The sequence below is a fragment of the Spongiactinospora sp. 9N601 genome (assembly GCF_044326295.1).
Classification (GTDB): Bacteria; Actinomycetota; Actinomycetes; order Streptosporangiales; family Streptosporangiaceae; genus Spongiactinospora; species Spongiactinospora gelatinilytica.
Genome location: NZ_JBIRBB010000005.1, coordinates 282646 through 511676 on the forward strand (window position 1 = coordinate 282646; position 229031 = coordinate 511676).

Below are 229031 nucleotides of genomic sequence, written 5' to 3' on the forward strand. Positions count from 1 at the left end.
ACGGCCAGGCTGGCCCCGCTGACCGACCGCGAGCGCGAGGTCCTGGCCCACGTCGCCGGGGGCCTGAACAACGGCCAGATCGCCGCGCGGCTGCACATGAGCCCGGCCACCGTGAAGACCCATGTCAACCGGATCATGGCCAAACTCGCCGCGCACGACCGCGCGCAGCTCGTCGTCATCGGTTACGAGACCGGCCTGGTGCGGCCGGGCTGGACCTGACCTGCTCCGGTCACCTGAGCAGGCAGGTGATCCCGATGACCTCGCAGGAGCTGGGGGCCTTGGACCGGCCGAGCGCACGGTACTCGACGCTCACCTGGCCGCCCGCCGGGATCGCCCTGGGCAGGCGCAGCGTGAGAGTGCCGTCGCTGTAGTCCCAGTCGGCGCCCTCCACCTTGGTGACCTTGCCGCTCACCGCGAGGTTCAAGGTGACGCCGGTCAGGTCCGTGGCGGAGCCGTTGGCGATCGACAGCTCGGCGGAGTAGCCGGCCAGCCTGCCGAAGAGGTCCACGTCGATCTCGACGACGTTGTCGTCGCGTGAGTCGCCGCCGCCGTCGGGCGGGCTGGTCGGCCCGGTCGTGGGCTGGGCGGACGGCGGCGCGGGCCGGTTCTGGTCGTCCCTGATCCGCGGTTCCTCGGACTGCCGGGGGGAGCCGGTCGGCTTGGAGTCCCGCGGCGGCGTCTCCTGGTCGTCCAGGTTGTCCGGAGTGCGGGTCTTCTTCGGCCGTGGCTCCTCGGTGGCGCGGGGGCGCTGGGTGAGGCGCGGCGCGGCGGTCTGCGTCGGCTGGGCGGGAGCGCTCGACCTGGGCTTCTTCGCCGGTTCGCCGGTCTCCTCGGCGGTGGGCTCGGCCTCCTCTTCGGAGGTCTCCGCGGGCTCGCTGGGCGTGCCCTGCGTGGCGCCCGTACTCGGCGCGGTGACGAGCTTGGTCGCGGCCGGCGTCTCGGCCGAGCGGGTCATGAGCTGCACTCCGGCCACCGACCCGCCGAGCAGGGCCACCACGGCGGCCACGGAGAGCACCGCGACCCGGCCCCGCTTCCTGGGCTCGGCCGCCAGCTTCTCGCCGCCCCAGACGCCCTTGTAGGGCCCGGGAGAGGAATCGTCGTCGTCACCCTGCCACCCGGAACCGAGAAAGCCGGTCCGCGTGGTCTGGTCGCCTTCCATGTCGCCTTCTGGGCCCGCTGAACGGTGCGGGGAGTACACGAGCCGGTCGGGCGGCGGCGGGCGGCGCTCGTAGGAGGGCTCGCCGGGGTCGTCGGCGGGGAACGGCTCGGGCGCGGCCGGCTCGCCGTACTCCTCACGCGGCACGTCATACGCGGCGGTGTGCTCGACACCGGTCACATCCGGCCATTCGGCCGTCGCGGGAGCCGGCTCGGGGACCGGCGTCGCCATCGGGGAGGCGGGGGGCGGGGAGACCGCCGCGTGGGGCTCCTCCTCCTGTCGTGGGCCCGTGGCCCACTGCCCGGTCCGCGCTTCGGTGATCTCCGGCCACTCGTGGCGGCCGGGGGGTTCGCCCAACGCGTTGTCGCCGTCGGGGACCCGCCACTCGGCGGTCCATTCGGCGGCGTCGTCGTCCTCGGGGAGCCTGCGAGGAGACACGGGCTCGTAGGGACCGGTCGCCTCGGCCGGCGGGGTCAGGTCGTCCTCACGTGACCTGCGCCTCCCCCGCCTGCGTTGCGGCTCGGATCCTTCTGTGCCGTGGCGGCCCATCACAGCCCTTCCTGTCGGGAACCATGGCCGCCCAACTTCATAACATCTTTACCACTTATTTGTCACAAAGTTCACAATAGTCACAACCTCTGGTTACACAGCGAAGTGATCCCAACCGCCCCTGCCGTACTCACGTCCGTCCACCAGCACTCCACGGCCCTCGGTCACCGTCCCGATGACCTGCCATTGCCCGGAAAGCCCTATCCCGGCGGGGAAGGCGGCGGCCAGCGCGTGATCGTCACCGCCCGTGAGCACCCAGGTCAGCGGGTCGGCGCCCAGCTCCGCCGCGGCCTGCCGCAACTCCCGCGGAACGGCGAAGGCCGCGGAGTCCAGTTCGATGCGCACGCCGCTGCTCTCCGCCACGTGCCCGAGGTCCTGGAGCAGGCCGTCACTGACGTCGAGCATCGCGGTCGCCCCCAGGTCGGCCGCCCGCGGCCCCATCGCGTACGGCGGGCGCGGCCTGCGGTGCGCGTCCACCAGCGGCCCGGAGTCGCGCGCGCCCGCCGTCAGCAGGGCGAGCCCCGCCGCGGCGTGCCCGAGCCGCCCCGTCACGGCCACGACGTCGGAGGGGCGGGCGCCCGCGCGGGTCACCGGCGCGCGGTCCCTTAGGTCGCCCAGCGCGGTCACCCCCAGCATCACCGCCTCCGAACGCGAGATGTCACCGCCCACCACACTGGCCCCGACCAGGGCGCATTCCTCCCGCAGGCCGTCGAACAACTGATCCACCCACGCGACGGAGGTGTCCGGCGGAAGGCCCAGGCCGACCAGCAGGGCGGTGGGCCGGGCGCCCATGGCGGCGATGTCGGCGAGATTCTGGGCCGCCGCCTTGCGGCCGATGTCCTGTCCGCTGGACCAATCGCGGCGGAAGTGCCTACCCTCAAGTAACAGATCTGTCGACACCACGACCCGTCCGTCCGGTGCGCTGACCAGCGCGGCATCGTCGCCCGGACCCAGAAGAACACCGTCGCCCTGCGGCAGCCGCCGGGCGATGCGAGTCACAAGACTGAATTCGCCGAAATCTCCGACTGTGATGACGCACCTCCTAACGCAACTCAGGGTACGGTGGCCCTTCGGCGCTGATCCAAACTGATCCAAGCTGATCCAAGCCGATCTATTCAGATCCAAGCTGATACAGGTGATTGACGCTGGTCCGACCAGCTCTGCCCGCCCGGGAGGACGTGATGGTGCAGGCGTACATCCTTATCCAGACCGAGGTCGGAAAGGCCGCGGAGGTGGCCGGCGAAATCTCCTCGATCACCGGAGTCACCCAGGCCGAAGACGTCACCGGCCCCTACGACGTGATCGTCCGGGCCGAGGCGAACAACGTGGACGAACTGGGCAAGCTCGTGGTGGCCCAGATTCAGGCGGTCGAGGGCATCACGCGTACGCTTACGTGTCCGATCGTCCATATCTAGCGAACATCTAGCGAGAGCCGGGTTTGAGGAAAGCGACACTGATTCCGGCGGTGGCCATCGCGGCGGTGGCGGCGCTGGCGGGGTGCGGCGGAGCCGTGCGCGTCGAGCCGCCGGCCCCGCAGGGGGCGACCGCCGCGGCCTGCCGGCAGCTACAGGGCCTGCTGCCGCGGTCGCTGGACGGGGCCGAGCGCGTGGAGTCCGAGCCGCCGTCGCCGTACGTGACGGTGTGGGGCGCGGGCGAGATCGCGCTGCGCTGCGGCGTGCCGCGCCCGGCGCTGATGGCGCCCACCGACCGGCTTGCCGAGATCAACGGCGTCGGGTGGTTCCCCGACCCGAAGGCCCCGACCCTCTACACCGCCGTGACCGGCGGCGGATACGTCGAGATCACCATGTCGCGCGCGCACACCCCGGGGATCGTGCTCGGCCGGCTGGCCGCCCCGATCAAGCGGGCGCTGCCCGGCTGAGCCGCCCGGGGCTCAGCGCAGGCCGACGGACCGCCGCAGGGCGAGCTGGATGAGCCGGTCCACCAGCCCGGGGTACGGCAGGCCGCTGGCCGCCCAGAGCTGCGGCGCGACCGACGTCGCGGTGAACCCCGGCATCGTGTTGATCTCGTTCAGCACGATGCCGCCGTCGGGCGTGTGGAAGAAGTCGACCCGCGCCAGCCCCTCGCAGCTCAGCGCCTCGAAGGCGCGCACCGCCATGGACTTCAGCCGCTCGGTGACCTCCGCCGGCACCCGCGCGGGCACGTCGAGGTCGATGTGGCCCTCGGTGTACTTGGCGGTGAAGTCGTAGAACTCGTGGTCGTCGCGGATCAGCACCTCGCCGGGCACGCCGGCCACCGGCGGCGCGTCGTCCAGCGACTCCAGCACCGCGCACTCGATCTCCCGGCCCTCGACCGCGGCCTCCACGAGCACCTTCGGGTCGTGCGCCCTGGCCAGCTCGATCGCCTCGGCCAGCTCGCCCGGCGAGGTGGCCTTGGAGATGCCCTGGCTGGACCCGGCCCGCGCCGGCTTGACGAAGACCGGCCAGCCGAGGCCCTGGACCTCCTTCAGCACCCGCTCGCGGTCCAGCCGCCAGTCGCGGTCGCGGACCACGGCGTACCTGCCGATCGGCAGCCCCGCGGCGGCCAGCACGGCCTTCATGTACTCCTTGTCCATGCCGACACTGCTGGCCAGGACCCCCGACCCGACATAGCGCACGCCGGCCATCTCCAGCAGGCCCTGGATCGTGCCGTCCTCGCCGAACGGCCCGTGCAGCACCGGGAACACCACATCGACCGCGCCCAGCTCCTCGGGGATGCGCCCGGGCGAGAGCGCGACCAGCGTCGCCTCTCCGGTGGGCAGCGCGAGGGCGGGGCCGGACTCGTCGACGGTGGCCTCGATCGCGTACCGCTGCTCACCCGACGCGAGCACCCATCGCCCGTCCTGGGTGATGCCGACCGGCACGACGTCGTACTTGTCGCGATCGATCACCGAGAGCACGCTGCCCGCTCCGAGGAGTGACACCGCGTGCTCGGAGTTGCGCCCGCCGAAGACGACGGCGACGCGCGGCCGGCGCTCACGCTGCTCGTTCATGATGCCCGAATCTACCCTCTCAGCGGGGTTTCTCTCCGGGCCGACACGGGCCACATCTACCGGTATCTACGGGGTTCAGGGCGAACGAAGGGAATCGAGTGCCCTGGTCACGTCGGCGATCAGGTCTTCGGCGTCCTCCAGCCCGATGGAGAAGCGCACCGCGCCGGCGTCGACCCCCGCGTCCTTCCCGGTCGGGCGGACCGTGGCGGCGACGTGCGCGGCCTTGGTGTGCGTGCCGCCGACCGCCGAACCGATCCCGGCCAGCCGCAGTCCGTCGGCGAGGGCGGCCCCCGCCTCGTAGCCGCCGGTGGGGGTGACCGTGACGCAGGCGCCGTACCGGGTGCCCTCCGGTCCGGAGTCGAACAGTTGCCTGGCGAGCAGGTTGCCCGGGTGGTCGGGCAGCCCGGGGTAGTCCACCCGGCGCACGGCGGGGTGCTTGGCGACCGAGGCGGCGAACACCATCGCGGTGGAGCACATGCGGCGCACCCGCAGCGGCAGGGTCTCCATGCCGCGCCGCAGCAGGAACGCCTCGTCGGGGGACAGCGAGCAGCCGGTGTCGATGCGCACCTCGCGCAGCCGCTGGATCAGGCCGGGCCGGCCGACGACCACGCCTCCGGTGGAGTCGTCGTGCCCGCCGAGGTACCTGGTGGCGGAGTGCAGGACGAGATCCGCGCCGTGTTCGAGCGGGCGGCACACGACGGGGGTGGCCAGCGTGGAGTCCACGACCAGGAGCGCCCCCGCGCCGCGCGCGATCCGGTAGAGGCCGCGCAGGTCGGCCACGGCCGTGGTGGGGTCGGCCATGGTCTCGGCGTAGATGATCTTCGTGCCGGGGCGCACGGCGGCCCGGACGCGGGCGAGGTCGGCGTAGTCCACGAAGTCGGCGGTCACACCGAACCGGCTCAGCACGTTGGTGAGCAGGGAGAACGTCCCGCCGTACACGGGACTGGGGGCCAGTACGTGCGAGCCCGCGCGCAGGAACGTCAAGAACACGGCCTGGACGGCCGCCATGCCGGACGCGAACGCCTGACCGGCCACGTCCTCCGGCGCGGCGGCGCCCTCCAGCGAGGCCACCGCGGCGGCGAAGGAGGACGTGGTGGGGTTGTCGATGCGGCCGGTGGCGTGGCCGGGGCCCTGGCCGCCGAGCACGTCGGCGTACTCCGCGGAGTTTCGGAAGTTCCACGACGCGGCCCGCCACACCGGCAGACCGAAGGTGGACTGACCGGGGGTCTCCGGCCGGGGCAGGTGGATCGAGCGGGTGTTCTCGCCGAGTCTGCGGCGCGCGCGTCGTGAGGCAGTCACACTAAGAACTCACACTCCGTACCGTTCGGGCTTGGGCGAGCGCGACATCAGCAGCGTCGCTGCCTCGCCGGGGTCCAGGCCGTCGTGCACGACACCGACGACCACCTCGGTGATCGGCATCTCCACGTCGTGCTTCCTCGCCAGCTCAAGGACGGACTCACAGGACTTCACACCTTCGGCGGTCTGCTTGGTGGCCGCGGTCACCTCGGCCAGGGTCATCCCGCGGCCCAGATTCTCGCCGAAAGTGCGGTTCCTGGACAATGGTGACGCACAGGTCGCGGCCAGGTCCCCCATTCCCGCCAAACCCGCGAAAGTATGCTGATCCGCCCCCAAAGCCGCACCAAGCCGGGAAATCTCCGCCAAACCCCTGGTCATCATCATCGCCCGCACGTTGTCGCCCATGCCCATGCCGGTGGCCACGCCCACGGCGAGCGCGATGACGTTCTTGACCGCCCCGCCCACCTCCACCCCGACCACGTCGGTGTTGGTGTAGGGCCGAAACCACGGCGGCGCGTGACACGCCTGCTGCAATCTCTGCGCCACGGCCTCGTCGGTGCAGGCCACCACGGTCGCGGCGGGCTGCCGCCGGGCGATCTCCATCGCCAGGTTGGGCCCGGAGACGACCGCCACCCGCTCCTGCGGGACGCCCGCGACCTCCCTGATCACCTCGCTCATCCGCTTGGCCGTACCCAGCTCGATGCCCTTCATCAGGCTCACCAGCACCGCGCCCGGCGGGATCAGCGGGGCCCACTCGGCGAGGTTCGCGCGCAGCGACTGGGAGGGGACGGCGAGCACCACGAAGTCCGCGCCGTCCAGAGCCGCCGCCGGGTCGGTGGTGGCGCGCAGCTCGCTCGGGAGCGGCACGCCCGGCAGGTAGTCGGGATTGCGATGCTCCCGGTCGATCGCCTCGACGATCTCGGCCCGCCGGCCCCACAGGGTCGTCCGAGTACCGGCGGCGCACAGGATCATCGCGAACGTGGTGCCCCACGAACCGGTCCCGAATACGGCAGCTTTGCTCATTTCATCACCGTACGCCGTGATCAGCCGTCGGAGCGCTTCCCCGGTTCGCCCACAGGGGTGTTCCGGTCGAAGGGGGCCGGCGGCGGCTCCTCCCCACGGATGTCGGCGAGCTGCGCCGTGATCGCCGCGATGATGTCGGCGGTGGCGTCCCGCAGCGCAGCGCCGTCCGTGGCCCGCCCGGCGTACCGGGACAGGTCCACCGGCGGGCCCGCCTTCAAGTGGAAGGTCTTGCGCGGGAAGAGCCGCAGCCGCTTGCTCCCGTAGGGCAGCAGCTCCTGCGCCCCCCAGTGCGCGACCGGGATGACCGGCGCGCCGGTGGCCAGCGCCAGCCGGGCCACCCCGGTCTTGCCGCTCATCGGCCACAGGCCGGGATCGCGCGTGCAGGTGCCCTCCGGGTAGAAGATCACGCTCGCGCCGCCCTCGATCCCCCGCTCGGCGGCGCTCAGCGAGCGCGCGGCCTCGGAGCTGCCCCGATAGACCGGGATCGTGCGCAGCCAAGCGATGATCTTGCCGAGCACCGGGACCGAGAACAGCCCGGACTTGGCCAGGTACACCGGCCAGCGGCCGTGCTCGTACAGGAAGTGGCCGAGCAGCATCGGATCGGTCCAGGACAGGTGGTTGGCCGCGATGATCACTCCGCCGGTCCGCGGCATGTTCTCGCCGCCCCGCCAGTCGCGCTTGGTCAGCAGCAGCATGGCCGGCTTCAGCAACACCACGGCCACCGATTCCCAAAAGCGCGAAGGTCGGTCCATGCGGCTCATCGGCTCCTCCTGTCGACGGCGCTGATGCGCCGCAAGTCTCCCGGTTGCCCGCGTCGGGTGTCGAGGCGCGATGCTTAAGGGTATGCGCGCATCGCAAAGTTCCGCCTGGTCCCTCGTGGTGCCGGTGAAGACGCTGGTGGCCGCCAAGACCCGGCTGACCAGGGCGGCCGGACCCCACCGCACGGCGCTCGCCGTCGCGATCGCCTGCGACACGGTCTCGGCGGCACTGCGCTGCCCGCGCGTGGCGCGGGTCGTCGTGGTCACCGGTGACCCGCAGGCCGCGGAGGCGCTGGCCGAGGTGGGCGGCCATGTGGTGGACGATCCGCAGGCGGGCCTCAACGCCGCGCTGCGCTTCGGGGCGGCGGAGGCCGTACGCCTGGCGCCCGGTGACGCGGTCGGAGCGCTCCAGGCCGACCTGCCCGCCCTGCGCCCCGCCGAACTCGACGTCGCGCTCGCCGCCGCGGCCGACTTCGACATGGCGTTCGTCCCCGACGCGGCCGGGATCGGCACCACCTTCTACGGCACCATGCCGGGCGTGCCGTTCACCCCGGGCTTCGGCGGCGAGTCACGCGCCAGGCACCTCGGGCGCGGCGCCAAGGAACTCGACCGGGACGACATCCCCTCGGTACGACGAGACGTCGACACCCCTGTCGACCTCGCCGAGGCGGTCACCCTGGGCGTCGGCCCGCGCACCGCGGAGGTGGCCAGGCTCATCCTGGGCGACCCCGGCGGGACGGCCTAGGCTGGGGGCGTGCAGGCGACGGTACGTACATACGACCAGCAGACCCGCTCCGGGACGGTCTTCCTCGACGACGGCAGCGTGCTGACCTTCGGCACCAGGGCCTTCGACGCGGGGCCGCTGCGGCTGCTGCGCTCCGGGCAGCGGGTCAACATCAAGGTGGCCGACGGCGAGATCACCGTGATCACGCTGTCCACCTTCCCGCTGCCCGAGTGACGTGGGTCGCCGGAAAGGCGCGAGCGCCCGAGGCGTGGATCGCCCCGAGCGCCCGGACAGGTGAAGCGCTTACTTCCGTTTCGCCGACTTCTTGCCCCCGGCGTTGACCTGCTCCTTGAAGTCCGCCCCCGGACGGAATCGCGGCGCCCAGCTCTCGGCCACCTTGATCGGCGCACCGGTCGAAGGGTTGCGCGCCGTACGAGCCGGCTTGTGCACCATCTCGAAGGCGCCGAACCCGGTGATCGAGACCTTGTCCCCGCCCGCGACCGCTTTCTGAATAGCGTCCAGGACGGCATTCACCGCCTCGTTGGCGGTCTTCTTGTCGCCGACCCGATCCGAGATGGCGTCGACGAGTTCCCGCTTGTTCATTTAGGTTGCTCCCCCTGTAACGGCACGGGGTTCCAGCACACCAGGCAACGGTTCACCAAACCCCTTCCCGCTTGAAATTAGGGGAAGGTGGCCCAGGACTCAATCACCGAGGGGCATGTTGCGCCTACTCGGCGTGTCGGAGCCCTGCTCCGGCAGGGTCTCCGGGTCCCTGCCGGATTCGAGCGCGGCAAGATCGTCGAGGAAGACGGAAAGGCGGGCGGCGGCGCTGCCGAGGTCCAGCTTGGCGGCGTCGCAGATGGCCACCAGGCGCCGGGCCAGCCGCTCCCGCCGGTCCGCCGCCCCGGAAAGGGCCCGCACCCGCCGATGCGCCTCCCGCAACCCACTCGCAAGATCTGTGCCTGTGTCCATGGCGCTCGCTTCGCTCGCGCGGGGCCCGGGCGCCTTCAAGGCCGCGTCCTCCGCTCCTCGCTCCCTCGTTCGTTCCTCACTCGATCGCTCGTCGCTCCGGACACGACCGCGCCCGGTCCCATGCGTGCTCACGGTGAGCGCATCCCAGGACAAACCACGTCGCTCGCGACGCTGACGCGTCGCCTCGCGGCCCGGACGCCGACAACCGGCCCGCTTCCCCCGCCACTCATCCACACGCCCGCACCCAACGCGACGCTACGCACCGCGGCCCGGACGCCGACAACCGGCGCGCTTCCCCCGCCGCTCATCCACACGCCCGTACCCAACGCGACGCTGCGCGTCGCGGCTCGGACGCTGACAACCGGCGCGCTTCCCCCGCCGCTCATCCGCTCGTCCGTACCCAATGCGACACTGCGCGTCGCGGCTCGGGCGCTGATAACCGGCGCGCTTCCCTCGTCGCTCATCCGCTCGTCCCTCGCTCCTTCCCTCCTCAGTCCAGAGCACCGGCGCACCCTCGCGGGGCCCCTTCACTCCTCAGACCAGAGCACCGGCGCGCCCTCACGGGCCCCTTCACTCCTCAGACCAGAGCGCGGGGTGGGAGGCGGGGGCTTTCAGGCGGTCGTCGGCAGCCATCGCTGCCGACCATTCTCGTACTCCGTGATGGCGTCGGCCGCGCGCAGGGTCAGGCCGATGTCGTCCAGGCCCTCCAGGAGCCGCCAGCGGGTGTAGTCGTCGATCTCGAAGGCGGCCTTCTCGCTCCCCCACCTGACCTCGCGTTCGCGCAGGTCAACGGTCAGTTCGAGGGACGGGTCGGCCTCCACGGCGGCTTGGATCGCCTCGACGGTGTCGCCCGGCAGGACCACCGGGAGCAGGCCCATCTTGGTGGAGTTGGAGCGGAAGATGTCGCCGAACCTGGCGGAGATCACGGCGCGGAAGCCGTACTGCTGAAGCGCCCACACGGCGTGCTCGCGCGAGGAGCCCGTGCCGAAGTCGGGGCCGGACACCAGGATCGAGGCCCCCTGGTAGGCCGGGTCGTTGAGCACGAAGGAGGGGTCCTCGCGCCATGCGGAGAACAGGCCCTTCTCAAAGCCGGTACGGCTGACCTGCTTCAGCCAGACGGCGGGGATGATCTGGTCGGTGTCGACGTTGCTGCGGCGCAGCGGCACCGCGCGGCCGGTGTGGGTGGTGAATGCGTCCATGGTCGGTCGGTTCCTTAGGTCCTTGGCCGGGGTCGTCAGAGGTCGGCGGGGGCGGTCAGGCGGCCGGTCACGGCCGTGGCGGCGGCCACGGCGGGCGACACCAGGTGCGTACGGCCGCCCTTGCCCTGCCTGCCCTCGAAGTTGCGGTTGGAGGTGGAGGCGCTGCGCTCTCCCGGGGACAGCGTGTCCGGGTTCATCCCCAGGCACATGGAACACCCCGCCTCGCGCCACTCCGCGCCCGCGGCCTTGAACACCTCGTGAAGGCCCTCCTCCTCGGCGGCCCTCTTGACCTGCATGGAGCCCGGGACGATCAGCGTGCGGGTGACCACCTGCCGGCCGCGCAGGATGTCGGCCGCCGCCCGGAGGTCCTCGATCCTGCCGTTGGTGCAGGAGCCCACGAAGACGGTGTCCACCGCGATCTCCCGCAGCGGGGTGCCCGCCTTGAGGTCCATGTACTCCAGCGCGCGCTCGGCCGCGGAACGGGCGATCGGGTCGTCGAACGACTCCGGAGCCGGTACCGCCGCGCTCAGCGGCGCGCCCTGCCCCGGGTTGGTGCCCCACGTCACGAACGGCGTGAGCGTGCTCGCGTCGATCTCGACGACCTTGTCGAAGACGGCGTCGTCGTCGGTGCGCAGCGACCGCCAGTACTCGACCGCGGTGTCCCACGCGGCCCCCGAAGGAGCGTGCGCGCGGCCCTTGAGGTAGGCGAAGGTGGTCTCGTCCGGCGCGATCATGCCGGCCCGCGCGCCCGCCTCGATGGACATGTTGCAGATCGTCATCCGCCCCTCCATGGAGAGCTTGCGGATGGCCTCGCCGCGGTATTCCACGATGTGACCCTGGCCGCCGCCGGTGCCGATCTTGGCGATGATGGCCAGGATCAGGTCCTTGGCGGTCACGCCGACCGGCAGCTCGCCGCCGACCTCGATGGCCATGGTCTTGGGCCGGTACGACGGCAGCGTCTGGGTGGCCAGCACGTGCTCGACCTCGGAGGTGCCGATGCCGAAGGCGATGCCGCCGAACGCGCCGTGCGTGGAGGTGTGCGAGTCGCCGCACACGATCGTCATGCCCGGCTGGGTCAGCCCGAACTGCGGCCCGATGATGTGGACCACGCCCTGGCCGGCGTCGCCCATCGGGTGCAGCCTGACGCCGAACTCCGCGCAGTTCTTGCGCAGCGTCTCGACCTGGGTGCGGGAGACGGGGTCGCTGATCGGCCCGAGGACGGTCGGTACGTTGTGGTCCTCGGTGGCGATGGTCAGCTCTGGCCGGCGCACCTTGCGCCCGGCCATGCGAAGGCCGTCGAACGCCTGCGGGCTGGTCACCTCGTGGATGAGGTGCAGGTCGATGTAGAGCAGGTCCGGCTCTCCCTCGGCACGACGCACGACGTGCTGCTCCCAGACCTTCTCGGCCAGTGTGCGGCCCATTGGCTCGCCTCCCACTTTTCTGACTTGCTTTCTCATATCGCGAGACTGCAGTATCGGCTTATGGACAACTCTAGCGGAGTCGGCGTACTGGACAAGGCGGTTCTCGTGCTCAATGCCCTGGAAGCGGGGCCGGCTTCGCTGGCGCAGCTCGTGCAGGCCACCGGGCTCGCCCGGCCCACCGCCCACCGGCTCGCCGTCGCCCTGGAGCACCACCGCATCGTCGCCCGCGACACGCAGGGGCGTTTCGTGCTCGGCCCGCGGCTTTCCGAGTTGTCCACCGCCGCCGGCGAGGACCGGCTGCTGGCCGTGGCCTCCCCCGTGCTCACGCAATTGCGCGACCTCACCGGGGAGAGCGCCCAACTGTACCGGCGGCAGGGCGATGAGCGGGTCTGCGTCGCCGCGGCCGAGCGGGCCAGCGGGCTGCGCGACACGGTACCGGTCGGCACCGCGCTGCCGATGACCGCCGGGTCGGCCGCGCAGGTGCTGCTGGCCTGGGAGGAGCCCGACCGCCTGCACCGCGGGCTGCGCGGCGCGAAGTTCACCGCCGCGACCTTGGCGAGCGTGCGCAGGCGCGGCTGGGCGCACAGCGTCGGCGAACGCGAGCAGGGCGTCGCCAGCGTGTCGGCCGCGGTGCGCGGGGCCGGCGGCAAGGTGATCGCCGCGGTGTCGGTGTCCGGCCCGATCGAACGGCTGACCCGTACTCCCGGCCGCCTGCACGCCGCCCCCGTCGTCACCGCGGCCGAGCGGATCACCGAGGCCATGCGCCGGGCCAACTGAGCCCGAGGCGCCCCTCCTCCTCCCGCATGTCGCAAGCAATACGCAATTCCCGGCATCGACCAACGGATATGGGGAGGCGAGCGCCCTTCCGGCCGACTAGCCTGGGCGAGTGACAGATCGCATCGAGGCAGCCGCCGCGGAGCTGCGTCCCCTGCTCCAAGAGTTCATCCTGTGGGCGCCTGAGCATGCGCCCGACAGCGATCCCGACATGGTGGGGCCCGCGGTGCTCTGGCACCGGCTGGCGGCGTCCCCCCACATCGGCAGGTGGAGGCGCACCGACCTTCGCACCGTGCTGCTCGACCGCATGCCTCAGGTCATCGAGGATCCGCAGGAGGCCGCCGAGGGGATGATCCCCGCCGTCCGGGCCTACCTCACGTTCCTGTCCGAGACGGGCAAGCTTGCGGACGGCTCCGACAAGCTCGACGCGCTCCTCGACGAGCTCGACGATCTGGAGGACGACTTCCTGGAGGCGATGGACGACGTCGACTACGACGGCGACGATGACGATGAGGCCGAGAGCCTGGGTGACTTCGAGCCGTTCGCCGACGTGATCGGCGCGCTGCCCACCATCCGGCTGCGCCCCGACGTCGAGCTGGCCGCCGCCGCGCGCCAGGTGCCGCTGCTCACGACGACTCGCGACCTCGCGATCTGGGTCGGGCCGTCACGCAAGATCGGCGATGAGAACCTGCTCGACGACGCGGAGATCCATGAGGCGCTGCAGGCCGTCGGCCTGCCGGAGCCGCCGCCCGCCACCGACGGCGACATCTCGCTGGCCCAGCGCGTCCCGGCCCTGTGGAACATCTGGAACCTCGCGGTCGATCTGGAGTTCCTGCTGCCGCAGGGCGACGACACGGTCGGGGTCGACGACGACACCGCCGCCTGGCCGTTCGACGACGACGAGGACGTGCTCGACGTCTGGCTGCTGGGCCTGCAGTCGGTCGACTACGGCGATCCCGAGCTCGATGACGAGGAGCTGACGCTCACGCTCTCCGGGCTCACCAGGGCCGCGCTCGTCCGCCTGCTGGCCGCCCAGGGCTCCCGTGATCTGGGCGAGCTGCGCACCGAGCTGGAGGAGGCGGTGGCCGACCTCGACGACCTGGGGGCCGACGCCTGGTCCGCCGCCACCGAGCAGTACGGCGACCCGCTGGCTTCGGTGGTCGACTGGCTGCGCGGCTACGGCATGATCACCGTGGAGGGCGACGAGATCCGCCTCACGCCGCTCGGCTTCGAGGGCGTGATCCACCTGGTCGACGACGCCGACATCGAGGTGGACGCCCGCCCCTCGATCGACGCCATGACCGCCCTGGACCTGCTGTCCTTCAGCGCCGAGCTGCCGGAGGAGGAGGCCGACGCCGAGTTCGCCGCCTGGATGGCGCTGCGCGAGCCCGGCCAGGCGGCCAGGGAGCTGCTGCGGGCCGCGGCGGAAGACGACGCCGACGCGCTGGTCCGCGTCCAGGCGGCGAGCATGGTGGGGTCGCTCGGCGACGAAGCGGTGACGGCCTGGCAGGAGGCCCTGAAGATCTCCTCGCTGCGGCCGTACGCCGCCACCCACCTCACCCAGCTCGGCGTGGACGGCGCGCCCGAGCCCACCCAGGCCGACACCCACTGGCTGATCCTCGACATGTGGACGATCTCGGCCGGCCTCGGCCGCCAGGAGTTCGTGAGCAGCCTGCACGACATCGGCCCGGCCGCCGACCTGTCCAACCTGCTCGACGTGATCTGGAAGGTCCGGCACCCGCACCTGGAAGAGCTCCTCGAAGCCATCGGCCAGGCCCACCCCGACCGCCAGGTCGGCAAGGCCGCCAAACGCGCCCTCTTCAAGGCCCGCTCCTCCGCCAACTGACCCGCTCCGCCAGGACCCGACTCCTCCACCCCCCAACTTCTCGGGCCCCGGCCACACTCGGCACGACCTACAGCCCCCGCTCCAAAGCTCACTCCGGGCCCCCACCCGCCATCCCCGGGCATCCCACACGAAGGCTTATTCACCGGGCTTCACCCCCGGATCTCACCTCGCTCTGTTCTCGGCAACGCGCCTGCAAGCGTGGCCCGACCACTCACGCCACGAGCAACGGCACTCCCGCCCACTCGCCCGGGACAGCCGCCGCCTGACGACCACCAAGGCGGAATTCACGCCATCTCCCGTACTCCACCGCGCCACGCGTTCACGCTCGCCGCCGGACTACGTCCCCGAGGTGGGGTTCGACCGCTCGACCACCCACGCCACGAGCAACGGCATTCCCACTCACCCGCCCGGGGACAGGCGCCGCTTCCACGGCGACATCCCGTGCTTCAGTTCGCCACGCGTCATCCACTCGCCGCATTCCATATGGCCGTCCCCCTGTCACATCCGGCGCGGCCGGCCGCCTTCCCGCCCGGCCCATTCCCCTCCCAGCGCGCAATCGCCGCTGCCTCTCCCTTGCCGGCGTCTACCCGGCCCTCTGGAGCTCTGTAACTCGCCATGAGCCCGTTGGAGTACCTCTTAGGACCATCAGGTGCCCTGAGCCGATACGCGGCCCGTCAGTCCGCGATGTGCCAGTCGGGCAGCGGCCGGTAGATCATGACGCCTGCCCGCTCCAGCTCCTCCCGCAGCCGGAAGTACTCGTCCCCGAAGGGATCCACTCCCGCGAGCGGCATCAGTCCGCGCCGGATCGACAGGTCGTGGGGCGCGAGTTCGGCGGCCTTCGCCAGATGCCGCCCGGCCGCCGCTGTACGCCCCCGGCGAAACAGCCAGGCCGCGATCCGGCCGTGCAGCCGGGCCAGTCGTTCGTCATCGGTCGGCGTGCGCAGGTGCTCACGTACGGCATGCCCGCTCAGGCCGCTCTCCCCCGTGCGCACCCACCGGCGCAGCGCCGCCGTGGCGGCCTCCGAGGACAGGCCGTTCATCGACCGGAATGTGTCGGTGGCGGTCATGGTGTCCTGGGGGCGGGCGATACGGCCGTCCTCGTCGATCCACACCACGGTCGGGACATTGATCACGTTGTACAGCTCCGCCACCCGCCCCTCCGTGTCCACGAGCGCGGTGTGCGCGAGGTCCTTCGTCCAAGGCTCGGCGTCCTCGGCCCGGCGGTCCAGCGACACGCTGACCACGCCGAAGCCGTACTCCCGCAGCTCGCGGTGCAGGTCGTCCCAGGCCGCCAGGTCGTACCGGCAGCCACACCAGGACGCCCAGAAGACGAGCGCGACCTTCGTGCCCCGGCGGGCGGACAGTGTGAAGTCGTCGCCGAGCGTGAAGCCGGGGGCCTCGTCCACGGACAGCCGGGCCGGCTCGCCGACGGCCACCACACCCTCCTCCAGATCCACGACGACCTGGCGGTCCAGCATCTGAGCGAACGCGACGAGGTCGATCCCGGGCTCCGCCGTACCGGGGGCCGGTGGCAACTCGGCGGCGGCGGACCGGGAGGCCGGAACGCACGCGTCACCACGACACCAACCGTGCGGCTTGCGCTCCCAGCCGAGGACCGGCCTCCCTGACGGCAGCACGAGATCGTCGATCAGCTCTTCCCGTCCGTCCGCCAGCAAGGCGATATTATTAGATAGTGTCACTCTCCAAGAGTTAGATAGTGGCGCTCTCTAGTCAAGTGCCACCGGGAGAGAACACGAAAAAACCCCTTGGATGCTTCCAAGGGGTTGGAGTCGAACGTGTAGTCCCGACCGGATTCGAACCGGCGTTACCGCCTTGAGAGGGCGGCGTCCTAGGCCACTAGACGACGGGACCTTACAGGCCGGAAGGGCTTTTAGGCCCTTCCCTGCGCCGGACCTCCCCGGCGACGGCTGTAACTCTACCGCACCCAAAGTGGTGGGCAAAACGCTTAGCGCCCGGCGGGCGAAGGTGAGCCCGACGCCCTTGACACAGAACTGAGAACGGGCTCAGCCGGTCTCAGCCAACGCTCAGCACCCGCCATGCACGGTGGGAGGCATGACGGCAAATGTCACACCGCCCACCCAGCAGCGGCCCAAGCCCCAACCCCCCACCGCTCGCCCCGGCAACACCCCTCCCCCACCCGAGACGAACGCGTCCACCACACGAACCACCTCCGCCACGAACAGGACCCGCACCCAAAAACCCACGACGGCCACGGCCACACCAAGCCCGCCGTGGGCCACCCCGGCCCAAGCAACCCAATCGCCCTCATCACCACGCCCCGCCACCCCTGCACCGATGTACCCCACTGGCCCACAAACCCCCCCAGCGACCATCACCGCCCCTAAGACCAGCCCGCCCCAGCGGACCAGCATCCAGCCCGCACAAACGCACACACCCCAAGCACCTCAGCCCCGCCCAACAACCGCCACCACCGCCGTTTCAACGCCATCGGCCAACCTCACACCGCCGTACGCCCAGCCCGCACAAACCAGCGCGACCCCGACACCCCGACCCCACCCACCGACCGCCACCGCCGCCATAGCCGGCGCGCCCCAACGGACCGGCTCGCCGCGCGCCGCCGCGCCCGCACCGGCGTACACGACCACACCGCGCCCACCACGGGCTGGAACAGCCGTCCGCCCGTCCGCGAACACCGCAACCTCCCGGCCGGACACACGCACCCGTCCTGCCGCCACCAAGGCCGACACACTCCGACAGCCCAACCCACTGCCCACACCCGCACACACCGGCACACCGAACTCCCCCACTCCCCTCCAGGTCACCGCCCCGCCGAACCCGAACGGGCGTCCATCCAACGGCCCACCGGCCGACGCCCCCGCCGGAACCCTCGCCGCGCACCCCACCATCAGCGACGGACTCCGCCGGGTCGAAGCGACCATCCGGCGCCTCAGCAACTCCTCCAGAATCCCCGCGATCAACAAGGCCGCGGACAGGATCACCTCCGCGGGCGGCAAGCGGCTGCGACCGGCACTCACCCTGGCGACCGGGCTCGCGCTCGGCGGTTCCATGACCCGTCGCCTGGTGACCGGAGCAGCCTGCGTCGAGATGATCCATGCCGGTTCACTGGTCCACGACGACCTCATGGACCAAGCCGCCGAACGCCGCGGAACCCGCACCCTCAACGCCGAGCTGGGCGACCCCCGCGCACTCGTGATCGGCGATTTCATGCTGGCCAGAGCCGGGCTGGCCGCGCTCACCGCGGTGTCCCGCCCGGTCGCGGAGACCCTCGCGGCCACCGTCGTGGAACTGGCGGAGGGCCAGTACCAGGAGACCGCGAGCCTGTTCGACCCCGCGCGATCCGTCGAGGACGCGATGCGGTCCATCACCGGCAAGACCGCCTCACTGTTCCGCACGAGCTGCCTGGTCGCCGCCCAGTGCGCGCACGCGTCCCCCGAACAGCGCGTACGGCTCGCGATGTACGGCGAGCGGTTCGGCGTGATCTTCCAAATCCTGGACGACCTGCTCGACCTGGCCGGCGACCCCGCCATCCTGGGCAAGCCCGCGGGCAGCGACCTGAGGCACGGCGTCTACAGCCTTCCGCTGCTGTGGTCCCTGGGCGACCCGAGCCTCGGCGACGTACGCGACCTGCTCGGCCGCCGCCTCACCGACGCCGAGGCCGACCGCGCACTACAGGCGCTCCGCCGCAGCGGCATGATCGACCAGACGATCGAACGATGCCGCCAGATGGCCGCCGAGACCGTGATCCCCGGCCTCCCGCGCGGCGCGATCGCCGACTCCCTCGCCGCCCTCCCGGCCGCCTACATCAACTGGACCGCCGCCATGCTCACCCGGTGATGGCGGCAGAAACGAACACCGGACGCCCACCGCCAGTGCCCACGGAATAGCAAATTCCGGCACCGGCCATGGCTTCGCCGTATTTCCCGAGAAAGAAGCTTCCCGCAGCCGCTTATTCATTCGCCCACCGCGTTGGCGACCACGAACCCCACAAAAACCGCGGCCTCAGGCAGCCTCACAGCACCGAACACACCAGCGCGAGGACCGCCCTTTCCGCCCCGAACCCCGAAACGACCACCACAGCCCCGCCGTCACCGAGGGGGCCGGACCTCCCGATCGCGCACGGCCACGGTCCCACCCAGCGCATCAAGTGCCGCCACCAGCACATCCCGCGCATCCGCCAACCGCCCCCGCCCCGCCGCCAGCGCGAGACGTTCCTCCATCTCTGCCCGCAGCCGGCGGGCGGCCATCACCGCGTCCCGCCCGCGCGCGGTCAACCGGATGCGATGAATGCGCGCGTCACGCGGGTCCGCCGCCCGCTCCACGTAGCCAAGGCGCTCAAGCTCGCCAATGGTCTTGGACACCGCCTGCTGGGTCACCCCGAGCTTGTCTGCCAACTCCCCGACACCCGGCTCATCCTCAATGAGGTGCTGGAAGACGTAGCCGTGCGAGAAGCGAAGATCGTCATACCCCTCGGCCGCCAACCGCTCCTGCACGGCGTCAGCCGCCGCGAAGCCGACGAACAAGGCGAGGGTGCCGACATCAAGATCATCAGGTTGCACGACTCCAAGTATTCCACAACCACGGATACACAACTATGGTTGTGAATATGGACGACAACCTCTCCATCGCCCTGCGCTACCACCAGGCCGTGGCCGATGGCGCAACCGGCGCCGCACTCGCACGCTTCTTCGACGAGGACGTCGTGCAACAGGAGCTACCGAACCTGCTCTCCCCCGAGGGCGCCCAGCGCGACCTGACCGGCCTTCTCCAAGCCGCCGAACGAGGCGCCACACTGCTGACCCACCAGGACTTCGAGGTCGTCAATGCCATCGCGGCAGGCGACCGGGTCGCCCTGGAAGTCCGCTGGACCGGCGAAACAAAAGACGGCCGAGTACTACGCGCGCACATCGCCACATTCCTCGACTTCCGCAACGGCCGAATTCACGCGCAACGCAACTACGACTGCTACGACCCCCCATAGCAGGAACGCCACAAGCCCACCCCAAAAGCCCCGATCTACGAAACCCACGCCAAAACAAGAAAAGGCCAAGCCGCCCACAAAGCCTCACCGGCACCCCCACCCGAAGATGCCAGACAACACCCCCTCAGCCCCCATCCACCACTACGCCACCCCCAGCGCCAGACAAGAAGACGTCGATCGCCCCCAGCCTCGGAAGATCACCCGCGCCCATCCCGAGGAGACGCCACACCACCCACGACCGACATCAACGCCTCGGCCATGGACGTGACCCCACCCATGGGTGGCCACGCTGGTGCGCACCATCTTCGACCAGCCCACCGCCGAGCAGGTCCGCAGCCGGCCGGCCTGGGTCATCGACGCCCTGGAGGCCAAGTACCCGGCCACCTGCGAGCACCTGACGCCAGGTCTGGTCCAACAGCCCACGAGAACGTTGAACAAAGAGATCCGTCACCGCCCCGACGTGGTCGGCGTCTTCCCCGACCGGCCCTCCATCATCCGGCTGGTCGGCGCGGTGCCGGCCGAGCAGGCCGACGAATGGACCGAAGCCCGCCGCTACATGGGCCTGGACGTCCCGGCCAAGGCCCGCGTCCAGCTCATCGTCGGCGACGCACCGGCCCGGAACGCACTCCCGCAGACACTTACCACTTAACCTGCAGAAACAGGATCACTCGAAGATCGATTCATCCACCACGTTCGTGGACGTGACCCCCCACCGACCAGCCCCGATCCATCTTCGTCGGACCCTGCCCGCCCTCAGCGCGTCAGCAATATGCGGCCCCGAGAGGTGCGACACACGGCCAGCCCATGCTGCGCCGAACCGCCCCTTACGCGCCGACCTGCATGAGGTCAGGACGGTACCGTGCCACCCAGTTCCCCATATCGCCGTCCTGCCAGGCCGGATCGATCGCGCCGAGCGGGATCGACACCTCGGGCCGGCCGGTGCGCTGGTCCGCCGGGACCGCCGCCAGTTGCTGCTGCATCCATGCGGGAATCCGCTGCGGAACCACCCGCTCCCCCCAGCCGATCAGGCCCAGCGAATGCATCGCGCCCGCGCGGACCCGCATCCCGCCGGGGCGGCCGATCGTCCGAGGACTCGCCATCCTGCTCTGCACCTCGCCGACCCGCGTGATGTCGCCCCAGGCCAGGCGCGCCCGAAATCCTGAGCCATCTTCCAGTTCCACACCGAACGGCGAGAACCGGATGACCGTGCGGTCGACCATCTTGGCGTACTTCCTCGCCAGCACTCCGACCAAGACGCCGGTCCCGACCAGGCCGACCAGGACGCCACCCACCGTCGTGGTCGTGAAGATCGCCCCGAGCAACAGCATGACCAGGAAGAACATCACCAGCGGAGCCCCGAACGGCAGCAGAAACCTCCCGAAGGAGCCATTGACCCTGAACTCTTGCGAAGGGTTGTGCATCCGTGTCAATTTAGCCCAACAGCCCCCTTTTGTACGCCTCGGCCACAGCGGACGCGCGATCCCGGACGTCGAGCTTGGCGTACACGTGCAGGAGATGCGTCTTGATGCTCGCCTCGCTGATGAACAACCTGGCCGCCGCCTCCTTGTTGGTCGCCCCGCCCGCGACCAGGCGCAGCACCTGCATCTCGCGGGGGCTCAGCGTGCTCTTGACCGGTTTTCTGACGCGGCCGACGAGCAGCCCGGCCACCGTCGGCGCGAGCACCGTCTCCCCTCGGTGCGAGGCCCGTACGGCACGCAGCAACTCCTCGGTGGGCGCGTCCTTGAGCAGGTAGCCGGTGGCCCCCGCCTCGATCGCCGGGAGGACGTCGGCATCGGTGTCGAAGGTGGTCAGCACGAGGACCCGGATCTCCGGTGCCAGCTCACGAAGCCGCTGGATGGCCCGCACGCCGTCCATCTCGGGCATCCGAAGATCCATCAACACGACATCGACGACCAGCTCCCGCGCCAGCCGCACGGCTTCGGCCCCATCGCCGGCCTCGCCGGCGACCTCGATATCCCCCACCGCCGCGAACGCCGCCCGCAGCCCATCACGAACCACCGGATGATCATCCACGATGAGCACCCGTATCACCGGTTCCGAAGCCCCCGAATCACCACTCACCACAACCCCACCACCGAACCACCCTCCAACTCCGACCCGATAAGACCCCCTGCCGGAATGGGCCCCAGCACAAGTCGTTCACCCAGGCCGCCCAATTCGGGGGCCGCCTTGCTCCGCTCAGCTCATGTCCCGTGCGAAACGCCCCTACCGCGCCGATACCGAAAACAGCCCTCTGAGGCCCCTGCCCGTGGCCGGTGAAGTCGCGCGCGCCTCGTCTCCGATCAGAAGCGCCGACCACCCCGAACACGACCTCGGCCACGCCACGCCATCGGCCGCTCTGCACCAGCGAAGACCACCAAACCACAGCCCATTACCGACCAGTCACCACCATCGGCATCCCCGCCCCACCGGCTCGCGCCCGACACCCGACAAGTCCCTACAAGCCCGACATCGAGACCACCTCGCCGCGGTACCGCGACCATACGGATCGATCACCTCTCCTCCAGCAAGGTCTCCGGATCCGCAGGGTCGGCCGGGATCGCGGGGACGGCGAGCGCTACCGCGGTGCCCTGGCCGGGGCTGCTCTCGATGGTGAGCGAGCCGCCCACGCCGCGGGCGCGCTGGCGCATGGTGTCGAGGCCGAAGCCGGCGGAGCACGCGGCGGCGCTCTCGTCGAAGCCGGTGCCGTCGTCACGAACGTCGAGCAGGACCGTGTCGTCGAGGTAGTCGAGCGTCACGCCGACCCGCTCGGCCTTCGCGTGCTTGGCGATGTTGGAGAGCGCCTCCTGGGCCACCCGGAAGATCGTCACCTCGACCCCGGCGACGAGCCGCCGCGGCGCGCCCGTCACGTCGAAATCGGGGGTGATCCCGGTGCCCTCGCTCCATCGGCCGGCGAGGTCGGCCAGGGCGTCGGGGAGATGCGCTCCGTCCAGTGGCTCTGGCTGCAGCGCGCGAACCGACCGCCTCGCCTCGGTGAGGGCACGGCCGGCCAGCACGGCGATCTGGTCCGCGTGCCGCCGCCATTCCTCCACGTCGTCGCGCGCCCCTTCGGCCGCCCGGACCTGGCCGATCAAGGCCACGAGATCCTGCGCGATGGTGTCATGGATCTCCCTGGCCAGCCGCTGCCGTTCGTCCAGCACACCGGCTTCTCTGGCCTGAGCGACGAGCTGGGCGTGCAGCCCGGCGTTCTCAGCCAGCGCGGCCTGGAGACGCTGGTTGGCCTTTCTGCGCCGCTCGCTCTCCAGGCCGACCTGCCATCCCACGAACAGCAGCGGCACCGACAGCCCGAGCAGCGCGGTGATCAGATCGATCTGTCCGAACCCCTGCCCGTTCGGATCGCTCTGCGCGACCACGGTGGTGATCGCCGTGGCGGCGACCCCGATCATGATCGCTCGTTTCGGGAACAGCACACCCGCCAGCGGGTAGCCGATGGAGAGGAAGAGCGTGAAGGCCACGCTCGTCGCCACAAGGGCGCCGCCGAGGGCGAGGATGCCCACATAGTGGACGATGGTCACCGCCTGGTGTGTACGGCGCCGGGGATACAGCCAGTGCATCCATGGCAGCCACAACGCGGCCAGGCCGACGAACACCCACGTCTGCGAAATGACCTGCCCGAGCAGGAGTGCGGCGAGAAGAGCGACCACCAGCAGGGCGTACGCCAGTGCCAGGTAGACCCACACCTCCCTGCTTCGCACGGAGACCCCCTCGTCGGGCCCGAGCCAGCTCATCTCCATCACCCCCAAAAGGTCACTCCCATCTGAACACCTTGGCCGACAGCAGCGAGAATCCGAGTGCGACCACGGACATCACCCCCAGGTGCAACGGCTCAGGCCAGGCCCCCGCCCAGCTGGCCCGAAGCGCCTGCATGAAGGCCCCCAGCGGGGTGAAGTCGCCCACGTCGGCGATGAAGGCGGGCAGGCTCTCCACCGGCATGAAGATGCCCCCGAACACGATGCTCACGAAGAACACCGCGACGCCGATCCCGGTCGCCACGCGCCCGCTGGGCGCGATCGACGCCACCAGGAGCCCCACCGCGAACAGCGACATGACACCCAGGACGAAGGTGAGCAGGAACGCCGGAATGCTGCCAGGCGGCCCGAACCCGAAGGCCACGACGCCGACGGCCACCACCAGCGCCATGGAGACCAGCGCGAACAGCGCGCCCACGACGAGCTGGGCACTGAGCAGCACTGCCGGGTGGACGGGCGTGCCGGCCATCCGGCGAAGGATGCCCTTCTCCCGGTATCCGGCCATCGTGCTGGGCAGGAGGTTCATCCCGAGCTGGGCCAGGCCGAGCGCGATCGCCGCCGAAGGAAAGAAGGTCTCGATGGCGTCTCCCCCACCCGGCGACATGACCACACCGAACAGGGCGACGATCCCCACCGGCAGCACCAGCACGATCAGAGCCGCGGCCGGATCACGCAGAAACAGTTTCAACTCGTACTTCGTAAGTGCGGTCATCCCGCTCTCCTCGTCATCTCAGATATCAGCCACGCCGATGAACGGACACACCTACGGAAGCGCCCAGGGAACCACCAGAGCCATCTGACCGACTACCGGTCAGCACCACGAAGGCATCGTCGAGGCTGGGCTGATCGATGCGGAGGTCGGCGGCCACGATCTGGTGGCGGGCCAGCACGGACGTCACCGCGTGCAGCAGGTCGCCATTGCCGGACACCTCCACCCGGGTGCCCGTCATGCTGACCCTGGTCACCTCGGGCAGGCCGGTCAGCAGCCGCTCGTCCAGCGGGGCCGAGGGGCGGAACCGCACCCGCTGCTCGGGGACGGCACGCGAGATCAGCCCTGAGGGGCTGTCCACCGCGACGACCCGCCCCGCGTCGATGACCATGACCCGGTCGCAGAGCCGCTCCGCCTCCTCCATGAAGTGGGTGACCAGCAGCACGGTGACGCCCCCGGCCCTGACCCTCTCGATCAGCTCCCAGGTGTCGCGTCTCGCCTGTGGGTCGAGGCCGGTCGTGAGCTCGTCGAGCACGACCAGCTCCGGAGAGCCGACGAGGGCGAGCATGATGAACAGACGCTGTTTCTGGCCGCCGGAGAGCTTTGCGAAGGGCGTGTCGCGCTTGGCGGCGAGCCCCCAGTCGTCGAGCAGCCGCCGCCAGTCGGTGGGGGTGTCGTAGAAGGAGCTGTGGAGGTCGAGCGCTTCCCACACCTTCAGTCGCTCCGGGATCTGACTCTCCTGGAGCTGGATGCCGATCCGCCGCCGCAGCCGCTTGCCGTCGGCATGCGGGTCGAGCCCCAGCACTTTGAGCGTGCCCGCGTCGGCCCGCCGCAGCCCCTCCACGCATTCCACGGTGGTGGTCTTGCCCGCGCCGTTCGGGCCGAGGATCCCGAAGATCTCCCCGTGCTCCACGGAGAAGGACACGTCGTCCACCGCCACATGCGGGCCGTACTCTTTGCGCAGGTTGCGCACATCAATCACCGTCATGCGAAAAGAATGCGGCCGGCGCCCCCGGCTTCGGATCGCCCAAGGAGCGCATCGATCGGTGGATTCGCCGTATCAACCGATCGGTGGATAGGGCCTCCCACGATCGATGAGCCGACCAGGCGATACGCAACCCGGGGCTCGCTTGCCAGGCTTGCCCCATGAACGATTTCTCACGCCGCACCGCGCTGAAGTCCGCCGCCGTCGCCGGGGCGACGGGTGCCGGAGGCATCGCCGCCGGCCGGGGCCGGCGCGTGACCACCTATGTGTTCGTCACGGGGGCCAATGGCGGGCTGTCGGCAGATGCCGAGCTGGCCCTGCGCGGGCACCGCACGGTCGCCGTGGAGCTGCCCGGCCACTCGGCGACGGACGAGCAGTTCCGACCGGCCTACCAGGTGCCACAAGATGCGCAGGCGCTGGCCACCGCGCCATCGGCGATGGCCGAGATCACCCTTGCCGACTATGTGGCGGCGACCGTCGCGACGGTTCGGCGGGCGGCGAAGCACGGTCCCGTCATCCTGGTCGGCGGCAGTATGGGCGGAGTGACGATCACCAAGGCGGCCGACGAGGTGCCCGACCTGATCGACCGGCTTGTCTACGATTCGGCCTTCTGCTGCACCAAGCTGGCCAGCGCCGAGGCCTATCTGGCGACACAGGAGGGAAAACCGAGCAAGATCGGCGCCATCCTGGCCGGCGTGGCGGCCGATCCGTCGGTCATCGGCGCGATCAGGATCAACTGGCGGCTCGCCGACCCGAAGTTCCTGGGCCCGCTCAAGGCCGCGCTGATGGCCGACTCTTCGGAGGCCGAGTTCATGGCCATGCTCAACGGTTCGCTGCCCGACGACAGCCTGCACATCGCGACGGCCGACGCTCGCGGGCGCAAGGAGAGGTGGGGCCGCGTGCCACGCACCTACATCCGGCACTCGGAAGACCAGGTCATCCCGCCGGCCCTGCAAAATCGGATGATCAAGGAGGCCGACTCGCTCACGCCCGGTAACACCTTCGACGTGCGGACCGTCCGCACCGCTCACGCCCCCAGCCGGGCGGCATGGAAACAGATCGTCGACATCCTCGACGGCCTCGCCTGAAGGGCCGCAACGGACAACGAAAAAGGCGGCTGCCCGGAAGGGCGTCCGCCTTAAATCAACACCTGCTGGGGTACCAGGACTCGAACCTAGACTAACTGAACCAGAATCAGTCGTGCTGCCAATTACACCATACCCCACCGCGCGGTGATCCTCGCTGGAATCTCTCGCGGCGACCTCGGCAAGGATAGCCCAGCTTTGCCGCCGAGGCCAAAACGAATACCCGGCGGGTGCCACAGGCATCCCGGGTACGGAAGGATAGATCCCAGGACACGCGTGAGGAGATCCGACTTTGACCGCGAACCCGTTCTTCGCACCCAGCGCCCTGCCGTACCACCTGCCCCCCTTCGAGGAGATCGCCGAAGAGCACTATCTGCCGGCGTTCGAGCGCGGGATGGCGGAGCAGCTCGCCGAGGTCGCCGCCATCTCGGGCAATCCCGAGCCGCCGACCTTCGACAACACGATCGCCGCGCTGGAACGTTCTGGCCGGATCCTGGACCGCGTGTCCACGGTCTTTTTCAACCAGGTGTCCTCCGACAGCACCCCGGGCACCCGGGAGATCCAGAAGGAGATCACCCCCCGGCTCGCCAAGCACAGCGACACCATCAAGCTCGATCCCGCGCTGTTCAGGCGGATCAAGGAGTTGCACGCCGTTCGGGAGACCCTGGCGGATGACGAGGCATGGCTCCTTGACCGCTACCACACCGACTTCGTCCGCGCGGGCGCCGAGTTGGACGACCAGGACAAGCAGCGGCTGATGGGGCTCAACGACGAGCTGTCCAGGCTGGCGACCGAGTTCGAGCAGAACCTGCTGGCCGACACCAGCGCCGCCACCATCGTGGTGGACGACCCTGCCCGGCTGGACGGGGTCTCGGTCGAGGGAGCCGCCGAGACGGCCAAGGCGCGCGGGCTCGACGGCAAGTACGCGATCTCGCTGATCCTGCCGACGGGCCAGCCCGCCTTGAGCGGGCTCACCGACCGCGAGCTGCGGGAGCGCCTGCACAAGGCGGCGACCGGCAGAGGCGGCACGGCCAACGCCGGCATCGTCACCCGGATGGCGCGCCTGCGCGCCGAGCGCGCCCTCCTGCTCGGCTACGCGCATCACGCCGATTACGTCGTGGCGGACCAGACCGCGCCGGAGCCCCAGGCGGTCACCGACATGCTGGCCAAGCTCGTCCCGGCCGCCGTCGCCAATGCCAACGCAGAGGCCGAGGCCCTGCGCGCCGAGGCGGGCTTCGACCTTGAGCCGTGGGACTGGGCGTTCTACGCGGAGAAGGTACGCAACGCCCGCTTCAACCTCGACACGGCGCGGATGCGGCCCTACTTCGAGCTCGACCGCGTCCTGCGCGACGGCGTCTTCTACGCGGCCGGCAAGCTGTACGGGCTGACCTTCACCGACCGCCCCGACCTTCGCGGCTACCACCCTGACGTCCGGGTGTTCGAGGTCTTCGAGGAAGACGGCACACCGCTCGGCCTGTTCCTCGGCGACTACTACGCCCGCGAGTCCAAGCGCGGCGGCGCCTGGATGAACAGCCTGGTCAAGCAGTCCGATCTGCTCGGCGAAAAGCCGGTCGTGGTCAACAATCTCAACATCGTCAAGCCACCGCCCGGTGAGCCCGCACTGTTGACCTTCAGCGAGGTCAACACCATGTTCCATGAGTTCGGCCACGCCCTGCACGCCCTGTTCTCCGACGTGCGGTTCCCCCGCGTCTCCGGTACGGCGGTGCCTCGCGACTTCGTGGAGTACCCGTCGCAGGTCAACGAGATGTGGGCGGTGTGGCCCGAGATCCTGGCCAATTACGCCAGGCACTATGAGACCGGCGAGCCGATGCCGCGGGAGATGGTCGACCGGATGCTCGAAGCCGAGCGGTTCAACCAGGGCTACGCCACGGTGGAATACCTCGCGGCTGCTCTCCTCGACTGGGCCTGGCACACCGAGGGCGGCGCGGCCGAGGTGTCCGACTGGGAGTCCTTCGAGAACCACGCCCTCTCCCAGGCGGGCCTCGACCACCCATTGATCCCGCCGCGCTACCGCAGTACGTACTTCGCCCATATCTGGTCCAGCGGTTACAGCGCCGGCTATTACTCCTACATCTGGAGCGAAGTCCTCGACGCGGACACGGTGGAATGGTTCAAGGAGAACGGCGGCCTGCGTCGCGCCAACGGCGACAGGTTCCGCCGCGAACTCCTCAGCAAGGGCGGCAGCATCGACCCCATGAGCGCCTTCCACACCTTCCGCGGCCGCGTCCCCGACATCGCCCCCCTCCTCACCCGCCGCGGCCTCTCCTGACCGAACCCCCGCCCTAAGCCTTTCTCGGCCCCAGGGCCGGGCCAAACCGCCCACCCTCCGGCCAATATCCGAACCGAGAGCCTGAGGGTGGGCCGGATCTGCCACCGCACAGGCCACCGCCGCATTGCGCCCCGGCGGCGGTCTGGAGCCCTTCACCGCCGAGGTCCGGGCCGGGGGTTAGGGGGTGAGGCGGGTCAGGGCGGCCTGGAGGCGGGCCTGGGTGCGGGCGGGGCCTAGGGCGTGGATGGACTCGAAGAGGGGGAGGCCGACCGTACGGCCGGTGAGAGCGACGCGGATCGGGGCCTGGGCCTTGCTCAGTTTGAGGCCGTGTTCCGCGCCGACCTCCTCCAGGGCCGTCTTCAGCGACTCAGGGTCGAAGGAGACGGTTTCCAGCCGGGCGAGGTATCCGGACAAGATCTCGCGGGGCGCGTTCTTCATGCCCTTGTCCCAGCTCGCCTGGTCGAACACCGGCTCGGGAAGGTACAGGAAGTCGACGTTGGCCGACACCTCGGACAGCACCGAGATGCGGGTCTGGACCAGCGGTGCGATCTCGGCGAAGACCTGGCGGTCCCAGGACGGGTCGAGGAAGAGATCGCAGCGGGCGATGAACTCCGCGAGCGGCAGCGCCCTGATGTACTCGCCGTTGAACGCCCGCAGCTTCTTCTCGTCGAAGAAGGCGGAGGCGGAGTTGACGTCTTCCAGCCGGAAGAGGGGCACCATCTCCGACCACGGCATGATCTCGCGGTCGTCGCCCGGCCCCCAGCCGAGCAACATCAGGTAGTTGACCATCGCCTCGGCGAGGTAGCCCTCGTCGCGGTAGGACTCCAGGGCGACCTTGTCGCGGCGCTTGGAGAGCTTCTTGCGCTGCTCGTTGACGATCACCGGCAGGTGCGCCCACACCGGCGGCGTCGCGCCGAGGGCGGGCCAGAGCAACTGCTGGCGGGCGGCGTTGGACAGGTGTTCCTCGCCGCGGATCACGTGGGTGATCGACTGGGTGATGTCATCGACGGCGTTGGCCAGCACGTACAGCGGAGAGCCGTCGGTGCGGGCGATGACGAAGTCCTCCTGGGCGTCGTTGGGGAACTCCACGCGCCCCCGGATCACGTCGTCCACGACCGTCACGCCCTCGTCGGGCGTGCGGAACCTGACGGCGCCCGAGGTTAGCCCGCGGTCGCGGCAGTGGCCGTCGTAGCCGCGGTGCTCCGAGCCGGTGCGGGCCTCAAGCTGCTCCCTGGTGCAGTCGCAGTGGTAGGCCTTGCCGTCGGCGAGGAGTTTGGCCACCGCCTCGCGGTGCTGCGGCTCGTAGGCCGACTGGAAGTAGGGGCCCTCGAAGACCGGGTTCTCGCCGTGGACGCCGATCCAGGCGAGCGCGGAGATGATGCCCTCGGTCCACTCCGGCCGGTTGCGCGCGGCGTCGGTGTCCTCGATGCGCAGCACGAACTGCCCGCCGTACCGTTCGGCGAGGGCCCAGTTGAACAGCGCGGAACGCGCGCCGCCGACATGGAACATGCCGGTGGGCGAGGGGGCGAAACGAACCCTAATCACGGGAGACCACCCGGTTGCTGAGAGTGCCGATTCCTTCGATGCCGACACCGACCTCGTCACCCACGCTGAGCGGGCCGACACCCGCCGGTGTGCCGGTGAGGATCACGTCGCCGGGGATGAGCGTCATGACCGCGCTCACGTAGGCGATCAGCGCGGGGATGTCGTGCAGGAGCTGGGAGGTCCGGGCGCTCTGCCGGATCTCGCCGTTGACGGTCGTGGTGATCGCGAGGTCGGCCGGGTCGAGATCCGTCTGGATCCAGGGGCCGAGCGGGCAAAAGGTGTCGAAGCCCTTCGCCCGCGTCCACTGACCGTCCTTCTTTTGCAGGTCGCGGGCCGTCACGTCGTTGGCGCAGGTGTACCCGAAGATCACCTCGGCGGCCCGCTCGACGGGCACGTCGCGGCACAGCCGGCCGATCACCACGGCCAGCTCGCCCTCGAAGTCGACCCGTTCGGAGAGCTTCTCGGGGTAGACGATCGCCTCGCCGGGGCCGATCACGGAGGTGGACGGCTTGCTGAAGACCACCGGCTCGGCCGGCGGCTCGGCGCCCATCTCGCGGGCGTGGTCGGCGTAGTTCTTGCCGATCGCGATGACCTTGCTGGGCAGCATCGGCGCGACCAGGCGCACCTCGGAGAGGGGTTTGCGTTCACCGGTGAACTGCACCGTGCCGAACGGATGGCCGTGTACGGCCGCGACGAATTCTTCGCCGGGCCCGCCGTCGACCACACCGAACGTCACGCCTTCGCCGGTGGTGAACCTCGCTATGCGCACTGAATGACCGCCCCTGACAGTCGGATGCCGTACGGCACGAGCCTACTGAGGCCGTCGAGTGGTTTCGGCCAGCAGGACGCCGGGGCTTTCCAGCGGATGGCCAGGAGGCCGTACGCGAAGGGAAATGACACGGAAACTACCCGGAAAAAGGGTATCAAGTGCGGATTGTGCCGCTGACCTGCGGCAATAGGTGGATATATCGCGTTTTTTGGGATGCCCTGAGCGCACTTGGAGGGCACTCGGGGGGTCACTGAGGTGGGCCACGAGGAAGTACGAGGAGCCGGGGGGAACCGACGTGTCCGAGACCACGCACAGGGAAGCAGCGGTACCCCGTGCCCGCACCGAGGAGTCCGGCGCGGCCGGGCCGTTGCAGTCGGGCAAGGGGAAGACGACGATCGCCGACGGCGTCGTCGCCAAGATCGCCGCGATGGCGGCGCGCGACGTGTCCGGGGTTCACGAGATGGGCGGCGCCGCCGGGCGCGCGCTGAACGCCGTGCGCGGCATGGTGGGCGGCGGTGACAGACCCACGACCCAGGGCGTCTCGGTCGAGGTGGGCGAACGGCAGGCCGCCGTGGACGTGAACCTCGTCGCGGACTACGGGGTCGCGATCCCGGACATGGCGTCCGCCGTACGCCGGAACGTGATCACGGCGGTGGAGCGCATGTGCGGCCTTGAGGTCACCGAGGTGAACGTCAAGGTCGACGACGTGTACCTGCCCGGCGACGACAAGCAGTCCGGCGACCAGAAGAAGAGCCAGCAGCAGGAAGAGTCGCGAGTCCGGTGAACGGCGGGTACCCGGCGGCGGGGACGCCGCCCGGGCCACCGGGCGGGACCGGCGGGCACGCGCCCGCCGACGAGCCCGCCCGCCCGCGCCACGACGCCCCGGAACGCGAGGGCGACCCGAGCGTCCGCACCGAGAACGAGCTGGTGCGGGACATCGCGCAGCGGGTGGCGGGGTGCCCGGATGTGGCGGAACTGTCCGGCGGCCCGTTCGGGACGATCGCGACGTACCTGCCCGGCGGCCGGGTCCGTGGGGTCGCGCTGCGGGACGACGGGCTGGAGATCGCGGTCACCGCCCGGTACGGCACGCCGCTGCCCGAGGTCGCCGACCGGATACGGGAGGCCGTCGGCCAGGCGGCCGGCGGCAGACCGGTGAACGTGACGATCGACGACCTGCAAATGAGCACCTGAAGCACGCTCAACACCACACCGAAGCCTCAAGGAGGCAGGAATGGACACCTTTCCACTGTGGCCGCTGATCGGCCTCACCGTAGGTCTGGCCCTCGGGTTCGCCGGAGCGTTCGGTGGCTTGGGCGCGTTCCTGCTGGTACTCGTTCTCGGGGCGGTCGGCCTGCTGATCGGCCACCTGATGGAGGGCGGCCAGGTCGATCTCTCACGGCTCGCCGCGAGACGGCGATGACCCAGACGACGGGCATGGCGCCCACGGCGGCGCCGCCGGAGCGGCGCGGCCGGACGATCATCCCTGACCAGGTGGTCTCGCAGGTCGCCGCGCGCGCGGCCCGTGAAGTGGACGGCGTGCTCGAAGTACGGCGGCGCGGCGCGGTGCCGTGGAACGAGCGGTCCAGCGCCAACGTGGACGGCGGCCTGGCCACGCTCGCCCTGGACGTGACCGTGGCCTACCCGGCCCCGCTGCGCACGCTCACCGAGCGGATACGCCGTCACGTGGCGGCGAGGGTCCACCATTTGACGGGACTCGCCATCGGCCATGTGGACATCGACGTGACCGCGATGGTCCCGGCCCAGCGCGCCGGCGAGACGGGCCGCGGGGAGTCACGATGACCGCCACGTACGCACGCCGGGAGACGATGGGGCGGACGCCATGACGGCGGCCGGCACGCACCCGCAGGCCGACGTCCCGCCGCGCCGGGGCGGCAGGCGGGCGAATCATGCCGCCGCGCACGCGTTCCGGCCATGGCGCAGGTGGCCGGCGGTGATCGCCTCGGTGGTGCTGATGGCGCTGGGGATCATCGCCGCGATCGAGATCATCTCGGCGCTGTTCGGCGGTGCGGCGCGCATCGTGCCGTACGAGCCGCTGCGGCGGTGGGCGACCAGTGCGCCCTGGAATGACCCGGCGATGCTCACGGGGGCCGCCATCGCGGCCCTGCTCGGGCTCGTCCTGCTGCTGGCCGCGCTGATCCCGGGACGGCCGCGGTTCGTGCCGCTGCGCACCGGCGACCGTGACCTGATCATGGGCATGCAGCGCCGCAGTTTCACCAACGCGGTGCGGCACGCGGTAGAGGACGTGGACGGGGTCAGGGAGGCCAAGGCCCGGCTGCGCCGGGGACGCGTCCGGGTGACGGCGACGACGTCGCTGCTGACGGCCGCGCCGCGGCTGACCGAGGCGGTACGGCAGGCCGCCGCGGCGAAGATCCGCGCGCTGGCTCCCGTGTCCACACCGGACGTCAAGGTGACGGTACGCGACGGAAAGGGCCGGCGCCATGGAACGTAAGACGGCCAGGGGCAACCGGCTGGGGCTGATGCTGTGCGGCCTGGCGCTGCTCCTTCCCGGGCTCTACGCACTGGCCAGAGGGCTCGGATTGTTCGGCGCGGGGGCGCGGGACCAGCCGGTGATCGGGCCGGGGCTGACCGGCTTCTTCGCGGCCAACCCGTGGCTGTGGTGGGTGCTGGCGGTGGTCTCGGTGGTGCTCGCGGCGCTCGGGCTGCGCTGGCTGTTCGCCCAGGCCCGCAAGGACGTACTGTCCGGACTGCGGCTGGCGCAGGGGCCGACGGGGAAGACGGACGTCGAGGCCGGCGGCGTGTCCAAGGCGCTGGAGACGGATGTGTCCGACCATCCTGCGATACTGCGGGCGAAGGCCGACCTGACCGGTACGCGGAAGCAGCCCGGAGTGCGGCTGGCGATCGTGGCGGACGAGCGTTCGCCGATGGAGGAGGTACGGCGGCACCTCGGCGGCAAGGCGATCCCGCGGATGCGCGACGCGCTCGAGGTGGAGAACCTGCCCGCCGTCGTCCGGCTCAAGCTGGAAGAGCCCTCTTCACCCGCGCGAAACATCCAGTAACCGGGAAAAACCTCCGACAACCGGAGAAATGTCCACGAGCTGAGATGGCGTGCTCGCGGGGCGAGACGGAACCGGTATGGTATGCGCATGGATTCTCGCAGCATCCGCCTGGCGGTCATTCCCGGCGACGGCATCGGCGCCGAGGTCGTCGACGAAGGTCTGAAGGTGCTCCAGGCGGTCGGCCCGAAGGTGGAGACCACCACCTACGATCTCGGCGCGCGGCGCTACCACGCCACCGGCGAGACGCTGCCCGACGCGGTGCTGGCCGAGCTGCGCGAGTACGACGCGATCCTGCTGGGCGCGGTCGGCGACCCCAGCGTGCCGCCCGGCGTGCTGGAGCGCGAGCTGCTGCTGCGCCTCCGCTTCGAGCTCGACCACTACGTCAACCTGCGTCCGGTCAAGCTCTTCCCCGGCGTCGCCACCCCGCTGGCCTCCTCCGGCCCCGCCGACATCGACATGGTCGTCGTGCGCGAGGGCACCGAGGGCCCCTACGCGGGAGCGGGCGGCGCGCTGCGCCGCGGCACGCCGCACGAGATCGCCACCCAGGAGTCGTTCAACACGGCCCACGGCGTCGAGCGGGTGATCCGGTACGCCTTCGACAAGGCGCGCGGGCGCGACCGCAAGAAGCTCACGCTGGTCCACAAGACCAACGTGCTGACCTACGCGGGCGACCTGTGGGCGCGCACGTTCGACCGGGTCGCCGCCGAATACCCCGACGTCACCACCGACTACTGCCACGTCGACGCGGCCTCGATGTTCTTCGTCAACCAGCCGGAGCGGTTCGACGTGATCGTCACCGACAACCTGTTCGGCGACATCCTGACCGACATCGGCGCCGCCATCGCGGGCGGCATCGGCCTCGCGGCCAGCGGCAACGTCAACCCCGACCGCACCGCGCCGAGCATGTTCGAGCCGGTCCACGGCAGCGCGCCCGACATCGCGGGCCAGGGCAAGGCCGACCCGACCGCCACGATCCTGTCGGTCGGCATGCTGCTCGACCACCTGGGCTTCGCCGACGCGGCGGGCGCGATCGAGCGCGCGGTGGCCGATGACCTGGCCGAGCGCGGCGACGCGGTGCGCGGCACGAGCCGGATCGGCGACGACATCACCGCACGAGTAGCCGGGTAGTCCCGGGCCGCTCACACTCACGCGCATGGCGACCCGGGAGGGGTGCCATGCGCGTTCGCATTGCCGGCCGGAGATCTTCGCGGCCCCCGAAGGTGACAGGCTGTGAGCTTCGTAAGGTGTTACACACCACACGAAGAACCGAAGAGTACCGTCACACGCGGGAGACGGCGCAGCCGGAGCCGGGTCACCCAAACCTGGACTCCGAGGCTCTGCCGAATGTCCAGATTATGCAGTAGCTTTCCGTTACGGCCTGCCTCCGTCGCACAATGGAGGCAGGGCAGACCACCCAAGAGAAGGACCTCGTCATGACCACCGCTCAGAAGCTCAGCTTTGACGTGCAGCTCTCGGACCACGCTCGCACCGTAGCCGAGCGCGAGCAGGTATTGGCGAACCCCGGGTTCGGCCAGCACTTCACCGACCACATGATCTCGGTCGACTACACCGAGGGCGTGGGCTGGCACGACGCGCGGCTGCTGCCGTACGGCCCGCTCACCCTTGACCCGGCCACCTCCGTCTTCCACTACGCGCAGGAACTGTTCGAGGGCCTGAAGGCGTACCGGCAGGCCGGCGGCAGCATCGCCACGTTCCGGCCGTTCGCGAACGCCGCCCGCTTCAACCTCTCGGCACAGCGCATGGCCATGCCCGAACTGCCCGAGGACACCTTCGTCGAGTCACTGGAACTGCTCGTGCAGACCGACCGGGAGTGGGTGCCCACCGCCGAGGGGCACAGCCTCTACCTGCGCCCGTTCATGATCGCCACGCAGGCGGCGCTGGGCGTCAACTACCCGTCGCGCGCCTACAAGTACATGGTGATCGCCTCGCCGGCCGCCTCCTACTTCTCCGGTGGCGTCAAGCCCGTGTCGGTCTGGCTGTCCACCGAGTACACCCGCGCCGCCCCCGGCGGCACCGGTTTCGCCAAGTGCGGCGGCAACTACGCGGCGGCCTTCGTGGCCCAGCGGCAGGCCGTCCAGAACGGCTGTGACCAGGTCGTCTGGCTCGACGCGGTGGAACACCGCTACGTCGAGGAGATGGGCGGAATGAACCTGTTCTTCGTCTTCGGCAACAAACTGCTCACCCCCGCCCTCACCGGCACGCTGCTGCCCGGCATCACCCGCGACTCGATCATCAGCATGGCGGGCGACCTGGGGCTGGAGGTCGCCGAGGGCCGCCTCTCCATCGAGGAGTGGCAGGCCGGATGCGAGTCGGGCGAGCTGACCGAGGTCTTCGCCTGCGGCACCGCCGCCGTGATCACCCCGGTCGGCGCCGTCAAGGGCACCGACCGCGGCTGGACGATCGGCGACGGCACGCCCGGCCCGGTGACGCTCAAGCTCCGCGAGGAGCTGGTCGGCATCCAGTACGGCGCGCGCCCCGACACCCACTCCTGGGTCCACAAGATCTGCTGACCCGCCGAAGCGCTCGCGGCCGGGACTCGCCCGAGATCCCGGCCGTGGCCGTCAGTTCTTCCTGATCAGCGTCAGGCCGTCGGCGACCGGCAGCAGCACGCTGGTCACCCGGGCGTCGCCGCGCACGAGGTCGTTGAACGCGCGCATCACGACGGTGCTCGCGGCGTCGTTCGTCGGATCGGCCACGTTCCCGTTGCGCAGGGTGTTGTCGACGATGATCACCCCGCCGGGGGCCAGCCGGGACATCACCAGCTCGTAGTAGACCGGGTAGCCGGGCTTGTCGGCGTCGATGAAGGCCAGGTCGATGGGCGGGTCGGCGGGAAAGCGCGCCAGGGTCTCGGCGGCCGGGCCGAGTACCAGCTCGATCCGGTCGGCCACGCCGGCCTCCGCCCAGTAGCGCCGGGCGATCGAGGTCCACTCCTCGCTCACGTCGAAACAGGTCATCCGGCCCCCGGGAGCCAGGCCACGGGCCAGGCAGATCGAGGAGTAGCCGGTGAACGTGCCGACCTCGACGACGTTGGCCGCCCCGGCCATCTGGGCGATCATGGTCATGAACCGCCCCTGCTCCGGGGAGATCTGCATGCCCGCGTGGCCTCCGGTGGCCGCGCGAGTCTCCACGGCGAGACGTTCCAGCAGGTCATCGGGGGGTGTCGTGTGGGCCAGGACGTACTGGCCGACGGCGGGATCCAGGTAGGTGGCCTTCATGGCGCTCATTCTGCACGGGGAGGGGCGCGCTCGCCCGCCGTACGCTCCGTGTCTCGGACTCCGAGATCAATGTGCCAGATGCCGGAGGATGTGGCAGACTGCTAGGACCATGAAGAACGGTCTGCTCATTATCGGCAGGCGCGCCGGCACGTAACAGGACCACGCCGGCGCGCAGACCTCTCACGTCCGTGAGGGGTCTTTTTGTTTGCCGGAGCGTGCACATGGCGATCGAAGATCGAACCGCGAAAAGACCGTCAAGGAGACGAACCGATGGCCGACGACCGCTTCCACGTCTATGACACAACGCTGCGCGACGGGGCCCAGCAGGAGGGCTTGAACCTCACGGTGGCCGACAAGCTCACCGTCGCGCGCCACCTGGACGGCCTGGGCGTCGGCTTCATCGAGGGGGGCTGGCCTGGCGCCAACCCCAAGGACACCGAATTCTTCCGGCGGGCTCGAACAGAGCTCGACCTGAAGCACGCGCAACTCGCCGCGTTCGGCGCGACCCGCCGGGCCGGAGTGAAGGCCGCCGACGACCCATTGGTGGCCGCCTTGCGCGAATCCGGCGCGCCGGTCGTGACCCTTGTCGCCAAGAGTCACGACCGGCACGTGGAGCTGGCCCTTCGCACGACTCTCACCGAGAACCTCGCGATGATCCGCGACACGGTTTCTCACCTTCGTGCGGAGGGTCAGCGTGTCTTCCTCGACGCCGAGCACTTCTTCGACGGTTACAAGTCCAATCCAGCGTACGCTCTCGAAGTCGTCCGCACCGCGGCCGAGGCCGGGGCAGACGTGATCGCCCTGTGCGACACCAACGGCGGCATGCTGCCCGACGAGCTGGGCGACGTGGTCCTCGCCGCGGCGGGCACACAGGCGCGGCTCGGCATCCACTGCCACGACGACACCGGGTGCGCGGTGGCCAACACGCTCGCCGCGGTACGCGCGGGCGTCACGCACGTCCAGGGCTGCGCCAACGGCTACGGCGAGCGGTCGGGCAACGCCAACCTGTTCACCGTCGTCGCCAACCTCCAGCTCAAGCGGGGCTTCGACCTCGTGCCGCGCGAGTCGCTGGCCGACATGACCCGCATCGCGCACGCGATCACCGAGGTCACCAACGTCACGCCCAACTCCCACCAGCCCTACGTCGGCGTGTCGGCCTTCGCCCACAAGGCCGGCCTGCACGCCAGCGCGATCAAGGTCGATCCCAACCTCTACCAGCACATCGACCCGGCAGAGGTCGGCAACGACATGCGGATGCTGGTCTCCGACATGGCCGGTCGCGCCTCGGTCGAGCTGAAGGGCCGCGAGCTGGGCTACACCCTCAGCTCCCAGGAATCCCGCGAGCTGGTCGAGCGGGTCAAAGTCCTGGAGTCCCAGGGCTACACGTTCGAGGCCGCCGACGCCTCCTTCGAGCTGCTGCTCCGCGACACGGTCGGCGGCGACCGCCGCAGGCACTTCTCCGTCGAGTCCTGGCGGGTCATCGTGGAGCACCCCGCCGGCGGCGACGTGGTCAGCGAGGCCACCGTCAAGCTGCACGCCAAGGGCGAGCGCATCGTGGCCACCGGCGAGGGCAACGGCCCGGTCAACGCGCTGGACAAGGCGGTACGGCAGGCGCTCGAACGCCTCTACCCCGAGCTGGCCAGGCTGGAGCTCACCGACTTCAAGGTGCGGATACTCGAAGGCACCCACGGCACCCAGGCGATCACCCGGGTGCTGATCACCTCCAGCGACGACACCGGCGAATGGTCCACGGTCGGCGTCGACGAGAACATCATCGAGGCGTCCTGGCAGGCCCTGGAGCAGGCGGTGACGTACGGGCTGCTCCGGGCCGGGCACGAGGGAGAGTAGCGAGGTCAGGCGCGCTGCGGGGCGCTCAGGAGAGCGCCCCGGCGGGCGTGGCCGTGAAGGACACCGCGTCGCCGGCCGTCTCCACCGTGACCTTGCCGCCCGAGCACCGCACCTTGGGGTCGGCCACGCCGGGCACCACGATGGTCAGCAGCGGGTCGGCCGAGGCGGGCGAGAGCACGGCGGGCGCGGGGGTCTTCTTCAGGTAGGCGGGCGAGACCCATCCCTGGATCGGGCTGTTCGCGCCCCTGACCACCTTCAGCCCGCTCACCGGCCGGCAGGAGGGCAGCGCGACCTGCACGAGCGTGGCCTTCCAGTCCTTGTCCCGCAGCACGACCCGGCCACCGCTGGGGGCGGCCGCGGTCAGCCCGTGGTCGAAGTGCCAGATGTTGCTGATCTTGGACTTGCCGGCCGCGGTGTCGAGCACGGCCATCAGGTCATCGCCGTGGTTGACGAGCACCGAGCGGGTACGCGCCACACCGTACGCCCGGTCGGTGAGCCGGTAGCTCTGCCGGTTCCCGCCGGTGGACGATTTCACCAGCTTGGAGGGGGTGCCACCGCGGAACGCGGCACCGGCCACGACCGGCACGTTGTGCGCCTGCGGTGACATGGTCCAGCGGCGGTACGGTGTGTTCTCGTAGGAGTGGAAACCCACGTCCACCAGCACGTCACGGCCTTGCGCGAAGTAGGTGACGCCCAGGTGGTCCTCGTGGCCGTGGAACTTCAGTCCGGGGCCGAACCTGATCGAGTAGAAGGCCGACTCCTTCTCGTCCTTCCAGGAGGAGCGGCCGAACACGTATCCGGAGCTGCCGAAGACCTTCACCTTCTGCGTGGGGGCGTCGTAGCCGGCGGGCCGTACGTCGGCTCCGCCGTCGCCGATCGGGACCATGTGGCCGTTGGGCTGGGTGGCGTGCGCGATGAAGGTCTCCAGGGAGTTCCAGCGCTTGGAGATCTGCGAGGGCACCGCGCGGTCGCACGCCTTGATGTTGTCGATGGCGACCTTGAGCCGCTGGTGTACGTAGATCGCATAACGCGGCGCCTGCTCGCGCAGCGCGCCCTGGGAGTCGACGTCGAGCTTCACCGTCTCGGTGAGCCGCCGGATCGCCAGCTTGGACCACTCATCACGACCGTAGCGGCAGCCGATGCCGAGTAGTGCGATGTCCTGGTCGATGCCGTGGTTGTGGCCCTTTTCGTAGAGCCTGGGGTCGGCCAGCATGCGGCCGTGCTCGGCCAGGCTCTTCTTCAGCCAGTCCTCGCCGACATGCTTGCTCAGGCACACCAGCGCGGGTGCGCGGAGCGCGATGGGGTGCTCCTGCCAGGCGTAGGGGCTGGTGTTCCGGCCGCCGCGGGGGTTGTCGTCCACCCAGTCCTTGGCGATCTCCCGGGCCCGGCGCAGGTAGCTCTCCTTGCCGTTGAGCTCGTAGTCGGCGACGAGCCTGCCCATCCAGCGCAGGGAGTGGAAGACCATGTCCCAGGAGCGGTTCTTGTAGGGACTCCACCGCCAGTTCACGTTCTTGCCCACCTTGACGGCGGGCAGCCCGAGGAACGACAGCTCGCCGGCCATGACTTCCTCCGACGTCGGCGTGGCGGGCAGCCAGTCCCCTTGACACTCCGCCGTCCGCTTCACGGCCGCGGCATCGGCCCCGCTCACCACCCCGCCACCGGCCAGCAGCATGACGGCGGACAACACCAGGGCAGCACTCGATCGGCGGCGCACGCCAGTTTCCTTCCAGGACCGGGACGAAGGGGGCGGATCATGTTTTCCGACTCACGAAGTCCCGGTCAAGTCACCGCAGGCGCATGAGCCACATCGTTATCAGGCTCGCAGCAGCCCTTCGGGATCTGCTCGAACTGGCGTGCGGTACGACTCGAAAGCCACTACAGTAAGTGTTACAGCAAACACGTTGCGAGCATGAGCCTGGAGGGGATGATGGCCTCATGGCCAAGGTTCTGGATCGCCCGGAGGCACCACCCGCCTCTGCCAACGAGACCATCTACGACCGCTACGCCAGGGTCTGCGAGCTGCTTCCGGATATGCGTGTTGAGCTCCACGACGACCGGATCGTGGTGACCGACATGCCGACCGTGAAGCACAGCACCGTCGTGTGGCTGCTGCTCAAGCAGTTGTTCGCACTCGTCGGCGAGCGGGGATGGCTGGCCTGGACCGGCCCCAAGCTGTTCTTCGGCCCCCAGGACGACCGATACATCCCCGACCTCGTCATAGCTCCCCCAGAGCACCGCATGTGGGGCGAGGATCACGTATACGCCGAAGACACGTTGCTGGTGGTGGAGGTGGTGTCACCGAGCAGTTCACACGACGACCACAAACTCAAACCGGCCACCTGCGCACGCGGAAAAGTGCCGCTCTACCTGGTGATCGACACCTACGAACAACGCGTACGCCTGCTCAGCGACCCCGGCGAAAAAGGCTACGCCACCGAAACCGAGGCCGCCTTCGGCGAACCACTCGAACTACCAGAGCCATGGCGGCTCACCCTGGACACCACGCCCTTCAAAGGGCTGTGATGACGAGGGCAAGCGCTACTTCGGGGCGGCGGTTTCGATGACCTCGAAGGACCAGAGTTCGGAGCCGGTGGCGGCCGGGCCCTGGCCGTGGCCCACGCCCTGGGGGTGGCCGGAGGGGCGCTCGCCTGAGGCTTGGGCGTGGCCGCGTTGGAATGCCTGGCTGCTCTGCCAGCGCTGGAAGTCCTCTTCGCTGCGCCAGCGGGTGTAGACGAGGTAGCGGTCGGTGCCGTCCAGAGGGCGCAGCAGCTCGAACCACTCGAAGCCGTCCTGGGATTCGACCATGCCCGCGCGGCCGGCGAATCTACGCTCCAGCTCTTCGCGCATGTCCGGCGGGACGCTCAGGACATTGATCTTGACCACCGATGCCATCGGGCCTCCTCCGCTCCGTACGGTCACGGATCACTTTAGGGCCCCCGCCCGCCGGTCCGTGTCACGGCCGACGGGCGGCGCGCCGGTCAGATGTCGAATTCGCCGTCCTTGACGCCGGCCACGAACGCCTCCCACTCGGCGGGAGTGAAGGTCAGCACGGGGCCGTCCGGGTTCTTGGAGTCGCGGAGCAGGAAGAGCTGCTCTCCCTCGGCGGCCTTGTTGTGGCTGGAGTCCGCCGAGTCGACGGTCGTGACCTCAACGCAGTGTCCGTCGCTGCGCATGCTCTTCTTCCACTGGCGAGCGCGTGAGTCCATGTTCTGGTTTCCTCGATCGATGCGGCGGTTCACGAGGGGCGAAACATACCCCACGCATCGTGCCACACCGCGCCCCTCGTGTCCGGGGGTCCGCGGGGAATGGCCGCTGGATGTCAGCGCGTCGGAGAACCGCCGTTGTCGCGGCGGTCCAGCGCGAACTGGACGGCGTCCGCGGCCTCGTCGCGCTCTTCGTCGGCGGGGGTCCAGGGGTACATCTCGTACATGATCTTCTCTCGATCTCGTGGGCGAACGCGCACGTGACGACACGCACACGCGGAATCGGGCGGAAAAAGTGGATTCGGCACACGAACCCTTGATCGACCCGTCAATGGGATCCGGGTCACAGATCCTCAGGCGGATCACCGGCCGGCAGGCGCACGCACCGCGACGGGTCGCCGGCCTGCCCTGGTCAGGCCCCGCCGCGGCAGGTAAGAATCCCGAATACCTGGCGCATTACCACATAAGACTACCCCGCGTTCCAGGGTGCGTCTCGCTGGCCGTCCGATTGTCCCACTATGTGAGACATCGGCGGCGTTCAGAGCCGGCCACGGTCCATGGCGATCCTGATGGCCTCCGCCCGCGCACGCGCACCGACAGGTGGTCGTGTACCGCCGCCGGGTCGGCGACCGTCCCACCCGCCGCGCCCGCCCGCTGTACCTGGTGCTCCCGTTGGGTCAGCGGGCTCAGGCAGGTGACGTTCCTCGTCCGCGGTGAGCTCGATGAAGGCGTCCTCCAGCGACATCGCGGTGGCCCAAGATGTCGTGGGCCGGGGGTCAGCAGCGCCGGTAGGGCGCGCAGGGCGGCGTCGGAGTCGGCGCAGTGCAGTTCGGCGGGGGCGACGCCCGGCAGCGCGCGCAGTTCGCCGATGGATGCCTCAGGGACGACGGCGCCGATGGTCCGCCCGTACGGCCTTCGGACCTCGGCGGGCTGTCACGATCCGGCCATGACGAATGTCACGGATCGGGTGAACCGATTGTGGGCCAGCGACGTTCTCAGCGGTGTGAGAGCTCTCCTGGTGACCGGAGTCATGGTCGGAGTGATCGCGGTGAGCGCGCCCGAGCCGGTGGCGAGGAACGCGCCGGCCGTACCGGCGACGTGTCCGCAGCGGTGGGGCGGCGCGGACACGGGCGGCTGGGTCCCCGCCGCGGCGCGGGTCGAGGGCGCCGGTGAGACGCTCGTGCCCGGTGCTCCGGTGGAGGCGCTGATCTGCGCCTATCCGGGCCTCAACTACAAGCCCGGCGGCGAGCGGCTGGCCGGCACGCGCACCCTGACGACCCGAACGCGGGCGATGCTGCACGACATCGCCTACCTGCCGGTCGGTTCCGGGCCGGGCGCCTGCACGGCGATGGGCGGCCCGACGACCAACTATCTGATCCGGTTCGCCTACCCTGACGGCTCGGCGCTGTGGCTGGGCAGCGCGGAGGAGGTCAACTCCTGCGTGGTCACCACCAACGGCACCATACGGTCCGGCGCCTACATCGGCCCGAACATCACCGCCGCCTACCGCACCGGGACCTGGCCTCCCGTCCGGCAGACCGACGCCTGCGAGGGCACCACCGGCCGCCGCGGGGAGGAGGACACGATGGTCCCCGGCGAACCGGTCTCCGTCACGGTGTGCCGTCAGGGCTCACCCAGCAAGACGTGGCCCCACCGGAAGTACGGTGCGCGGGAGGCCGCCGCCCTCGCCGGGCCGCTGAACGCGCTGGACACCTGGACGTCCACCAACGGCTGCCAGGGCCCTCCGGACGACGAAGGCACCTTCCGGCTCATATTCGGTTACCGGGACGGGCCGCCGGTGGACATCTGGTTCACGTCCGGCTGCACGCCCCCCATCGACAACGGCGCGCTCCAGGCCGATGGCACCAAGGAACTGCGCGACCAGATCATCCGCCTGGCCCCGGCGAGGTGAACCCCCGCCGGGCGAAAGGCGGCCGGTCAGTCGGCGAGGTCGACCGTACGGCCGGTGTCCGCGCCGATCTCCGCCATGATGGCCGGGAGGAGGTCGTCCGGGATGGCGGTGTCCACGGTCAGGGCGATGAGCGCGCGCCCACCCTTCTCGTCCCTCGCCACCTGCATGGACGCGATGTTGATGGAGTGGTCGCCGAGGATGCGCCCGACGATGCCGACGATGCCCGGCCGGTCGTGGTAGCCGAAGAAGGCCAGGTGGTCGGTGGGCTCGATCTCCATCGCGAAGCCGTTGACCTCGACGATCTTGGTGACCTGCCGGGTGCCGGACAGCGTGCCCGACACCGAGACGTTGCGGCCGTCGGCGAGGACGCCGCGCACGGTGACGAGGTTGCGCCAGTCGGGGCTGTCCTGGCTGGTGACCAGCTCGACGGCGACGCCGCGGTCCTGGGCCAGCAGCGGGGCGTTGACGTAGGTGACGGCGTCCTCGACCACGTCGGTGAACACGCCCTTGAGCGCGGCCAGCTCCAGCACCCGCACGTCGTGGGCGGCGATCTCGCCGCGCACCTCGACGTCCAGCTTGGTCGCGGTCTCCCTGGCCAGGGCGGTGAAGACGCGCCCGAGCTTCTCGGCCAGCGCGAGGCCCGGCTTGACGTCTTCGGCGACCGCGCCGCCCTGGACGTTGACGGCGTCCGGCACGAACTCGCCGGACAGCGCCAGCTTGACGCTGCGCGCGACCTGGGTGCCGGCCTTCTCCTGGGCCTCGTGGGTGGAGGCGCCGAGGTGCGGGGTGACGACCACGCTGTCCAGCTCGAACAGCGGGCTGTCGGTGCAGGGCTCCTTGGCGAACACGTCGATGCCCGCCCCGGCGACCCGGCCCTCCTTCAGCGCCGTGTAGAGCGCGGCCTCGTCGACGATGCCGCCGCGGGCGACGTTGACGATGCGCACCGAGGGCTTGACGGCGTGCAGCTCACGGTCGCCGATCAGCCCGACCGTCTCCTTGGACTTGGGCAGGTGGACCGTGATGAAGTCGGACTCGGCCAGCAGTTCCTCCAGCGACACCATGCGGACGCCGATCTGCGCGGCCCGCGCGGGCTGCAGGAAGGGGTCGTAGGCGATCAGCTCGACGCCGAACGGCTGCAGCCGCTGGGCGACGAGCTGCCCGATCCGGCCCAGGCCGAGGATGCCGACGACCTTCTCGTCCAGCTCGACGCCGGTGTACTTGGACCGCTTCCACTCCCCGCCCTTGAGCGCGCTGTGCCCCTGGGCGACGTTGCGCGCGCTGGCCAGGATGAGCGCCACGGTGTGCTCGGCGGCGCTGGTGATGTTGGAGGTGGGCGCGTTCACGACCATGACGCCGGCCTTGGTGGCGGCCTCGACGTCGACGTTGTCCAGCCCGACACCCGCCCGCGCCACGACGCGGAGCTTCGGCGCGTGGGACAGCGCCTCGGCGTCGACCCGGGTGGCGCTGCGCACGATGAGGGCGTCGGCCTCGGCGAGCGCGGGGAGAAGCTGAGAGCGGTCGGCTCCGTCGGTCTGACGGACCTCGAAGTCGGCACCGAGTACGGCGATGCCGGCCGGGGAGAGCTCCTCGGCCACCAGGACAACGGGCTTGTTCACGGGACGGTCCTTACTGGTCGGCATGGGACGCCATGCAGTCTATCGACCGCTTGTGAATGTGTTCACGAGTGTCCCGGCATCCGAGACGCCCCAGGCAGGGAGTTCACGCCGGGCGTACGACCCGCGTACCCACCGTGGGCGAATCCACCCGTTCTGCCGTCATCTTGGTATTGCTCGCAAAGAATCTTCCCGATTACCCTGATAAGCCGTGGTTCACTACCTATCGTTCGTCATATGAGCATCGGGAACCCCGCTCTCGGCGAAGTGCTCGCCCAGCACGGCAGTCCGCACCGGCTCCTGTCGGCGCTCGCCGATGGAGGAATCCTGGTAGCCGTCCGCCCCGACCGCTCCGTCGTGCTCGGCACGACCCAGGCGGGCGATCGCGTGCTGCTCGGCTACACCAGCCCGCACACCTATGCGCGTCACCGCGGCAGCCACTCCCTGTCGCCGTGTGACGCCGACACGATCCTGGACATCCAGCGGGTGACCGGCGTGGGAGAGGTCGTGATCGACGCCGCGGGCCCGGCCGCCGCGGCGGTCCCGATCGACGACCTGCAACGCTTCCTGCAAGTGACCCGCACGGGACCGACCCCGGTGATGTCGCACGTCGCGCCGAACGCGTACGCGACCGGGGCCATGGCGACGGTCGGCCAGGCCGCCACGGTGAACAGCGCGCCCGCACAGGCGCCCGCGGCCGTCGCCCCGGTGTCGGCGTTCTCCACTCCGGCGCCCGCCCAGTCATGGATCCCGGCTCCGCGCCCGCACCTGTCGGGGCCGATGCAGCAGGTCGATCCGGGGTACCGCCGCTGCACCCACCCGATCCTGCCCGGCCTGCGCAAGGCGATCGCGCAGATCCTCGCGGACTATCCGCTGGTCCACCACGTGTGGATCTCCGAAGCGCGTACGGCCTCCGGCGCACCGGGGATCATGCTGCACGTCAAGGTGCAGATGATGGCGGCCGAGGACGTCGTACGGGATCTGCACCGCGGCGTACGCGCCCGGCTGCCGCAGCTCGCCGCCAGCGAGGCGCCGATCCTGATGGCCCGGGTGGCCGACGCGCGCAGCGAACGCCGGATGATCGAGATCGGCGCTCACGTCGTCTGCGCCGACGTCGCCGACTGACGAAACCCAGCGGTTTCCGCGACCCTGGGGTGGTGGCTCGCTACTCTGCGTGACACTCGGCTGTAATGGCGTCGTGAACGCAACGGCGTCAGGTTCGGCGACCCCGGCGGTCACGCGGGGAGTCCGGCTGGGCTACGGCGTGGGTTCCTTCTGCACGGGGACCTGGGGCGCCGTGCCCGGCCTGCTGCTGCTCTACTACATGACCAACATCATGGCGGTCCCCGCCTGGCTGGCCGGGATCGTCGTCACCGCGCCCAAGGCGTGGGACCTGGTCGCCAATCCGCTGATCGGCCGCTGGTCGGACCGCACCAGGTCGCGGCTCGGCCCGCGCCGCCCCTGGCTGCTGGCGGGCGCGCTGACACTGCCGGTGGCCTTCACGCTCACCTTCGCCGGGCCGCCGATCACCGGCGCGCCCGCCGCGATCTACGTCGGCGTCTGCTTCCTGCTCTCCGCGACGGCCTACTCGGTGTTCGAGGTGCCGTACAAGACCATGTCGGCGGAGATGACCGGCGACTACCACGAGCGGACCTCGCTGTTGCAGTGGCGCATGATCTTCGTCGGCCTGGCCACCGCGATCAGCGGCATCGCGGCCCCGGCGATCGTCAACGCCGACCGGCCCGGCGGCACGACGGAGAGCTACCGGCTGATGGCCGTGTTCGTGGCGCTGGTCATGCTGACCGCGATGCTGGGCGCGTTCTTCGGTACGGCCCGCGCCCCCGCGGTCATCCGTGCCGTCCCCCAGGAGGGGTCGCTGTTCGCCCAACTGATGGCGGCCAGGGGCAACGGCCCGTTCTGGTGGCTGCTCGCCATCGCCTCCAGCCAGACGCTCTCGGCCGCCGTGATGCTGGCCGGCGCACCCTATTTCGCCACCTACATCATGGACGATCCCAAAGCCACGAGCACGCTGTTCGCCGCCCTCGTCATACCGCTGCTGCTTACCATGCCGGTGTGGGTCTGGCTGGCCAGGCGTCTGGACAAGCGCGGCGCGATGATCCTCGCGGGGCTGCTGCTCGGCGGGGGCACCGCCGCGGCCTTGGCGACGCCGGTGTTCGGCACGGTCTACACCCATCTGACCCTGCTGGTGGCGGGCATGGGGCTCGGCGGGGTCCAGCTCATGCAGTTCTCCATGCTGGCCGACGTGGTCGCCGCCGACGCGGCGACGACCGGCAGACGACGGGCGGGGATGTTCACCGGGCTGTGGACGGCCATCGAGAGCGGAGTGTCGGCGTTCGGCACGATGATCTTCGCGGCCGTGCTGACGGCGGGCGGGTTCATCTCCTCAGATCCGAGCCGGCGGGTGACCCAGCCGGCGGGGGCGGAGGCCGCCATCATGATCGGGCAGTGCCTGGTCCCGGCGGTGATCATTCTGATGGCCGTCCTGATGACCTTCAACTATCGGCTGACCGCGGACAGGGTGCAATGAACCGCAACAACCCGATTCACCAGCTCCGTTACGCCTGGCGCAATCCCGACAAGATCGCGCCCCACCTGCGCCGCCTGACCAGGGACACCTGGCTGCGGCTGCGCACCCGCGACCACGTGAGCTACTACCGGGCCGTGATGAGGTCCGACACCGCCCGCGACCCGGAGGGCGCGGTCGGCAGCAAGTCGCACAAGCGCTGGATCGCGCTCGGCCGCATGCAGTTCGACTACCTGGTGGAGCACGGCCTGCGCCCGGACATGCGGATGCTGGAGATCGGCTGTGGCAACCTCCGCGCGGGACGGCTGTTCATCGAACACCTCCAGCCGGGCAACTACTACGGCATCGACATCTCCCCCGACATCCTGATGTCGGCGCAGCGGGTGCTGGCGGAGTACGGCCTGCGCGACAAGCTCCCGCACCTCACCCCGGTCAGGGACCTGCGCCTGGACTTCCTGCCCGACGAGACCTTCGACGTCGTACACGCGCACAGCGTGTTCTCCCACTCACCGCTGCCGGTGATCGAGGAGTGCTTCGCGCACGTCGGCCGGGTCATGCGGCCCGGGGCGTGGTTCGACTTCACCTTCGACCGCACCGAGGGCAAGGAGCACCAGGTGCTCCGCGAGGACTTCTACTACCGCACCGAGACGCTGATCGACCTGGCCGCCCGGCACGGCCTGGCCGGGCGGTTCATGGACGACTGGGAGAAGCTCCCGCACAAGCAGTCCAAGATCCGCCTGACCAGGCCGGTCCCCTGACCAGGCGTAAGGTCACGAAGCCCTGCGAGACCAGCCACTCCTTGGCGACCAGCACGGGCACGCCGCCGTCCACGTCCACCTGGGCGTTGAGGGCGCGCATCACGTCGTCGGTGAGCCGCTCGCCCAGCAGCGCCAGCGAGGGGACCGTGAACACCACCCCCGCCACGGCCGCGATCAGTACGCACTGGGCGACCGTGCCGGCGTGCTGTACCGCCTCGAACTGGAAGAGATCCCTCCGGTCCGCGATGTACTCCCACAAGCTCACTCATTTACCCCGGTTACGCAGTTACCTACCGTGATGCAACCATGCTCCAAACCTCCCGTAAATTCGGACTTAACCCCCGGGGATCTCGCGAGGCCCCGCTCGATGACGTTGTTCTGGACACGAAACCCCGCGTGGGCCGATACTTTTGAGCATGAGCTCGACGCCGCCCACGTCCCGGGCGTCCGACGGTGATCGCGATCGGGCGATCAACGAGTTGCGGGACCGCGTGGTCGAGGGGCGGATGTCCCACGACACGTTCCTCGGCCGTGTGGACATGGCGTTGCGCGCCCGCAGCCGCGGCGAGCTCGACGAGCTGGTCGCCGACCTGCCCCCGCGCGGGCGGCTGCGGCGGATGCTCACGGAGGTCGTCGGCGCGGCGTCCGACTTCACCTCGCGGTTGCAGCGGGCCTGGCGGCGTCCGCGGCTGCAACGACTACTGCTGCCCGACGACGAGCGGCTGCGCTATGTGGTGGGCCGGGGTTCGGCCTGCGACCTGGTGCTGTCCGACCTGACGGTGTCCCGCGTCCATGCGGAGCTGCGCCGCGAGAACGACGGCGAGTGGATGCTGATCGACCTCGGCTCGCTCAACGGCACCCGGCTGAACGGCTGGCGGCTGGTCGGCCCGGCCCGCGTTCGTCCCGGTGACGAGGTCTCCTTCGGCGACTGCGCCTTCCTGGTCTCCCCGCCGCAGCTCGCGGCCTGAGCAGACCCGCCCGCGACTCGCCGGGCGCGGTTTCCGCCACCGCCGCATGGGGCATCCCCTGACCATTGCCCGCCGCGGCGGGCGACGGCTGCGCCGCAGGTCGTACGGCCGTGGCGAGTTTTCAACGTGCACCGGGGCCGCAAACCCCTTGTTCGGCGGGGTTTGCGACGTCGGAGGGCCGTCCCAGGTTCACCTGGAGCCCCAATATTCTCCGAGATATCCTGACATGTCCGGTTTGTTCGCGACAGAATGCGTGTTCCAACAGGCGTCAACCACCTGGAGGAGCACATGCGCAGACTCATCCGGGCACTCGCGTGCCTCGGCGGTCTCGCAGTAGTCAGTACCACCCCGGCCGTCATCGCCGCGTCCCCCGCGCAGGCCGGGCACGACCCCTGCCGCGTCCAAGCGGCCCTGCCCCAACTCAACGGCACCACCGTGCGCGCCGTCGGCGCGCGCGCCGACTGCACCGACTCGAGCAGGCTGCGCGTCCAGATCCGCTGGGCGCGCCGCGGACCCGACCCGCTGCTCGCGAAGAAGCACGCGACCCTGACGAACGGCAAGGTGAGCGCCGGAGTCCGCTGCTCGGCGGGCTGGCGCACCTACTACACGATCGTCACCGACGCGGACGGCCACGTCGCCCGCTCCAAGGGCGCCCGCCTGAAGTGCGGCTCCGCCCCCGAGACCAAGCCGGCCCCCACTCCCACTCCCACTCCGCCCGCAGGCTCGGTGGGCACGCAGATCGAAGAAGAGGTCGTCCGGCTGACCAACGAGGCCAGAAAGCGCGCGGGCTGCGCCCCCCTGACGCACGACGCCAAGCTGCGCGCCGCCGCCCACGGGCACTCCGCCGACATGGCGCAGAAGAACTACTTCTCGCACACGTCCAGGGACGGCAAGGACCCCGGGGCCCGGATCAGGGCGGCCGGTTTCGCCCCGATCAGGGCCTGGGGCGAGAACATCGCCATGGGCCAGCCCACCCCGGCCTCCGTGGTCAAGACCTGGCTGAACTCCTCAGGTCACCGGGCCAACATCGAGAACTGCTCCTTCACCCACATCGGCAGCGGAGCGGTCAAGGGCTCGCGTGGCCTGTACTGGACGCAGACCTTCGCCCGTCACTGACCCGGCATGCCCCGAGCACGGCAGGCGGCCTGCCGTGCTCGGGCAGCGGGTCACTTCTCCTTGAGCCAGCTCATCATCGGGCGCAGCTCAGCCCCGGTCTTCTCGATCGGGTGCTCGGCCAGCTCCTCGCGGAACCTGCGGAACTGCTGCTGCCCGCCGTCGAACTCCTCAACGAGCTGACGCGCGAACGTGCCGTCCTGGATCTCGCCGAGGATGCGCTGCATCTCCTTCTTGGTCTCGGCGTTGACCACGCGCGGGCCGCGGGTGTAGCCGCCGTACTCGGCGGTGTCGGACACCGACCAGTACATCTTGGACAGGCCGCCCTCGTACATCAGGTCGACGATCAGCTTCATCTCGTGCAGGCACTCGAAGTAGGCGACCTCCGGCTGGTAGCCGGCCTCGATCAGGGTCTCGAAACCCGACTTGATCAGCTCGGACACGCCGCCGCAGAGCACCGCCTGCTCACCGAACAGGTCGGTCTCGGTCTCCTCGGTGAAGGTCGTCTTCAGCGCGCCCGCGCGGGTGCCGCCGATGCCCTTGGCGTAGGAGAGCGCGAGGTCCCAGGCGTTGCCGCTGGCGTCCTTCTCCACCGCCACCAGGACGGGCACGCCCCGGCCCGCGGCGAACTGCCTGCGCACCAGGTGACCCGGGCCCTTCGGGGCGACCATGGCCACGTCCACGCCCTCCGGCGGGGTGATCAGGTTGTAGCGGATGTTGAGGCCGTGCCCGAAGAACAGCGCGTCGCCCTCGACCAGGTTGGGCGCGACGTGCTCGGTGTACAGGGCGCGCTGGATGTGGTCGGGGGCCAGGATCATGATGAGGTCGGCCTCCTCGGCCGCCTCGCCCGGCGTGAGCACCCGCAGGCCGTCGTTCTCGGCCTTCTCCTTGCTCTTGGACCCCTCCGGCAGGCCCACCCGCACGTCCACGCCCGAGTCGCGAAGCGAGAGCGCGTGGGCGTGGCCCTGGCTGCCGTAGCCCAGGACGGCGACGTGCCGGCCCTGGACGATCGACAGGTCGGCCTGGTCGTCGTAGAAGATCTCGGTCAAAATTCTTACCTTTCCTAACTCTCTGCGGAAGGGCCCTACGCGCTGCGGTCCAGGGCGCGCAGGGAGCGGTCGGTGATGGAGCGGGCGCCGCGGCCGATGGCCACCATGCCCGACTGCACGAGTTCCTTGATCCCGAACGGCTCCAGCACCCGGATGAACGCGTCCAGCTTGTCCGGCGTGCCGGTGACCTCGATGGTCACCGCGTCCGACACGACGTCCACGCACCGGGCGCGGAAGAGTTGCACCAGCTCAAGGACGTGCGAGCGGGTCTCCCCGTCCGCGCGGACCTTGATGAGCATCAGTTCTCGCTGCACCGACAGGGAGGTGTCCAGTTCAACGATCTTGAGAACGTTGACCAGTTTGTTGAGCTGCTTGGTCACCTGCTCCAGTGGGAGGTCTTCCACGTTGACCACGATCGTCATCCGGGAGATGTCGTCGTGTTCGGTGGGGCCGACGGCCAGCGAGTCGATGTTGAACCCGCGCCTGCTGAACAAGGCCGCGACCCGGGCGAGCACGCCGGGCTTGTTCTCCACGAGCACCGACAGCGTGTGCCTGCTCATATCGCTATTCCTCCGCGTCCCAGACGGGCGCCATGTCCCGGGCCACCTGAATGTCGTCGTTGCTGGTGCCCGCGGCCACCATGGGCCAGACCATGGCGTCCTCGTGCACCACGAAGTCGATCACGACGGGCACGTCGTTGATCTCCATCGCCTTCTTGATGGTGGCGTCGACGTCCTCGGCCCGCTCACAGCGCAGGCCGACACAACCGTACGCCTCCGCGAGCTTCACGAAGTCCGGAATCCGCTTGACGGCCTGCAGGTTCGTGTTGGAGTAGCGCTGGTTGTAGAACAGTGTCTGCCACTGGCGGACCATGCCGAGGTTGCCGTTGTTGATCACGGCGACCTTGATCGGCACGCCCTCCAGGGCGCAGGTGGCGAGTTCCTGATTGGTCATCTGGAAACAGCCGTCGCCGTCGACGGCCCAGACGGCGGAGTCCGGGCGGCCCATCTTGGCGCCCATCGCGGCCGGGACGGCGAAGCCCATCGTGCCCGCGCCCCCGGAGTTGATGAACGATCCGGGCTTTTCGTAGCCGATGAACTGCGCGGCCCACATCTGGTGCTGGCCGACGCCCGCGACGTAGTAGGCGTCCGGGCCGACCAGCGCGCTCAGCCGTTCCATGACGTACTGCGGGGCCAGCTCACCATCGCCCGGCTCGTCATAGCCGAGGGCGTAGGTCGTCTTGTAGCCGTTGAGCTGTGTCCACCAGGCGCTGTAGTCGCCTCGGCGGCCCTCGCGGTGTTCGTTCTCCACGGCGTTGATCAGCTCGGTGATCACCTCGCGGCAGTCGCCCACGATCGGGACGTCGGCGTGCCGGTTCTTGGAGATCTCCGCCGGGTCGATGTCGGCGTGGACGATCTTGGCGTGCGGGGCGAAGCTGTCCAGCCGGCCGGTCACCCGGTCGTCGAAGCGGGTGCCCAGGGCGATGACCAGGTCGCTGCGCTGGAGCGATCCCACCGCCGCCACGCTGCCGTGCATGCCGGGCATGCCGAGGTGCTGGGGGTGGCTGTCGGGGAAGGTGCCCCTGGCCATCAGCGTGGTGATGACCGGGATGCCGGTCAGCTCGGCCAGCCGGAACAGCTCTGCCGCCGCGCGCGCCTTGTGGACGCCGCCGCCGACGTAGAGGACCGGGCGCTTGGACTCGGCCATCAGCCGGGCGGCCTCGCGGATCTGCTTGGAGTGCGGCCGGGTCACCGGCCGGTAACCCGGCAGTTGCAGCGTCGGCGGCCAGGAGAAGGACGTCATGGCCTGGAGCGCGTCCTTGGAGATGTCCACGAGGACAGGTCCGGGGCGGCCGGTGGAGGCGATGTGGAACGCCTCGGCGATCGTGCGGGCGATGTCACCGGCCTCGGTGACCAGGAAGTTGTGCTTGGTGATCGGCATGGTGATGCCGGAGATGTCGGCTTCCTGGAAGGCGTCGGTACCGATCAGCGGCGCGGCCACCTGGCCGGTGATCGCCACGATCGGCACGGAGTCCATGTACGCGTCGGCGATCGGCGTGACCAGGTTCGTCGCCCCCGGCCCACTCGTCGCCATGCAGACGCCGACCTTGCCGGTCGCCTGCGCGTATCCCTCGGCCGCGTGCCCGGCGCCCTGCTCGTGACGCACGAGCACATGCCGGACCTTGGTCGAGTCGTAGAGTGGATCGTAGGCGGGGAGGACCGCGCCGCCAGGGATCCCGAACACCGTGTCGACCCCGACGTGCTCCAGCGCTCTCACGAGTGCCTGTGCACCTGTCATCCGTTCGGTCATCGGCTCGTTCCTTGCGTGGCTGAGCGGGCATGAGCTGTCTCGTCACATAAAAAACGCCCCGCCCGCCGAAGTCGGCGGCGCTGGGGCGGCGCGCAGGTCGAAGTGCTTCGCTAGTGGCCTGCGCGCCAGCGAAGTACTACGAGAATGTCCCTGCGGAGCATGGCATCTACCATAGCCGCTCCAGCGGCCAGAATGTCAACTTACTGGGACGGTTGTCTCAAGATTCGGGATCGGTGTTTCAGGCGGTGCTCTGCAGGCTGGTGCGCATCAGGGTGTCGACGCCCCGGGCTGCCATCGGCCGGGCCACCAGATAGCCCTGCCCGCGGGTGCAGCCCATCTCGCGCAGCAGCTCCAGTTGCTCGGGCCGCTCGATGCCCTCGGCGACCACGATCAGGCCGAGGTCGTGGCCGAGCCGCACGATCGTGCGGGTCAGCAGGCTCAGCGTCTCGTCCCGGCCGAGCCCGGACACGAACGACGGGTCGATCTTGATCATGTCCACCGGGAGCTGGCGCAGGAACGCCAGCGAGGCGTAGCCGGTGCCGAAGTCGTCGATGGCCAGCCGTACGCCGAGGTTGCGCAGCTCCGACAGCCGGGTGATGGTCTCCTCGGCGTCCTCCACCAGCATCTCCTCGATGACCTCAAGGGTCAGCGCGCTCGGCGGCAGCCCGCTCTCGGCCAGCGCCTCGGCGACCGTCTCCACGAAGCGCGGCGCGGTGATCTGCCGCGCGGAGAGGTTCAGTGACAGGCCGATGTCCCACGACGAGGCCCGCCAGGCGGCCACCTCGCGGCACGACTCGCGCAGTATCCACTCGCTGAGCGGCACGATCAGCCCGGTGTCCTCGGCCGGGCCCAGGAACTCGTGCGGCGGGACGAACGCGCTGCCCCGCCACCAGCGGACCAGCGCCTCCACCGCGGTCACCCGGGAGGTCGCGAGGTCCACGATCGGCTGGAACTCCACCGCGAACTGCCGGTCCAGCAGCGCCCGTTGCAGGTCGGCGGCCAGTTCCAGGCGGCGGACCACGTCGGCGTGCATGTGCGCGGCGAACACCTCGACCCGCCGCCCGCCCTGCTCCTTGGACCTGGCCATCGCCACGTCGGCGTTGCGGATCAGGTCGCCGGCCGGTACGCCGTCCTCGGCGAAGGCCACCCCCACGCTCGCGGTCAGCGCGATGTCGCGGTCGGCCACCCGGAACGGCTCCTGCGACACCGCCCGCACCAGCCGCTCGGCGAGGTCCACCACCGCCTTGGCCTCGATCGGCGACTCGACGAGCACCGCGAACTCGTCGCCGCCCCAGCGGGCCAGCGTGTCGTCGGAGCGTACGGCCGAGCGCAGCCGGCGCGCGGCCTGCGCGAGCAGGTAGTCGCCGCTGGCGTGCCCCACCGAGTCGTTGACCGCGGTGAAGCCGTCGAGATCCAGGAAGATCACCGAGCAGCCGGCCGCCCGCCCGGCCAGCACCTCGCGGGTGCGCTCTTCGAAGTAGGCCCGGTTGGGCAGCCCGGTCACGCCGTCGTGGAAGGTCAGGTGGGCGACCTGGTTGCGCAGCGCCTCCTGGTCGGTGATGTCGCGGGCGCTGATCAGCAGCAGGTCCTCGCCGCGCAGGTGGCGGGTGGCGACGGCCTCGGTCGGCCGCCAGGTGCCGTCGGCCGCGCGGACCCGGCAGGCGATCACGCAGGTGGTGCCGTGCTCGGGGGCGTCGTCGTCGAGGTCCATGTCGTGCAGCGCGGTGCGCAGGCCGGGGACGTCCTCGGGGTGGATGTAGTCGAAGATCGAGCCGCCGACCAGGTCGCCGGGGCGGTAGCCGTACACGCTCTCGACCTCGTCGCAGACCTCGTGCAGCACGCCCTCGTGGTCGCACAGCAGCACGATGTCGCCGGTGCTCGCGGCCAGCTCGCGCAACTGGCGGTCGCCCAGCGCGACCAGGCGGCGCAGCCGCGCGCCCTCGGCCAGCAGCACGAACAGCCGGACCAGCATGACCAGCACGACCGAGGCGATGACCGCGGAGATCATCGGCACCGGGGCGGTCGCCCCGCCGCGGATCACGTCGGACAGCACGAAGCCGGTGGCCAGCGCGACCAGCGCCAGCGGGGCCCCGGCGATCAGCCCGGCCACCACCGGGCCGGTGGTGGCGCGGACGCCGTCGTCGCCGTCGTCGGTCCGCTCGTCGCCGGGCGACGGCGTGCGGCGGCACCATGGCGTCGCGGCCAGCAGCAGGAACCCGGCGGGGGCCGGCCACAGCGCCCATGGAATGCCGTCGTCGCCGGCCAGCCGGGCGACCGCGGTGGCCAGCTCGCCCGCGGTGATCGCGGCGAGCACGGCCAGCCCGGCCAGCCCGACCGCCCAGCCGGGCGCGCGGGCCGCGACCACCGCGGGCCCCACCGCGCACGTGGTCACCAGGCATAGGATCGGCGACAGCAGCGGTACGACGAACGCCGAGGAGTCGCCGATCTCCTGGTAGACCGGGCCGAGCACGGCCACCCAACTGATCACGAACAGGGACGCGGCGCACAGGTAGGCGTCGGTGACGTACCGGACCAGCGCCTGCCCCTGCGGGCGCGACGCCGCGGTCAGCCACGCGCCGCCCGCGAGCAGCACCGTGCCCACGAGAACGGGTAGATCAGCGAAACCCATCGCGAAGGCGACGTCCTGGGCGACCGGGCGCAGGCCGATGCCGATCAGCCAGGCCAGCCCGCCCGCGGCGAGCCACCGCCAGGCCAGCGTCGTACGGCGGCGTCCCGGGGTGATCCGCCCGCCCGCCACGATCAGCGACACCACGGCGCACATCGCGGCGAGGGCGCCGGCCGCCGCGCCGGCGACGACCGCGGACGCGCCGGCGATCAGCACGGCCGCCAACCCCGCCGCACCCACCGCCGCGGAGGCGGTGAGCGGCACCCGTGGATCTCGCCAGCGGATCAAATCTCCTGCCCATCCGGTGTCTTGGAGTGTGGCCGGCCCGTGCCTGGCCGGCTCTGGCCGGCTCGCCCGGCCGGTCGCGGTGTGTTCGCCGCCGGACACGCCACGACAACTCATCGACAGTCTGTGCGCTTCCGCCGACGCGGGGTACGGCAACGGTTCAGTTGTCACCGATCTGATAACCAGCCTGGCCCGGTCGCCACCGATCCGATGGCGGGCCCGGCCCGGCGGCCGGTGCGCGCCGATGTGCCCGGCGGCGCCCGGCCTGCGTCGCGTGAGACGCCGGTGCGGCTTCACAACGACGCTTACTGACTTTCAAGGCCAAGGTACGCAGCGCAGGTCACAAGGCAGCCACGGTCAGGATTCCATTGTCCGGCGACCGTGCCCGCGCACCGGGCCGCGGCGTGTCTCAGGGTCTCAGTAGGCGCCCGTGATGACGTTGACCAGCGGTTCCCCGGCCAGGTGACGGGCGACCTGAGCGCGTATGAGTTTCCTCACCCGCCGCCCGGAGGCGGGCGTGCTGCCCGCGATGTGCGGGGTGATGAACACGCCCGGCGCGCTCCACAGCGGATGCCCGCGCGGCAGCGGCTCCGGTTCGGTCACGTCGAGCGCGGCCAGCAGGCGGCCCGATTCCAGCTCGGCCAGCAGGGCCGCGGTGTCCACCACGGTGCCCCTGGCCGCGTTGACCACGAGTGCGCCGTCGCGCATCCGGGCCAGGAAGGCGGCGTCCACCATCCCGGCGGTGGCGGGGGTGGCGGGCATGAGCAGGACGACGACGTCGGCCCGGGGCAGCAGGCCGGGGAGTTCGTCCTCGCCGTGGACGAGCACGGGCCTGCCGTCGGGTCCCTCGACCTCGCGGCGGGCGCGGGCCACCCGTACGACGTCCACCTCGAAACCGGCCAGCCGCCGCTCCAGGGCGGCCCCGATGGACCCGTAGCCGACGATCAGCACGGTCGAGTCGGCCAGCACGCCGGTGTGGTGGTAGGTCCACTCGCCGGCCCGCTGTGCCACCGCGAACCCGGGGAACTCCCGCAGCACCGCCAGCATCGCCCCGACCGCCCACTCCGCCGTCCCGGCGTCGTGTACGCCGCGGGCGTTGCAGAGCACCACGCCCTCGGGCACGTGCGGCCGGTACGGCTCGACCCCGGCCGTGACGGTCTGGACCAGGCGCAGCTTGGGCAGGACGGCGAAGGTGCCCGGGACGTCGTTCAACGGCAGCAGTGGGGGGACGAGCACTTCCACGTCTTCCGCTCCGGGGGGAAGCGGCGTGCGGCCGTCGTAGACCGCGCACCGCACCCCTGGGAGATCCGCCAAAGCCTCGGCGATGTCCCCCGATGGCACCCAGATCATCATGAGGCACACCATAGCCGGGCGGCGGGGCCGGGCAACCGGAATACCTGAGCATCTTTCGGGTGCCACGGCCCGCGTGGGGTCATCGCGGGCGGGCGGCCAGCGAGCGGAGGATGTGTTCGATGCGGTCCAGGCGGCCGGTGAGTTCGGCGAGGTCCCCGACCGAGGCGCCCTCCTCCTCGGGGCGCAGCCGGACGACCACCGTGCCGCCCGGCTCCAGCGTCACCTTGGCGGTGTCCCCGACGCTCCCACCGCCCTGCCTTCTGATCGCCATCTCCAGGTCGGCGAGCCGCAGCCCGAGCCGCCTGATGGTCGCGATGTCGTAGCGGCCGTCCTCGGCCAGGACCGTGTCCCTGCCTTCGAGCAGCCGCCCGGCCCGACCCCACCTGGCCGCGGCCCGCGCCAGCACGGTGTTGGCGCCGAGCAGCACCACGGCGCCGAAGATCGCGCCGGTGACGGAGTCGTCGTCACCGATGATCGCGTTCTGCACCACGTTGGACAGCAGCAGCATCACGACCAGGTCGAGGGTGTTGAGCTGGGCCAGGTCCCGCCTGCCGATGACCCGCAGCAGGACGACGATGCAGAGGTAGACCGCGACCGTGCGGATCGCCTTCTCCGCCAGCGGAATGCCGCTGGCGAGCATGTCGTGCCACATCGCCGGACCCCTTCCCGGGGCGACCTGGACGACCCCTTGTGGTGTGCCTACCCGTCGCGGGCGCGGCTCAGCTCAGCCGGGCGGCGGCGTAGGCCGCCATGGCGTCGCGCATGAACTCGGCGAGCCCGGCCGCGACGCGCTCGTACCCGGCACGGAACCGCTCGTCCTCCGCCTGCATCGCGCCGAAGCAGGCGTACTCCTCGGCGCTCGGCGTCCAGAACTTCGTCATCTGCGCATAGTGGGCGTCCAGTTCGGTGAACACCGCCGGATCGTCCACCGGCGTGCCCGCCTCCATCAGCCCGGCCATCCGGACCAGCGCGGCGGTGGCCTCCCGCTGCATGCGCTCAAGCTCCTCGGGCGAGGACGACTCGATCAGCCGGCGCTGCCCCGCGTTCTCCCAGTGCTCGCCGTACTGCCGGGCGGCCTCGTCGCGGTAGCTCTCCGGGTCGAGTCCCGCGAACAGGTTCTCCGGCTGGTTGATCTTCCGCATGGTCCCCATCTCCTGGTTGTGTCGGAGTTCGGCAATGGTGCCGGTGACGCTCGCGATCAGCGAGTCGAGCCGGTCGCGTTCGGTGAGCAGCCGTTCGTGGTGCTCGCGCAGCGCCACCACCGGGTCGGTGTGCCGGTCCACGATCGCCCGGATCTCGGGAAGGCCGAGACCGAGCGCGCGCAGCACGAGGATCTGCTGCAGGCGCAGCAGTTCGTCCTCGTCGTAGAAGCGGTAGCCGTTGGCCCCGATACTGGCGGGGATCAGGAGCCCGATTTCGTGGTAATGGCGTAGAGTACGCGCCGTCACCCCGGACATCCGCGCCACTTCGGCGATCGACCAAGCCATCTCGCAGCCCCGCTTTTCCGATCCGTTTTCCGATCCGCTTGGTTTCGACCGTAGCCGTTGCCGTAACGGAAGGGTCAACACCGGCATTTATCCAGGTCCGCCTGCGGACTCACGGCGCCGGACGCGGATTTACGCGGCCGTGCGGTGCCGGGTGGGAAGCTGGCCCGAGGTGGGAAGAGGCGAGTTGATGAGGAGGTGCCCGATGAGGATCGGCATACCGGCGGCGGTGGCCGTAACGGCGGCGGTGCTGCTCGGGGCGTGTTCGGCCGCGCCGGAGACGGAGGTCGGGGCCGGGCGGACGCCGAGTCCGGCCCCCACGAAGAGTGCCGTGACCAGCCCGCCGGCCAGCCCTCCCAGCGGCGACATGCGGGTGGCGGAAGCGCGGACCCTGGTCAAGGGGCTGGCGGCCCCGTGGGCCATCGCCTTCTTGCCGAATGGCGACGCGCTGGTGACCGAACGAGATTCGGCACGCCTGCTCCGGGTGACCCCGCGGGGGAAGGTCACGCCGCTCGGCACGATCGAGGGCGTTTCCCCGGCCGGCGAGGGCGGCCTGATGGGCGTCGCGGTTTCACCGGACCACGCCGATGACAATTACATCTTTCTCTACTTCACCGCCGATGACGACAACCGGATCGTGCGTTACCGGCTCACCGGCAATGGGCTTTCCGACGCCCGGGTCATTCTCTCCGGCATTCCCAAGGGCGCCATTCACAATGGCGGCCGGTTGGCCTTCGGCCCGGACCGGCGGCTTTACGCCACGACCGGGGAGGTCGGCGACCGGCCGCTCGCCCAGGACCGCGACTCCCTGGCCGGGAAGATCCTGCGGATGACCGTGGACGGCAAGCCCGCGCCGGGCAACCCGTTCGACGGCTCCCTGGTGTGGAGCTACGGCCACCGCAACGTGCAGGGCCTCGCCTGGGACCCGGCCGGGCGGCTGTTCGCGACCGAGTTCGGGGCCGACACCTTCGACGAGGTCAACCTCATCCGCGAAGGACAGAACTACGGCTGGCCCGAGGTCGAGGGCGTGGGCGGCGGCGGCCGGTTCGTGGACCCGCTGCTGACCTGGTCCACCGGTGAGGCTTCGCCGTCCGGGCTCGCGTACGCGGGCGGCTCGCTGTGGGCGGGCGCGCTGCGCGGCGCGCGGCTGTGGCAGGTGCCGGTGTCCGGCGAGGGCGCGGTGGGCACGCCGTTGGCCCACTTCCGCGAGGAGTACGGCCGGCTGCGCGCGGTCGCCGCCGCCCCAGACGGCTCACTGTGGGTGGCCACCAGCAACAAGGACGGCCGCGGCTCCCCCGCCGCCGACGACGACCGCATTCTCGTCGTCCCCGCCGGCTGACGCGAGGGCCGGCTCAGCTCCCGCCGCTCGGCTTCGGGGACTCGGTGGGGGCGGGCCCGCAGGTCAGGTCGGTCTCCGGGCGGTACACCGTGCGGACCGGAGAGTCGCGCCTGATCTCTTTCCCGTCGTTGAAGAAGACCCGGGTGACCTCGATGGTGAACCCGCGCTGCCCGGTCATCGGAATGCAGTCCGGCTTGTCGTCGGTCTCACGGGTGAAGTCGGTGAAACTGTGCGGCTCGGTGGCCACCGCCTTGATGGCGTCGTACCGCTTGGTCCCCCAGAACGACACCGTGATCGACGTCGAGGTGTAACTGGTCTTGATCAGCACCCCGTGGTCGGAGTCGTTCTGCCACTGGAAGTCCGGTTGCGGGAAGGACACCGTGGACTCCCGGCCCGCCGGATACCGGGAGATGTAGAACTCGTGCGGCGTGTGCTTCACGTCCTTCAGGCCCGCGAAGAACACGGCGTTGTACATCGTCGTGACGAACTGGGAGATGCCACCGCCCACCTCGTTCACCAGGCGGCCCGCGGTGATCTGCGGGGCCGGGACGAAACCGCGCGCCGCGTCGCGCCGCCCGACGATCTCGTTCAGTGAGAACGTCTCCCCCGGCTTGACCAGGTGCCCGTCCAGGATGTCGGCGATCGCGTGGATGTTGGTCACCCGGGGGGCGCAGCAGGGGTGCTGGGTGGTGAACTCGCTGATCTTCTCCTTGATGCCCAGCCTGCGCACCTCGGCCGCGCCCACCCTCGGCTCGACCTCCACGAGCGACACCCGGATCGTCCGGCTGCCACCCTCCTGGACGACCTTCTCCACCGCCGCGGCCAGCTTGCCGGCGTCGACGCCGAGGCCGGGCTTGCCGGGGGTCAGCTTCGGCTTGCCGTTGACGATGTCGTATCCGGCCTCGACGGGGGCCTTGGCCGGGTCCACCAGGCGGCCCTCCACCGCGGCCAGCGCCGCCTTGGCGTTGAAGACCGGGTCGAGCCCGCCGTTCTCGCCCGGTTCGAAGGTGAGGTTGGCGGCCAGCACGGACGGTATCAGCCGGGCGCGCTTGACGCCCGTGCTGAGCACGATCGGCGCGGCGACCGCCGCCCGGGCCATCGCCGCCGCCTCCTTGAACTCCTTCTTGGCGACCTTGGGCCGGACCACGGTGACCGGAAGCTGGACGGGGCCGCCCGCCTCCGACAGGTAGGCGCCCTTGATCGACTCGGCGGCGGCGGCCCGCTCCAGGGCGGCGCCGTCACGCGGCTCGACGATCCGCGGCCGGACGCCGCTGTAACGGATCTCGCCCTCGCGCACCGGCCGGTCGATCTTCTTGGCCAGGTCATCAACGGCCTCCGACAGCCGGGCGGAGTCCACGGTGATCTTGGGTTCGAGCACGGTGGTGCCGGTCAGCCCGCGCCACACCTCGATCGGATCGGGAAAGCCGCTGGGGGCATGCTCGATGGTGCCCACCACGTCCAGTTCCAGCCCGGCGCGCTCCGGCTTGATCTCGTACGGCACGCTCAGCGCCCGTACGGTGATCTCCTCCCTGCTGCGCTCGTCGAGCCGCTCGCGCAGCCGCTCGGCCGCCTGGGTGACGGTCAGCCCGCCGAGATCGACGCCCCGCACGGTGGTGCCGGGCAGGATGGCGCCCGACATGTACACCGCGGGCAAGGTATAGGCCAGGGCCAGGACGATCAGCACGCACACGACCGTGACGAGCGTGCCGCGCCCGCGGCGGCGCGGCGGCGGATCGGGCACCTGGATCTGGACGGGAGCGCCACCGCTGAACGCGTGATCGCCCTCCATCGCTCCGGAGACCGGTGCCGACAGCGGCGCGGACAACGGCACCGGATGACGCCGCTCCGGGGGGCCGGAAGTGGGCCAGGGCTGCGGCGGCAACGGCACCGGGGGCAGCTTGGTACCGGCCGCGGAATCGGAGCCACCGGCATTTTCCGACGCTGAATCCAACCCGCCGAAAATGTCGGGAGAAACCCCTGGCGGCAGTTTTCTGTCGCCGTCACCATCCGGGTCGGACGCTTCGGAACGCTGCTCCGCGGCCCCGGGCTTTCCGCGTTTTCCGGCCTTGCCGCCGGACTCCGGCGGAGCGGGCAGGGGTATCGCAGCGAACGGGTCCGTCGGCGGGTCTATCGACGCTCCGGCGTTCCGCACGCCTCCGTCCTCTCGCTTCGTGGCCTCTCCTCACGCAACCCTACGACACGGCCGTGATCTGATGTCGCAGAAAGTAGACATTGCAGATCGAGGTCCGGCGGTGCCGAGCGGTCCTGCGATTTGGCAGGGAGTCGGGCTGGTCCTGTGACGCACAGGTATTCAAGGTATCGGCGCGCGCTCACCCGGGAAAGCCCGATGAACACGGCACTTTCCGCGTGCTAAGGAACGCGCGCCCGACCCTCTGCGGGGGCCTCGCTCACTCGGAGACGCCGAGCTTGGCCAGGATCAGCTCGCGGGCCCGGCCCGCGTCCGCCTTGCCCCTGCTGGCCTTCATCACCCCGCCGACCAGCGCGCCGACCGCGGCGACCTTGCCGCCGCGCACCTTGTCGGCCGCCGCCGCGTTGTCCGCGATGACCTGGTCGATGATCGCCGACAGCTCGCCCTCGTCGCTCACGACGCGCAGGCCGCGCCGCTCCACGACCTCGTCGGGGTCGCCCTCGCCGGCCAGTACGCCCTCCAGCACCTGCCTGGCCAGCTTGTCGTTGACCGCGCCCTCGGCCACCATCGCGCACACCCGGGCCACCTGCACCGGCGTGATCGCCAGCTCGACCAGCGCGGAACCGGCCTCGTTGGCCCGCCTGGCCAGCTCGCCCATCCACCACTTGCGCGCGTCGGCGGGCGCGGCCCCGGCGGCGACGGTCGCCTCCACCAGGTCGATCGCGTCGGCGTTGTGCATCGAGCGCATGTCCAGATCGGACGCGCCCCACTCCTCCTGCAACCGCCCGCGGCGCACCCGGGGCAGCTCCGGCAGCCCGGACCGCAGGCTCTCCACCCACTGCGGGTCGGGAGCGATCGGCACCAGGTCGGGCTCGGGGAAGTAGCGGTAGTCCTGGGCCTCTTCCTTGGACCGCCCGGCGGTCGTGGCGCCGGTGTCCTCGTGGAAGTGCCGCGTCTCCTGGATGATCCGCCCGCCGTCGGCGAGGATCGCGCCCTGCCGCTCGATCTCGTGCCGGACCGCCCGCTCCACACTGCGCAGCGAGTTGACGTTCTTGGTCTCGGTACGGGTGCCCCAGGTGGACGTGCCACGCAGCATCAGCGAGACGTTGACGTCACAGCGCAGCGACCCCTCCTCCATCCGCACGTCGGACACCCCGAGCGCGCGCATCAGCTCACGCAGCTCCGCGACGTAGGCCTTGGCGATCTCCGGCGCGAGCCGGTCGGTGCCCTCGATCGGCCTGGTCACGATCTCCACCAGCGGGATGCCCGCACGGTTGTAGTCGACGATCGAGTGGTCGGCCCCCTGGATCCGCCCGGTCGCCCCGCCCACATGGGTGGACTTCCCGGTGTCCTCCTCCAGGTGCACCCGCTCGATCCCGACCCTGACGATCCGCCCGTCCACCTCGACATCGAGGTACCCGTCGGTGCACAGCGGCTCGTCGTACTGGCTGATCTGGTAGTTCTTCGGCATGTCCGGGTAGAAGTAGTTCTTCCGCGCGAACCTGCACCACGACGCGATCGAGCAGTTCAGAGCCAGCCCGATCCTGATCGTCGACTCGATCGCCTTCTCGTTGGCCACCGGCAACGACCCCGGCAACGCCAAACACACCGGACACACCTGCGTGTTCGGCGCCCCCCCGAACTCCGTCCTGCACCCGCAGAACATCTTCGACGCCGTCCCCAGCTCGACATGGACCTCCATGCCCAGCACGGGCTCGAAGCGCCCGAGCGCCTCGTCGTAGGCCATGAGCGTCTCAACAGTCATTTCAGCCTCTTACTCGGGTCGTCGTGAGTACAACGGTAGTGCGCCGGCGGCCATCGGCGCACATCAGAGAAACCCCTGGTCCACCAGTGCCCTCGTGGTGGCCGCCACCCACTCGGCGTAGGCCGGTACCCGGCCGAGCACATCGAGGTCCACCCGGTCGCCGGCGAAGGCGAAATGGTCGCGGACCTCTCGATGGGAGACACGGGCCAGGACCTCCCGCAGGACGCGCTTCGGATCGGCGATCTTCTCGACATCGCGCGGGCGCGCCGGCAACCGCCCCGGGTCCGCCCCTGGAACGGCGGCCCACACGCTGCCATCCGCGAGCAGCCACGCCTCCGTCTCCCTGACCGGCACGAGCGGGATGACGGACCGGTCCACCCCGGCGTCCTGGAGCGCCCTGGCCAGACGTTCGGCCTTTTCCCGCTCACGATGGTCGTTGTGCAGGAAGACGATGTGGCAGTCGGCGGCGAGCTCCATGGCGGCGGCGTGGATGCGCGCGTCGTCCTTGATCATGCGCCAGGAGCCGTACTCGACGGGCTCGATGTCGATCCGGCACCGCGCGGAGCGATCGGCCAGCGCCCGGAGCTGCCGGGAGATCACCCGGCCCAGGAACAGCTCGTCGGTCTCGCCTTCGGCGATCAGCCCCGCCACCAGCGGCCTGCTCATGTCTCCGGCTGCCCGACGGAACTCAGGTACTTGCGCACCTGGCGCGGGGAGACGAACTCGCCGGGCTCCCCGCTCGACCGCACCGGCCTGGCCACCGTCACCCTCGATCGGGGCAGCCCGCCGCCGGCCCGCCAGGCGGTGTCGAGGAAGACGAGCGAGCCGGGGTCTTCGGCGTAAAGGGCCGAGACGACCGCGGGCGAGTGGCTGGTGAAGATGATCTGACGCCGGAAGTCGCTGGACAGCACCCGCTGGCGAATGCGCGTGAGAAGCTCCCGCAGCCGACTCGGGTGGAGGCCGTTCTCCAGTTCCTCGACCATGATCAAGCCTGCATGGTCGGGGTCGTGCAGCGCGGCCAGCAGCGCGAGAATCCGCAGCGTGCCGTCAGAGGCGAGCCTGCCCGGTACCGGCTCGTGATCGACAAGGATGTCGAACGACCACTCCTCCTGGCGCTCATCGAACACCGGTTGCACACCTGTGATGTCCGGGATGAGAGCGGCCAGGTCAACCGTCAGGTCAGCGAGCGCGCCTGAACGCTCCATCCGGGCGAGCACCGCGGCGAGATTGTCGGCGTTCTCGGTCAGGCTTCTGCGGTCCGCCGCGACGACGGGGCGCCGAATGGCCGAGGGATCAGCTACGTGGAGGCGCCAGTCTGCGGCCTCTCCCGGCCACAGCTTCGAAGAGATGGACTCCGGTCGAAGCTCGACAGCCCATACAACGAGTCGATCTTGATCGCGGTGTGCGGTCACCGCCGCCTGCATCCTTCTCCGAGTGCCCTGGACGGCTCGTTCCGCCTCGACCCCGATGTCGAGCCGAGTCATCGGCCGACCCGTCATCGACCGATGAAACAGCTCGTTCGGCTTGCCCCTGCGGGCGTTGAGCAACGGGTCGGCTTCCTGAGCAAAGCGCGACTTGGCGAGAATCGCGTCGCGGGCGAAGTCCAGCGCGTCGAAGAGGTTGGACTTGCCGCTGGCATTGGGGCCGACCAGGGCGAGGAACGGCGGGACGTCGAGCTGGAAGTCCAGGAAGGACTTGAAGCCGTCGATCTCGATGCGGGTGATCATGCCGCCGTTCCTCCCCTCTTGCTACAGGGCCGGGGCCTTGGACAGCAGGGGGCCGCCCCAGCGGGATTCCAGGGCCGCTTCCAGGGCGGCGCCGACGCGGTAGCAGCGGTCGTCGCCGAGGACCGGGGCCATGATCTGGAGGCCGACCGGGAGGCCGTCCTCGTCGGCGAGGCCGCAGGGGATGGAGATGGCCGCGTTGCCGGCGAGGTTGGCCGGGATGGTGCACAGGTCGGCGAGGTACATCGCCATCGGGTCGTCCACGCGCTCGCCGATCGGGAAGGCGGTGGTCGGGGTGGTGGGCGAGATCAGGACGTCGACCTGGTGGAAGGCGGCCTCGAAGTCGCGGGCGATCAGGGTGCGGACCTTCTGGGCCTGGCCGTAGTAGGCGTCGTAGTAGCCGCTGGACAGGGCGTAGGTGCCGAGCATGATGCGGCGCTTGACCTCGGGGCCGAAGCCGGCCGCCCGGGTCATCGCCATGACCTCCTCGGCGCTGCGCTCGCCGTCGTCGCCGACCCGCAGGCCGTATCGCATGGCGTCGAAGCGGGCCAGGTTGGACGAGCACTCCGAGGGCGCGATCAGGTAGTAGGCCGGCAGCGCCGTGGTGAAGGACGGGCAGGACAGCTCGACGACCTTGGCGCCCAGGGACTCCAGCAGTTCGACGGTCTCGTGGAAGCGGGCCACCACGCCGGACTGGAAGCCCTCGCTGTCGAACTCCCGGACCACGCCGACGCGCAGCCCCGCGATGTCGGCGCGCCTGGCCGCCTCGACGACGCCGGGGACCGGCGCGTCGATCGACGTGGAGTCCATCGGGTCGTGGCCGGAGAACGCCTCGTGCAGCAGCGCCGCGTCGAGCACGTTGCGGGCGAACGGCCCGGGGGTGTCGAGCGAGGAGGCGAACGCGATCAGCCCGTACCGGGAGGAACCCCCATAAGTCGGCTTCATGCCGACGATGCCGGTGACGGCGGCGGGCTGCCGGATCGAGCCGCCGGTGTCGGTGCCGGTGGACAGCGGGGCGGCGTAGGCGGCGACGGCGGCGCTGGAGCCGCCGGAAGAGCCGCCGGGGACGCGCGTGAGGTCCCACGGGTTGCGGGTGGGGCCGAACGCGGAGTTTTCGGTGGAGGAGCCCATCGCGAACTCGTCCAGGTTGGTCTTGCCCAAGATCACCAGCCCGGCCTCGCGCAGCCGCCGGGTGACCGTCGCGTCGTACGGCGGGCGCCAGCCCTGGAGGATCTTCGAGCCCGCGGTGGTCGGCATGTCGGAGGTGGTGAAGACGTCCTTGTGCGCGATCGGGACGCCGGCCAGCGGCCCCAGCTTCTCGCCCTTCGCCCGGCGTTCGTCGATCGCGCGCGCCTGGGCGAGCGCCGACTCGGCGGCCACGTGCAGGAAGGCGTGGACCTTGCCGTCGATCTCGGCGACGCGGTCGAGATGGGCCTGGGCCACCTCGACGGCGGACACCTCGCCCGCGGCCAGCAGCGCGCCCAGCTCGGCGGCGCCCTTACGGATCAGACTCATGCCTCCTCCCCGAGGATGCGCGGCACCCGGAACCGGTCGTCCTCCACGGCGGGGGCGCCGGACAACGCCTGCTGCGGCGTGAGGCTCGGGCGCACCTGGTCGGGGCGGTAGACGTTGGTGATCGGCAACGCGTGCGACGACGGCGGCACATCCTCGGCGGCGATCTCGCTCACCTTGGCGACAGCGACGATGATGGCATCGAGCTGGGCCGCGTAGTGGTCGAGCTCGTCATCGGAGAGCGCCAGCCGGGACAACCGCGCCAGATGGGCGACCTCGTCGCGGGTTATGGCTGACATAAGTCGTTAACCCGTTTCATGAATGGCGATTGGACACAGCCATCCTAGGGGCAGTGACCGGCCGTGGCCGAACGGATAAGCGCCGCGGCGGGCCCGCGCCTCACCACTCGTGCCTCACCAGAGGTCGGCCATCGCCAGGCCGTCGGTGAGCCCGTCGTTGAACCCGGCCTTGCCGACCGCCGCGGGCGTGCGTTCGCCCGCGGGGACGGTGCGCGCCCCCGCGCCCGCCGCGGTGAACACCGCCGCAGGCCCCTGCGCGGGCGCCAGCATCGTACGGCGGGAGCGCAGCCAGGTGGTCGCCTCGCCGGCCGGCATCGCCGCGCAGAACCACCAGCCCTGCCCGACGTCGCAGCCCATCTCCGAAAGCCGCCTGCTGACCTCGTCGGTCTCGACGCCCTCGGCGACCGAACGCAGCCCGAGCGAACGCACCAGATCGATGATCGAGCGCACGATGCGCGCGTTGTCCTCACCGGCGGGGTCGGCCAGCCGCCGCACGAAGGACGCGTCGATCTTGACCTCGGAGACCGCCATCCGCTGTAGCCGTACCAGCGAGGAGTATCCGGTGCCGAAGTCGTCGAGCGCGAGCGGCACGCCGAGGCCGACCAAGGCGTGGATCATGTCGGCCGCGTACGCCTGGTCGGTCATCAAGATCCGCTCGGTGACTTCGAGCTGGATGGCGGTGGGCGGCAGGCCGTAGCGGTCCAGCCCGGCCGCCAGGCGCTCGGGCAGACCGCTGTCGAGCAGGTCGCGGGCCGAGACGTTGACCGAGACCTGCACCCGCAGCCCGGCGTCCCACCACTGCGCGGCCTGTTTCAGCGCGGCGTCGATGACGTACTGGGTGAGCTGCCGCATCAGGTAGGACTGCTCGGCGAGCGGCACGAAGTCGGCGGGGGCGATCAGGCCCCTGGTCGGGTGCTCCCAGCGCAGCAGGCCCTCCAGGCCGACGACCCGGCCGGTACCCAGGCCGATCTTGGGCTGGTAGTGCAGGGTCAGCTCCCCGGCGTCCAGGCCGCGGCGCAGGTCGCCGAGCAGCAGCAGGCGCTCCGGGGAGTTGCGGTCGCGGTCGGCGACGTAGGTCTCGACGCCGGTGCGCCCCTCCTTGGCCAGGTACATCGCGACATCGGCGCGTTGGAGCAGGAGCTGGAAGTCGGGGGCGTGGTCGGGGTGCAGCGCGATGCCGACCGAGGCGTCCAGGTCGAAGGTCATGCCCTCCAGGCGCACCGGTTCGGTCAGCGCCACGCGCAGCCGCGCGGCCACCTCCCTGGCCGCCGTGGCGTCTCTGACCGAGGGCAGGAGTACCGCGAACTCGTCGCCGCCGAGCCTGGCCACCACGTCGCCGGGGCGCACGCTGTGGGTGAGGCGGTGCGCGACGATCTGGAGCAGCCGGTCGCCGACCGGGTGTCCGAGGGTGTCGTTGACCTCCTTGAAGCGGTCCAGGTCGAGCAGGAACAGGCCGACCCGGTCTTCGCCGCGCGCCTCGGCGATGGCCTCCTCGGTGCGCAGCAGCAGCAGCTTGCGGTTGGGCAGCCCGGTCAGGCCGTCGTGCAGGGCCTGGTGGTCACGGCGCATCGACATGCCGGCGGTGAAGTAGACCGCGACCAGCGGGGCGACGAACAGCGGCACGAGCACCGGCGAGTACGTCATCACGACGACCACCAGCGGGGCCAGGCCGAGCAGGCCGGTGTAGACGAGCGCCTGGTGGCCGATGGTGGCCCTGATCACCCGCATCGGGGAGCGGCGCTCGTGCAGGGACACCGCCCAGCACACCAGCATCGCGCGGACCAGGAAGTAGGCCGCCGCGGCGAACACGATGGCGATCAGGTCGCCGCCGCCGGGGACCCAGGGGGCGAGCGGGCTCGGCCGGATGCCGAAGGCGGTCAGCACCGCCGCCGCCGCCGTGCCGGCCATGGTGACCTGGGCGATGTTGAACATTACCCGGTGCCACGCCTTGCGGGTGACCACGCCGTTCACGAGTACCGCGACGGCGTGCAGCAGGAGCGCGACCGGGAGCCCGTAGTGCATGAGCACGGCGAAGTTGAACATCACCGACGGGTAGGTGCCGTTGACCACCACCGACGAGGAGATCATCACCGGCCGCAGCTCGCCGAGCACGACCAAGACGCCGAGCATCCAGAACAGCGGTTCGCGGGTGAGCCCCGCCGCCTCGGCGGGATCGAGCAGAGCCAGGGCCACGGCCAGCGTCGTGAAGCCGATCGTGATGACGCCCGCCAGGTAGGCCCACAGCGGTGAGCCGACGCGGGGTCCGGTGTCGCGTGTGTCAGTCGGGTCGGTCATGAGTAACGAAACCCCCTGGAGGTCACTATGGGAGGGTACGACCTATGGGCCACTTCGCGAAACCGGCTGCGTACGGTGCGTCACGGGCGTTTTCTGGGGAAATGTCACTATTCACCCAATGGGTGACGACAGAGCGCTACATCGCCGCCGGTTCGGTCATGATTTCGTCACCCTCAGTGAGGGAAAAATTCGGAAATTTCGTATACCAAATTGGCCGGAACAGGAGTTCCGGCTGTTCTCCCATGCTGCCCCCGATGCCCGTCTGGTGTCCGTCGTCTCACGTGGTCGTCCCGCAGTCGTGACCTTCAGGACTCCGGCTCAGGCTCTTGAGCAGGCCCCGGTTCGGGCTCGGGCTCGGGCCGGACGGCGTCCGGGCCCTCGGCGAGCAGCAGGTGGAAGGCGGCCTCATCGAGGATCGGCACCCCGAGCTGAAGCGCCTTGTCGTACTTCGACCCGGCGTTCTCCCCCGCCACCAGGAAGCTCGTCTTCTTCGACACCGACCCGGTGGCCTTGCCGCCGCGCTTGGCGATCTCCTCGCCCGCCTCGTCCCGGCTGAAGTCGTCAAGGCTGCCGGTGACCACGAACGTCAGCCCGGCCAGGGTCTGCGGAAGCTGCTCGGCGGGCGGATCGTCCACCATCCGCACCCCGGCCGCCCGCCACCGGTCGACGATCTCGCGATGCCAGTCGACCGCGTACCACTCCTTGAGCGAGGCGGCGATCGTCGGCCCGACGCCCTCGACCTCGGCCAGCTCCTCCTCGGTGGCCGCGAAGATCCGGCCGAGGTCGCGGAACTCGGCCGCCAGCGCCTGCGCCGCCGTGGGCCCCACATGCCGGATCGACAATGCCACCAGCACCCGCCACAGCGGCTGCCGCTTGGCCTTCTCCAGCTCCTCCATCAACTCCAGGGTGAGCTTCTTCGGCTCGCCCTTGAGATTGGCGAAGAACGTGACGACCTTCTCCTCGCCCGTCTTCTCGTCGATCTTGGGCAGCCCGGTCTCGCGGTCGCGGATCACCGTCCGGATCGGCAGCAGTCGCTCGACGGTCAGGTCGAACAGGTCGGCCTCGGTGCGGATCGGCGGCTGCTCCGGCGGGAGCGGCCGGGTGAGCGCGGTGGCCGCGATGTAGCCCAGTGACCCGATGTCGAAGGCCCCGCGCCCGGCCGCGAAGAAGACGCGCTCACGCAACTGCGCCGGGCAGGTCTCGGCGTTGGGGCAACGGATGTCGACGTCGGCCTCCTTCTGGCGGCGCAGCTCGGTGCCGCACTCGGGGCAGTGCGTCGGCATCACGAACTCCCGCTCGGAGCCGTCGCGCAACTCGGTCACCGGCTTGACGATCTCGGGGATGACGTCGCCCGCCTTGCGCAACACCACGGTGTCGCCGATCAGCACGCCCTTGCGGGCCACCTCCGAGGCGTTGTGCAAAGTGGCCCGCTCGACCGTGGAGCCGGCCACCTCGACGGCCTTCATCACCCCGTACGGGGTGACCCTCCCAGTGCGCCCGACCCCTACCTGAATGTCGAGAAGCTGGGTGTTGACCTCTTCCGGTGGGTATTTGTAGGCGATCGCCCACCGGGGCGCGCGGCTCGTCGAGCCCAGCGCGCGCTGCACGGCCAGCCGGTCGGCCTTGATCACCACACCGTCGATCTCGTAGGCGGGATCGTGGCGGTGCTCCCGGTAGTGCTCGATGTACGCCTTGATCCCGTCGAGGTCCCTTACCACCTGGTACAGGTCGCTGACCGGCAGGCCGAACCCGCGTAGCCGCGCGTAGACCTCCGACTGCGACTGCGGCTCGCGCGCGCCGCCCTGCCACAGGCCCACGCCATGGGTGATCATCCGCAGCTCGCGCTGCGCGGTGACCCTCGGGTCCTTCTGCCGCAGCGAGCCGGCCCCGGAGTTGCGCGGGTTGGCGAACGGCTGCTTGCCGTCGGCCACGAGTTGCTCGTTGAGCCGCAGGAAGCCCTCGACCGGCAGGAAGACCTCGCCGCGCACCTCCATCACGTCGGGGATGTCGGACCCGGTCAGCCGGTCGGGCACGTCGCGGATGGTGCGGACGTTGGGCGTCACGTCTTCGCCCTCGCGCCCGTCACCACGGGTCGCGCCGCGCACCAGGCGGCCCTTCTCGTAGACCAGCGCGATGGCCAGCCCGTCGATCTTCAGCTCGCACAGGTAGGGCCCGGCGTCGCCCTCGGCCAGCTTCTCCACCCTGGCCATCCACGCCGTCAGCTCGTCGTCGGTCAGCGCGTTGTCCAGGCTCTCCAGCCGGCGCAGGTGCCGCACGGTGGCGAAGTCGGTGGAGATCGGCGCGCCCACCCGCTGGGTGGGCGAGTCGGGGGTGCGCAGCGCCGGGTGGGCCTCCTCCAGCGCCCGGATCTCCCGCATCCACCCGTCGTACTCCGCGTCGCTCGCCGTGGGCGAGTCGAGCACGTAGTAGCGCCAGTTGGCGTCGTCGATCAGCTCGGTGAGCTCGGCGTGCCGCCGTCTCGCCGAGACGTCCACGCCATTGTCGACAGCACTGTCACCAGCGCCGTCCACAGTGTCGTCGACACCGCTGTCAACGCCTTCGGCATCGGTGCCCATGGCCACCTCTCCCCTCTGCCGGCCGCGCCAGGCTCGGTCCTGTACTGGAAAAACGTACCGCCTGGCACCGACAAACAGCGGCTGCGACCCTGGCCAGGGGCTACTCCCCCGGATCTTCGCGCAGGACCACGGCGGCCTCGCGGCAGCGGGCCAGCGCCTGCGTGGCGTAGCGGGGCGAGGCCCCGGCCAGCCCGCAGGCGGGGGTCAGCACGACCTGGGCGGCGAGCGTGGCGGGCGGGAAGCCGAGCCTGCCCCACAGCCGCTGGGCGGGTCCGGCGATCACGCCGATGTCGGCGAGCGGTACGTCGGTGCCGGGGACCACGCCGAGGAACAGCGCCGTACCGGCCTCCACGGCCTCGCCGAGCGCGTCCTCGTCACGGCGGCGCAGCAGCGCCGCGTCGGTCGACACGCCCTTGGCCCCGGCCCTCCGCAGCAGCGTGAACGGCACGCCGGGGGCGCAGCAGTGCACGATGGGGAACGCGTCCGTGGCGGCGAAGACGGTGGTGAGGTGCTGCGCCACGATGTCGGGCTCGGCGGCGGGCAGCCGGCCGAAGCCCGAGGCGGTCGGGACGGTTCCGGCGAGCACGCCCGGCAGGCCGGGTTCGTCCACCTGGAGGACGATGGCGGTCACACCGGGCACACGCCGCCGTACCGTGGCCACGTGTGCGGCGACCCCCTCGGCCAGCGAGCCCGCCATGTCGCGCACGGCTCCCGGGTCGGCCAGCGCCTTGTCCCCGTACCGCAGCTCGATCGCGGCGGCGAGCGTCCACGGCCCGCAGACCTGGAGCTTCAGCGGCCCCTCATAGCCCTGGGCGACCTCCTCCAGCCCGTCCAGGTCTCTGGCCAGGTGGTCGTACGCCCTGCGGACGTCGCGGCCCGGCCGGTCGGCGAACCTCCACCCGGACGGCTGGACCTCCACCGGCAGCTCCACCAGCAGCCCGGCGGTCCGGCCGATCATGTCGGCGCCGACACCGCGTGCGGGCAGCTCCGGGAGGTACGGCAGGGCCGGCACCTCGCCGAAGACCACCCGCAGCGCCTCCAGGTGGAACTCGCCCGGATGCGACCCGACTCCGGTCGCCGTGGCCTCACTCCAGGGATATTCACTCACGGCAGCTAGCGTAGGCCCCATGGAACTGACCAAGTTCACACACGCGTGCGTCCGGCTGGAGAAGGACGGCAAGGTCCTGGTCATCGACCCCGGCGCGTTCAGCGAGGAGTCGGCCCTGGAGGGCGCGGACGCGGTGCTGATCACGCACGAGCACTTCGACCACCTGGAGCCCGAACGGCTGCGCGCCGCCGCCGCGGCCGAGCCAGGGCTGTCCATCTGGACCTGCGACGCCGTCGCGAGCGTCCTGACGGACTCGGGGGTGCCCGCGCAGATCCAGACCGTCCGTCACGGCGACGCCTTCGAGGCGGCGGGCTTCCGGGTCCGGACCTTCGGCGAGCTGCACGCCAAGAACCACCCCGACCTGCCGCAGGTGCAGAACGTCGGATTCCTGGTGGAGGAGCAGGTCTTCTACGCGGGCGACGCCCTCACCGTGCCGGGTGTCGACGTTCACACGCTGCTGGTGCCGACCGGCGGTCCGTGGCTGAAGCTGGCCGAGATGATCGGCTACCTGCGCGAGGTACGGCCCGAGCGCGCGTACTCCACGCACGACGCGCTCTACAGCGAGGCCGGTCTCGGGCTGATCGACAACTGGCTCGCCGGTGAGGGCGATGAGCAGAAGGCGGAGTTCCGCAGGCTGGCGATCGGCGAGACGGTCGCGCTGTGACGCTCCAGGAGCCACCGGCCGGCGAAATTCGGTCGCACCGAAACCGGCCTGCTGACATACTCCGGCAGCGTGACAGCAGAGCCGACCCCCATCCTGACCATCGGTGGCGACGACCGCGAGCTCGACGAACGGCTCGACCGGGAGCTGACCGCGTTCAACGAGGCCGCCACCGGCGCGGCCTACGGCGATTCGTTCTCCGTCAAGGTCGTCGATGACGACGGCGAGCTGGTCGGCGGCCTGACCGCCTACACCTGGGGCGCCCTGTGCCTGATCTCGCTGCTCTGGGTCCGCGAGGACGGCCGCGCGCACGGCTGGGGCGCCAAGATCCTCAAGGCCGCCGAGCTGGAGGCCGGACGACGGGGCTGCGACCGGGTCATCGTCTCGACCTACACGTTCCAGGCGCCCGGTTTCTACCAGCGGCAGGGCTACGCCGAGATCAGCCGGGTGCCGGGCATCCCCGGCGGCCACGAGGACGTGTACCTGCTCAAACGGCTGGAAGCCTGACCTATCCGCCTTATCGGGCCTATCGGCTCGGGGCCTCAGGCGGCGGCCGAGATGGTCGCCGAGCCGATCACGGTGTCGCCGTCGTAGAGGACGGCCGTCTGGCCGGGCGCCACGCCGGTGGCCGGCTCGTCCAGCTCGATGTGCAGGGTGTCGCCGGTGAGCTGGGCCCGGCAGCCGTACACCTCGCCGTGCGCGCGAAGCTGCACGGTGCAGGCCCGGGGCTCGGCAGGGCCCGCGACCGGGCCGTTCCAGACCGGACGCTCGCAGGTGATCGACCCGACCTTGAGCGCTTCGCGCGGCCCCACGGTGACGGTGTTGGACACCGGCTCGATGGACAGCACGTAACGGGGTCGGCCGTCGGCCGACGGGCGGTCCAGGGCCAGGCCCCGGCGCTGCCCGATGGTGTAGCCGTAGGCCCCGTGGTGGCCGCCGACCACCTCCCCGGACAGGGCGTCAATGACCGGCCCCTCCGCCGTGCCCAGCCGCTCGGCCAGGAAGGAGCGGGTGTCGCCGTCGGCGATGAAGCAGATGTCGTGGCTGTCGGGCTTGTCGGCGACCGACAGCCCGCGGGCCGCGGCCTCCGCTCTGACCTCGGCCTTGGTGGAGTCGCCCAGCGGGAACATGGCGTGCCCGAGCTGCCGGCCGGTGAGCACGGCGAGCACGTAGGACTGGTCCTTGCCGGCGTCGACGCTGCGCCGCAGCACGCCGCCGGACAGGCGCGCGTGGTGCCCGGTGACCACGGCGTCGAACCCGAGCGCCAGCGCCCGGTCGAGCACCGCGGCGAACTTGATCTTCTCGTTGCAGCGCACGCACGGATTGGGCGTACGGCCGGCGGCGTACTCGCTGACGAAGTCGTCCACCACGTCACGGGCGAAACGCTCGGCCATGTCCCAGATGTAGAAGGGAATGCCGATCACGTCGGCGGCCCGCCTGGCATCCCGCGCGTCCTCGACCGTGCAACACCCACGCGCCCCGGTGCGGTACGACTGCGGGTTGGCCGACAGCGCCAGATGCACGCCGGTGACATCATGCCCGGCCTCGGCCGCCCGCGCGGCGGCCACGGCCGAATCGACACCGCCCGACATGGCGGCAAGCACACGAAGTCCCATAACACCATCGAGCGTACCCGTCTTCGCCGGGCGATCGTGAACCTCCACGGCCGCTGGCCCGACTGTGCATGGTGACAGGAGGACGAGATGACTGATGAGGCGCTGGTGATCCGCGCCCAGTTGGGCGAGCGCGAGGCGCTGGCCGAGCTGCTGGCGCGGTGGCGGGTGCCGGTGTGGACGTACGTCCGGCGCATGCTGGACGCCGACCGGGCCGACGACGTCAGCCAGGAGATCTGGCTGGCCGTGGTCCGTGGCCTGCCCCGGCTCAGGGAACCCGGCCGGTTCACGCCATGGCTGTTCACGATCGCCCGGCGCTCGATCACCGAACGGCTGCGCGCGGAGTACGCCCAGGCCGAGAAGGTTCTTTTGGCCGGCGACAGCACGGTCCAAGATCCGGCCGACGCGATGGTGGATCGGGCCGCGCTGGTGAGCGCGCTGTCCGCGCTGCCGGTACTGGAACGGGAGATCCTCGTCCTTTTCTACCTGGAGGACCTGCCGGTGGACGAATGCGCACACATCTGCCAGATCCCCGCCGGAACGGTCAAGTCCCGGCTCAACCGCGCCCGCCGCCTGCTGCGCGAACACCTGGAGGAGAAGGGATACCGGCCATGACCGACGAACCGCGCCTGTCGGCGCAGGACATGATCGAACACCTGACACCGGTACTGTCACCGAGAACCCGCATCCGCGCGGTGACGGCACTGGTGGCGGGCACGACGGGCGCGGCGTTCACAGGCGCCCTGTGGTGGTCGGAGCCCGGCCCGCTCCCCGGCCACACCCATCTGGCATTCGCGATGTTCACCACATTCTGCCTGGCCTGGGCAGGGTACGGCGGCTGGCTGCTGACCCGCCGGGTCCCACTGTTCGCCACCGACCGCCTGATCGCCGCCTGGCTCGCCCTGACCGCCTCCATCACGACCACCGCGGTCCTGACGACCGTCGCCGCCCAGCGCGACACCGCCACCTGGCCGGTCCTGACGGTCGGGGGCGTGTTCATCACCACGTCCCTGCTCCTGACGGTACGCGCCCACCTCCGACGAGCGGCCCTGGTACGCCGCCTGCACGAACTGACCCACCGAGAGAACCAGTGACCGCACTCGCCCCACCATGGAAATTCAGGAGATCACGATGACCCACAACCCGAAGCTCATCCACCGCCGCTTCGGCCCGAAAGCCCTGCTCCTAGCGATCACCCTGACCACCGCCCTCCTCCTCACCGGCCTGATCACGCTCCTGACCTGAACCGCCTCCCGGCGGCCCTTAACGCCTAGCCATCCGGCGTGTCCGGCCACCAGTTCGCGAGCAGCCACTTGAAGGCCCGCAGTCTCATACAGCGCCGTACCTGGTCGGCGAGCAGCCCGACGACGGCGGCTTCGAGCACCTCCTCGCTCGGGGTGTAGAGCGCGTCCCCGCCGGAGGCGGGGGAATGCGAGCGATCATGGACTCTCCCACCGCAACCAAGCACGGCCTGCGCCAGCGAAGCGAGGCGCTCTGCTTTGCCCGGGCGCGGTCGTGTCCGGAGCGACGAGCGATGGAGTGAGGAAGCGAGGGACGAGCGAGTGAGCGACTGAGCGAGGAGAGGAGGGCGCGGCCTTCAGGGCGCCCGGGCCTAGCGCGAGCGAAGCGAGCGCCATGAGCACAGCGAGCGCCATGAGCACAGCGAGCGCCATGAGCACAGCGAGCGGCATGACCACATAGCGGCTAGCATCCCCTGCATGCGATTGTTCGGCCGCGATGGTGGGGAGTCCGGGCCGCGTTCTCAGCGTTCCGCGGAGATCGCGAAGTTCTGGGAGTGGTGGTCACAGGCAAGGCCGGAGCTGGATGGGCTGGTCGTAGCTGGGGGGAACGACGAGCTGGCCGAGCGGATCGAGGCCGCCGTGGCGGCGGTGCATCCGTCGCTCGTGTGGGAGATCGCCCCCGGCCGGTCGGCGGAGCAGGCACTCGTGGTGACCGCCGCGGGCGATCCCGAACTGCGCTCGCTGGCGCACCGCTGGGCGCTGGCCGCGCCGCCGCCCGACGAGCACTGGGAGTACCACCCGGCGCGGCAGGCCAACCAGGCCGCCGCGGAGTTGTCGATCGACGTCGGCGGGTATGAGTTCGACTTCGACAAGCTGATGCTTGGGCTGCACGTGCCGCGCGGCAAGCCGCGCGTCGATGTGACCGCCTACCACCCGATCTTCACGCTGCTGGAGGAGGAGACCCGGCTGTCGGCCACGCTGCTCGCGCTCGACTGGCTGCTCGGCGAGGACGACGTGGCCCGCTGGATCGGTGAGATCCAGCCGGCCGCCTTCCAGCCCATCGACGCGGTGGCCGCGGTACATCTGCCGAGCGTGGTGGCCGATGTGGCGGCGGAGTTCGCCGAGGAGCAGTGGGCGCTGATGGAGGGCCAGACGGCCGACGGCGCGAAGCTGGTCGCGACGGTACGTTATCCGCTGCGGCCGGTGGACTACCCGATCTTCGACCGGCATGTCGCGATCGGCCTGGGCTACCGGCACCGCGACGCCGACGGCCTGCCCGACGGAGCCTCGGTACCGGCGTTGCGCGACTTCGAGGAGCGGCTGGCGGCCGGGCTGAAGCCGGAGTCGGCGGTACTGGTGGCGCACATCAGCTCGGACGGCCAGCGGGTGATCCACATCTACGCTGACCCGGAGGGCGACGCCGAACGGCACGCCGAGGAACTGGCGAGCACCTGGCGGGAGGGCGACGTGGAGGTCGAGGCGGAGGACGACCCCGCCTGGGCGGAGGTCTCCCCCTTCCTCGCCTGACCTCCTACCGAACCACCTCGGGCCGACGCGGGAGGCGCATCCCTCACGGAGGAGCCGATGATCTCCGCCGCCCGCCGGGCCCGACCCAGGCCGGTACGCCCACCACCAGGACGAAGACCTCAGTCCAGGCCAGCCCCCAGGCAACGCCCCAGCCCGTCGGCCGCCCGGCGGGCCCGGCTCAGGCCGGTATGTTCACCGCCGGGCGAAGACCCGGGCCGTCGGCGGGGCAGCTCGGGCCGGTACGTCCACCGCGTGGGCGATGTGGCGGGCGGTGGGTCAGCTCAGGCCGGCGCGGGAGGCGCGGTCCACGGCTGGCGCGATGACCTCGACGAGGCGGTCGATGTCCTCCTGGGTGGAGGTGTGGCCGAGGGTGAAGCGCAGGGATCCGCGGGCCGCCGCGGCCCCCGTGCCCATCGCCAGCAGTACGTGCGAAGGCTGCGCCACCCCCGCCGAGCACGCCGAACCCGTGGAGCACTCGACCCCCTTGGCGTCGAGCAGCATCAGCAGCGCGTCTCCCTCGCAGCCCGGGAAGGAGAAGTGCGCGTTGCCGGGCAGCCGGTCGTCGGGGGCGCCGTTGAGGACCACGTCGGGTACCGCGGCGCGGACCTTCGCGATCAGCTCGTCGCGCAGCGCGGTCAGCCGCTTGGCCTGCTCCTCCTGCTCGGCCACCGCCCCGGTCACCGCCGCCGCGAACCCGGCCACCGCCGGGGCGTCGAGCGTGCCCGAGCGCACGTCGCGCTCCTGGCCGCCGCCGTGCAGCACGGGAACCGGGTCGATGCCCCTGGCCAGCAGCAGCGCGCCGACCCCCATCGGGCCGCCCGCCTTGTGCCCGGACAGGGTGAGCGCGTCGACCCCCGAGCCCGCGAACGACACCGGAAGCTGCCCGATGGCCTGCACCGCGTCGGTGTGGAAGGGGACGCCGTGGTCGTGCGCGACGGCGGCGAGCACCTTGACCGGCTGCACGGTTCCGACTTCGTTGTTCGCCCACATGACGCTGACCAGGGCGACGCTCTCCGGGTCGCGTTCGATCGCGGCCCTGAGCGTGTCGGGGTGGACCCTGCCGTACTCATCGACGGGCAGGAGTTCGACCTGCGCGCCCTGGTGCTCGGCCAGCCAGTGCGCGCCGTCCAGCACCGCGTGGTGCTCGACCGCGCTGAGCAGTATCCGGGTGGCCCCGGTGGCGGCCCTGCGCGCCCAGTACAGCCCCTTGACGGCGAGGTTGTCGGCCTCGGTGCCGCCGGCCGTGAAGACGATCTCGCTGGGCCGCGCGTCCAGGGCCTGGGCGATGGCCTCCCTGGATTCTTCGACCACCCTGCGCACCCGGCGTCCGGCCGCGTGCAACGACGAGGCGTTGCCGACCTGGCCGAGCTGCTCGGTCATCGCCGCGATGGCTTCCGCACGCATCGGCGTTGTCGCCGCGTGGTCGAGATAGGCCGAATGCACGACCGCCCTCCCCTCACTTACCAATACCTGTAGTACTGACCCTTTCGGGGAATACGACCTTCCAAGACTAGCCGCGCTTTCGAGTATGCGGAGTCCCGGGTTTGCCTGCTATACCGTCCGGCCGGTACAGTAGCTATGTGAAGAGAGACGAGTTGCTCGACGCGGCGGAGCGGCTGCTGGCCGACCGTGGCGCATCGGCGCTCACTCTGGCCACCTGCGCCCAGACCGCGGGCGTCAGCAAAGGGGGCCTTCTCTATCACTTCAACAGCAAGGAAACATTGATCCGCGCCCTGGTCGAGCGGCTCATCGCCGACTTCGACCAGCTCATCGGTGAGCATCCCCCACCCGGCGGGCCGAGCGGGCCGAGCGGGCCGAACGGGCAGCCGCGCACCTACACCGAGCGCTATGTCCACGCGACGTTCGCCGCGCTGCGCACCGGCCGGTTGCGACGATGGGCGGTCGTCACGGCCGCGGCCGGAGACCCCGACCTGCTCGCGCCGCTGCGCGAGGCGATGGCCCGATGGCATTCGGACGAGCTCGCCCGCGAGCCCGACCCGGCGGTCTCGGAGGTCGTGCGCCTGGCCTGTGAGGGGGTCTGGGAAGTCGCCACACATGCGCCCGGCCTCTACTCTCAACAGCACTACGACGATCTGGAACAACGGCTGCTCGCCATGCTGCGCTGAGGCCGCACAGATCACCCCGCACCCCCCAGGCAAGCGGCCGACCGGCTCCTCGTGATGCCCCGCTGACGGCGGCCTGCGCCGCCGCTCCGCCGATCCCCCCCCTGCGAGATCGCCCACTGGTGGTCGCCCGCAACGGCCCGGGCCGTTCGGGCGACCTGCTTCTGTGTGCCCGCCTCGCCGCCGCCGAAACCAAACGTGAGCACCTTCTATTGCATTGGAAAGGAGCGACGATGACCCGCGAGCTGAGAACGGCCAGAATTGGGGCTATCGTCACATTCGTCCTGGCTGGGCTTTTGTGCGGCAGCTTCACCGTGCGCATTCCGGCGCTGGCCGACCGGCTCGAATTGAATGAGGCGGCGGTCGGCGCGGTACTACTGGCCTGGGGCGTCGGCGCGCTGGTGACGATGCAGTCGATGCGCGCGGTGATGGCCCGCGCGGGCAGCCACGCGGTACTGCGCGTCGGCGGGCCGCTGTGCGCGGCGGCGCTGGTCCTGGTGGCGCTCGCACCGAACTTCCCGCTGCTGCTCGCGGGCGCGGCGGCGTTCGGCATGGCGTTCGGCACTGTGGACATCGCGATGAACGCGCAGGGTTCGGTGGTGGAGCGGGCCGCCGGGCGGCACCTGATGAACGGGATGCACGCGGGCTGGTGCGTGGGGGCGATCTCCGCTGGACTGCTCGGCACGCTGGCCATCACGGCGGGCCTGCCGTACGGGACGCACCTGACGCTGGTCGCCGTGGCGGCGCTGCCGGTGCTGATCGTGATCGGCCGTGCCTACCTGGCCGAGCCTCGCCAGGACGCCGGGCGGGGCGCACGGACCGGCGCGCGGCGCGTACCGCCCGTGGTCTACCTGCTGGGCGTGATCGCGTTCTGCGCGTTCATGGTGGAGGGCACGATCGCCGACTGGAACGGCCTGTTCCTGCAGAACACCCTCGGCGCCCCGGAGGCGCTGGCCGCGCTCGGCTACCCGCTGTTCGAGGCGGGCATGCTGGCCGGGCGGCTGGCCGGCGACCGGGTCCGCGCCCGGGTGGGCGCCCCGGCGCTGCTCGGGCTGTCCGGGCTGGCGACGGCGGCGACGTTCGCGGTCGTGGTCAGCGCGCCCACGGCCGCGGTGGCGATCATCGGGATGGTGTTCGTGGGGGTCGCGGTGGCGACGATCTCGCCCGTGGCGCTCTCCCTGGCGGGCACGGCCACCGGGTCGCCCGGCCCGGCCATCGCGCAGACCAGCGCGATGGGGTACGCGGGCCTGCTGCTGGGACCGGTGGTGATCGGTTTCGTCTCCGACCACGCGTCCCTGCGGACCGCGATGTTCAGCGCGGTGGTGCTGGGCGTGGTCATCGCGATCATGACCCGCCTGCTGCCGCGCCGCCCGGCCGTACCGGAGCGCCCTGTCCTGCAACTGACGGCACTGCCGGGCGTGCGCGCGGAGGAGGTACGGCAGGCGGCCAAGGACCCCATGGCCGCCTGAGCACCCCCGCCGCCGCTACTTGCGCTTGTCGATCTCCTCGATGAGCTGGGGGACCACCTGGAACAGGTCCCCCACCACGCCGAAGTCGGCCAGCTCGAAGATCGGGGCCTCGCTGTCCTTGTTGACGGCGATGATCGTCTTCGCGGTCTGCATCCCGGCTCGGTGCTGGATCGCGCCGGAGATGCCGACCGCGATGTAAAGCTGCGGGGAGACCGTCTTACCGGTCTGGCCGACCTGGAACTGATGCGGGTACCACCCCAGGTCGGTGGCGGCCCTGGACGCGCCGACCGCCGCGCCGAGGGAGTCGGCGAGCCGTTCGATCAGCGCGAAGTCCTCCGCCGACCCGACGCCACGGCCGCCGGAGACCACGATCGCGGCCTCGGCCAGCTCGGGACGCGCGCCCTTCTGCTCCTTGACCCGCTCGGCCACCCGCGCGGCCCGCGCCGCGTCGGACAGGGTGACGCTCACCCGCTCCTCGGCGCCCGCGCCCGCGGCGGGCTCGGGGGTCACCGAGTTGGGGCGGACCGCCACGATCGGGGTGCCCTTGGCGACCCGGGACCTGACGTTGATCCCGCCGCCGAAGATGGACTGGTCGGCCACGAAGCCCTCGCCCAGCCCCACCGCGTCGGTGATCACGCCGGAGTCGGTCTTGATCGCCAGCCGGCCGGCGATCTCCTTGCCCTCGGCGGTGGCCGCGACCAGCACCCCGCCCGCCGAGGCGGAGGCGACCAACTGCGCGAGGAGTTCGGCCTTGGGCGCGACGACGTAATCGACGATCTCCTGGGAGTCGGCCACGTAGACCTTCTCCGCGCCGTACTCGGCGAGCCTGGCCCTGGCCTCCTCGGTGTAGCCGGGCCCGGCCCACACGGCGCTGGGCGCGCCCTGGCCGCGGGCCAGGGTCAGCAGCTCAAGGGTGACCTTCTTGACCTCACCGTCGACGTGTTCGACGAGAACGAGAATCTCCGACATCGTTTGTAACCCCCGTCCTCAGATGAACTTCTTGGTGACCAGGAAGTCGGCGGTCTTGGTACCGCCGTCGCCGTCGTCCTTGACGATGGTGCCCGCGCCGCGCGGCGGGGCGACGGCGAATTCCGCCACCTCGCTCCACGCCCCGGCCAGGCCGACCTGGTCGGCGGCGATGCCGACGTCGGCCACCGAAAGCGTCTCCACCGGCTTCTTCTTGGCCGCCATGATGCCCTTGAACGACGGGTAACGCGGCTCGTTGATCTTCTCGACCACCGACACGACGGCCGGCAGGGTCGCCTCGACCTTGTCGTAGCCGTACTCGGTGACCCGCTCGACGGCGATCGAGGTGCCGGACACCTCGACCTTCTTGGCCTGCGTGAGCTGGGCCACGCCGAGCCGTTCGGCCAGCATCGCGGCCAGCACGCCGGTACGGGCGTCGGTGGACTCCGAGCCGAGCACGACCAGGTCGAACCCGATCCTGCCGAGCGCCTGGGCCATCGCGTAGGAGGTGGAGAGCGCGTCGGACCCGTGCAGCGCGTCGTCGGTCAGGTGGACCGCCTTGTCGGCGCCCATGGCGAGGGCCTTGCGGATGGTCTCGGTGGCCTTGGCCGGCCCCATGGTGAGCACGGTCACCGTCGCCTCGCCGCCGTGCGCCTCCTTGAGCTTGAGAGCCTCCTCCACGGCATATTCGTCCAGCTCGTTGATGACGCCGTCGACGGCGTCTCTGTCCAGGGTCTTGTCATCCGACCTGAGCTTGCGCTCGGTCGCCGTGTCGGGGACCTGCTTCACGCAGACGACGATGTTCATGGGGTCCATGGCCTCCGGACGGTTTGTCCCATCATGCTTCGCGCTGCCAAGACTGCCAGGCATGACGCCTCAGGCGGACGGCGGGCCGACCGCCTGCGCACACTTTACCGAACAATATTCCGGTGTGCCGAGGTGGGTCCGCCCTACCCCGCCAGGACCAGCACCAGCAGTACGAAGACCACCGTACCCAGTGCAAGCACCAGCGTGAACGTGCTGAACACCGTGCTCAGCAGCAGCCACAGCGCGACCGTGCCGACGCCGCCGCCCACGTCTATCAGCACCCGCGTACGCTGCGGCCCGCCGCGCGAGAGCAGCCCGACCGCGGCGTCGCCGAGCACCCCGACCGCGTAGCCGGCCAGCACCAGCAGCGCGACCTCCGGAAGGTTTTCCGAGGCCGCGGCGGCGGCCAGCGCCGCCACGATGCCCGAGCCGATCACCCACCGGGTGCGGATCTTCGCCGCGTGCCTGGCCCTGACCTCGTCCGGAGAGGGCCGCCCGGCCTGGCGGATCTGGCCGACCTCGCGGGTGGCCATCGAGTGCACGGTGTCGGGCCCGCCGTTCGCGGGCACCGGCGGGATCTGGCCGACCAGCGTGCCCCCCACCGCGGCGGGCGACGACGCCTCGACCGGCACCCCCAGCCGCGCCGCGAGCTGCGCGGCGGTCGGCCGGATCGACGGCTCGCGCACCAGGCACTCGCGCAGCAGCGGCGCCAGCCAGTCGGGCACGCCGTCCAGGTCGGGCTCGTGGTGGACCACCCGGTAGGCGACCGCGGTGGCCGGCCCCTGCCCGTACGGCTGGCGGCCCGTCGCCGCGTACGCCAGCGTGGCCGCGAACGCGAACACGTCGGCCGCGGCCCCCGACTCGGCGCCCTCGATCACCTCCGGCGCCAGGTAGCCCGGCGTGCCCAGCACCGCCCCCGACGCGGTGACCGACACCGAGTCGAGCGCGTGCGCGATGCCGAAGTCGATCACCACGGGCACGCCGTCGGCCACGATCACGTTGGCCGGCTTCAGGTCGCGGTGGATCACCCCGGCCCCGTGGATGGACGTCAGCGCGGCGGCCAGCCCGCGCGCCAGGCGCAGCAGGAAGTCACCGCCGACCGCCCCCTCCTCGGCCACCAGGGTGCTCAGCGGCCTGCCCTGCACGTAACGGGTGACCAGGTAGGGGCGGCCACCGCCGAGCGAGGCGTCGCGCACCTCGGCGATGTGGTCGCCGCGCACCCGGCGCATGGTCTCGACCTCCCGTGCGAGCCGCGCGAGCGCGCCCGTGTCGGCCGCGACGTGCGGGTGCAGGATCTTCACCGCCACCGTCCGGCCCTCAGGATCGAGCGCCAGATGAACCTCTCCGAACCCGCCCGCCCCGATCAGCGAGAGCAGCCGGTAATCGCCCAGGCGCTCACCCTCTGGCCCGCCCATGACACTCCCTCCGCCACACTCATCGTGCCTCAGAAGAAGCCGTCGCGCACGCGAAGGCGCACGGGCGGAGGAAGTCGTCCGGCCCCGCCGGGTCAGGACCAGGGCGAGAGGAAGCCGAGCCCCAGACTGGACATCAGGTCGCCGATGAGCCCGGTCACCAGGTCGACAGCGCCCATGGACGCCTCGTCGGTGCGCCTGCGGAACTCGTCGGTGAGGTTCTCGATGACCTGCTCCGGCGGCTTCCAGGGCGCGAAGGACGGGGCCGTGCTGAACGCGATCAACAGCACGAACGCCGCGATCACCGTCAGGGACACCGCCGTGACCATCCCGGCCCGCGGACTCCTGATCACCCCGGTGAGCACCCGGGACACCGCGCGCCGCGGCTTGCCGCCGCCGGGCAGCACGAACAGGCCCGCGGTGAACGCGCCCGCCGCGTAGGCGGCGGCGCCGTTGGTGCTCATCCCCCCGCCGTACGCGAGCACGCCCCACACGCACATCCCGAACATCACCGACAGCGGCACGTGCACCGCGGTGCCGAGACCCGCCTTGATCAGCGCCCACGGCGTGCCGAGCACCGCCAGCACCGGGTCGGCCCCGCTGTTGCCGCGCACCTTGCGCCGCTCGGCGAGGTCGCCGAACAGGTGCTCGCCGACCCGCAGGCACAGCACCAGCACGATGGCCAGGGCGCTGACCAGCACCGGCATGATGAAGGCCGCCCCGACCAGGGTCGCCAGCAACAGCCCGCCCAGCACCGGGTGCGAGACCCGGTAGGGCGGGCGGCGCTCGCGCGGCGGGGCCGGCGGCTCGTAGGGCCGGGCCTCACCCGGCGGCGCGTACGGCGCCGGGTGCCCGGCGGGCTGCGGCGGCGGATATCCGGCCACCCGCTGGTCGGCGTAGGGCGCCGGCGGGACGTACGGCGGCACCTGGACCGGCGGCGGCGCGGGAGGCGGCCCGGCGGCTGCGGCCATCCGGCCGGTCTCCGCCGCGGAACGGTCCTTGCGCCCGCGCTGCGGCCGGGTGTACTCCACCGGCGGCAGCAGGTCGGCGTAGCCGTCCTCGTGCGACAGCGCCCGCGTGCCGTCCTTGCGACCGCCCATCACCTTGGTCTGCTCCCGGGGCGGGGCGGCCTCGTGGAAGGAGGTGACCGAAGGGTCGAGGGAACGTGCCATCTGCGCGAGCCCACGGGCCGTCGGGCGGGACCCGGGTTCCACCGCCAGCGCCGCCCGCAGCCAGCCGCGCAGCCAGGCGGGGGCCTCGTCGACCTGGGCGTTGCCGTTCATGATGTTGAAGCAGACCGACTCGAACGTGCCGGTGCCGAACGGCGGCTTGCCGGTCGCGCCGAAGAACACCGTGGAGGCCAGCGCGTGCACGTCGGCGGCCTGGGTGATCTCGGTGTCCTTGATGATCTCGGGCGCGAGGTAGCCGGGCGTGCCGACGAACATCCCGGTCTGCGTGAGGCGGGTCGCGTTGACCAGGTGCGCGATGCCGAAGTCGATGACCAGCGGCTCGCCGCCGACCAGGATCACGTTGGCCGGCTTGAGGTCGCGGTGGATCACGTCGGCCGCGTGGATCGCCACCAGCGCCGCGCACAGGCCGCGGGCCAGCCGGATCACCTCCGCCGCCGGCAGCGGCCCGTCGGCCAGGACCGTCTCCTCCAGCGTGCGCCCCGGCGCGAACCGGGTCACGATGAACGGCTGCGCCCCGGTCAGCTCGGCGTCGATCACGTCGGCCACGTGCGGGCTGCGCACCCGGCGCATGGTCTCGACCTCGCGCGTCAGCCGGTCGCGCGCCTTGAGGTCGGCCGCGACGTGCGGATGCAGGATCTTGACGGCCAGGTCGGTGCCCTCGTCGTCGATGCCGAGGTAGACGACCCCCATCCCGCCCTCGCCGATCTTCTTGATCAACCGATAGTGGCCGACCATGTCGGGCGTCTGCGTCTCCTGTGGATTCATCACTCCGGCCCTCCTGCCTTCTTTCGCAGGCTGTCGAGCTGTCCCGTAATTGGTTCCACTCCGATCGGCGCGAACTCCGCCTTGCCCGAGCCGGTCACTGTACCCACGACGAGCACCGCCATTACCAGCGCCAGGCCCGCCAGCACCGCCGTCGCCACGGTGGCCGCGGTCCGCTCGGGCAGCAGGGAGGCCAGCGTGCGGCGCAACTGGCGGCCCGGGCCTTCGACCCCGGGACCGGCGCAGACCGTCCATAGCGCGACCGCCGAGCCCCAGCTCAGCGCGTTGACCAGTTCCATGTTCGTGAGCAGCACGGTGAGCAGCAGCGTCACCGGCAGGCCCAGGATCAGCCCGTAGGGCACCAGCGCGAGCGTGATGCCCGCGGACTTGGCGAGCGCGGCCGGGCGGCCGAACACCCGCACGACGTCTGCCGCCGCCGACGCCGCCGGGCGGTCGCCGAAGGACGGCTGCGCGATGTCGGCGGCGCGCAGCACGACGGCCAGCGGGATCACGATCAGCGCCACGACGACCGGGGCCAGGACCGCCACCGCGGCCACGATGGCCAGCAGCAGGATCGCGGCCACGGCGTGCATCTTGTTCTGTGGCGCCTGCTCCTGCTGCGGCGCCTGCTGCCGGTCGTGGCCCTGCGCGGGCCGCTGCGGCTGGGCCGGCTGGGCTGGCTGGTGGCCGGGCGCGGGGTAGCCCTGCTGTGGGTACGGCGGGGCGTACTGCTGCTGCCCGCCGTACGCCGGGGTGACCGCGCTCTGGCCGTACCCCTGCTGACCCGGCTGACCCTGCTGACCCGATTGCCCCTGCTGGCCCGGCCGGCCGTACTGGCCGGGCTGCTGGTAGCCGGGGGGCGGGTAGTTCCTGACGTATTCCTGGATGTCGTTGGGGCGGACCCGCTGGGTGGGGATGTCGCCGTCCGGGGTCTGCGGCGGGGGCGGAACCGGACGGCCCGGCGGCGCGGCCGGGCGCGCGGCGGCGTCGGCCTGGGTGGCGACGTCCCAGCCCTGGACCGGGCCGCCGCCCGTGGGCAGGGCCGAGCCGTCGGCCTGCGTCGGGGTGTCCCACGACGCGCGGTCCTGGATCCCGGCGCCCTCGCGCATCTTGCGTAGTTCCTCCGGCGGCACCCGCCGGGTGGGGAACGGGTCGCCCAGCTCGGGCTGCGGTGATTCGTCCAGCAGTGACACGTAGTCGCGGTCGCGCGGCGGCTGCGGGTCGGCCAGGCGGCCGGGCCGCGCCCCCACCGGCGGGGTGGGGAAGTCGCCCTCCCCGGCGTGGCCCGGACCGGCGTACGAGCCGGAGGCGGGACCAGGACCGGAAGCGGAGCCGAGGCCGGAAGCGGAACCGGAGCCGACCGCTGGACCAGGACCGGAAGCGGAGCCGAGGCCGGAAGCGGAACCGGAGCCGACCACTGGACCAGGACCGGAAGCGGAGCCGAGGCCGGAAGCGGAACCGGAGCCGACCACTGGACCAGGACCGGAAGCGGAGCCGGGGCCTGAAGCGGGGCGGGGGCGTGCGGCGGGCCCCGCGGCCGGGTTGCGCCCGCTGACGTCGGGGACCGTGGTGATCTCGTCGGGCATCCGCGGCCGGCCGCCGGCCTTCGGCATCAGCCGCCCGATCTGGGCGGCGATCTCGGCGGCGCTCGGCCGCCTGGCCGGATCGCGCTGCAACGCGGCCCGCAGCACCGGCTGGAGCACCGGCGGGGCCGCGCCGATGTTGGCCTTGCCCGCGGTGATGTTGTAGAAGATCATTTCCAGCGTGCCCTTGCCGAAGGGCGGCTGGCCGCTGCAGGCGAACAGCATCGTGCCCGCCCACGCGTGGATGTCGACCTCCGGCCCGGCCTCGTGCCCCTCGATGATCTCCGGGGCGAGGTAGCCGGGGGTGCCGATGAACATGCCGGTCTGGGTCAGCCGGGTGGCGTCCACCGCCTGGGCGATGCCGAAGTCGATGAGCACCGGCTCGCCGTCGAGGATCAGCACGTTGCCCGGTTTGAGGTCGCGGTGGATGACCCCCACCGAATGGACCGCGGCCAGCGCGGAGGCCACGCCGCGGGCGACCTTCAGCACCGCGCCGACGTCGAGCGGCCCCTCCTCCTTGACCAGGTCGTCGAGCGCCTGGCCGGGGACGTACCGGGTGACGATGTAAGGACGGTGACCGGTCACGTCGGCGTCGAGGACCTCGGCGATGTGCTCGCTGCGGACCCGGCGCATGGTCTCGACCTCACGGGCGAGCCGCCGCCTGGCCACGTCGTCGCCGGTGACCTCCGCGCGCAACACCTTGACCGCGACCTCACGGCCCTGCCGATCGACGGCCAGGTGGACAACGCCCATGCCGCCTTCACCGAGCCGCCTGAGCAGCCGGTAAGGTCCTAGTCGGTCGTCCTGATTCATGGCATGAAGCACCATACCGGCTCAAACACCGCCCCAGAGATGAACCGCGAGGCCACATTTCCTCGCTATTACAACGATCGGGCAGGTCCCAACGGTTTCCCAATCGAGGGTATTAGACAAGCTCGCTTCGACGTCAGTTCGCGAGCGCGAGCACCTCCGCGGTTTTCAGTCCGGCGAGCACCGCCCCGGGGATCGCCACCTTGGATCGCCGCAGGCCACTCCCGATCACCACGTCCGGGTGCGCCGCCACGGCCTCGTCCACGAGCACCGGCCAGTCGTCGGGCAGCCCGAGCGGGGTGATGCCGCCGTATTCCATGCCGGTCAGCCGCACCGCGTCGGCCTGGGGCGCGAACGACGCCTTGCGGGCCTCCAGATGACGCCGTACCACGCCGTTGACGTCGGCCCGCATCGTGGCGAGCACCAGGCACGCCGCGTACCGCACCTCTCCGCCGCGCCTGGCCGCCACGATCACGCAGTTGGCCGACTCGTCCATGCCGACGCCGTAGCGCTCACAGAAGGCGGCGGTGTCGGCCACCTCGGGATCGATCTCGGCCACCCGCACCCGATCGCCCAGCCCGGCCGCGACGGCCGCCACCGGCCCGGCCAGCCACTCCGGCCGCTCGGCCGCCGATGCCCACGAGAGGTTCCCCGGACCCATATCGCGAGATCATCCCCTTCCGGCCAAGGGAAACGCGCCGCTCCCTGCGCGGCCCCCCGGCTCGATCCATGCCCCCAACACCCGCCGGGCCCACGCCATCGTCGGCGTGCGGCCAAGCACTTGCCAAGACTCTACGCTCTGTCCCCGGCCCGCGAGCACGCGTTCGCCGCACAGGCCCCCTCACACGGGAGCGGACAGCACCCGGCGGTGCAGATCGGTGACGACCGCGCGGGCCGACTCCATCGCCCCTGCCTGCCAGGCGACCAGATGGGTGAGCCAGTCTCCGGCGAAGTAGACCCGGCCCGCCGGGCGGCGCAGCAGCTCCAGCCCCTCGGAGTGCTCCGGCCAGCGCATCCAGCCGCCGCCGATGTGCGGCCGGCGGTCCCAGTCGATGGAGACGGCCGACACCAGCTCGGAGCGGTACTTCTCGCCGTGGATCTTCTTGCCCTGGGTGAGCGCGCGGCGCAGCCGGTCGCGGTGGGACAGCCCGCCGTACGTCCGGGCGTGCTCGTCGGCGGCGTAGTAGCCGACGACCAGTCCCCGGGCGGCGTGGTAACCGTACGAGGGATACCAGATATGCGTGATATCCAGATCGGTTTCGGTTATCCCCCCATATATACGGTCGTCCTGTTCCCACCAGCGCCTGCCGTACTCCAGCCCGATCTTGCCCGCGGAGACCGGGCGCGGGGTCGCCAGCGCGGAGACGACCACGGCCCCCAGGTTGCCCGGGATCTTGGCGAGGACGTGCGGCGGGAGGGCGGCGACGCAGTAGTCGGCGCGTTCGGTCCCGGCGCGGTGGGCGACCTCGACGCCGTCCGGCAGGTTCGTGATCTTCGTGACGGCCGTGCCGGTCCTGATCCGGCCGGCCCCGATCTCGCGGGCCAGCGCGGTGACGATCGCGTCCATCCCGCCGACCGGCTGGAACATGGGCGCGGCCTGGTCGTACCCGAAGTCCATGGTCACCGCCCGGCCAACGCCCGCGGCCAGCACCTCGGCCAGGCCGCCGGGCGGGGCGAGCGGGGCGCCCGGGCCGAGGCCGGGGTCGGTCGCGTAGCCGCGCCGCGGCGACCCCGTGTAGGACAGCTCGCCGCCGATGTCGCCGAACCGGCGCAGGAACGCCATCAGGCGTTCCCGGTCCTCGCCGGTCAGGCGGCGGTCCAGCGCGCCCGCGTGGGTGGCCTTGGCCAGGAGTTCGGAGATGTAGCCGTACAGGTCGGCGCGGGCCGTCCGCGCCCGGACGGGGGCGGGCATGCCGTGGTTGTAGACGTAGGCGGAGGCGTTGTTGTTGACGAACGTCTCGATCGGCACGCCCAGCTCGCGGCAGTAGTCGAGGGTGACCATCCACTGCGCGATCCGGGCCGCGCCCGCGTTGAAGTAGACCCCCTCACCGAACTCCACGGTCTGCGCCGCGCCCGAGGTCTCGGTCAGCCGGTCGCCGCCGCGCAGGGTCAGGTTGCGCCCGCCGATCCGGTCGCCCGCCTCCAGGACCGTGCAGTCGTACCCCGCCTTGCCCAGCTCGTAGGCGCAGGTCAGCCCGGCGACCCCGGCCCCGAGCACGAGCACCTTGGCCGCCGCGCGCCCGGTCAGCCGGAAGTCGGACGGCCGCGGCGGCGCGTACTGCGCCCGCTGCTCCTGCGGGGCCAGCCCGAGGGCCCCCATCGCGGCGAACATCGCGCCCGCGCCGCCCGCCGCGCCCACGCCGACCAGCAGGGCCCGCCTGGTCAGCCGATCAGTTCCGGCCATGGTCAGCCGAAGATCCCGCGCAGCGCCATGACCTCACGTCCCTTGCCCCCACATCTCCACGTGGCGTGCCTCGCTGTGTGTCATGAAGCCGACCTCGCCGGCCATGAAGTCCGCCACCTGCTTGCGCCAGGGGTCCGGTAGCTCCTCGATGGCGGGACGGTAGCAACGCTCCAGCCATCCGGTGGACTCTTCGGTCGCGCCCAGGTATCCGGCGGCCTTGGCGAACGGGGTGCCCTCGATGCCGGGCACCCGGGCGCAGCCGTACTCGATCATCTCCTGCCCGCCGTACGGGGGCGGCTGCTGCCACTTGGCGGCCACCGGGCGGGAGGCGGTGATCGTGGTGCGCAGCGGGCGGCGTTCGATGGCGGCCTGGATCAATTCCTTGTAAAGGCACTTGCCGCACACCCCGCACGGCCCGCCGTCGTCGCCGCGCAGGCACCACCTGACCTGCTCGCGCAGCGGCGAGCCGAGGGCGAGGCGCATGGTGACGGCCTCGCTCACGCCGCCGACGGGCAGCACCATGGGCAGGCCCGCGGCGGCGAACACGCGGCCCCAGCGCCCGCCGGGCGACCACATCGGATTGTGCGGGGTGTACCGGTGCAGGTAGCGCCCGCCGCCCAGCCAGCGCGAGCCCATCTCGTAGCCGAACGCGATGCCGCCGAGGTCGAGTTCGTCGGCCATCAGGATCGCGCCCGCGGCCACCGCATGGTGCTCGGGGTAGCCGGGGCGCGGTTCGGCGAGGGTGAACTCCAGGTCGGACTGGACGATCGTCAGCTCCCTGCCGGTGCGGGCGGCCAGCTTGGCGAGCACGTCTGCGCGGTAGTGGGTCCAGCGGTTGGGCACCCGCTGGTGTGGTACGCGCTGGAAGTGGACCAGCGGCGCGTCCGGCAGCATCGCGGCCACGGCCACGGAGTCCGCGCCGCCGCTGTAGGAGATCGCCAGCCTGGAGCCGGTGCGCGGCGTCGCGCCGACCGGCCCGGCCTCGATCCCGAAGCCCTGCTCGATCGCGGCGGCCAGGCCGCGCGACACGGGCCGGTCGAAGGTGATCCGCCGGGTCGTCCAGGGGGCCACGACGGTCCACGCGGCCAGCGCGGACAGGTCCGGGTGTACGTCGGGCAGCGGCCGGGGCAGCCGCACCCGGCAGGAGCTGGTCGCCATCCGTACCGCCTGGCCGTCGGTCACCGTGCCGGTGATGCCGTCCTCGGCGTCGAGCCTGAACCCCAGATGCCACACGCCCCCGTCCGTGGTCCAGGCCGCCCTCACCGGATGCCGTCCCTGGCGGCTTCCCTGCCGGCGTCCCCAGCGGCGGCGCTCTCCACGCGGTCCACGGCCTGCCAGAGCAGGACCTCGTTCTGCAGGATCCGGTCCATCGCCGAGGCGGTCTCCACGGCGAGCCGATGCGCGTCGTCCCAGCGGGCCATGCGGGCCTGGTCCGGGGCGGCCTCCGCCGCGGGGGCGATCTTGGCCACCCGGGCGTTCAGCCGCTCGACCTCTGCGCGAAGTTCGGCGAGTTCTCGCGCGACGACCTTGATCTCCCATAGGGAGTCTCGAATGTCGTTTTTGTGGTCAACTCGCCTGACATAGTGGGCATCCAACCAGGAACGTGCCGAACGCCGGATCCACCCGGGAACCGGCACCCGCCTTACCAACCGGACCATGAACGGTCACGATAGCGCCTAATCCCGCCCTTCCTTTACCAAGTGTCAAGAGTGTTATCACTCTGGATAAAGTACGTATAGGTCGATGGCCGTGAGGGCGCGCTCGGCAATGTTTGAAAGAAATCTTCCGGCATTGGTCATGTGCGAAGAAAAGCGTTGACAGCGGGATCAAGGGGCAGCACGCTGGTGATCGACGTGACCTCCACCCCCCCAGCACCCCAGCCGAGGAGCACCCTTGCGACTCCGCTCAGCCCGCCCCCGGCGGCGCGGCGCCGCCGCGCTGGCCGCCGTGGCCCTCGCCGCGCTCACCATCAGCCCCGTTCCGCCCGCCGCCGCCTCCGCCGGGGACCGCCAGCGCGCCTACGCGGACGCCGCGCGGACCCACAAGGTGCCGCAGAGCGTCCTGCTGGGCGTCTCCTTCCTGGAGTCGCGGTGGGACGCCAACCGCGGGCTGCCGAGCACGTCGGCCGGCTTCGGGCCGATGCACCTCACCGACGCGGCGGCGCTGCCCCCGGCCGTCCATCACCACTCGTCCGCCACCGAGGACCCGCGCGGTGACGACGCCCGCCGTGCGAAGGTCCCCTCGGGCGGGTCCGCGCCGCCGCCCGCGGGCGACTCGCTGCGCACGCTGGAGCGCGCCGCCGAGCTGACCGGCCTGCCGCGCGACGCGCTGCGCGCCGACCCCGCCGCCAACATCATGGGCGGCGCCGCCCTGCTCGCCGACCACCAGCGGCGGCTCGGCGCGCCGCTCAGCGACGACCCCGCCCAGTGGTACGGCGCGGTCGCGCGCTACTCCGGAGCCGCCGACGAGGGCGCGGCCAGAGCGTTCGCCGACGAGGTCTACACCGTGATCCGGCAGGGCGCGGCGCGGACCACCGACGACGGCCACGCCGTACGCCTCACGCCCCTGCCCGGCCTGAGCCCGCTGCGCGACCGGCTGGACCGGCTCGGCCTGCGCGAGCCGCGCCCCGGCGAGGTGGAGTGCCCCCGGACGATCTCCTGCGAGTGGATCCCGGCCCCCTACCAGGAGCTTCCCGGCGGTGACCACGGCAACCACGACAAGGCCCGGCGGCCGGTGGACCAGAAGGTCGAGTACATCGTGATCCACGACACCGAGGAGTACTACGGCCGCACCCTCGATCTCGTCCAGAACCCCGAGTACGTGAGCTGGCACTACACGCTGCGCTCCCAGGACGGCCACATCGCCCAGCACGTCCGGACCAAGGACGTCGGCTGGCACGCCGGCAACTGGTACGTCAACGCCAAGTCCATCGGCCTGGAGCACGAGGGCTTCCTGGCCCAGGGCGGGGCCTGGTACACCGAGGCCATGTACCGCACCTCCGCCAAGCTGGTGCGCCACCTCGCCAAGCTGCACCGAATCCCCCTGGACCGCGCCCACATCCTCGGCCACGACAACGTGCCGGGGACCGTGCCCGGCACCGTGCAGGGCATGCACGAGGACCCCGGCCCCTACTGGGACTGGGCCCACTACTTCGACCTGCTCGGCGCGCCGCTGCGCCAGACCGGCGGCCCGCGCGCCGAATCGGTCATGATCCGTCCCGACTACGAGGGAAACCGCCCCTACTTCTACGGCTGCCTCCCGTCCGACCCGGCCGCCGCCTGCCCGCCGCACGGCTCGGCCGCCATCTGGCTGCGCACCGAACCGCGCCCGGACGCCCCGCTGGTCAAGGACATCGGCAAACATCCGACCGGCGACTCCACCCACAGCGTCTACGACCACAGCGCCCGCGCGTCCACCGGGCAGCGCTACGCGGTGGCCGGACGCCAGGGCGACTGGACGGCGATCTGGTACCTCGGCCAGAAGGCGTGGTTCCACGACCCGGCGCGCGCCCGCGTCGCGATCCCCTCGCGCGGCCTCATCGTCACCCCGAAGCCGGGGCGCGCCACCATTCCCGTGTACGGCAGGGCCTTCCCCGAGCCGGAGGCGTACCCGCCGGGGGTGCCGCCGCAGGAGATCGTGCCCTTGCAGTACACGTTCGCGGCCGGGCAGAAGTACACGCTGGGGCGGGTGGCCGGCGGCGAGTACTTCCGCGCGGTGACCTTCGACCCCGAACAACACGTGGTGGTGCGCGGGAAGATGAAGTACTACCAGATCCAGTTCGGGCACCGGGTGATGTTCGTCAACGCCGACGACGTGACCCTCAGCATCGGCTGACCCCGCCACCACCGGTGGTCCCGGAGGCCGGTACGTCGAAGTGAAGCGGAGCGGGCAGGGGCCGTCCGGTTCCTCCGATGACGCCGCATGACTACCGCGTCAGCGCGCGACAGTGATCACCTTGCGTACCAGCGTCGCGTCGTCGACGGCGGCCAGCATGGCGACCGCCAGGTCGGCCCGCCTGATGAACCGCGCGCCCCCTCGGCACCCTCATCACCGTCCAGTCCACGCCGCCCGTCGCAGGTCATCGGTACGGCCGGGGCCGGGGGCCGGGGCCTCACCGGCTCGTGAGGCGCCGGCCCCCGGGGTTTCGGTGGAAAGCGGTGCACGTGACGGAGGTCGCGGGATCAGTCGGCCGTCTCGGCCAGGGCGGGGGCCGCGGTCCGGAGCGGGACGTCCTTGAGGAAACAGGCGGCGGCCAAGGCGATCACGGAAAGGGCCGTGGTGCCGAGCACGATGGTGTGCAGGCCGCTGGTGACGGCCGCGCGGAAGGCGTCGCGGATCGGCAGGGACAGGGCTTGCAGCGCCTCCGGGGTCAGGCCGCCTTCGGCGGTCAGCCGACCGGCGTTCCCGGGGCCGAGCCGGTCGGTCAGCGTGCCGCCGAGGGAGAAGGCGAACATCGCCCCCAGCGCCGCGATCCCCAGGGAACCGCCGATGGTGCGCATCAGGGTGACGGTTCCGCTGGCCGCGCCCATGTCGCGCGGGTCGGCGCTGTTCATCGTGATGAGGATGCTGCTCTGGATCAGCAGGCCCAGACCGAGCCCGATGAGCACGGTCAAGGCGGAGGCGGTGATCGTGCCGGTGCCCACGTCGAGCAGCAGCAGAAGCAGGGAGCCGGCGGCCGTCATTACGCTGCCCACGATCGGATAGGACCGGTACCGGCCGGTAAGGCTGATCAGCCGACCGGCCGTCAGCTGGGTGGCGAGCATGCCGAACATCAGCGGCAGCAACAACATCCCGCTGGCGATCGGCGAAGCCCCTTGAACGAACTGCATGTACTGCGGCAGGTAGTTCGTGACGGTGAAGACGACCGAGCCGAAGATGAACGCGAGAATCTGCGAGAGGGTGAAGTTCCGGTCGCCGAACAGCCGGGGCGGGATGATCGGCTCGGCGGCGCGCCGCTCGGCGTACACGAACCAGGCCGGGCCCGCGACGGCGACGACTCCCAGGATGACGACCTGCGGAGAGGGCCAGGGGTAGGTGCCGCCGGCCACCAGGGTCAACGCCACGATGGAGGCGGTCAGCAGGCCGGCACCGAGGTAGTCGACGCGGGCCTTGATCCGCTCTGTCCTGAGCTGGATGCCGGAGCTGATGATCAGCAGCGCGACGATGCCGACGGGGACGTTCACGTAGAAGGTCCAGCGCCAGCTGAGGTGTTCGGTGAGCAGCCCGCCGAGCAGCGGGCCGCCGATGAACGCCACCGGCATCACCGCGCCGGTGATCGACTGCAGCCGTCCGCTCTCACGGGGCGGCACCAGCACCCCGATGATCGACAACGCGCCGACCATCAGCCCGCCCGCGCCGAGCCCCTGAACCGCCCGGAACGCGATGAGCTGCCCCATGTCCGCCGCCAGCCCCGCCAGCACCGATCCGACCAGGAAGAGCGTGACCGCGGACATGAAGGCGCCCTTGCGGCCGTACAGATCGCCGAGCTTCCCCCAGATCGGCGTTGTCACGGCCGCGGCCAGCAGGTAGGCCGTGATCACCCATGGGAGCCGGTCGACCCCGCCCAGGTCGCCCACGATCGTGGGGAGCGCCGTACCCACGATCTGGGCGTCCAGCATGGCGAGGAACATGCCGAGCATCAGCCCGAACACGCCAAGGTAGATCGACCGCCCGCCCGCTGTCTCACTGTGGCTCATCAACGCTCCCGGGTGGATCGTTCCGCCGGGTGAACCGGCGGACGGCGAAGAACAGGACGATCAGCAGAACGACGAGGAGCAGCAGGATCATGCTGGCGGATCCCACGAACCCCGCGATCTTCTCGTAGGAGCCGCCGACGGTGTAACCGATCAGGACGAAGGCGGGCGCCCACACCAGCCCGCCCGCCGCAGCCCAGAGCAGGAAGGTCCGGTAGGGCATGCGGGTCATCCCCGCGGCGACGGGCATGATCGCGCGTAGCAGTCCGACGAGCCGCCCGAGCAGGATGGCTCGTCCGCCCATGCCGGCCAGCTTGGCGTCGACCTTGCTCCAGCGGGCCTCGCCGATGCGCCGCCCGATCGTTCCGGTCCGCAGTCCCGAGCCGAACCGCCGGCCCACCTCGTAGCCCAGCAGATAGCCGCCGACGGCTGCGGTGGCCGTGATGATCAGCATCATGGTCAGGTTCACCTGACCATGGAAGGACAGGAATCCCGCCAGCAGCAGGACCAGTTCACCGGGGAGGAACAGGCCGAACAACACGGACTCCGCTGTTGTCAGCACCCCCACGATCGCATAGAGCCATGCCGGACTCACCACGGTCAGGGTGTCGATCAGCCAGCGATCCACCGGGATCCTTCCGTTGTCCGGCGGGCTCCCGGAGGCGAGGCCGTCATGAGTCGTCCAAGGAGATCGCACCCGACGGGCATCGCATCGCGGCTTGGGTGACGTTGCCGCGCTGGCCGGCAGGAGGTCGATCGGTGAGCAACTCGGCGAAGCCGGTGTCCTCACTTTGATCGAACACCGACGGGGCGATGAGCACACAGACCCCGCTCCCGATACAGGTGTGCGTGTTGACTTCGATGCGCATGAGTTGACCCCCTGTGCGGCGAATCGAATTCGGCTACCAGGTGACCGGGAAGGTCTGCAGCCCGTGCGCGATGGAGCTGGGCCGGAACCGAATCTCCTCCAGCGGTACGGCCGGCCGGAGCTTGGGGAAGCGCCGCAGCAGGGCCGGGAAGGCGATCCGCATCTCCATCCGGGCCAGTGGCGCGCCGAGACAGTGGTGGATGCCGTGGCCGAGGGCGACGTGGGAGACGGGCTTGCGGCGGATGTCGAAGACGTCGGGGTCGTCGAGGAGGCTCTCGTCGCGGTTCGCGAGGGGGAGCGAGCAGACGACGGCGTCGTCCTTCCTGATGAGCTGGTCGCCGATCGTCACGTCGCGCGTCGCGGTCCGGACGGCGGGGGTGTTCACCGCGGAGAGGTAGCGCATGAGCTCCTCCACCGCCTGATCGGTGTATTCGGGATCATCCCTGACCAGGGCCGCCTGGTCGGGGTGCAGGAGCAGCAGCAGAGCGCCCATCCCGAGCATGCTGGCGGTGGTCTCGTGGCCGGCGAACAGCACCAGCGCGCACAGCCCCGCCAGTTCCTCGTCGGACACGGTGTCGCCGTGCTCACGCACGATCATGCCGAGCAGGTCGTCGCCGGGGTCGAGCCGCTGCTTCGCCACCAGGGTCCCCATGTAGGCGCTCGACTCGACGCCGTACGCGAGCCGGCGTTCCACGCTGATCCGGAAGTCGGTCTGGGCGCTGCTGCGGCGCTGGAAGTCGTCGCGGTCCTCGTAGGGGACGCCGAGCAGCTCGCAGATCACCAGCGAGGGCACCGGCAGCGCGAACTCCTGCACCAGGTCGACCGGCCCACCGCTCTTCTCCATGGCGTCGAGTCGTTCGTTCACGATCCACTCGACCCGAGGCCGCAGCGCGCGCATGCGCTTGACGGTGAACTCGGGGGTCAGCAGGCGGCGCAGGCGCGTGTGCCCGGGCGGGTCCATGTCGATGATCGACCCCGGGTTCTTCGCCGCCAGCCGAGCGGCCGTCTCCTTCTCCATCGTCGCGTTCAGGAACGCGGCCTGGGCCCCGCCGGCGCTGCTGAACGTAGCGGCGTCGCTGAGCACTCGGCGGACATCGTCATAGCGGGTGATGAGCCAGGCCGGCATGGGAGTCGGCCCGACTGTGAGCTCGAACCGGCTGATCGGGGCCTCGATCCGAAGCCGAGTCAGCACGTCGCTCGGGGAGAAGCCGTCTCGTTGCACGTGAAGTGACATTGCTGGGTGACCCTTCTGCGGCGATCTGGGTACGCGAACAATAACCAAGAGTCAACTCTCAGTTAGCCAAGCCGAGCCTAGCACAATTGGGAGCTGACTCTCACTCCGGTATCATTCGACGCGTGACCGCCCAAGCTCCGCGCCGGCTCCGCGCCGATGCCGCCCGTAATGTCGAACGAATCGTCGCCGCGGCTCGCGAGGTGTTCACCGAGAAGGGAGCCGAGGGGCAACTCGACGACATCGCCAGACGGGCGGGCGTGGCGCCGGCGACTCTGTATCGTCACTTCGCGGGCAAGGAGGACTTGATCCTGGCGATCCTGCGGCGGCGCTTCACCGAGGACCTCGAACCCGCGATCCGCCGGGCGGAGGCCGATCCCGACCCCTGGTCGGCGCTGGTGACCCTGCTGGAGACCGCGCTGGCGATCACGGCCGAGGAACGGCCCATCTTCTCGGTCGCCCGCAACGCGACCGCCTTCTTCGCGATCACGCAGGAGTACTTCGCGTTTCTTTGGGTCACCCTGCGGCGAGCCCAGGACGCCGGCGTCGTACGCGCCGACCTCACGGCGGACGACCTGCCGAGACTGTTCACCATGATCATCGGTGTCCAGCGGCTGGGCAGCGACTTCGGCGAGGCGATCATCGGCGCACAGCCCGAACCCGCACCCCGCGACGGCTGGCGCCGCTACCTCAGCCTGCTCCTCGACTCCCTCCGCCCGGCCGCCGCCACCTCTCTTCCTCCACTCCACACGCCCCCGCCCGGCTCACCCGCCACAGAATGACCACCCCTCCCGCAGCGTCCAGGACCCCGAGCGTCAGCGAGGCGCTTTGCACACGCGGAGCGCGGAGCGCGGAGCGCGGGAGCGGCGAAGGGCCCTGGTAGCCGGTGCTCGAACGGCGAGCGGCCACGACACCCGCGAAACCCGGGCACAAGACCGCGACAGGCCACGGCGAACGGCGAGCAGGAGGCCCCGCCGTACCACCAAGGACCGGCAGCACCCCCAGCAGCGGTTCACGCCTTCCCGAAACGGCGGATCAGCGGGGCCGGCGGCCCGAGGAGGGCGAGCAGGAGGCCCCGCCGTACCACTAAGGACCGGCAGCACCCCCAGCAGCGGTTCACGCCTTCCCGAAACGGCGGATCAGCGGGGGCGGCGGCCTGAGGAGAGGGAGCTTTGGCGGTTGGCCGCGTCGAGGGCGGTGACGTGGTAGGTGGCGCCCCGCACCTTTGCCGGATCCGTCCAGGTCGCGGACTTCGCGCCCGGGACGACCGCCACCAGGTCGCGTCCCGTGCGCAGGTCGGGGGTGCCCGAGGTGACCCGGTAGATCGCGAACAGGCGCGGCGTCTCGCCCCCCGTCGTGTGGAAGCGCAGCTCGGTGCCCGCCGAGGTGCGCCGGGCGTGGGTGAGGACCGGGCGGCGTGGCGGACGGCCGGAGGCGAGGCGGGGCAGGAGGGGCGGTAGCACCGGGGCCGGGTAGTGGTCGGCGACGACCTTGGTGATCGAGCCGATCCGGTCGGCGCGCACGTCGGCCGCGTTGTACCAGACGTCGCCGCCGATCGCCGGAAGCCCCCGGTTGAGCGTGAGGTGCGCGGACAGCTCGCCCGGCTCGAACCACGGCGCGGGCTGCCCGGTCGCCGCGACCTTGTAGGCGGCCTGGCCGATCCACAACTGCACCCCGGTGCCGGTCGCCACGTCGGCCCACCAGGGCGCGAGCTTGGCGTAGTCGGCGGCGGCGAACCCGATGTTCCAGTAGATCTGCGGCGCGATGTAGTCGAGCCGGCCCTTCTTCACCCAGCCCCGGGTGTCGGCGTGCAGGTTGTCGTAGGACTGGCTGCCGTTGGTGTCGGAGCCGAGCGGGTCGGTACCCTTGTTGCGCCAGATGCCGGAAGGGCTGATCCCCCAGGCGACCTCCGGTTTGGCCGCCCGCACCCGCTGCTGCATCTCGCGCACCAGCAGGTCGACGTTGTCGCGCCGCCAGGCGGCGAGGTCGGGGAACCCCGCGCCGTACTTGGCGAAGGCCGCGCTGTCGTCGAAGGCCGGGGTGTTGACCGGGTAGAAGTAGTCGTCGAAGTGGAGGCCGTCGAGGTCGTAGCGGGTGACCGCGTCCATCATGGCGTCTTGCACGAAGGCGCGGACCTCGGGCAGGCCCGGGTTGTAGTAGAGCCGCCCGCCGTAGGCGACGATCCACTCGGGGTGCCGCCTGCCGGGGTGGTCGGGGTGCAGCTTGGCCGGGTCGCCCTGCATCGACACCCGGTAGGGGTTGAACCACCCGTGGAACGCGAGCCCGCGCTTGTGCGCCTCGGCCACCGCGAAGCCGAGCGGGTCATAGCCGGGATCTTTGCCCTGCGTGCCGGTGAGGTATTCGGACCACGGCTCGTGGGGCGACGGCCAGAACGCGTCGGCGGCCGGCCTGATCTGGACGAACACCGAGTTGAGCCGGCGCGCCACCGCCAGGTCGAGCCAGGCCCGGAACTCGGCGCGCTGCTGGTCGGGGCTCAGGCCGGGCTTGGAGGGCCAGTTGATGTTGAGCACGGACGCGATCCACATGCCGCGCATCTGCCGCAGCGGCGCCGCGGTGGGCGCGATCATCGGCACGGCCGCCTCCGAAGGCAGGGCGAACAACGACGCGAGTGGCCCCGCCGCAGCGGAGGCCGCGAGGCCGCGCAGCAGGACTCGGCGATCCATGGCCATGGCCTGGCTCCTTGGGGGATCGAACAGGGGTCAAAGGAAAAGGGGCTCTAGCGGAAGATGACAGAAATTTCCCAAGGAATCAATGCACTGAAGAAAACCGTCAACACTCACTCTTCGTATCGGCAAGCTTACCATAAGCCACCGCAAAGCGCCTCAGGGCTTGCTGCGGCCCGAACGCAGGAAGTCGCCGATCGCCGTACGGGTGGCCTGGAGCGCCCGCTGCGAGGAGTCGAAGGTGCGCTGCGCCACCCCGACGAACACACAGTCCACCACCAGCAACTGGCTGATCCGGCTGGCCAGCGCGCCCGGCCGGAAGGCGGTCTCCCGCCCCGCCGAGATCAGCACATGGTCGGCGACCTGGGCGATCGAGCTGCGCGGATTGTTGGTGATCGCCACCGTGGCCGCCCCCGCGTCGCGCGCGTTGCGCAGCGGGCCGAGGACGTCGGGCGTCTCCCCCGAGGTGCTGATGCCGACCGCCACGTCGCCCGCGCGCAGCAGTACCGAACTGGTCAGCGCCAGATGCGCGTCGGTGAACGCGTTGCTCGTCATGCCGATGCGCAGCAGCTTCTGCGCCATGTCGGTGGCGACCAGGCCGGACGCGCCCACGCCGTAGACATCGACGCGGCGGGCCGCGGCGACGGCCTCTACGACGAGGCCGAGGCGTTCGGCGGTGAGCTGGGCGACGGTGTCCTCGATGGCCTCGGACTCCGCGCGGGAGACCTTGACGATCACCTCCGACAGCGGATCGTCGGGCGCGAGGTCGCCGGGCACCAGCCGTTCGGCCGGCCGGGCCGCGGAGGCCGCCGCAAGGGCCAGCCTGAGCTGGGGATATCCGGCGAAGCCGAGGACGCGGGCGGTCCGCACGATCGTGGCCTCGCTGGTGCCGGAGGCCGCGCTCAACTCGGTGATGGTGCTGCGCGCGACCATGCCCGGGTCGTCGAGGATCAGCCGCGCGACCGTCTGGGCCGCCGGGGTCAGCGACGGCAGCACCCCCCGTACCGTGGCGACCAGCGTCTCGACCGGAGGCCCCTCACCGGGCCGGGTGGTTTCGTCGTCCATGGCCGCCCTCTGGTGTGCCGGAAGTGTGCCGGTTACCTGATCAACACCGTGTGAGAGGGCAGCCTACCGCCCGCGCCCGGCTACCGGAGCGTGCCGTTCGTCATGCCCGCCGGCGCCTCCGGCACCGCGACCAGCCCCAGCTCCGCCGGTGAGTCCATCAGCGGATGCGCGGGCACCACGCGGATGGTGTAGCCGAAGGCGCCGGTGCGGTCCAGCGGGATGGCCCCGGTGAAGTGCGCCCTGCCGTCGTCGTTCACCGAGTCGATCGCGAAGTCGGCGAAGTCGGGGCCGACGAGCTCGTCGTGCAGGCCGACCCTGCCGTACGCGGCCTGGACGCGGACGTCTCCCGGTTCGAGTTCGCCGAGCGCGATGGTGGCCCGCAGCTCCAGCGTGGCGCCGACCTCAGGCGTGTCGCCCAGCCCGGCGGCCTCCACATGCTCGACCCGGACCCCCGGCCACGCCTGGGTCACCCGCAGTTTCCAGGCGGCGAAGCCCTTGGCGGCGGCGTGGTCGTCGGCGGCGAGGGCCCGCGCCGAAGCGGCGGCGGGGGCATAGAGGTCGATCACGTAGTCGCGGAGCATCCGCCCGGCCAGCACCTTGGGGCCGAGCGAGGCCAGCGTGTGCTTGACCATCTCCAGCCACCGCCGGGGCAGTCCGTCGGCGGCCCGGTCGTAGAAGCGGTCGGCGACCTCGTGCTCGATCAGGTCGTAGAGACCGGCGGCCTCCAGTTCGTCGCGGCGGTCGGGGTCGGCGACGCCGTCGGCGGTGGGGATGGCCCAGCCGTTGGTGCCGTCGTACCACTCGTCCCACCAGCCGTCCCGGATGGACAGGTTGAGCCCGCCGTTCAGGGCGGCCTTCATGCCGCTGGTCCCGCACGCCTCCAGCGGGCGCAGCGGGTTGTTCATCCACACGTCGCAGCCCTGGACCAGGAGCCGCCCGAGGTTCATGTCGTAGTCGGGCAGGAAGACGATGCGGTGCCGGACGTCTTCGGCGTCGGCGAATTTCACGATCTGCTGGATCAGCTTCTTGCCGCCCTCGTCGGCCGGGTGCGCCTTGCCGGCGATCACGATCTGCACCGGACGTTCGGGATGCAGCAGCAGTTCGCGCAGCCGCGCGGGGTCCTTCAGCATCAGCGTCAGCCGCTTGTAGGAGGGCACCCGGCGGGCGAAGCCGATGGTCAGGACGTCGGGGTCGAGGGCGTCGTCGATCCAGCCCAGTTCGGCGACCGAGGCTCCCCGGTCCACCCAGGAGGCGCGCAGCCGCCGCCGGGCCGCGTGTACGAGCCGGGCCCGCAGAGTGCCCCTGATCTCCCAGATGTCCTTGTCGGTGATCTTCTGGACGCTGTTCCAGCCCTGGTCGCTGTCGATCAGGGAGGGGAGTTCGCGGCCGGCCAGCTCCATCAGCTCCCGGCCGACCCAGGTGGGGGCGTGCACGCCGTTCGTGATCGAACCGACCGGTACGTCATCGAGGTCGAAACCCGGCCAAAGGCCCTGGAACATCTCCCTGCTGACCTCGCCGTGCAGCCGCGACACGCCGTTGACCCGCTGGGCCAGCCGCATGCCCATGACCGCCATGTTGAACATCCCGCGCCCCGGCTCGTGCTCCTGCCCCGCCGGGGCGGGCTCGGCACCGAGGGCAAGGATGCGCTCCACCGAGACGGTGGGCCAGGCGTTGTCCCCGCCGAACTGCCGGGCGATCATGTCGGCCGGGAACCGGTCGATCCCGGCCGGCACCGGCGTGTGGGTGGTGAAGACCGTGCCGGCGCGGACCGCCTCAAGGGCCTCGTCGAAGGACAGGCGGCTCTCGGTCAGCTCGCGGATGCGCTCCAGGCCGAGGAACCCGGCGTGTCCCTCGTTGGTGTGGAAGACCTCGGGCTCGGCGTGTCCGGTGATGCGGCAGTACTGGCGGATGGCCCGCACGCCGCCGACGCCGAGCAGCAGTTCCTGCATGAGGCGGTGGTCGGTGCCGCCGCCGTAGAGGCGGTCGGTGATGTCGCGGGCGGCGTTGTCGTTCTCGGCCACGTCGGAGTCGAGCAGCAGCAGCGGGACGCGCCCGACCTGGGCCACCCAGATCTGCGCGTGCATGGTGCGGTCCTGCGGAAGGCCGATGCGGACGCGCGCGGGCACGCCGTCGGCGTCCTTGAGCAGGGTGAGCGGGAGCCCGCCCGGGTCCAGGCTCGGATAGTGCTCCAGTTGCCAGCCTTCGGGGGACAAGGTCTGGCTGAAATAGCCATGCCGATAGAGCAGCCCGACGGCGAGAATGGGGACACCGAGGTCACTCGCGGTCTTGAGGTGGTCGCCGGCCAGGATGCCGAGTCCGCCCGAATACTGCGGGAGCGCCGCGGCTATGCCGTACTCCGGGGAGAAGTACGCGATGGCAGAGGGGGCACCGGGGATGGTCTGGTACCAGCGCGGTGCCGTCATGTACTCCCGCAGGTCGTCTGCGGCATCGGCGAGCCGGCGCAGGAAGCGCCGGTCGCCGGTGAGCTGCTGGAGCCGCTCGGCCTCGACCGCGCCGAGCAGCGCGACCGGGTCGCCCCCGACGCGCTCCCAGGTGTCGGGGTCCACGTCGGCGAAGAGGTCCAGCGTCTCCGGGTGCCACGACCAGCGAAGGTTGTGGACCAGCTCGCCGAGCGCGGCGAGCTCGCCGGGGAGGACGGTGCGTACGGTGAACCTGCGGATTGCTCTCACGCTGCCAGACCCTAGTTACTCTTCGGCGTACTGCGCGACCGAAACACCCGTGCTGGGCACATGCCTCTCAACCGTCTCCCCTTACTCAGCGGCAAAACATCTCAAAGCGGAATTCCTGCTCAGCGCCTTGTCGTACCGGGCCTCCCGGATCGTCCCCGGACCTGCCGTGCTGGGGCAACTCGCCCGAGAGGAAGACTTCATGACTCTTTCTCCGGGAGGCATGAAGCCGGGTGATTGGGGCACGTCCTTGGATGAACCACCGACTCTTCCCGGGCGCCACCAGGACAACAATGTCGCGGCGCATGCCGACGCATGCCCCGGTCATGACCAGAGAAAGATCCTTCCTTCCGGACAATCCCCGGCGGCACCGAGTGCGCCGTCGCTACCTTGAGACGCGATGATTGGACGAATCCCCATACTGGACATCCATCCGGTGGTCGACTGCGGCCGGCGGCCGGCCAAGGCCGCCGCGGGCGAGACCTTCGACCTGGCGGCGACGGTGTTCCGCGAGGGCCATGACGCGGTCGCGGCCGGAGTGGTGCTGACCGATCCCGCGGGAGCGCGCGGGCCGCTGCTGCCGATGCGGGAGCTGGCGCCCGGCACCGACCGCTGGGGTGTCCAGGTGACGCTGCCCGATGAGGGCCTTTGGCATTTCCGCGTCGAGGCGTGGGGCGATCCGATCGCCACCTGGCTGCACGACGCCGCCATCAAGATCCCCCGGGGTCTCGACGTGGACCTGATGTGCGAGGAGGGCGCGCGGCTGTTCGAGCGGGCGGCCAAGGCCGTACGTCCGGCCGACTGCCACGGCGCGAACACGCCCGCGGCCAGGGCCGAGCCGGTCGCCGTCGGCGCCGGTCGCGGCGGTGCGGGCCTCGGTACGCCCGGCTCCGGCGAGCGCGACGCCGAGCACGCCTGCGGCCACCGCGCCGCGCTCCAGGAGATCGCGGCCCGGCTGCGGGATGAGAATCTCGACCCGAGGGCGCGGCTCTCGGTGGCGCAACTTCCGCAGACCGCCGCGCTGCTCGCCGCCCATCCGCTGCGCGACCTGGTGACCGTGTCGGACGAGCACGAGATCCTGGTGCACCGGCGCAGGGCGCTGTTCGGTTCGTGGTACGAGTTCTTCCCGCGCTCCGAGGGCGCGATCGTGGACGACGCCACCGCCCCCAAGTCCGGAAATTTCCGTACGGCGAGCAAGCGACTCCCCGCCATCGCCGCCATGGGCTTCGACGTCGTCTACCTGCCCCCCGTCCACCCCATCGGGCTCGCCCACCGCAAGGGCCGGAACAACACCCTGCACCCCGAGCCCTACGACCCGGGATCGCCCTGGGCCATCGGCTCCGAGCGCGGCGGCCACGACGCGATCCACCCCGACCTGGGGGATTTCGCGGATTTCGATGCCTTCGTCCAACGCACCCGCGAGCTGGGCATGGAGGTCGCGATCGACCTGGCCCTCCAGTGCTCCCCCGACCACCCGTGGGTCAAGGAGCACCCGGAGTGGTTCAACGTCCGGGCGGACGGCACGATCGCCTACGCGGAGAACCCGCCGAAGAAGTACCAGGACATCTACCCGCTCAACTTCGACAACGACCCGGAGGGGATCTACCTCGAGGTCAGACGGGTGATGCGGCTGTGGATGGACCACGGCGTGCGGATCTTCCGGGTGGACAACCCGCACACCAAGCCGGTGAGCTTCTGGGAGCGGCTGCTGGCCGACGTCCACGCCACCGATCCCGACGTGCTGTTCCTGTCGGAGGCGTTCACCCGCCCGGCGATGATGCAGACCCTCGCCAAGATCGGGTTCCACCAGTCCTACACCTACTTCACCTGGCGCAACTCGCGGGTGGAGGTGGAGGAATACCTCACCGAGCTGTCCAAGGAGACCTCGCACTTCTTGCGGCCGAATCTGTTCGTCAACACGCCGGACATCTTGCACGAGTACCTTCAGCACGGCGGCGTGCCCGCGTTCAAGATCCGGGCGGTGCTGGCGGCGCTGATGGGGCCAACGTGGGGTGTGTACGCCGGGTATGAACTTGCGGAGAATGTTCCGGTTCGCCCCGGTAGTGAGGAGTACCTGGATAGCGAGAAATATCAATACAAACCACGCGATTGGGTGAATGCCGAGCGTGAAGGCCGTAGTCTCGCTCCGTTCATCACGCAGCTGAATTTGTTCAGAAGAGCCCATCCGGCCCTGCAAGAATTGCGTAACCTACGGTTTCACAACGTCGATCAGTCAGACATCGTCTGCTTCTCCAAGCGGTTGCCCGCGGAGCGGCAGGGCGGCGCCTACGACGCGTCCGGCGCGCGCCGGCACGGCATGGGCGATGTCGTGCTGGCGGTCGTCAACCTGGATCCGCACAACACCCGCGAGGCGACCGTGTTCCTGGATCTGCCCGCCCTCGGTCTAGACCCGCAGGCCGAGTTCGTCGTGGACGACGAGCTGTCCGGCGAGTCCTACCGCTGGCGTCAGGCCAATTACGTCCGTCTCGATCCGCAGATCCAGCCGGCCCACATCTTCACGGTGCGAGCGGCACCGGCCGCCGTCAGGTAGGTCAGGTGCAGCGAGCGTAGGCAACAGCCCGCCCCGCCGGCCGCCCCCGGCCGCGGAACCGCGAGCGATCGAGACAAGCGGGGAGTCACCACGGTGAGCTCGACACCTCAGCCCGTTCCCAACACGTTCACCCACGAGAAGCCGAACGACCCTTACTGGTACAAGCGGGCGGTCTTCTACGAGGTGCTCATCAGAGGGTTCGCCGATTCCAACGGCGACGGCACCGGAGACATCCGCGGGCTCACCGCGAAGCTCGACTATCTCCAGTGGCTAGGCGTGGACTGCCTCTGGCTGCTTCCCCTGTACGAGTCTCCGCTACGCGACGGCGGGTACGATATTTCGGACTATATGAAGATCCTTCCGGACTTCGGGGACCTCGGGGACTTCATCAAGCTCGTCGACGAGGCCCACAAAAGGGGCATGCGGGTCATCGCCGACCTCGTCATGAACCACACCAGCGACCAGCACCCGTGGTTCCAGGCGTCCCGGCACGACCCCACCGGACCGTTCGGCGACTTCTACGTCTGGTCCGACACCGACGACCGCTACCCCGACGCCCGGATCATCTTCGTGGACACCGAGACGTCCAACTGGACCTACGATCCGGTCCGCGGCCAGTACTTCTGGCACCGGTTCTTCTCCCACCAGCCGGACCTCAATTTCGAAAACCCCGACGTCCAGGACGCCATGCTGGAGGTGCTGCGGTTCTGGCTGGACCTCGGCATCGACGGGTTCCGGCTGGACGCCGTCCCGTACCTGTTCGAGTCGGACGGCACCAACTGCGAGAACCTCCCCGCCACGCACGCCTACCTCAAGCGCATCCGCACCGAGGTCGACCGCCTCTACCCCGACCGGGTGCTCCTGGCCGAGGCCAACCAGTGGCCGAGCGACGTGGTGGAGTACTTCGGCGATCCGGTGACCGGCGGCGATGAGTGCCATATGGCGTTCCACTTCCCGCTGATGCCGCGCATCTTCATGGCGGTGCGCCGCGAGTCGCGGTACCCGATCTCCGAGATCCTGGCGCAGACCCCCAAGATCCCAGAGAACTGCCACTGGGGGATCTTCCTCCGCAACCACGACGAGCTGACCCTCGAAATGGTCACGGACGAAGAACGCGACTACATGTACTCCGAGTACGCCAAAGACCCGCGCATGCGGGCCAACGTCGGCATCCGCCGCCGGCTGGCCCCCCTGCTGGAGAACGACCGCGACCAGATCGAGCTGTTCACCGCCCTGCTGCTCTCGCTGCCCGGCTCGCCCGTGCTCTACTACGGCGACGAGATCGGCATGGGCGACAACATCTGGCTCGGCGACCGCGACGGAGTCCGCACCCCCATGCAGTGGACCCCCGACCGCAACGCGGGCTTTTCCGACTGCGACCCCGGCCGGCTGTATCTGCCGGTCATCATGGACCCGATCTACGGGTTCCAGGCGATCAACGTCGAGGCCCAGCAGAAGAATCCCGGCTCGCTGCTGCACTGGACCAAGCGGATGATCGAGATTCGCAAGCGCCACCCGGTTTTCGGGCTCGGCGCGTTCACCGAACTCAACTCCTCCAATCCCAGCGTGCTCGCCTTCGTCCGGGAACTGGGCGACGACCGGGTGCTCTGTGTGAACAACCTGTCGAGATTCCCGCAGCCGGTCGAACTCGACCTGCGGAGGTTCGAGCGGTCGGTCCCGGTGGAGTGCATGGGAGGGGTTCCGTTCCCGGCAATCGGCGAGCTTCCGTATCTTTTGACGCTTCCTGGGCATGGGTTCTACTGGTTCACCCTCCCGCCCGTCTCATCGGACAAGAACCCATCCCGCTCCTGCGAGGAAGGACCTGCGACGGCGACGTGACGAACACCTTCGAGGAACTGCTCTCCGGCTGGATCGCCCGGCAACGGTGGTTCGCCGGGAAAGGGCGTGCCATCGAAGAAGTCACCGTCGAATCCGAGGTCGAGGTGGCCCCTGGGATGAGCCACCTGATCGTCGCCGTCCGGCAGGGCGAGACCCGGGATCGCTACCAGATCCTGCTGGGGCGCTCGGCGGACATCCCGTCCCGCCTCAAACACGTACAGATCGGCCCCGACACCTACGACGCGGCCCACGACTCCGAGATCACCGGCGCGCTGCTGCGCGCCATGGCGGACGACGCCGACCTCGGTTCCGGCGAGTCGCGGCTGCGCTTCCGGCACATGACGGGCGTCGACATCGACGTCGGCGCGCGCAGCCTGGTGATCGGGGCCGAGCAGTCCAACACCTCGCTGGTGTTCGGCGACTCCTACATCTGCAAGCTGTTCCGCCGTCTCACGCCCGGCGTCAATCCCGAACTGGAGATCGTCACGGCGCTGGCCATGCGCGGTTCGGCGCACATCGCCACGCCGTACGGCTGGATCGAGACCGACCTGGACGGCGAGCCGACCACGCTGGCGATCATGCAGGAGTACCTGAGCGTCGCGAACGACGGCTGGGCTCTGGCCCTGACCAGCGTGCGCGACCTCTACGCGTCCCTGCCCGAGGTCGGCGCGGACGAGGTCGGCGGCGACTTCGCCGCCGAGGCGTACCGGCTCGGTACGGCCACCGCCCACGTCCACCGCGAGCTGGCCGCGGCCTTCCCCACGGGGGTGGTCGAACCTTCCGACGTGAAGCGGATGGCCGAAATGCTGCGGCGTCGCCTGGACAACGCCATCGCCGAGGTCCCCGCGCTCGGCGGGTGCGCCGGCGTCGCCCACGACGCCTACAACGACCTGGCCGACATCACCGGCCCGGTACCGGTCCAGCGGGTACACGGCGATTACCACCTCGGCCAGGTCATGCGCACCCCCACCGACTGGATCGTGCTCGACTTCGAGGGCGAACCGGGCCAGCCGCTGGCCGAACGGCGCGCGCTGTCCTCACCGCTGCGCGACGTCGCCGGGATGCTCCGCTCCTTCGACTACGCCGCCCGCCACATGCTCGCCGACCACCCCGACGCGGCCTCCCTGGAGGGCCGCGCCCAGGAATGGGCGGCCCGCAACCGCGCGTCCTTCCTGGCGGGCTACTCCGAGGGCGCCGGCCGCCACCTGGGCGCCCAGGAGGCCGCCCTGCTGCGTGCACTGGAGCTGGGCAAGGCGGTGTACGAGGTGGTGTACGAGGCCCGCAACCGCCCCACCTGGCTGCCGATCCCCCTGGCCGCCTTCTCCTGAGAGGCTATGGCCGGTCGGCGTCGGGGACGACCTCTTCGACATGTCGCATATAGGCATTGGAACGGCGCTTCGTGCGCTCGAAGATGAATTCGTTGGACAGCCCGCGCGCTTTAAGGACGGGGATGGCCTCGGCCATGTCAGGGGCTTCCGCGGTCAGCGACCCATCGGGATGGAGGGTCATGAGCCGGAACTTCTCCCCGGTGGACGTATCGACCGCATAGAGGATGCGAGTGGGCATTTCAACGCTCCGGTTCACGCGCGCCGGCGGCTGTGCTTCTTCACTTCCGCGAAACGCTTCATCATGTCATCGTACCAGTCCTGCCGGGAGGGGATGAATTCTGGCCGGAGGGCCTTGAGCGCCTTTTCCATCCGCTCGATATCGGCGCGACTCAGGTCGTTTTTGCGCCAGCGATTGTTCGCGAAGTCATAATACTCTCGGGCAAACGTTTTGTGCACCCAGCCCGAGAGGTTCTTCCCGGACTCCGACCATGCCTCACCCTGGTCGATCCCGACGACCTTGCCATCGACGAGCATCCAGTTGCCGACGTTTCGGTCCTCGTTGCCGATGAGGACGTCCAGGAGCCCGAGACGCCGGCCCTCCGGTGTTCTCATCAGCCGCTCCTGTTCCTTCTTGTCGCCGTGCAGGGTTCGCCCGGGAATCCCTTCGACATAATCCATCAACAACTCGGTCTCTGAATAGCGGAACGCCGCGGGCACTTTCGCCCCGATCGCGCGGGCGACGAGGAAGCCCAGCCGTTCCGCATCGGCGCGCTCGTCCGCCGTCCGCATGTACCGGCGCTCGGACGAAGTGGCGCCGGGCATGTCGAGCGTTTCGTCCATTGCGACTTTGCGAATCGCCTTGTGACCGGACGCGAACGTGAGCAATTCCACCTCTGTCGAGCCGTCGTCCAAGGTCCTCCGCTTGGTGACCAGCCGGTCCAGCCCCTTGGTCAGTTCTACGAGGTGCCTGATTCCATCGTAGGTCTTGTGCCAGAGGTTGACCGGTCCGCTGCTCTCCTCCGGGCTGTTCACGGCGGCGAAGCGGATTGTGGTCTTGGTAGGCCCGAAGTGCTCAAGGATCAGCGAGAGCCGTTTGAGCGCGTGCCTGCGCCGGATCGGCCCCAGCCTTTCCTCGATCCCTTCCAAGGTCGCGCCGGGCCGTGCCAGGGCCACCGCCTCCCGAAGGGCCGCGGCCACCGAGCCCTTCGCCCGATCGTCACGCTTGTCCTTACCAGGCCGGCGGGGTTCCCTGGGGTCACGCGGCCGGTCCCTGCCGCGCTTGTGAGGTCTTCGCGGCGTGTGGCGTCGCGCGCGACCATCGGGGCGTTCTGGCTTACGGGTTCGGGGCTTCTTACGCGGCCGGGTCTTCTTGGGGCCGAGCTTGGCCTTGAGCTTCTGCCAGAGTTTCTTGATCAGGCCGACGATCTTGTCGATGACGCGGTCGATGGCGCGGTTCACCGGGCGGGACAGTTTCTGGAAGATCTGCCGGACCTTGCCCGGGATGCCGCCGATGCCCAGCAGTGCGGCCAGTGCGCCGATCAGGACCGGGATCGAGCGGGCCAGTGCGCGTTCGACCAGGGCGGGGACGCCGCCGGTGCCGCCGCGGGCGATGGCGATCACCGCGTCGAGTACGGCGTTGACGAACTCGATGATCTGCCGGGCGTTGGTCACGATGAAACGGATGATGTCGATGATCATCTTGCAGGCGCGGATGAACGCCGACGCCGGATTGAACAGCGACACGATCCAGGTGACGCCCGCCATGATGATCGTCGGGAGCAGGTAGGCGACGAGATCGCCGATCAGGTGCTTCTTCAGGTCGCCGACCTGGGTCTTCAGGTCGTCCCACATCCCGGCCACGCCACGCCGTCTGACCTGCGCGACGAGCGGCACCGCGGTCTCCGCGGCGACGATGGCCTGGTCGGGGACCCGGCGGGCCAGCCGGGCGCGGATGTTCGGCCAGGACAGGCCCAGCAGGGCGGCGATCATCGTGAGGATGCCGAGGACGTCGAAGCCGGCCGGAAGTCGCAGCCCGGCGGCGGCGCCCGCGCCGAGCAGCCACGTCAGCACGCCCGCTTCGAGGTGGCGGCCCGCGTTCTTCATGAACAGCCTGAGGCCGCCGCCGACACCGGTCACCAGGTTGCCCAGGAAGCCGATCGCGTCCTTCAGGATCGCGCCGACGGCGGACGCCGCCTTGCGCAGCACGCCCAGCAGCATCCGGCCGAGTTCGACGATCGCCTTGATCGCGCCGCCGATGGCGTCCGCGGCCTTGGCCACCAGGCCCTTGTTCTTCTCCTTCTCCTTGGCTATTTCGTCGTCGACGGACTTCACCGCGTCGGTGTATTTGGTGGCCAGGGTGTCGACGAGTTCCGTGCCCTTGTCGTTCACCGTGTCCTTGAGCTCGTCGAATCTTCCCTCGAACTCGGTGGCGGCCTTCTGGCCGATTGCCTTCAGATCGGCCGGTAGCCTGTCCACCGCCGCCTTCAGTTCCTTGCGGCCGGTCGCGATGCGGTCCTTGGCGCGTTTCAGCTCGGCTTCGACGGTGTCGGCGATCTCGGTGATGATCCGGTCCATCGCCGCCAGGTAGCCGTCCTTGGCGCGTTCGTATATCCGGTCGGCCTCCTCCGGCAGGCCCGCGAACAGGTCGCGCACCCAGCGGGCCTTGCCGGTGAGGCCGCTGTAGCGGGCGTCCTTGTAGCGGCGCATGCCCTCTTCGTGGTCGGCGGTGAAGCGGTCCCGGGCGCGCTTTTCCTTCGTGCTGAACTCGTCATCGACCTTCTTGTCCAGATCCGTGAGGATCTTTTCCACGTCGCCCTTCGTCTGGTCGAAGACCTTCTGAAGAAGTTCGGTGACCTGTTTGCGCTTGTCCTCGTCCTTGGATTTCGTACCGGCCTTGCCGGTGCCCACCTGCCGGCCCGTGGTCACGCGGGTGGCGTGGATGCCCGCCATCGCGGCCGAACCACGGGTGGCCGCGGTGTTCTTGACCTGTGCGAGTTCGCGGGATTCACCGGCGCGCAGCTTCTTCGGGGCGGTCGCCGAATGCGCCTCCATCGACTTCTTGTCCTTGACGGCCTTGTCGAACTGCGGCTCGCGGGAGTTCTGGAACGACAGTTGGCCCTCGGTGACCTTCGCCTCGGCCATCTGCCGATCGACCTGCTCAGGACCGGCCGACAGGTCCGTGGCCGACGGAGGCAACCGGTCCGGGGCGGCCTGGGCCGGATTCGGCCCGCCCGGCCTGCCCGGGACTTTGTCCGGGGCCATCGGCACGACCTGCTTGGCGTCCGGCGCGGGCTGCGGCACCTGCGCGGTGGTGTCGGCGATCTCGCGTGCGGAGGCGTCCTTGCCCTCGCCGACCTTGCCCTGGACCTCGGTCTTGACCTCGTCGGCCTTGCCCGACTCGCTGAACTTGTCCGCCTCGTCCAGGTTCTTCGGGGCCCGGTCCGCGACGGCCTTTCTGACCGCCTCGATGAACGCCTGCTTGTCGAACTCCTTCGGCTGGGCGGCGTCCATGTCCTCGGCGTGCGCCGCCTTGCCGCGTGCCTCGCGGTCGTCGGCCGGCGGTTCGGCCGCGGCCTGCGCCGAACCGGCCTCCACCGGGGCGGGCGGGTGGCTGGAGCCGATCGCCTTCTTCTTGGCGGTGACGTCCTTCTTCAGTGCCTGGAACTTCGGGTCCGTGGCCGGTGCGCGCGGGCCCGCCTTTTCCTTTTCCTTCTTGGCGCCTTTGTCGGGGCGCTCGGCGGCCGGCTCGTCCTTTCCCGCCAGGTCCTTCTTGTCCGGGGCCTGGGCGGAGGGAGCCTTGGCCTTCGGTGCGGCCGGCCTGGCCGGTGGTGGCTTCCTGGCGGCGGGAACGAGCGTGGACGCCGCAGCAGCGGGCGCGGCGGCGGCGTGATCAGCGGTGGGCTGGCTCGCGATGGCGTGGTTCGCGATGGCCTGGTTGCCCACCAGGTTCTGCCCGGCCAGCAGCATCCGCTCCGTCCAGCCGGACGGCCGGGGCTTCGCGTCCTGAGACAGGCCGCCGCCCAGTGCCGCCGCCACCGCGGCATTGCCGAGCTGGGAGCGTGCGTGCACGACATCTGCCGTACTTCGCTCCATCGCCGGCCGCCCGCCGACCTGACGCGCGCCCACCAACGGCGACACCGCCAACGTGCGCCGCTTCGGCAGGCGCACCTTCTCGGGACTGGGCATCCGGCGCCTTCCCGGTCAGCTCGACCCGCCAGGAGGCAACAGGATGACATCGAGCGCGTCGCGGCACCGCGACCCAGGCGTCGCACGAGCGTCGCCGCAGGCCCAGGGAACCGCCGTCCACCACCCGGCCGCCGGCCGATTTCATGCCCCGGGCCGGTTCGCGTCTCCCGTCGAACGCGAACCGGCCCGGGACTTCGATCACTAAGCGATCCGGCCCCGGTACTCGACCGGCCCCTCACCAGGGAATCGGGCCGTTCCCTCGAACCTGCTGCCCCCGTCGAAGAAGGTCACCGAGCCGTTGCCCTCGTCACCGCTCCATGTGACCGTGGTGCCCGTCGAAGGCCGGCCGTCCTCCGGGACGACGCCATTGCGGTTGGCGATACTGATGGTCAGCGGCCGGTCCTGCTGCCAGCCGCCACCGCCGGTGTGAATCTCGGTGTTGTAAGTGGCCATTGCTCTCTCCTTCGCCCGACATCGCGATGAAGGCGCGCCCGATGACCGCGACCGCCTGCGTTCATGGCTATTGTCTCCTCGCCCCGCTCCTTCGTAGAGTTACTAATGGATCTCGCAGGGTGATGATGATGTGACGTCCGTGGCGATTGATACGCATGCGGCCTCGGCGTCCCAGGGCCCGCCGTACGAGAAGATCGGAGCGGCGTCCACCGCGAAGGTGACGAAGTAACCCGCCGGACATGCAGATCTTTCCTTAGACGTCACGGGAAAACGTGGGTTGAATCCCCTCGCTCGGGCAGGGTTAGAGCATGCGGGACAACACGGAGCTTGACCGGCTGGCGGGTGGCGCGCACCACGATCCCCATTCCATCCTCGGGGCTCACCCCGGCCCCGGTGGGGTGACGTTCAGGACGCTGCGGCCGTTGGCGGAGCAGGTCGAGGTGGTGCTGGAGGGCGGTGCGCGGCATGCAATGCGGCATGTGGCGCACGGGGTGTTCGAGGTCGTCGTGGGCGGGCTGGACAAGATCCCGCCGTATCGGCTGAGCGTGAAGTACCCGGACGGCGAGCCGTACGAGAGCGGCGACCCCTACCGGCACTGGCCGACGCTCGGCGAGGTGGACCTGCACCTGATCGGGGAGGGCCGGCACGAGCGGCTGTGGGAGGTCCTCGGCGCGCGGGTGATGCGGCACAACGACGAGGACGGCACCGCGTTCTCGGTGTGGGCGCCGAACGCGCGCGGGGTGCGGGTGGTCGGCGATCTCAACCACTGGGACGGTTCGGGGCATCCGATGCGGTCCCTCGGGCGGTCCGGGGTGTGGGAGCTGTTCGTGCCGGACGTGGCGGCGGGCGAGCGGTACAAGTTCGCGGTCCTCGGGGTGGACGGCGTGTGGCGGATGAAGGCCGACCCGATGGCCCGCCGTACCGAGTGCCCGCCCGCGACCGCCTCCGTGGTGGACGGCTCGGCCTACTCCTGGCGCGATGACCGGTGGATGCGCGAACGGCCGTCCCGGCGGACGCTCGCCGAGCCGATGAGCGTCTACGAGGTCCACCTGGGGTCGTGGCGGCCCGGATTGTCCTATCGCGAGCTGGCCGTGCAGCTTGTGGAGTACGTCCGGGACATGGGGTTCACGCACGTGGAGTTCCTGCCGGTGGCCGAGCATCCGTTCGGTCCGTCGTGGGGGTACCAGGTGACGTCCTACTACGCGCCGACGGCGCGGTTCGGCTCGCCCGACGACTTCCGGCACCTGGTGGACGAACTGCACCGCGCCGGGATCGGGGTGCTCCTGGACTGGGTGCCCGCGCATTTCCCGATGGACGACTGGGCGCTGGCCAGGTTCGACGGCACGCCCCTCTACGAGCACGCCGACCCCTTCCGGGGCGAGCACCCCGACTGGGGCACGTACGTCTTCGACTACGGGCGTCCCGAGGTGCGTAACTTCCTGGTGGCCAACGCGTTGTACTGGCTGAAGGAGTTCCATGTGGACGGCCTGCGGGTCGACGCGGTCGCCTCGATGCTCTACCTGGACTACTCCCGGCGCGAGGGCGAGTGGACCCCCAACATCCACGGCGGCCGGGAGAACCTGGACGCGGTGGAGTTCCTCAAGGAGATGAACTCCGTCTGCTACCGCGAGGCCCCGGGGATCGTGACGATCGCCGAGGAGTCGACGGCGTGGCCGGGGGTGTCGCGCCCGGCGTATCTGGGCGGGCTCGGGTTCGGCTTCAAATGGAACATGGGCTGGATGCACGACACGCTCGCGTACCTGCGGCACGAGCCGATCTTCCGGCAGTACCACCACCATCAGATGACCTTCTCCCTGATGTACGCGTTCTCGGAGAACTTCGTGCTGCCGCTCTCCCACGACGAGGTCGTCCACGGGAAGGGGTCGCTGCTCGGCAAGATGCCCGGCGACGAGTGGCAGCGGTTCGCCAACCTGCGGACGCTGCTGGCGTTCATGTGGGCGCATCCGGGCAAGCAGTTGCTGTTCATGGGCGGGGAGTTCGGACAGGGTTCGGAGTGGTCGGAGGAGCGCGGCCTGGACTGGTGGGTGCTCGACTTCGACGTCCACAAGGGGGCGCAACTGCTGGTCCGCGACCTCAACCGGATCTACCGCGACACTCCGGCGCTGTGGGAGCAGGACGCCGCCCCCGAGGCGTTCCGCTGGATCGACGCCGACGACGCGCCGGGGAACACGTTCTCGTTCCTGCGTTACGCGCGCGACGGGTCGGCGCTGGCCTGCGTCGCGAACTTCTCGGGGTCTCCGCACGACGACTACCGGCTGGGCCTGCCGTACGGGGGGCAGTGGGAGGAGATCCTGAACACCGACGCCTACGAATACGCGGGCAGCGGTGTCGGGAACCTGGGCGATGTGCGGGCGGTCGAGTTCCCCCACCACGGCCTGGAGTACTCGGCCCGGCTGCGCGTGCCGCCGCTCGGCGCGGTGTGGCTGCGCCACCCGGGGCCCGCCGATGAGGTGACGTGACCGGCTGCACTACTATCTGATCGCTCGGCCCTCCGTCAGCGTCACGCGGCGGGGGGTCGAGCCATGTCGGGGCGCGTCCACTCGTGCCGGGCCATGCCGGGTCATACCGGGCCATACGCACACGGTCTTATGTACCTTTCGCCCTTCTCTCCGGGGGAAGATCAGCTTTAGACTCCATAGCGGACTATGTGCCTCCTTGCCCCCGGAGGAAGTGTGCGGTTCCGACGCGTGGCCGTCTGTTCGCTCCTGCTCGCGCTATTGCCCGCCGCCCCCGCGATGGCCGCCGATCCACCGGCAGAACCCAAGATCGAGATGGGCCTGCGCGCCGAAGCCGCGGCCCGGCCGGTCCGGGCGATCGTGGAGTTGCGCGATCCGGCCGCCGCCGCGCCCCTCGCGGAGCAGGCCGAGCGCGCCCCGGGCGCGGAACGCGCCGACGTGGTACTGCGGCCGGCGCCCGGCGAGCGCCCGTTCATCGTCGTCACGGCCGGCGCCGAGGCGTTGCGGAGCCTCGCCGACGACCCGCGGGTGCTCTCGATCCACAAGGACCACGCCTACCCGCCCGCCCTGGCCGAGACGGTCAAGGTCATCGGGGCCGACCGGGCGCACGCCGAAGGCGCGCAGGGTTCGGGTACGTCCGTGGCGGTGCTGGACAGCGGGGTGGACCGCGACCATCCGGCGCTCGCCGGAAGGATCGTCGCGGAGGCGTGCTTCTCGGCGACCGGTGAGGAGGGCCTCCAGCTCGAATCGCTCTGCCCCAACGGGCAGGACACCCAGATCGGGCCGGGCGCGGCCGACGCCGAGACCGCCAGGTGCCTGGACGGCGGCGTGAACCTGTGCGACCACGGCACCCACGTGGCCGGGATCGCGGTGGGCGCAGCTGGGGCGGGGGCGCCGGGGCCGGGGGTCGCGCCGGGCGCGAACCTGGTCGCCGTCCAGGTCTTCAGCAAGGTCCACGACCAGGAGACCTGCGGAATCCAGGCGACCTGCCTGCTCGCCTTCGAGTCCAGCCTGCGGCTGGCGTTCGACCACCTCGGCACGCTCGCCACCGCGCACCGGATCGCGGCGGTGAACCTGAGCCTCGGCGGCGGGCTGTCCGACACCGCCTGCGACGACACCGAGGAGGGGCGGGGCCTCAAGCCGCAGATCGACGCGCTGCTCGATCAGGGGGTGCCGACGGTGGCGGCGGCGGGCAACGAGTCGTTTGAGGGCGCGGGGTTTCCCGGGTGCATCTCCTCGGCGGTGACCGTGGGCGCGACGGACGACGCCGACGCCATCGCGCCGTTCTCGAACCAGGGGGCGTTGCTGGATCTGTTCGCGCCCGGGGTGGAGGTGACCTCGGCGGTGCCCGATGACGCCTACACGGCCTACAGCGGCACCTCGATGTCGGCCCCGCACGTGGCGGGGGCGCTGGCGCTGCTGCGGCAGAAGTTCCCTGACTCCACGGGGGCGGACCTGGTGGAACGGCTGAAGGCCGCGGGGCGCAAGGTCGTCTACGGTACGGTCACCACGCCGCGGATCGACGTCCACGCGGCCCTGACAGGTACCGAGCCCTCCCCGCCGATCAGCCACTCCCCCGCGGAGCCGGAACCAGAACCGGAACCAGAACCAGAGCCTGAGCCCGAGCCGGAACCTCAGCCTGAGCCGGAACCTCAGCCCGAGCCCGAGCCTGGTCCGACCACGGAGCCGCCGCCGCCACCGGGACCCGCACCGGCGCCCGAGGTCACCGTCACCGTGACGGTCACCGTCACGCCCGCCCCCCGGCCCAAGCCGCGCCCCGCCCCCGCCGTGTGCACGCGCGGCAAGGCCAGGACCGCCCTGACCGCCGCCGCATGGGCCGCCGAGACCCGCAAGGGCGACGGGAAGGTGACGGACGCGACGCTCGCCTGCTACCTGAGCCTGGTGAAGCGGGCCAGCAAGGTCTTCCCGGAGGTCGCCAGGATGTCCACGCCGTCCTCCGCGGGCAAGGTGCTGCGGTCCACCACGGCAAAGGCGGGCCGGGCCAGGCTGGACCGCGAACTGCTGGCCGCGTGGCTCAACTGGGCGCACGGCGCGCGCAACACCACGGCGAAGATCACCGGTGCCACCACGCTGAAGTCGGCGCTGACCACGGCCGAACGCCGCCGGTTGAGCGGGAAGGCCACCTCCACCCAGCTCAAAAGGTCCATATCGACGCTCAGGAAACATGTGAACAGGTAGGCATCGGTCGTGGCCGCCGAGTTTGTCCACAGGCCATTCGTTCATCCACAGGGCGGGCGTTCGGCGAACGCTCGACCGCACGTAGTCGCTTAGGGTGGGGCTCATGGACGCGAGCAAGGCGATCATCGAAACCGTCGACCGGCTCCGGCAGCGTCGCACTGCGCCGCTGGTTCTGGAGCTCGACCTCACCGAGGGGGTCACTGAGGGCCCACCGGCCGATCCGCTGAGCGCCGTGCTCTCCATGCGCCGGGCCCGCCTCACCGACCTGCTGTCCGGCCTGAGGCGCGCGGCGGCCGACTCCAGGGTCAAGGCACTGGTCGTCAAGGTCGGCGGCCGGCCGCTCGGGCTCGGCACGGTCCAGGAGCTGCGCGCGGCCATCACGCGCTTCCGGTCCTCGGGCAAGCTGACGGTCGCCTTCGCCGAGAGCTTCGGCGAGTTCGGCGCGGGCACGGTGCCCTATTACCTGGCCACCGCCGCCGAGCGGGTCTACCTGCAACCGTCCGGCGACCTCGGGCTGACCGGCATCGCCATGGAGCAGCGGTTCCTGCGCGGCGCGCTCGGCAAGGTCGGGGTCGAGTACCAGCTCGGCCAGCGGCACGAGTACAAGACCGCCGCCGACATGTTCACCCAGGAGCGGATGACCGAGCCGCATCGCGAGTCGCTGACCCGCATCGCCGGGTCGGTGACCGAGCAGATCGTCTCGGCCGTCGCGGCGAGCCGCAGGCTCGACGTGGCGACGGTGCGCGGGCTGATCGACCAGGGGCCGTTCATCGGCGCGGAGGCGGTGGAGCACGGCCTGGTTGACCGGCTGGCCTACCGCGACGAGGTCTACGACGAGGTGCTCGCCGCCGCGGGCGAGGGAGCGCACCTGCAGTTCGTCTCCCGCTACTCCAGGGGCGCGCTGGCCAAGCGGCTGCCGAAGCCGGGCGAGCCGGTGGTGGCGCTGGTGCACGGCAGCGGCCCGATCCGGCTGGGGCGCAGCGGGCGCGGGCCGTTCGGCGGGGGCGGTTCGATGGGGTCCGACACGATCTGCGCGGCGCTGCGCGCGGCCCGGCGCGACGAGCACGTCAAGGCAGTCGTGTTCCGGGTCGACAGCCCGGGCGGTTCTTACGTCGCCTCCGACGCGGTGTGGCGGGAGGTCGTGCTGACCCGCAAGACGGGCAAGCCGGTGATCGTCTCGATGGGCGACGTGGCGGCCTCGGGAGGCTACTTCGTGTCGATGGCGGCCGACGTGATCGTGGCACAGCCGGGCACGCTGACCGGCTCCATCGGGGTCCTCGGCGGCAAGCCGGTGGTCGGCGGGCTGCTCGACCGGCTGGGCGTGGGGGTCGAGACGGTACGCGAGGGGGCCAACGCGGGGATGTTCTCCACCGCTGAGGCGTTCTCCGAGTCCCAGTGGGAGCGGGTCAACGCCTGGCTCGACCGCATCTACGACGACTTCGTGACCAAGGTCGCCGAGGGTCGCGGGCTCGACCGCGACCGGGCCCACGAGCTGGCCAAGGGCCGCGTCTGGACGGGCGCCGACGCCCACGGCGGCGGCCTGGTCGACGAGCTGGGCGGCCTCACCGACGCGCTCGCCCTGGCCAGAAAGAAGGCCAGGCTCCCGGAAGACGCGACGGTCCGGGTCTACCCGCGGCTCAACCCGTTGGAGCGCCTGCGCCCCCCGGAGTCCAGCGAAGACCGCTCAGCGGCCCTCGCCCGCGTCCGCTTGGAAGCCTGGGGCCCCCTCGCCGGCCTCGCCACCACCCTCGGCCTCCCCGCCTACGGCCCCTTGCAACTACCGGGCACCTGGACGATCAGCTAGCCCCCCTGGCCCGCCACAGCCCCCGGTCAGGTGCCTGATCGACCAGCACCAGCCCAAGCCATCAAGGAGCGGGCGCCGACGCCCACTGCGTATGCGCGGCTACAACTACGGCGCACATAGTCGATCACCCACCACCACCCACCCACCGCGCACAGCCCAGGTCCGGGTGGTGGAGCCTGTGAGAACGCGAGCGCGCCGCGCCGAACGGCCTGCCACCCGCCGACCGCGTACCCCACCTCACAGCACGGAACGGCTAACCGGCGACCAGGCGGTAGCGGCCACGGAGGCAGGTGGTGGGACCTGGGCGGACGTGGGCTCGGGCCCCTGCGAGTACGCCGCGCTGAACGGCCTGTCGCCCCGCTGGCAGCGTGCCCCGGCCTCCCAGGCACAGAACAGCTAGGTAGGGACCAGGCGGTAGCAGACGAGGGGAGCGGCGGAGGGGGCGAGATGGGCCACGGTCAGCACTCTGGCCTGGCGGAGGTGGGCTCAGGCCCCTGCGGGTACGCCGCGCTGAACGGCCTGTCAACCGCTGGGCGGGGCCCGGCCTTACGGGACAGGACGGCGCTTAGGTGGAGACCGGGCGGTAGCAGACGAGGGCGGCGGCGGAGGGGGCGAGATGGGCCACGGTCAGCACTCTGGCCTGGCGGAGGTGGGCTCGGGCCCCTGCGGGTACGCCGCGCTGAACGGCCTGTCGCCCGCCGGGCGGAGCCCGGCCTTACGGGACAGGACGGCGCTTAGGTGGAGACCGGGCGGTAGCAGACGAGGGCGGCGGCAGAGTGCGGGATAGGCCACGGTCAGCACTCTGGCCTGGCGGAGGTGGGCTCGGGCCGCTGCGGGTACGCCGTGCTGGGCGGTCTGTCGCCCGCCGGGCGGAGCCCGGCCTTACGGGACAGGACGGCGCTTAGGTGGGGACCAGGCGGTAGCAGACGAGGGCGGCGGCAGAGTGCGGGATAGGCCACGGTCAGCACTCTGGCCTGGCGGAGGTGGGCTGGGGGCGGGGCGGGTACGCCGTGCTGGGCGGGGGTCCGGCCTTACGGGACAGGGCGGTTAGGTGGGGGCCGGGCGGTAGCGGCTGCGGAGGCGGATGAGGGGGGTGGCGGAGGGGTCGAGGTAGTCCACGGTCAGTACTTTGGCGATGAACAATGTGTGGTCTCCGGCCGGGACCACTGTGGTGGTCTCGGCCTCCAGGGCGGCCACGCCGTCCGCTATGACGAGGGCGTCGGTGTGGTCGCCGCGGTGGTGGGGGGTGCCCGCGACGAGCAGGCGGGCGCTGGGGCGGCCCGGGGTGGCGAACCTGCTGGCCATGGCCGATTGCCCGGCCGAAAGCAGGCTCACCGCCCAGAGGTCCCTGCGCAGCATGACCTCGCAGACGTAACCCCCGTTGGCCAGGCTGACCAGCACCAGCGGCGGCTCCAGCGACACCGACATCAGCGCCGAGACGGTGACGCCGATGTCGTCCCGGTCGTCCCGGACCGTGACGACACCGACCCCGGCCGCCAACTGGGCCATCGCCTCAACGAACCGCGACATCCGTCACCCGACCCCACCACGCTCCCGAACGCGACCGGCCTGCCGAACCCCGGCCGCCGACCGCCGCCACCACCTCGGCCATTTCACTCCGCCACACACCAGAACCCGGCCGACGGGCCGGGATCCGGGCATCCGGTGGAGGAGGTCAGAGCAGGCCGTTCTGCTTGAGCCATTCCGCGGCCACGACGGCCTCCTCGTCCTTGTTGACGGAGATCTTCTGCATCATCTGGGTCAGGCCCTCGGTGGTCAGCTTGGCCGAGACCGCGTTGAGGGTGCTGGTGATGGTGTCGGACTGGGCGGACTTGTTCACCAGCGGGGTGACGTTCTGGGCGCCGAAGACGTTCTTGGGGTCCTCCAGCGCCACCATCTGGTTGATGATGATCTTAGGGTCGGTGGTGAAGACGTTGCCCGCCTGGACGGTGCCCTCCTTGATGGCGTCGGCCGTGGCCGCCCCGGTGGGCTTCCACTCCTTGAACTCCAGGCCGTAGACGTCCTTGAACTGCTTCTGCCTGCGCTCCTTGAACTCGGGCGGCCCGCCCACCGCCATGTCCTTGGCGACCTTGGCCAGGTCTTCGATGCTGGTCAGCGAGTGCTTCTGGGCGGTCTCCTTGGTGACCGTCAGGGAGTCCTTGTCCTCGGCCGGCGAGGACTCCAGCAGCGTCAGCTCCGGCGGCAGTTTGGTGGCCAGCGCGCTGTTGACCTCTTCGGTCGTGGCGGCGGTGGCCTTGGGGTCGAGGTAGGCGAGCAGTGCGCCGTTGTACTCGGGCAGCACCGTCAGGCCGCCGCCCTTGATCTGGTTGTAGACGACCTCGCGGCTGCCGATGTTGGCCTTCTCCTCGACCTTGACGCCCTTGGCGGTGAGCGCCTGGGCGTAGATCGAGCCGAGCAGCACGCTCTCCGGGAAGTTGAAGGAGCCGACGATCGCCTTGCCCCCGCCCGGCGAGCCGCTGGCGGTGGCCGTCGTCGTCCCGCCGCCGGCCAGCGGATCTTCGCCGCCGCAGGCGGACACGGCGAGCATGGCCGTGAGGAACACCGCCACGGAGCCGAATACGCGTCGCATCGTACTGTTTCCTTTCCTAGCGGGGGGTTTTGCAGACATTATCGGACCTTGACGCGCCGGCTCACCCCCGGGGACACCGCGACCCGCTCCGCCATCACGAAGAAGAACTGCGCGGCCAGCGCGAACAACACGATGAGCACGGAACCACCCAGCACGGTCGGGTAGTCCCGGACGGCCAGGCCGTCGATGATGTAGCGGCCGAGCCCGCCGAGGCCGGTGTAGGCGGCCACGGCGGCGGTCGCCACGATCTGGATCGCGGCCAGCCGCAGGCCGAGCAGGATCAGCGGCAGCGCGACCGGCACCAGCACTCGCCCGAGGACCTGCCGCCCGGACAGCCCCATCCCGTACGCCGCGTCGCGCAGCTCGGGGTCCACGCCCCTGATGCCCTCGAAGGTGTTCACCAGGATGGCCGGTACGGCCAGCGCGACCAGCGGGATCAGCACCGGCCACACCGACGCCGTGCCCAGCAGCATCACGATCAGCACCACCAGCCCGAGCGTCGGCAACGCCCGCGCCAGGTTGGCCGCGACCACGATGAACAGCGAGCCGCGCCCGGTGTGCCCGATCCACAGCCCGAGCGGGATCGCGACCAGCGCGGCCAGCGCCAGCGCGGCGACGGAGAACAGCAGGTGCTCCAGCAGCCGGAGCGGGATGCCATCGGGCCCGGACCAGTTGGCGGGGTCGCCGAAGAACTCGATCAGCCAGTTCACCCGCTCCTCCTCGCCCGCACCCATGGAGTCAGCAACCGCTGGGAGACGACCAGGATTCCGTCCACGATCAGGGCGAGCAGCACGATCCCCACGATCCCGACGATCGCCGGCGCGAAGTAGTCGATCTGCCAGGCCCTGATGAACAGGTAGCCGAGCCCGCCCATGCCGACCAGCGCGCCCACGCTGACCAGGCTGATGCTGGACACGGCGGCCACCCGCAGCCCGGCGAGCACCACGGGCGCGGCGAGCGGGAGCTCCACCCTGGTCATGCGGCGCAGCGGCGTGAAGCCCATGGCCACCGCCGACTGCCTGACGTGCTCGGGCACCGAGCGCAGGCCGTCCACCACGGCGGGGACGAGCACCGCGACCGCGTAGAAGGTCAGCGGGATGATCACCGTGGCCTGCGACAGGCCGGTGACCGCGAGGAAGACGCCGAACAGCGCCAGCGACGGCAGCGCGTAGATGATGTTCACCAGGCCCGCGGTCGGCTGGTAGAGCAGCCGCCAGCGCACGCAGGCCAGGCCGATCGGGATCGCCAGCACCAGGGCCGCGACGATCGGCAGCAGCGACATGACGATGTGGTCACCGAGCAGGGTGTCGATGCTCCCCGGCTGTCCGGTGCTCCAGTTTCTGGTGAAGTACTCCCAAATGCTTGGCTCTTCACCCATTCGCCGGATCACCGTTTCCGACGTCCGAGGCGGCCAGCGCCAGGGCCTCGTCCAGGGACTCGCGGGTGGCCACGCCCACCACCGCGCCGCCGTCCTCGGCGACCGCGATGGCACAGCCGGACGGCGAGAGCAGCGCCGCGTCCAGCGCGGTGCGCAGCGAGTCGCGCCCGTGCACGAACGTGCCGTACGGCAGCAGGCGTACGCCCTCCAGCGTGCCGTCGCGCGGCAGCTCCGCCGGGTTGACCCAGCCCAGCGGCCGGTCACCGGCGTCGACCACGGCGAGCCACGGGCTCTGCGCGGACGCCGCCCGCCCCGCCGCCTCCGAGACCGGCGAGGAGACCGGGACGGTGAGGTCGGGGCGCAGCCGCAGGCTCGCGTCGGACACGAACGACAGCCGGCGGATGCCCCGGTCACGCCCCAGGAACTCGGCCACGAACTCGTCGGCCGGAGCCGACAGCAGCGCCGCCGGGGCGGCCACCTGGGCCAGCCGCCCGCCGACCCGCAGCACCGCGACCCGGTCGCCGAGCTTGATGGCCTCGTCGATGTCGTGCGTGACGAACACGATGGTCTTGTTGAGCTCGGCCTGGAGCCGCAGCAGCTCGTCTTGCAGGCTGGTCCGCACCACCGGATCGACCGCGCTGAACGGCTCGTCCATCAGCAGCACCGGCGGGTCGGCGGCGAGCGCGCGGGCCACGCCCACCCGCTGCTGCTGGCCGCCGGAGAGCTGGAACGGGTAGCGACCGGCCAGCTCGGGGGCCAGCCCGACCCGGTCGAGGAGTTCCAGTGCGTGCGCGCGGGCCTTCTTGCGGGACCAGCCGAGCAGGTAGGGGACCGTGGCGATGTTGTCCACGATGGTGCGGTGCGGGAACAGACCGGCCTGCTGGATGACATAACCGATGCCGCGCCGCAGGGTGGGCGGGTCGATGGTGCGGACATCGACACCGTCGAGCGAGATCGTGCCGTGGGTCGCGTCGATCATCCGGTTGATCATCCGCAGCGACGTGGTCTTGCCGCATCCGGACGGGCCGACGAACACGGTGATCTCGCCGGTGGGCGCCTCCAGGTGGAGGCCGTCCACGGCCACGGTCCCGTCGGCGTATCGTTTTGTGACACCGTCAAATGTGATCACACGTGTCCTCGTGTTCTCCGGCGGTATTGGATGTGCTGACGCCGTGACCGCTTCCCCCGCACCTCCCGCGTGCGCCGCCGCGACCGTCCGGCGATCTCCTCCCGACAGCGTACGGCGGTGATGACCGCGTGTCGCCGCCCCGCTCCACGCCCGTGTCCTCCTTGTGTCCTGCCCGTGTCCCCCCGGGATGACCTCTCGGTTTACCCGGAGTACACCGAAATGCGCGGTGTGAGCATGGTGATTTCTATCAAATGCGTATCCTCCGATGCGGCGGCCCCCATGAGTTGACATGATTACCAGGACACCCCGACAGAATTTGAAGGACCGGCCCGTGACCCACCCGCTCACCGACCGGCGCTCGCGCAGCGAGCTGGTCGCCGAGCTCTACGACCGTCACGCCGTCGGGCTGTTCGCCTACTGCCACGACCAGCTCGGTGACGCCGGGGCCGCAGCCGAGGCCCTGATGTCCGTGATGTCCGGCGTCCCCGCGGTCGAGCCGCCCCGCGCAGCCCTCTACGCCCTCGCCCGCCGGGAGATCTACCGGCGCGACGTCGTCTACGCCGACGCGCGCGTCGATCCGGTCGCCGACCCCGCCACCGCGCTGGTCGAGCGGGTGGTCCGCGAGCTGCGCCCGCACCAGCGCGAGGTGCTGCTGCTGGCCGTGGTGTGCGGGCTGACCATCGACGAGCTGGCCTGGGTACTCGACGTGGCCGCCGACACCGCGGCCGACCTGGCCGCCGGCGCCGACCAGCGGTTCACCCAGGCCCTCGGGCTCGCGCTGGCCGCCGTCGGCGAGCGCGTCCCCGGGCGGCTCGGCGAGGTCTACGGCGCGCTGGCGGTCGCCCCGACCAGGGACGTACTGGCCCGGCTGCCCTGGCGGCCTCCGCCCGCGCTGCTGCGGGCCCGCATCCTGGCCGCGCTGGGCGAGCCGCCGCTCGCCTCCGGGCCGGTCTCCCGGCTGGGCAGGCTCGCGCCGTACAAGGCGCTGTGGCCGACCGCGCCCGCCTGGCCGATGCCGCTCGGGCCGACCGACGAGCGCACCAACGCGGGCCTGTACGAGGTGGAGATCACCCCGCCCGCCGCCGACCGGGTCTCGCCGCACGAGGCGAGCACCGAACCGATGCCCAAGCTCCACTCGCCGCCCCCGATGCCGCCCCCGATGCCGGTGCCGCTGCTGTCCGCGCCCGTCCCGGCCGACCTCGAAGAGGCCCCGGCGACGCCACCGGAAGAGGCCGGGGAGGAGCCACCGGGCAGCCTGTTCGTCCCGCCGCCCCGGCAGGACCGCCCCGCCGAGCCGGTGTACCTCATGCCGCTGCCGGCGGACGACGAGGAGAGCGCGGCCGAGTCGACCGACGTCTTCGACGTCCTCGACCTCGAAGCCCCCGCACCGGAAGAGCACGCCCCGGAAGAGCACGCGCCGGAGGAGCCCGCCCGCCCGCAGCCGGTCACCCTCGCCCCCCGGCCCTCGCGACGCCGCCGCCGCGCCCCCGCCAGGTCCGCCAAGACCCGCAACCGCCACCACGACTGGGTCTGGGAGGTCATCGGGCTGGCGGTGTGCATCGCCATCGCGTTGATCGTCTTCTTCGCGGTGCCCACCATCGTCACCTGGTAGCAGACTCAGGCCGGACACCAGGGACAATCGGTCAGGTGCGGTTCGGCATCCTCGGTCCGATCGAGGCGTGGACGTCCGGCGGCGACCCTGTCCCCGCCGGCGGCCCGCGCTCGCGCACGTTGCTGGCCCTGCTGCTGCTCGCCCCCGGCCGGACCGTCGGCGTGGACCGGCTGCTGTCGGGCCAGTACGGCGAGCATCCGCCCGCCGATGCCACCGGCGCGCTCCAGGCCCAGGTCTCCCGGCTGCGCCGCAGGCTGCCGCCGGGCCTGCTGGAGTACGGCGGGGCGGGGTACCGGCTCGCGATCGACCCCGCCGACGTGGACGCGCACCGCTTCCAGCTTCTCGCCCGCCAGGGCCGCGACCTGCTCGCCGCGGGCCGGGCCGGTCCCGCCGCCGCCGTGCTCCGCGAAGCGCTCGGCCTGTGGCGGGGGCCCGCGCTGGCCGACGCCACCGACGTGCCGCTGGTGGCGGCCCAGCGGACCAGGCTGGAGGAACTGCGGCTGGCCGCCACCGAGGACCGCATCGAGGCCGAACTCGCCGACTCCGGGGCCGGTGGCGGCGTGGCCGCCGAACTACGGCCGCTGCTGGCCGCCCACCCGCTGCGCGAACGGCTCGCGGTGCTGCTCATGCGCGCCCTGCACGCCGAGGGCAGGCAGGCCGAGGCGCTGGAGGTCTACGAGCGAGTGCGCCGCCGGCTGGCCGGAGAGCTGGGCGCCGACCCCTCCCCCGAGCTGGCCGCCACCCACCTGGCGATCCTGCGGGCGGGCGAACCGCCGCCCGCCCGGCCGAGCGTGCTGCCGGTGCCGCTGACCGGGTTCGTCGGCAGGGAAACCGAACTCGATCTGCTCGCCGGGCTGCTCGCCCCGGGCACGGCCACCCGCCTGGTCACGATCACCGGCCCGGGCGGCACCGGCAAGACCCGCCTGGCCATCGAGGCGGCCCGCCGCCACCCGGGCGCGGTGTGCCTGGTCCCACTGGCCGACATCGACCCAGGCGGCCAGGCCCCGCAGCCCGCCGAGGCGACGCCCCACCACCCGGACGCGACACGCCCGGACACCGAACGGCGGCCACCGCGTACCACCGAGGCGTCCCGCCGCCCCGTCCCGCCGGCCGACATCGACGGTGGTGAGCAGGTCGCGCGGGCCGTGCTGGGGGCGTTGGGGTTGCGGGATCCGCTGGGACTCGCCGTACTTCCCGAGCCGGCCGATCCCGCCGACCGGCTGGTGGACGCGCTCGCCGGGCGTGGGCCGCTGCTGCTGATCCTGGACAACTGCGAGCATGTGATCGCGGCCACCGCGGCGCTGGCGCGGCGGCTGCTGGACTCCTGCCCCGAGCTGACGATCCTGGCCACCGGCCGCGAACCGCTCGCGATCACCGGCGAGACGCTGGTCAGGCTCGCGCCGCTGGCCTGCCCGCCGGAGGGGGCGGCGGCGCGGGAGGCGGCGGGCTATCCGGCGGTGCGGCTGTTCGCCGAGCGGGCGGCGGCGGCGCGGCACGGCTTCACGGTGTCCGACGGCAACGCCGCCGCCGTCACCCGCATCTGCGCCGCACTCGACGGGCTGCCGCTGGCTCTGGAACTGGCGGCGGCGCGGCTGCGCACGTTCACCGTCGGGGAGATCGCCGACCGGCTGGCCGAGCACGGCCGGTTCCGGCTGCTGTCGCGCGGTGACCGTACGGCGGCGGCCAGGCACCAGACCCTGCGCGCGGTGGTCGAGTGGAGCTGGGACCTGCTCGGGCCCGAGGAACGAGCGCTGGCCGGGCGGTTCTCGGTGTTCACCGGCGGCGCGACGCTGGAGGCGGCCGAGCGGGTGTGCGGCGGCGGCGACACCGCCGGGCTGCTCGCCGACCTGGTGGACAAGTCGCTGGTGGAGACCGACGGCGACCGCTACCGGATGCTGTCCACGATCCGGCTGTTCTGCGCGGAACGGCGAACGGCGGCCGAGACACCGCCCACGGCGGAGGCCGCGCACGCCGCCTACTACCTGGACCTCGCCCGCCGGGCCGGCCCGCACCTGCTGCGGGCCGGTCAACTGGACTGGCTGGCCCTGCTGAGCGCCGAGCACGCCAACCTGATGGCCGCGCTGCGCTGGGCGGTGGACGCCGACCCCGCGACGGCACTGAGGCTGATCGCGGCGGGAGCGGCCTACTGGTGGTTCACCGGGCGGCGCGGCGAGGTGGTCCCGCCGGCCACGAAGCTGTTGCGGAAGGTGGACGCGCTGCCGTCCGGCTGGGTGGAGCAGGAGGACCTGGTGGAGGAGTACGGCATGTGCGTGGTACACGCCGCGCCGAACGTGACCTCCGCACACCGCGAGCGGGTCGAGGCGGCCCAGATGAACTTGGGCCGGCCGCTGCGGCACTCCTTCGCCGCGCCGCTCTGGGGGATGATCATCGGCCCGCCGTTCGGGGCGGACAACGCCGGGCTGCGGCGGCGGCTGCTCGGCCCGGACCCATGGGCGCACACGGTGGGCGCGCTCGGCGAGGCGCTGCTGGAGCTGCTGCGCCGGGGTGAGGTGGCCGCCGCCGAACGCTCCCTTCAGGCGGTGCTCGCCGACTTCCGGGCGCTCGGCGAGCGCTGGGGCAGCGCGCAGGCACTGGACTGGCTGGCGCTGATCGCGAGCCTGCGCGGCGACTGGGAGCGCGCCGACGCCCTGTGGGCCGAGGCGCTCGCGCTGTTCGTGCGGCTGGGCAGCGCCGAGGAGGAGATCGACGTGTTGTGCCGGCGGGCCGAGGCCCTGACCCGCAGGGGCGATCTCGACGACGCCGCCGCCGACTGCCGGCGCGCGGCCGGGCTGGCCCGCCAGATCGCCGACGCCGGTCTGCTGTCCCTGGTCCGGGTACGCCAGGCGGAGATCGCCCGGTCCCGCGGCGACCTGGGCGAGGCCCGCGAGCTGCTTTCCGCGGCGCTGGACGGCGCCCGCGGGAACGCCCGGGTGGCGGAGGCGCACATCGCGCTCGGGCGGGTGGCGCAGGCCGCGGGCGACGTCGCCGAGGCCGTGCGCCGGTACGACCTGGCGGCCGGGCTGTCCGTGGGCGAGCCGCTGACGTCGCTGCTGGCTCCGGTGGCCGAGGCCCAGGCCACCCGCGCGCTGCTCACCGGCGGAGAAGACACGCGGGCGGCGCTGCTGCTGGGGGCCGCGGTGGCGCTGCGCGGCCTGGCCGTCGCCGGTGACCGCGACGTGGCCGGTACGGCGGGCGCGGTCAGGGCGCGCATCGGCCCGCAGGCGTTCGCCGCCGCCTTCGCCAGGGGCGCGGCGATGTCCCGCGAGGAGGCGCTGACAGCGCTCGGCGGCCCGCGCCCGGATCCGTCAGCGGAACGTCGGTAGCCGGTCAGCGCGCCCGGCCATCGTCGCCGGTATGCCGAACACCCACGTACTCATCTCCGGCGCGAGCATCGCCGGGCCCGCCCTGGCGTACTGGCTCAGCAGGTACGGCTTCCGCGTCACCGTCGTGGAACGCGCCCCCGCGTTGCGCCCCGGCGGCCAGGCCGTCGATTTCAAGGGCCGCACCCACCGCACCGTGCTGGACCGTATGGGCGTGCGCGAGGAGGTCCACCGCCGCCGCACCCACCCGCGCGACCAGTACTTCGTGGACGCGAACGGCCGCCGGCTGGCCGCCATACCGGCCCGCTTCACCGGCGGCGACGTCGAGATCCGCCGCGGCGACCTGTCCGCCATCCTCTACGAGCGCACGCTGGACACCTGCGAGTACGTCTTCGGCGACTCCATCACCTCGATCACCGAGGCCGGCGGCGGTGTCCACGTGACCTTCGAGCACGCCGCCCCGCGTACGTTCGACCTGGTGGTGGGCGCGGACGGCATCCACTCCAACGTACGCCGGCTGACCTTCGGCCCCGAATCCCGCTATGTCCGTCATCTCGGGTACTACTACGCGCTCGCCGAGACCGCCGGCGACTTCGGCCCCGACCCGCTGCTCTACAACGAGCCGGGCAGGCTCGTCTCGACCGGCGGCGCGGCCGGGGGCGCGCTGCTGGTGTTCGCCTCGGCCGAACTCCACTACGACCGCCACGACACCGCGGCGCAGCGGCGGATCGTGGCCGAGGCGTTCGAGGGGATGGGCTGGCGCACCCGCGAGGTGACCGGCACGCTGGCGGACGGCCCGGGCTTCTACTTCGACTCCATCAGCCGGGTGGTCACCGCCCGCTACGCCAAGGGCCGGGTGGCGTTGCTCGGCGACGCCGCCTACAGCAACACGATGGGCGGGTTCGGCACCGGGCTGGCCATGGTGGGCGCGTACGTGCTGGCGGGCGAACTCGCCCTGGCGGACGGCGATCACGGCACGGCGCTGCGGCGGTACGAGGAGCGGTTCCGCGGGTACGCGAGCATCGCCAGGAAGGGCAACGCGGGCCGATTCCTGGCCCCGCCCTCCCGGCGCGGCATCTGGATGCGCAACCTGCTCTTCAGGTCCGGGTTTTTGCTCGGGTTGATGATGCGAATGAGCGACAGGTTCGCCACCGACATCGACCTTCCGGACTATCCCTCCGAAATCGCCCGGCATAAGTGAGCGCGCGAGGGCGACGCTGCAACGTCGTCGCCACCTGGGACGGAGCATGCTTGGCAGCGGGCCGTACGAGACACGGACGAATGTGGATCGGCGGCCACCGGGCTCGGGACGACGTCGTGATGGCGTCCCCCGTGGAAAGGCAGGAAACGATGAGCGTCGCCAATCGCACCTGGAACACCGCGCTGTGGGGACTCCAGGCGGTCGCGGCGGGCGGCTTTCTGTTTGCGGCCCTCAGAAAGTTCGCCGGTGTGGAACCCGCGCCTTCCACCTTCGCGGCGATCGGCCTCGGCGACTGGGTCCGCTACTTCGTGGGCGGACTCGAAGTCGCCGGGGCGGCGGCGTTGCTCGTCCCGAGCCTGACGGGTTTGGCCGGGCTGGTGTTCACCGGACTGACGGCGGGTGCGGCCTTCGCCCAGGTCCTCGTGGTGGACGGCGGCGCGGCCACGCCCCTGGCCCTGTTCGCGGTCTCGGCGCTGGTCGCCTGGGGCCGCCGCGAGAACACGGTACGTCTGTGGGCCCGGCTCACCCATCGCGAAGAGCGCCCGCGGGACCGGGGGCGCGAGGCGGGACGGCGGCTATCCGAGGCTGAGCCGGACCGTGGCAGTGGCGTGCGTGGCCGCTGGGAGGTGCCCGTGCACCTCGATCGTCAGGTCACGATGGGTCACGGCGGTCACCGCGCCGGTGAAGGTGATCGTGTCGCCCGGACGCGCGGGCGCTTCCAGCTTGACGTTGATGCCCCTGATCACGGTGTGCGGCCCGGTCCAGTCCGTCACATAGCGTTCCACCATGCTCATGGTGAGGAGCATCGCGAGAAAGGAGTCGCGCGGCACGGTGGCCCCTGAGGAGGCGGGCTGCGGCGGCGGGACGGCGACCGACTTCTCCGGGAGCACCGCCCCGATGCCGATCTGATCGTGGGCTGGCGTCCGCATCACGACTCCCGTGGCAACCGACATCCGCATCCCCTCCACCCCGGCCCGCCGAACGCGGAGCGTGGTCACCTTCTCACTGTCGCAGACAATGGCGTGCCCGCGCCGGGAAAGCCGCAGGCCGGGGTACGGCTTGCGTATCCCGGGCGGATTTTTCCCCTCCCCCGGGCGAAAGTTCCGCACCCACCACGGAAAAGCGACTGCCATAAAAGCCGGTTCGGTCGGCTAGAACGTATTCTATTCTGATTTTCCATGGTCAGCCGGACAGAGTCCGACATAACGGGGTACGTGAATGGCGTGAGTAAAGGGCGGGACGTGGTACTCACAAGTAACACCGCGTGCCGGAGCGCTTTCAGATAACGTGTTCTCATGCGCACCCCGCAGGCGAGCGCCGGCACACCATTGCACGGTTCCGGCGCCCCCGCTCCCGGTGGCGCCGAGGTGACGGGCGCCACGGCGAGCCCCCTGGCCGGCCCACTCACGAGCCCGTTGCCGACGGCCCCGAAGCAGCGCGCGCCCATCGACGGGGGCCGTCCCGACGTCCGCTCCCGCGGGCAGCACCAGCGCCGCAAGCGGATCGTCTCGGCCGCCGCGGCGCTCGCCTCGCGCGGCGGTGTGGAGGCGATGCAGATGCGCACGGTCGCCGAGCGGGCCGGGGTCGCGCTCGGCACCCTCTACCGCTACTTCCCCTCCAAGATGGAGCTGGTCGCCGCGGTGGTCGGCGAGGAGATCGATCTGCTGGAGAGCAGCATCGAGCGTCGCCCGCCGCACGCGGCCACCCCGGCGCGGCGCGCGGCCGACGTGCTGATGCGGGCCACCCGGGGGCTGATGCGCGAGCCGGAGCTGGCCGACGCGCTGATCCGGTCGCTGATCATCGCGGAGGTCGACGCCCCGTTCGGCGACCGCCTGGCCGGGCTGTTGCTGCGGGTCGCGGGCGGCGACCGAGCCCCAGGCGGCACGGGCAGCGCGGACGACCCGGACGGCGAGCGGTTCGCGCTGGCCGGGTCGCTGGCCGGGGTGTGGATGCACGAGCTGCTGGAGATGCTGCGCGGGCGGCGTACCTACGAGCAGATCCAGCAGCGCATCGAGATCGCCGCCGACCGGCTGCTCCGCGACTTCTGACCGCCCCCGCAGGTCCCGCCGGGCTCTGGCGGGCGGCATGATTCCGATGACCGGGGCACGGCCGCACCGTACACTGAAAGACATCGGAGGTCTCCCCAGGCGGCCGGGCCGCACTACATGAGGGACGGTGCGTGATGGCGGTCACCGACGCGGCGATCGACAAGATCAAGCAGATGATCATGTCCGGTGAGCTGACGCCCGGTGACCGGCTGCCCAAGGAGGCCGACCTCGCCGACCGGCTCGGTCTGTCCCGCAACTCGCTGCGCGAGGCGGTCCGCGCGCTGGCGCTGATCAACGTGCTGGACGTACGCCAGGGCGACGGCACCTACGTGACCAGCCTGGAGCCCCGGCTGCTGCTGGACGCGGTGTCGTTCGTCGCCGACTTCCACCGCGACGACTCCGTGCTGCACTTCTTCGAGGTCAGGCGCATCCTCGAACCGGCCGCGACCGAGCTGGCCGCGCTCAAGATGACCGGCGACGACGTCGCCGCCCTGCGCGCGATCCTGGCCGAACTCCCGCCCCGCCCGACCGTGGAAGAGCTGGTCGCCAACGACGTGCGCTTCCACCAGCGGATCGCGGCCGGTTCGGGCAATCCGGTGCTCGCCTCGCTGCTGGACAACCTGGCCGGCCCCATCACCCGCGCCCGGATCTGGCGCGGGCTGACCGAGGAGCGGGCACTGGAGAAGACCGTCGAGCAGCACCGGGCCATCTGCGACGCCATCGCCGGCCGCCGCCCGGAGTTGGCGAGATCCTGGGCGACGGTCCACATCGCGGGCGTCGAGGACTGGCTGCGCCGGACGCTCACCTGATCACTCGCCGAGGTACGGCCATACATCGGGTGTCTTGGGACATCCGTTCCGACCCGATCGGCACCGTCCGAAACGCCGGAGTGCCGCCGGAGAGACTCCCCCGGCGGCACTGCGCCCCCGTCAGTCCAGTGGCCCGCTTCCCGGCGACTGACCAGGCGTCCGTCCTCGGGAGGACCAGATGGACCTTCCCGCAATATCCGGTATTCGTGGTGACCATGACATGATCGACTCATCCGTGACCATGCCCTAAAAACAGGAATCGGTCCATCAGAATGAGATTCGGATTCAACTCACAGACAAGTATCGAGTAACCGAATATGACTCGGCCTCATGATCTCTGTTACGGTATCGAGCAATTGTGCCAGCCGGCCGCCAGGTTCGCATCTTTGTCGACTCCCCGCCGATTGTGCGCAATTGCAACGGATGGCTTCAGGCCGACACTGTGTCGGCCACCGGGGTTTCGGACACCTCCAGCGGCTCGGCCCTGCGGGCCAGCGTGGCCGAGACCGCGATCAGGACGAGCGCCCCGGCTCCGAGCGCGACCCCGATCCAGGGGACCGACGGGTACCCGAGGCCCGCGGCGATGGCCAGGCCCCCGAGCCAGGGGCCGACGGTGATGCCGAGGTTGAAGGAGGAGACGTTACCGCCGGCGGCGAGCGTCGGGGCGGCCCCGGCCAGCGTGAACACGCGGGCGCTGAGCGCCGGGTTGATGCCGAAGCCGAACGCGCCGAGGAGGAGGCTCAAGATGATGACCGGCACGGCCTGGTCGGCGAACACGGCGAGGCCCGCCGAGGCGACGATCATTCCGGCCGCCCCGGTGAACAGGACGGTGAACGGGCGCGCGTCCGTCGCACGCCCGCCGAGCGTGATGCCGATGAACGCGCCCACGCCGTACAGGCCGAGCACGGCGGGCACCCACTCCTCCGACAGCCCGGCGGTCTCGGTCAGGAAGGGCGCGAGGTAGCTGAAGGTGACCATCAGCGAGGCGAGGACCAGCGAGGTCGTCCCGTACGCGACCCACAGCCGCAGGTTCGCCATGGCCCGCAGTTCGGGGCCCAGGCGGGGGGCCTTCGCGGCCGGCGGGCGTCCGCCGGGGATGGTGGCGGCCACGCCGATCATGCTCAGCGCCGACATGGCGGCCACCGCCCAGAACGCCCCCTGCCAGCCGAGGTGCTGCCCGATCAACGTGCCCGCGGGCAGGCCGATGACCGTGGCGACCGTGAGGCCGCTGGTGACGACCCCGAGCGCCCGGCCACGGGCGTTCGCGGGAACCATGCCGATGACGGCGACCGCGGACACCGCCCAGAACCCGGCGTAGACGAACGCGCCGACGGCGCGGGACACCAGGAGGACGGTGTAGTCGGTGGTCAGCGCGCCGGCGACGTGCGAGACGGCGAAGACGCCGAGGAACGCCAGCAACGCCGTACGGCGGGGCCGGCGCAACGTGACCACGGCCAGCACGGGCGCGCCGACGAGCATCCCGACGGCGAACGCGGAGATCAGCAACCCCACGTCGGGGACCGACACGCCCAGATCTGCGGCCATGCCGGGGAGCAGGCCCGCGAGCATCAGCTCCGAGGTGCCCTGGGCGAAGATCGCCAAGCCCAGGATATAGATGGCCAACGGCATCGGAGGGATCTCCTTAGTTTTGTATCGTTCAGTTCAAAACAGGCGCGTGACAGCCCAAGGCAGCAGGAACACACAGGTCAGAAAGCCGACATGCTCACAGAGCGGTGAGCGCGGTCGCGGCGATGGCGTCGAGGGCGGACCGGTCCGCGCCGCCGCGACCGGCGACGCGCATCCCGCTCACCGTGGCGATGACGTAGTGGGCCAGCGCCTCGGCGTCCTTGGCCGGGTCGATCTCCCCGGCCCGCTGCCCCTCCTCGATCGCCGTGCGCACGGCGGTCAGCCGCATGCGGTGGTCCTCACGGAGCAGGGCGGCCATCTCGGCGTCGTGCGGGGCCAGCTCGACCATCGCGTTGACCACCATGCAGCCGCTCGGCCGGCCGGGCTCGCCCTCCACCGCCCACTGGAAGAGGGTCCGGATCTTCTCCCGGGCCGGCAGGCCGCCCTCCATCAGTTCGACGATCGGGCCGTTCTTGTCGACCATGTAGCGGCGCAGCGCCTTCTCGAACAGGTCGCGCTTGCACTTGAACGTGTTGTAGATGCTGCTCCGGCCGAGGCCGGTGGCCGTACAGAGGTCCTGGGTGGAGGTGCCCTCGTAACCCCTGTCCCAGAACGCGAGCATCGCCGCCTCGATCGCCCGTTCCTCCGTGAACTGCCGTGGTCGTGCCATGCGCCCCACCGTAACACGCTTTATGGACCAATCTGTACAGAACGGGGCAGGCGGTGGCCGGTCCCTGCCAAGCCGCCCCACGCGGCGGCACGAGCCTCTAGCATGAGACGCCCATGACCACCGTTACCGTCGTGATCCCGACGTACAACGAGGTAGACAACCTGCCGCTGATCACGCAGGCGCTGCTCGCGCTGCCGATCGACGGCCTGCGCGTGCTGGTCGTGGACGACGACTCCCCCGACGGCACCGGCAAGGTCGCCGACGAGCTGGCCGCCGAGCACCCGGGCCGGGTCTCGGTGATCCACCGGCCGGGCCGGGAGGGGCTGGGCCGCGCCTACGTCCAGGGGCTCACGGCCGCACTGGAGGCGGGGGCCGGCTTCGTCGTGCAGATGGACGCCGACTTCTCCCATCCGGTGGACGCGGTGCCGCGGCTGCTCGGCACCGCCGAGGCGACCGGCGCGGCCTGCGTGATCGGCAGCCGGTACGTACCCGGCGGCACCCTCGCCGCCGAGTGGAGCCGAGGCCGCCGGGCCCTGTCGGCGTGGGCGAACTTCTACGTCCGCACGATCCTGCGGATCAGGCTGCGCGACGTGACCGCCGGTTTCAAGATCTGGCGGGCCGGCAGCCTGGCCGCGCTCGACCTCGGCGGCATCGCCTCCGGCGGCTACAGCTTCCAGGTGGAGATGCACTACCGGGCGACCAGGGCGGGGATGACCATCATCGAGATCCCCATCCACTTCTCCGACCGCCGCGCCGGGGCCTCCAAGATGAGCCTGCGGGTGCAACTGGAGTCGGCCCTGATGCCCTGGCGGCTGCGTTTCAAGCGCTGAACGCCCTTCCCGCCGCCCTATCCCACCGCTCTGGGCAGCCGCACGGCCACCGTCAGGCCGCCGCCGTCGCGCGGGGTCGCCGTCACCGTGCCGCCGTGCGTCCGCACGATCGCGCGCACGATGGCCAGGCCGAGCCCCGCGCCCGGACGGTCGGGGTGGAGCCGCTGGAACGGCTCGAACAGGCCGTCCACCGCGTACCTCGGGATGTGCGGCCCCGTGTTCTCCAGCTCGATCGACACCGACCCGCCGAGCACCCGCACCAGCGCCCGGACCCGCCCGTTCTCCGCAAGGTTGTGCCCGACGGCGTTGCCGGCGAGTTCGGCGGCGCAGCGCTGGAGCAGGGCCCGGTTGCCCGTGGTCCACGCCGGACGCAGATCGGCGGAGATCTCCACGCCCGGCGTGGCGGCGTTCCGCAGCGCGGTTTCCAGGATCTCGCGCATGTCCACCGATTCACGGGTGGCCGGTTCACGCTCGCTGCGGGCCAGCGCCAGCAGCCCTTCGATCAGCCGCTCGGTGCGCGCGTTGACCTCCAGCAGGACGTGCCCGAGGGTACGCAGGTCCGCGGGCCCGCCCGGCAGCGACAACGCCACCTCGATCACGGTCCGGTTGATAGTGACCGGCGTACGGAGTTCGTGGGAGGCGTTGGCCACGAACCTGCGCCCGCCGTCGTACGCGTCGTTGAGCCGGGCCAGCATGGCGTCGAAGGTGTCGGCCAGCTCCTTCAGCTCGTCCTTCGGCCCGTCGAGCGCGATCCGCTGGTGGGCCAGGGTGTTCTCGGACAGCCTGCGGGCGGTCTCGGTCATCCTGCGCACCGGCCGCAGCGCCCGGTCCGCGACCAGGTACCCCGCGATCACCGCGGCCAGCCCCACCCCGATCAGTACCGGCAGCGACAGGGTCAGGAAGGTGGACTCTCCCGCGCCCACCGCCGCCTCCCACTGCCGCCGGTACTCCCGCGCGACCGCCGCCGCCTGCTCAGGCGTGGCGCCGGGCAGCAGCACCGCCGGCCGGTAGACCGGCGCGACCGTCTGGCCGACCACCGGATACATGACGATCAGCAGCAGCACGCCCACCGCGAAGTACAGCGCGCTGTAGGTGAGCGTGAGCCGCCAGCGGATGTTCATCCGGGCGAACACCGGCAGAGGCGGGGAAACGGGGTCAAGCCACGCCGGTTCGCCCTCCCGCATTCGCATTACCCCCTGGTGTGCGATGTCAGCGACGCGCTCGGCAGGGCCGGCCGGATTTCCCCGTTCCGCCGGCGAGGTCGTTTTCCGCGCTTTCCAATGCTTCGTCACATGCTTGCGGAAGGCCGGTAAGCGGGTCGTAAGAGCGCCGGACGCTCAGGGGAGGAGCACGAAACTTCCCACGGGCGTGCCGCGTTTCCAGCAGGCGCATGGCCTCGGGCGCCGCCTCCAGGGCGAACGTCTCCTCGATGACCGGGAGGAGCTCCCCGGCGGCGGCGAGCCCGGCGAGGTGCGTCAGTGCCTCGGCGTCGGGCCGGGCCGCCAGACTGCGCAGGTGTAGCCGGAGTACAGCGCGGGACCGATGAGGTGGCGGGGCCCGGCGGCGTAGCCGGCCGCGAGCCGCGCCGGAAGCGGCCCGCCCCGGTGCCATCGGAGCGGGCCGCCCGGGGAGATCAGGACTTGGTGATCTTCTCCGGAGTGATCGGCAGGTCACGGACGCGGACGCCCGTGGCGTGGTACACCGCGTTGCCGATGGCCGCGGTCAGCCCGGTCGAGGGCACCTCGCCGAACCCCCGCGCGCCCAGCGCCGGGCTGGAGGGGTCGGGCCGGTCGATGAAATCGACCTCGATGTCCGGTACGTCGGCGTTGACGGGGAGCAGGTAGCCCGACAGGTTCGGCGTGAGGACGCGGCCCAGGTACGGATCGACCAGGGTGTGCTCGGTGAGCGCGATGCCGATGCACCAGATCGCCCCGCCGATGACCTGGCTGCGGGCGGTCTTCGGGTTGATCACCCGGCCGGGGTCGAAGACGCCGACGACCCGGCGCAGCCGGATCCGGCCTATGCCGGGATCGACGTGGACCTCGGCGAAGTACGCGCCGACCGAGAACCGCCGCGGCGTGAACGCCGCCGGGGCGACCGCGACCTCGATCGGCTTGCCGTGCCGGCGCATCACCTCGCGGTGCGCGATCCGGCGGGAGGGCCGTTCGGTATCGAACAGGTGCCCGTCCCTGGCGGCGACCCGCTTGGGGTCCAGACCGTGCAGCGGGCTCTTCGGGTCGGCCACGGCCAGCGCGATCAGCCGGTCGCGGCCCTGCGTCGCCACCCGGACGACGGCCTCGCCGACGCTCGGCACGGTCGTCGAGGCCGCGGCGACCACCGACCGGGGGAAGGCCGAGTCGCCGAGGGCGAACTCGACGCCGCGCAGCGGCAGGCCGAGCACGTCCGCGCCGATCTGCGTCATCACCGTGTAGGTGCCGGTGCCGACGTCCTGGGTGGCCGAGCGGATGCGGGCGGTGCCGTCCTCCTTGATCACCAGGTCGGCGCCCGCGCCGGGGACGCCCCCGGAGGCGTGCGCGGCGGTGGCCATGCCCCAGCCGATCAGCCCCTCCCGGTCCCGCATCGAGCCGGGGCGGGGGTCGCGCCGGGCCCAGCCGAACCGCTGCGCCCCGCGCCGGTAGCATTCGCGCAGGTGGTTGCTGCCGTGCGGATGGCCGGTCTCCTGGTCGGTGGCCGACCAGTTGCGCAGCCTCAGCTCGACCGGGTCCATGTTGAGCGCGTAGGCGAGTTCGTCGAGCGTGGATTCCAGGGCGTGCCCGCCCGACGCCTCCGGCGAGCGGGTGAAGTTGGCGATCGGCAGGTCCAGCCGGACCGCCCGCTGCGTGGTGCGCACGTTCGGGCAGGCGTAGATGACCCTGGTCTGCCCCGGGTTGTTGAACATCAGCTCGTCGGTGCGCGACACCTGCTGGGTGAGGGTGTGGTCGATCGCGGTGAGCCGCCCGTCCCGGGTCGCGCCGACCTGGAGGCCGTGCCGCGTCTCGGCGCGGTGCCCACTGGCGGTGTAGGTGTCGGCCCGGGTGAGGACCAGTTTGACCGGGCGCCGGACCTGCCGGGCGACCGCCGCGACCAGGATGGGCTCCGGCCATGACAGCGCCTTGCCGCCGAATCCGCCGCCGAGGTACGGGCAGACCACCCGCACGCTTTCCCCGGGCAGCCCGAACGCCGCCATCAGCGACCTTTGGACGTCGCCGACGCCCTGGGTGGACACGTGCACGGTCAGCCGGTCGCCGTCCCAGGCCGCGACCATGGCCGTGGGCTCCATCGCGTTGTGGTGCTGGAGCGGCGTGGAGTACGCGGCCGTCACCTTGACGTCCGCGGATTCGAGCCCGGCGGCCACGTCACCGCGCGTGTAGACGGGCGGGCCGGACATGGGATGCGGCTCGGGCAGGTAGGCCAGGTCCAGGTTGGCGACCAGCGACACCTGCGGCGTCTCGGCGTCGTAGGCGGGCTTGACCAGGGTGGCCGCGTACCGGGCCTGCTCCAGCGTGCCCGCCACCACGATCGCGACGGGCTGGCCGGAGTATCGGATCTCGCCGTCCTGCACGGGCAGGAAGCCCTTGAGGAACGTGGTCTGCGGGCCGGGGACGGTGAGGCGCGGCATGTTCTGGTGGGTGAAGACGCCGAGCACGCCCTGCGCGGCGGTCGCCTTCGCGGTGTCGATGCCGGTGACCCGGCCGCGCGCGATCGTGCTCTTCACCAGTACGGCGTGCGTCACGCCGGTGACCTCGGTGTCCGCCGCGTACCGGGCCGCGCCGGTGACCTTGGCCACCCCCTCGACCCGGGAGACCGCCCGGCCGACCGCGGGCGCGCTCATCGCGACTCCCCGAACTCGCCCAGTGCCTCGGCCAGGGCCCGCTGGACCAGCGCGACCTTGAAGGCGTTGTGCTCCCGTGGCACCGCGTCACGTACCAGCGCGGCACCCGCCGCCTTGATCGCCGCCGCGTCCAGCGGGCGGCCCACCAGCGCCTCCTCCACGGCCGCCGGCCGCCAGGGCCGGGGCGCGATCCCGCCGAACGCCAGGCCCGCCTCGCGCACCACGCCGTCCTGCGTCCGGACCAGCGCCGCGACCGAGACCAGCGCGAACTCGAACGTTGCCCGGTCGCGCAGCTTCAGGTACCGGGAGCCGCGGGCCAGCGGGGTCACCGGCACGTCGATCCGGGTGATCAGCTCCCCCTGGCCCAGCACGGTCTCCTGGTGCGGGGTGTTCCCCGGCGACAGGTAGAACCCGGCCATCGGGATCGACCGCGCGCCCCGCGGGCTCAGCGTGTGGACCGTCGCCCCGAGCGCGGTCAGCGCGACGGCCAGGTCGGACGGGTGGACCGCGATGCAGTGCTCGCTGCCGCCCACGATCGCGTGCCGGCGGTTCTGGCCCTTGATCGCCGGGCAGCCGCTGCCGGGCGACCGTTTGTTGCAGGGCGTCGCCGCGTCGCGGAAGTACCAGCAGCGGGTGCGCTGGAGCAGGTTGCCGCCCATCGAGGCCATGTTCCGCACCTGCGGCGAGGCCCCGGCCAGCAGCGCCTGCGACAGCACGGGCAGCCCTTCGCGGACCGCCGGATGGGCCGCGACGTCGCTCATCCGGCTCAGCGCGCCGATCTCGATCCGGCCTTCCACCTTCCGCAGGCCGGACAGTGGCAGCGCGTTGATGTCGATCAGGTGATCATGATGTTCGGCGCCGTCCTTCATCAGGTTGAGCAGGTCGGTGCCGCCGGCGATGAACCGGGCCCCCGGCCGGGCGGCCAGTGCCACCGCGGCCTGCGGCCGATCGGGCCGGGTGTAGGCGAAGTCGTCCATCAGCGCAGCTCCCTGGCGGCCTGCCGGACGGCGGCCACGATGTTCGGATAACAGCTACAGCGGCACAGGTTCCCGCTCATCCACTCCCGGATCTCCGCGTCCGAGCCGGCGTGCCCCTCTTCGATGCAGCCGATCGCGGACATCACCTGGCCCGGCGTGCAGAACCCGCACTGGAGGGCGTCGTTGCCGATGAACGCCGCCTGCACCGGATGCAGCCGCTCCCCGTGGGCCAGGCCCTCCACGGTGGTGATCTCCCGGCCCTGCTGCATCACCGCCAGGGTCAGGCAGGATTTGATCCGCCGTCCGTCCACCAGCACCGTGCAGGCCCCGCACTCCCCGCGGTCGCAGCCCTTCTTGGTGCCGGTCAGCCCGATCCGCTCGCGCAGCGCGTCGAGCAGCGTCACCCGGGGTTCGAGTTCCGGCTCGTGGAGCCTGCCGTTGACCTTCAGCCGCACCCGCGCCGGGCCGGTCTGCGTACCGGCCGGTTCGGTGGCCGCGGCGGCGGTGCCCTGGCCGGCCGCGATGGGCGCCGCCGCGGCGGCGGCGACACCTGCCCGAAGGACGGTACGTCTGGTGGCCGTCGATTCCGCGCCGATTTCGTCAGTGGACATACCGCTCAGCTCACCTCGGGGAGGTCTCGGGATAGAAGGGGCTCGTCCAGGACGTCGAGCGCGCCGGGACGGTGCCCCGGCGGCCGGCGTGATTCCCGGCGTCTGCGAATTCGGTGGCAACGGCGGAACCGATGAACCCGATCCCACACCTGACCAAGACATGCACGGTGCACTCCTCGCGGTGAATCGACCTGGAAACACTCCGGCACCGGGGGTTCGGCGGACGCCGAAGCGGCGAGGCCATCGCCGGGACGGAAGGCGGCTCACGTCCGGCCGCTGGTCCTCGCGGCCCCGCGATCCGGGCATCACTCCAGCTCAGCATGGCCTGCACGGACGACACACCAACCGAGGGGAGTGACTTTCATAGCCTCTCGAATCGCTGGGCTCTCTTCGGAAACAATCTTTACTCCGAGACTGACCACCTGCCAGGCCATTCCTTGCTCATTTTCGGCGTGACCGGAGGGGCGGGCAAGACGTCGAGTGACACTCATGTCGTGTTCTGTTGGGCCGCACGTCATCTGCCACCTTTACCGTGCCGCACATGAGACGCATCACGATGGCGGTCGGCTCCGCCGCACTCGCCCTGGCCCTCGCGGCTCCCGCGCAGGCCGAACCGGTCCCGGGCAACGGACAGGCAGCCGAGGAACGGGACTGGGGCCGGGCGACGCTGACCGGCTTCGCATCGCTTCCGGCGGTGACGTACGTGCCGGGCAGCCCGATCTCGGGCACCCAGCTCGGCACCGCGCCGGTGAACGGCGTGACCGCGCCCTTCCCCGGCCAGCCCGTGCAGGGCTTCAGCGGCATCGTCGACCGGCACGACGGCACCTTCGAGGCGCTGTCGGACAACGGGTTCGGCGCGAAGGCCAACAGCGCCGATTTCCTGCTGCGGATACACCGGATCAGGCCCGACTTCCGGGCGAACACCATCAAGGTGCTGGGCGGTTTCTACCTGTCCGACCCGCACCGGCACGTCCCGTGGGCGCTGACCCGCCCCGACCGCGTCCTCACCGGCGCGGACTTCGACATCGAGTCGATCGTGCGGCTGCGGGACGGCAGCTACTGGATCGGGGACGAGTTCGGCCCGTTCCTGCTGCACGTGTCCCGGCACGGCCGGCTCCTGGGGCCGCCGGTCCCGCTGCCCGGCGTCAAGGCCCCGGAGAACCCCGACCTGAACGGCGAGCAGCCGAACCTGGGCGGCAGCAAGGGCTTCGAGGGCATGGCCAGGTCGGTGGACGGCCGCAGGCTCTACCCGCTGCTGGAGGGCACGGTGAGCGGTGACCCGGCGGGCACGCTGCGCATGTACGAGTTCGATCTGCGCCGGGGCCGGTACACCCCGCGCAGGCTGTCCTACCGGCTGGAGGACCCGGCCAACGCCATCGGCGACGCCATCTCGGTGGACGACCACCGGTTCCTGATCATCGAACGGGACGGGCTTCAGGGCGACGCCGCGAAGTTCAAGCGGATCTACCTGGCCGACACCCGCGACCGCGACCGGGACGGCGCCCTGGACAAGACGCTCGTCGCCGACCTGCTGGACGTGGCGAACCCACGGCGGCTGGGCGGCTTCGGGGAGACCTTCCGCTTCCCGTTCCAGACCATCGAGGACGTGGTCATCCTGGACGACCGCACACTCGGCGTGCTCGACGACAACAACTTCCCTGGCTCCAACGGGCGCACGCCGGGGGTGCCGGACAACAACGAGTTCATCACCATCCGGCTGGCCAAGCCGCTGCACGCCGACCGCCGCGCGTATCGGTAGCGGGGCCGATCATCCGGTGTTCTCGACCTCACGGCCACCGGGGGACGCGAGCACCCGGCCGATCTCCCATTCGTGATCGAACCAGTTGCGGAAGAAGTCGATGCTGTCCTTGGACAGCTCGTCTCCCTGTTTGGCGTAAATGAACCTTTTGTTCTGCTCGTGGAGCTTCCAGGAGTCTCCGACCTTACGCCACTCGAAGTAGCCGAAGAACATGTGGTCATTGTCGATGAGAAAGGCGCGGATGGACGGCAGGTGCCGATATCCGCGCCACTCGATCCGCACCGGGCGGGCCTTGGCCGCGATCCTTCGCCGCATCGATTCGAGCATGGCGCAGCTCGCGATTATCTGCTCGGTCGCCCCCTCCTGCAGATTATCGATTTCTGGTGATTCGGGATCGACCAGCAGCACGCGCACCTCCCAGGCCGACCTGGTGGTGTACTTGTCGATCACCTGGTCCAGGTAGTGCAGGGTGGACCGGCCGGTCAGCACCACGATCCGGACGACGTGCTCGGCCTGGTCGCCCGAGTTGCCCAGCAGTTCGAGGATGCCGGTGATCTTGGCCTGGATGCCCTTGGGAGCCATGTCGGGGATGCCGTGGTACTCGGAGGGCATGATGTATTCAAGCCTGGCCAGGAACGGCTGCTTGGCGATGATCAACTGAGTGGCCAGCACCACGATGGCGGCCCCCAATATCAGGGTCTGCCACTGGAAGATGAAGGCGGTCCACTCGCCGAGCTTTTTCGTCCATTCCTGGGGGGACAGGGCCAGCAGGGCGAGCAGAATCCCCGCGGAGACGAGCCCGCGCTGTACCAGGCGGCCGGCCCAACGATTCGGCTGCATTGCGGTTAAGGACCCCGCCTTAAGATCGTACATCACACCGACGGCTTCCCCTCTTCAGGGAGTTTGAGCACATCTTCCGGGCTGCTCCCGGCCCCTCGCAAGGAAATGGGGGCACCTTGCGCCCTCAATCGGATATTCGGCCGGCCGATTCGGGCCGACGCCCGCCCATCCTCCGAATGGAGGATGGGCGGGGTCGTCCGTCCGGTCGCCGAGCGTGGCCGGTTCGCCGATTCGGGCGGACCGGGGGCGGGCGCAGACTCGATGCGACCCCATCCGAGCCGACCGAAGGTGATGACGCATGGCTCACTCGGCGAGCCCGCCCCTGCCAGGCCCGACCGCACCCCGGGAGCGGATGCTCGCGCCCGACCTGGCGCGCGGCCTGATGCTGGCGCTGATCGCGCTCGCGAACTCCGCGATCTATCTCTACGGCCGCGACTACGGCGTCCGCCAGCACATCGTGGAACACGACCTGGTGGACCGGGTGACCGGGACGCTGGTGCTCACCCTCGTCGACTTCCGGGCCTATCCCATGTTCGCCGCGCTGTTCGGCTACGGCATGGCCCGGATGCTGGCCAGGCGGCGCGCGCTGGGCGGGGCGGCGGGCGAGGAGGCCGGACGCCGGTTGCTGCGCCGCCGGTCGGCCTGGCTGATCGCGTTCGGGGCGGTACACGCGACCCTGCTGTTCCCCGCCGACATCCTCGGCCTGTACGGCCTGATCGGGCTGGTGGCGTACCGGTTGCTACAGAGACGTGACCGGACGCTGCTCGTCCTGGCCGCCGCCTGGCTGCCCCTGGTGGCCGTGACCGGCGGCCTGCTCTACGGTTCGACCGGCCACTCGTCCGAGCGGGTGTACTTCTGGTCCTTCGCGCTCCCCGACCCGGTGGACGCGCTGCTGCTGCGACCGCTCGAATGGCTGATGCTCCCGTTCGGGATGTTCGGCGTGCTCAGCGCCGTGCTGGTCGGCATGTGGGCGGGCAGGCGCGACCTGTTCACCCGGCCGGACGCGCGGCGGGTGCTCCGCCCGGCGGCGGCGATCGGGATTCCGCTGAGCATCGCGGGCGGCCTGCCGGTCGGGCTGGTCGGCGGCGGGTTCGCCACGGTCGGCGCGCCCCTGGCCGCCATGGCGATCAACGGCCTGCACGTCGTCACCGGGATCGCCGGGGGCCTCGGCTACGCCGCGCTGATCGGCCTGGTCGCGCTCCGGATCGGCGAACGGCGGGGCCTGCCGGTCCGCGCGCTCTCGGCCTGCGGGGAGCGCTCGCTGACGTGCTACCTGGCACAGTCGGTGGTGTTCGTGGCGCTGCTCGCGCCGTACACGCTGGGGCTGGGCGGACGGCTCGGCTCGGCGGCCACGGCGGGCCTCGCCCTGGCGACGTGGGCGGTCACGGTCGTGCTCGCGTACGGCATGGAGCGTGCGGGCGTGCGCGGGCCCGCCGAGGCGCTGCTGCGCAAGCTGACCTATCGGGCACGCGGATGAGAGCATGGGGCGATGACGGCCAGGGACCGCGCGCTGGCGCAACAGGGCAGGTGGGACCGCATGTGGCGGATGCTCCTGCTGCCCCTGCTGGCGGTGGCCACGGCCGCCGCGCTGGCCGACGCGTCCGCGCCGGTGCCGTCCCGCCTGGTCACCTTGGGGCTGGCCGCCGCGCTCGGGGCCTGGCACTGGTGGATGATCATGGCCCATCCGCAGTGGCCCGAGCGCAGCCTGTGGCCGATGACCGTCTACTTCGCCGGGCTGCTCGGCTTCGCCTGGCTGCTGACCGCCCGCGATCCGGCGTACGGGCTGGTGATGACGGCGTGCCTGCCGATGGCGTTCGTGGCGCTGCCCGGCCGGTCCGCTTACGCGGGAGTGGCCTGCGCGATCCTGGTGGTCTTCGACCCGCTGGAGCGGCTGGCCCAGGGCGGGTCGCCGGCCTGGCTGCTGCCGGCCGCCGGGAGCATGGTCGCCTGCGGGTTCCTGGGGTGGCTGATCCGGTCCATGGAGTCGGCGCACCGGGGGCTGGGCGAGGCCAACCGCGAACTGGCCCGGGTCAACACCGAACTGGCCGAGGCCAACGCCCGGCTGACCCGGCTCGGCGAGGAGAACGCCGAGCTTTCCGCGCGGCTGCTGGCCGGGGCCAGGGAGACCGGCGTGGCCGGGGAGCGGGCCAGAATGGCGCGGGAGATCCACGACACCGTCGCCCAGGGGCTCACCGGGATCGTCACCCAGCTTGAGGCGGCGGCGGAGGCCGCCGGGCAGGAGTCCGAGGTGCGGCGGCGCCTGGCCGTCGCCCGCGAGCTGGCCAGGGAGAGCCTGACCGAGGCCCGCCGTTCGGTACGCGACCTGCGGCCCGGGCCGCTGGCCTCGACCCGGCTGCCGGACGCGCTGACCGGCCTGGTCGAACGCTGGAGCGCGGTGAACGAGGTGCCGGCCACCATGACCATCACCGGCACGCCCCGCCTGCTGCACCCGGAGGTGGAGATCACGGTGCTCCGGTCGGTCCAGGAGGCGCTGGCGAACGTGGCCAGGCACGCCGGGGCCCGCCGGGCGGGGGTCACCCTGTCGTACATGGAGGATGTGATCGTGGCCGACATTCGAGACGACGGGGCGGGGTTCTCCGGCCGGGACGGCGACGGGTTCGGGCTGACCGCGATGCGGCAGCGGGCCCGGCGGTTGGCGGGCGGCGTCCAGGTCGAGTCCGCGCCCGGCCAGGGCACGGCGGTGAGCGTGACCGTCCCGGCGATCCCGTCGCCCGCCGCGGCAGGGGCGCAGGCGCGGTGATCCGCCTGCTGATCGTGGACGACCACCCGGTGGTCCGGGACGGCCTGCGCGGCATGTTCGCCGCGCAGCCGGACATGGAGGTCGTCGGGGAGGCGGCGGGCGGGGACGCGGCGCTCGCGCTCGCCGCGCGCGAACGGCCCGACGTCGTGCTCACCGACCTGCGCATGCCGGGCATGGCGGGCGCGGAGCTGATCCGGCGGCTGGCCGTACAGGTCCCGGCGGCCCGGGTGCTGGTGCTCACCACCTACGACGGCGACGACGACGTGCTGCCCGCCGTCGAGGCGGGGGCGATCGGCTACCTGCTGAAGGACTCACCGCGCGAGGAGCTGTTCCGCGCGGTCCGGGCGGCGGCCACGGGTGGTTCGGTACTGTCCCCGGCGGTGGCGGCCAAGCTCCTCGGCCGGGTCCACTCCCCCGCCCCGGCGCAGGCCGAGCTGAGCGAACGCGAACGCACGGTACTGGCCCTGGTCGCGCGCGGCGCGACCAACAAGGAGGCGGCGGCGTCGCTGTTCATCAGCGAGACGACGGTCAAGACCCACCTGGCGCACATCTACACCAAACTCGGCGTCTCCGACCGCGCCGCCGCCGTCGCCACCGCCTACGACCGCGGCCTGCTCCCCTGACCCTCTCCGGCCTCGGTGAAGGCCGGATAGCCCGGCAGCGGCGGGAGGTCCCACGTTTCAGCGACCTCCCGCAGCAGCAGGTCCATCGTCGCCGCGAACGCGGGAAGCTCCGCAAGCGTTCGGGCGGTCTCCCAGCGGTATGCCAGGAGTTGCCGCATCGTCGGGGCCGGCCGGCGGGTCCGGTGCATCGGCATGTCCGCGGGCAGGCAGCGCGGCAGCAGCAGCACCGTGATGTCCATGGTCCACGCCGCGATCGCCCGGTGAACACCCGCCTGCCAGATCGCGTCGTCGGCCAGCTCCGGATAGGCGGTCACGACCTCGGCGCGAAAGGCGTGTTCGATCCGCTCGGCCATTCCGGGCGGGAGCCGGAAGACGCACCAGCAGGTGGAGAACGGCATCCGGCAGTACGCGGCCGTCAGGAACACCGACTGGAAACAGGCGCTCTCGAAGTCGATCAGCCGCAGGCCGTCCGGGGTCAGCAGGTTGTTGTCCGGGCAGGTGTCGCCGGGGGTGAAGCCCACGGGATCGCTGCCGACCGCCGATCCGATGTCCTCCAGTTCGCCGGCCAGGCCGGCCGGCACCGGCAGTTCGGCCGCGTCGAGCAGGGCGAGCAGGCCCGTGGCGCCCTTTCCGATCCAGGCCTCGCCTTCCCGGGACGGCACGCCTTTGTCGTAACGGGACCGCAGGCGCATGAGGTCGGCATGCCTGCCCGCCGATCCGGCGGCCAGCCGGCCCAGGCTACGGGCCCAGGTCAGCAGGCCCTCGGTGGCGGCGTCGGGATCGTCGGCGAGTAGCACGTCCGCCAACGTGGGGGCCTTCCCGAGGTCTTCCATGACGAGCAGCGGTACCGCGAGATCCACGGCCAGCAGCTCGGGGCCGGCCAGGCGCAGCGAGAGCCCCGCCGCCTCGGAGGCGAAGGAGCGCAGGCCGTCCGGCTCGTTGACGTACGCCTTGACGATCACGCTGCGGCCGTCGGCGGACCGGCAGCGCAGTACGGTGCTGCGCCCGCTGCCGCCCAGGTCGGTCGGGTCGGACAACTCGGTGTCCAACAGCCCGGCGGCGGTACGCAAGATCGACTCCATCAGGACATCGTGCCAGCGGGAGCCGGGCCCCGGCATCCGGATTTCCAGCGGCCGGGGGCCGCCCGCGTGATCGCCTATAGTGCGAGATCCCGATGCGGCGGTCGTCATCGGCGTTATTGACCGGGAGGGATTTCCCTTGACCGTGCCCCCCACTCCGCGCGAGGTCTTCCTGAAGCTCGTCCAGGCCGTCTGTGACGAGCGCTGGGCGGACGCGCTGGACCTGTACGCCGAATCCACCCACGTCACGCACCCGTTTCATCCGTTCACGCCGCCGCCGATGACCTCCCTGGAAGAACTGCGGGCACATTTCGGAATCGGGAGCACCGCGGAATTCGAGCCGCGGCACACCCTGCGCAGGCGGCCGGCCGGGGTCACCGTGCACGAGACCGCCGATCCCGAGGTCATCGTGGGCGAGTTCCGGTACGAGGGGACGGTGGTGGAGACCGGCGAGCCGTTCGCCATCCCCGGCGTCTTCGTGATGCGCGTCCGCGGCGGGAAGATCATCGAGTCCCGGGACTATCTGGACCACCTGAGTTCGGCGCGGGCCCGTGGCCAACTCGGCGGGGTACTGGACGCGATCAGGAACCACTATCTGCCGCAGAAGTGACAGTACGGCCACGAACCAGGTGATCGAGTTAGATTGAGGGCACATCTGCCCAGACGAGCGCCTGGCGAGGGGATTTAATGATCATTAACCTGGTGGACCCGGACGGCTACGCCAAGAACGGCGCCCCCCACGGCCAGTTTCGCTGGCTGCGCGCCAATGAGCCCGTCTTCCGGCACCATGGCGACCTGACCAGGGACTGGCCCGACTTCTGGGCCGTCACCAGGCACGAGCACGTCGTCCAGGTCTCCCGCAACCCCGCGATCTTCTCCTCCCACCGCAAGCTCGCGCTCTTCGACGAGCTGCCCGAGGCCGAGCGCGAAGTACAGCGGATGATGATGATCAACCAGGACCCTCCCGACCACACCCGCCGCCGCTCCCTCGTCAACCGGGGCTTCACCCCCCGCATGATCGCCAAGCTGGAGAAGCACATCCAGGAGATCTGCGAGATGCTCCTGGACGACGTCGACCGCCGCCCCGAGGTCGACTTCGTCCGGGACGTCGCCGCGCCGCTCCCCCTCTACGTGATCTGCGAGCTGCTCGGCGCTCCCGTGGAGGACCGCGACAAGCTGTTCAACTGGTCCAACCGCATGATCGGCAGCGAGGACCCGGACTACTCGGCCGCCCCCGAGGACGGCATGGCCGCCGCGACCGAGATCTACTCCTACGCCGCCCGCCTGGCCGCCGAGCGCCGGGAGAACCCCCGGGACGACATCGCCGGCCGCCTGCTCCGCCCCGACGAGAACGGCGAGACGCTGTCGGACGAGGAGTTCAACCTGTTCGTGATGCTGCTCGTGGTGGCCGGCAACGAGACCACCCGCAACGCGGCCTCCGGCGGGATGCTCGCCTTCTTCGACAACCCCGCCCAGTGGGACCGTCTGGTGGCCGATCCGGCCGGGCTCGCGGCCACGGCCGCCGACGAGATCGTGCGCTGGGTGTCGCCGGTGAACATGTTCCGCCGTACGGCGACGGCCGACACCGTCCTCGGTGACCGGCAGATCAGCGAGGGCGACAAGGTGGTGGTCTTCTACCCCTCGGCCAATCGCGACGAGTCGGTGTTCGACTCACCCGAGGTCTTCGACATCACCCGCGACCCCAACCCGCACATCGGCTTCGGCGGCGGGGGCGCGCACTTCTGCCTGGGCAACCACCTGGCCAAGCTGGAGCTGCGGGTGCTGTTCGAGACGCTGGCCAGGCGCTTCCCGCGGATCAGGCAGACCGGCGAGGCCCGCAGGCTGCGCTCCAACTTCATCAACGGCATCAAGAGCCTGCCGGTGGACCTGCGTCAGTCGTCGTCTCCCTCGTAGTCGGCCGAGCAGCCGCCCTCGCCCGACGTCGTGTCCCTGGGAACCCCGTCCACCTTGATCACACAGGTCAGGCGCTGGTTGGGGTTCTTGGCATCGTTGGGCACCCGGGCTTCGAGGCTCAGGCCGCCGAAGGAGCCTTTGACAGACTGGGTCTCGGAGTAGGGGAGATCCTCGGACGAGGAGTCGTCGTCGCCGTCGATGATGGTCTCCACCTCGGCGCTGCCCTTGCCGGTGACCTCCATGGTGATCTCGTGGACCGGCTGGGAGGAGTCGGCCACCACGCCGATGCCGACCACCGCCGCCAGCACGCCCGCGATCACCCCGCCGATGTGCGCCCCCGGGTTACGGGTCAGCCGGGACCCTTCGGGGTCGGTCACCTTGTTGGCCGAGGTCGCCATCAGGGCGAACACGATGGCCGGGATCCACGCCACACCGCAGGTCACGAACCCGAGACCGAAGCACACCCAGGCCGCCGTGCTGTACGGGGCGCCGGGCTTGCGCGGGGGTCTCGGGGGCACCTGGTGTGGCGGGGGCACCGGCTGGAGGGCCATGCCGGGGATGGGCGGCAGGTCGGCGAGGATGCGTTGCAGGTCGCCCCAGTTTCGGGCGGTCTGCGCCGCGTCCAGGCGGGCCATCAGCTCATCGTCGCGCAGCCTGCCCACCGCGAAATGCTCACGAAGGATTTCGCTGGCACGGTCCCGTTCGACGTCAGACACCCGGATATGAGGTAGCACGACCACCCTCCACGCACGCGAATCCCCGTGCTGCAAAGCTACCTGAGGTACCGCTGTCGTGGGCGATACCGCTCATATTCCACATCGCCACCAGGTCACGGCCAGGAGGATTCCTGGTCAGGGTCGCCGCCATCCGAAAGAAGTCGGATATCCGATTCGACCATCTGCGCGACCAGCTCCTCGAACGAGACCGACGGCTCCCACCCCAGGTGGCTCCTGGCCTTCTTGGGGTCGGCGCACAGCAGATCGACCTCGGCCGGGCGGTGCAGGCTCGGATCGCGCACCACATGGCGTTCCCAGTCGAGCCCGGCGGCGGAGAAGGCGGCCTCGACGAGTTCGCGCACGGTGTGGGTGCGGCCGGTGCCGATCACGTAGTCCTCGGGGGTGCCGGCGGCGAGCATCAGGCGCATCGCGCGCACGTAGTCGCCCGCGTAACCCCAGTCGCGGCGCGCCTCCAGATTGCCCAGCCGCAGCTCGCCGGCCAGGCCGAGCTTGATCCGCGCGACGCCCAGCGACACCTTGCGGGTGACGAACTCCGCGCCGCGGCGCGGCGACTCGTGGTTGAACAGGATGCCGGAGACGGCGAACATGCCGTAGGACTCGCGGTAGTTCTGGGTGAGGAAGTGGCCGTAGGTCTTGGCCACGCCGTACGGCGAGCGCGGGTGGAACGGCGTGCGCTCGTTCTGGGGCGTCTCCCGCACCTGCCCGAACATCTCTGATGACGAAGCCTGATAAAAGCGGATCTGCCCGGACGGGTCGGCCGTACGCGACGACGAAACCCCCGAGCACACCCGGATCGCCTCCAGCATCCGCAGCACGCCCATGCCGGTGACCTCCGCGGTCAGCTCGGCCTGTTCCCACGACATCGGCACGAACGAGATCGCGCCCAGGTTGTAGACCTCGTCCGGCCGTACCCGCTCCACCGCCGAGATGAGCGAGCCCTGGTCCAGCAGGTCGCCCCGGACCAGCCGTACGTCACCGAGCAGCCGGCGCAGCCGCGACACGCGCGGGTTGGCCTGGCCGCGTACCAGCCCCCAGACCTCGTATCCCGCCGCGAGCAGGTGCTCGGCGAGATAGGAACCGTCCTGCCCGGTGATGCCGGTGATGAGCGCGCGCCTGGCCAACGGGTCCTCCATCGCTACACGTCGTGTCGTGACGCGAATGTACCCCCATGCCGGTGACCGGGGGCTCCCGGCCGCCCGTGCTAGAACGTGTTACACCGAGCTATGTTCGGTAGACCCAACGTCGCAGCTCAGCCGCGGCGTGTAGTGAGGTGAGGCACAATTCCACCTCCGCGTCACCCGAAATACCGGATGGTAAGGTTCGCGACTAAGGTCATCTTCAAGGTACATGTGTACCCCGCCCCTGCCAGGGGCCGCTGACGGGCGTGGAAGGAGGTCCTGTGGCAGGTGCGGAGGCGCTGCGGGTGGCATTGCTCTCCTATCGCAGCAAGCCGACCTGTGGTGGCCAGGGGGTGTATCTCCGCCACCTCAGCCGCGAGCTGGTCGGGCTCGGACACCGGGTCGAGGTCTTCTCCGGCCAGCCGTACCCGGAGCTGGACGAGGGCGTCGTCCTGACCAAGGTCCCCAGCCTGGACCTTTACCGCGACGAAGACCCGTTCCGCACGCCGAAGTTGCACGAGTACCGCGACTGGATCGACGTCCTGGAAGTCGGCACGATGTGGTCGGGCGGCTTCCCCGAGCCACTGACGTTCAGCCTGCGCGTGCTGCGGGAGCTGCGCGCCCGGGTGGGCGACTTCGACGTGGTCCAGGACAACCAGATCCTCGGGTACGGCCTGCTCGGCATCCAGCGGCTGTTCCCGCTCGTCGGCACCATCCACCACCCGATCAGCGTGGACCGGCGGATCGAGCTGGCCGAGGCGGAGGGGCAGCGCAAGGTGTCGCTGCGCCGCTGGTACGGGTTCGTGCGGATGCAGAGCCACGTCGCGCCGCGGCTGAACCCGATCCTGACGGTCAGCGAGTCCTCGCTGGCCGACATCCACCGCGACTTCAACGTGCCGCAGGCCAACATGCGGCTGATCCCGCTCGGCGTGGACACCCGCGTCTTCCACCCGCGCCCGCACCTGCCCAAGCGGCCGGGGTCGATCGTCGCCGTGGCCAGCGCCGACTCCCCGATGAAGGGCGTGGCGACGCTGCTGCGCGCGGTCGCCAAGCTGGCCACCGAGCGCGATGTGCAGCTGACGGTGGTGAGCCGGCCCACCCCGGGCGGCCCCACCGAGAAGCTGGTGGCCGAGCTGAGCCTGGCCGACCGGGTGCGGTTCGTGCACGGCATCTCCGACGAGGAGCTGGGCGAGCTGATCGCGACCTCGGAGATCTCCGTGGTGCCCTCGCTGTACGAGGGCTTCTCCTTGCCCGCGGTGGAGCACATGGCGTCCGGGACACCGCTGGTGGCCAGCCGTACCGGCGCGCTGCCCGAGGTGGTCGGCGACGCGGCGGTGATGGTCACGCCGGGCGAGCCGGACGAACTGGCCGCGGCGCTGCGCAGGCTGCACGACTCGCCGGCCGAACGCAAGCGGATCGGCCGGGCGGGCTATGACCGGGCGATGGAGCGGTACACCTGGCGGGTGGTCGCGATGCGCACGGCGGAGGCGTACCGCGAGGCCATCGCGGTCCAGGGCCGGCGCCTTCGCAAGAGGAGGTCGTGGTGACCGCACGCCCCGAAGGGAGGCCGCCGTGCTGACGGTCGACTTCGGGCGGCTGCCGGTCGGCCCCGGCGACCGGGTGCTCGACCTCGGCTGCGGCGGCGGGCGGCACTCCTTCGAGGTGCTGCGCCGGGGCGCCGACGTGGTCGCCTTCGACCAGGACGCCGCGGAGCTGGAGAAGGTCGCCGGGATGTTCGCGGCGATGGACAAGGCCGGCGAGATCCCGGTGGGGGCCACCGGCGAGACGCTGGTGGGCGACGCGCTGGCCATGCCGTTCGAGGACGGCCGCTTCGACCGGGTGATCGCCGCCGAAGTGCTCGAACACATCCCGGACGACGTGACGGCGATCGCCGAGATCGTGCGGGTGCTCAAGCCGGGCGGGCGGGCCGCGGTCACGGTGCCGAGCTTCCTGCCGGAGCGGGTGTGCTGGGCGCTGGATGAGGACTACCACACCGCACCCGGCGGACATGTCCGGATATATACGTTGGCGGAGCTGGCGGCCAAGCTGAAGTCCGCCGGACTTGAGGTCGGCGGCCACCACTACGCCCACGGGCTGCACACGCCGTACTGGTGGCTCAAGTGCGCCGTGGGGGTGAACAACGACGACCACCCCCTGGCCAAGGCGTACCACGACCTGCTGGTCTGGGACATCATGGAGCGCCCGCTGGTGACCCGCCTGGCCGAGGCCGTGCTCAACCCGGTGATCGGCAAGAGCGTGGTCCTCTACGCGCGAAAGCCGGCATGAACGTCCCGGGAGTGCTGACCCGCGAGCAGGTCGTGCGGACCGCGCGCAGCATCGCCGCCGCCCAGGACGACGACGGCGGCGTGCCCTGGCCGGACGGCCACGTCGACGCCTGGAACCACGTCGAGTGCCTGATGGCCCTGACCTCGGCCGGGCTCATCGCGGAGGCCCGGGCGGGCTACGCCTGGCTGGTCCGCCACCAGCGGGCCGACGGCTCGTGGCCGATGAAGGTCTGCGGCGGCGTGGCGGCCGAGCACGGCGGCGAGTCCAACCACGCGGCCTACATCGCCGTGGGCGTGTGGCATGACCTGCTGGTGACCGGCGACGAGGAGTTCGCCCGGGGGCTGTGGCCCGTCGTACGCCGGGCGCTCGACTTCACGGTGGACCTGCAGACCGCACGCGGCGAGATCCTCTGGGAGCGGACCCACGACGGCGCACCCGGCTCGCACGCGCTGCTCACCGGCTGCTCCTCGATCCACCAGAGCCTGCGCCACGCCGTACGGCTGGCCGAGCGGATGGGCGACCCGCAGCCCGAATGGGAGCTCGCCGCCGACGGGCTGGCCCATGTGATCGCCGCCCACCCGGAGGCGTTCGCCGACAAGAGCCGCTTCTCGATGGACTGGTACTACCCCGTGCTCGGCGGCGCGGTGCGCGGCACCGCCGCCACCGAGCGCCTGGCCGCCGGCTGGGACACCTTCGTGGTGCCCGGCCTCGGCGTGCGGTGCGTCTCCGACCAGCCGTGGGTGACCGGCGCGGAGTCCTGTGAGCTGGTGCTCGCCCTGGACGCGATCGGAGACCGCGACCGGGCCATCACCGTGTTCGCCGACATGCAGCGGCTGCGCCACGACGACGGCTCCTACTGGACCGGCTGGCAGTACGCCAACGAGGCGTGGTTTCCGCACGAACGCTCCGCCTACACGGCGGCGGCCGTCGTTCTGGCCGCCGAGGCGCTGGCCGGCGACTCCCCGGCCGGCGCGATCTTCCGGGAGGCCGCCGCGCCCGGCCCGGTCCCCGCGACCCCCTGCGTGACCCCCGCCTGCCACAGATTCGGGGACGTTTCTTTGCCCTGACGGGGAGTGCCGTGCTTGAGGCGCATCCTGGGGGATCGTTACTTTCGGGCGATAGGCGGCGGTGGGCGGGGAGGGGCGAGGGCCGCCCGGGGACGTCTGGCAACGAACGGGGGCCGCCATGAACGTCGCGATCATCGGTATGGCCGGGATCTTTCCCGACGCGCCCGACGCCGAAGCGCTGTGGGAGAACGTGTTGTGGCGGCGGCGGGCGTTCCTGCCCGCCCGGAGCGGCGCCGACCGGGAGGCCCGGGTCGAGGGCCTCGCCCCGCCGCAGGACGCGGACCCGGCGCCGTACCTGGCGGTGCGGGCCGCCACGCAGGCCATCGCGGACGCGAGCGGCCTTTCCACCGGGCGCATCGACCGGCGGCGGGTGAAGGTCGTGATGGGCGTGCCGGGCGATCCGATCGGCGCGCTGCTCGGCGGGCCCGGCGACCCGGTGTCCGGGGCGGTGTGCGAGAAGTTCGGGTTCCTGGGCGGCGGCCACGATCTTGAGGCGGGCTGCGCGGGATCGCTGCTGGCGGTGATCACCGCATGCCGTTCGCTCCGCGACGAGGGGGCAGACCTGGTACTGGCCGGGGGCGTCGATCTCGAACTCACCCGGCCCGACCACCACTGGCCGGGCCAGGGCTGCGGGATCGTCGCGCTGATGCGCGCCGGCGACGCCGCCGAGCGGGGCATCCGCGTCCATGCCGAGATCGCGGGGTGGGGCGTGGCGTCCTCGGGCGGCGAGGGCCCGATCGCGCGTACCGCCGCCGAGGCGCAACTGCTGGCCCTGCGCCGGGCCTATGTCCACGCGGACGCGCTTCCCGGAGAGGTCGCGCTGTTCGAGGGCCACAGCGGTACGGCGGGCGACGCGGCCGACCTCGCCCCGCTGATCGAATTGCTGACCGGCGGCAAGCCGTACGGGCGCAGCCGGGGACGTCCGGCGGTGGGCTCGGTGAAGGCCAACATCGGCCACACCGGGGCCGCGTCCGGCGTGGCCGGGCTGATCAAGGCGACCCTGGGCGTGGCGCGCGGCGTGCTGCCGCCGTCCACCGCCGCCGGGCGCAGGCACGAGCTGCTGGCCGGGCACGGAGCCCCGGTACGGCTGCTCGCCGGGCGCGAACCGTGGCCGGAGGGCCCCCGCTACGCGGGGGTGAGCGCGATGGGTCCCACCGGGGTCCACGCCCACCTGGTCATCAGGGACCGGACCGCGCCGAGCGCCCCGCTGAACGGCCAGGCCCCGCGCCGGACGTCCCAGCCGAGGGCCAGGACATGGCCGCCGCCCTCTGCCGCCGAACCGCTCGTCTTCGCGGTGTCCGGGTCCGACATGCGGGCCGTGCGCCCGGTGCTGGAACGCGTCGCCGCCCAGGCCCACCGCTGGACGGAGGGCGAACTACACGACCTGGCCTGCGGCCTGGCCGCGCAGCCGCCGCAGGGGCCGCTGCGGGTGGCGATCGTCGCGGGCACCGCCGAACAGCTCGCCGAGCGCGCCGGACGCGCCGCCGAACGCACCGACCTGGCCGTGGGCCGGCTGCTCGCCCAGCCGGGGCTGTTCGTGGGCCTGGCCGTGCGGGGGCGGGTCACGCTGCTGTTCCCCGGCCAGGGCGCGCCGGTACGCCGCCCCGAGGACGCCGGACGCGGCCCGGCGGCGGCCCTGTGCGGCGCGCGGGTGGCCGACACCGCCGTCGCGCAACCCGCGATCATGGACGCGTCCCTGGTCGCGCTGGGCGAGCTGGACCGGCTCGGGCTCAACGCGGGCGCGGCCATCGGGCACAGCATCGGCGAGATCACCGGCCTGGTGTGGGCGGGCTGCATGTCGGTCCGCCAGGCCCGCAGGCTGGTACGGCGGCGCGGCCAGATCATGAGCGACCTCGGCGCGCCCGGCACCGGCATGGTCAGCGTGGCCGCCTCCAGGGAGCAGGCCGAACTCCTGGTCGCCGGGACCGGCGTGGTGATCGCCGCGCAGAACGGCCCGAACGTCCACGTGCTGTCCGGGCGCGACCCCGAGGTGGCGGCCGTCGCCAAACGGGCCGCCGACGAGGGCATCGAGGCGATCGTGCTGCCGGTGTCCCGGGCGTTCCACTCGCCGCACGTGGCGGCCTGCGTCGAACCGTTCGACGAGTGCCTGCGGGACGTGTCGTTCGCGGCTCCGGAGCGCACGCTGATCTCGACGGTCACCGGGCATCCGGTCGGCCGCCACGACGACCTGGCCATGCTGCTGCGCGCGCAGTTGCTCGCCCCGGTGCGGTTCTGGGACGCCGTCGGGCGGGTCGCGGCGGTCACGGATCTGTTCTGTGAGGCCGGTCCGGGGCACGGGCTGGCCTCGCTGGTGGCCCCGACCGGCGTGCCCGCGGTCGGCACCGACACCTACGGCCCGGACGGCGTGGCCGCCGCGGAGACCGCCGCCGCGCTGTGGGCCTGCGGCGGGCTGCCCGACCTGGCCGCGCTGTACGGCGACCGGCCGCGCCGCCCGATGGACATCTGGCGCGACCGCGTCTTTCTTTAGGTTCTCTCCAGGACGCGCAGCGAGCCGGTCCGGCGTACCTGCTTGAACGCGCCCGACTCGACCGCCCTGCGGAAGATCCGGTAGGGGCCCTGGCCGCCGTCCTCCGGGCGCTCGAACACGTCGTGGATCGCCAGCGCGCCGCCCGGCATGACGTGCGGCGACCAGCCCTCGTAGTCGGCGGCGGCCAGGGCCTCGGCGTGGCCGCCGTCGATGAACAGCATGGCCAGCGGGGTGCTCCACAGCGCGGCCACCCGCTCGGAGGCCCCGACGACGGCGATCACCTCGTCCTCCAGCCCGGCGGCGGCGATGGCCGCGCGGAAGCACGGCAGCGAGTCCATCCGGCCGGTGGCCGGGTCGACCAGCGCGGGGTCGTGGTGCTCCCAGCCGGGCTGGATCTCCTCCGAGCCGCGGTGGTGGTCCACGGTCACCACGACCGAGCCGGTCTGCCGGGCGGCGGCCCCGAGGTAGATGGCCGACTTGCCGCAGTAGCTGCCGATCTCGCAGATCGGGCCGCGGACGCCGTACGCGCAGCCGGTCTCGTACAGCGCCATCCCCTCGTCCGCGGGCATGAAGCCCTTGGCGCGCCCGGCGGCCGAACGCAGCTCGGCGGGCATCGCGGGCACCTGCGTGGGATGGATCATCAGAGCAGAGTACCCGGCGCCGGTGACATCATCGAAAGTGCGCACAACGCGCTTTCACGGAGGTGAACAGGTGAAGGTCGAGGTCGATCCGATGATCTGCGAGGCCAACGGGGTCTGTACGGGTCTGGCTCCCGAGGTCTTCGAGTTGGACGACGACGATGAGCTGCGCGTCCTGCTGCCCGAGCCGCCCCTGGCGCTGGCCGACCGGATACGGCACGCGGTGCGGTCCTGCCCCAAGGCCGCCCTCACCCTGAGCGAGTGACCCCCCTACAGGAGGATTTCTGATGCGAGCCGCGTTGGTGCATGCCGTCGGCGGCGGTGTGCTCGACATCCGCGACGACGTCACACTCGCGCCGATCGGCCCGGGCGACGTCCGGGTGCGGATGCGGGCGACCGGTGTGTGCCACTCCGACCTTTCGGTGCTTTCCGGGGTGCTGCCGCAGCCGTTGCCGATCATCCCGGGGCACGAGGGCTCGGGCGAGGTGGTGGAGGCCGGCGAGCACGTCACCGGCCTGCGGCCGGGCGACCGGGTGATCATCAGTTGGACCCCGCCGTGCGGCGGGTGCGCCATGTGCCTGCGCGGCCAGCCGTACCTCTGCGCGACCTTCATGGGCAAGGTCTTCTCCACGCCGCGGTTCCGGTTCGGCGGCGAGGCCGCCCCGGCGTACGGCATGGCCGGGTGCGGCACCTGGGCGGAGGAGATCGTCGTGCCCTGGCAGGGCGCGATCAAGGTCGATCCGGACGTGCCGTACGAGGTGGCGGCACTGATCGGGTGCGCCGTCACCACGGGCGTGGGCGCGGTGCTGAACACCGCCGAGGTCCGCCCGGGGGCGACGGTCGCGGTGATCGGCTGCGGCGGCGTGGGGCTGTCGGTCGTACAGGGCGCGCGGCTGTCCGGGGCGACGACGATCCTGGCCGTCGATCCGCTGCCCGCCAAGCGCGACCTCGCCAGGCGGCTCGGCGCCACCGACGCCTGCGCCCCCGGCGACCTTGAGGAGACCCTCGCCAACGTCACCGGCGGCACCGGCGTCGACCACGCCTTCGAGGTCGTCGGCACGTCCACCGCGATCCGCTCCGCCTGGAAGGCCGCCCGCCGCGGCGGCGACGTGATCGTGGTGGGCGCGGGCGCGTCCGACGACATGTTCTCCGTGTCGGCGTTCAACCTGCTGTTCGAGGGCAAGAACCTGCTCAGCTCGGTCTACGGCGGCGCGGACGTCCGCCGCGACTTCCCCTACCTCACCCGCCTGTGGAAGGCCGGCCGGCTGGACCTGGAGAGCCTGATCAGCGCCCGGATCAAGCTCTCCGACCTGAACGAGGCCGTCACCGCCCTCACGGACGGCGAGGTCCTGCGCCAGATGGTCCTGCTGGACTGAGAGTTATGTAGATGCCATCTAGGTAGCTAGTATCTAGGTAGATGGCATCTACCAAAGGGTCGCCCATGAGCGGATTCGTCGGCCGCCGGACGGAACTGGCCATGCTGCGCAAGCGGCTCGACCGTGTCACCGCCACGGCGACCGGCGTGGCGGTGACGCTGCGCGGACGGCGGCAGGTCGGCAAGTCCCGGCTGGTGCAGGAGTTCTGCGACCGCGCCGGCGTGCCGTACTTCTACTTCACCGCCACCAAGGGCATGTCGCCCGTCGAATCCGCCGAGCGCTTCTCCACGGACCTGCGCGACTCCAGGTTGCCCGCCGACCCCGAGCAGGTCCCCACCGTGACGTCGGGAAACTGGACCGACGCCCTTCGCGTTCTGGCCGGCGCGCTGCCGTCCCGGCCCTCGATCGTGGTCATCGACGAGCTGCCCTGGCTGGCCGAACAGGACGAGGTCTTCGACGGGGCGCTCCAGACCGCGTGGGACCGGCTGCTGTCCACCAGGCCGGTGCTCCTCCTGCTGCTCGGCAGCGACCTGCACATGATGCAGCGGCTGACCTCCTACGAACGGCCGTTCTTCGGCAGGGCCGACGCCATGGTCCTCGGGCCCCTGAACCCGGCCGAGATCGGCCGCGCGCTGGGCCTTGCCCATGCCGACGCCATCGACGCCCATCTGCTGTCCGGCGGGCTGCCAGGCATCCTGCGCGCCTGGCCGTCCGGCACTCCCGCGCTCGACTTCGTCGAGACCGAATGCGCCGACCCCTTCTCGCCGCTGTTCGGAGTCCCGGAGTCGGTGCTGCTCGCCGAGTTCCCCACGCCGGACCAGTCACAACGCGTGCTTGAGGCGATCGGCGCGGGCGATCGTACGCAGGCCGCCATCGCCGCCGCGGCCGGGGGCAGGGCCGGGCCGCTCAAGTCCGGCTCGCTGTCCCCGCTCCTCGCCCGCCTGGTCCATGACAAACGGATCATCGCCGCCGATCAACCGCTGTCCACACAGCCGGGCAAGCCCACGCTCTACCGCATCGCCGATCACAACCTGCGGCTCTACCTCGGCATGCTGCGCACCGCCGCGGAGCAGTCCCGCAGGGGCCGTCCGGAGGCGGCTTTCCGGGTGATCGAGCGGCGCTGGCCGGCCCTGCGCGGGCGTGCCGTCGAGCCGGTGATCCGCGAGGCGCTGACCCTGGCCGCCCAGGCCGGGGAGCTGCCCTGGGCGGGCGTGGAGGCCGTCGGCGGCTGGTGGAACCGCCGGTTCGATCCCGAGATCGACCTGGTCGGCGTGGACCGGTCGCCGGTGGCGCGGACCGTGCTGTTCACCGGCTCGATCAAGTGGCTGTCCGGTCCGTTCGACCGTCATGACCTGGCCGCTCTGCGCCGGGATGCGCTCGCGGTGCCCGGGTTCACCACGGACACCGCGTTGACGGCCGTTTCGCTGTCCGGACTCGCGCCCGGCGTTCCGGCGGACGATCTCGCGCTCGCGTGGGGGCCGGAGGACGTGGTCAGGGCCTGGGGGTGAGGCCGGGCTAGGGGGCGGGGGTGGTGATCAGGGTGACGCCGTAGGTGGCCAGGGGCCGGGCGATCGGCTGGAAGAAGCTGCTCCCGCCGCTCTGGCAGGTGCCTGAGCCGAGTGAGGCGGTGCCCAGGGCCTGACCGGTCTTCTTGTCCCAGTCGACGGCGACGTACGGCGCGCCCGAAGCGCCGGGCATGAGGCAGATGTCGGTGCGGGTCAAGCCGTGCAGCACGCCGTTGGGGAGATTGACGGTGGCGTTGAGCTGCTGCACCCTGCCGCACCGCCAGTCGCGGTCCAGGGTGTAGGTGCAGATCACGCTGCCGGCCGGCACCTGTCCGTGTCCCTTGATGAGGACCTCACGGTGCGGCGCCCGGCCGATCAGGCCCGACCCCGGCCTGCCGGGAACGAGCTTCACATAGGCGAAGTCCTGGGTGGGGAAGGTCGATCCCAGGACCGTGCCGAGGGGGCGGGCCGGCGTGCTCCGCGGGTCGTTCACCCGGCTTCCCGTCGTGGCGCAGTGCCCAGCCGTGATGAACCCCTGCTCCGTCGTCCCGCGCATCACCGTGAAGCCCACCGCACAGCGGGTGCTGCCGTTGAAGACGATCGGGTCGCCGCCGCGTACGTCGTCGCTGCGCGGCAGGGGCCGCTCGGTGGTCGGCTCGACACGTACGGCGGCGCGGTCGACTCCGGCCGCGCGTACGAACGCCTCGCCCTTCGCGGTGTCGGCGGCGAGCACCACCACGCTGTTCGTCCGCGGTTCCACGTACCAGACGCGGACCGCCTGGTCGATGGGCCGGGTCCGGTCGAGCCGGTCCATGATCGCGTCGAGACTCGCCTGCGACCGTGCCACGACCGTGGCCCGGACGCCCGCGGCGGTCAGCCGGGCGACGTCGGCCGCGTCCGTGGTGGCCACCACCAGCCTGCCGCCGTCATCGATCCAGGACCCGCCGAACCGATCCCCCAGCCCGGCCCGCAGGCCGGGCTCGATCTGCGCCGCCCGCCTCTCCAAGGCCGACCGGGCGGACGCCTCGGCGACGGTCAGCCCCTGCACGGGCCCCGGCGGCGGCTCGGCCGGGAGTGCCTGGGCGGGGGTGGCGGTGACTACGAGGACGCCTGCCGCGAGCGCCAGGCCCACGGTCTTCCAGCGGCGTCTGTCCATGGCGGACTCCTCCCGGTGGCGGTGCCGCAACGGTACGGCGCGACATCGCCGCCAGGAGCTACCAGTATTGTCATCCCACCGTGGTATATGACCGATCGGCAAATCGGTGATTCCAGCGGGAGGACGGATGTGGAAACATCTGCGAACGCTCCGGAAGTTCATCGCGTCGCGGTCAGAAATGCGAAGGAATACGGTGATCCGCATGATGGCGGTCTACGCGAGGAACGACTGCATCGTGATCACCGCTTCCGCCGTGACGTCGATCGGCCTCTGGCTCGAAAGCGCCCCCTGCATCCGCCTCGCCCCCACAGCCTCCGACCACGACCTCGGCGCAGCGGCCCGTTCCATCCTCGCCCGCTCCGGCCAGGAGATCCCCCAGCCGGACTGGAAGGTCACCCCACCCCCGGGTGAGCGGACAGCGGAAAGGGCCGGCTTCAGATCCTGGGAAAGTCTGGTCAGGGGAGCCCTGCTCGTCGAAGTCGAGCGAAATGCGGAGGGAGTCGTACTCCAGCCGATGCGGAACAGGGGCCCGAAAAGCGGTTTCGAGGCGCTGGGCCCGCCCATCGCCCTTTCCGGTGACATCCCCGAGGCCCGCGAGTTCGGCGCCCGGTTGAGAGAGGCGCTGAAACGGTCGGCCACATGACCTGATACGGCAAGGAGGCCCTATGGGATACGACCTTCACATCACCCGGGCCGAGTCCTGGGAGGACAGCGGGGCCGAGGACATGCTGATTTCGGAGGAGGAGTGGCGGGCCTTCGCCGACGCCCACATCGGCGAGCTGGACGCCATCGCGGCCGGCTTCTTCTGGTTCGAGGGAAGGGTCGTCGTCAGGGGCGCTCGGCGGGAGGACGCGGATCGGCTGGTGGGGCTGGCCGCGGCGCTCGGGGCGCGGCTGGTCGGGGATGAAGGTGAGGTCAACGAGCCGGGGGCGTTCCGGTCGTGGGAGGGGGCCGCGACTTCGCGGGATGGTTCGCGCGGCCGGCTGAGGCGGTTGTTCGGGCGGTTCGGTGCCGGGTGAGGGAGCCGGGGAAAACCGGTTGGCAAGGGGGCGGGGTGTGGCGCATGTTGGCTGGGTGTCTGACATTCCGCCTCGTACGGCGACCGACGCGTACTTCGCGAACATGGCGGCGGCGGGGATTCCGCGCCGTCTTGATGTGGTCCTCGACGTCGATCTCGGTGAGCTGGTGCCGGGGCATCACGTCGTGGCCCGTGGCCTGGAGCTGGCGGCCGAGGGCGCCATGCTGCACTACGAGTTCGTTCCCGGCATCGATGACGATGAGAGGCAGAGCAAGGGTCCGTTCTTCTGGTACTGGATGCTCGCCGCCGGCGATGACGCCGGGACGGAGTACGCCGGCCACAACAGCGGCGCCTACGCCTCCGGTGGCGGGGAGGCCACGCACGGCGTCCGCGATCTGGGCGGCGCGGTCCCCGGGGCGGCCGGCCGCCTGTTCCTCGACTTCACCCCCGCCGAGGGCTGGTCGCCGCCCGCCCTGTGGTGCCGCCAGGTGGAGGTCGCTCTGCCCTGACCGCGATCTGTGCCAGAGGCGTGATCACGTCGCGACCCGCCTCGGAGCCGCCGCCCCCGCCGATCCGGTCGACGCGCTCAGGCGTCAGTTCGCCGCCGGCCGGGGCGTCATGGTGACCACGAAGCTCACCGTCACCAAGAAGGGCGAGACGATCGAGCTGGGCAGCGCCGGAGCGGCCGACTTCGGCCCGCGGGGGATCATCGCCACAGACCTCACCGCGACCATGCCGGCCGGGGTGTTCTCCGCTTTCACGGGGGCGGGTCCGCGGGTCGTCACCGTCAAGGGCCACCGGTACATCAAGGACGACACGGCGCAGGAGTCCAGGGGGTGGCAGGAGAGCGGCGACGATGCCGTACGCCCCTGCCTGGACGCCACCTGGACGCTGCTCGCCGACCCGGCCATGCTCGCGGCGGTGCTGGCGACCACCACGGGCAGGAGCCGGGCGGGCGTCTACGACGGCACTCCCACCGTGCTGCACGAGGGCGTCATCACGCTGGGTGCGCTCCACCGGGCCCGCCCGCGGCCGTGCGACGACCTCGATCCGGCGGAGCCGCAGGGCGCGACGGCGGGGGCGAAGGTGTCCTGGCGTATGTGGATCGGCGAGGACCGTCTGGTACGCCGGGCGTGGGCGGCGTGGGACGGCGTGTCCGAGACGGGCCGGGTCCTCTACACCCAGGTGGCCGACGCGCGGATGACCGCCTGGGGCACCCGGCCCGGCATCGAGATCCCGCGAGCGAGCGGCGGGCGGGCGGGCGGGCTAGGGAAGATCCTCCAGGTGAGAGCGGTCGGCCAGCCCTCGCGATGAGGCAGAATCATCTCTTGTGAGCGAAGTGTCCGAACTCCCTGATGTGGCGAGCGCGCGGGCGGGGGATGACGCCGCCTTCGGCAGGCTGGTCGCGCCGCTGCGCCGGGAGTTGCACGCGCACTGTTACCGGATGCTCGGTTCGGCGCACGATGCCGACGACGCGCTCCAGGACGCGCTGCTGCGGGCCTGGCGGGGGCTCGCCCGCTTCGAGGGCCGCGGTTCGGTGCGGTCGTGGCTTTACACCGTGGCCACCCGTACCTGCCTGGACCTCATCGAGGCGCGCGGCAGGCGGGCGCTGCCGATGGACCTCGGCCCGGCGAGCGAGCGCGCGGTCATCGGCGGCGCGATGCGCACCGAGATCGCCTGGCTCGGCCCCTACCCGGATGCGGGGCTGCCCGAGGGCGCCGCCCACCCCGACGCCCGCTACGAGCAGCGCGAGGCCGTCGAGCTGGCCTTCGTCGCCGCCCTCCAGCACCTGCCCGGCAACCAGCGGGCGGCGCTGCTGCTGTTCGAGGTGCTCGGCTTCTCCGCCGCCGAGATCGCGGACGCGATGGACACCTCGGTCGCGTCGGTCAACAGCGCCCTGCAACGCGCCCGCGCCATCGTCCACGCCAAGATCCCCGCCCCGAGCCGGCAGCGGGCGCTTCGCAAGATCGGCGACGCGCGGCTGCGGGAGATCGTCACGGGCTACGCCACCGCGCTGGAACGCGGCGACGCCGACGCGCTGGTCGCCCTGCTGACCGAGGACGTCACCTGGTCGATGCCGCCGATCCCGCACTGGTACCACGGCATCGAGGCGGTCACCGACTTCGCGGTGCGGGTGCCGCTGGCGTCCTGCGGGTCCTGGCGGCATCGGTACGTCAGCGCGAACGGCCGGCCCGCCGTGGCCTGCTACCTGCGCAGCGACGCCACAGACGAGCATCACGCCTGGTCGATCAATGTGCTGACGTTGCGCGGCGACCGGATCTGCGAGATCACCTCCTTCATCGGCGGCGAGCACTTCGCGCGCTTCGGGCTGCCCGCCGTACTGGGCTGAAGCGCCCGCCGCACTGTGTCGAGAGCCGTCAGCCCTCCTCGGGCCGCGCCCGCCAGAGCACCTGCCGCGCCTCCTGCCCGGGCAGCCGCCGCAGGCCGCGCAGCGCCCAGTACCGGAACGCCTCGTCCTCGCCCTCCGCCAGCTCGGTCAGCAACGGCAACGCCGACAACGACCTCGCCTCGACGATCAACTCCAGCAACCGGCAGCGAAACCCGTGGTCTTCGTCGTCCTCGTCGCGGAACTCGGCGATCAGCTCGCCCACGTGCTCGCCGGCGTGCGGCCACAACAGGAAGAAGCCGTCCTCGCGCTGCTGCGGATCGCTGCACCGCATGAGTCGCATGGCCTCGGTAAACCGCTGCGTCATTCGGTAAAGGCTAGCCGGGAAATGCGAATTAGCCTTCATACTTGGCGATGAATAGGTAACCCCACCGATGAGCGCGCGGCTCAGGGCGCCGTGAACACCGCGTCGAACGCGGCCCGTGGCGGAGTGATCGCGTTCAGCTCGCGGACGAACGCCAGCGCCTCCGGCGCCCCCATCAGCCGGTCCATCCCCGCGTCCTCCCACTCCACGGAGATCGGCCCGGCGTACCCGATCGTGTTCAGGGCGCGGAAGCAGTCCTCCCACGGCACGTCGCCGCGGCCGGTGGAGACGAAGTCCCAGCCGCGCCGCGGGTCGCCCCACGGCAGGTGCGAGGAGAGCCGCCCACGCCGGCCGTCGCCGCAGCGGATCTTGGTGTCCTTGCAGTCCACGTGGTAGATCCGGTCGGCGAAGTCGAGCACGAAGTCCGCCGGGTCGAGCTGCTGCCACAGCATGTGCGAGGGGTCCCAGTTCAGCCCGAACGCCGGGCGGCGGCCGACCGCCGCGAGGGTCGCCACGGTCGTGTGGTGGTCGTAGGCGATCTCGCTCGGGTGCACCTCCAGCGCGAACCGCACCCCGACCTCGTCGAAGACGTCGAGGATCGGGTTCCAGCGGGCGGCGAAGCCGGCGTACCCGTCCTCGATCACCGACGCCGGGACCGGCGGGAACATCGCCACGGTGTGCCAGATGGGCGAGCCGGTGAATCCCACGACGGTGCCGACGCCGAGCCGGGCGGCGGCCCGCGCGGTGTCCGCGATCTCCTCGGCGGCCCGCCGCCGCACGCCTTCCGGCTCGCCGTCCCCCCAGATCCGGGCGGGCAGGATCGCCCGGTGGCGCTCGTCGATGAGGTGGTCGCACACGGCCTGGCCGACCAGGTGGTTGGAGATCGCCCACACCTTCAGGCCGTGCTCCGCAAGGATCTCCAGCCTGCGCGGGATGTAGGAATCGTCGGCCAGGGCCTTGTCCACCTCGAAGTGGTCGCCCCAGCAGGCGATCTCCAGGCCGTCGTACCCCCAGCCCGCGGCGAGCCGGCAGACCTCCTCGAACGGCAGGTCGGCCCACTGGCCGGTGAACAACGTGATGGGTCTGGTCATCTCACTCACTTCCCCTCATACGGCTGTCCACCGGCTCTCCTCGGCGGCGCTGCGTTCCACGGCGGCCAGCACCCGCTGCACCCGCAGGCCGTCCTCGAAGGACGGCTCCGGATCGCTTTCGGCGGCGATGGCCGAAAGGAAGTCCCTGACCTCGTGGGTGAAGGTGTGCTCGTACCCGAGCCCGTGCCCCGGCGGCCACCAGGCGTCCAGGTACGGGTGGCCGGGCTCGGTCACGATGATCTTCCGGAAGCCGCCCTCCTCGCCGGGCAGGGTCGCGTCATGAAACCACAGCTCGTTCATCGCCTCGAAGTCGAAGGACAGACTGCCGAGCGAGCCGTTGATCTCCATCCGCAGCGAGTTCTTGCGCCCGGTGGCGAACCTGGTGGCCTCGAAGGACGCCAGCGCGCCCCCGGTCAGCCGGCCGATGAACAGCGCCGCGTCGTCCACGGTCACCGGGCCCGTGCCCGGGGCGCCGGGCAGCGGGCGCTCCTTGACGAACGTCTCGGTCAGCGCCGACACGCCGGTCACCTGCTGCCCGGTGACGAACGCCACCGTGTCCACGACGTGCGCCCCGATGTCGCCGAGCGCCCCCGATCCGGCCTTTTCCCTGCGCAGCCGCCACACCAGCGGATGTTCCGGATCGACCAGCCAGTCCTGTAGATAGATCGCTCTGACGTGGCGGATCTCGCCGAGCCTGCCGTCGGCGACCAGGCGGCGGGCCAGCGCGACGGCCGGTACGCGCCGGTAGTTGAAGGCGACCATGGAACGCACGCCCCTGGCCGCCGCCGACCGCGCCGCTGTGGCCATCGCCTCGGCCTCGGCGACCGTGTTGGCCAGCGGTTTCTCGCACAACACGTGCTTGCCCGCGGCCAGCGCGGCGATGGCGATCTCGGCGTGCGAGTCGCCGGGCGTGCAGACGTCCACGATCGCCACGTCGTCGCGGTCGATGAGGTCCTTCCAGTCGCTTTCCACCGCCGCCCAGCCGAAGCGCCGCGCCGCGGCCACGGCGTGATCCTTCGACCTGCCCGACAGCGCCGCCAGCGCGGGCCGTACCGGCAGGTCGTAGAACGCGCCGACGCTGCGCCACGCCTGGGAGTGGACCCTGCCCATGAAGGCGTAGCCCACCATGCCGACGCCCAGCGCCGGTCTGCGGTCCTGCACGTGATCTCCTCCCCCGATCAGGACTCGAATCCGAGCGGTAGGTACCGCTCGACGTTCTCCCTGGTGATGGTCTCGGACGCGAGCGTGATCGACTGTGGCACCTGGTTCTCCACAAGGTCGCTCATACCCTTGCCCTGTGCGATCAGCCTGGCCAGCTTGACGGCGGACGAGGCCATGCTGGGGCTGTAGGTGACGGTGGCCTTGAGCACGGAGTCCGGTTTCCGGATCTCGCGCATGGCGTTGGCCGACCCGGCCCCGCCGACCATCACGAACTCGTTCCGCCCGGCCTCGTTGATCGCGGCGAGCACGCCGACGCCCTGGTCGTCGTCGTGGTTCCACAGCGCGTCGATCTTCTTGTGCGCCTGGAGCAGGTTGCTCGCCACCGAGGTACCGGTCTCGACGGTGAACTGCGCGTCCTGCCGGGCGGTGACGCGGAAGCCGTAGGTCTTGAGCGCGTCGGCGAAGCCCTTGCTGCGGTCCTGGGTGAGCGGCAGCGTGGCGATGCCCTGGATCTCGACGATCACCGGGTCGGCGACGTTCTTCTCCTTCAGGGCCGCGCCGATGTAGTGGCCGGCGGCCACGCCCATGCCGTAGTTGTCGCCGCCGATCCAGGTCCGGTAGGAGAGCTTGTCGGGGAAGACGCGGTCCAGGTTGACGACCGGGATGCCCGCGTCACTGGCCCTGCGGGCGATCTGGTTGAGCTGCTGACCGTCGTTGGGCAAGATCACCAGCGCGTTGACCTTGGCCGCGATCAGCGACTCGACGGCGGAGATCTGCTGGTTGATGTCGTTGGTCGGCTGGACCGGCCTGAACTCCACGTCGCCGAACCGCTTCGCGGTGGCCTCGGCGTTCTTGGCGATGGCCGCGATCCAGCCGTGGTCGGCGGCCGGGGCGGAAAAGCCGATCACCACCTTCTCGCCCGGCACGTCGTTGCCCTCGGTGGCGGCGGGCGCCGGGGAGGAGGCGGCGGCCTGGGGGGCGGTCTGGGGGTCGTTACCGGTGCAGGCGGTGACGAGTGCCCCGGTGCCGACGACGGCTCCACCGAGCAGGAATCCCCGTCGGCCGACGTTCTCGCTCATTGCTCTCTCCTACGGGTACGCGCTAGGTCCGGGATCGGAGGCTCCGCCGTTGCAGCAGCACGGCGATGACGATGATCAGCCCCTTGGCGACGAGCTGATCGCTGGTGTTGAGGCCGTTGAGGATGAACAGGTTGGTGATCAAGGTGAAGATCAGCAGGCCGAGGATGGAGCCGCCGATCGTGCCCCGGCCGCCGGTCAGCAGGGTGCCGCCGATGATCACCGCGGCGATGGCGTCCAGCTCGTACAGGTCGCCGTGGGTGGAGGAGCCGGTGGTGGTCCGGGCCATGATGATCACGGCGGCGATCCCGCAGCACAGCCCGGACAATCCGTACAGCAGCATGGTGTGCCTGCGCACGTCGATGCCGGCCAGCTTGGCGGCCTCGGGGTTGCCGCCGACGGCGTAGGTGCGCCGCCCGAAGGTCGTGCGGTTCAGTACGACCCACCCGGCCACCACCACGGCGGCGAACACGAACACGATCGGCGGCAGGCCGAGCACCCGCCCGCTGGACAGGTCCACCAGCGCGGAGTTGCCCGGCTGGACGAGCTGGGTGCGCCGGTCCGACATGCGCTCGGCCAGGCCGCGCGCGGCCACCAGCATGGCCAGCGTCGCGATGAACGGCACCATCCGCCCGTAGGAGATGAGGAACCCGGACAGCAGCCCGGCCCCGGTGCCGACCAGCACGGCGCAGATCACCATCACCACCGGCCCGTAGGACTGCGTGGCCAGCGTGGTCGCCCACACCGAGGCGAGCGCCATCACCGCGCCCACCGACAGGTCGATGCCGCCGCCGATGATGACGAACGTCATGCCGACCGTGATCACGCCGATGGTCGCGGCCAGCGCCAGGACGGTGACCAGGTTGGAGGTCGTGGCGAAGGTCTCCGGTACCGTCACCAGGCCGACCAGCGCCAGCAGCACGAGCGCGAGCACCAGCCCGAGGTGCCGCGCCCGTCCGACGGCGCCCAGCAGGCCGGCCCCTGTGTACGGCCTGCCGGGCCGCCGGATCGAGTGGTTAGTCACCCGGTTCCTCCTTGTGCGGAGTGCTGTCCTGCGCGGCCATCACCAGGTCGAGCACCCGGTGCTCGTCCAGGTCGCGGGCGTCGGCCTCGTGGACGACCGCGCCCTCCCTGATCACCAGCACCCGGTCGGCCAGGCCCAGCACCTCGGGCACCTCGCTGGAGATCAGCAGCACGCCGATCCCGGCGTCGGTGAGTCCGCGGATCACCGCGTACAGCTCGGCCCGCGCGCCCACGTCCACGCCGCGGGTCGGTTCGTCCAGGAGCAGCAGCCGGCGGCCGTTGATCAGCCAGCGGGCGAGCACCGCCTTCTGCTGGTTGCCGCCGGAGAGGGTCTTGATCGGCCGGTCGGGGTCGGGCGGGCGGATGTCCAGGGCGTTGATCTGCGCGGCGGCGTCGGCGCGCTCGCGCCGCCGGTCAAGCCAGCCCAGACGGGAGTAGCGGGGCAGGCTGCCCAGGGTGATGTTGCGGGCCAGGCTCTCCTCCAGCAGCAGGGCCTGGGCCTTGCGCTCTTCGGGGGCCAGGCCCATGCCCAGCCGTACGGCACGCGTGACGCCGCCCCGCCGTACCGGACGCCCGTCCACGAACACCCGCCCGCCGGCCCCGCGCGCGCCGTAGACGGCCTCGGCGATCTCGGTGCGGCCGGAGCCGACCAGCCCGGTCAGCCCGACGATCTCCCCGGCCCGCACCGAGAACGACACTCCGGAGAACACCCCGGGCACCGACAGGTCCTCGACCCGCAGCACCTCCGCGCCGAACGTCGCCTCCCGCCGGGGCGGGAACACATACTCCACGTCGCGCCCGGTCATCAGCGACACGATCCGCCCGGTCGGGGTGTCGCGGGCGGGCAGCCCGGCGGCGGCGGTCCGGCCGTCCTTCAGCACGGTGACCCGGTCGCCGATCTCGCGGATCTCCTCCAGCCGGTGGGAGATGTAGACGACGGCGACGCCCTGCGCGGTCAGTTCGCGGATGACCCGGAACAGGCCCCGCACCTCGTCGTGGGCGAGCGCCGCGGACGGCTCGTCCATCACGATCACCCGGGCGTCGTGGGACAGCGCCCTGGCCATGCTGACCACCTGCTTGCCCGCGGGGGCCAGCCGGCCGACCTCGAGGGCCGGGGGGATCTCCGGATGGCCGAGCCGGGCCAGCAGCGCGGCGGCGGCCCGGTTCGCGGCGCGGCGGCGGGTGAAGCCGAAGGCCGCGTGCTCGTGGCCCAGGAACACGTTCTCGGCCACGCTGAGGCCGTCCACTAGGTCGAGTTCCTGGTAGATGGTGGCGACGCCGAGCCGGATGGCGTCGGTCGGGCCGGTCATCCGCACCTGCTCGCCGCCCAGGGTGATGGTGCCCTCGTCCGGCCGGTGCGCGCCCGCGAGGATCTTGATGAGCGTGGACTTGCCCGCGCCGTTCTGGCCGAGCAGGCAGTGGACCTCGCCCGCGCGCAGCGAGAAGTCCACGCCGGAGAGCGCCCGCACGCCGGGGAAGCCCTTGACGATCCCCTTCATGACCAGCAGTTCGCTCATGACGGCAGGGCTTCCATGATCCGGTTGATGTTGTCCGGGGCGAGGTAGTGCTCGATCGCGAGCAGCCCGGCCCCGAGCGCCGCCGCGTCCACCCCGGTACGGCTGGGCGTGATCACCAGGTGGTGCGTGGCCAGCGGCAGGGATCTGCGGTAGATGGTCTCCCTGATCCCGGCCAGCAGGTGGTCATGGACCCTGGCCAGCGCCCCGCCGATCACGATGACCTCGGGGTTGAAGAAGTTGACCAGCCCGGCGAGCACCTCGCCGATGAGCCGGCCCGCCTCCCTGACCAGCCGCAACGCCTGGGTGTTGCCGCTCTGCACGAGCGCGACGACATCGGCGCCGGTCTCGGCGGGGTAGCCGAGTTCGGTCAGCCGCCTGGCGAGCGCGGCCCCGCCCGCGACGGCCTCCAGGCAGGCGCTGTTGCCGCAGCGGCAGCCCGCGTCGTCGTGACCGCTCACCCGGATGTGCCCGATGTCGCCCGCCGAGCCCTGCGCGCCGCGGTGCAGCCGTCCCCCGGCCACCACGCCGCAGCCGATCCCGGTGCCGACCTTGACGAACAGCAGGTAGCCGGTGCCGGGAAAGGCGTTGCGGTGCTCGCCGAGCGCCATCACGTTGACGTCGTTGTCGACCAGCACGGCGGCGTCGTAGCGGCCGGCGAAGAACTCGGGGACGGGATACTCGTTCCAGCCCGGCATTATCGGCGGGTTGTTGGGGCGTCCGGTGGCGTGCTCGACCGGGCCGGGCACGCCGATGCCGATGGCCTTGAGCGCGGCGGGCGCGCGCCCCGCCTCGGCCAGCAGGCCCTTGATCCGCTCGTCGGCGTGGGCCAGCACGGTCTCCGGCCCCTCGGCGATCGGGATGGTGTCCTCGCGGGTGGCGAGGACCGTGCCGCCGATGTCCAGCAGGACCGTACGGCAGTGCGTCGCGCCGAGGTCCACGCCCGCGACGACGTGGCCCGCGGTGTGGAGGCGGAGCCTGCGCGGCGGGCGTCCGCCGGTGGACTCGCCGTTCTCGGTCTCCTCGACGAGCCCGTGTTCGATCAGCGCGTCCACCCGCTGGGAGACGGTGGATCTGGCCAGGCCGGTGACCTTGGCGAGGTCGGCGCGGGTGGTCGCGGAGCCGGTGCCGATCAGGGTGAGCACGTCGCCGGGCGACCCGGCGACCGTTCGCTCATCGGCGGAACCGAACGTCATGCCTGGACGATAAATAGCTACTTATCGCGATTTCAAGACCCTAATCGCCCGTGACAATACTGAAACATTGTCGACTTACGTTGATCGTCGAACAAAGACGCGTTCCAAACACGGGGACTTACGCCGACTTCCGCGAGGAGATCGATGTCCCATAAAGTCGGAAATGCGCGTAGTATGCGCATATGCCCAGGTCAGCGATGGTCACCAGGCTGCAATGTCGCGGATAGTGATCGGGTGGTTAAATTTCTGCTAGAGTTTTCCACTCCCGTAGGGGCGCGGGGCGGTGTGCGCCGGCTTCACCCGCGGCCCGCCACATGACACCGGGCTGGAGGCCATGCATGCCCGTACGGCCGCCCCTCCGAGTGGTCCAATGGGCCACGGGCGCAGTTGGACGGTTCTCCTTACGCGACCTCATCAGAAGACCCGACCTGGAGCTCACCGGCGTCCTGGTCTACGACCACGACAAGGTCGGCACCGACGCGGCCGAGCTGGTCGGCCTCTCCCCCTGCGGGATCAAATGCACCGACGACGTCGACCAGATCATGGCCCTCGACGCCGACTGCGTACTGCACATGCCGCTGCCGTCGTCGTTCTTCCGCGGCGACCACGCGGGCGACACCGAGACGATCTCCGGTCTGCTCGCCTCGGGCAAGAACGTCATCACCACCACCGGCTACGTCTACCCCAAGGCGTACGGCACGGGTGTGCTCGACCGGCTCACCGCGGCCTGCCGCCAGGGCGGCACGACCCTGCACGGCACCGGCATCAACCCGGGCTTCATGAGCGACCTGCTGCCGCTCACCATGACCGGGCTGTCCAGCCGGGTGGATCACATCTACGTGCGCGAGACGTCCGACTTCGCGGGGCACCCGTCCCGCCAGGTGGTGGTGGACCTCATCGGGTTCACCCGCGGGCCGAAGGAGTACGCGGCGGCGGTCCGGCCGTTCCGGGCCTTCCAGCGGGCGCTGTTCGCCGAGAGCGTCCAGCTCGTGGCCGACGCGCTGGGCGTGGTCCTGGACGAGGTGGAGGAGAGCGACGAATTCGAACTCGCCACCGAGGAGTTCGAGATCGCCGCCGGGGTCGTCGGCGCGGGCACGGTCAGCGCGTCGCGCTGGGTCTTCTCCGGGCTGGTGCGCGGCATGCCGTTCATGACCGTGGAGTGCGTCTACAAGGCCGACGCCCGCCAGGCTCCGCGCTGGCCGGATCCGGGGTTCACCGTGCACATCGAGGGCGTGCCGCAGATGATGATCAGCATCGAGGAGGTCTCGCACGGACTGGCGGGCGCGGCGGCCCACGCGGTCAACTCGATCGCCGCCGTGTGCGCCGCCCCGCCCGGCATCCGCACCGTCCTGGACCTCCCTCTCATCACCGGCAGGGGAACCGTACGGCTGGCCTAGCGGTGCGGCGTGGCCGGCCGTACCGATCAGGTGGCGGCCTCAGGTGGCCACGACCCCGCGCGTCACCGCCTCCACCTGAGGCGCCACCTTGTCGGCCCAGTCGCCGATCACGTCGCCGAGTTCCGGCAACCGTGATTCCAGCACGGCGAGCCCGGGCGTGGGCACGAACGCGCCGAGTTCGAGCAGCAGCGGACGTAGGTGCAGCTCCACCGCGAGCGCATGCCGCGGATCGCCCATCACCAGCAGCGGGAGCGCGGCCTTGCCGCGCAGCGCGCCGCCGGGGAGCCGGTCCAGGAACGCCTTGAGCAGCCCGGTGTAGGTCGCCTTGTACGTCGGGCTGACCACCACCAGGACATCGGCGCTCGTGACCAGTTCCAGAGCGATCTCAAGACCCGCGGACGGCTCTGGGGAGAGCACCACGGAGGCGAGCGCGGACAGGTCCACCACGTCGGGCGGGTCCGCATGGCCGAGCCGGGCACGCACGGCTTCGGCCGCCGCCACCGCGACCCCGTGCGTGCGCGACCCGGCCCGGGGGTTGCCCACCAGGGCGACCACCGTCATGCCACCACCTCCGCCTCGAGTTCGAGGTCGTCTTCGGGAAGGTCGTACCAGTGGCGGTCGCCTTCGTACACCGTCTGCTCCGGCGTGCCCGTCTGGTCCATACCGGACAAGTTACGCAGCACTCCGGACAAAGTCAATATTTCCTACTGGCTTTATCGGGAAATCGGGAACCACAGATCAGGCTCCCCGGGGACCCGCCGCGCCCGCCCCCTGGCCTCCAGCCAGACCAGGTGCGCCAGCGTCTCGCTGTTCGCGCCGCGCCGCATGTACTCCGGGATGGACTCCCAGGGCCGCGACCACGTCAACCGGGTCGCCGCCGTCCAGCAGCTCATCCCGTCCGCGCCCGCGAGCACGGCCTCGATCTCGCGGAGCCGTTCGCCGTGGTGCGCCATGACGTCATCCACCCGGTCGGCCAGCTCCCTGAAGCGGTACTCGTGCGCGGGCAGCACCTCCGCCACGTCCCATCCGCGCACCTCGGCCAGGGAGTCCAGGTAGTCGGCGAGCGGGTTGGCGGGCGACTGGGAGCGTACCGCCACGATCGGGGTGATCTTGGCCAGTACGTGGTCGCCGGAGAACAGCAGCCGCCGCTCGCCGTCCACGAAGCACAGGTGGCCGGGCGAGTGGCCGGGGGTCCAGCGCGCCCGCAGGTCCCAGCCGGGCAGGCCGATCGGCTCGCCGTCCTCGATCAGCCGGTCCGGGGCCGGCTGGGTGACGAACCGCCTGATCATCGCGGCCGTGCCCGCCGTCGACTCCGAGGTCATCGGCGGCGCGCCACAGCGGGCCAGCAGTGCCTGCTCGCTCGCGATCAGCGCGTCGATCCCGCCGTCGTGCCCTGTGAGGAGCCGGGCGTCCGCCGGATGCAGGCCGATCCACGCCCCGGACTCCTCTCGCACCCGGGCCGCCAGCCCGTAGTGGTCGAGGTGGACGTGCGTGACCAGGACGGCACGCACGTCCGCGATCGTGTACCCGGCGGTCGCCAGACCGCCCGCCAGGCCCTGGTAGGCGTCCTCGGTGTCCCACCCGGCATCGATGATCGCCACGCCGTCCGGCAGTTCGAGGGCATAGACCAGGACATAGCGCAGCGAATCCACAGGCAGCGGGACCGGGATCGACCACAGGCCCGGCCCTACACGCTCGACCTCCGGTAACCCGCCCCCGCGCCACGCCTCACGCTGCGCCGCGTTCACCGCCGTGACCATCCGCATCCCGGGCTCCTCTCGACCGGCCGCCTAGAACGAGGTTCTATCAGGGCGCGGGGCGCGGGGCGATCGCGAGAACCGCGCGGGTGCGCGGATACAGCAGCGTGGACAGCAGCATCAGCCCGCTCGCCACCGCCCAAGCCGCGCCGATGCCCGCCCGGCCCGCCAGCCAGCCGAGGCCGATGTTCGCCAGGAAGCCGCCGAACTGGAGGGACAGCGAGTCCACCGAGAGCAGCGTGGCCCGCTGGGCGGCCTCCACCCGGCCGTGCATGATCTCGACGTGCAGCAGCGTGGCCGCCGACAGCCCGACGAACAGGATCAGGTACGCACCCGCCGTGGCGGCCAGGCCGGCCGCACCGGGCAGCGCCGTGGACGCGGCGAGGCCGCCGAGCGCCAGTACCGTGACCAGCGCGCCGGCCCTGGCCCCGCGGGCCGAACCGCCCGCGACCCGCGCGAGGGCCGGGGCCAGGGCATTGCCCGCCGCGCTCGCCGCGAAGCCCACCGCGGCGACCATGCCGTAGGCGGTGCTGCCCGCGCCCGGGCCGCCGGCCAGCTCGCCGAGCCTGATCGGCGTCAGCAGCTCGATCGAGCACAGCGCGATGCCCGCCGCCGCGCTGACGCCGAGCATCCTGGCCAGCACGCCGTCCCTGACCGCCACGCCGACGCCCGTACGGATCGACAGCGGCACCCCGCGCAGCACCTCGGCCAGGCCCAGCCGTTCGCGCGGCGGCTCGGGCAGCGCGACCAGCACCACGGCCAGCAGCGCCAGCGACGCGACCCCGGCCAGCATCATGGGCGCCGCCAGCGGCTCGGCGACCGCCGAGGACAGGCCGAGCGGCAGCAGTCCCCCGGTCACCACCCCCGCGCACAGCGCGATCGAGCCCATCGCCTCGCCGCGGGCCAGGCCGGGCTTCAGGTCGGCGTCCCGGCCCTCGGCGGCGTGCAGGGTGTCGACGTACCACGCCTGCGCCGGACCGCTGGACAGCGCCCGCGCGACGCCCTTCAGCGCGCTGCCCAGCATGAACATCGGCAGCGAGTGGGCCAGCACCAGGACCGTGTAGGCGGCGGCGCTGAACGCCCCCGAGGCGGCCAGGACCGTACGCCTGCCGATGACGTCGGACAGTCCGCCGGTGGGCAGTTCCAGCAGCACGACCACCAGGCCGTAGAGGCCCATGACCGCGCCGATCTGCGCGACGCCCAGCCCGCGGCCCGACATCAGCAGCACCAGCGGGGCCATCATCAGGCCGGGAGGTAACCAGGTCAGCGCGCTCACCAGCGCGTAGCGGCGGCGTGCGGAAACGGCGTTCACTCCGACTCCCCTTCGGCTTCTTCGGCGGGGCCTTCGGGGGCGGGCCGTCTCGGGAAGGCGGAGTAGTGGATCACGACCTGTTCGGCCGCGGGGGCGTCGGCGTCGCGGGCCGCGAGTTCGCGAAGGACGTCCTCCCACCGCTGGTATAGCTCGGTGAGCGAGGCCGGAGTGAGGCGGACGACGTCGTCGCTGATGCCCGCGGCCTCGATCCACTCCGGGCTCCAGCTCGCCGCCTGCGCCTCGAACTCTCCATTGCTCCGGACCAGCAGCTCGATCTGACGCTGCCGGATGGCCGCCACCGCCTCCCGCCCCTCCTCGGTGGCGGCCATCTCGGCGTTGTCCCAGGAGAGGTAGCGGTGGACGGCCCGCCAGCGTCGCTCGCGGGCGTCCCGCTGGTCGGGGTCTTCTTCTATGAAGCCGTACTTCGCGAGTTCGCGCAGGTGGTAGCTGGTGAGGCCGGAGCTTTCCGCGACCGTGCGGGCCAGCTCGGAGGCGGTGGCCGGGCCGTCGCTGCGCAGCAGGCTGAGCAGCCGCAGGCGCAGCGGGTGGGCGACGGCCTTGAGCGTGCGCGGATCGGTGACCCGGAAGGAGTTCCTCATGGCAGGAGCGTAGACCGCAAATGAAGCTTTGCAAGGCTTCATTTGCGGTCCCGGCCGGCGCCCCGCCCGTCGGCCGTCCCCTGATAGGCGGCCGACGGGCCCGTACGTGAGTACGCACGCGGAGCGCGAACGGTTCAGATCGCTTGCGCCGTCGCTAGAGTGAGGCGGGTGCGAATAGAGGACGTGTGGATCGACGACGCCGTACGCGAGCTGCGGCCGGACTTCGCCGTGCTACTGATGACCGTGCGCGGCCTGCGCAACGGCCCGTCCGATGACCGATCGCGGGCCTGGCTGACCGACGCCGCCGGGCGCGCGGTGGGCCCCGAGCACGAGCGGATCGAGGCGTGGCGGGCGGCCTACCGGTCCTTCGGCGCCAAGCCACAGCGCACCCGGCCCTCGGTCGACGCGCTGATCAGGCGGGTCCAGCTACCGGAGATCAACCTCGTGGTCGATGCCTACAACGCGATCAGCGTCGCGCACGCGCTGCCGATCGGCGGAGAGGACATCTCCCGCTACATCGGCCCCGCGCGGCTGATCAGGGCGCAGGGCGACGAGCCGTTCGACACCACGGCCGCCGGCGAGGAGGTCACCGACCACCCGGAGATCGGCGAGGTCGTCTGGCGCGACGACCAGGGCGTCACCTGCCGGCGATGGAACTGGCGGCAGTGCGTCCGGACCCGGATCACCGAGGAGACCACCGACGCGCTGTTCATCCTGGAGCGGCTCGCCCCGATGCGGCTGGACGAGCTGGAGGCGGCCGGGCGCGAACTGACCACCCTGCTGGACCAGATCTCCCCCGATGCGCACACCGAGACCCGGTTGCTTACCATGGAGTGACATCCCTCTAACGAGCGGGTGACCAGGCGGATACCGCCTGGACTGACTACCTCCATGTGACGACTTCGGGGCGTCCTGGGAGGATCGGCCCTGTGAGCTGTCTCGGGGCTGCATCTTCCGCCGTTATGGGCGAGTAACCTTGAACAGGATCTCTTTCATCAACTACATCAACGCCGATCTGCGGAAGAGGGCGATTTCCGCCGTGTCGTCTGAGTCGTCGCGGTCTAACCCGCTGGCAAGCTTCGGGCAAAACGAGTGGCTTGTCGACGAGCTGTACCAGAAGTATCTCCAGGACCCCGAGTCAGTGGACCGTGCCTGGTGGAACTTCTTCGCTGACTACAACCCTGACTACGGGCCGGGCCGGGCGACCCCGGCGGCCCCCACCACCGCGAACGGGGCCACGACGGCTCCGCCCGCACAACCTGCCGCTCCGGCGGCGCCCGCTCCCGCACCGGCGAAGTCTCCAGCGCAAGCGAAGGAAGCACCCGCGAAGGCGGCCCCCAAGGAGCCCGCGGGCAAGCAGGCCACCCCGGTGCCCGAGGGCGCCGAGGAGGTCCGGCTGCGCGGCGCCGCCGCGCGCACGGTCACCAACATGGAGTCCTCCCTGGCCGTACCGACCGCCACCAGCGTGCGCGCGGTCCCGGCCAAGCTGCTCGTCGACAACCGGATCGTGATCAACAACCACCTGTCGCGCGGGCGCGGCGGGAAGGTCTCCTTCACCCATCTGATCGGCTTCGCGGTCGTCAAGGCGCTGGCCGAGATGCCCGACATGAACCACTCCTACGCCGAGGCCGACGGCAAGCCGATGCTGGTCAAGCCCGAGCACGTCGGGCTGGGCCTGGCCATCGACGTCCAGAAGTCCGACGGCACCCGGCAGTTGCTGGTGCCGTCCATCAAGTCCGCCGAAGGCATGGACTTCCGGCAGTTCTGGATGGCGTACGAGGAGATCGTCCGCAAGGCCCGCAACGGCAAGCTGGCCATCGACGACTTCTCCGGCACCACGATCAGCCTGACCAACCCGGGCACCATCGGCACCGTCCACTCGGTGCCGCGGCTGATGCCCGGCCAGGGCACGATCATCGGCGTCGGCGCGATGGAGTACCCCGCCGAGTACCAGGGGGCCTCGACCGAGACGCTGGCCCGGCTGGCGGTCAGCAAGGTCATCACGCTGACCAGCACCTACGACCACCGCATCATCCAGGGCGCGCAGTCGGGCGAGTTCCTGCGCCGGATCCACCAGCTACTGCTCGGCGGCAACGGCTTCTACGACGAGATCTTCGAAGCGCTGCGCATCCCGTACGAGCCGGTCCGCTGGGTGCCCGACATCTCCGCCACCCACGACGACGACGTGGCCAAGTCGGCCAGGGTTCTTGAGCTGATCCACGCCTACCGGGTCCGCGGCCACCTGATGGCCGAGACCGACCCGCTGGAGTACATGCAGCGCAAGCACCCCGACCTGGACATCCAGTCGCACGGGCTCACCCTGTGGGACCTGGAGCGCGAGTTCGCCACCGGCGGGTTCGGCGGCAAGCCGCTGATGAAGCTGCGCGAGATCCTGGGCGTGCTGCGCGACTCGTACTGCCGCACCGCCGGCATCGAGTACATGCACATCCAAAATCCCGAGGAACGGGCCTGGATCCAGGAGCGGGTGGAAAAGCCGCACGCCAAGCCCGACCGCGAGGAGCAGCTTCACATCCTGCGCAGGCTCAACACCGCCGAGGCGTTCGAGACCTTCCTCCAGACCAAGTTCGTCGGCCAGAAGCGGTTCTCGCTGGAGGGCGGCGAGTCGCTGATCCCGCTGCTCGACTCGGTGATCTCCGAGGCGGCGGGCGACGGTCTCGACGAGGTCGTGATCGGCATGGCCCACCGCGGCCGGCTCAACGTGCTGGCCAACATCGTCGGCAAGTCCTACGGGCAGATCTTCGGCGAGTTCGAGGGCAACCTGGACCCGCGCAGCGCGCACGGCTCCGGCGACGTGAAGTACCACCTGGGCTCCTCGGGCGACTTCGTGTCACCCGACGGCCAGAAGATCGTCACCTCCGTGGTGGCCAACCCCTCCCACCTGGAGGCGGTCGACCCTGTGCTGGAGGGCGTCGTCCGCGCAAAGCAGGACATCTTGGAGCGCGGCGAAGAGGGCTTCACCGTGCTGCCGCTGCTGGTCCACGGTGACGCGGCGTTCGCCGGTCAGGGTGTCGTGGCCGAGACGCTGCACCTGTCGCAACTGCGCGGCTACCGCACCGGCGGCACCGTCCACGTCGTGGTCAACAACCAGGTGGGCTTCACCACCTCGCCCGCCTCGTCCCGCTCGTCGGTGTACGCCACCGACGTCGCCCGGATGATCCAGGCGCCGATCTTCCACGTCAACGGCGACGACCCGGAGGCGGTCGTGCGCGTCGGGCGGCTGGCCTACGAGTACCGCCAGGCGTTCCGCAAGGACGTGGTGATCGACCTGGTCTGCTACCGCAGGCGCGGCCACAACGAGACCGACAACCCGAGCTTCACCCAGCCGCTGATGTACGACCTGATCGACGCCAAGCGGTCCACCAGGAAGCTCTACACCGAGGCGCTGATCGGCCGCGGCGACATCACGGTGGAGGAGGCCGAGCAGGCGCTGCGCGACTACCAGGCGCGGCTGGAGCAGGCGTTCACCGAGACCCGCGAGGCGGCCAAGGAGCACACCGGCGAGTTCCCGCGGCCGAGCGACCCCGAGGTGGTGCCGTGGTCGCACGGCGACACCAGCACGGCGATCACCGAGGAGACCGTCAAGCGGGTCGTGGAGACCCAGCTCAACCTGCCGGAGGGCTTCACCGTCCACCCGCGCCTGGCGCCGGTCATCCAGCGCCGCGGCAAGATGGTGGCCGAGGAGACCATCGACTGGGCGATGGGCGAGACGCTGGCGTTCGGGTCGCTGCTGATCGACGGCCACCCGGTGCGCCTGGTCGGCCAGGACTCCCGGCGCGGCACGTTCGGCCAGCGGCACGCGGTGCTGGTCGACCGGGTCACCGGCGAGGAGCACACGCCGCTCAAGACGTTCAACCAGGGCATCACGAAGTTCTACGTCTACGACTCGCTGCTCAGCGAGTTCGCGGCGATGGGCTTCGAGTACGGCTACAGCGTCGTCCGGCCGGACGCGCTGGTCGCCTGGGAGGCGCAGTTCGGCGACTTCGTGAACGGCGCGCAGACGATCATCGACGAATTCATCGCGGCCGGTGAGCAGAAGTGGGGTCAGCGCTCCTCCGTGGTGCTGCTGCTCCCGCACGGCTACGAGGGCCAGGGCCCGGACCACTCCTCCGCAAGGATCGAGCGGTTCCTGCAGCTCTGCGCCCAGGACAACATGACGGTCGCGCAGCCCTCCACCCCGGCCAACTACTTCCACCTGCTGCGCTGGCAGGTGCTGTCCAACCGCCGCCGCCCGCTGGTGATCTTCACTCCGAAGTCGCTGCTACGGACGAAGGCGGCCAGTTCGCCCACCGCCGAGTTCACCTCCGGTTACTTCCAGCCGGTCATCGGCGACGCGAAGGTGGACGCCTCGGCGGTCCGCAAGATCGTGCTCAGCTCCGGCCGGGTCTACTACGATCTCGCGGCGGCCCGGGACAAGCGCGGAAGCGAGGACGTCGCGCTGGTCCGCCTGGAGCGGCTGTACCCGTTCCCGACGGACGAGCTCCAGGCGGAGCTGTCCCGCTACCCGGCCGACGCGGAGCTGGTCTGGGCGCAGGACGAGCCGGTCAACATGGGCCCCTGGCCGTACCTGACCCTCAAGCTCGCGGAAAACCCGGACACCTTGGGCGACCGCCCGATCCACCGGGTCTCCCGCAAGCCCAACTCCTCCCCGGCCACCGGCTCCCACGCCGCCCACGACCACGAACTCGAAGCCATCCTCGACTCCATCTTCAACTAACCCCGTCCCCAAAGGGCCCCCTTCGGGGGGCCTTTCGCTTTTCCCCTCCTTTTGCCCCCTGCCACCAGTGGCCCTGTCTCCCACCCCCACCACGCCGCAGCCCCTCGCCACGACATACGGCGGACCGTCGTGACAAGGGGCTTTGTTCGTAGCGTCGAGGACCGATGAGCGGTCGTGGACCGCTGGGGCGCCGGGCCGGCCCCGCGCGGGGCGGGGGCTGTCATCGCGCGGGGCCGGCCGGCGCGGTCTCAGGCGTCGTCGTCGGAGACGCGGGAGGCGCCGTCGCAGGACTGCTTCTGGCGACTGAGCACGGCCACGACTCCTCCGCAGGTGGTGACCGGGAGCGACACCGGTTCCACGATCTCGTCATTGAAGATCACCACGTCGCCGATGAGCGACGGGCGCGGAGCCGCCGGTACGGCCCGCGCCGCCTCCGGTGCCTCCGCAGGCTCTGCCGCCTCGGCTCCCGCGGCCGGTTCCGCCGCCTTGGGCGCTTCGGCCGCCGGGGCGCTCCCCGCCGTACCGGCCCCCGGAGTCGCCGGCTCTGGGGCAGTGCCGGTCGTACCGGCCCCCGGGGTCGCCGACCCCGGTACGGACGCGGCCGGATCGGCCGCGGGCGCCGGTGCGGTGGCGGGCTTTGCCGCCGGGTCCGCCGGGTCCGCCGGGTCGGCCGGGGAGGCCGACGCGGGCGGGGGCGTGAGGCGGAGGACCCGGGGCTGCGGGGCCTGAGCCTGGTACGTGGCAGCCGACGCCGGCGCCGCCAGGGCCAGTACGCCCGCGAGAGCGAGCCCCCAGGCCGCCGCTCCCAGCCGGATCACGCGATGCGCCGGTCCTGAGCAGTGCTCGGCTGCTCCGTGACGTTGCCCATGGCGCGGTTGCCCGCGTGCTGGGGCCGTCCGCCCTGCATGAACCTGTCGATCAGGGCCAGCGCGACCGCCGAAAGAATGAATGTCAGGTGGATGAGCGTCTTCCATAGAAGTTCCCTATCGGTGACGGCCGGACGGCCGGCGTTGATGAATATCTGCAACAGGTGGATGGAAGAGATGCCGATGATCGCCATGGCCAGCTTGACCTTGAGCACGTTGGCGTTGACGTGGGACAGCCACTGGGGCTGGTCCGGGTGTCCCTCGATGCGCAGCCGGGAGACGAAGGTCTCATAGCCGCCGATGATCACCATGATGAGCAGGTTGGAGATCATCACGACGTCGACCAGGGCGAGGACGATCAGCATGATGGTGGTCTCCGCGGCCTTGCCGCCGAAACCCAGCACGATCAGGTGTTTGAGCTCCACCATGAAGCGCCAGACGTAGACCACCTGCGCGACGATGAGACCAAGGTAGAGCGGGGCCTGAATCCATCGGCTGAGGAACATGAAGTAGCCCAGCCGGCTCGTCGGCGTTTCCTGTGAGTTCGGTGCGCTCGGCACCGGGTGGAGGGAGGGCACCACAGACCCCTACTTCGGTGGCGGGATGACGTAGATGGTGGGCTGCTCGACGAGAACGTCGAAGATCAACCAGCCGACCGGATCGCTCACCCGGGGCTGGGCGTGGGCGGCGGGGGCGGGGGCGATCGCGGCGACGGCGAGGGTCGCCGTGGCCGCGGCACCGACGATCACTGCTCGAATGTTCACGCGACTCCTTGTACTACGTAACGGGAAGGGGCTGTCACGCTAGGTATCCGGTCAAGTGCCGCCCGAAACCTTGAGTAAATGACTGAATTTTCTTCTACAAAAGCAGCCGGAATTCATGGCAGGAAAGGCCGCCGGGTGTCGCCACCCGGCGGCCCGTTCTCGTTAATTCGGCTCAGGGAGCGGGGTTCAGGCAACTCACCAGCGGCGCCTCCGCCGGTGCGCCGGTGAGGGCGGCGGGATCGGTCGCGACGGTCGACAGGTCTGTGGCGCCGGTCAGCGCGCAGTTGAGCAGGTCAGAGGGATTGATGGCCGCGGAGGCGACCGAGGCGGCCGAGCCGGCGGCGAGCAGGCCGCCGGCGAGGGCGGCTATGGTGAACATTCGGGCAATGGGGCGCATGTCGAACCTCCTGGATCATGGAATGAACGCCTCTACTTGCATTACCCAGGGTAAGTGCTCGATAACGTTGCGTCCTAGATTTGGTACGATCCGATTCCCCGTTCACAGCAGGCAAACCCATTTATCTCGACAGAGCCGTCAACTGCTACTTTTGGTGCTGATTAACGGGCCGTCACCCCCGGATCGGGCACACGGCACGAACGGCAAGGAGGGCGATGTACTTCACCGATCGGGGCATCGAGGAGCTCGTGGAGCGCCGCGGAGAGGAAGAGGTCAGCGTGACCTGGCTGGCCGAGCGGCTGCGGGAGTTCGTCGACCTCAATCCCGACTTCGAGATCCCGGTCGAGCGCCTGGCGACCTGGCTGGCACGGCTGGACGACGACGAGGACGAGTAGCCCGTCACACGGTCGGCGACCAGCGGCCACTTCGACCCGAAGACGCGATACATCTTGACTTTTGGCAGACGCGACATATCGTGTCTCTTACAAGGGATGTGACGCGAGAAGGGTGCAGCGGGCCATGCCAAGGTGGACCATCGATGGGCCGGAGCAACTGACCTTCGGCCCGGTCAGCAAGGTGAACGTATGGATCGTGGCCGGTCGGCTGTCGGTGCTGGCCAGCGAGGGCCCGCCCAGCCTGGACGTGAGCCAGGTGGGTGATCCGCCGTTGACCGTCACCCACGACGACGACGGCACGCTCACCATCGCCTACAAGGACCTCACCTGGGACGGCCTGCTCGGCTGGCTGCGACCGAACAAGCGGGTCGCCCAGTTGACGATCACCGTGCCGCGCGACTGCCCGGTACAGGCCGGGGTCGTCTCGGCCTCGGCGCTGGTGGCGGGCTTCGAGCACCGCACCAGCGTGAAGAGCGTCTCGGGTGAGATCGTGCTCGACGGAGTGAGCGGCGACATCCACGCGGAGACGGTCTCCGGCGATGTGGAGAGCCGCACCCTCACCGGCGACCTGTCGTTCACCAGCGTCTCCGGAGAGCTGACCGTCGCCGACGGGCGTCCGCGCCGGCTGCGGGCCAAGACCGTCAGCGGCCGGATCACCGCCGACCTCGACCTCGCGCCGACCGGCCACGTCACACTGAACAGCATCTCGGCCCCGATCGTCGTACGCCTCCCGCGCGACGTCGACACCGACGTGGCCCTGCGGACCACCTCCGGCCGCCTGGACAGCGGCTTCCCCGAGCTCCGCGAGAGCCAGAGTGACTTCCCGCTGCCAATGCCGATGCCCAAGTCGTTGCGGGGCAGGCTCGGCGGCGGCATGGCGTCGCTGTCGGCGACCACGGTCTCCGGAGACGTCGCCCTGCTGGCGCGCGACAAGTCCGGCGCCGACGACTTCATCCGGGGAGACTTCCTGACCGGCGACCTCCTCGACGACGTCGACGATCTCGACGATCTGCACGACGCCACCACTGATCCCCGTACCACCAAGAACAAGGAAGGCGAGGCGGACGCACGATGAGTCCCGTCTTCGGCCACGGCAGACTCCGGCTCTACCTGCTGAAGCTCCTGGAGGAGAGCCCGCGCCACGGCTATGAGGTGATCCGGCTGCTGCAGGATCGCTTCCTCGGCGTCTACTCCCCCTCCCCTGGCACGATCTACCCGCGTCTCGCCCGGCTGGAAGACGAGGGCCTGGTCACCCACGAGGTCATCGAGGGCAAGAAGGTCTTCTCGCTGACCGACAAGGGCAGGGCCGAACTCGCCGCCCGGATGGACGAGATCGCCGACCTGGAGGTAGAGATCTCCCGCTCCGTGCGTGACATCGCCAGAGAGGTCAAGGAAGACGTCCGCGACACGGTCAAGTCACTGCGCGAGGAGCTCACGCAGATGGCGCGCGACGTGCGCAAAGAGACCACCGCGGGGATGGACGACGGCCGCGGGCGGGCGGCCCGGCAGAAGGCCGAGTGGAAGCGCCTGCAGCACGAACAGCAGCGGGAGTGGCAGCGGCTGGCCAAGGAGCACAGCGAGCAGTGGCGCAGGCAGGCGCGCAACCTCCGCGACGAGAGCGAACGCTGGACCAGCGAGTGGCGCGGCATCTGGAGCGACGTGTGGACCTCCTTCGGCGGAGTCCAGGACCCGGGCCGGCAAGCCGACCTCGACGGCGAGCTGGGCGACGCACTCGCCGACTTCGTCGCCCACGTACGGCAGGACGCCTCCAACGCACCCCTGTCAGAGGCCACGGTCGAGCAGTGCCGCGCCATCCTCATCGAGGCGAGCGCCCGAATCCGCGACATCCTCCGATGATGACCTTCGGAAGCCTCCGCCTGCCGATCCTCGGCTCCGCCTTCCCTCCCAGCCCCAGCACCCCCGCCCACCACCTGCACGACGAGCCACAGCCGCGGAATGAATTCAGCGAGAGGCATGAGCCGCCAGCGCAGTACGAGCCCGGCAGAACGGATGATCTACCGGCGCAGCCCGCATCCGGCAAAAGCCATAAACCGCAGAAGCGATACGAACCCAGCAGCAGGAATGCGCCACCGGCGCAGCACGAGCCCAGCAGGCTGAAGCCGCTCAGGCCGCGGGCAACACCCGTGCCATCCGTGCGCGGATGCGTACGGCACGGCACGGGCACCAGGCGACCGCCGAGCAACACGGCATTCGCCCCAGCATCAGCACCACAACCAGCCATCCCGCCCCCAGCCCCGCCGTACACCCAACTGTGACCGGCCAAGCCAGCACCCCGACCGATCAGTCCAGCCCACGCCTAACACGATCTCACCGAACAGAGCGCCAGCCAGTCAGCGAGCAACACGGCGTTCGCCCCGGCAGCCACAAGCCTGGCACCGCAGGCGACTATCCCGCCATACGGCCAACCGCGACCGACCAAGCCCGCGCGTAACCCACCCATCACGGCCTGACCGATCAGACCACCCCACGCCCGATAAACGCGCTCTCGCCAAACCGGCCACCAAGCGATCAACGACTACAGCGTTCACCCCGCCAGCCACAAGCCCAGCACCACAGACAACTATCCCGCCGCACATCCAACCGCGACCAACCAAGCCCACGCAGGCGATCAGACCACCCCACGCCCCACACCGCGAACACGATCTCGCCACACCAGCCACCAAGCGATCAACGACTACAGCGTTCACCACGACAGCCACAAGCCCAGCGCCACAACCACCATCCTGGCCCCCAGCCCCGCCATACTTCCAACGGCGACCGGCCAAGCCCGCGCGTGACCCGCCCGGCGGGCCCATCACGGCCTGACCGATCATGCCCGCCCACGCCTCATGCCGTGAAGCCTCACACGGTGAACACAATCTTGCCGAACAGGTCACCCGCCGCCATGGCCGCGAACCCATCGCGGGCGTCGGCGAGCGGCATCGTCCGGTCGATCACCGGCCGCACTCCGGTCTGCTCCAGGAACGTGGCCAGCCGGGCGAGCTGGTCACGGTCGCCCATGGTGGACCCGACCACGGAAAGCTGCAGGAAGAACACCCGGTTCAGCTCGGCGGACGGGGCATAACCGCTGGTCGCGCCAGAAACGACGATCCGGCCCCCCGGCCGTAGCGACTTCAGCGAGTGCGACCAAGTGGCCTGGCCGACGGTCTCCATGACCGCGTCCACGCGTTCCGGAAGCCTGGCCCCGGTCTCGAACGCCTGCTCCGCGCCGAGCTGGAGAGCGCGCTCCCGCTTCTCCTGCGACCGGCTGGTGGCCCACACCCGGTAACCGCCCGCCCGGCCGAGCGCGATCAGCGCCGTGGCGACGCCCCCGCCCGCGCCCTGTACCAGCACGGTCGCACCCGGTTCGAGGCCCGACCTGGAGAACAGCATCCGGTACGCGGTCAGCCAGGCGGTGGGCAGGCACGCCGCCTCGGCAAAGGAAAGGGCGGCCGGCTTGGGCACGAGGTTTCGCCGGGGTACCGCGACCCGCTCGGCGAACGTCCCATCGTGTACTTCGGAGAGCAGAGACCGCTTCGGGTCGAGCGTCTCGTCCGCCCCCGAGCCGACCACCGCGTGCACGATGACCTCGTTGCCGTCCTCATCCAGGCCGGCCGCGTCGCAGCCGAGCACGATCGGCAGACGGTCCTGACTGATCCCCACTCCCTTCAGCGTCCAGAGGTCATGGTGATTCAGTGAGGCCGCCTTGACGGTGACCGTCGTCCACCCGTCCGGGGCCTTGGGGTCGGGATGCTCGCCGAGCGTCAGCCCAGCGAGCGGATTGTCGGGATCGGTCTGCGTGGCTGTAACGGCGAACATGGCCGCACCCTACCCAGGACATCCCCCTTCGCTCGGTCCCACCCCCACAGGCCCCGCTCCACCGCACGTCACACCCAGCCGCGGAACTCAGCGGCCCTACCCGCCTCGGTACGGTTGCGTGCGCCGACCTTCCCGATCGCCGACGACAGATAGTTGCGTACCGTGCCCTCGGTCAGGAACAGTCTGCGGGCCATATCGGCCACCGTCGCCCCGTCCAGCGCCTCCCGCAGCACGTCTCTCTCCCGCGCGGTGAACGGGTTGGGGCCCACCCGCAGCGCGGTGACGGCGACTTGGGGTCGATCACGCGCTCGCCGTTCATGACCCGGCGTACAGCGTCGGCCAGTTCGGCGGCGGGGGCATCCTTGACCACGAACCCGGCCACCCCGGTGTCCAGCGCCCGGGTCAGATAGCCCGGATGGCCGAGGCGTTGATGTCGGCCGACGCCGATGCCCGCCGCGGAGCCCCCTACGGGGAACGCAGCACCGAGCGGGTCAACTCCCGCAACGGCTACCACACCCCCTCCGACAGGATCGAAATACCTGACAGCGACCAAGAGCCCAAAGGGAGGAGACCGAGTGGGCGTGTCCGCCTTCCGCGGGAACGGTGGTGCTGGCATCACGTTCACGCAGTCGCGGTACGCATCTCCAGCTCCGCTCGGCACGGTCTAGGGCGACCCAACTCCACCGACCGGATTGGCGAAGCGTTCGCGGGTGAGCTGCTCCGCAAACCGCTCAGAGGAGTTCGATGCGCAAGCCGCGTAGCAGGCGGTCGGTATAGCCATCGCTGGCCGCGACAGCCACCATGACGCCGCCCTTACAGTCGATCGCGTTGTAGCGGCGCGCGCCCACCGAGGGCGGAACCGGTAGGTCATCGCCGCACTTCGGGACCGGTGCGAGGACGATCAGTGGGCGTGTGCCACCGCCGAACCACAGTTGCGGGCCCAGCGTGATGCTCCCCAGCAGGTCGCCGGGCCGGGCCAGTTCAACCGGCCCGCTGGCGCGCAAAACCAAATATCCCTTCTTATCCACCTTTCCTCGAATGCGCTTGGCGAGATCCATCCGCTGGTCGAACGTCGGCCCGCCGCGGACTGGGTCGCTGAGCGCCATCGACCACGACCCGAAGTCGAACATCATGATGTAGCCGCGGCCCCGGACGGGGCTCTTCGCCCACAGGCTCACGTTCGAGGTGAGGCTACGCAGCATGTCCTGCCCGGCCTCTGCCTCACTTTCGCCGGGAAGCGGGGCGACCAGCCGGTACAGTCTTCCAGCCTTTTCCACACGTACGCCGATCACCGGCCTCACCCCGAACTCGGCCATGTCGAGGCCGGCGGGATAGCTGAGGCGGGCCCGGGTGCCGTCGGGGAAGGTGACTTCGACCACCTTGCGCCCGTCGTCGGTCTTCGAGTCGGGGACCAGGTAGTTGGGCCGGTATTCCCTTGTGGGGCCGGCCGACGTGGGCGATGTCAGCGTCGTTCGCGGAAGTGGCGGCTCGGCTTCGCCCCGGCTTTTGATGACCCCGACCACCGGAATACCCACCAGGACGAGGAGCGCCCCGGCGACGATCAGGCCGCCCCAACGCGAACGCGATCCCGTCTCGATGATGTCATTCCGGCCGCCGCCGACCACGTGCCTCGGCCACCTCGTCACAGGTACGGCACGCGCCTGGGTGGCGGGTGCCCGTAACGTAAGTTCAGTTCAGGGGGTGCCGCATACGCAACCCCTTGAATTGGGCGAAATCAGCATCACAGGTCACGAATTCACAACCATGCTCGATGGCGAGAGCGGCAAGGTAGGCGTCCGGAACCGCCTTGCCCGATGCGTCCGTCTCCCGGCACAGCCGCTCGAATATCTCCCAGTGCCGCCGCCCGGGCGCCACCACCACCGCCCGTGGCTGATTGCGCACCACGGCCGCGAACTTCAGCGCGTCGCCGACCGGGTCGGGATCCTTGTAGATCCGCTGGTCGGTGACGATCCTTAGAAAGCTGTTGACCACCAGGTCACTAATGGCATAGGTCTCCTCTCCGTTGACCATCTCATCGATAAACGCACGGAACTCAGCGTGGCACTCGACCTCCGGCCGGAAGGCGTTGACCAGCACCTCGGTATCAGGGAGCCGCATCGCCGGTCACCCTCTCGACGACCTTCTCCGTCTCCAGCGAATCCATCACCTGTCCCCAGCCCTCGCCAGCGGCCAGCCGGGCGGACAGCCATGGCTGATGCCCGGGCACCGCGTGCGAGAGCGGCAGCACCACTCGAAGCCGCTCATCGTCGTGAGCCGCACGGTTGAGCAGTTGTCGTAAGGCGTCCTCCATCACCGAGTTGAGGCTGCGTCCGTGCTCCGCCGCGTATGCCTTCGCCTCGTCCAGAAGCGAGTCATCAAGACGGAAGGTTGTCCTTCGCATGCCGCAAGCATGCCAGCGCGACATCATGATGTCAACACGAAAAGTAATGGATCGACCACGCAAGGTGGTGCAAGTCTAAAGGAACGCCATCGCCTGGTCGACGACCAATCCTCTAACGGACCACGCCTCGTCAGCGACGAGATCAGGCTCTCCATCCCGGCGGATCCCGCCTTCGATGGGATCAAGGCGACCCCGCCCCTATGCCCACATCGCCCGATACGGACTCATAGCGCCTCGGCATGTACGAGCGGGATGCCGTCGCTCACAGTTGAAGTCACCACGCCGTCTCGGAAGAAGCCGCCCCTAGCGTGACGACTCACAACAAGAGAACCGATCGCCCGCCGTCCCCGGCCGGCGGAGCTGGTCGGCAAATGTGAACGCCCCGCCGCTGCCGGCGGGGCCACTGCCCGCAGGCCCGATGCCGAGCGGTGGGTACACCAGCACTGGCCCAGCTCCTACCAGCAAAGACCCATACCGTTCGGATGTTCTGAGAACCCGCCCAAGGTCGACCACGGACGAGACGATCCCAACCATCGACGCCAGGACGACATGAAGGCCGTGGGGCCAGCCGCCGACGGCCCTCGGGCGCTCGGCCTGCTCGCTGCTTCCCGGCCAGCATCGTACTGGTGGGCCGACGGGCGAAGTCGAGACCACCGGCTGGACAGATACGCATTCACGGCGCTCAACGCGCGGGCGCGCCAGGCTTCCAGCTAGTCCACTGCGGCCGTCGCCCCAGCCCTGCCTCCACCGAGCGCAAGTTCTTGCTGAGGATCTGGTGAACTCCGAGTTCGCGAACATGGACAGTTCGTGATCTCGGCCTGCGAACGGTCGGCGACCGTGGTGATCTCGACGAGTTGTCTGGGGGTAACCCAAGCAGGACACCCCCAGCCCGGACACGTGCACGATCTCCCATGCCTTGCTCAACGGCCTGGGTCGGGCGATACGGCGTACATCGTCGAGGCCACCGCATGGGGCAAGCCAGCCGCTGCCTCCGCCAATGCCGCTACCAGGTTGGCGATCACCTGCCGGGTCTGGGCAGCGAAATCCCCTTCTTTCACGAGCCTTCCGCCGGCGCCCAGTGGCACGCCCCTGCGATGAACGCCGGCCGCCGCCCCGCTTCGACCACGGCGGCATGCGCGTAGCCGGGCGCGGCGGGAACAATGCCGAACGATCACCCTCTCCACCATGACGACCAGCGTCTGCCGAAATCCGGGCCAGGCGCATCCGGATCAACCGGAGAAGGTCCACTCCAGGTGGCGCAGGCCAAGCTCCTCGTAGCGCCGGGCCGTAGGGTTGCGCATCCCGTAGGCCATGTCCTCAAGCAACGCGCAGCGCGCGTAGAACAACGCCCGGTCCCTGGCGATCTCGTCCGGATAATGAGCCAGGCTCAGCTCGAACGCCTCGGGCCCCAGGTCCCGAAATATCAGGGCGAAGTCCACAGCGGGATCGGTGACCGCCGCGTCCGTCCAGTCGATCACTCCGGTGATCGTGTCGCCATCGACGAGGATGTGCTCACTGCCCAGGTCGTTGTGGCAGAACACCAGTTTCTCCGGCTCGGCGGGCGGCGCGTCGTTCAGGAAACGTTCGACGGTACGGCGGGCGGACGTCGGTATACGGCCGGCGACCACCTCGTAGTTCTCCACCGCCTCGGCCAGCCATTCCGTCAGTGGGCCAACGTCTTCCGGTACCGAAACCGCCGCCCGATGGACGCTTCCCAGGAATTCGCCCAAGGGAGGGGCCAGCTTCTTGGCGTCAGTGGCCGGCGCGGTCTGAAGGGGTGTTCCGGGGAGCTTGCCGTACGCGATGACCCCCGCCTCGGCATCGGCGAACACGACTTCCGGGACCGGCAATGTGCCGCATTCCGCGATCACCCGCAGCACCTCGACCTCGCGCCGGGTCATTTCGGGGTCGACTTCCTTACTGCTGCGAACGATCAGACTCCCGTTGACCTCGTAGGCGAGGTTGTCGAGCCCTTCCCCCAGTTTCTCCACCGACCGGACCACATACCCTGGCAGATGCCGCCCGACCAGCGTCTTGATTACCTCGGTCACTCTCGCATGCTAGCTTTCCGTGCAAGTCTCATCCTGCGGCGACGGCCCGGATGCTCCCGCAGATGGTGAGTGGCCGGCATGCAGCTCCGGCCCCCGCACTGAACCTTCGCGATCGATGGGCTCAGGCCAGGTCGTCTCCACGATGGCGGGCTAGTTCCCCTGTTCCCATGTCTGAGTGAGCCTGATCGAGGTGATTTGCTATTCACCGGCCGTACGGCAGAGCCCACCGGGCCATCGCCCTCAACCTGACCGGCATGGGCCGCAAGACCGCGCACCGGGTCACGCCGCTGGACGCAGCATCCACCGCAACGAATCAAAAATGATCGACATTTCGCTGAGGTCGCCCATCAGGAGCCGGATCTCGTACGCGTCCGCCATCCGGTCCAGTTCCTCATAGAGGATCTCCGTATCACCGCGCAATACGGCCGGGATGGCGCGCGCGTTCCTGAACTCCATGTCCAGCAGGCGGCTCTCGAGCCGAACGCTCATCTCCACGGCATCGGGGCCGGCGCTGAACCTCCGTACCAGGCTGTCATGGAGGCTCGCCGCGTTGGCGAACTCGCGGATCTCCCGCGGCGCGCCGCGCAGTATGGCCGCTAGATGAACCTGGTACTCCTCGACGACACGCCGGCATTCACCTAGATCCATCTCACCCGCGAAAGCGGGCGTGAACCATTTCATATGTTGCATTCATTCTTCAGCCGGAGCGGGCTGCACGAGCAAGAGCCATGTCCGCCCTGCCCCAGATCAGCGACCACAGCTCGTCCGGGCCCATCGAACTCACATCCCGGCAGGCCGGCACCTCGCGGCGGTGGGGATCGAGGAAAACCTGCTCGCTGCCGTGGTACATGCGCTCTCCAAGCGGATGAACGGCCCGCGCCCACCGTCGCAGTTTCTCCGGCCCGGCCCGGAAAATGATCGGCCCCTGCGAGGGAGCCGCACCCAACGCCCACCGCAAATCCCGTGCCGCCTGCACGGTCATGGTCGTCAAGTGCGCGGGAACGAGCGCGACGGGTACAGGCTGTGGCCGATCGGGGACGATCACCGTCCCGGGCCTCCGCTGGTACGGCAACCCCCACAACAACCGCTCGCCCAGCCGTGCTCCCCGCAGATCCGACAGCAGATGCCATGTCTCATGGTGCCGGTTAGTGGAAAAGCGCACGTCCATCCCAGGCCGCAACGTCAGCACGGTGAACTCTCGCCCATCGGCCCGCACGACCTGCCACCGGAGCTTCAACCGCTCCCCGACATCCTGCGCCGCCCTGGGCCTCAACCGCTTCCCCACCGTCACCTGACCACCCGTTCCTTATGGCATCACCTGCCTCGCGCTTCCATGGAAACTCCGCCACAGCCACCACCACAACTGGATTTCGGCCCAGCAGGCCCGGCGCGACGCGCGGCGCCGCCCGGTGGCAGCGCGATCACACCAAGGTCACACCAAGGTCACAGCAAGCTCGCACTGTGTGAGCGAGCGCGTATGACGAGTCCGGCAATCAGGTGCGGAGCATTGAGCACAGTGGGCAGGAGAATGATCAACGCGGCTATGCTTGGGGCAGAAACCGCTGACTCGACTTCGACGGTTCCTCGCAATGAGCAGCCATCCTTGGAGGCAGCCGGCAACCCTACGACCGGCGGTTCTCCAATGATATTGAGTGAGATTGGGCCGGACAAGCATGGCACGTTTTAGCGGAAAAAAGAGCCGCACCGCGCGCATAACGACCAATCTTGGACTGGCATCGTTTCTTGCAGTCGTTATCGGGATCCTCATGACGGCGCTCCTATATTTGGCGGCCGAGGGCTGCTCCGCTTTCTGTGGATTCAATTCAAAAAAGCAGCTCGCCGTGCTGGCGGGCGCAATAAACGACTCGCTGCCAAGGGAGTGGGTGACCGTAGAGCGGTACGAGGGCGCCGGCTGCGACCCGCCCGATCCAGGTTCATCCGACTTGCCCGAATCGTCCAGGCTTTACATGAGCCTGGCCGCCGAGGTGGACCTGGAAGAAGCGGTCGACACGATGAAAGCACACCAATGGAGGCCCCCTACTCGGAAGGAGGCGACCGAGGACGACCTTGTCCCTGTCGAGGCAGGGGCGATCACCCTGATAAAGGATGTAAAAGGACAGAAAGTATACGCACTATTGACGACGCAAAAGACGATCGAGCTCATCATATGACCAACGCCACAGGCCATCTATTGCAAAATATGGCACGAAACCCTTCCGATCATCGGTGTCCGATGTCGGTATGCTTCCTTCCAGCCGTCATCCGGCTTGTGGCCGCTCCTGAAGCCTTCCGCAGTGAGAACCGGCCTACTTTTCGTGCAGCAGGCAGAAGGGGTGGCCGGCCGGATCGGCGTAGATGTGCCATGGGTGGGTGTCGTCCAGGAGGGTCGCGCCTGAGGACTCGGCCGCACGGGCGGCCTGCTCCAAGTCGGGGACGCCGATGTCCAGGTGGAACTGCTGCGGGCGGGCGGGGTCGCCCCAGATGGGTGGGCGGTGGTCGGGGACTCGTTGGAAGCACAGGACCAGGCCGCTGGGGAGGTGGAGGGTGGCCCAGTCGTCGTCCAGGGACCAGCGGGGGTCGGGCTTGTTGATCTCGCCGCCGAGCAGGTGCCGGTAGAACTCGGCCAGCTCAAGTACGTCGGCGCAGTCGAGAACGACGCACTGCACGGTCCCCGTCACGAACCCTCTCCTCTGAAATCGGCGAGCTTCCGGTCGAGGACCGGGCGGATGATCTCGCGGGCCGTCATTCGTGGTGTCCCTGACATCAGCAACTTGTCATAGTCGGTGTCCAGGTGCCGAATGGAGGCGATCACCGCCAGTGTGATCGCTTCTGCGTCCAGGGCGCGGGCTGCCGCTGTGCGGCCGACTCGGCCGCTTCCCCGAAGGCCGGCGTGGGTGGCGATCTCCGAAGCGCGAACAGGCGGGCAACCCGGGAAGAGGCGCTGGATTTCGGCGGACATGCGGCCCGCGAATTCGACGTCTTCCTCCGATCGCCGTATGCGGTCGCGTTCGCGGCGGCGTTGCCGTACCTCTTCGTCGGCCAGGCACTGGTCTTCGGCGCGGGCCAGGGCGGCCTCCTCGATCAGGACGCCGCGGCGCTGGTAAAGCTTGCGCCGGCGGTTGTACTGGACCACGACGGCGGCGAGGCCGCTCTCCTTCTTGGCCCGGCGGCTCAGGGCGGCGTTGCCGGAGGGAAGGAAGACCAGGTGGTCCATGTCCGTACAAGTCAGGCAGTGCGGTGCGGAGTCCTCCATGATCAGGAAGGGGCCGGTGTCGCCGCACTTGGCGCAGGCCCATGGCTCAAGGGGTTCGACGACCACCAGGTCGGGGATTTTGATCATACTGTTACGTCGCCGGTCACTGAGGTCAGGGGACGCCCAATGGGTACGGCAGGCGCGTTCCACATCCGCCTCGCCGGAAGACAGGAACCGGAGCTCCCGGCGATCACGGCTGGCCGCTATGTAAGAGGTCTCGACGGGCGCGAGGCCCTTCTGTTCCGACCAGCGGCGCAGCAGATCGAGAACGTCATGCAGCCGGTCGCCGTCGACCGGCGTCAACTCCTCCAATGACGTCACCCGCCCCTGGCGCCAGACATCGACGTCCCGTGAGCGCAACCAGCGCAGTCCGCCCAGGACATCGATCAAGGACACGTACTTCTGACGGTTGAGCGCGCCTTCGGCCGCGTCCGCGACCCTGCGCGCCAGGCTCGGCCGGCTCACCCCACCAGACTGCCAAACGATCAAGGGGCCTGGGCCGTGTTCGCCCAAGCCCCTCCCAGGTTTCGGTCAGGTCAGAACCGGAAGATGGATCCGGTGCGCTCGCGCAGCGAGCACGTGTTGTCGAAGGTCCTCTGGTACCGGATGTAGTCGCCGTCCCACCATCCGTTGGCGGTGACCGTCACCGGGCGGTAGAGGCGGCTGCAGCCGAACCACGGTGTGAACGCGCGGACTTCCTCGACGTCACCACGGGCCCGGGCGAGCTGGTTGCAGGCGCTCCAGGCGTACGGATGGGTGCTGTTCTGCACCGGCGAGCAGACCAGATAGACCTGGCGTCCGTAGGGGGAGGTGGAGTAGCCGTCATTGATGGTGAGGACCAGCGACCTGCCGCCGGTGCTGTAGATCGGCGGCTCCGGCCAGGGTCCGTCCAGGTCATCGGGCAGGATGTAGCGGGCGGACGGGTGACCGTCCGCCGGCGTGGCGGCATTGGCGGTTGTCGCGGGCGCGGCGGCGAGCGCCGCCCCGAGCAGTACGGCCGGGCCCATGGCGGCCAGGCGGATAAGGCTTCGCATCGATCCCCCGTTATCGGCTCACGTCGAGTGCGCGCTCAGACTCCCCTATCCGCCCTGGTCACGGCGTGACCGACACCCCAGGAATTGGCTAAATCCGACGCACTGGCCGCCCATCCGGTTCCACGACTTTGGTAACGAAACAGTAACGGTCCCTTCCTTTGTACCGATTTAGGGTCGTTCGGGCAAGATCAGGCGGCTACGGTCTTCTCCTGTCTCTTTACGCGGCCATGGGCCTGCCTTGTCAAGCCCGTGACCAACGACGTACGGCGCGCCGCACACACCCTCAGGCGCCGCCGTACGACGAACTGAGAAGGAGCTAGATGAACACCCGAGCCAAGCGCCTGGTTCTCCCGCTCGGTGGCGCGATCATCGCCACCTCGGTGGTCGGCGCGTCGCTGTCAAGCACGGCAGAGGCCGCTCCCGACAGAAAGAGCCGCAGTCTTTCTTCGTCCTTCGGGGACGCCAAGGCCATCGCCGGCACCTGGACGCCCAGCAAGCTGAAGGCGGCGAAGAGCTACCTGGAGGACTCGACTCAGCACTCCAAGAAGCTCTCCACCGCCGGCACCCGGAAGGCGTCTCCCGACGGCAAGGCCGGCCTCATCGCGCCGACCAGCCGTAGCAGCCGGTCCGTCGGCAAGTCCAAGAACCTCAACCTGCCGACCACGGTCGGCAAGGTGTTCTTTGAGGTGGACGGCAAGCCGTACTGGTGCTCCGGTAGCTCGATCCAGTCGAAGTACCGCAACCTCGTCGCGACCGCTGGTCACTGCGTATACGACACCGACAAGAACAAGCCGGTCTCGAACTTCGTGTTCATCCCGGCCTACCACCAGGGCAAGGCCCCGTTCGGTGTCTACGTCGGCGCGAAGGTGCACACGCACTACGACTTCGACGTCTACGAGGACTACGACAAGGACTACGCCTTCGTCAACGTCTACAACGGCATCAAGCAGGTCCGCCAGAAGCAGGTCAGCAAGAACGAGTACGACAAGTGGAAGGGCAGCAAGGAGACCAAGCGTGAGGAGATCACGCGCGAGGAGTACCGCAAGTGCGTGCTGAACCTCGGCTCCTGCTACGCGGAGGGCAAGGACACGCCCGATGACGTGGTCGGCCCCGACTACCCGGGCGCCGTCCTGAAGAAGGAAGAGGTCAACGAGGAGACCTACAAGAAGGCCAAGGTCGGCAAGGGCAACGGCAACAAGTACGGCGAGCCCTTCGTCGAGAACGTGACCAAGACCGAGTACGACGCGTACAAGGGCCCGGGCACCAAGAAGATCGACAAGTCCGGCAACTACACGATCACGCACTTCTACGTGCAGCGGTGGTACAAGCCGGGCACGGCCAAGAAGTTCTACCGTGAGACCTTCTGGATCAACATCATCGACGACGCCGGTCGCCTCGGTGACAACGTCGGTGGCCAGGGCTTCGCCTGGAACCAGAAGCTCTACAAGAAGGTCTTCGCCTTCGGTTACCCGACGGCGGCCCACGCCGACGGTGACAAGGTCTACTCCGGCGAGACCATGAAGTGGTGCTACAACAAGACCTACCCGGCCCCGCGGGTGTCGAAGTACAAGGTCGAGGAGCAGGTCGCGATCAAGTGCGCCTTCACTCCCGGCAGCAGCGGCGGGCCGCTGGTCTTGCAGTACAAGAGCAGCAAGCGGGTCGGTTACATCAACGGTGTCGTGAGCCTCACCCTCGACACCGACGGCAACCGGCGGTACGACCGCATCTCCTCGCCGTACTTCGATGGTGACACCAACAGCATCTACAAGTACGCCGCGAACCTCTGGACCGGCAAGCTCGGAAGCTGAGGATCACTCAGGTGACGGCGAAGGGGCTCGGTTCACACCGGGCCCCTTCGTTGCCTATTCGGCCCCTGATCCTGCATCCTCATACAGAGACCCCCGCCCGGTGGGTACACCCGGGCTCATGCACGACCGCTGACACGGCACTTACCCGCCCGTCGGCACACTTGACGCACAGCACCTCCTAGCAGGTCGCCGGGATGGCCCGCCCCATATCCCGATGATCTGGAACAATCATTCGAGAAAGCTTTCGTCGCCCCCCACGACAGCAGAAAGGCCCGGCTCAATGTCCCCCCACGCCCGGCGGCTCATGACCGCGCTCGGCGGCCTCGCAGCCGCGGGCGCACTGGTCGTGCCCACCAGTCAGGGGATCGCGCACGCCACGGTCACGTCGTACGGCTCGATCCCGGAGAGCGTGCTCTCGGGGAAGATGGCGACGACGGCCGGTGCGGCGGAGAAGGTCGAGGAGTACTGGAAGCCCGACCGGCTCAAGCGCGCCGATGACTCGACGCCCAAGACCGCCGATCCCAAGGTCTCCTCCCCGAGTTCAGCGTCAGCCGGTGAGGCCGCCGCAAAGGCCATGAGCGGCCTTCCCACCACCGCGTCGAACGCCGGGCCCGCCCGCGCGGGCGGTTCGAGCGGTACGGCCCGCGTGCTGCCCTGGACGGTCGCCCCCGCCGCACCGGCAAAAAGCGGCGTGACGAGTGTCCGGCCGGCGACGGTCGGCAAGGTCTACTTCCGTTCCGGCGGCAAGGACTACTGGTGCTCGGCGTCGGCCGTACGAGCCAAGAACCGCAGCCTGGTGGCCACGGCCGCGCACTGCGCGTTCGACCTGCGCACCAACGAGCCGATGGAAAACTGGATCTTCGTGCCCGCCTACCGGCAGGGCTCGCATGAGGCCGGCATCTACGTCGGCCACACGGTCGCTCTGGACATCAAGTACAGCCAGGGCGACTACGACTACGACTACGCGTTCGTGACCGTCCATCGCGGCTTCAAGTGGCAGCAGGGGAAGGACGCGAAGGGGCAGCCCACCTTCCGTCGTGTCGACATGGGCCTGTTGCAGGACAACGTGGGCGGGCAGGGCATCACGACCGGCAGGCCGGTGGCGGTCAATGCCACGGCCTTCGGGTATCCCGGAGGGCCCCAGCCGGACGGCAGCAAGCCGTACAACGGGCACACGCTCAAGACGTGCTCCGGGCTGACCTCGGCCGTCAAGTCGCCCACATATCAGTTGGAACACGGCATCGCCATCAAGGACTGCGACTTCACCGCCGGCGCGAGCGGCGGGCCGTGGCTGGCGTCCTACAGCGCGAGCAGGGGCGCCGGTCTGCTCGTGGGGATCAACAGCCTCAGTTGGAACCGCAAGGTGGACGGGAAGAACGATCACATCTCCTCGTCCTACTTCGGCCCACACGTGCGGGCCGTCTACGGCTACGTGGCCGGCCTGAAGACAGGGTGACGCAGAGTAGGCGATTTGGTGGTGTTTGTCCGACTCGGACGTGACACGAGGCCCCGGCGATTCGCCGGGGCCTCGCCCGTTTGGGGCCGTTAGACGTAAGCCGCGCCGAATCGGTGCCATTTTTGATATGTGATCTGCGTCACAGTAGTCCGGTTACGCACCGTATCGGGGGACGCGAGCCACTTTGGTCACACTAACACCAACCTTATGGTGATCTGCGGAAACGACTCCGGCGCACCGAGGGGCCGCCCTGCACGCTTCGCACGCATAAACATCACGAAAAGGTCACGCCCCGCCATGTGCCGATCTTTCCCCCCAAACGGCTACCCGCGCTCAAGATCAGCACTGTATGTTCCTGGCTATCCCTTTACTGACGCATGGGACGCAAGAAGCGTTCCACGACAGCGCAAGGAGTCACCTTGAAGCGCATCCTCCTCCCGGCCGGTGGCGCCATTCTGGCCACCGGTCTGCTGGCTGCCGGTCTGGCCAGCGCCTCCACTGCCAACGCCGCGCCTAAGAAGGCCAGCGACAACATGGCCAGCGCCACCCAGGCGTATTCCGTGGCCAAGTTCTGGCTCGACGCCAATGGCGCGACCCTGAAGGCTGCCCAGCAGTACAAGTGGGACTCCAACGCAGCTCCGAAGCTGACCATCGGTGGCTCCGCTGGTGACGACGGCAAGGCCGGCCTCGTGCCGCCCACCGGCTACAAGAAGGTCACCCCGCAGATCGTCAAGAACATCAACCTGCCGAAGACCGTCGGCAAGGTGTTCTTCCAGACGAGCGGCGGCGGCCTGGCCTGGTGCTCGGCGACCTCGATCGACGCCAAGTACCGCAACCTGGTTGCGACCGCCGGTCACTGTGTCTACGACACCGCGACCAACGGTGACGTCCTCGACAAGTGGGTCTTCGTCCCCGGCTACCACCAGGGCAAGGCCACCTGGGGCGTGTACGTGGGTAAGACCGCTCACACCCACTACGACTTCGCCAACTTCGAGGACTTCGACCGCGACTACGCGTTCGTCACCGTCTACGACGGCATCTCCCTTGCTGGCCAGAAGGAAGTCACCAAGGAAGAGTACGACAAGTGGTCCGGCGACAAGTGGACCGACAAGAAGGAAATCACCAAGGAAGAGTACAAGAAGTGCAAGCTCAACCTTGGTGAGTGCTGGGCCGAGGGCAAGAACACCGCGGACGACGTGGTGGGCCCCGACTACCCCGGCGCCGTGCTGACCAAGAAGGAAGTCACCGAGGCCGAGTACAAGGCCGCCAAGGTCGGCAAGGGCAACGGCAACAAGCTCGGCGAGCCGGTTGTCGAGTCGGTCACCGAGACCGAGTACAAGGCCTACAACGGCCCGGGCAAGAAGGAAACTGACGGCAAGGGCAACTACACCATCACGCACTACTACGTGCAGCAGTGGGTCAAGCCCGGCACCGCCAAGAAGTACTACACTGCGGTGTACTTCATCGGTGGCGTCGTCAACCGTGGCCGCCTCGGCGACAACGTCGGTGGCCAGGGCTTCGCCTGGAACCAGAAGCCGGGTCAGCCGGTCTTCGTGTTCGGCTACCCCGCCGGCCCGCACCCGGACGGCGACAAGCCGTACACCGGTGTCACCCAGAAGTGGTGCTACAGCAAGAAGCCGAGCGGCAAGGTCTACCAGGCCCCGGCGTTCAAGGCTGAGGAGCACATCTGGATCAAGTGCGCCATGACGCCCGGCGTCTCCGGTGGTCCTTGGCTGATCAAGTACAGCAACAGCAAGCGCATCGGTTACGTCAACGGTGTTGCGTCCCTCGTGTCCGACCAGGACAAGAACGGCCGCTACGACACCCTGACCTCGCCGTACTTCGACGGTGAGACCCAGCAGATCTACGCCTACGCCGCCAACCAGTGGTCGGGCAAGATCGTTGGCCCGAACGGTGAGGCCCTCAAGTAGTCTTCTGAGGCTCATCAGAGCGCGGGACTAACCCTCCCGAACTCATCGCGCTTCACCACGAGGCCCGGCTTCCAGCCGGGCCTCGTGCCGTTTTCCCCTCTTTACTCGCGCACGGCACTGTGACCAGAGGATTTCCGCACGTCGCAAAGGGTCTACTGACTCGCGGTCACGATCAAGTATCAAGTGATCGGCATCCCCCCGAAGCACCCAAGATCGAATGCTTCGGCTCGATAGGGTCCTGTCATCCCCTTTTCTGACGCTTTGGGGCGCGATACCGCCCGCTACAGCGCAAGGAGTCTTCCTTGAACACCCCCGCCAAGCGCCTCGCCCTCCCCCTGGCCGGCGCCCTCGTGACCAGCGGCCTGATCACGGCCGCGATGGCGACGCCCGCCCCCGCGCGGACGGCCCCGACGGCCGCCTCGGAGAAGCTGGTGACCAGCGCGCCGGAGGCGTACGCCATCGCGAAGTTCTGGCTGGACGCCAACGGCGCCGCCCTGAAGAAGGCCAAGGAGTACGACTGGGACGCCAAGGAGGTGCCCAACCTGGTCACCCATGGACAGAACGGCCTGCCCGACGACGGTAAGGCCGGACTCGTGGCGCCGACCGGGTCGAAGAAGGGTGCCACGGCGAAGATCAAGAACATCAACCTGCCGCGGACGATCGGCAAGGTCTTCTTCGTGAACGCCAAGGGCGAGTACCGCTGGTGCTCGGCCTCCTCCGTGCAGGCCCGCCACCGCAACCTCGTGGCCACCGCGGGGCACTGCGTCTACGACATCGACGGCAACAAAGACGTCATGGACAAGTGGGTCTTCGTGCCGGGCTACTACCAGGGCAAGGCCACCTGGGGCATCTACGTCGGCGTGACCGCCTACACCCACTACGACCTCGTCAACTTCGAGGACTTCGACGGCGACTACGCGTTCGTGTCCGTCACCAACGGAATCGGGCTCGGCTCCTCCAAGGAGGTCTCCTTCGAGGAGTACCAGGCGTGGAAGGGCGACAAGTTCGTCAAGCCGGTCGAGATCGACAAGGAGACCTACCAGAAGTGCGCCCTCAACCTGGGGCACTGCTGGACGTCGGGCACGAACAGCGAGGACGACCTGGTCGGGCCGGACTACCCCGGTGCCATCCTGGACCGGCGTGAGGTCGGCAAGCAGGAGTACGACAAGGCGGGCGTCGGCAAGGGCCAAGGCCGCAAGTTCGGCGAGCCCGTGGTCGAGCCGGTGACGAAGACCGAGTACGACGCGTACAAGGGGCCGGGCACCAAGTCCGTCGACAAGTTCGGCAACCACTTCATCACGCACTACTACGTGCAGCGGTGGCTCAAGCCCGGGACCGCCAAGAAGTACTACAGGGACACCTTCCACGTCGTGCTCGCCAAGGACCTGGGGCGGCTGACGGATGTGGTGGGCGGGCAGGGGCTCGCGTGGAACCAGCTTCCCGGGCAGCCGGTGTACGCGTTCGGGTACCCGGGGGACCGGCATCCGGACGGGAACAAGGCGTTCAGCGGGCTTACGCCGAAGTGGTGCGCCGGGCGTACCGGGAAGAAGCCGATCGTGGTCAACGCCTTCAAGGTGGGTGAGCACATCGCGCTGAAGTGCAGCATGACTGGTGGCGCGGACGGTGGGCCGCTGATCATGAAGTACGACAACAAGGCGCGGACCGGCTACATCAACGGTGTGATCAGCCTGTTCCACGACCAGGACGACAACAAGCGGGTGGACCACGTCAGCACGCCGTACTTCAACGGCGAGACCGGCGCGATCTACAACCAGGCGCAGGGCGCGCTGCCGCTCAAGGTCGTCGGACCCAAGGGCGAACTGCTCAAGTAGGGGCACCCAGCGCATGAGGGGCCCGGCGCGTTTCAGCGCCGGGCCCCGGCCCATGTCCGCAGGTCAGCGGCGGACATGGCGGAGCAGGATGGCGGTGGCGACCGCGCCGATGACCGCGGCGAGGGCGCCGGCCGCGGCGGCCAGTTGCAGGCCGGAGGCGAAGGCGGCCTGGGCCTGGGCGACGAGTTCGGCGCCGAGGCGGGCGGGGAGTTCGGTGGCGGCGGCCATGGCTCCGCTGAGGGATTCGCGGGCCGCCTCAGCGGCCTCACCTGAAAGCATCGCCTCGCCCGGAAGCGCCGCCTCGCCGGGAGGAGCGGCATCTGCCCCTGGCGGCACGGCGTCGGACATGGTGCTGCGGTACACGGCGACGCCGAGGCTGCCGATCAGGGCGATGCCGAGGGCGTTGCCCAGTTCGCCGCCGGTCTCGGAGATGGCCGAGGCGGCGCCGGCGCGTTCGGGAGGGGCGGAGCTGACGATGAGGTCCACGCTCAGCGTGGAGCTGGGCGCGACGCCGAGGCCGACGATCACCCAGGCCGCCATCACGAAGATGATCCCAGAGGTGGCGTCCATCTGGGCGAGGACGAACAGGCCGGCGGCGGTCACCGTGAGGCCGCCGCTCACGATGTACGCCGGCCGGATCTTGCGGACCGCGACGGCGGCCAGCATGGAGGCGACGATGATGACCGCCGACTGGGGAAGCATCCACAGGCCCGCCTCGAACGGCCCGATGCTGAGCACGAGTTGCAGGTACTGGGCGAGCAGGAAGAAGGTGCCCGCCATCAGCGTGCCGATCATGACGTTCACGGTCACCGACGTGGTGAAGGCGGCCGAGCGGAAGAGTCGCAGGTCCAGGAGGGGGGCGGGCAGGGCGTGCTGCCGCCGTACGAACACCACGCCGACGGCGATGCCGGCGGCCAGGGCCAGTAGGGAGGGGGCGTCCGCGCCGGACTCGGCGATCCGCTTGATCCCGTAGATCGCGGCCAGCATGGCGATGATCGACAGGGCGGCGCTGACCAGGTCGAACCTGCCGGGGGCGGGGTCGCGCGTCTCGGGGAGCAGCTTGGGTGCGGCCAGCAGCAGGACGGCCATCACCGGCAGGTTGGGCAGGAACACCGAGCCCCACCAGAAGTGTTCCAGCAGCGCCCCGCCCAGCAGCGGCCCGAGGACCACTCCGACCTGGAAGGTCGTCGCCCACACGCTGATCGCGACCGTGCGCTGGTTCTCGTCTCGGAACAGGTTGCGCAGCAGCGACAGCGTCGAGGGCATCAACGTCGCGCCGGCCACGCCCTGGACGGCGCGGGCCAGGATCAGCAGGTCCGGCGTGGGGGCGAAGGCGGCGACCATGCTGGCCAGGGCGAACGCCGCCGCGCCGATCATGAGCAGCCTGCGGCGGCCGATCCGGTCGCCGAGGGTGCCCATGGTGATCAGTGAGCCGGCGATCAGAAAGCCGTAGATGTCGGTGATCCAGAGGAGTTGCGCGGCGGACGGCTGGAGGTCCGCGCTCAGTGCCGGGGTGGCGAGGATCAGCACGGACAGGTCCATCGAGATGAGCAAGGTGGGCAGGGCCAGTCCGGCGAGCGCGATCCACTCCCGCCGCCCCGCGCGCGGCGATGGCTCGCCAGGGACCGTGCCGCCGTCACGTTCTGTCGTGGTCATCGGGGCCATATGCCTTCCATAAACGTTACGAGTCGGAACGTAATATATACATAGGATGGTGCGACGTGAAGTCAGATCCTGCGTCGGCGCGCGCCGGGCGGCCCCGCGACCCGCACATCGACGCCTCCGTGCTGAGGGCCACCCTCGCCGTGCTGGACGACATCGGGTACGCCCGGCTGACTCTCGAAGAGGTCGCCAGGCGGGCCGACACCACCAAACCGGCGATCTATCGCCGCTGGCGCACCCGCCAGCATCTGGTGCTCGACGCGCTCGCCTCCCGGCTCGGCGGGGCGGAGGCACCCGACACCGGGTGCACGCTGTGCGACCTGAACGAGGGCATCAACGTCTTCGTGGCGGCATTCCGCCGCATTCCGCCGGGGGTGCTCGCGCCGCTGTTCGCCGACTGCTCGGCCGTACCGGAACTGCGGGGCGCCTTCATGCGGACGCTGTTCGACCCGCCGCGCGCCGCGGTGGCGCGGATGCTCGACAACGCGCAGGCGCGCGGCGACCTGCGCGGCGACATCGACCGGGACCTGGCCCTCGACATGCTCGGGTCACTCGTGCACTACCGGGCGCTGTTCGGGCACGCGGCGATCAGCGCGGACGACGTGCAGCACGCGGTGGAGGCGCTGCTGGGCGGGATCGCCGCCGACTATCCGGCGCTGGTCGCGCACAGCCAGGACGTGATGAGCGGCGACCATCTCCACCCGTGACGGAAGCGCCTAGACCGAGGCCAGCTCGTTGGTGCGGGCGGTGAAGGACTTGACGGCCGGGGTGTCGTCGTAGGGGGTCAGGCGTTTGCGGACGTCGGCCATGTAGGTGCGGGTGCGGGTGGAGGTGAGGCCGTCGGCCAGGTCGAGGGCGTTTTGCGCGACGGCGCACGCCTGCTCGACGTCGCCGCAGTCGACCAGACCGGCCGACAGCAGCGAGAGGTTGAACATCTTGCCCCTGACGTAGCGGTCGTCCATCTCCAGCGAACGGCGGGCGTGGCGGACCGTCTGCGGGCCGTCGCCCAGCTCGCGGAAGCAGTGGGCGAACTTGGCCGCGAGGTAGGCCTCGTCGAAGTAGGCCAGCCATTCGGGCTCGGTGCCCGGGGAGCGGCGATCGAACGCCTTCTCGGCGTCGTTGAGGCTGCTGCCGCAGGCGGCGCGGTCGCCGGCCAGGGCGTGCGCGTGGGCCTCCAGGACGTGGGCCTCGGCGAGCAGTGTGCCGAGGCCGGCCCGGCGGGCGGCGAGCTGGGCGGCCCTGGCGAGGTCGAGCGCGTGACCGGGGCGGCCGATGTAGACGGCCTGGTGGCCGAGCCCGGCGAGGATCTCGCCGCCGAGGCCGTGGTCTTCGGCGTCGCGGGCCAGCCGCAGCGCCTGGATGAGGTAGCGCTGGGCCAGGCCGTGCTGTTCGAGGTCGTAGGCCATCCAGCCGGCCAGGCGGGTCAGCTCGGCGACGGCGGAGGCCAGCTCGCGGCCGGTGGCCTCGCCGTAGGAGCCGTCCTTGAGCAGTGGTGTCACCGCGCTGTCGAGGTACTTGACCACGGCGGCGCGCACCCGGCCGCCGCCGAACCGGTTGTCGAGCTCGCCGAACGCCCGGGTCACCTCGCGGACCGAGGCGATGTCGGCCGCCCCGACGGCCCGGCCGCCCATGCCCGCCGGGCGGCCCTCCGCCGGATGGGTCAGCCAGCGCAGCGCGCCCGCCGAACCGGCTCCGACGGCGAAGGTCGACTCGACGAGGAACCTCCGCCTCTCCACATCCGCCCGCCAGAGTGCCGTCACGGTCGCCACACCCTCCCGCCAACTAAGGGAAAACTCCTGCCCAAGGTCAAGGGAGGTGCACACGGCGGGCATGCCGAGATCCTCTGAGGTCATGGCGCGGCCGAGCCGCGCGGCGAAGATCTCCGCCAGCAGACCGGGAACCGGGTCGCGCGGGCGCTGTCCCCCAAGCCATCGCAGCACTGAACTATGGTCGTACTTCAGCCCGGCGAGACCGCGGGCCGTACCCAGGTCGTTGAGATGGCGGGCCAGGCCCTTATGGGAGAACCCCGACTCGGCGATGAGCCGCTGTAGAACGCGGTTGGGCTCACGCTCCATGGGTCTCCTTCCGGCCATGGCCGTTGACCGACTGCCCCCAGGAAAGCCCCTTACACCATGGACAGGTGAGGTCAACGCCGACTGACGATCCGCCTCGTCATACTCCGAGGCCGTCAAAGTAACGGATTGCTTTGAATATAGCACGGAGAGTCATCAAGTTGGCCGCGTTCCCTGAAATCAAGGTGAAACCAGTAAACGTTCGTTGATCGTCCGAGGTGGATCTAGATCGTGGGGGATCGGCCGGGATCATGCGAATCCGGCCCATCGTCACCGGCCGCCTCAGCCCCGGCCGCCTCAGCGCCGGCGACCGTCATGCCCGGACCTGGCAGTACGTCGATGTCCGTGGCCCGCATCGGCTCACCGCACTCCGAGCAGCGCAGCTCGACATGGGAGATCCGGCCGCAGGCGTGGTGCCGGTAGAGCACGGGCGGGCCCGCCTCCCCCGCCGTCCACCGGTCGCCCCAGCGCACCATCACCAGCAGCAGGTCGCACAGCTCCCGGCCCTTCTCGGTGAGCGCGTACTCGTACCGGGGTGGCCGCCGGGAGTACTCCCTGCGCTCCAGCACACCGTTGTCCACCAGGCCCTTGAGCCGCTCGCTCAGCACCTTGCTGGAAATGCCAAGATCCCGCTGAATCTGGTCGAAGCGGGAGAAACCCACGTAGACATCACGCAGGATCAGCGGGGACCAGGGTTCGCCGATGACATCCAGGGTGCGCGCGATCGAGCAGGTCATCTCCGCAAAGCTGGTTCGCTGCACACGACCAGCGTACTACCGAAAGACTTCCCTCAGGGAAGTCAGTCGGGCTAAGGTGGCATTGAGCAGGTGACTTCCCTGAGGAAAGCCAAAGAGGAGGATCGCATGAACCGACCCCCGACAGTGCCGGAGCAGGAGTGGTGGGCCGCTAGAGACGCGCTGCTGGTCAAGGAGAAGGCGCTCACCCGCGAGCTGGACGCCCTGGCCGCCGAACGCCGCAGGCTGCCGATGGTCCGCGTCGGCAAGGAGTACCGGTTCGCCGGCGAGGGGGGCACGGTGGACCTCCCGGGCCTGTTCGGCGGGTACGGCCAGCTCATCGTCTACACCTTCATGTGGCACGGCGCCCACGAGTACTGCCCCGGGTGCGCGCTGTTCACCGACAACGTCGGGCATCCGGCCATGATGAACGCCCGCGACACCCGCCTCGTACTGGTCTCCGACGGGCCGCAGGCCGAGATCGCGCCCTTCAAGCGGCGCATGGGCTGGACCCTCCCGTGGTACTCCGCGCTGGACGGCGGCTTCAACCAGGACATGGCACCGGGCGGCGGCTTCGCGCTGAACGTCTTCCTCCGTGACGGGGACGACGTGTACCGGACCTACTTCACCACCGAACGCGGAGTGGAACGCCTCGGAAGCGGCTGGACCTTCCTCGACCTGACGCCGTACGGACGGCGGGAGACCTGGGAGGACTCACCTGACGGATGGCCGCAGTCCGAACCCTACGCGTGGTGGCGGCTGCACGACGAGTACGACGTCTCCTGACCTGGACGGAGGGTGCACAATGCCGCGACCCACCGCAGAACTGCTGTTCGGCGAGGCCGACGCGACCCCGATGAGCACCGACCCCGCGACCGTGAAGCCGTGGGCCCAGGCGCAGCGGTGCCTGGAGAGCGCGCCGAAGGCGTGGCTGTCCACCGTGCGGCCCGACGGGAGGCCGCACGCCATGCCGGTGCTGGTGGTGTGGGCGGACGACGCGGCCTGCTTCGCCACCCGCCCGGCCTCGCGCAAGGCCAGGAACCTCGGCGGCAGCGGGCACTGCGTGCTCACCGCCGCCGAGCCGGACCTGGACCTGGTGCTGGAAGGCGTGGCCGCCCGCGTGCCGGACGCCGCCGGGCGGCGGCGGATCGCCGACGCCTTCGCCGCCAAGTATCAGTGGCACTTCGCGCTGCGCGGCGACGCGGCGTACGACGACGGCCTGCCCGGCTCGCCGGAGTACGTCTTCTACCGGGTCACCCCGGCCCGCGCCTTCGGGTACGGTCCGGACGGCCTGACCGCGACCCGCTGGCGCTTCTGACCGGCCGAAAGGCCCGTCAGGCCCGGGCGACGCCGTCGCGGCGGGCCTGGTCCGCCACGGCGGCGGTGACGGCCGGGGCGACCCGCTTGTCGAACGGGCTCGGGATGACGTAGTCGGCGGACACGGCGTCGCCCACGACGGCGGCCAGCGCGTCGGCCGCGGCCACCTTCATGTTCTCGGTGATCGTGTGGGCCCGGACGTCGAGCGCGCCGCGGAAGACGCCGGGGAAGGCCAGGACGTTGTTGATCTGGTTGGGGAAGTCGGAGCGGCCGGTGGCCACGACGCGGGCGTGCCGGCGGGCGGCGTCGGGGTGGACCTCGGGCGTCGGGTTGGACAGCGCGAAGACGATGGAGTCGGCCGCCATGCCCGCGATGGCCTGCTCGGCGACCGTCGAGCCGGACAGGCCGATGAAGACGTCGGCCCCGGCCAGGGCGTCTTCGGTCGTGCCCCGCAGGCCCGCGCGGTTGGTGTCGGCGGCCAGGGCGCTCTTGACCGAGTTGAGCCCGGCGCGGCCCTCGTGGATCAGGCCCTTGGAGTCGGCGACCGCGATGTCGCCGATGCCCGCGTTGAGCAGGATGCGGGAGACCGCGACGCCGGACGCACCGGCCCCGGCCACGACCGCGCGCAGGTCGCCGAGCGAGCGGCCGGTGAGGCGGGCGGCGTTCTGGAGGGCGGCGAGCACGACGATGGCGGTGCCGTGCTGGTCGTCGTGGAAGACCGGGATGTCCAGCCGCTCGCGCAGGCGGTCTTCGACCTCGAAGCAGCGGGGGGCGCTGATGTCCTCCAGGTTGATCCCGCCGAAGGACGGCGCGAGCCGCGCGACGGTCTCGACCAGTTCCTCCACGCCGGTGCAGTCCAGGCAGATCGGCACGGCGTCGACCCCGGCGAACTCCTTGAACAGCAGCGCCTTGCCCTCCATCACCGGCATGGCGGCGGCGGGGCCGATGTCGCCGAGCCCGAGTACGGCGGTGCCGTCGGACACGACGGCGACCACCCGGGACACCCAGGTGTAGTCGGCGGCCAGCGCCGGGTTCTCGGCGATCGCGGTGCAGACCCTGGCCACGCCCGGCGTGTAGGCGAGCGCGAGGTCGTCGGCGTCGCGGACCGGCACGGAGGAACGGACCTCCAGCTTGCCGCCGCGGTGCAGCGCGAAGGCCGGGTCGGCGTCGAGCGCGTCGAGGCTCGGTGCGGACGGTTCCGGTGAGGTGGTGATGGAAACGGAGGATGGCGTGACGGCCACTGCGACCCCTGGAGTCAGACGGACAGGTCTTCGACGGGCACCGCGGAGCGAAGATCCCCTGGCTTGGTAGGCGCCGGGAAAACGGCCGCTCGATCGCGGTGGTCTCGTGGGAGGGGGCACGGGGGTCACCCGTCGCTTGATTGTGCCACACGTTGTGAGCAGGGCCGTCGCAGGGGGCATGAGTCCGAACCAGGAGGTAAGGCTTGACTGTCGTGTTGACTCCGGATAGTTGACAACAAACTAACCGAACAGTAGGAATTTCCCAAAAGGGCTTTGGCCTGCCCTTATTACCGCAAACCGGTCAATCCATAGAGGAGGCCGCTCATGGCTCCCTGGCCCTCGCGCCCTTGGACGGCGGCGCGCCGCCGTACCATGACCGCCGGAGCCGCGGCGCTCGCGTCAGCGTTGCTGCTGGCCGGGTGCGGCTCGTCGGACGGAGGCGGCGCGGGCGGGCCCGAGGGGGTCCGGCTCGTGTCCCAAGGCAAGCTCACCACCTGTACGAACGTTCCCTACGAGCCCTTCCAGTTCAAGCAGGGCCAAGAGGTGGTCGGGTTCGACGTGGACATCGTCGACCTGGCCGCCAAGCGGCTCGGGGTGCCCCAGGAGATCATCGACATCGACTTCGCCGCCATCAAGAGCGGCGCGGCGCTCAACTCCAACCGGTGCGACCTGGCCGCGGCCGGCATGACGATCACCCCTGACCGGGAGAAGAACCTGGCCTTCTCGGTGCCCTACTTCGACGCCACCCAGGCGCTGATGGCCAAGAAGGGCAGCGGGGTGACCGCGCTGGCCGATGTCAAGGCCAAGGGCCTCACGCTGGGCGCGCAGGCGTCCACCACCGGTCTGGAGCACGCCAGGCAGCAGGGGTTCGACCCGATCGAGTTCGCCGACTCCCCCAAGGAGCTGCTGGGCCTGCAGACCGGCCAGGCCGACGTGATCATCCAGGACTACGCGGTGGTGGCGACCTGGCTGAAGAAGCCAGAGGTCGCGGCGAAGTTCGAGCTGGTCGCCAACCTGAACACCGGTGAGCAGTACGGCATCGGGATGAAGAAGGGCAACACCGCGCTGAAGAAGGTCGTGGACGAGGTCATCAAGCAGGCGAGGGCCGACGGCACGTACGACAAGATCTACCAGAAGTGGATCGGTACCGTGCCCTCGCCGTCGCCGGCCGGCACATGACGGTCCCAGGGGCAGAGCCGGCGGCACGGGCCCGGCTCAGCCCCCGCGAGCGGCAGCGGATCAGCCGCGGGGTGCAGTACGCGATCCTGGTCGCGGCGATCGTGGCGCTGGCCCTGCTCGCCGACTGGCCGGCCATCCGGCAGGCGTTCCTGAACGCCGAGGTGGCCGCGGAGGGCCTGCCGGAGCTGTTCACGGTCGCGCTGAAGAACACGGTCATCTACACGTTCACCGGGTTCGCGCTGGGGTTCGCGCTCGGCCTGCTGCTCGCGCTGATGCGGCTGTCGCCGGTCGCCCCCTACCGGTGGATCGCGGCGGTCTACGTCGAGGTCTTCCGCGGGCTGCCCGCGCTGGTCATCTTCCTGATGATCAGCGCGCTGCCGCTGGCCTTCCCGAGCTTCTGGCTGCCCGGCGGCGTGTACGGCATGGCGGCGCTCGGCCTCGGCCTGGTCTCGGCGTCGTACATGGCCGAGACCTTCCGCGCCGGGATTCAGGCGGTGCCGAAGGGACAGATGGAGGCGGCGCGCTCGCTCGGCATGCCGTACATGCGGGCGATGACCAGCATCGTCATCCCGCAGGCGATCAGGATCGTCATCCCGCCGCTCACCAACGAACTGGTCCTGCTGTTCAAGGACTCCTCGCTGGTGCTCTTCCTGGGCGTCACGGCGGGGCAGGTGGAGCTGGCGAAGTTCGGCAACGACCAGTCCTCGACGTTCGCCAGCCCGACGCCGATCCTGGTCTCGGGGATCACGTACCTGATCATCACCATCCCGCTCGGATACCTGGCGCGGCGGCTGGAAGCGAGGCGGGACGGCCGATGAGCGACGTGGAGATCCGCGACCTGCACAAGTGCTTCGGGAAGCTGGAGGTGCTGCGGGGGATCGACTTCACCGTGGAGTCCGGGCAGGTGGTGTGCGTGATCGGCCCGTCCGGGTCGGGCAAGTCCACGCTGCTGCGGTGCGTGAACCTGCTGGAGCGGCCGACGTCCGGGAAGGTCTTCGTGGACGGTGTGGAACTGACCGACCCCGACGTCGACATCGACGCGGCCCGGCGCCGGGTCGGGATGGTGTTCCAGCAGTTCAACCTGTTCCCGCACCTGACGGCGCTGCGCAACGTGATGATCGCGCAGGAGCGGGTGCTGCGCCGCAGCCGCGCCGAGGCCGAGTCGGTGGCGAGGGCCGATCTCGCGCGGGTCGGGGTGGCCGACAAGGCCGACGCCTACCCGGCGCAGCTCTCCGGCGGGCAGCAGCAGCGGGTGGCCATCGCGCGGGCGCTGGCGATGAACCCCGCGCTGATGCTGTTCGACGAGCCGACCTCGGCGCTGGACCCGGAGCTGGTCGGCGACGTGCTGACGGTGATGCGCCAGTTGGCGGAGGAGGGCATGACCATGCTGGTGGTGACCCACGAGATGGCGTTCGCCCGCGAGGTCGCCGACCGCGTGGTGTTCATGGACGGCGGGACGATCGTGGAGGAGGGCCCGCCCGGGCAGGTCATCGGCGCGCCGCGGCACGAGCGCACGCGTACGTTCCTGCGGCGCGTGCTCAACCCGACCCACGTCGACACGGACGGCGTTTGACAGCCGACGGCATTCGACAGACGTGTAATACTCGACTGGTCCATCGTCTATTACCGTCAACCAACAGGGTCACTGTGGATCTGACCACGTACGCCGAGCTGGCCGTGCTGCTCGTCAACGGAGCCGACCGGCTGGAGAGCCTGGCGGGCCTTCGCCTGCTGCTGAACGAGTCCGGGCGCGGGGCCCGCGCCGCGCGGGCCACCCGCGCCGATCTGGAGGCGATGCGCGCGCTGCGCGCCGAGCTGGTGGCCGTCTTCGAGTCCGCCGACGCGGGTGAGGAGGACGACGCGGTGGCGCGGCTGAACGCGCTGCTGATCCGCCATCCGGTCCACCCGCTGATCTCCGGGCACGACGGCCAGCGCTGGCACCTGCACCTCAACGAGGACGGCGGGATCGCCGACCAGTACGCCGTGGGCTGCGTCATGGGCCTGGCCGCGCTGGTCACCGACCTCGGCGTGGACCGGCTGGGGCTGTGCGACGCGGCGCCGTGCCGCCGGGCCTTCCTGGACACCTCCTCCAACCGCTCCAGGCGCTACTGTTCCGAACGCTGCGCCAGCCGCGCGAACGTCGCGGCTTACCGCGCCCGCAAGCGCCGGGTGGCCGTCTGAGCCGCCCTCAGGGCTCAGCGGGGCTCATCTGCGCCCCGGCGGCCAGTAGCGCAGCACGACGCGCCCGACCAGCAGCACCGGCGGCAGCGGTCCGAAGTCCCAGCTGTCGCGGCGGCCGGAGGCGCGCTGGTTGTCGCTCTCCAGCCACCAGCCGCCGTCCTTTTCGCGCCAGGCGGCCCGTTTCACGATCAACCGCGCCTCGTCGCCCGGCAGCCGGGCGACCACCACGTCACCGGGGCGTACGACGGCGCCCCGCCGTACCAGCAACCAGTCTCCCGGGCGTAGTCCCGGGAGCATGGAATCCCCTTCGACACGCACTCTCACGACGCCAACCCCCTCCCGCGCGGGGCGAATCTAGCCGAGTAAGGTCGGTAACCGGACCATGCTGATATCAGCATCGAGGAAGGAAATTCCGATGCTCGCACGACTGCTGCGACCCAAGCACGTGGCATCCGCGCACTGCGACCTGCCGTGCGGGGTCTACGACCCGGCGCAGGCCCGTATCGAGGCCGAGTCGGTCAAGGCGATCATGGAGAAGTACGCGGCCAACGACGACCCGGTCTTCCGCGCCCGCGCGCTGACCATCAAGGAGGAGCGGGCCGAGCTGGTCAAGCACCACCTGTGGGTGCTGTGGACCGACTATTTCAAGCCGCCGCACCTGGAGGCCTACCCGCAGTTGCACCAGCTTTTCTGGGAGGCCACCAAGCTCGCCGGCGCCGCGGGCGCCAAGGGCACCGTTGAGGTGTCCAAGGCCGAGGACCTGCTCGGAAAGATCGACGACATCTCGAAGATCTTCTGGGAGACCAAGGCCGCCTGAGTTGCGGTGATCTGCTAGGACAATGCCCGATCATGGGCAGATGGGCCCCGTGTGATGAGACATCACACGGGGCCTCAGCATTTTGCCATGATCGCGAGTCTCAGGCCGCCAAGTGGTCTCCGGGGGCGGTAAGTTGCAGTCAGCGGCAATGCACGCCACCGGCGTGAGGAGGAACGTGACAGAGGAAACCGAGACGCGTGTGGAAGGCAGGTCCGGGATTCGCGACGTGGTCAGTGTCCGGCTGCCCGCCGCGAGTGCCTACCTGTCCGTTCTACGTACGGCCACCGCCGGGTTGGCAGCGCGGCTTGACTTCACGCTCGATGAGATCGAAGATCTGCGGATAGCGGTGGACGAGGCGTGCGCCATGCTGCTCAGCCAGGCCGTGCCCGGCACCGACCTGACCGCCGAGTTCGAGCTGACGGGGCAGGAGATGCAGGTCAGCGTCCAGGTCAACACGGTCGGCAGCACGGTGCCCAAGCGCGACGACTTCGCGTGGATGGTGCTGACGGCGCTTGCCGACGACGTCGACGCGGTGACCGACTACCCCGACCGCATGGCCATCGTGCTGCGTAAACGCCGAGGCGCGGCGAGGCCGGCGTGACGGAAAGGACACGTGCCATGGCGGCCGGAGAGGACGCGGTGCCCGACAGGGTCCGCGCCCGGACCCTCTTCGCCGAGCTGGCCGAGCTGGCTCCCGAGGAGCCGCGCCGGCAGCGCATCCGCGACGAGCTGGTGGAGTTGCACCTGCCGTTGGTGGAGTACCTGGCCAGGCGCTTCCGCAACCGCGGCGAGTGGCTGGACGACCTGACGCAGGTCGCCACCATCGGGCTGATCAAGTCGATCGACCGCTTCGACCTGGCCCGCGGAGTGGAGTTCTCCACCTACGCGACGCCGACGATCGTGGGCGAGATCAAGCGGCACTTCCGTGACAAGGGCTGGGCGGTGCGGGTCCCGCGCCGCCTCCAGGAGCTGAAGCTGTCGCTGACCAAGGCGATCAGCGAGCTGTCCCAGCGCGAGGGCCGCGCGCCGACCGTCGGCGAGCTGGCCGCCCACCTGCAGATGAGCGAGGAGGAGGTGCTTGAGGGCCTGGAGTCGGCCAACGCCTACTCCACCGTCTCCCTCGACGCCCCCGACTCCGGCGACGACGACGCGCCCGCGGTGGCCGACTCGCTCGGCATCGTGGACGACTCGCTCGAAGGCGTCGAATACCGCGAGTCGCTGAAGCCGCTGCTCGAACGGCTGCCGCCGCGCGAGAAGCGCATCCTGCTGCTGCGCTTCTTCGGCAACATGACACAGTCACAGATCGCCACCGAGCTGGGCATCTCACAGATGCACGTCTCGCGGCTGCTGGCCCGTACGCTGGCCCAGCTCCGCGAGGGGCTCACCGCCGACGACTGACCGACCGGCCCGGCACCGCTGAACGACTCGGCCCGCGGCCAGGGGCGTCAGCGGTCGTCGCCGAACAGCGCCTGCGTGGTGGGCGGCGCGAACAGTCCGCCGAGCCCGATCACCGCCACGGCGGCGAGCGGGACGCCCGGCGCGGCCTGCCCCGACTGGATCAGCGTGATCGCCACAGGCAGCGCGAAGATCTGGGTGAGCACCCCTGGTGCCCGTCCCCACCGCTGCCCGGTGAACAATCCCCAGCCCACCCACAACAGCCCGGCGCCGGCCAGCAGGCCGAACGCCGCGACGACGATCGAGGTCACCAGGTCCGACGGCTTGCCGACCACCGTCATGACACCGACGTAACCTCCGAGCACCAGGGCGACGAGCCCTTCCACCGCCACCACGACGGCGGCAACCACCAAGCTCAGCGGACGCTTCGACACGCGCCGAGCCTACTGCCCGAGCCCCTCAGTCTCCGCTCCAGCGCCGCCCTCCGGCGTTTTCACGGTCTCCCACCATGATGTCCAGCGGTGTTCGATGTCGCCGAACCTGTCGTCGGGCGTGCCGTACAGGGTGAGCAGCGCCCCGATGCCGCCGCGCCCGCCGACCAGGAGCAGGCCGTCGCCGAAACCGGCGACGGTGAGCGCCCGCTGGTGCCCGGCCACGGCGTAGACCTCGCCCTCCAGCACGTCGCCGGGCACGGCCTCGGCCTTGTAGGGCGAGCCCACGGGCAGGTCCGCCACCGCGCCGAGCCCGAGCGCGTCCAGCATCGAGGCCGCGGGATCGCGCAGCGCCCCGGTCAGCGCGACCGTGCGCCGCTCTGCCAGCCCGTGCCGTTCGACGCCGAAGCGGAGCTGGGTCAAGAACGCGGTCCAGCCTTCGGTGATGTCGTCGTAGTAGGCGTCCCAGTCGGGGTTGGCGCCGCGCGGCGCGCGAGTGATCCGCACGAGCGTGCCGCCGTCTGCCGTCTCGTGCAGGGTGAACCGGTCGCTGTCCTGGAGGACCAGCACGCGCCCCTCCGGGTCCTCTTCCGCGACATGGTCGACATAGATGAAGCGGATCTCCTCGTCCAGGCCGGATCCGGCCTCGCCGAAGTGCCATCCGTGCCAGCGCCGGATCAGCTCGGGGTCGCGCAGTGCCCGCCACACCTGGTCGGGCGGCGCGCCGATGGTGACCTCTATGCGTACTGTCATGTGTCCGCTCCTTCGGGGTCTGCGGGCGCCGGATGGCCGGCGCCCATGATCCGGTACGGCCGGCCGCCCGGGGTGTCGAATGCCGCCACGACCTCGCCCAGCGCGGCGGCCAGGGCGTCGGTGAACCGGTGGACGTCGCCCGGCGCGGCGAACCGGACCTCGCTCTCCAGGGTGAACGTCAGCAGCCGGACATCCGCCTGCTCGGCCGCCGTCTGCATACGGGTCACGTCGCGCACGATCCGCGCCGCCACTGCCACCAGGTGCTCGGCCGCGTGGCGGTCCAGCCCGGCCACCGCACCCTCGCCGCGCCCGCCCAGCACATCGGGATCGACCACGTACGCCTCGGCGGTCGCCCGCAGCACCCGCTCCACGAACCCGCGCCTGCGCCGCTCCTCCACCAGCTCGACCAGGCCCTGCGCCTCCAGCTCACGCAGGTGGTAGCCGACCCGCTGGCGGGGCATCTCGAACTCCGCGGCGAGCTGCGCCGCCGAGCCGGGCGTGCGCAGCCGCGCCAGAATCCGCCGCCGCAACGGCGAGAGCGCCTGCCGCAACCGCTCCGGCTCATCCAGCAGCCTCCTGCGTGCCATGCGGCCCATTCTCCATTAGACAAATTTTCCTGTCAATACGTCCATCGGTCCATGGCGCGCACCTGCGCGGGTAGCCGGACGACATATGGCGGCAAATGGATACGCTGGCGGGGTGCGAGCCATGCTCCTGGTGAACCCCAAGGCCACGACCACGAACGCGCGCACCCGCGATGTGCTGATCCGGGCGCTGGGCGCGGCGGTCGATCTGTCAGTGGAGGAGACCGGATACCGGGGGCACGCGGCGACGCTGGCCGCGACCGCGCATGCCAAGGGCTTTGACGCGGTGGCCGTGCTGGGCGGCGACGGGACGATCAACGAGGCGGTCAACGGGCTGCTCAACCCGATCAACGGGCGGGTCGGCGGCGGTAACGGCGGTGGTGGTCTCGGTGGCGGCGCCGACGAGCGGCCGGGGCTGATCGTGATCCCCGGCGGGAGCGCCAACGTGTTCGCGCGGGCCCTGGGGCTGCCCAATGACCCGGTGCAGGCGACCGGGGCGGTGCTGGAGGCGCTGCGCGAGGGCCGCCGCCGGGTGGTGGGGCTGGGGCAGGCGAGCTGGGGAGAGCAGAGCAGGTACTTCACGTTCTGCTCGGGGATGGGGTTCGACGCCGAGGTCATCCGAGCGGTGGAGGGGTTGCGCGGGGCGGGTTTCCGGGCGACACCGGCCCGTTATGTCACCACCATGCTGCGCCACTATTTCATGACAGATCGCCGTAATCCCCCGATGACTTTGCGCGGGCCGGGCATCCCCGAGGCGGACGGGGTGTTCCTGGCGATCATCTGCAATACCACACCGTGGACCTACATCGGCGACCACCCGGTCAGCCCGACCCCCTGGGCGAGCTTCGAGACCGGGCTCGATCTGCTGGGCCTGCGCCGGCTCGGAATGGCGGCGATCCTGCGTACCGCGCCCCAGATCGTGGGCGAGCCGGACCGGCTGCCCAGCGGCGGGCACCTGACCCAGCTCCATGACGAGGCGGAGTTCACCCTCACCGCGTCGCGCCCTGTGGCATTCCAGCTCGACGGCGACTACCTTGGGGAACGCGAGCAGGTGACCTACCGGTCCGTCCCTGCCGCGTTACAAGTTCTGCTCTAGGTGGCTACTTTGCGTCATAGTGTGACGCATCCGACAGCTATTTCCAGCAAAACTTCGCCCCAAACCTCTTGCGTGCACTCAGCGTGGCTGACAATCTCAAGTTGACGTCGGAACGTAGGACGTTTGAGCCAGAAACCCCGGCCCAATCGCCCACCGGCGATCACTGAACAGCCGATCCTGTGCCCATCAAGGCCCGGGAGGTCGTTCGCAGGAGTTAGTGAAACTCTTCACAAAGTATGAGACGACCGGAGCCGACCGAGCTCCACCTGACGAAGGAGTGGACCGCATGGACTGGCGCCACGTAGCTGCCTGCCGTGACGTGGACCCCGAGTTGTTCTTCCCCATCGGCAACACCGGGCCCGCTCTGCTGCAGATCGAAGAGGCAAAGCAGGTCTGCCGTCAGTGTCCGGTCTCCGAGGCCTGTCTGCAGTGGGCGCTGTCGTCCGGGCAGGACGCCGGCGTCTGGGGCGGGCTCAGCGAGGACGAGCGCCGCGCGCTCAAGCGGCGTACCGCCCGTGCCCGCGCTCGCGCCAACGTCTGACCGGCCCCCTGACCGCAAACGCCACCATCATCTCGAACATCGCGACAGACGATTACGAACCTCTCTACGTCCCCAAGTGGCACTTGATTGCCACTCGGGGACGCAGTATATGTGTGCGATCCCACACCGGGTGACACGGGGTCGTCCAAAGGCCGACAGACCGGCCGCCCCGGACGCTCACTGGCTCGGCGGCGCCGGCAGCGGCAACGACAGCCCGACCTCGGTGCCCCCGCCCTCGCGCGGTTCCACGCGCAGCCGCCCGGACAGCTCGCTCACCACCAGCGTGCGCACGATCTGTAGCCCCAGGCTGGTCGAGTTCTCCAGGTCGAAGTCGGCGGGCAGGCCCTTCCCGTCGTCCACCACCAGCACGTCCAGGCGTTCGGCCGCGCGCGACACCACCACCGACAGCCGCCCGCTCTGCTGCGCGAAACCGTGCTGCATGGCGTTTTGCAGCAGCTCGGTGAGCACCATCGCGAGCGGCGTGGCGATCGCCGCGGGCAGCACCCCGAACGACCCCTCCCGGCGCGGCGTGACCTGCGCCTCCGGCGAGGAGACCTCCCCGGTCATGGCGATCACCCGGTCGGCGATGTCGTCGAAGTCGACGAACTCCTCAGGGGCGTGCGACAGCGTCTCGTGCACGATGGCGATCGAGCCGACCCGGCGTACCGCCTCCTCCAGGGCCTCCCGGCCCTCGCGCACCTGAAGCCGCCTGGCCTGGAGGCGCAGCAGCGCGGCCACGGTCTGCAGGTTGTTCTTCACCCGGTGGTGGATCTCGCGGATCGTGGCGTCCTTGGTCATCAGCTCCCGCTCACGCCTGCGCAGCTCGGTGACGTCCCTGATGAGCACCAGCGCGCCGATCCTGCCGCCGCCCACGATCAGCGGGATGGCCCGCAACTGCACGATCGTGCCGCCCGACTCGACCTCGGTCTCCCGGGGCGCGCGCCCGGCCGCCACGATCATCAGCGACTCGTCCACCGGCTCGTCGCCGTAGCACAGGGCGGCCGTGACCTTGCCCAGTTCGGCCCCGACCAGGTCGGCGTTGAGCCCGAGGCGGCGGTAGGCCGACAGGGCGTTGGGCGAGGCGTAGGTGACCCGGCCCGCGCGGTCGAGCCGCAGCAGGCCGTCGCCGACGCGCGGCGAGCGCACCAGGATCGGCTCGTCGCCGGAGAACGGGAAGCGGCCCTCGGCCACCATCTGGGCCAGGTCGGAGGCGCTTTGCAGGTACGTCAGCTCCAGCCGGGAGGGCGTACGGGCCGACGAGAGGTTCGTCGAGCGCTGGATCACCCCGACGAAGCTGCCGGCGGGCACCTCGGCCGCGTAGCCACCCTCGACGGCGGCCCGGCGTACCGGGATCGTCTCCTCGCGCACCGGCACGCCGCTGGACCAGTCGGGGTCGCCCTCGCGGCAGATCCGCCGCTCGTCCCAGGCCGTGTCGATGAGCGGACGCTCGCCCTTGGCCACCACCGACCCCACCACGTCGTCGTGGTAGACGGTCGGCCCGGTGGTCGGGCGCATCTGCGCGACCGCGATCCAGCCGGACCCGTCACGCAGCGGCACCCACAGGATGAGGTCCGCGAAGGACAGGTCGGCGAGCAGTTGCCAGTCGGAGACCAGCGAGTGCATCCAGTCCAGGTCGGCGTGGTCGAGTGCGGTGTGGCTGACCGCGAGGTCGCTGAGTGTCGGCACCTGTGCATCATGCGTGCTGTAGCGCTCCGGGTCCAAACCGGGCGCGCGCACGCCATGTCACTACCCGTTGCCGAACACGCGCGCGGTACTTGCGACAATGCGGTATGCACCCCACCCGGTCAGACCCGTTGGCGCGTTTTAGGGACGCCGCAGCCGCCCGTGCGGCAGCGGGGCTCAAACGCGC

General features: G+C 70.5%; 206 protein-coding genes, 2 tRNA genes and 3 pseudogenes (2 of these 211 only partly in view). 93 read left to right on the forward strand and 118 right to left on the reverse strand.

The features are described 5' to 3' along the window. A protein-coding gene (locus tag ACH34R_RS13680; protein WP_397561745.1) for a response regulator crosses the window boundary here: on the forward strand, window positions 1–219 show its 3' portion. The gene continues 432 nt to the left of window position 1, outside the view; only the last 219 of its 651 coding nucleotides appear in the window; the start codon falls outside the window, past its left edge; its stop codon occupies window positions 217–219. 10 nt (window positions 220–229) lie between these two features. Here the strand turns inward: ACH34R_RS13680 and ACH34R_RS13685 are convergent, their stop codons facing one another. Together ACH34R_RS13685 and ACH34R_RS13690 are read right to left on the reverse strand one after the other, a co-directional pair. Continuing rightward, window positions 230–1594, reverse strand: a complete 1365-nt coding sequence (locus ACH34R_RS13685) for a hypothetical protein (protein WP_397561746.1) — start codon at window positions 1592–1594, stop codon at window positions 230–232. 204 nt (window positions 1595–1798) lie between these two features. Next, window positions 1799–2737: a thiamine-phosphate kinase gene (locus tag ACH34R_RS13690; protein ID WP_397561988.1), complete on the reverse strand. Its 939-nt coding sequence runs from the start codon at window positions 2735–2737 to the stop codon at window positions 1799–1801. A gap of 149 nt (window positions 2738–2886) precedes the next feature. Here ACH34R_RS13690 and ACH34R_RS13695 point away from each other — a divergent pair, with 149 nt between their 5' ends. Together ACH34R_RS13695 and ACH34R_RS13700 are read left to right on the forward strand one after the other, a co-directional pair. Beyond that, the gene (locus tag ACH34R_RS13695) at window positions 2887–3120 is read left to right on the forward strand and encodes an Lrp/AsnC family transcriptional regulator (RefSeq protein WP_397561747.1); all 234 of its coding nucleotides are present in this window, start codon (window positions 2887–2889) and stop codon (window positions 3118–3120) included. A gap of 23 nt (window positions 3121–3143) precedes the next feature. Further along, the gene (locus tag ACH34R_RS13700; RefSeq protein WP_397561748.1) at window positions 3144–3584 is read left to right on the forward strand and encodes a DUF3515 domain-containing protein; all 441 of its coding nucleotides are present in this window, start codon (window positions 3144–3146) and stop codon (window positions 3582–3584) included. A 12-nt stretch (window positions 3585–3596) separates the two neighbouring features. Here the strand turns inward: ACH34R_RS13700 and ACH34R_RS13705 are convergent, their stop codons facing one another. The 4 genes from ACH34R_RS13705 to ACH34R_RS13720 form a co-directional block, all read right to left on the reverse strand. Then, a complete protein-coding gene (locus ACH34R_RS13705) occupies window positions 3597–4694 on the reverse strand; it encodes a D-alanine--D-alanine ligase family protein (RefSeq protein WP_397561749.1) in 1098 nt (365 codons plus the stop codon). A gap of 75 nt (window positions 4695–4769) precedes the next feature. Continuing rightward, entirely contained in the window at window positions 4770–5993 is a 1224-nt protein-coding gene (locus tag ACH34R_RS13710) for a trans-sulfuration enzyme family protein (protein ID WP_397561750.1), read from the reverse strand. A 9-nt stretch (window positions 5994–6002) separates the two neighbouring features. Continuing rightward, window positions 6003–7013, reverse strand: a complete 1011-nt coding sequence (locus tag ACH34R_RS13715) for an NAD(P)H-dependent glycerol-3-phosphate dehydrogenase (protein ID WP_397561751.1) — start codon at window positions 7011–7013, stop codon at window positions 6003–6005. Between the two features lie 20 nt (window positions 7014–7033). After that, complete coding sequence (locus ACH34R_RS13720) at window positions 7034–7774, reverse strand: lysophospholipid acyltransferase family protein (protein WP_397561752.1); 741 nt, start codon at window positions 7772–7774, stop codon at window positions 7034–7036. Window positions 7775–7856: 82 nt separating this feature from the next. On the opposite strand from ACH34R_RS13720, the gene cofC reads away from it, so the two are divergent. After that, the gene (gene cofC, locus ACH34R_RS13725; protein ID WP_397561753.1) at window positions 7857–8516 is read left to right on the forward strand and encodes a 2-phospho-L-lactate guanylyltransferase; all 660 of its coding nucleotides are present in this window, start codon (window positions 7857–7859) and stop codon (window positions 8514–8516) included. Window positions 8517–8525: 9 nt separating this feature from the next. Beyond that, on the forward strand, window positions 8526–8729 hold the full coding sequence (locus ACH34R_RS13730; RefSeq protein WP_111166007.1) for a hypothetical protein: 204 nt from the start codon (window positions 8526–8528) through the stop codon (window positions 8727–8729). Window positions 8730–8798: 69 nt separating this feature from the next. Here the strand turns inward: ACH34R_RS13730 and ACH34R_RS13735 are convergent, their stop codons facing one another. The 4 genes from ACH34R_RS13735 to leuC form a co-directional block, all read right to left on the reverse strand. Next, window positions 8799–9098: an HU family DNA-binding protein gene (locus tag ACH34R_RS13735; protein ID WP_397561754.1), complete on the reverse strand. Its 300-nt coding sequence runs from the start codon at window positions 9096–9098 to the stop codon at window positions 8799–8801. A 99-nt stretch (window positions 9099–9197) separates the two neighbouring features. Next, window positions 9198–9467, reverse strand: a complete 270-nt coding sequence (locus ACH34R_RS13740) for a hypothetical protein (RefSeq protein WP_397561755.1) — start codon at window positions 9465–9467, stop codon at window positions 9198–9200. 611 nt (window positions 9468–10078) lie between these two features. Next, window positions 10079–10666: a 3-isopropylmalate dehydratase small subunit gene (gene leuD, locus ACH34R_RS13745; protein ID WP_111166004.1), complete on the reverse strand. Its 588-nt coding sequence runs from the start codon at window positions 10664–10666 to the stop codon at window positions 10079–10081. Between the two features lie 35 nt (window positions 10667–10701). Then, window positions 10702–12087 carry a 3-isopropylmalate dehydratase large subunit gene (gene leuC / locus ACH34R_RS13750; RefSeq protein ID WP_397561756.1) on the reverse strand — a complete coding sequence of 462 codons (1386 nt, stop codon included), beginning with the start codon at window positions 12085–12087 and terminating at the stop codon, window positions 10702–10704. 60 nt (window positions 12088–12147) lie between these two features. Between leuC and ACH34R_RS13755 the strand changes: the two genes are divergently transcribed. After that, on the forward strand, window positions 12148–12864 hold the full coding sequence (locus ACH34R_RS13755) for an IclR family transcriptional regulator (RefSeq protein WP_111166002.1): 717 nt from the start codon (window positions 12148–12150) through the stop codon (window positions 12862–12864). A 109-nt stretch (window positions 12865–12973) separates the two neighbouring features. Further along, on the forward strand, window positions 12974–14707 hold the full coding sequence (locus ACH34R_RS13760) for a hypothetical protein (RefSeq protein ID WP_397561757.1): 1734 nt from the start codon (window positions 12974–12976) through the stop codon (window positions 14705–14707). A gap of 674 nt (window positions 14708–15381) precedes the next feature. On the opposite strand, the gene ACH34R_RS13765 is transcribed toward ACH34R_RS13760, so the two are convergent. Then, window positions 15382–16383 carry a redoxin domain-containing protein gene (locus ACH34R_RS13765; protein ID WP_397561758.1) on the reverse strand — a complete coding sequence of 334 codons (1002 nt, stop codon included), beginning with the start codon at window positions 16381–16383 and terminating at the stop codon, window positions 15382–15384. Window positions 16384–16506: 123 nt separating this feature from the next. Beyond that, a tRNA-Glu gene (locus tag ACH34R_RS13770) sits at window positions 16507–16579 on the reverse strand. Between the two features lie 444 nt (window positions 16580–17023). Between ACH34R_RS13770 and ACH34R_RS13775 the strand changes: the two genes are divergently transcribed. Beyond that, window positions 17024–18544 carry a polyprenyl synthetase family protein gene (locus ACH34R_RS13775; RefSeq protein WP_397561759.1) on the forward strand — a complete coding sequence of 507 codons (1521 nt, stop codon included), beginning with the start codon at window positions 17024–17026 and terminating at the stop codon, window positions 18542–18544. Window positions 18545–18795: 251 nt separating this feature from the next. Here the strand turns inward: ACH34R_RS13775 and ACH34R_RS13780 are convergent, their stop codons facing one another. Continuing rightward, window positions 18796–19266 (reverse strand): MarR family winged helix-turn-helix transcriptional regulator, encoded by a 471-nt coding sequence (locus tag ACH34R_RS13780; RefSeq protein ID WP_397561760.1) that lies wholly within the window; start codon window positions 19264–19266, stop codon window positions 18796–18798. Window positions 19267–19313: 47 nt separating this feature from the next. On the opposite strand from ACH34R_RS13780, the gene ACH34R_RS13785 reads away from it, so the two are divergent. Together ACH34R_RS13785 and ACH34R_RS13790 are read left to right on the forward strand one after the other, a co-directional pair. Then, on the forward strand, window positions 19314–19688 hold the full coding sequence (locus ACH34R_RS13785) for a nuclear transport factor 2 family protein (RefSeq protein WP_397561761.1): 375 nt from the start codon (window positions 19314–19316) through the stop codon (window positions 19686–19688). Window positions 19689–19962: 274 nt separating this feature from the next. Further along, window positions 19963–20337: pseudogene (locus tag ACH34R_RS13790) on the forward strand (transposase); the annotation flags it as partial. A gap of 175 nt (window positions 20338–20512) precedes the next feature. Here the strand turns inward: ACH34R_RS13790 and ACH34R_RS13795 are convergent. The 5 genes from ACH34R_RS13795 to ACH34R_RS13815 form a co-directional block, all read right to left on the reverse strand. After that, on the reverse strand, window positions 20513–21109 hold the full coding sequence (locus ACH34R_RS13795) for a hypothetical protein (RefSeq protein ID WP_397561762.1): 597 nt from the start codon (window positions 21107–21109) through the stop codon (window positions 20513–20515). Between the two features lie 10 nt (window positions 21110–21119). Then, window positions 21120–21740 carry a response regulator gene (locus tag ACH34R_RS13800; protein WP_397561763.1) on the reverse strand — a complete coding sequence of 207 codons (621 nt, stop codon included), beginning with the start codon at window positions 21738–21740 and terminating at the stop codon, window positions 21120–21122. Window positions 21741–22201: 461 nt separating this feature from the next. Continuing rightward, complete coding sequence (locus tag ACH34R_RS13805; protein ID WP_397561764.1) at window positions 22202–23437, reverse strand: sensor histidine kinase; 1236 nt, start codon at window positions 23435–23437, stop codon at window positions 22202–22204. A gap of 19 nt (window positions 23438–23456) precedes the next feature. Next, entirely contained in the window at window positions 23457–24170 is a 714-nt protein-coding gene (locus ACH34R_RS13810; protein WP_397561765.1) for an ABC transporter permease, read from the reverse strand. 25 nt (window positions 24171–24195) lie between these two features. Further along, the gene (locus tag ACH34R_RS13815; RefSeq protein WP_397561766.1) at window positions 24196–25155 is read right to left on the reverse strand and encodes an ABC transporter ATP-binding protein; all 960 of its coding nucleotides are present in this window, start codon (window positions 25153–25155) and stop codon (window positions 24196–24198) included. Window positions 25156–25313: 158 nt separating this feature from the next. On the opposite strand from ACH34R_RS13815, the gene ACH34R_RS13820 reads away from it, so the two are divergent. Further along, entirely contained in the window at window positions 25314–26240 is a 927-nt protein-coding gene (locus ACH34R_RS13820) for an alpha/beta fold hydrolase (protein WP_397561767.1), read from the forward strand. 65 nt (window positions 26241–26305) lie between these two features. Here the strand turns inward: ACH34R_RS13820 and ACH34R_RS13825 are convergent. Then, window positions 26306–26377, reverse strand: a tRNA-Gln gene (locus ACH34R_RS13825). 152 nt (window positions 26378–26529) lie between these two features. On the opposite strand from ACH34R_RS13825, the gene ACH34R_RS13830 reads away from it, so the two are divergent. Continuing rightward, window positions 26530–28527, forward strand: coding sequence for a M3 family metallopeptidase (locus tag ACH34R_RS13830; protein ID WP_397561768.1), 1998 nt, complete (start codon window positions 26530–26532; stop codon window positions 28525–28527). A gap of 177 nt (window positions 28528–28704) precedes the next feature. Here the strand turns inward: ACH34R_RS13830 and gltX are convergent, their stop codons facing one another. Both gltX and ACH34R_RS13840 read right to left on the reverse strand, forming a co-directional pair. Further along, window positions 28705–30036, reverse strand: coding sequence for a glutamate--tRNA ligase (gene gltX, locus ACH34R_RS13835; RefSeq protein ID WP_397561989.1), 1332 nt, complete (start codon window positions 30034–30036; stop codon window positions 28705–28707). A 28-nt stretch (window positions 30037–30064) separates the two neighbouring features. Further along, window positions 30065–30841 (reverse strand): fumarylacetoacetate hydrolase family protein, encoded by a 777-nt coding sequence (locus ACH34R_RS13840; protein WP_397561769.1) that lies wholly within the window; start codon window positions 30839–30841, stop codon window positions 30065–30067. A 295-nt stretch (window positions 30842–31136) separates the two neighbouring features. Here ACH34R_RS13840 and ACH34R_RS13845 point away from each other — a divergent pair, with 295 nt between their 5' ends. The 8 genes from ACH34R_RS13845 (at window position 31137) to ACH34R_RS13880 (ending at window position 36410) form a co-directional block, all read left to right on the forward strand. Further along, window positions 31137–31625, forward strand: a complete 489-nt coding sequence (locus ACH34R_RS13845) for an Asp23/Gls24 family envelope stress response protein (protein ID WP_397561770.1) — start codon at window positions 31137–31139, stop codon at window positions 31623–31625. Then, the gene (locus tag ACH34R_RS13850; protein WP_397561771.1) at window positions 31622–32032 is read left to right on the forward strand and encodes a hypothetical protein; all 411 of its coding nucleotides are present in this window, start codon (window positions 31622–31624) and stop codon (window positions 32030–32032) included. Before ACH34R_RS13845 ends, ACH34R_RS13850 begins: the two co-directional genes overlap by 4 nt. A 40-nt stretch (window positions 32033–32072) precedes the next feature. Next, window positions 32073–32261, forward strand: coding sequence for a hypothetical protein (locus ACH34R_RS13855; RefSeq protein WP_111167172.1), 189 nt, complete (start codon window positions 32073–32075; stop codon window positions 32259–32261). Then, window positions 32258–32641, forward strand: coding sequence for an Asp23/Gls24 family envelope stress response protein (locus tag ACH34R_RS13860; RefSeq protein WP_397561772.1), 384 nt, complete (start codon window positions 32258–32260; stop codon window positions 32639–32641). Before ACH34R_RS13855 ends, ACH34R_RS13860 begins: the two co-directional genes overlap by 4 nt. A gap of 40 nt (window positions 32642–32681) precedes the next feature. Then, entirely contained in the window at window positions 32682–33311 is a 630-nt protein-coding gene (locus ACH34R_RS13865; RefSeq protein ID WP_397561773.1) for a DUF6286 domain-containing protein, read from the forward strand. Beyond that, complete coding sequence (locus ACH34R_RS13870; protein ID WP_397561774.1) at window positions 33301–33879, forward strand: alkaline shock response membrane anchor protein AmaP; 579 nt, start codon at window positions 33301–33303, stop codon at window positions 33877–33879. The genes ACH34R_RS13865 and ACH34R_RS13870 overlap by 11 nt, the downstream gene beginning before the upstream one ends. An 87-nt stretch (window positions 33880–33966) precedes the next feature. Further along, window positions 33967–35007: a 3-isopropylmalate dehydrogenase gene (locus tag ACH34R_RS13875; protein WP_397561775.1), complete on the forward strand. Its 1041-nt coding sequence runs from the start codon at window positions 33967–33969 to the stop codon at window positions 35005–35007. 305 nt (window positions 35008–35312) lie between these two features. Continuing rightward, window positions 35313–36410: a branched-chain amino acid aminotransferase gene (locus ACH34R_RS13880; protein ID WP_397561776.1), complete on the forward strand. Its 1098-nt coding sequence runs from the start codon at window positions 35313–35315 to the stop codon at window positions 36408–36410. Between the two features lie 51 nt (window positions 36411–36461). On the opposite strand, the gene ACH34R_RS13885 is transcribed toward ACH34R_RS13880, so the two are convergent. Next, a complete protein-coding gene (locus tag ACH34R_RS13885) occupies window positions 36462–37115 on the reverse strand; it encodes an O-methyltransferase (RefSeq protein WP_397561777.1) in 654 nt (217 codons plus the stop codon). 270 nt (window positions 37116–37385) lie between these two features. On the opposite strand from ACH34R_RS13885, the gene cimA reads away from it, so the two are divergent. Beyond that, entirely contained in the window at window positions 37386–38963 is a 1578-nt protein-coding gene (gene cimA / locus ACH34R_RS13890; RefSeq protein ID WP_397561778.1) for a citramalate synthase, read from the forward strand. Between the two features lie 25 nt (window positions 38964–38988). Here the strand turns inward: cimA and ACH34R_RS13895 are convergent, their stop codons facing one another. Then, window positions 38989–40677, reverse strand: coding sequence for a heparinase II/III family protein (locus ACH34R_RS13895; protein WP_397561779.1), 1689 nt, complete (start codon window positions 40675–40677; stop codon window positions 38989–38991). A 221-nt stretch (window positions 40678–40898) separates the two neighbouring features. On the opposite strand from ACH34R_RS13895, the gene ACH34R_RS13900 reads away from it, so the two are divergent. Further along, window positions 40899–41486 carry a Uma2 family endonuclease gene (locus tag ACH34R_RS13900; RefSeq protein ID WP_397561780.1) on the forward strand — a complete coding sequence of 196 codons (588 nt, stop codon included), beginning with the start codon at window positions 40899–40901 and terminating at the stop codon, window positions 41484–41486. A gap of 15 nt (window positions 41487–41501) precedes the next feature. Here the strand turns inward: ACH34R_RS13900 and ACH34R_RS13905 are convergent, their stop codons facing one another. Next, entirely contained in the window at window positions 41502–41855 is a 354-nt protein-coding gene (locus ACH34R_RS13905) for an antibiotic biosynthesis monooxygenase family protein (RefSeq protein ID WP_397561781.1), read from the reverse strand. 86 nt (window positions 41856–41941) lie between these two features. Beyond that, window positions 41942–42169: a DUF397 domain-containing protein gene (locus ACH34R_RS13910; protein ID WP_397561782.1), complete on the reverse strand. Its 228-nt coding sequence runs from the start codon at window positions 42167–42169 to the stop codon at window positions 41942–41944. Window positions 42170–43112: 943 nt separating this feature from the next. On the opposite strand from ACH34R_RS13910, the gene ACH34R_RS13915 reads away from it, so the two are divergent. After that, on the forward strand, window positions 43113–44078 hold the full coding sequence (locus ACH34R_RS13915) for a hypothetical protein (protein WP_397561783.1): 966 nt from the start codon (window positions 43113–43115) through the stop codon (window positions 44076–44078). 26 nt (window positions 44079–44104) lie between these two features. On the opposite strand, the gene serA is transcribed toward ACH34R_RS13915, so the two are convergent. Next, entirely contained in the window at window positions 44105–45694 is a 1590-nt protein-coding gene (gene serA / locus ACH34R_RS13920; RefSeq protein WP_397561784.1) for a phosphoglycerate dehydrogenase, read from the reverse strand. 234 nt (window positions 45695–45928) lie between these two features. Between serA and ACH34R_RS13925 the strand changes: the two genes are divergently transcribed. The 3 genes from ACH34R_RS13925 (at window position 45929) to ACH34R_RS13935 (ending at window position 48994) form a co-directional block, all read left to right on the forward strand. After that, entirely contained in the window at window positions 45929–46816 is an 888-nt protein-coding gene (locus tag ACH34R_RS13925) for a hypothetical protein (RefSeq protein WP_397561786.1), read from the forward strand. A 73-nt stretch (window positions 46817–46889) separates the two neighbouring features. Beyond that, complete coding sequence (locus ACH34R_RS13930; RefSeq protein ID WP_397561787.1) at window positions 46890–48239, forward strand: MFS transporter; 1350 nt, start codon at window positions 46890–46892, stop codon at window positions 48237–48239. Further along, window positions 48236–48994 (forward strand): class I SAM-dependent methyltransferase, encoded by a 759-nt coding sequence (locus ACH34R_RS13935; protein ID WP_397561789.1) that lies wholly within the window; start codon window positions 48236–48238, stop codon window positions 48992–48994. Before ACH34R_RS13930 ends, ACH34R_RS13935 begins: the two co-directional genes overlap by 4 nt. Here ACH34R_RS13935 and ACH34R_RS13940 read toward each other — a convergent pair. Then, window positions 48927–49253, reverse strand: coding sequence for a hypothetical protein (locus ACH34R_RS13940; protein WP_397561790.1), 327 nt, complete (start codon window positions 49251–49253; stop codon window positions 48927–48929). The two genes, ACH34R_RS13935 and ACH34R_RS13940, sit on opposite strands and share 68 nt — an antisense overlap. Before the next feature lie 157 nt (window positions 49254–49410). Here ACH34R_RS13940 and ACH34R_RS13945 point away from each other — a divergent pair, with 157 nt between their 5' ends. Together ACH34R_RS13945 and ACH34R_RS13950 are read left to right on the forward strand one after the other, a co-directional pair. After that, entirely contained in the window at window positions 49411–49962 is a 552-nt protein-coding gene (locus tag ACH34R_RS13945; protein ID WP_111167155.1) for a DUF1707 and FHA domain-containing protein, read from the forward strand. A gap of 288 nt (window positions 49963–50250) precedes the next feature. Next, window positions 50251–51078, forward strand: coding sequence for a CAP domain-containing protein (locus ACH34R_RS13950; RefSeq protein WP_397561792.1), 828 nt, complete (start codon window positions 50251–50253; stop codon window positions 51076–51078). A gap of 50 nt (window positions 51079–51128) precedes the next feature. On the opposite strand, the gene ilvC is transcribed toward ACH34R_RS13950, so the two are convergent. The 7 genes and pseudogenes from ilvC to ACH34R_RS13985 form a co-directional block, all read right to left on the reverse strand. Beyond that, window positions 51129–52115 (reverse strand): ketol-acid reductoisomerase, encoded by a 987-nt coding sequence (ilvC, locus tag ACH34R_RS13955; protein ID WP_397561990.1) that lies wholly within the window; start codon window positions 52113–52115, stop codon window positions 51129–51131. A 44-nt stretch (window positions 52116–52159) separates the two neighbouring features. Beyond that, the gene (ilvN, locus tag ACH34R_RS13960) at window positions 52160–52684 is read right to left on the reverse strand and encodes an acetolactate synthase small subunit (RefSeq protein WP_111165878.1); all 525 of its coding nucleotides are present in this window, start codon (window positions 52682–52684) and stop codon (window positions 52160–52162) included. Window positions 52685–52688: 4 nt separating this feature from the next. Next, window positions 52689–54440 (reverse strand): annotated as a pseudogene (locus ACH34R_RS13965) (acetolactate synthase large subunit); the annotation flags it as partial. A gap of 232 nt (window positions 54441–54672) precedes the next feature. Beyond that, entirely contained in the window at window positions 54673–57348 is a 2676-nt protein-coding gene (locus tag ACH34R_RS13970; RefSeq protein WP_397561794.1) for a putative bifunctional diguanylate cyclase/phosphodiesterase, read from the reverse strand. Window positions 57349–57762: 414 nt separating this feature from the next. Then, window positions 57763–58698 (reverse strand): 2-hydroxyacid dehydrogenase, encoded by a 936-nt coding sequence (locus ACH34R_RS13975; protein WP_397561795.1) that lies wholly within the window; start codon window positions 58696–58698, stop codon window positions 57763–57765. Between the two features lie 79 nt (window positions 58699–58777). Then, window positions 58778–59350: a DUF421 domain-containing protein gene (locus tag ACH34R_RS13980; protein WP_397561796.1), complete on the reverse strand. Its 573-nt coding sequence runs from the start codon at window positions 59348–59350 to the stop codon at window positions 58778–58780. A gap of 67 nt (window positions 59351–59417) precedes the next feature. Next, window positions 59418–60185 (reverse strand): MerR family transcriptional regulator, encoded by a 768-nt coding sequence (locus ACH34R_RS13985; RefSeq protein ID WP_397561797.1) that lies wholly within the window; start codon window positions 60183–60185, stop codon window positions 59418–59420. Between the two features lie 202 nt (window positions 60186–60387). Here ACH34R_RS13985 and ACH34R_RS13990 point away from each other — a divergent pair, with 202 nt between their 5' ends. Continuing rightward, window positions 60388–61521, forward strand: a complete 1134-nt coding sequence (locus ACH34R_RS13990) for a PQQ-dependent sugar dehydrogenase (RefSeq protein WP_397561798.1) — start codon at window positions 60388–60390, stop codon at window positions 61519–61521. A 13-nt stretch (window positions 61522–61534) separates the two neighbouring features. Here the strand turns inward: ACH34R_RS13990 and ACH34R_RS13995 are convergent, their stop codons facing one another. The 9 genes from ACH34R_RS13995 to ACH34R_RS14035 form a co-directional block, all read right to left on the reverse strand. Beyond that, the gene (locus ACH34R_RS13995; RefSeq protein ID WP_397561800.1) at window positions 61535–63409 is read right to left on the reverse strand and encodes a VanW family protein; all 1875 of its coding nucleotides are present in this window, start codon (window positions 63407–63409) and stop codon (window positions 61535–61537) included. A gap of 520 nt (window positions 63410–63929) precedes the next feature. After that, window positions 63930–65435 carry an Asp-tRNA(Asn)/Glu-tRNA(Gln) amidotransferase subunit GatB gene (gene gatB / locus ACH34R_RS14000; protein WP_397561801.1) on the reverse strand — a complete coding sequence of 502 codons (1506 nt, stop codon included), beginning with the start codon at window positions 65433–65435 and terminating at the stop codon, window positions 63930–63932. 63 nt (window positions 65436–65498) lie between these two features. Then, complete coding sequence (locus ACH34R_RS14005) at window positions 65499–66101, reverse strand: DUF4276 family protein (RefSeq protein ID WP_397561803.1); 603 nt, start codon at window positions 66099–66101, stop codon at window positions 65499–65501. Next, entirely contained in the window at window positions 66098–67162 is a 1065-nt protein-coding gene (locus tag ACH34R_RS14010) for an AAA family ATPase (RefSeq protein WP_397561804.1), read from the reverse strand. Before ACH34R_RS14010 ends, ACH34R_RS14005 begins: the two co-directional genes overlap by 4 nt. A 21-nt stretch (window positions 67163–67183) precedes the next feature. Beyond that, the gene (gene gatA / locus ACH34R_RS14015; protein ID WP_397561805.1) at window positions 67184–68674 is read right to left on the reverse strand and encodes an Asp-tRNA(Asn)/Glu-tRNA(Gln) amidotransferase subunit GatA; all 1491 of its coding nucleotides are present in this window, start codon (window positions 68672–68674) and stop codon (window positions 67184–67186) included. Continuing rightward, a complete protein-coding gene (gene gatC, locus ACH34R_RS14020) occupies window positions 68671–68970 on the reverse strand; it encodes an Asp-tRNA(Asn)/Glu-tRNA(Gln) amidotransferase subunit GatC (protein ID WP_397561806.1) in 300 nt (99 codons plus the stop codon). Before gatC ends, gatA begins: the two co-directional genes overlap by 4 nt. 114 nt (window positions 68971–69084) lie before the next feature. Continuing rightward, window positions 69085–71265 (reverse strand): putative bifunctional diguanylate cyclase/phosphodiesterase, encoded by a 2181-nt coding sequence (locus ACH34R_RS14025; protein ID WP_397561807.1) that lies wholly within the window; start codon window positions 71263–71265, stop codon window positions 69085–69087. A gap of 305 nt (window positions 71266–71570) precedes the next feature. Next, window positions 71571–73841, reverse strand: a complete 2271-nt coding sequence (gene ligA, locus ACH34R_RS14030; protein ID WP_397561809.1) for an NAD-dependent DNA ligase LigA — start codon at window positions 73839–73841, stop codon at window positions 71571–71573. 100 nt (window positions 73842–73941) lie between these two features. Continuing rightward, window positions 73942–74949, reverse strand: a complete 1008-nt coding sequence (locus ACH34R_RS14035) for a methionine synthase (protein ID WP_397561811.1) — start codon at window positions 74947–74949, stop codon at window positions 73942–73944. Between the two features lie 19 nt (window positions 74950–74968). Between ACH34R_RS14035 and ACH34R_RS14040 the strand changes: the two genes are divergently transcribed. Together ACH34R_RS14040 and ACH34R_RS14045 are read left to right on the forward strand one after the other, a co-directional pair. Further along, complete coding sequence (locus ACH34R_RS14040) at window positions 74969–75613, forward strand: MBL fold metallo-hydrolase (protein WP_397561812.1); 645 nt, start codon at window positions 74969–74971, stop codon at window positions 75611–75613. 69 nt (window positions 75614–75682) lie between these two features. Next, the gene (locus tag ACH34R_RS14045) at window positions 75683–76117 is read left to right on the forward strand and encodes a GNAT family N-acetyltransferase (RefSeq protein WP_397561813.1); all 435 of its coding nucleotides are present in this window, start codon (window positions 75683–75685) and stop codon (window positions 76115–76117) included. Window positions 76118–76152: 35 nt separating this feature from the next. On the opposite strand, the gene mnmA is transcribed toward ACH34R_RS14045, so the two are convergent. Further along, window positions 76153–77226 carry a tRNA 2-thiouridine(34) synthase MnmA gene (mnmA, locus tag ACH34R_RS14050; protein WP_397561814.1) on the reverse strand — a complete coding sequence of 358 codons (1074 nt, stop codon included), beginning with the start codon at window positions 77224–77226 and terminating at the stop codon, window positions 76153–76155. A gap of 87 nt (window positions 77227–77313) precedes the next feature. On the opposite strand from mnmA, the gene ACH34R_RS14055 reads away from it, so the two are divergent. From ACH34R_RS14055 to ACH34R_RS14065, 3 genes are all read left to right on the forward strand, one after another. Continuing rightward, window positions 77314–77838, forward strand: coding sequence for an RNA polymerase sigma factor (locus ACH34R_RS14055; protein WP_397561815.1), 525 nt, complete (start codon window positions 77314–77316; stop codon window positions 77836–77838). Then, entirely contained in the window at window positions 77835–78317 is a 483-nt protein-coding gene (locus ACH34R_RS14060; RefSeq protein ID WP_397561817.1) for a hypothetical protein, read from the forward strand. The genes ACH34R_RS14055 and ACH34R_RS14060 overlap by 4 nt, the downstream gene beginning before the upstream one ends. 624 nt (window positions 78318–78941) lie before the next feature. Further along, window positions 78942–79991: a DUF695 domain-containing protein gene (locus ACH34R_RS14065; RefSeq protein ID WP_397561818.1), complete on the forward strand. Its 1050-nt coding sequence runs from the start codon at window positions 78942–78944 to the stop codon at window positions 79989–79991. A gap of 276 nt (window positions 79992–80267) precedes the next feature. On the opposite strand, the gene ACH34R_RS14070 is transcribed toward ACH34R_RS14065, so the two are convergent. Continuing rightward, entirely contained in the window at window positions 80268–81434 is a 1167-nt protein-coding gene (locus tag ACH34R_RS14070; protein WP_397561819.1) for a cysteine desulfurase family protein, read from the reverse strand. A gap of 137 nt (window positions 81435–81571) precedes the next feature. Between ACH34R_RS14070 and ACH34R_RS14075 the strand changes: the two genes are divergently transcribed. Together ACH34R_RS14075 and ACH34R_RS14080 are read left to right on the forward strand one after the other, a co-directional pair. Next, a complete protein-coding gene (locus ACH34R_RS14075) occupies window positions 81572–82117 on the forward strand; it encodes a TetR/AcrR family transcriptional regulator (RefSeq protein WP_397561821.1) in 546 nt (181 codons plus the stop codon). Window positions 82118–82347: 230 nt separating this feature from the next. After that, window positions 82348–83583, forward strand: a complete 1236-nt coding sequence (locus tag ACH34R_RS14080; RefSeq protein WP_397561822.1) for an MFS transporter — start codon at window positions 82348–82350, stop codon at window positions 83581–83583. A 15-nt stretch (window positions 83584–83598) separates the two neighbouring features. Here ACH34R_RS14080 and ACH34R_RS14085 read toward each other — a convergent pair whose 3' ends face one another. The 9 genes from ACH34R_RS14085 to ACH34R_RS14125 form a co-directional block, all read right to left on the reverse strand. Beyond that, window positions 83599–84552, reverse strand: a complete 954-nt coding sequence (locus tag ACH34R_RS14085; RefSeq protein ID WP_397561823.1) for an electron transfer flavoprotein subunit alpha/FixB family protein — start codon at window positions 84550–84552, stop codon at window positions 83599–83601. A gap of 18 nt (window positions 84553–84570) precedes the next feature. After that, window positions 84571–85356, reverse strand: coding sequence for an electron transfer flavoprotein subunit beta/FixA family protein (locus ACH34R_RS14090; RefSeq protein WP_397561824.1), 786 nt, complete (start codon window positions 85354–85356; stop codon window positions 84571–84573). Between the two features lie 143 nt (window positions 85357–85499). Further along, window positions 85500–86771, reverse strand: a complete 1272-nt coding sequence (locus ACH34R_RS14095; protein ID WP_397561825.1) for a serine/threonine-protein kinase — start codon at window positions 86769–86771, stop codon at window positions 85500–85502. Between the two features lie 92 nt (window positions 86772–86863). After that, window positions 86864–88723, reverse strand: coding sequence for a serine/threonine-protein kinase (locus ACH34R_RS14100; RefSeq protein ID WP_397561827.1), 1860 nt, complete (start codon window positions 88721–88723; stop codon window positions 86864–86866). Then, the gene (locus tag ACH34R_RS14105) at window positions 88723–91131 is read right to left on the reverse strand and encodes a protein kinase (RefSeq protein WP_397561829.1); all 2409 of its coding nucleotides are present in this window, start codon (window positions 91129–91131) and stop codon (window positions 88723–88725) included. Before ACH34R_RS14105 ends, ACH34R_RS14100 begins: the two co-directional genes overlap by 1 nt. 118 nt (window positions 91132–91249) lie before the next feature. Further along, window positions 91250–91774, reverse strand: coding sequence for a YbaK/EbsC family protein (locus ACH34R_RS14110; RefSeq protein WP_397561831.1), 525 nt, complete (start codon window positions 91772–91774; stop codon window positions 91250–91252). A gap of 180 nt (window positions 91775–91954) precedes the next feature. Beyond that, a complete protein-coding gene (locus ACH34R_RS14115; RefSeq protein WP_397561832.1) occupies window positions 91955–93517 on the reverse strand; it encodes a flavin monoamine oxidase family protein in 1563 nt (520 codons plus the stop codon). A 33-nt stretch (window positions 93518–93550) separates the two neighbouring features. Further along, a complete protein-coding gene (locus ACH34R_RS14120) occupies window positions 93551–94780 on the reverse strand; it encodes a DUF6395 domain-containing protein (RefSeq protein WP_397561834.1) in 1230 nt (409 codons plus the stop codon). Continuing rightward, entirely contained in the window at window positions 94777–95175 is a 399-nt protein-coding gene (locus tag ACH34R_RS14125; protein ID WP_397561836.1) for a hypothetical protein, read from the reverse strand. Before ACH34R_RS14125 ends, ACH34R_RS14120 begins: the two co-directional genes overlap by 4 nt. 235 nt (window positions 95176–95410) lie before the next feature. Here ACH34R_RS14125 and ACH34R_RS14130 point away from each other — a divergent pair, with 235 nt between their 5' ends. Continuing rightward, entirely contained in the window at window positions 95411–97351 is a 1941-nt protein-coding gene (locus ACH34R_RS14130; protein ID WP_397561837.1) for an N-acetylmuramoyl-L-alanine amidase, read from the forward strand. A gap of 347 nt (window positions 97352–97698) precedes the next feature. Here ACH34R_RS14130 and ACH34R_RS14135 read toward each other — a convergent pair whose 3' ends face one another. Genes ACH34R_RS14135 through ACH34R_RS14150 form a run of 4 tightly spaced genes read right to left on the reverse strand, consistent with a single transcriptional unit; the run spans window position 97699 to window position 101204 of the window. Then, window positions 97699–99213 (reverse strand): MDR family MFS transporter, encoded by a 1515-nt coding sequence (locus ACH34R_RS14135; protein WP_397561838.1) that lies wholly within the window; start codon window positions 99211–99213, stop codon window positions 97699–97701. Further along, window positions 99200–99838 carry a DedA family protein gene (locus tag ACH34R_RS14140; protein ID WP_397561839.1) on the reverse strand — a complete coding sequence of 213 codons (639 nt, stop codon included), beginning with the start codon at window positions 99836–99838 and terminating at the stop codon, window positions 99200–99202. The genes ACH34R_RS14135 and ACH34R_RS14140 overlap by 14 nt, the downstream gene beginning before the upstream one ends. Window positions 99839–99881: 43 nt before the next feature. Next, window positions 99882–100079: a ferredoxin gene (locus ACH34R_RS14145; protein WP_397561840.1), complete on the reverse strand. Its 198-nt coding sequence runs from the start codon at window positions 100077–100079 to the stop codon at window positions 99882–99884. Between the two features lie 33 nt (window positions 100080–100112). Next, window positions 100113–101204 carry a cytochrome P450 gene (locus tag ACH34R_RS14150; RefSeq protein WP_397561841.1) on the reverse strand — a complete coding sequence of 364 codons (1092 nt, stop codon included), beginning with the start codon at window positions 101202–101204 and terminating at the stop codon, window positions 100113–100115. A 230-nt stretch (window positions 101205–101434) separates the two neighbouring features. Here ACH34R_RS14150 and ACH34R_RS14155 point away from each other — a divergent pair, with 230 nt between their 5' ends. Then, window positions 101435–102091, forward strand: a complete 657-nt coding sequence (locus tag ACH34R_RS14155; RefSeq protein WP_397561843.1) for a TetR/AcrR family transcriptional regulator — start codon at window positions 101435–101437, stop codon at window positions 102089–102091. 357 nt (window positions 102092–102448) lie between these two features. On the opposite strand, the gene ACH34R_RS14160 is transcribed toward ACH34R_RS14155, so the two are convergent. From ACH34R_RS14160 to glgP, 3 genes are all read right to left on the reverse strand, one after another. Next, window positions 102449–103999 (reverse strand): glycoside hydrolase family 10 protein, encoded by a 1551-nt coding sequence (locus tag ACH34R_RS14160; protein ID WP_397561844.1) that lies wholly within the window; start codon window positions 103997–103999, stop codon window positions 102449–102451. 153 nt (window positions 104000–104152) lie between these two features. After that, entirely contained in the window at window positions 104153–105058 is a 906-nt protein-coding gene (locus tag ACH34R_RS14165; RefSeq protein WP_397561846.1) for a MurR/RpiR family transcriptional regulator, read from the reverse strand. Window positions 105059–105138: 80 nt separating this feature from the next. After that, window positions 105139–107748 (reverse strand): alpha-glucan family phosphorylase, encoded by a 2610-nt coding sequence (gene glgP, locus ACH34R_RS14170; RefSeq protein ID WP_397561848.1) that lies wholly within the window; start codon window positions 107746–107748, stop codon window positions 105139–105141. A 397-nt stretch (window positions 107749–108145) separates the two neighbouring features. Between glgP and ACH34R_RS14175 the strand changes: the two genes are divergently transcribed. The 3 genes from ACH34R_RS14175 to ACH34R_RS14185 all read left to right on the forward strand — a co-directional run bounded on the left by ACH34R_RS14175 (window position 108146) and on the right by ACH34R_RS14185 (window position 113463). Next, window positions 108146–110296 (forward strand): alpha-1,4-glucan--maltose-1-phosphate maltosyltransferase, encoded by a 2151-nt coding sequence (locus ACH34R_RS14175; RefSeq protein WP_397561849.1) that lies wholly within the window; start codon window positions 108146–108148, stop codon window positions 110294–110296. 93 nt (window positions 110297–110389) lie between these two features. Then, window positions 110390–112135 (forward strand): maltose alpha-D-glucosyltransferase, encoded by a 1746-nt coding sequence (gene treS / locus ACH34R_RS14180; RefSeq protein ID WP_397561850.1) that lies wholly within the window; start codon window positions 110390–110392, stop codon window positions 112133–112135. Next, window positions 112132–113463, forward strand: a complete 1332-nt coding sequence (locus tag ACH34R_RS14185) for a phosphotransferase (RefSeq protein ID WP_397561851.1) — start codon at window positions 112132–112134, stop codon at window positions 113461–113463. Before treS ends, ACH34R_RS14185 begins: the two co-directional genes overlap by 4 nt. A gap of 4 nt (window positions 113464–113467) precedes the next feature. Here ACH34R_RS14185 and ACH34R_RS14190 read toward each other — a convergent pair whose 3' ends face one another. From ACH34R_RS14190 to ACH34R_RS14200, 3 genes are all read right to left on the reverse strand, one after another. Continuing rightward, entirely contained in the window at window positions 113468–113701 is a 234-nt protein-coding gene (locus ACH34R_RS14190) for a hypothetical protein (protein WP_397561852.1), read from the reverse strand. 14 nt (window positions 113702–113715) lie between these two features. Further along, on the reverse strand, window positions 113716–117648 hold the full coding sequence (locus tag ACH34R_RS14195) for a hypothetical protein (protein WP_397561853.1): 3933 nt from the start codon (window positions 117646–117648) through the stop codon (window positions 113716–113718). Window positions 117649–117849: 201 nt separating this feature from the next. Further along, window positions 117850–118101: a hypothetical protein gene (locus ACH34R_RS14200; protein ID WP_397561854.1), complete on the reverse strand. Its 252-nt coding sequence runs from the start codon at window positions 118099–118101 to the stop codon at window positions 117850–117852. Window positions 118102–118409: 308 nt separating this feature from the next. Between ACH34R_RS14200 and glgB the strand changes: the two genes are divergently transcribed. The 3 genes from glgB (at window position 118410) to sppA (ending at window position 124581) form a co-directional block, all read left to right on the forward strand. Continuing rightward, window positions 118410–120581 (forward strand): 1,4-alpha-glucan branching protein GlgB, encoded by a 2172-nt coding sequence (gene glgB, locus ACH34R_RS14205; RefSeq protein WP_397561855.1) that lies wholly within the window; start codon window positions 118410–118412, stop codon window positions 120579–120581. 213 nt (window positions 120582–120794) lie between these two features. Further along, on the forward strand, window positions 120795–122777 hold the full coding sequence (locus ACH34R_RS14210) for a S8 family peptidase (RefSeq protein WP_397561857.1): 1983 nt from the start codon (window positions 120795–120797) through the stop codon (window positions 122775–122777). Window positions 122778–122880: 103 nt separating this feature from the next. Further along, complete coding sequence (gene sppA / locus ACH34R_RS14215) at window positions 122881–124581, forward strand: signal peptide peptidase SppA (RefSeq protein WP_397561859.1); 1701 nt, start codon at window positions 122881–122883, stop codon at window positions 124579–124581. Between the two features lie 1047 nt (window positions 124582–125628). Here the strand turns inward: sppA and ACH34R_RS14220 are convergent. The 5 genes from ACH34R_RS14220 to ACH34R_RS14240 form a co-directional block, all read right to left on the reverse strand. Then, window positions 125629–126111, reverse strand: coding sequence for a flavin reductase family protein (locus tag ACH34R_RS14220; RefSeq protein WP_397561860.1), 483 nt, complete (start codon window positions 126109–126111; stop codon window positions 125629–125631). A 145-nt stretch (window positions 126112–126256) separates the two neighbouring features. Next, window positions 126257–127171, reverse strand: coding sequence for an ABC transporter substrate-binding protein (locus tag ACH34R_RS14225; RefSeq protein WP_397561861.1), 915 nt, complete (start codon window positions 127169–127171; stop codon window positions 126257–126259). Window positions 127172–127209: 38 nt separating this feature from the next. Beyond that, a complete protein-coding gene (locus tag ACH34R_RS14230) occupies window positions 127210–127881 on the reverse strand; it encodes an ABC transporter permease (protein WP_397561862.1) in 672 nt (223 codons plus the stop codon). Continuing rightward, window positions 127878–128549, reverse strand: a complete 672-nt coding sequence (locus ACH34R_RS14235; RefSeq protein WP_397561863.1) for an ABC transporter permease — start codon at window positions 128547–128549, stop codon at window positions 127878–127880. Before ACH34R_RS14235 ends, ACH34R_RS14230 begins: the two co-directional genes overlap by 4 nt. Next, on the reverse strand, window positions 128542–129678 hold the full coding sequence (locus ACH34R_RS14240) for an ABC transporter ATP-binding protein (RefSeq protein WP_397561864.1): 1137 nt from the start codon (window positions 129676–129678) through the stop codon (window positions 128542–128544). Before ACH34R_RS14240 ends, ACH34R_RS14235 begins: the two co-directional genes overlap by 8 nt. A 331-nt stretch (window positions 129679–130009) precedes the next feature. On the opposite strand from ACH34R_RS14240, the gene ACH34R_RS14245 reads away from it, so the two are divergent. From ACH34R_RS14245 to ACH34R_RS14260, 4 genes and pseudogenes are all read left to right on the forward strand, one after another. After that, window positions 130010–131290: an RNA polymerase sigma factor gene (locus ACH34R_RS14245; protein ID WP_397561866.1), complete on the forward strand. Its 1281-nt coding sequence runs from the start codon at window positions 130010–130012 to the stop codon at window positions 131288–131290. Window positions 131291–131325: 35 nt separating this feature from the next. Further along, window positions 131326–134613 (forward strand): ATP-binding protein, encoded by a 3288-nt coding sequence (locus tag ACH34R_RS14250; protein WP_397561868.1) that lies wholly within the window; start codon window positions 131326–131328, stop codon window positions 134611–134613. 31 nt (window positions 134614–134644) lie between these two features. Next, window positions 134645–135811 (forward strand): FAD-dependent monooxygenase, encoded by a 1167-nt coding sequence (locus ACH34R_RS14255; RefSeq protein WP_397561870.1) that lies wholly within the window; start codon window positions 134645–134647, stop codon window positions 135809–135811. Window positions 135812–135960: 149 nt separating this feature from the next. Then, window positions 135961–136275 (forward strand): annotated as a pseudogene (locus ACH34R_RS14260) (DoxX family protein); the annotation flags it as partial. Window positions 136276–136386: 111 nt separating this feature from the next. Here ACH34R_RS14260 and ACH34R_RS14265 read toward each other — a convergent pair. Beyond that, entirely contained in the window at window positions 136387–136740 is a 354-nt protein-coding gene (locus tag ACH34R_RS14265; RefSeq protein ID WP_158558205.1) for a MaoC/PaaZ C-terminal domain-containing protein, read from the reverse strand. A 486-nt stretch (window positions 136741–137226) separates the two neighbouring features. Between ACH34R_RS14265 and ACH34R_RS14270 the strand changes: the two genes are divergently transcribed. Beyond that, a complete protein-coding gene (locus tag ACH34R_RS14270; RefSeq protein WP_397561991.1) occupies window positions 137227–137859 on the forward strand; it encodes a TetR family transcriptional regulator in 633 nt (210 codons plus the stop codon). 134 nt (window positions 137860–137993) lie between these two features. Beyond that, window positions 137994–138668, forward strand: a complete 675-nt coding sequence (locus ACH34R_RS14275) for a FadR/GntR family transcriptional regulator (RefSeq protein ID WP_397561871.1) — start codon at window positions 137994–137996, stop codon at window positions 138666–138668. A gap of 429 nt (window positions 138669–139097) precedes the next feature. Here ACH34R_RS14275 and ACH34R_RS14280 read toward each other — a convergent pair whose 3' ends face one another. Continuing rightward, entirely contained in the window at window positions 139098–140297 is a 1200-nt protein-coding gene (locus ACH34R_RS14280) for a Cmx/CmrA family chloramphenicol efflux MFS transporter (RefSeq protein ID WP_397561872.1), read from the reverse strand. 94 nt (window positions 140298–140391) lie between these two features. Beyond that, complete coding sequence (locus ACH34R_RS14285; protein WP_397561874.1) at window positions 140392–140964, reverse strand: TetR/AcrR family transcriptional regulator; 573 nt, start codon at window positions 140962–140964, stop codon at window positions 140392–140394. Between the two features lie 113 nt (window positions 140965–141077). Between ACH34R_RS14285 and ACH34R_RS14290 the strand changes: the two genes are divergently transcribed. Next, entirely contained in the window at window positions 141078–141794 is a 717-nt protein-coding gene (locus tag ACH34R_RS14290) for a polyprenol monophosphomannose synthase (RefSeq protein ID WP_397561875.1), read from the forward strand. A 17-nt stretch (window positions 141795–141811) separates the two neighbouring features. Here ACH34R_RS14290 and ACH34R_RS14295 read toward each other — a convergent pair whose 3' ends face one another. The 5 genes from ACH34R_RS14295 to ACH34R_RS14315 form a co-directional block, all read right to left on the reverse strand. Next, window positions 141812–142927, reverse strand: coding sequence for a sensor histidine kinase (locus tag ACH34R_RS14295; RefSeq protein ID WP_397561876.1), 1116 nt, complete (start codon window positions 142925–142927; stop codon window positions 141812–141814). A 76-nt stretch (window positions 142928–143003) separates the two neighbouring features. Further along, window positions 143004–143405 (reverse strand): zinc-binding dehydrogenase, encoded by a 402-nt coding sequence (locus tag ACH34R_RS14300; protein ID WP_397561878.1) that lies wholly within the window; start codon window positions 143403–143405, stop codon window positions 143004–143006. A 22-nt stretch (window positions 143406–143427) separates the two neighbouring features. Continuing rightward, entirely contained in the window at window positions 143428–145626 is a 2199-nt protein-coding gene (locus ACH34R_RS14305) for a xanthine dehydrogenase family protein molybdopterin-binding subunit (protein WP_397561879.1), read from the reverse strand. Beyond that, the gene (locus ACH34R_RS14310) at window positions 145623–146603 is read right to left on the reverse strand and encodes an FAD binding domain-containing protein (protein ID WP_397561880.1); all 981 of its coding nucleotides are present in this window, start codon (window positions 146601–146603) and stop codon (window positions 145623–145625) included. Before ACH34R_RS14310 ends, ACH34R_RS14305 begins: the two co-directional genes overlap by 4 nt. Beyond that, complete coding sequence (locus ACH34R_RS14315) at window positions 146603–147214, reverse strand: (2Fe-2S)-binding protein (protein WP_397561882.1); 612 nt, start codon at window positions 147212–147214, stop codon at window positions 146603–146605. The genes ACH34R_RS14310 and ACH34R_RS14315 overlap by 1 nt, the downstream gene beginning before the upstream one ends. A 541-nt stretch (window positions 147215–147755) precedes the next feature. On the opposite strand from ACH34R_RS14315, the gene ACH34R_RS14320 reads away from it, so the two are divergent. After that, a complete protein-coding gene (locus ACH34R_RS14320) occupies window positions 147756–148973 on the forward strand; it encodes an esterase-like activity of phytase family protein (RefSeq protein ID WP_397561883.1) in 1218 nt (405 codons plus the stop codon). A 9-nt stretch (window positions 148974–148982) separates the two neighbouring features. On the opposite strand, the gene ACH34R_RS14325 is transcribed toward ACH34R_RS14320, so the two are convergent. Then, window positions 148983–149813: a hypothetical protein gene (locus tag ACH34R_RS14325; protein WP_397561884.1), complete on the reverse strand. Its 831-nt coding sequence runs from the start codon at window positions 149811–149813 to the stop codon at window positions 148983–148985. Between the two features lie 298 nt (window positions 149814–150111). On the opposite strand from ACH34R_RS14325, the gene ACH34R_RS14330 reads away from it, so the two are divergent. From ACH34R_RS14330 to ACH34R_RS14340, 3 genes are read left to right on the forward strand one after another with little or no spacing between them, the layout of a single operon-like run. Then, the gene (locus ACH34R_RS14330) at window positions 150112–151290 is read left to right on the forward strand and encodes a DUF418 domain-containing protein (RefSeq protein WP_397561885.1); all 1179 of its coding nucleotides are present in this window, start codon (window positions 150112–150114) and stop codon (window positions 151288–151290) included. Window positions 151291–151302: 12 nt separating this feature from the next. Further along, on the forward strand, window positions 151303–152574 hold the full coding sequence (locus ACH34R_RS14335) for a sensor histidine kinase (protein ID WP_397561886.1): 1272 nt from the start codon (window positions 151303–151305) through the stop codon (window positions 152572–152574). Next, a complete protein-coding gene (locus ACH34R_RS14340; RefSeq protein WP_397561887.1) occupies window positions 152571–153197 on the forward strand; it encodes a response regulator in 627 nt (208 codons plus the stop codon). The genes ACH34R_RS14335 and ACH34R_RS14340 overlap by 4 nt, the downstream gene beginning before the upstream one ends. On the opposite strand, the gene ACH34R_RS14345 is transcribed toward ACH34R_RS14340, so the two are convergent. Further along, window positions 153173–154279 (reverse strand): hypothetical protein, encoded by a 1107-nt coding sequence (locus ACH34R_RS14345; protein WP_397561888.1) that lies wholly within the window; start codon window positions 154277–154279, stop codon window positions 153173–153175. The two genes, ACH34R_RS14340 and ACH34R_RS14345, sit on opposite strands and share 25 nt — an antisense overlap. A 142-nt stretch (window positions 154280–154421) precedes the next feature. On the opposite strand from ACH34R_RS14345, the gene ACH34R_RS14350 reads away from it, so the two are divergent. Together ACH34R_RS14350 and ACH34R_RS14355 are read left to right on the forward strand one after the other, a co-directional pair. Further along, window positions 154422–154886: a nuclear transport factor 2 family protein gene (locus ACH34R_RS14350; protein WP_397561992.1), complete on the forward strand. Its 465-nt coding sequence runs from the start codon at window positions 154422–154424 to the stop codon at window positions 154884–154886. Window positions 154887–154963: 77 nt separating this feature from the next. Beyond that, window positions 154964–156190, forward strand: a complete 1227-nt coding sequence (locus ACH34R_RS14355) for a cytochrome P450 (protein WP_397561889.1) — start codon at window positions 154964–154966, stop codon at window positions 156188–156190. On the opposite strand, the gene ACH34R_RS14360 is transcribed toward ACH34R_RS14355, so the two are convergent. Together ACH34R_RS14360 and ACH34R_RS14365 are read right to left on the reverse strand one after the other, a co-directional pair. Then, entirely contained in the window at window positions 156169–156906 is a 738-nt protein-coding gene (locus ACH34R_RS14360) for a DUF1707 domain-containing protein (RefSeq protein WP_397561890.1), read from the reverse strand. The genes ACH34R_RS14355 and ACH34R_RS14360 overlap by 22 nt on opposite strands. Window positions 156907–157019: 113 nt before the next feature. Continuing rightward, complete coding sequence (locus ACH34R_RS14365; RefSeq protein ID WP_397561993.1) at window positions 157020–158048, reverse strand: GDP-mannose 4,6-dehydratase; 1029 nt, start codon at window positions 158046–158048, stop codon at window positions 157020–157022. A gap of 278 nt (window positions 158049–158326) precedes the next feature. Here ACH34R_RS14365 and ACH34R_RS14370 point away from each other — a divergent pair, with 278 nt between their 5' ends. The 4 genes from ACH34R_RS14370 (at window position 158327) to ACH34R_RS14385 (ending at window position 163886) form a co-directional block, all read left to right on the forward strand. Then, the gene (locus tag ACH34R_RS14370) at window positions 158327–159592 is read left to right on the forward strand and encodes a glycosyltransferase family 4 protein (RefSeq protein ID WP_397561891.1); all 1266 of its coding nucleotides are present in this window, start codon (window positions 158327–158329) and stop codon (window positions 159590–159592) included. Between the two features lie 25 nt (window positions 159593–159617). Next, entirely contained in the window at window positions 159618–160331 is a 714-nt protein-coding gene (locus ACH34R_RS14375) for a class I SAM-dependent methyltransferase (protein WP_397561892.1), read from the forward strand. Next, the gene (locus ACH34R_RS14380; RefSeq protein ID WP_397561893.1) at window positions 160328–161398 is read left to right on the forward strand and encodes a prenyltransferase; all 1071 of its coding nucleotides are present in this window, start codon (window positions 160328–160330) and stop codon (window positions 161396–161398) included. Before ACH34R_RS14375 ends, ACH34R_RS14380 begins: the two co-directional genes overlap by 4 nt. Window positions 161399–161516: 118 nt before the next feature. Further along, complete coding sequence (locus ACH34R_RS14385) at window positions 161517–163886, forward strand: acyltransferase domain-containing protein (RefSeq protein ID WP_397561894.1); 2370 nt, start codon at window positions 161517–161519, stop codon at window positions 163884–163886. On the opposite strand, the gene ACH34R_RS14390 is transcribed toward ACH34R_RS14385, so the two are convergent. Beyond that, complete coding sequence (locus tag ACH34R_RS14390) at window positions 163883–164527, reverse strand: class I SAM-dependent methyltransferase (protein WP_397561895.1); 645 nt, start codon at window positions 164525–164527, stop codon at window positions 163883–163885. The two genes, ACH34R_RS14385 and ACH34R_RS14390, sit on opposite strands and share 4 nt — an antisense overlap. 70 nt (window positions 164528–164597) lie before the next feature. Between ACH34R_RS14390 and ACH34R_RS14395 the strand changes: the two genes are divergently transcribed. The 3 genes from ACH34R_RS14395 to ACH34R_RS14405 all read left to right on the forward strand — a co-directional run bounded on the left by ACH34R_RS14395 (window position 164598) and on the right by ACH34R_RS14405 (window position 167408). After that, window positions 164598–164789, forward strand: coding sequence for a ferredoxin (locus tag ACH34R_RS14395; RefSeq protein ID WP_397561896.1), 192 nt, complete (start codon window positions 164598–164600; stop codon window positions 164787–164789). A 22-nt stretch (window positions 164790–164811) separates the two neighbouring features. Continuing rightward, on the forward strand, window positions 164812–165900 hold the full coding sequence (locus ACH34R_RS14400) for a Zn-dependent alcohol dehydrogenase (protein WP_397561897.1): 1089 nt from the start codon (window positions 164812–164814) through the stop codon (window positions 165898–165900). Window positions 165901–165965: 65 nt separating this feature from the next. Further along, window positions 165966–167408: an ATP-binding protein gene (locus ACH34R_RS14405; RefSeq protein ID WP_397561898.1), complete on the forward strand. Its 1443-nt coding sequence runs from the start codon at window positions 165966–165968 to the stop codon at window positions 167406–167408. A 7-nt stretch (window positions 167409–167415) separates the two neighbouring features. Here the strand turns inward: ACH34R_RS14405 and ACH34R_RS14410 are convergent, their stop codons facing one another. Further along, on the reverse strand, window positions 167416–168561 hold the full coding sequence (locus tag ACH34R_RS14410) for a S1 family peptidase (RefSeq protein ID WP_397561899.1): 1146 nt from the start codon (window positions 168559–168561) through the stop codon (window positions 167416–167418). Between the two features lie 193 nt (window positions 168562–168754). On the opposite strand from ACH34R_RS14410, the gene ACH34R_RS14415 reads away from it, so the two are divergent. From ACH34R_RS14415 to ACH34R_RS14435, 5 genes are all read left to right on the forward strand, one after another. Beyond that, window positions 168755–169204, forward strand: a complete 450-nt coding sequence (locus ACH34R_RS14415; protein WP_397561900.1) for a hypothetical protein — start codon at window positions 168755–168757, stop codon at window positions 169202–169204. 22 nt (window positions 169205–169226) lie between these two features. After that, complete coding sequence (locus ACH34R_RS14420; RefSeq protein ID WP_397561901.1) at window positions 169227–169580, forward strand: hypothetical protein; 354 nt, start codon at window positions 169227–169229, stop codon at window positions 169578–169580. Window positions 169581–169635: 55 nt separating this feature from the next. Further along, window positions 169636–170088 (forward strand): hypothetical protein, encoded by a 453-nt coding sequence (locus tag ACH34R_RS14425; protein WP_397561902.1) that lies wholly within the window; start codon window positions 169636–169638, stop codon window positions 170086–170088. Between the two features lie 109 nt (window positions 170089–170197). Next, window positions 170198–170893 (forward strand): hypothetical protein, encoded by a 696-nt coding sequence (locus ACH34R_RS14430; RefSeq protein WP_397561903.1) that lies wholly within the window; start codon window positions 170198–170200, stop codon window positions 170891–170893. 16 nt (window positions 170894–170909) lie between these two features. Beyond that, a complete protein-coding gene (locus ACH34R_RS14435; protein ID WP_397561904.1) occupies window positions 170910–171929 on the forward strand; it encodes a sigma-70 family RNA polymerase sigma factor in 1020 nt (339 codons plus the stop codon). A gap of 28 nt (window positions 171930–171957) precedes the next feature. Here ACH34R_RS14435 and ACH34R_RS14440 read toward each other — a convergent pair whose 3' ends face one another. The 7 genes from ACH34R_RS14440 to ACH34R_RS14470 all read right to left on the reverse strand — a co-directional run bounded on the left by ACH34R_RS14440 (window position 171958) and on the right by ACH34R_RS14470 (window position 179351). Then, entirely contained in the window at window positions 171958–172293 is a 336-nt protein-coding gene (locus ACH34R_RS14440) for a HEAT repeat domain-containing protein (RefSeq protein ID WP_397561905.1), read from the reverse strand. An 80-nt stretch (window positions 172294–172373) separates the two neighbouring features. Next, window positions 172374–173381 (reverse strand): sugar phosphate isomerase/epimerase family protein, encoded by a 1008-nt coding sequence (locus ACH34R_RS14445; RefSeq protein WP_397561906.1) that lies wholly within the window; start codon window positions 173379–173381, stop codon window positions 172374–172376. 15 nt (window positions 173382–173396) lie between these two features. After that, a complete protein-coding gene (locus ACH34R_RS14450; RefSeq protein ID WP_397561907.1) occupies window positions 173397–174542 on the reverse strand; it encodes a Gfo/Idh/MocA family protein in 1146 nt (381 codons plus the stop codon). A gap of 17 nt (window positions 174543–174559) precedes the next feature. Further along, complete coding sequence (locus ACH34R_RS14455; protein WP_397561908.1) at window positions 174560–175621, reverse strand: ABC transporter substrate-binding protein; 1062 nt, start codon at window positions 175619–175621, stop codon at window positions 174560–174562. 22 nt (window positions 175622–175643) lie between these two features. Further along, window positions 175644–176642, reverse strand: coding sequence for an ABC transporter permease (locus tag ACH34R_RS14460; protein ID WP_397561909.1), 999 nt, complete (start codon window positions 176640–176642; stop codon window positions 175644–175646). Beyond that, the gene (locus ACH34R_RS14465) at window positions 176635–178158 is read right to left on the reverse strand and encodes a sugar ABC transporter ATP-binding protein (RefSeq protein ID WP_397561910.1); all 1524 of its coding nucleotides are present in this window, start codon (window positions 178156–178158) and stop codon (window positions 176635–176637) included. Before ACH34R_RS14465 ends, ACH34R_RS14460 begins: the two co-directional genes overlap by 8 nt. Beyond that, window positions 178155–179351: an ROK family protein gene (locus ACH34R_RS14470; protein ID WP_397561911.1), complete on the reverse strand. Its 1197-nt coding sequence runs from the start codon at window positions 179349–179351 to the stop codon at window positions 178155–178157. The genes ACH34R_RS14465 and ACH34R_RS14470 overlap by 4 nt, the downstream gene beginning before the upstream one ends. A 338-nt stretch (window positions 179352–179689) precedes the next feature. Between ACH34R_RS14470 and ACH34R_RS14475 the strand changes: the two genes are divergently transcribed. Continuing rightward, on the forward strand, window positions 179690–180748 hold the full coding sequence (locus tag ACH34R_RS14475; RefSeq protein WP_397561912.1) for a dihydrodipicolinate reductase: 1059 nt from the start codon (window positions 179690–179692) through the stop codon (window positions 180746–180748). Window positions 180749–180787: 39 nt separating this feature from the next. Here the strand turns inward: ACH34R_RS14475 and ACH34R_RS14480 are convergent, their stop codons facing one another. From ACH34R_RS14480 to ACH34R_RS14495, 4 genes are all read right to left on the reverse strand, one after another. Beyond that, window positions 180788–181309, reverse strand: coding sequence for an NADPH-dependent FMN reductase (locus ACH34R_RS14480; RefSeq protein WP_397561913.1), 522 nt, complete (start codon window positions 181307–181309; stop codon window positions 180788–180790). 152 nt (window positions 181310–181461) lie between these two features. Then, complete coding sequence (locus tag ACH34R_RS14485) at window positions 181462–182514, reverse strand: MBL fold metallo-hydrolase (RefSeq protein ID WP_397561914.1); 1053 nt, start codon at window positions 182512–182514, stop codon at window positions 181462–181464. A 40-nt stretch (window positions 182515–182554) separates the two neighbouring features. Beyond that, window positions 182555–183817, reverse strand: coding sequence for an MFS transporter (locus ACH34R_RS14490; RefSeq protein WP_397561915.1), 1263 nt, complete (start codon window positions 183815–183817; stop codon window positions 182555–182557). After that, on the reverse strand, window positions 183814–184416 hold the full coding sequence (locus tag ACH34R_RS14495; protein ID WP_397561916.1) for a helix-turn-helix domain-containing protein: 603 nt from the start codon (window positions 184414–184416) through the stop codon (window positions 183814–183816). Before ACH34R_RS14495 ends, ACH34R_RS14490 begins: the two co-directional genes overlap by 4 nt. Window positions 184417–184584: 168 nt before the next feature. On the opposite strand from ACH34R_RS14495, the gene ACH34R_RS14500 reads away from it, so the two are divergent. Then, entirely contained in the window at window positions 184585–185253 is a 669-nt protein-coding gene (locus tag ACH34R_RS14500) for a B3/4 domain-containing protein (RefSeq protein WP_397561917.1), read from the forward strand. Between the two features lie 202 nt (window positions 185254–185455). Then, window positions 185456–189151, forward strand: a complete 3696-nt coding sequence (locus tag ACH34R_RS14505) for a multifunctional oxoglutarate decarboxylase/oxoglutarate dehydrogenase thiamine pyrophosphate-binding subunit/dihydrolipoyllysine-residue succinyltransferase subunit (RefSeq protein WP_397561918.1) — start codon at window positions 185456–185458, stop codon at window positions 189149–189151. A 248-nt stretch (window positions 189152–189399) separates the two neighbouring features. Here ACH34R_RS14505 and ACH34R_RS14510 read toward each other — a convergent pair whose 3' ends face one another. The 4 genes from ACH34R_RS14510 to ACH34R_RS14525 all read right to left on the reverse strand — a co-directional run bounded on the left by ACH34R_RS14510 (window position 189400) and on the right by ACH34R_RS14525 (window position 191178). After that, a complete protein-coding gene (locus ACH34R_RS14510; RefSeq protein WP_397561919.1) occupies window positions 189400–189969 on the reverse strand; it encodes a hypothetical protein in 570 nt (189 codons plus the stop codon). Next, entirely contained in the window at window positions 189966–190577 is a 612-nt protein-coding gene (locus ACH34R_RS14515; RefSeq protein WP_233508493.1) for a TIGR00645 family protein, read from the reverse strand. Before ACH34R_RS14515 ends, ACH34R_RS14510 begins: the two co-directional genes overlap by 4 nt. Before the next feature lie 27 nt (window positions 190578–190604). Continuing rightward, on the reverse strand, window positions 190605–190781 hold the full coding sequence (locus ACH34R_RS14520; protein WP_158558342.1) for a hypothetical protein: 177 nt from the start codon (window positions 190779–190781) through the stop codon (window positions 190605–190607). 172 nt (window positions 190782–190953) lie between these two features. Further along, window positions 190954–191178, reverse strand: coding sequence for a hypothetical protein (locus ACH34R_RS14525; protein ID WP_397561920.1), 225 nt, complete (start codon window positions 191176–191178; stop codon window positions 190954–190956). A 215-nt stretch (window positions 191179–191393) separates the two neighbouring features. On the opposite strand from ACH34R_RS14525, the gene ACH34R_RS14530 reads away from it, so the two are divergent. The 3 genes from ACH34R_RS14530 (at window position 191394) to ACH34R_RS14540 (ending at window position 193430) form a co-directional block, all read left to right on the forward strand. After that, on the forward strand, window positions 191394–191573 hold the full coding sequence (locus ACH34R_RS14530) for a DUF6104 family protein (RefSeq protein ID WP_111171859.1): 180 nt from the start codon (window positions 191394–191396) through the stop codon (window positions 191571–191573). Between the two features lie 124 nt (window positions 191574–191697). Further along, window positions 191698–192648: a DUF4097 family beta strand repeat-containing protein gene (locus tag ACH34R_RS14535; protein ID WP_397561921.1), complete on the forward strand. Its 951-nt coding sequence runs from the start codon at window positions 191698–191700 to the stop codon at window positions 192646–192648. Continuing rightward, window positions 192645–193430 (forward strand): PadR family transcriptional regulator, encoded by a 786-nt coding sequence (locus ACH34R_RS14540; protein WP_397561922.1) that lies wholly within the window; start codon window positions 192645–192647, stop codon window positions 193428–193430. The genes ACH34R_RS14535 and ACH34R_RS14540 overlap by 4 nt, the downstream gene beginning before the upstream one ends. A gap of 1005 nt (window positions 193431–194435) precedes the next feature. Here the strand turns inward: ACH34R_RS14540 and ACH34R_RS14545 are convergent. From ACH34R_RS14545 to ACH34R_RS14580, 8 genes are all read right to left on the reverse strand, one after another. Then, on the reverse strand, window positions 194436–195392 hold the full coding sequence (locus ACH34R_RS14545) for a zinc-binding dehydrogenase (protein ID WP_397561923.1): 957 nt from the start codon (window positions 195390–195392) through the stop codon (window positions 194436–194438). Window positions 195393–195460: 68 nt separating this feature from the next. Continuing rightward, a complete protein-coding gene (locus ACH34R_RS14550) occupies window positions 195461–195661 on the reverse strand; it encodes a response regulator transcription factor (RefSeq protein WP_397561924.1) in 201 nt (66 codons plus the stop codon). Between the two features lie 462 nt (window positions 195662–196123). Beyond that, window positions 196124–197017 carry a hypothetical protein gene (locus ACH34R_RS14555; protein WP_397561925.1) on the reverse strand — a complete coding sequence of 298 codons (894 nt, stop codon included), beginning with the start codon at window positions 197015–197017 and terminating at the stop codon, window positions 196124–196126. Between the two features lie 64 nt (window positions 197018–197081). Beyond that, a complete protein-coding gene (locus ACH34R_RS14560; protein WP_397561926.1) occupies window positions 197082–197510 on the reverse strand; it encodes a type II toxin-antitoxin system VapC family toxin in 429 nt (142 codons plus the stop codon). Next, the gene (locus ACH34R_RS14565) at window positions 197497–197793 is read right to left on the reverse strand and encodes a ribbon-helix-helix protein, CopG family (RefSeq protein ID WP_397561927.1); all 297 of its coding nucleotides are present in this window, start codon (window positions 197791–197793) and stop codon (window positions 197497–197499) included. The genes ACH34R_RS14560 and ACH34R_RS14565 overlap by 14 nt, the downstream gene beginning before the upstream one ends. 1229 nt (window positions 197794–199022) lie before the next feature. Beyond that, window positions 199023–199844: a phosphotransferase family protein gene (locus tag ACH34R_RS14570; RefSeq protein WP_397561928.1), complete on the reverse strand. Its 822-nt coding sequence runs from the start codon at window positions 199842–199844 to the stop codon at window positions 199023–199025. A gap of 279 nt (window positions 199845–200123) precedes the next feature. After that, complete coding sequence (locus ACH34R_RS14575) at window positions 200124–200525, reverse strand: hypothetical protein (RefSeq protein ID WP_397561929.1); 402 nt, start codon at window positions 200523–200525, stop codon at window positions 200124–200126. A 16-nt stretch (window positions 200526–200541) separates the two neighbouring features. Next, on the reverse strand, window positions 200542–201135 hold the full coding sequence (locus ACH34R_RS14580; RefSeq protein ID WP_397561930.1) for a hypothetical protein: 594 nt from the start codon (window positions 201133–201135) through the stop codon (window positions 200542–200544). 382 nt (window positions 201136–201517) lie between these two features. On the opposite strand from ACH34R_RS14580, the gene ACH34R_RS14585 reads away from it, so the two are divergent. After that, a complete protein-coding gene (locus ACH34R_RS14585) occupies window positions 201518–202015 on the forward strand; it encodes a hypothetical protein (RefSeq protein ID WP_397561931.1) in 498 nt (165 codons plus the stop codon). A gap of 135 nt (window positions 202016–202150) precedes the next feature. Here ACH34R_RS14585 and ACH34R_RS14590 read toward each other — a convergent pair whose 3' ends face one another. The 3 genes from ACH34R_RS14590 to ACH34R_RS14600 form a co-directional block, all read right to left on the reverse strand. Beyond that, window positions 202151–202522 (reverse strand): VOC family protein, encoded by a 372-nt coding sequence (locus ACH34R_RS14590; protein ID WP_397561932.1) that lies wholly within the window; start codon window positions 202520–202522, stop codon window positions 202151–202153. Further along, a complete protein-coding gene (locus tag ACH34R_RS14595) occupies window positions 202519–203562 on the reverse strand; it encodes a DUF2293 domain-containing protein (protein WP_397561933.1) in 1044 nt (347 codons plus the stop codon). The genes ACH34R_RS14590 and ACH34R_RS14595 overlap by 4 nt, the downstream gene beginning before the upstream one ends. 71 nt (window positions 203563–203633) lie before the next feature. Further along, window positions 203634–204131, reverse strand: coding sequence for an SSI family serine proteinase inhibitor (locus tag ACH34R_RS14600; RefSeq protein WP_397561934.1), 498 nt, complete (start codon window positions 204129–204131; stop codon window positions 203634–203636). Window positions 204132–204451: 320 nt separating this feature from the next. Between ACH34R_RS14600 and ACH34R_RS14605 the strand changes: the two genes are divergently transcribed. The 4 genes from ACH34R_RS14605 (at window position 204452) to ACH34R_RS14620 (ending at window position 211158) form a co-directional block, all read left to right on the forward strand. Beyond that, on the forward strand, window positions 204452–205939 hold the full coding sequence (locus ACH34R_RS14605) for a trypsin-like serine peptidase (RefSeq protein WP_397561935.1): 1488 nt from the start codon (window positions 204452–204454) through the stop codon (window positions 205937–205939). Window positions 205940–206219: 280 nt separating this feature from the next. Then, complete coding sequence (locus tag ACH34R_RS14610; RefSeq protein ID WP_397561936.1) at window positions 206220–207395, forward strand: trypsin-like serine peptidase; 1176 nt, start codon at window positions 206220–206222, stop codon at window positions 207393–207395. A gap of 419 nt (window positions 207396–207814) precedes the next feature. Then, window positions 207815–209326 (forward strand): trypsin-like serine peptidase, encoded by a 1512-nt coding sequence (locus ACH34R_RS14615; protein ID WP_397561937.1) that lies wholly within the window; start codon window positions 207815–207817, stop codon window positions 209324–209326. 302 nt (window positions 209327–209628) lie between these two features. Beyond that, window positions 209629–211158, forward strand: coding sequence for a hypothetical protein (locus tag ACH34R_RS14620; protein WP_397561938.1), 1530 nt, complete (start codon window positions 209629–209631; stop codon window positions 211156–211158). Between the two features lie 63 nt (window positions 211159–211221). Here ACH34R_RS14620 and ACH34R_RS14625 read toward each other — a convergent pair whose 3' ends face one another. Next, window positions 211222–212814 carry an MFS transporter gene (locus ACH34R_RS14625; RefSeq protein ID WP_397561939.1) on the reverse strand — a complete coding sequence of 531 codons (1593 nt, stop codon included), beginning with the start codon at window positions 212812–212814 and terminating at the stop codon, window positions 211222–211224. Between the two features lie 65 nt (window positions 212815–212879). Between ACH34R_RS14625 and ACH34R_RS14630 the strand changes: the two genes are divergently transcribed. Continuing rightward, window positions 212880–213527 carry a TetR/AcrR family transcriptional regulator gene (locus tag ACH34R_RS14630; protein WP_397561940.1) on the forward strand — a complete coding sequence of 216 codons (648 nt, stop codon included), beginning with the start codon at window positions 212880–212882 and terminating at the stop codon, window positions 213525–213527. Between the two features lie 9 nt (window positions 213528–213536). Here the strand turns inward: ACH34R_RS14630 and ACH34R_RS14635 are convergent, their stop codons facing one another. After that, window positions 213537–214895 (reverse strand): hypothetical protein, encoded by a 1359-nt coding sequence (locus ACH34R_RS14635; protein ID WP_397561941.1) that lies wholly within the window; start codon window positions 214893–214895, stop codon window positions 213537–213539. 221 nt (window positions 214896–215116) lie between these two features. Next, window positions 215117–215653: a winged helix-turn-helix transcriptional regulator gene (locus tag ACH34R_RS14640; protein WP_397561942.1), complete on the reverse strand. Its 537-nt coding sequence runs from the start codon at window positions 215651–215653 to the stop codon at window positions 215117–215119. A 102-nt stretch (window positions 215654–215755) separates the two neighbouring features. Between ACH34R_RS14640 and ACH34R_RS14645 the strand changes: the two genes are divergently transcribed. Both ACH34R_RS14645 and ACH34R_RS14650 read left to right on the forward strand, forming a co-directional pair. Further along, a complete protein-coding gene (locus ACH34R_RS14645; protein ID WP_397561943.1) occupies window positions 215756–216412 on the forward strand; it encodes a DUF899 domain-containing protein in 657 nt (218 codons plus the stop codon). A gap of 19 nt (window positions 216413–216431) precedes the next feature. Beyond that, complete coding sequence (locus tag ACH34R_RS14650; RefSeq protein ID WP_397561944.1) at window positions 216432–216944, forward strand: pyridoxamine 5'-phosphate oxidase family protein; 513 nt, start codon at window positions 216432–216434, stop codon at window positions 216942–216944. Between the two features lie 16 nt (window positions 216945–216960). Here the strand turns inward: ACH34R_RS14650 and ACH34R_RS14655 are convergent, their stop codons facing one another. After that, window positions 216961–218157: an NADP-dependent malic enzyme gene (locus ACH34R_RS14655; RefSeq protein ID WP_397561994.1), complete on the reverse strand. Its 1197-nt coding sequence runs from the start codon at window positions 218155–218157 to the stop codon at window positions 216961–216963. Window positions 218158–218508: 351 nt separating this feature from the next. Between ACH34R_RS14655 and ACH34R_RS14660 the strand changes: the two genes are divergently transcribed. From ACH34R_RS14660 to ACH34R_RS14675, 4 genes are all read left to right on the forward strand, one after another. Further along, window positions 218509–219363: an ABC transporter substrate-binding protein gene (locus ACH34R_RS14660; protein ID WP_397561945.1), complete on the forward strand. Its 855-nt coding sequence runs from the start codon at window positions 218509–218511 to the stop codon at window positions 219361–219363. Further along, complete coding sequence (locus tag ACH34R_RS14665; protein WP_397561946.1) at window positions 219321–220181, forward strand: amino acid ABC transporter permease; 861 nt, start codon at window positions 219321–219323, stop codon at window positions 220179–220181. The genes ACH34R_RS14660 and ACH34R_RS14665 overlap by 43 nt, the downstream gene beginning before the upstream one ends. Next, window positions 220178–220936, forward strand: coding sequence for an amino acid ABC transporter ATP-binding protein (locus ACH34R_RS14670; protein ID WP_397561947.1), 759 nt, complete (start codon window positions 220178–220180; stop codon window positions 220934–220936). Before ACH34R_RS14665 ends, ACH34R_RS14670 begins: the two co-directional genes overlap by 4 nt. Window positions 220937–221010: 74 nt before the next feature. After that, window positions 221011–221544, forward strand: coding sequence for a CGNR zinc finger domain-containing protein (locus ACH34R_RS14675; RefSeq protein WP_397561948.1), 534 nt, complete (start codon window positions 221011–221013; stop codon window positions 221542–221544). A 24-nt stretch (window positions 221545–221568) separates the two neighbouring features. Here the strand turns inward: ACH34R_RS14675 and ACH34R_RS14680 are convergent, their stop codons facing one another. After that, on the reverse strand, window positions 221569–221868 hold the full coding sequence (locus ACH34R_RS14680) for a S24/S26 family peptidase (RefSeq protein ID WP_397561949.1): 300 nt from the start codon (window positions 221866–221868) through the stop codon (window positions 221569–221571). Between the two features lie 91 nt (window positions 221869–221959). Here ACH34R_RS14680 and sodN point away from each other — a divergent pair, with 91 nt between their 5' ends. The 3 genes from sodN (at window position 221960) to ACH34R_RS14695 (ending at window position 223759) form a co-directional block, all read left to right on the forward strand. Continuing rightward, window positions 221960–222361: a superoxide dismutase, Ni gene (gene sodN / locus ACH34R_RS14685; RefSeq protein WP_111169730.1), complete on the forward strand. Its 402-nt coding sequence runs from the start codon at window positions 221960–221962 to the stop codon at window positions 222359–222361. 175 nt (window positions 222362–222536) lie between these two features. Then, on the forward strand, window positions 222537–222962 hold the full coding sequence (locus ACH34R_RS14690) for an anti-sigma factor (RefSeq protein WP_397561950.1): 426 nt from the start codon (window positions 222537–222539) through the stop codon (window positions 222960–222962). A gap of 17 nt (window positions 222963–222979) precedes the next feature. Next, window positions 222980–223759: an RNA polymerase sigma factor SigF gene (locus ACH34R_RS14695; RefSeq protein WP_199537174.1), complete on the forward strand. Its 780-nt coding sequence runs from the start codon at window positions 222980–222982 to the stop codon at window positions 223757–223759. A gap of 47 nt (window positions 223760–223806) precedes the next feature. On the opposite strand, the gene ACH34R_RS14700 is transcribed toward ACH34R_RS14695, so the two are convergent. Genes ACH34R_RS14700 through ACH34R_RS14710 form a run of 3 tightly spaced genes read right to left on the reverse strand, consistent with a single transcriptional unit; the run spans window position 223807 to window position 225527 of the window. Beyond that, complete coding sequence (locus ACH34R_RS14700) at window positions 223807–224190, reverse strand: hypothetical protein (protein WP_397561951.1); 384 nt, start codon at window positions 224188–224190, stop codon at window positions 223807–223809. A 9-nt stretch (window positions 224191–224199) separates the two neighbouring features. Further along, complete coding sequence (locus ACH34R_RS14705) at window positions 224200–224940, reverse strand: SRPBCC domain-containing protein (RefSeq protein WP_397561952.1); 741 nt, start codon at window positions 224938–224940, stop codon at window positions 224200–224202. After that, window positions 224937–225527 (reverse strand): ArsR/SmtB family transcription factor, encoded by a 591-nt coding sequence (locus ACH34R_RS14710; protein ID WP_397561953.1) that lies wholly within the window; start codon window positions 225525–225527, stop codon window positions 224937–224939. The genes ACH34R_RS14705 and ACH34R_RS14710 overlap by 4 nt, the downstream gene beginning before the upstream one ends. Before the next feature lie 121 nt (window positions 225528–225648). Here ACH34R_RS14710 and ACH34R_RS14715 point away from each other — a divergent pair, with 121 nt between their 5' ends. Then, entirely contained in the window at window positions 225649–226620 is a 972-nt protein-coding gene (locus tag ACH34R_RS14715) for a diacylglycerol/lipid kinase family protein (protein WP_397561995.1), read from the forward strand. 286 nt (window positions 226621–226906) lie between these two features. Then, on the forward strand, window positions 226907–227161 hold the full coding sequence (locus ACH34R_RS14720; protein WP_397561954.1) for a WhiB family transcriptional regulator: 255 nt from the start codon (window positions 226907–226909) through the stop codon (window positions 227159–227161). 177 nt (window positions 227162–227338) lie between these two features. On the opposite strand, the gene ACH34R_RS14725 is transcribed toward ACH34R_RS14720, so the two are convergent. After that, complete coding sequence (locus ACH34R_RS14725) at window positions 227339–228847, reverse strand: sensor histidine kinase (protein ID WP_397561955.1); 1509 nt, start codon at window positions 228845–228847, stop codon at window positions 227339–227341. A gap of 104 nt (window positions 228848–228951) precedes the next feature. On the opposite strand from ACH34R_RS14725, the gene ACH34R_RS14730 reads away from it, so the two are divergent. Beyond that, window positions 228952–229031: the start of an 8-amino-7-oxononanoate synthase gene (locus ACH34R_RS14730; protein WP_397561956.1), read on the forward strand. Its footprint extends 1087 nt past the window's final position; only the first 80 of its 1167 coding nucleotides appear in the window; the start codon lies at window positions 228952–228954; its stop codon lies beyond the right edge, outside the window.

What these genes read in the sequence shown, in the direction of transcription:
- ACH34R_RS13695 (WP_397561747.1), top strand. Translation starts at nt 2,887, where the DNA reads ATGGTGCAGGCGTACATCCTTATCCAGACCGAGGTCGGAAAGGCCGCG.
- ACH34R_RS13705 (WP_397561749.1), bottom strand. Translation starts at nt 4,694, where the DNA reads ATGAACGAGCAGCGTGAGCGCCGGCCGCGCGTCGCCGTCGTCTTCGGC.
- ACH34R_RS13715 (WP_397561751.1), bottom strand. Translation starts at nt 7,013, where the DNA reads ATGAGCAAAGCTGCCGTATTCGGGACCGGTTCGTGGGGCACCACGTTC.
- ACH34R_RS13720 (WP_397561752.1), bottom strand. Translation starts at nt 7,774, where the DNA reads ATGAGCCGCATGGACCGACCTTCGCGCTTTTGGGAATCGGTGGCCGTG.
- cofC (WP_397561753.1), top strand. Translation starts at nt 7,857, where the DNA reads ATGCGCGCATCGCAAAGTTCCGCCTGGTCCCTCGTGGTGCCGGTGAAG.
- ACH34R_RS13735 (WP_397561754.1), bottom strand. Translation starts at nt 9,098, where the DNA reads ATGAACAAGCGGGAACTCGTCGACGCCATCTCGGATCGGGTCGGCGAC.
- ACH34R_RS13740 (WP_397561755.1), bottom strand. Translation starts at nt 9,467, where the DNA reads ATGGACACAGGCACAGATCTTGCGAGTGGGTTGCGGGAGGCGCATCGG.
- leuD (WP_111166004.1), bottom strand. Translation starts at nt 10,666, where the DNA reads ATGGACGCATTCACCACCCACACCGGCCGCGCGGTGCCGCTGCGCCGC.
- leuC (WP_397561756.1), bottom strand. Translation starts at nt 12,087, where the DNA reads ATGGGCCGCACACTGGCCGAGAAGGTCTGGGAGCAGCACGTCGTGCGT.
- ACH34R_RS13755 (WP_111166002.1), top strand. Translation starts at nt 12,148, where the DNA reads ATGGACAACTCTAGCGGAGTCGGCGTACTGGACAAGGCGGTTCTCGTG.
- ACH34R_RS13775 (WP_397561759.1), top strand. Translation starts at nt 17,024, where the DNA reads ATGTACCCCACTGGCCCACAAACCCCCCCAGCGACCATCACCGCCCCT.
- ACH34R_RS13785 (WP_397561761.1), top strand. Translation starts at nt 19,314, where the DNA reads ATGGACGACAACCTCTCCATCGCCCTGCGCTACCACCAGGCCGTGGCC.
- ACH34R_RS13795 (WP_397561762.1), bottom strand. Translation starts at nt 21,109, where the DNA reads ATGCACAACCCTTCGCAAGAGTTCAGGGTCAATGGCTCCTTCGGGAGG.
- ACH34R_RS13805 (WP_397561764.1), bottom strand. Translation starts at nt 23,437, where the DNA reads ATGAGCTGGCTCGGGCCCGACGAGGGGGTCTCCGTGCGAAGCAGGGAG.
- ACH34R_RS13810 (WP_397561765.1), bottom strand. Translation starts at nt 24,170, where the DNA reads ATGACCGCACTTACGAAGTACGAGTTGAAACTGTTTCTGCGTGATCCG.
- ACH34R_RS13815 (WP_397561766.1), bottom strand. Translation starts at nt 25,155, where the DNA reads ATGACGGTGATTGATGTGCGCAACCTGCGCAAAGAGTACGGCCCGCAT.
- ACH34R_RS13820 (WP_397561767.1), top strand. Translation starts at nt 25,314, where the DNA reads ATGAACGATTTCTCACGCCGCACCGCGCTGAAGTCCGCCGCCGTCGCC.
- gltX (WP_397561989.1), bottom strand. Translation starts at nt 30,036, where the DNA reads ATGTTCCATGTCGGCGGCGCGCGTTCCGCGCTGTTCAACTGGGCCCTC.
- ACH34R_RS13855 (WP_111167172.1), top strand. Translation starts at nt 32,073, where the DNA reads ATGGACACCTTTCCACTGTGGCCGCTGATCGGCCTCACCGTAGGTCTG.
- ACH34R_RS13860 (WP_397561772.1), top strand. Translation starts at nt 32,258, where the DNA reads ATGACCCAGACGACGGGCATGGCGCCCACGGCGGCGCCGCCGGAGCGG.
- ACH34R_RS13865 (WP_397561773.1), top strand. Translation starts at nt 32,682, where the DNA reads ATGACGGCGGCCGGCACGCACCCGCAGGCCGACGTCCCGCCGCGCCGG.
- ACH34R_RS13870 (WP_397561774.1), top strand. Translation starts at nt 33,301, where the DNA reads ATGGAACGTAAGACGGCCAGGGGCAACCGGCTGGGGCTGATGCTGTGC.
- ACH34R_RS13875 (WP_397561775.1), top strand. Translation starts at nt 33,967, where the DNA reads ATGGATTCTCGCAGCATCCGCCTGGCGGTCATTCCCGGCGACGGCATC.
- ACH34R_RS13880 (WP_397561776.1), top strand. Translation starts at nt 35,313, where the DNA reads ATGACCACCGCTCAGAAGCTCAGCTTTGACGTGCAGCTCTCGGACCAC.
- ACH34R_RS13885 (WP_397561777.1), bottom strand. Translation starts at nt 37,115, where the DNA reads ATGAAGGCCACCTACCTGGATCCCGCCGTCGGCCAGTACGTCCTGGCC.
- cimA (WP_397561778.1), top strand. Translation starts at nt 37,386, where the DNA reads ATGGCCGACGACCGCTTCCACGTCTATGACACAACGCTGCGCGACGGG.
- ACH34R_RS13900 (WP_397561780.1), top strand. Translation starts at nt 40,899, where the DNA reads ATGGCCAAGGTTCTGGATCGCCCGGAGGCACCACCCGCCTCTGCCAAC.
- ACH34R_RS13905 (WP_397561781.1), bottom strand. Translation starts at nt 41,855, where the DNA reads ATGGCATCGGTGGTCAAGATCAATGTCCTGAGCGTCCCGCCGGACATG.
- ACH34R_RS13910 (WP_397561782.1), bottom strand. Translation starts at nt 42,169, where the DNA reads ATGGACTCACGCGCTCGCCAGTGGAAGAAGAGCATGCGCAGCGACGGA.
- ACH34R_RS13915 (WP_397561783.1), top strand. Translation starts at nt 43,113, where the DNA reads ATGACGAATGTCACGGATCGGGTGAACCGATTGTGGGCCAGCGACGTT.
- ACH34R_RS13925 (WP_397561786.1), top strand. Translation starts at nt 45,929, where the DNA reads ATGAGCATCGGGAACCCCGCTCTCGGCGAAGTGCTCGCCCAGCACGGC.
- ACH34R_RS13935 (WP_397561789.1), top strand. Translation starts at nt 48,236, where the DNA reads ATGAACCGCAACAACCCGATTCACCAGCTCCGTTACGCCTGGCGCAAT.
- ACH34R_RS13945 (WP_111167155.1), top strand. Translation starts at nt 49,411, where the DNA reads ATGAGCTCGACGCCGCCCACGTCCCGGGCGTCCGACGGTGATCGCGAT.
- ACH34R_RS13950 (WP_397561792.1), top strand. Translation starts at nt 50,251, where the DNA reads ATGCGCAGACTCATCCGGGCACTCGCGTGCCTCGGCGGTCTCGCAGTA.
- ilvN (WP_111165878.1), bottom strand. Translation starts at nt 52,684, where the DNA reads ATGAGCAGGCACACGCTGTCGGTGCTCGTGGAGAACAAGCCCGGCGTG.
- ACH34R_RS13975 (WP_397561795.1), bottom strand. Translation starts at nt 58,698, where the DNA reads ATGATGATCTGGGTGCCATCGGGGGACATCGCCGAGGCTTTGGCGGAT.
- ACH34R_RS13980 (WP_397561796.1), bottom strand. Translation starts at nt 59,350, where the DNA reads ATGTGGCACGACATGCTCGCCAGCGGCATTCCGCTGGCGGAGAAGGCG.
- ACH34R_RS13985 (WP_397561797.1), bottom strand. Translation starts at nt 60,185, where the DNA reads ATGGCTTGGTCGATCGCCGAAGTGGCGCGGATGTCCGGGGTGACGGCG.
- ACH34R_RS13990 (WP_397561798.1), top strand. Translation starts at nt 60,388, where the DNA reads ATGAGGATCGGCATACCGGCGGCGGTGGCCGTAACGGCGGCGGTGCTG.
- gatB (WP_397561801.1), bottom strand. Translation starts at nt 65,435, where the DNA reads ATGACTGTTGAGACGCTCATGGCCTACGACGAGGCGCTCGGGCGCTTC.
- ACH34R_RS14005 (WP_397561803.1), bottom strand. Translation starts at nt 66,101, where the DNA reads ATGAGCAGGCCGCTGGTGGCGGGGCTGATCGCCGAAGGCGAGACCGAC.
- ACH34R_RS14010 (WP_397561804.1), bottom strand. Translation starts at nt 67,162, where the DNA reads ATGATCACCCGCATCGAGATCGACGGCTTCAAGTCCTTCCTGGACTTC.
- gatA (WP_397561805.1), bottom strand. Translation starts at nt 68,674, where the DNA reads ATGAGTCTGATCCGTAAGGGCGCCGCCGAGCTGGGCGCGCTGCTGGCC.
- gatC (WP_397561806.1), bottom strand. Translation starts at nt 68,970, where the DNA reads ATGTCAGCCATAACCCGCGACGAGGTCGCCCATCTGGCGCGGTTGTCC.
- ACH34R_RS14025 (WP_397561807.1), bottom strand. Translation starts at nt 71,265, where the DNA reads ATGACCGACCCGACTGACACACGCGACACCGGACCCCGCGTCGGCTCA.
- ligA (WP_397561809.1), bottom strand. Translation starts at nt 73,841, where the DNA reads ATGGGCACCGATGCCGAAGGCGTTGACAGCGGTGTCGACGACACTGTG.
- ACH34R_RS14040 (WP_397561812.1), top strand. Translation starts at nt 74,969, where the DNA reads ATGGAACTGACCAAGTTCACACACGCGTGCGTCCGGCTGGAGAAGGAC.
- mnmA (WP_397561814.1), bottom strand. Translation starts at nt 77,226, where the DNA reads ATGGGACTTCGTGTGCTTGCCGCCATGTCGGGCGGTGTCGATTCGGCC.
- ACH34R_RS14055 (WP_397561815.1), top strand. Translation starts at nt 77,314, where the DNA reads ATGACTGATGAGGCGCTGGTGATCCGCGCCCAGTTGGGCGAGCGCGAG.
- ACH34R_RS14060 (WP_397561817.1), top strand. Translation starts at nt 77,835, where the DNA reads ATGACCGACGAACCGCGCCTGTCGGCGCAGGACATGATCGAACACCTG.
- ACH34R_RS14065 (WP_397561818.1), top strand. Translation starts at nt 78,942, where the DNA reads ATGCGATTGTTCGGCCGCGATGGTGGGGAGTCCGGGCCGCGTTCTCAG.
- ACH34R_RS14080 (WP_397561822.1), top strand. Translation starts at nt 82,348, where the DNA reads ATGACCCGCGAGCTGAGAACGGCCAGAATTGGGGCTATCGTCACATTC.
- ACH34R_RS14085 (WP_397561823.1), bottom strand. Translation starts at nt 84,552, where the DNA reads ATGTCGGAGATTCTCGTTCTCGTCGAACACGTCGACGGTGAGGTCAAG.
- ACH34R_RS14090 (WP_397561824.1), bottom strand. Translation starts at nt 85,356, where the DNA reads ATGAACATCGTCGTCTGCGTGAAGCAGGTCCCCGACACGGCGACCGAG.
- ACH34R_RS14095 (WP_397561825.1), bottom strand. Translation starts at nt 86,771, where the DNA reads ATGGGCGGGCCAGAGGGTGAGCGCCTGGGCGATTACCGGCTGCTCTCG.
- ACH34R_RS14100 (WP_397561827.1), bottom strand. Translation starts at nt 88,723, where the DNA reads ATGAATCCACAGGAGACGCAGACGCCCGACATGGTCGGCCACTATCGG.
- ACH34R_RS14105 (WP_397561829.1), bottom strand. Translation starts at nt 91,131, where the DNA reads ATGGTGCTTCATGCCATGAATCAGGACGACCGACTAGGACCTTACCGG.
- ACH34R_RS14110 (WP_397561831.1), bottom strand. Translation starts at nt 91,774, where the DNA reads ATGGGTCCGGGGAACCTCTCGTGGGCATCGGCGGCCGAGCGGCCGGAG.
- ACH34R_RS14115 (WP_397561832.1), bottom strand. Translation starts at nt 93,517, where the DNA reads ATGGCCGGAACTGATCGGCTGACCAGGCGGGCCCTGCTGGTCGGCGTG.
- ACH34R_RS14125 (WP_397561836.1), bottom strand. Translation starts at nt 95,175, where the DNA reads ATGGTCCGGTTGGTAAGGCGGGTGCCGGTTCCCGGGTGGATCCGGCGT.
- ACH34R_RS14135 (WP_397561838.1), bottom strand. Translation starts at nt 99,213, where the DNA reads ATGAGCCACAGTGAGACAGCGGGCGGGCGGTCGATCTACCTTGGCGTG.
- ACH34R_RS14145 (WP_397561840.1), bottom strand. Translation starts at nt 100,079, where the DNA reads ATGCGCATCGAAGTCAACACGCACACCTGTATCGGGAGCGGGGTCTGT.
- ACH34R_RS14150 (WP_397561841.1), bottom strand. Translation starts at nt 101,204, where the DNA reads ATGCCGGCCTGGCTCATCACCCGCTATGACGATGTCCGCCGAGTGCTC.
- ACH34R_RS14160 (WP_397561844.1), bottom strand. Translation starts at nt 103,999, where the DNA reads ATGGCCATGGATCGCCGAGTCCTGCTGCGCGGCCTCGCGGCCTCCGCT.
- ACH34R_RS14165 (WP_397561846.1), bottom strand. Translation starts at nt 105,058, where the DNA reads ATGGACGACGAAACCACCCGGCCCGGTGAGGGGCCTCCGGTCGAGACG.
- ACH34R_RS14175 (WP_397561849.1), top strand. Translation starts at nt 108,146, where the DNA reads ATGATTGGACGAATCCCCATACTGGACATCCATCCGGTGGTCGACTGC.
- ACH34R_RS14190 (WP_397561852.1), bottom strand. Translation starts at nt 113,701, where the DNA reads ATGCCCACTCGCATCCTCTATGCGGTCGATACGTCCACCGGGGAGAAG.
- ACH34R_RS14195 (WP_397561853.1), bottom strand. Translation starts at nt 117,648, where the DNA reads ATGCCCAGTCCCGAGAAGGTGCGCCTGCCGAAGCGGCGCACGTTGGCG.
- ACH34R_RS14200 (WP_397561854.1), bottom strand. Translation starts at nt 118,101, where the DNA reads ATGGCCACTTACAACACCGAGATTCACACCGGCGGTGGCGGCTGGCAG.
- glgB (WP_397561855.1), top strand. Translation starts at nt 118,410, where the DNA reads ATGCGGGACAACACGGAGCTTGACCGGCTGGCGGGTGGCGCGCACCAC.
- sppA (WP_397561859.1), top strand. Translation starts at nt 122,881, where the DNA reads ATGGACGCGAGCAAGGCGATCATCGAAACCGTCGACCGGCTCCGGCAG.
- ACH34R_RS14220 (WP_397561860.1), bottom strand. Translation starts at nt 126,111, where the DNA reads ATGTCGCGGTTCGTTGAGGCGATGGCCCAGTTGGCGGCCGGGGTCGGT.
- ACH34R_RS14225 (WP_397561861.1), bottom strand. Translation starts at nt 127,171, where the DNA reads ATGCGACGCGTATTCGGCTCCGTGGCGGTGTTCCTCACGGCCATGCTC.
- ACH34R_RS14235 (WP_397561863.1), bottom strand. Translation starts at nt 128,549, where the DNA reads ATGGGTGAAGAGCCAAGCATTTGGGAGTACTTCACCAGAAACTGGAGC.
- ACH34R_RS14255 (WP_397561870.1), top strand. Translation starts at nt 134,645, where the DNA reads ATGCCGAACACCCACGTACTCATCTCCGGCGCGAGCATCGCCGGGCCC.
- ACH34R_RS14265 (WP_158558205.1), bottom strand. Translation starts at nt 136,740, where the DNA reads ATGCGGACGCCAGCCCACGATCAGATCGGCATCGGGGCGGTGCTCCCG.
- ACH34R_RS14275 (WP_397561871.1), top strand. Translation starts at nt 137,994, where the DNA reads ATGGCGGTCACCGACGCGGCGATCGACAAGATCAAGCAGATGATCATG.
- ACH34R_RS14280 (WP_397561872.1), bottom strand. Translation starts at nt 140,297, where the DNA reads ATGCCGTTGGCCATCTATATCCTGGGCTTGGCGATCTTCGCCCAGGGC.
- ACH34R_RS14285 (WP_397561874.1), bottom strand. Translation starts at nt 140,964, where the DNA reads ATGGCACGACCACGGCAGTTCACGGAGGAACGGGCGATCGAGGCGGCG.
- ACH34R_RS14290 (WP_397561875.1), top strand. Translation starts at nt 141,078, where the DNA reads ATGACCACCGTTACCGTCGTGATCCCGACGTACAACGAGGTAGACAAC.
- ACH34R_RS14300 (WP_397561878.1), bottom strand. Translation starts at nt 143,405, where the DNA reads ATGGCACCGGGGCGGGCCGCTTCCGGCGCGGCTCGCGGCCGGCTACGC.
- ACH34R_RS14305 (WP_397561879.1), bottom strand. Translation starts at nt 145,626, where the DNA reads ATGAGCGCGCCCGCGGTCGGCCGGGCGGTCTCCCGGGTCGAGGGGGTG.
- ACH34R_RS14310 (WP_397561880.1), bottom strand. Translation starts at nt 146,603, where the DNA reads ATGGACGACTTCGCCTACACCCGGCCCGATCGGCCGCAGGCCGCGGTG.
- ACH34R_RS14315 (WP_397561882.1), bottom strand. Translation starts at nt 147,214, where the DNA reads ATGTCCACTGACGAAATCGGCGCGGAATCGACGGCCACCAGACGTACC.
- ACH34R_RS14320 (WP_397561883.1), top strand. Translation starts at nt 147,756, where the DNA reads ATGAGACGCATCACGATGGCGGTCGGCTCCGCCGCACTCGCCCTGGCC.
- ACH34R_RS14325 (WP_397561884.1), bottom strand. Translation starts at nt 149,813, where the DNA reads ATGCAGCCGAATCGTTGGGCCGGCCGCCTGGTACAGCGCGGGCTCGTC.
- ACH34R_RS14330 (WP_397561885.1), top strand. Translation starts at nt 150,112, where the DNA reads ATGGCTCACTCGGCGAGCCCGCCCCTGCCAGGCCCGACCGCACCCCGG.
- ACH34R_RS14335 (WP_397561886.1), top strand. Translation starts at nt 151,303, where the DNA reads ATGACGGCCAGGGACCGCGCGCTGGCGCAACAGGGCAGGTGGGACCGC.
- ACH34R_RS14345 (WP_397561888.1), bottom strand. Translation starts at nt 154,279, where the DNA reads ATGGAGTCGATCTTGCGTACCGCCGCCGGGCTGTTGGACACCGAGTTG.
- ACH34R_RS14355 (WP_397561889.1), top strand. Translation starts at nt 154,964, where the DNA reads ATGATCATTAACCTGGTGGACCCGGACGGCTACGCCAAGAACGGCGCC.
- ACH34R_RS14380 (WP_397561893.1), top strand. Translation starts at nt 160,328, where the DNA reads ATGAACGTCCCGGGAGTGCTGACCCGCGAGCAGGTCGTGCGGACCGCG.
- ACH34R_RS14385 (WP_397561894.1), top strand. Translation starts at nt 161,517, where the DNA reads ATGAACGTCGCGATCATCGGTATGGCCGGGATCTTTCCCGACGCGCCC.
- ACH34R_RS14390 (WP_397561895.1), bottom strand. Translation starts at nt 164,527, where the DNA reads ATGATCCATCCCACGCAGGTGCCCGCGATGCCCGCCGAGCTGCGTTCG.
- ACH34R_RS14400 (WP_397561897.1), top strand. Translation starts at nt 164,812, where the DNA reads ATGCGAGCCGCGTTGGTGCATGCCGTCGGCGGCGGTGTGCTCGACATC.
- ACH34R_RS14405 (WP_397561898.1), top strand. Translation starts at nt 165,966, where the DNA reads ATGAGCGGATTCGTCGGCCGCCGGACGGAACTGGCCATGCTGCGCAAG.
- ACH34R_RS14410 (WP_397561899.1), bottom strand. Translation starts at nt 168,561, where the DNA reads ATGGACAGACGCCGCTGGAAGACCGTGGGCCTGGCGCTCGCGGCAGGC.
- ACH34R_RS14420 (WP_397561901.1), top strand. Translation starts at nt 169,227, where the DNA reads ATGGGATACGACCTTCACATCACCCGGGCCGAGTCCTGGGAGGACAGC.
- ACH34R_RS14430 (WP_397561903.1), top strand. Translation starts at nt 170,198, where the DNA reads ATGGTGACCACGAAGCTCACCGTCACCAAGAAGGGCGAGACGATCGAG.
- ACH34R_RS14440 (WP_397561905.1), bottom strand. Translation starts at nt 172,293, where the DNA reads ATGACGCAGCGGTTTACCGAGGCCATGCGACTCATGCGGTGCAGCGAT.
- ACH34R_RS14445 (WP_397561906.1), bottom strand. Translation starts at nt 173,381, where the DNA reads ATGACCAGACCCATCACGTTGTTCACCGGCCAGTGGGCCGACCTGCCG.
- ACH34R_RS14455 (WP_397561908.1), bottom strand. Translation starts at nt 175,621, where the DNA reads ATGAGCGAGAACGTCGGCCGACGGGGATTCCTGCTCGGTGGAGCCGTC.
- ACH34R_RS14465 (WP_397561910.1), bottom strand. Translation starts at nt 178,158, where the DNA reads ATGAGCGAACTGCTGGTCATGAAGGGGATCGTCAAGGGCTTCCCCGGC.
- ACH34R_RS14470 (WP_397561911.1), bottom strand. Translation starts at nt 179,351, where the DNA reads ATGACGTTCGGTTCCGCCGATGAGCGAACGGTCGCCGGGTCGCCCGGC.
- ACH34R_RS14475 (WP_397561912.1), top strand. Translation starts at nt 179,690, where the DNA reads ATGCCCGTACGGCCGCCCCTCCGAGTGGTCCAATGGGCCACGGGCGCA.
- ACH34R_RS14480 (WP_397561913.1), bottom strand. Translation starts at nt 181,309, where the DNA reads ATGACGGTGGTCGCCCTGGTGGGCAACCCCCGGGCCGGGTCGCGCACG.
- ACH34R_RS14485 (WP_397561914.1), bottom strand. Translation starts at nt 182,514, where the DNA reads ATGCGGATGGTCACGGCGGTGAACGCGGCGCAGCGTGAGGCGTGGCGC.
- ACH34R_RS14495 (WP_397561916.1), bottom strand. Translation starts at nt 184,416, where the DNA reads ATGAGGAACTCCTTCCGGGTCACCGATCCGCGCACGCTCAAGGCCGTC.
- ACH34R_RS14525 (WP_397561920.1), bottom strand. Translation starts at nt 191,178, where the DNA reads ATGCGCCCCATTGCCCGAATGTTCACCATAGCCGCCCTCGCCGGCGGC.
- ACH34R_RS14530 (WP_111171859.1), top strand. Translation starts at nt 191,394, where the DNA reads ATGTACTTCACCGATCGGGGCATCGAGGAGCTCGTGGAGCGCCGCGGA.
- ACH34R_RS14535 (WP_397561921.1), top strand. Translation starts at nt 191,698, where the DNA reads ATGCCAAGGTGGACCATCGATGGGCCGGAGCAACTGACCTTCGGCCCG.
- ACH34R_RS14540 (WP_397561922.1), top strand. Translation starts at nt 192,645, where the DNA reads ATGAGTCCCGTCTTCGGCCACGGCAGACTCCGGCTCTACCTGCTGAAG.
- ACH34R_RS14545 (WP_397561923.1), bottom strand. Translation starts at nt 195,392, where the DNA reads ATGTTCGCCGTTACAGCCACGCAGACCGATCCCGACAATCCGCTCGCT.
- ACH34R_RS14560 (WP_397561926.1), bottom strand. Translation starts at nt 197,510, where the DNA reads ATGCGGCTCCCTGATACCGAGGTGCTGGTCAACGCCTTCCGGCCGGAG.
- ACH34R_RS14565 (WP_397561927.1), bottom strand. Translation starts at nt 197,793, where the DNA reads ATGCGAAGGACAACCTTCCGTCTTGATGACTCGCTTCTGGACGAGGCG.
- ACH34R_RS14575 (WP_397561929.1), bottom strand. Translation starts at nt 200,525, where the DNA reads ATGAAATGGTTCACGCCCGCTTTCGCGGGTGAGATGGATCTAGGTGAA.
- ACH34R_RS14585 (WP_397561931.1), top strand. Translation starts at nt 201,518, where the DNA reads ATGGCACGTTTTAGCGGAAAAAAGAGCCGCACCGCGCGCATAACGACC.
- ACH34R_RS14600 (WP_397561934.1), bottom strand. Translation starts at nt 204,131, where the DNA reads ATGCGAAGCCTTATCCGCCTGGCCGCCATGGGCCCGGCCGTACTGCTC.
- ACH34R_RS14605 (WP_397561935.1), top strand. Translation starts at nt 204,452, where the DNA reads ATGAACACCCGAGCCAAGCGCCTGGTTCTCCCGCTCGGTGGCGCGATC.
- ACH34R_RS14610 (WP_397561936.1), top strand. Translation starts at nt 206,220, where the DNA reads ATGTCCCCCCACGCCCGGCGGCTCATGACCGCGCTCGGCGGCCTCGCA.
- ACH34R_RS14625 (WP_397561939.1), bottom strand. Translation starts at nt 212,814, where the DNA reads ATGACCACGACAGAACGTGACGGCGGCACGGTCCCTGGCGAGCCATCG.
- ACH34R_RS14635 (WP_397561941.1), bottom strand. Translation starts at nt 214,895, where the DNA reads ATGGAGCGTGAGCCCAACCGCGTTCTACAGCGGCTCATCGCCGAGTCG.
- ACH34R_RS14645 (WP_397561943.1), top strand. Translation starts at nt 215,756, where the DNA reads ATGAACCGACCCCCGACAGTGCCGGAGCAGGAGTGGTGGGCCGCTAGA.
- ACH34R_RS14650 (WP_397561944.1), top strand. Translation starts at nt 216,432, where the DNA reads ATGCCGCGACCCACCGCAGAACTGCTGTTCGGCGAGGCCGACGCGACC.
- ACH34R_RS14660 (WP_397561945.1), top strand. Translation starts at nt 218,509, where the DNA reads ATGGCTCCCTGGCCCTCGCGCCCTTGGACGGCGGCGCGCCGCCGTACC.
- ACH34R_RS14670 (WP_397561947.1), top strand. Translation starts at nt 220,178, where the DNA reads ATGAGCGACGTGGAGATCCGCGACCTGCACAAGTGCTTCGGGAAGCTG.
- sodN (WP_111169730.1), top strand. Translation starts at nt 221,960, where the DNA reads ATGCTCGCACGACTGCTGCGACCCAAGCACGTGGCATCCGCGCACTGC.
- ACH34R_RS14695 (WP_199537174.1), top strand. Translation starts at nt 222,980, where the DNA reads ATGGCGGCCGGAGAGGACGCGGTGCCCGACAGGGTCCGCGCCCGGACC.
- ACH34R_RS14705 (WP_397561952.1), bottom strand. Translation starts at nt 224,940, where the DNA reads ATGACAGTACGCATAGAGGTCACCATCGGCGCGCCGCCCGACCAGGTG.
- ACH34R_RS14710 (WP_397561953.1), bottom strand. Translation starts at nt 225,527, where the DNA reads ATGGCACGCAGGAGGCTGCTGGATGAGCCGGAGCGGTTGCGGCAGGCG.
- ACH34R_RS14715 (WP_397561995.1), top strand. Translation starts at nt 225,649, where the DNA reads ATGCTCCTGGTGAACCCCAAGGCCACGACCACGAACGCGCGCACCCGC.
- ACH34R_RS14720 (WP_397561954.1), top strand. Translation starts at nt 226,907, where the DNA reads ATGGACTGGCGCCACGTAGCTGCCTGCCGTGACGTGGACCCCGAGTTG.